Here is a 230,686-nt window from a genome sequence, read left to right as displayed (position 1 = left end):
TGCTCAAGAAAACCGTCCTCGTTCACGCACTTTCCCTGTCGTTCGGCGCCATGGCGCTGTCGGCCGTGGTGGTGGCGCCGGCGCTGGCGCAGTCGAACGCCACCGGCACCGTCACCGGCCGCGTGGAAGGCACGCCGGGCGCCGGCATCGTGCTGGTGAATACCGAAACCGGCTTGCGCCGTACCGGCAATGTCGATGGCGCCGGCCGCTTCCAGGTCACCTCGCTGCCGCCCGGCCACTACCGGGTCGAGCTGGTCCAGAACGGCAACGTGGTGCGCTCCAACGAAGTCGACGTGCTGCTGGGCCAGGGCGTCGATTCATCGTTTCTCAACGTGCAATCGGTCCAGGTGACCGGCCGCCGTACCCGCATCGATCTCACCACGGCCGCCAGCGGCGCGGTGTTCACCGCCAAGGAACTGGCCAAGCTGCCGGTCCAGCAGAACCTGACCTCGATCGTGCTGCTGGCGCCGAACACCACCAAGGGCGACCCGGCCTTCGGCAACACCGCCTCCTTCGGCGGCGGCGGCGTCTCGGAAAACTCGTTCTACCTGAACGGCTTCCCGATCACCAACCCGCTCAGCCAGCTCGGTTCGATGGAATTGCCGTTCGGCGCAATCCAGCAGGCCAACGTGCTGACCGGCGGCTTCGGCGCCGAGTTCGGCCGTTCGATCGGCGGCGTGCTGAACGTGACGTCCAAGAGCGGCACCAATACCTGGGAAGCCGGCGCCACCTATCTGCTGGAGCCGAACGCCTGGCGCGCCAAGCGCCGCGACATCCTGTATCCGAACACCGGCGACGCGAACAACGCCGGCAAGGAAGGGCAGGTCGACCTGCTGCGCAGCGACCGCTCGCTCACCCAGCACCAGTACGGCGGCTACGTCGGCGGTCCGATCATCAAGGACAAGCTGTTCATGTTCGTCGCCGCCGACCAGACCATCGGCAGCGAAAGCTACCTGGCGTCCGCCAGTTCGGCCAGCCCGGCCACGATCGCGGAGAGCGGCTGGAACGCCAACCGCACCTGGGAAAACCGCTGGCTCGGCAAGCTCGACTGGAATATCACCGACAACCACCGCCTCGAGTTCACCAGCGCGGGCGACGACTTCCGCGGCCGCTACCGCAAGTACGGCTACGTGCTGGACAACCCGGCCGTGGGCGCCAACAACCTGGTCAGCCTGAACGGCCACCCGAACGACACCCTGTATTCGTCGGCAGTGGCGCGCAACCTCGGACCGACCGATGCCTATTACCCGCAAACCCCCGGCTCCAAGCTGAACACGCTGCGCTACAACGGCCAGATCACGGACGACCTGGTGATCACGGCACTGTACGGCGTGCTCAAGACCGAGCGTGGCACCACCTACGAGGCCGCCGGCCAGAACACCGGCACATCGGTGCCGCCGACGGTCTCCGTGGTCGGCAACGGCCGCTGGCCGGCGTTCGACCCCAACCTGTTCCGCACCCATAACATTTTCCCGGGCAACCGCGCGACGGCGGGCGAGGACCGCACCAAGGCGGGCCGCTTCGACGTCGAATACAAGCTGGGCGACCATACCCTGCGCGCCGGTATCGACTCGGTCAAGATCGACGTCAGCGGCGCCGGCGTCGCCACCAGCGGCGGCATCGCCTGGAGCTATCGCACCGTGGGCGTGGGCAACGCCAACAAGGCGGTGCCGCTGTCGTTCAGCCGCCCCGGCATCGTCGCCAATTTCGGCGGCTCGGGCCTGGCCGGCTACTACGTCCGTTCCAACATCTTCAGTTCGATCACCGATGCCTCGGCTACCCAGAACGCCCAGTACCTCGAAGACCGCTGGCAAGCCACCAGGAACCTGCAGCTCAACATCGGCGTGCGCAACGATGCGTACAGCAACTCGAACGGCGATGGCGAGAAATTCGTCGACATGAAGCACCAGGTGGCGCCGCGCCTGTCGGCGATCTGGAATGCCAACGGCGACAACACCCTCAAGGTGTACGGCAGCCTGGGCCGCTATTACCTGCAGCTGCCGACCTCGGTGGCGGCACGCGCGGCTTCGCGTTCCACCTACCTGAACCAGGACTTCACCTATACCAGCGTCGATCCGGCCACCGGCGCGCCGCTCGGCCTGGTGCCGATCAACAGCCAGCAATCGCCGGACGGCGAATACAACCAGCGCAAGGATCCGCGCGCGGTGGTGGTGCAGGACCTGAAACCGAACTACCAGGACGAATTCACGGCCGGCTTCGACAAGGCCTGGAGCCCGGACCTGAACTTCGGCGCCAAGGTCACCTACCGCAAGCTGGGTGCCGGCATCGACGACAGCTGCGACACCCGCCCGATCCTCGACTTCGCCGAAAAGAACGGTATTCCGATCCTGGCGCCTGGCGCGGTCAACTGCTATATCTATAACCCGGGCCGCGACGTGACCCTGTGGGTGGACGGCAACGACGCCGCCGGCAATCCGGTCGTCACCGGCAAGGGACAATATGCGCACTTCACCGCCGCCCAGATCGGCGAGCCGAAGGCCAAGCGCACCTATGCGGCGCTGGACGTCTACCTCGAGCACCCGATGCGCAACGGCTGGTTCGGCCGCATCAACTACACGCTGTCGCGCTCGCGCGGCAACATGGAAGGCCAGACCCGTTCCGACACGGGCCAGACCGAGGTCGGCACCTCGGCGGCCTGGGACTTTCCGGAATTCGCGCCCGGTAGCGAGGGCTTGCTGCCGAACGATCGCAAGCACCAGTTCAAGGCCCTGGGCGTGTACCAGTTCACGGAAGAATGGTCGTTCGGCGGCTTCGCGACGATCCAGTCGGGCCGCCCGCGCCTGTGCCTGGGCACCAACAACGAAGTCGACGCCAACGGCGACCCGGGCAATCCGTATGCCGCGATCTACGGCGGTCCGGGCTACCAGTACGAGTATTACTTCTGCGGCGGCCAGCCGTCGCCGCGCGGGTCGCTCGGCCGCCTGCCATGGGAAAAGCGCCTGGACCTGAACCTGAGCTACACGCCGAACCTGCTCAAGGGACTGGCGGTGAAGCTGGACATGTTCAACGCGCTCAATTCACAGCGTCCGATCACCCAGGAATCGCAGTACGACGAGGGCGACCAGAACGTGATCTATGCCCAGTACGGCCAGTACACCAACTACCAGCAGCCGCGTTCGTTCAGGCTGACGGTGGAGTACAACAAGCGCTTCTGAACGCGCAGGCGGCGCCGTCGGGCGCCGCAGCGCTCCCGCACCGCAGCCCCGGCTGCGGTTTTTTTTGCGCGCCGCCGGGCGTCAGATCCCGCCCCAGGCCGCCGCCAGGACCGCCAGCGCCGCCAGGCCCGCGGTCTCGGTGCGCAGCACGCGCGTGCCCATCGACAAGGGCAGGGCGCCGGCGGCGATGGCGGCGTCTTCTTCCCCGGCGCTGAAACCGCCTTCCGGACCGACCAGCAGGCACACGGCGCGCGCCGGCGTGGCGCGTGCCCATTGCGCCAGCGAGGCATCGGCGCGCGGGCTGAGCAGGATGCGCGTGCCTTCGCCTTCCGCACCGCCATCGGCGCCCGCCGAGGCGATCCAGCGCTGGAACTCCTGCGGCGGCGCCACCGCGGCCAGGCGGTTGCGCCCGCACTGCTCGGAGGCCGCCACCACCACCGCCTGCCAGTGCGCCACGCGCTTGTCCGCGCGTTCCCCGGCCAGCTTGACCACCGAGCGGCGCGCCGCCAGCGGCTGGATGCCGGTTACGCCGAGTTCGACCGCCTTTTCCACGATCCAGTCCATCTTGCTCCCTTCCGGCAAGCCCTGGGCCAGCGTGACGGGGAAGGGCAGTTCGACCTCCAGCGCCTCGTGCGCCAGGACTTCGGCGCTGGCGCGGCGCTTGCCGCTTTCCAGCAGGCGTGCGCGCACTTGCCCGCCGTCGCCGTTGAACAGCACCAGTTCGTCGCCGGGTTGCTGGCGCACGACGTGCAGGTGGTGGGCGACGCTTTCCGGCAGATCGACGACGGTGCCGGTGGCGAGCGGCTGGGGACAATAAAAACGTGGCATGAACGGCAATCCGGTGGTGAGCGAAGCCGGCATTTTAAATCCGCTCCAACACGCTCTGGTAGAATATCCGGTTAACGCGAGCCCGAACGATGCCGTCCCGATCGATGCCGGCTGCCTGCAACAGCTTTCCCATCCTCAGACTTACACATCCATGAAATCTCTGCAAACCACCACCCTGATGGCCAACGCGATCCGCGCGCTGGCGATGGACGCCGTCCAGAAGGCGAATTCCGGCCACCCGGGCATGCCGATGGGCATGGCCGAGATCGCCGTCGCGCTGTGGGACGGCCACTATCGCCACAATCCGGCCAATCCGGGCTGGATGAACCGCGACCGCTTCCTGCTCTCGAACGGCCACGGCTCGATGCTGCACTACGCGCTGCTGCACCTGGCGGGCTACGACCTGTCGATGGACGACCTGCGCAACTTCCGCCAGATGCACAGCAAGACCCCGGGCCACCCGGAAGTGGGCATCACCCCGGGCGTGGAAACCACCACCGGCCCGCTCGGCCAGGGCATCGCCAATTCGGTCGGCATGGCGCTGGCCGAATGGCTGCTGGGCCAGGAATTCAACCGTCCCGGCTTCGACGTGGTCGACCACCACACCTACGCCTTCCTGGGCGACGGCTGCCTGATGGAAGGCATCTCGCATGAAGCCGCCGCGCTGGCCGGCACCCTGCGCCTGAATAAACTGATCTGGCTGTACGACGACAACGGCATCTCGATCGACGGCAAGGTCGAAGGCTGGTTCACCGACGACACCCCGAAGCGCTTCGCCGCCTACGGCTGGAACGTGATCCCGGACGTTGACGGCCACAGCGTCGAAGCGGTGGACGCCGCCATCGCCCGGGCGAAGAGCGCCGACCGCCCGACCCTGATCTGCTGCAAGACCATCATCGGCAAGGGTTCCCCGAACCTGCAGGGCGGCGACAAGGTGCACGGCGCCGCGCTGGGCGAGAAGGAAGTGGCGGCGGTGCGCGAGCACCTGATCTGGGATGCGATCCCGTTCGACATCCCGGCGCCGATCTACGAAGCCTGGGACCAGAAGGCCAGGGGCGCCGCGGCGCAGGCCGAGTGGGATGAACTGTTCGCAGGCTATCGCGCGCAATTCCCGGAACTGGCGGCCGAGTTCGAGCGCCGCATGCGCGGCGACTTGCCGGGCAAGTTCGACGAAGCGCTGGCCGCCGCCATCGCCGCCACCATCGACAAGAAAGAGAACATCGCCACCCGCAAGGCCAGCCAGAACGCGATCCAGGCGCTGGCGCCGACGCTGCCGGAATTCCTGGGCGGCTCGGCCGACCTGACCGGCTCGAACCTCACCAACTGGAAAGAGTCGGTGGCCGTGCGCTCGGGCGTGCCGGGCAACCACATCAACTACGGCGTGCGCGAATTCGGCATGGCCGCGATCATGAACGGCATCGCCCTGCACGGCGGCTACATCCCGTTCGGCGCCACCTTCCTGACCTTCTCGGACTATAGCCGCAACGCGCTGCGCATGGCCGCGCTGATGAAGATCCGCTCGCTGTCCGTGTTCACCCACGACTCGATCGGCCTGGGCGAAGACGGCCCGACCCACCAGTCGATCGAGCACGTCTCCTCGCTGCGCCTGATCCCGAACCTGGACAACTGGCGTCCGTGCGACACCACCGAGTCGACCGTGGCCTGGGGCGCGGCGGTCAAGCGCAAGGACGGCCCGTCGACCCTGATCTTCTCGCGCCAGAACCTGCCGTTCCAGGAACGCGACGCCGCCACCGTGGCCTGCATCGCCAAGGGCGGCTACGTGCTGCGCGACGTCAACGAGCCGCGCGCGGTGCTGATCGCCACCGGTTCCGAAGTCGAGCTGGCGATCAAGGCCGCCGACACGCTGGCCGGCCAGGGCGTCGCGGTGCGCGTGGTGTCGATGCCGTCGACCGACGTGTTCGACCGCCAGGACGCGGCCTACAAGGCGGACGTGCTGGGCCGCGGCATCCCGCGCGTGGCGATCGAGGCCGGCGTGACCGACTTCTGGTACAAGTACGTGGGCCTGGAAGGCGCCGTGGTCGGCATCGACAGCTTCGGCGAGTCGGCCCCGGCGGGCGTGCTGTTCAAGCATTTCGGCTTCACGGTCGAGAACGTGGTGTCGAAGGTCAAGTCGGTGTTGCAGGGTTGAGTCGGACGAAGGCTTGCCCGCCGCGCGCACCTGGCCGGTGCCGCCGCGGCGGGCTTCGCGCTATGCTGTGGTGTTGAACGATTTCTTTTTACTTCAGGAGTGACTACATGACGATCAAGGTAGCAATCAACGGTTATGGCCGCATCGGCCGCAATGTGCTGCGCGCTTTCTACGAAGGCGGCAAGAAGCAGGACATCCAGATCGTGGCGATCAACGACCTCGGCAACGTCGAGCACAACGCCCACCTGACCCGCTACGACACCACCCACGGCAAGTTCCCGGGCACCGTCGAAGTGGACGGCGAGCACATCGTCGTCAACGGCGACCGCATCCGCGTATTCGCCCAGCGCAACCCGGCCGAGCTGCCGTGGGGCGAGCTGGACGTCGACGTGGTGCTGGAGTGCACCGGCTTCTTCACCACCAAGGAAAAGGCGTCGGCCCACATCAAGGGCGGCGCCAAGAAGGTGATCATCTCGGCCCCGGGCGGCAAGGACGTCGACGCCACCATCGTCTACGGCGTCAACCAGGACGTGCTCAAGAGCACCGACACCGTGATCTCGAACGCTTCCTGCACCACCAACTGCCTGGCCCCGCTGGTCAAGCCGCTGAACGACGCCATCGGCCTGGAAAACGGCCTCATGACGACCGTGCACGCCTACACCAACGACCAGGTGCTGACCGACGTCATGCACGAAGACCTGCGCCGCGCGCGTTCGGCCACCCAGTCGATGATCCCGACCAAGACCGGCGCCGCCTCCGCGGTCGGCCTGGTGCTGCCGGAACTGAACGGCAAGCTGGACGGCTACGCGATCCGCGTGCCGACCATCAACGTGTCGATCGTCGACCTCTCCTTCATCGCCAAGCGCGACACCACCGTCGAGGAAGTCAACCAGCTGATGCAGGCCGCCGCGGCAGGCCCGCTGGCCGGCATCCTGACCTACAACACCGCGCCGCTGGTGTCGGTCGACTACAACCACAACCCGGCTTCGTCGAACTTCGATTCGACCCTGACCAAGGTGTCGGGCCGCCTGGTGAAGGTATCGTCGTGGTACGACAACGAGTGGGGCTTCAGCAACCGCATGCTGGACACCACCGTGGCGCTGATGAACGCCAAGTAATCCCGGCAGCACCAATGAAAAACGCTCCCTCGGGAGCGTTTTTTTGTTACCGCATACCGGGCGCGTTCATTTTTTAACGGGCCAGGGCGTCAGGATCTCGAAGCCGTCCCTGGTCACCGCGATCATGTGTTCCCATTGCGCCGACAGTTCGCCGTCGCTGGTGACCACGGTCCAGCCGTCGTCGAGCTGGTCGACGTCGGCGCCGCCGAGGTTGATCATCGGCTCGACCGTGAAGGTCATGCCTTCCTTGATCAGCATGCCGGTATTCGGGCGGCCGTAGTGCAGCACCTGCGGGTCTTCGTGGTAGATGCGGCCGATGCCGTGGCCGCAGTATTCGCGCACCACCGAGTAGCCGGCCTTTTCGGCCAGGGTCTGGATCGCGTGGCCGACGTCGCCCAGGCGCGCGCCCGGACGCACCGCGCGGATGCCGGCCATCATGGCGTCGTAGGTGGTGTCGACCAGGCGCCTGGCTTCGGGCGAGGGCGTGCCGGCGAAATACATGCGGCTGGTGTCGCCGTGCCAGCCGTCCTTGATCACGGTGACGTCGATGTTGACGATGTCGCCGTCCTTGAGCACGTCCTTTTCGCTCGGGATGCCGTGGCAGACCACGCCGTTGATCGAAGTGCACAGGGTCTTGGGAAAGCCGTGGTAGCCGACATTGGCCGGCGTTGCCTTCTGCACCTTGCGGATGTATTCGTTGCAGCGCCGGTCCAGCTCTTCGGTGGAAACGCCGGGCACGACGAATTCGCCGATCATTTCCAGCACCTCGGCGGCCAGGCGGCCCGAGGTGCGCATCTTGCCGATGTCCTTGTCGTTCTTGAGTTTGATAACCATGGTTCGTGTCTGAAAGAGGCCGGCAGAGCGTGCGCTGCCGGAAACCGCTCATGATACCTTGCCGTGGATGAATGCGCCGGCAAGGCCGTGTTTACAAATGAAAATGCCCACCGGGCAGGGCCGGCGGGCATCGGTCGAACGGACGGACAAGAAACGATCCCGCGTACGGCCGGGCCGGCCGCGGAATGCGTCTTGCTTAGAACGACTGGTTGTAGCGCACGTAGAAGAAGCGGTCCAGCGCCAGGTCCGGATCCACCGACGACGACGACGACGCGCCGCCGTTGACGGCGTAGGCGATGCGCGGCTTCTTGTCGAAGGCGTTGTTGATGCCGAACTGGATCTGACCCTTCCACGACGTCTTGTAGCCCACGTTCAGGTCGTGATACACCTGGGCGCCAAGCTTGTTGTAGCCGGTGCCGAAGCTTTCGGTGGTGCCGGTCGGGTTGCTGCACTCGACGTCGGTATCCCAGCACTCGTCGCGAACCGGGCTGTAGTAGCGCGCGGTCCAGGTGGCGCTCCAGTTGCCCATGCTCCAATCCAGCGAGTTGACCGACTTGAAGCGGTAGTAGGTGTAGTCGCCGTTGTATTCCTGCCAATCGCCATCGGCTGCGCTCTTGACCTTGTACGAGTGCGTGTACGCGGTGTCCGAACGCAGGCTGAAGCGGCCGTACGGGGTCATCGGGAAGCGGTATGCGAAGCCCAGGTCGGCGCCGTCGGTCGACAGCTGGCCCAGGTTGGCATTGCCGCGCGCCAGGCTGGTGATTTCGCCGGCGGCGTTACGCTGGATCGAGGTGCAGAACGACGGGATGTTCTCCACGTAGCACTGGTTGGCGATGTAGGTCGCCGAGACCGCGGTGATGCGATTGTCGATCTTGATGCGGTACAGGTCCAGCGTGGTCGAGAAGCCCGGCAGGAACGACGGGCTGTACACGAAGCCGACGGTGCGGGTGATCGCGGTTTCCGGCTGCAGGTAGGCGTTGCCGGCGCCGGCCTGGAACGGGTATGCGCCCTGCACGCCGCCGGCGCCGGTGATGGCCACGCCGTTCTGGTTCAGCTGGCGGAAGTTGGCCGGCACCCCCTTGGAGGCGCAGTTGGCGGCCACGGCCGGGTTGCGGGCCGCATCGCCGAAGCGGCTGTCGCACGGATCCAGGTAGGTGTCGTAGGTCTGCTGGCCGCCGCCGAAGGTGTCGCCCACGGTCGGCGCGCGGAAGCCCTGGCCCCAGGTGCCGCGCACCAGCAGGTCGTTGACCGGCTTCCACATGAAGCTGACCTTGCTGTTGTTGGTGGTGCCGAAGTTGCTGTAGTCCGAATGGCGGGTGGCCAGGTCGAGCGACAGCTGCTTGGCGAACGGCGCGTCCTTCAGCAGCGGCACGTTGAATTCGAGGTAGGCTTCCTTGACGGTATAGCGGCCGTCGGTGGTGTTGCCCGCCAGGTCGGTGGAGTAGCCCGACTGCTCGAACTGGCCCGGACGGTCGTAGCCGCGCACTTCGCGGTGCTCCAGGCCGGCGGCGAAGCCGATGGCGCCGGCCGGCAGCGTGTACACCTCGCCGCCGATGTTGGCAGTGGCGCTGTTGACGGTCGAGCCGTAGGTGGCCTGGCCGGTCGACATCACGTAGTCGAGGGCGGCGTCGTTGGACGCCGAGGGGCCGCCCAGGATGTTGAACGGCACGCAGTTTGCCAGCGCGATCGGCGCCGCGGCGGTGCCGCACTGGACCACGCCGGCCGAGTTCATGAACGACGGACCCAGCGCCTTTTTCAGGTTCAGCAGGTTCAGGTTGCCGGTCGAGAGCACCGTGCCGCTGACCTGGCTGTGGTTGTAGCCGACGTCCCAGTTGAAGCTGCGGCCGATGGCGTTGAATTCGCCCGCCAGGGTGGCGTCGATGTGCAGCGTGCGGCTTTCGTTGTCCGTGATGCGCGGACGTTCGATGGTGCGGCGGTAGAAGAACAGGTTCTGGCCCGGGTACGGGTTGTAGTAGCTGTTGGCGTCGACGTAGACCGGATACGACGCCTGGGTGTTCGAGTTCAGCGGATAGCCGGCCACCTGCTGGCTCGAGTTACGCTGCGCGAACATCGCGGTGGTGGTGAAATGCGTGTTGTACGGCAGTTCCAGCGAGCCCTTGGTGAAGATGGTGTCCAGTTTGGTCGGATCCTGGAACATCATCTGGCTGGTGGAATTGAACGTGTCGTCCGCCGCGCCGGTAAAGGTGTGGTAGTTGCCCGCCACGTTGGCTGCGCTGCCGGTACCGGCGCCGTCATAGGAGCCGGTATGGTTCAGGTACTGGTTGAAGCCGGTTGCGCCGCCGGTGCTGCTCACCTGGCGGATGCGGCCCCACGGGCCGGTACCCAGGCCGGCGGTGCTGTGGTTCGGGCCGTAGGTGAACGAGGTGATGTCGCGGTCCTTGGCGAACACCGCGCCTTGCTCGGTGTGGCTCAGGCTGAACAGGATCGAGGCCTTGTCGCTGCCGGCCCCGTAGGTGACCGAGAAGTCTTTCGATTTGCCGTCGCCGTGGCGCTGGTTGGCGCCTTCGTACAGGCTGATCTGGCCGCCTTCCATCGACTTCTTGAGGATGATGTTGACCACGCCGGAAATCGCATCCGAACCGTAGATCGCGGAAGCGCCGTCCTTCAGCACTTCGATGCGGTCGATCAGCGACGATGGAATGGTCGACATGTCGGTGTAGCCGTTGACCGAAGCGGTCCAGCGCTTGCCGTCGACCAGCACCAACAAGCGGTTCGCGCCCAGGTTGCGCAGGTTGGCGTACTGGCCGCCTTGTTCGCGGTTCGACACCAGCGAGCCGCCCTTGCTGAAGTCGGGCGAGCCGGCCGATGCCATGTTGTTGATGATGTCGCCGACGGTCACCAGGCCGGTCTTCTGGATCTGTTCCTGGGTCATCACCTGGATCGGCTGCGCGGTTTCCAGGTCGACCTGGCGGATACGCGAACCGGTCACTTCCACGCGCTGCAACGGTGCGGTCGGTGCGCTCTGCGTTTCCTGGGCATGCGCTGCGTGCATCCCGAATGCGACGCCGCTGACGCACAGCAGACGGATCGACCGGGACAAGACTTTTTCCATCATTTTACAAAACTCCTGGTGTGTAGGGCACGGCGGACTGGATGACAGGGCCGTGGAACGGCGTCGACGAGCGACCGTTATGAAAACCATGCGGTAAACATTTTTTTCAAGTTGGCAATGGAAGCATTCGCCGTGGCAGCCTGTCAACGGCTACACATGCATATTTTTGAGTGTTGCGATCCGGCGTACTTACGGTGAATTGAGGGTATTTACGCGGAGTTGAAAATTCAGAGTCATCTCTCGGTAATAAATTTTTCTTAAAATAAATTTATTTGTCAAAGAAATGGCTGTTTAAAGGTGTCTTAAAGACACCTTATGCCATGTGGGTATGCACTGATGTAGTGCGCATTGGTGAGATTTTGTGCAAAATTGGTGAACGTCTGCGCGAAGTTAGCGCAGGTTTGTGTCACGCAAGAAAAGCCGATTCGGTAAGCCTGGCAGGTATTGCCGAGGTCGTCCCAATGCCCTGCGAAGTAACAAAAATGCCCGCCGGGCAAAGCCGGGCGGGCATGGGCGGCGTGGGCCGGGTGAGGCTGCCACGCAACACTAGTGCGCGCGCCGGTATAACCGGCGCCGCGATACGGGTGCTTAGAAGGCCTGGTTGTAGCGCACGTACACGAAGCGGTCCAGTGGGCGTTCCGGGTCCACCGACGACGACGACGAGGTGCCGTTGCTGTAAGTGCTGTTGGCGTCGTAGACCACGATCGGCTTGCGGTCGAACACGTTGTTGGCGCCCACCAGGATCTTGCCTTTCCACGGCAGGGTGTAGCCGATCGACAGGTCGCTGTAGACCATCGCGCCCAGCTTGGTGTAGCCGGTGCCCCAGCTGACGGTGTCGTTCGGGTTGCTGCACTCCACGTTGGTGGTGGCGCTCCAGCAGTGCACCTTGGTGCCGCTGTAGTAGCGCGATGCCAGGGTGGCGTTCCAGTTGCCCATGCTCCAGTCGAAGGCCAGGTTCGACTTCACGCGGTTGTAGGCGAACTCGCCGGCGTAGTTGATCGGGTTGGCGGTCGCCGTGCTCTTGATGGTGAAGGAGTCGACATAGGTCGATTCCGAGCGGATGCCGAACTGGCCATAGGCGGTGCGCGGCAGGCGGTAGGCGAAGGTCAGGTCGACGCCCTTGGTGCTCAGCGAACCCAGGTTGGCATTGCCGCGCGACAGGCTGGCGATCTGGCCGGTGGCGTCGCGCTTGATCTTGTCGCAGAACGATTGCACCCCGTTCACGTAGCACTCGTTGATCTCGTAGGTGGCCGAGACCGCGGTGATGCGGTTCTTGACGCGGATGTCGAAGTAGTCCAGCGACATCGTCAGGCCGCTGACGAACGACGGGCTGTACACCAGGCCGAAGGTCTTGGTGGTGGCGGTTTCCGGCTGCAGCGAGTCGTTGCCGGCACCGGTGTTGAACGGATACGGGGTCTGGGCGCCGCTGGCGGCGACCGGGGTGCCGGCCTGGTTGACCTGGCGGAAGTTGGCCGGCACGCCGGCGGCGGTGCAGCGCGCCTTGACGGTGGCGTTCTTGGCCGCTTCGCCGTACAGGCTGTCGCAGGCGTCGATGTAGGAGTCATAGGACTGCGAGCCGCCGCCGAAGGTGTCGCCCACGGTCGGGGCGCGGAAGCCCTGGGCGTAGGTGGCGCGTGCCAGCAGGTCCTTGACCGGCTTCCACATCACGCTGGCCTTGCTGTTGGTGGTATTGCCGAAGTTGCTGTAGTCGGAATAGCGCGAAGCGATGTCGACGCTCAGCAGTTCCGCGAACGGCTTGCCTTTCAGCAGCGGCACGTTGAATTCCAGGTAGGCTTCGCGCACGGTGTACTTGCCGACGGTGGCGTTGCCGGCCAGGTCGGTGGAGTAGCCCGACTGCTCGAACTGGCCCGGACGGTCGTAGCCGCGCACTTGCCGGTGTTCCAGGCCGGCGGCCATGCCGACGTTGCCGGCCGGCAGGGTGAACAGGTCGCCGGTGATGTCGGCGGTAGCGCTGTTGACGGTGCTGCCGTAGGTCGCCTGGCCGGTCGACATCACGTATTTCAGCGCGGCGGCGTTGGAAGCCGATGGGCCGCCCAGGATATCGAAGGGTACGCAGTCGGCGGCCGCGATCGGGGCGGCGGCGGTACCGCACTGGACCACGCCGGACGCGTTCATGAACGACGGTCCCAGCGCCTTTTTCAGGTTCAGCAGGTTCAGGTTGCCGGTCGAAAGGACGCTGCCGCTGATGGCGCTGTGGTTGTAGCCCACGCTCCAGTTCCACGCCTTGTTCATGACGTTGAAGTTGCCGTCCAGGCTGGCGTCGATGTGGGTGGTGCGGTTTTCGTTGTCGGTCACGCGCGGCACTTCGATGGTGCGGCGGTAGAAGAACAGGTCCTGGCCGCGGCCCGCGGCGACGCCGGCGGCCTGGTTGCCGTACGGGTTGTAGTAGCTGTCCTTGTCGATATAGACCGGGTACTTGCTCTGGGTGAGCGAGTTGAGCGGATAGCCGGCCACCTGGCGCGAGGAATCGCGTTCCGAATACATCGCGGTGGTGGTGAAGCGCATGTCGTACGGCAGCGCCACGGTGCCCTTGGTGAACAGCGTCGTCAGCTTGTTGGGCGACGTGTACATCATCTGGCTGGTGGAGTTGAAGGTGTCGGCGTCGGCGCCGGCGTAGGTATGGTAGCTCGACTGCAGGCGCGAGCTGGAGCCGGTGCCGTCGCCGAGCGGGCCGCCGGTGTGGTTCAGGATCTGGTTGAAGCCGCTGGCGGCGCCGGTGCTGCTGACCGCGCGGATGCGGCCCCACGGGCTGGTGCCGTAGTTGGCGTTCATGTGGTTGGGGCCGAAGCTGTAGGCCGTGATCTCGCGGTCCTTGGCCCACACCACGCCTTCTTCGGTGTGGCTCACGCCGAACATGATGTTGGCCTTGTCGTCGCCGGCGCCGTAGCTCAGCGAGTAGTCGCGGTTCTTGCCGTCGCCTTTGTCGTTCTGGCCGGCGTACACGCTGGCCTGGCCGCCCTGCATTTCCTTCTTGAGGATGATGTTGACCACGCCAGCGATCGCGTCCGAGCCGTAGATCGAGGAGGCGCCGTCCTTGAGCACCTCGATGCGGTCGATGAAGGCTGCGGGAATTGTCGACAGGTCGGTGTAGCCGGCCACGGTCTGGGTCCAGCGCTTACCGTTGACCAGCACCAGCAGGCGCTGGGCGCCGAGGTTGCGCATGTTGATGTACTGGCCGCCCTGTTCGCGGTTCGAAGTCAGCGTCGAACCCTTGGAGAAGGCCGGGGTGCCGGCGGCGGACAGGTTGTTCAGGATGGCGCCCACCGTCACCAGGCCGGTCTTCTGGATCTGTTCCTGGGTCATCACCTGGACCGGTTGCGCGGTCTCCAGGTCCACCTGGCGGATGCGCGAGCCGGTCACTTCGACGCGCTGCATCGCTTCCGTGGTCTGTGCCTGGGCCAGGGTGGTCATCGCCTGCATGGCGAAGGCGACGGCCATCGCGATCTTGGTACGTTGTTGCATGGATTCTCCGTTCTTGGACATCGGTCCGGCGGTTCGTGGCCGCCTTCCCATTTTTATCGACTCACGACGCGACACTCGGCAGCAACGCTACCCGGCGCAACCCGCACGCAGGCTGCTTCGGCCGCGTGGTTTTGCGTGAATATCGTACATACGTGCGTTGTATAAGATCATTCCGTATTGACACCTGTCAATATGGAAAAAATGGATGTTTTTAAAGGTGGAGAAAAAACAACATGACGCGATGCAGCATGCACTACGCCGGCATGCGCCTTGCATGAAACCGGTGCGCGGATGCGCCCCGATGGGGCGCGCGACTCCCTGCGCCGCCCGCGCCGGCAGGTTCCGACAAGGCCGGCGCCGGGGTCAGGCGCTCAAGCGCCCAGGCAAGCCTGCCACAAGCGCATCACCACCGCGGCATGGTCGGCCACCAGTCCCGGATCGACGCGCGCGTTTTCCTGGCCCTGCAGCCGCACCTGGTGCTGCAGGCGGCGCATGGTCCGGTAGGCATCGGCAGCGCCTTCGGCCAGGTCCGCATCGACCAGGCCGAGCCCGGCGGACAGGCGCAGCAGGGCGATGTTGCCGGTGTTGGCCGTCAGTCGGGGATGCGCGGCGGCATGGCGCAACACCAGGTACTGGTTGATGAACTCGATGTCGATCATGCCGCCTTCGTCCTGCTTGAGGTCGAAGCGCCCGCCGTGGCTCGGGTGGGCGTCGCGCATGCGCCGGCGCATGGCCGTCACGTCGGCGCGCAGCTTGTCCGCGCCCGCCGCGTCGCTGCGGTCCCGGCGCAGCACCTGTTCGCGGATCGCCTCGAAGCGCGCGCCGATGGCGGCGTCGCCGGCGCAGAAGCGCGCCCGCGTCAGCGCCTGGTGCTCCCAGGTCCAGGCCGACGCCTGCTGGTAGCGCTCGAAGGCGCCGACCGAGGACACCAGCATGCCGCTGGCGCCGTCCGGCCGCAGCGCGGTGTCGATGTCGAACAGGATGCCGGCCGAGGTGTGCGTCGTCATCCAGGTGATGAAGCGCTGCGCCAGCTTGGCGTAGTTGGCGGGCGCGTCCTGGTCGTCGTCGTCGAACAGGAAGATCACGTCCAGGTCGGACACGTAGCCCAGCTCCTTGCCGCCCAGCTTGCCGTAGGCGATCACGGCGAAGCGCGGCACGTCGCGGTGGCGGCTGGCGATGGTGCGCCAGGCGCGCTTGACGACTTCCGCCACGATCAGGTCGGCCAGCGCCGACAGGTGGTCGGCCAGACGCTCGACCGACAGCTCGCCGGCCAGGTCCAGCGCCAGCAGGCGGAACTGCTGGGCGTGCAGCGCTTCGCGCAGGATGTCGAGCTGGCGCTCGGTGTCGCCCTCGGCTTCGTCCAGCTGGCCGGCCAGCTGCGCCGCCAGGGCCGGCAGGTCTTCGGCGGCGTTGCCGCGGTCGTCTAGCAATTCGTCCAGCAGGATCGGGTGGCGGGTGAGGAAGGTGGCGGCCCAGCCGCTGGCGTTGATCATGCGCAGCACCCGCTCCATGGTGTGCGGATATTCCGTCAGCAGCGACAGATAGGCCGAGCGGCGCGCGATGGCTTCGAAGAAATCGAGCAGGCGTCCCAGCGTGGCGGCATGGCTGCCGACGCCGGCCTCGCGCACCACGGCGGCGATCTGCGGCAGCGCCGCGTTGACCAGCGCCGCCAGGCGGCTGCGGCTGGCCTCGGGCAGGGTCTGCAGGCGCGGCGCCTGCCAGGTGGCGACCAGGCGCTCGGCCGCCGCCACCGGCTGGTCGAAGCCGAGGCCGGCCAGGCGCTCGGCGATGGCGTCGCGCTGGTCGGGGTCGGCGCCGGCGGTGCCGATGGTCTCCGGATCGACCGGCTCGGCCTGGTGATCGCCCGCTTTCGTGCTTTCCTTGCTGGCGAAGATGGCGTCGAACTGGGCCGCGACGAAGCCGCGCCATTCGTCCAGGCGCGCCAGCAGCGCTGCCTGGTCCGTACAACCCATCATGCGCGCCACCGTGTCGCGGTCGTCCGCCGACACCGGCAGGGTATGGGTCTGGGCGTCTTCCAGGTATTGCAGGCGGTGTTCCAGGTTGCGCAGGAAGGTGTAGGCTTCCTGCAATTGCTGCACCACCGCCGGGGTCAGGAGGTCGCGCTCGGCCAGCAGGTGCAGCGTGCGCCGCGTGGAACGGTCGCGCAGGGCCGGATCGCGCCCGCCGCGGATCAATTGGAACACCTGCGCCAGGAATTCGATCTCGCGGATGCCGCCGCGCCCCAATTTGACGTTGTGGCTGCGCTCGGGATGCAGGCGTTCCTGGCGGTTGACCTCGGCGCGGATCTGGGCGTGCATGGTGCGGATCGCGTCGATCACGCCGAAGTCGAGGTAGCGCCGGTACACGAACGGGCGCACGATCGCGTCCAGGGCGGCGATGTCCCGGGCGTCGCCGGTGACGGCGCGCGCTTTGACCCAGGCGTAGCGCTCCCATTCGCGCCCCTGCACGATCAGGTAATCCTCGACCATGCCGAGGCTGGCCACCAGCGGGCCGGACTTGCCGTTCGGGCGCAACGCCATGTCGACGCGGAACGTAAAACCGTCCTCGGTGACTTCGGACAGGGCGGCGATCAGCTTGCGCCCCAGGCGCACGAAGAATTCATGGTTCGACAGGCTGCGCTGGCCGGGCGCGTCGGCGCGGGTGTCGCCGTCTTCCGGATACACGAAGATCAGGTCGATGTCGGACGACACGTTCAGTTCGCAGCCGCCGTGCTTGCCCATGGCCAGCACCATCATCTGCTGGGGCCGGCCGGACTCGTCGCCGACCGGGGTGCCGTGCTGGGCGGTCATGTCGCGCATCAGCTCGGCCAGGTGGGTCTGCACCGCGAAGTCGGCGAAGCGGCTCATCGCCGTCACCACCTCGTCGAGGTCGGCACGCCCGTCCAGGTCGCGCGCGATGAGGGCGCACACCAGCAGGTTGCGCAGGCGGCGCATGGCGCGCACCAGCGGCAAACGGTTGCCGCCCGGGTTGCCGCCCGAGTTGCCCCCAGAACCTGTTGCGGCCTCGGCTTCCAGCGCTGCGCCGAGATCGAGCCGGGCCAGCGATAATTGGCTGACGGCGGCCAGGCGCGCCGCGCGCTGCGGATCGGCGCCGATCCAGCGCTGGAAGAAGCGCGAGGCGTCCGCGCCGGCAGCCCGGGGCACGGCGGATGGCGGCAGGAAATCCTGGGGCGGTGGCGCTTGGGGAATGGGAACTTGAGCCATGGGAGCGGTCCGGACGATTGGTGGCTTTTCGGGGCGTGCTATGCGGTAGAATTGCCCGCCTGCTGTCCTGGGCGGCGCGGTGAACGCGCTGTCACAGGAGCGATGCAGCGATTGTAGCAAGTGCGCGGTCCTCCACGACGATTCCGAACCAGTAGCGAACTTATATTGAACGGCAAGCTTTTTTGAGCACCCTGATGCACAACCCGGAACCGCAGGCGGAGCGCGCGCAGACCAAGGAAGGCGACGATGTGCGTGCCGGCGGCATGCATGGCGCGCCCGACGTGGCTGCACATGCGCCTGTGCACGAGCCCGGGGCGCTGGGCCAGGGCTGGCAGCGCCTGCGCGCGGGTTACCGCTACGCCAACCTGGCTTCGCACCACGTGCTCGGTTTCCTGGTCAAGGGCACGCTGCTGGTGTATTTCGCGCTGGCCGTGCTGTTCCTGGTGCTGCGCTACGCGATCTTGCCGAACATCGAGGTCCACAAGCCCGACATCGAGCGCGCCGCCAGCCGCGCGCTCGGCAACCGCGTCAGCATCGAGCGCATCGCCGCCTCCTGGAACGGCTTGCATCCCCGCCTCGCGCTGGGCGGCCTGCGCGTGCATGACCGGGCCGGCCGCCAGTTGCTGGCGCTGCCGCAGGTGGCGGCCACGCTGTCCTGGATGAGCCTGGCGGCGCTGGAGCCGCGCTTCGAGTCGCTCGTCATCGACGGCCCGCAACTGGACGTGCGGCGCGGCGCCGACGGCGTGCTGCAGGTGGCCGGCGTGCGCATCGATCCGGACAAGAAGGAAGAGGGCGGCGGCGCCGACTGGCTGCTGCGCCAGCGCGAGATCGTCGTGCGCGGCGGCCGCCTGACCTGGACCGACGCCCTGCGCGGCGCGCCGCCCTTGACCCTGTCGAACCTGACCCTGGCGCTGCAGAACCGCTGGGCCACGCACCACGTCGCGCTGCGCGCCACGCCGCCGGCCGACCTGGCCGCGCCGTTCGACCTGCGCGCCCGCTTCAACCATCCGGTGCTGGGCGCGCGCCCGGCCGATGCGCGCCGCTGGAAGGGCCAGGTGTACGCCGACCTGCGCGACGCCGACCTGGCCGCCTGGAAGCGCTACCTCGATTATCCGTTCAGCCTGGAGCGCGGCAGCGGCTCGGTGCGTGCCTGGGTCGACATCGACCGGGCGCGCGTGGCCGGCGTGACCGCCGACCTCGGCCTGGCCGGGGTCGAGGCGCGCCTGGCGCCGGACGCGCCGCCGCTGGCGCTGGCCAGGGCCGGCGGGCGGGTGACGCTGCGCGAGGATAGCGACGGGGCCGCGGCCGCCGTTGCCGGCGCCAGGGATGGCGCCAAAGCGCCATTCGGCGCGCGCGGCCACGCCGCCAGCCTGGAAAACTTCATCGTGGTGCTGGAAGACGGCACCGCCTTGCCGCCCCTGACGCTGTCCGAATCCTGGCATCCGGCGGCGCGCGGGCGTGCGGAGCGCTTTGCCGTGAACGCCGATCGCCTCGACCTGGGCGCGCTGGCGCTGCTGGCGGCGCGCATGCCGCTGCCGGCCGCGCAGCGCGAACTGCTGGCCGAGCTGGCGCCGCGCGGTCACGTGAGCGACCTGGACGCCCAATGGGAAGGGCGTCCGCCGGCATTGTCCGGCTACCGCGTGCGCGCCCGCGTCGAGGGCCTGGGCGTGAAAGCCCTGGCGGCGCGCGAGGCGGTGGCGGCGCTGGACGGGCAGCCGGCGCGCGCGGCGCGCAAGGCCACGCCGGGCGTGCGCAACCTGAGCGGCAGTGTCGACGCCGGCGACCGCGGCGGCAGCGTGACGCTGGAATCGAAGCAACTGGCGCTGCTGCTGCCGGCCTGGTTCGCGCAGCCGGACATGCCGTTCGACCGGCTCGGCCTGCAGGCGCGCTGGTCGTGGCCGCGTGACGATCAATTGCTGGTGGAAGTCGACGGCATGCAGTTCGCGCAGGGCGCCCTGACCGGCACGCTGTCCGGCCGCCACCTGCTGCCGCTGGCGCCGGGCCACGGCCCCGGCAGCGCCGACATCGAGGCCAGCATCGACGGTGTCGACATCGCCGGCGTCAAGCGCTTCCTGCCGCTGGCCACCCACGAACACCTGCGCGACTGGCTGACCGGGGCGCTGCAGGGCGGGCGCCTGCGCGACGCCCACCTGCGCCTGCGCGGCGACCTGTCCCACTTCCCGTTCAAGGCGGCCAACGCCCAGGAGCGCGCGCGCGGCGAATTCCGGGTCAGCGGACGCATCGAGAACGGCAAGCTGGAATACGCGCCGTCGCACCGCGCCGACGACGGCGTCACTCCCCTGTGGCCGCTGGCCGAGGCGATCGAGGGCAGCATCGTGTTCGACCGCGCGCGCATGGAAATCCACGCCGACAGCGCGCACACCCGCGGCATCGCCTTGACGGACGTGAGCGCGGTGATCCCGGAACTGGGCGCGCACGAATCGGTGCTGGACATCGACGGCAACGCCGCCGGCGCGCTGCAGGACCTGCTGGGCTACGTCGGCGCCAGCCCGGTGCTGGGCTGGATCGGCCATTTCACCGAAGACACCACGGCCACCGGGGCGGCCGGCCTGGCCCTGAAACTGCACCTGCCGCTGGCCGACCTGCACCAGGCCAGGGTGCAGGGCGCACTGCAGCTGCAGGGCAACGACGTCACCCTGTTCCCCGAACTGCCGCCGCTGCAGGGCGCCACCGGCAAGGTCGAGTTTTCCGAGCACGGCGTCAACCTGAACGGCGTCGGCGCCGGCTTCCTGGGCGGGCCGCTGACGCTGGCGGGCGGCACCCAGCCCGACGGCGCCATCGTGATCCAGCTGGCCGGCAGCGCCACCGCCGACGGCATGCGGGGCACGTCCTCGCTGCCGGCGCTGCAGCGCCTCGGCGCCAGGCTGTCCGGCGGCGCGCGCTTCGCCGGCAGCGTGACGGTCAAGGACCACCAGGCGCGCATCGTGGTCGATTCGACCCTGGCCGGCCTCGGCGTCGACCTGCCCGCGCCCCTGAACAAGGCGGCGGCCGATGCGCTGCCGCTGCACTTCGCGCTGACCGGCCAGCCGACCGGCGCGGACGGCGTCGGCCGCGACGAGATCCGCATCGCCCTCGGCAACACCGCGGCGGCGCACTACGTGCGCGAGCGCCAGCCGCATTCTCCCTGGATCGTCAAGCGCGGCGGCATCGGCGTCAACGTGGCGGCGCCGGAACCGGACAGCGGGATGATGATCAACGTGAACATGAAGGCGCTCAACGTCGACCGCTGGCTGGCCGTGGGTGCCGAGATCGCCGGGCAGGGCGCGCCTGCATCGGCCACGGCGCCGGCGCCTGCATCCGGCGGCAGCGGCGCCAACATGGGCCAGTACGTGATCCCGGACACCATCGGCGTGCGCGCCGGCGAACTGGTGATCGGCGAGCGCCCGCTGCGCGACGTGGTGCTGGGCGTGACCCACCTGCCGGGCGCCTGGCTGGCCAACATCGATTCGCGCCAGGTGGCCGGCCACGTGACCTGGAACGAGGCGCGCGGCGGCCAGGGCATGGGCAAGGTCACCGCGCGCCTGGCCTCGCTCGACATCCCGGAATCCTCGGCCAACGAAGTCAAGAACATGCTGGAATCGGACAAGGATGCCGGCGCCGGCATCCCCGCGCTGGACATCGTGGCCGAACGCTTCGAATTGTTCGACAAGCAGTTCGGCCGCCTGGAACTGGTGGCCAGCAACGCCCAGGCGCGCGCCGGGCGCGAATGGCGCATCGACCGCCTGGCGATCACCAATCCGGACGGCCAATTGAAGGCCAACGGGCGCTGGCTGGCGCGCGACGGTAAGAGCAACACCGCGCTCAATTTCAACCTCGACATCGGCGACGCCGGCCGCCTGCTGGACCGGCTCGGCTTCCCCGGTACCCTGCGCCACGGCAAGGGGCGGCTGGCGGGCGACGTGTCCTGGGCCGGCCTGCCGTACTCGCTCGACATCCCGAGCCTGTCCGGCCAGATCCAGATGAACGTCGAGGACGGCCAGTTCCTGAAAAAGGATCCGGGCGCGGCCAAGCTGCTGGGCGTGCTGAGCCTGCAGATGCTGCCGCGCATGTTGAAACTCGACTTCCACGACGTGTTCTCGGAGGGGCTGGCCTTCGACGGCATCACCGCCAACGCCATGATCGCGCGCGGCGTGCTGCGCACCGACAACCTCAAGATGCACGGCGTCGCCGCCACCGTGCTGATGGACGGCAGCGCCGACATCGCCAACGAATCGACCAACCTGCACGTGGTGGTGATCCCCGAATTCAACCTCGGCACCGGCCCGCTGGTGTACGGCCTGGCGGTCAATCCGGTGATCGGCCTGGGCAGCTACCTGGCGCAGCTGTTCCTGCGCGCGCCGGTGATGAAGGCATTGACGTACCGGATGCAGGTGACCGGGCCGTGGAAGTCGCCCAGCGTGGTCAAGCTGGACAGCCGGGGCGCGGCGACACCTGCGTCCAATCCCGTTACCCAACCGCGAAAGTGATCCCATGTCTACCGAACACCCGATCGTCGCCGCCGTCCAGATGGTTTCCTCGCCCAGCGTCGAGGACAACCTTGCCGGCGCGCGTCGCCTGCTGCGCGAGGCCGCCGCCACCGGCGCCACCCTGGTCACGCTGCCGGAGTACTGGCCGATCATGGGCATGGCGGACACCGACAAGGTGGCCCACGCCGAAGCGCCGGGCAGCGGCCCGATCCAGGATTTCCTGGCGGCCCAGGCGCGCGAGCTCGGCATCTGGCTGATCGGCGGCACGCTGCCGCTGACCTCGAACGATGCCGGCCGGGTGCTGAACACGACCCTGGTCTACGACCCGCAGGGCAACCATGTCGGCCGCTACGACAAGATCCACCTGTTCGGCTTCAACAAGGGCAGCGAATCCTACGACGAGGCGCGCACCATCGTGCCGGGCGCCACGGTGGGCAGCTTCGAGGCGCCGTTCGGCCGGGTCGGCCTGTCGATCTGCTACGACCTGCGCTTTCCGGAACTGTTCCGCGCCATGGGCGAGTGCGCGCTGATGGTGGTGCCGGCCGCCTTTACCCACACGACCGGCCTGGCGCACTGGGAAGTGCTGCTGCGCGCGCGCGCCATCGAGAACCAGTGCTACGTGCTGGCCGCGGCCCAGGGCGGGCTGCACCCGAACGGCCGCCGCACCTTCGGCCACAGCATGCTGATCGACCCGTGGGGCGAGGTGAAATCGGTGCTGGCCGAAGGAGAAGGCGTGGTCAGCGGCGCCATCGACGCCGCCTACCTGGCGCAGGTACGCGCGAACCTGCCGGCGCTGAAGCACCGCACGATGTGACGCGTTGTTGCGCCGCCGCCGCCAGCCGACGTGGCGCCGGTGAGAATGAAACGGATATGGCACAATGGCCTATCCTTACCAGAAAGACCTCCACGAACATGACGCCATTCGAACCGAACCTTACCTCTCTCGCTGTCGCGCGCGACGTGCTGTTGACGCCATTCGGCCTTGACGAAGGCAAGCTGATCACGACGCTGGGGACGATGTTCACGCACAAGGTCGACTACGCCGACTTGTACTTCCAGTTCACCAAGAGCGAAGGCTGGAGCCTGGAAGAGGGCATCGTCAAGAGCGGCAGCTTCTCGATCGACCAGGGCGTCGGCGTGCGCGCCGTGTCCGGCGACAAGACCGCGTTCGCCTATTCCGACGACATCTCGCAGGCGGCCCTGCTGGACGCCGCCGCCGCCACGCGCACCATCGCGCGCGCCGGCGCGGGGCGCGTGAAAGTGGCGCCCGGCGTGCGCGAGACCGGCGGCCGTTCGCTGTACCTGCCGCACGATCCGCTGAACTCGCTCGACGCCACGGCGAAGGTGAAACTGCTGGAGCGCGTGGAAAAGATCGCGCGCGCCAAGGACCCGCGCGTGGTGCAGGTGATGGCCGGCCTGGCCGGCGAATACGACGTGGTGCTGGTGGTGCGCAGCGACGGCGTGCTGGCGGCCGATATCCGCCCGCTGGTGCGCGTGTCCGTCACCGTGATCGCCGAGCAGGACGGGCGCCGCGAGATGGGCTCGTCCGGCGGCGGCGGCCGCTACGATTACTCGTACTTCAGCGACGAGCTGCTCGACCGCTACGCCGACGAGGCAGTGAAATCGGCGCTGGTCAACCTGGAAGCGCGGCCGGCCCCGGCCGGCCCGATGACGATCGTGCTCGGACCGGGCTGGCCCGGCGTGCTGCTGCACGAGGCGGTCGGCCACGGCCTGGAGGGCGACTTCAACCGCAAGGGCTCGTCCTCGTACGCCGGCATGATCGGCGAGCGCGTGGCCGCCAAGGGCGTCACCGTGGTCGACGACGGCACGCTGCAGGACCGCCGCGGCTCGCTCAACATGGACGACGAAGGCAACCCGACCCAGTGCACCACGCTGATCGAGGACGGCATCCTGAAGGGCTACATCCAGGACACCATGAACGCGCGCCTGATGAAGATGCCGGTGACCGGCAACGCGCGCCGCGAATCCTTCGCCCACCTGCCGATGCCGCGCATGACCAACACCTACATGCTGGCCGGTGACAAGGACCCGCAGGAGATCCTGGCGTCCGTGAAAAACGGCATCTACGCGGTGAACTTCGGGGGCGGCCAGGTCGACATCACCAATGGCAAGTTCGTGTTCTCGGCCAGCGAAGCCTACATGATCGAGGACGGCAAGGTGACCTATCCGGTAAAGGGCGCGACCCTGATCGGCAACGGCCCGGACGTGATGAACCGCATCTCGATGATCGGCAACGACATGCGCCTCGACCCGGGCGTGGGCGTGTGCGGCAAGGAAGGCCAGAGCGTGCCGGTCGGCGTGGGCCAGCCGACGCTGCGCATCGATGGGGTGACGGTGGGCGGTACCGCCTGAGTGTCAAGGTAATTAACCAACGCAGCTCTCATCGTTGGCTTCACCGTCGTCCCCGCGCAGGCGGGGACCCAAGCCGGGTATCCGAAGTCGATATTGTTGAAGCGTTCGAGTTGCTTCCCATGCCGTGCTCAGCGCCGCAGGGCGAGGTCGAGCAGCAGCATGAGCAGCAGCGCGAACGCGACGCTTTTCCAGAAGGTGACCGGGCTGCGCTCGATCAGCGGCGCGCGGGTGCGCTGCAAAAAGGCGCGGTTCGGGTGGTGCAGGTCGAAGACGAATTCGGCGGCATCCCGGTAGCGCGCGTGCGGGTCGATACGCACGGCCTTGCGCAGCGCTTCGTCGACCCAGGCGGGAATGCCGGCATCGTGGTCGCGCGCGGGCGTATAGGCCAGCTTGCGCTGCGCCGCCCGGCTCTTGGCTTGCGGGATGCGCACGTCGTAGGGCAGGTGCCCGGTCAAGAGCTGGTAGGTGAGTACGCCCAGCGAAAACACATCCGACTGCACCGTGCCCGGCTCGCCGAGGAAGTATTCGGGCGCCGCGTACAGCGCCGCGCCGGCCAGCGTGGCGGCGGGCGCGCCGGGCGCCATCTCGCGCACGCCGGCCACGCTGGCCGCGCCGAAGTCGATCAGCTTCACGGTGCCCGCCGCATCGATCATGATGTTCTCGGGGCGGATGTCCTGGTGCAGCATCTCCAGCCGGTGGAAGGCGCGCAGGCCTTTCGCCACCTGGTCGACGATGCGGCGCACCGCGTCCAGGCCGGGGCGGCCGCGGTCGCGCATCTTCTGCGCCAGCGTGGCGCCTTCGATGTATTCGGTGACCAGGTAGATGCTGCTGCGCGGGCGTCCCGCCGGCGCCGGCTTGACGACATGCGGGCTGTCGATGCGGCGCGCGATCCACTCTTCCATCAGGAAGCGCTCGACGTACACCGGATCGCCCTGCAGGTCGATCGACGGCGCCTTGATCGCCACGCTTTGCCCGCTGTCGAGATCGAGCGCCAGATACAGGTGGCTGCGGCTGCTGCCGTGCAGCGTGCGCAGGATGCGGTAGCCGTCGAACTCGGCCCGCGGCGCGAACTGCGGCGGGAAGGGCAGGGCCGCCATCTTCTGCACCAGCTCGTCGGCGGCGTGGTCCTGCAGGCTGTCGATGCGCACCAGTTGCACCGTCAGGTTGTCGAGACTGCCGTTCTCCAGGGCGCGCGCCACCAGCAGGCGCGCTGCCGCGTCCAGGTCGGCGCCGTCCGCCAGCGCGCGCTGCACGTCGGCCGCGCCGACGTGCTCGTAGACGCCGTCGCTGGCCAGCATGAACAGGTCGCCCGGCTCGACCGGCTCGCTGCGGTAGTCGATTTCCAGGTGGGCATCCACGCCGAGCGCGCGCGCCAGATAGCTCTGGCCCGGCGCGAGCGAGACGCGGTGGTCGGTGGTCAGCTGTTCCAGGACGTCGCGGTGCACACGGTAGATGCGGGTATCGCCCACGTGGAACAGGTGCGCCGTGTTGGACTTGACGACCAGCGCCGACAGCGTGCAGACGTAGCCGCGGTCCTTGTCGTAGCGGCCCTGGCTTTGCCGGGTCTGCGCGTACAGCCAGGCATTGGTGGCCGCCAGCACGCGTTCCACCGACGTCTTCACCGACCACGCATCCGAGGTGCAGTAGTAATCCTCGAGCAAGGAGGCGACCGCCGTTTCGCTGGCCACCTGGCTGACGTCGCTGCTGCTGATGCCGTCGGCCACGGCCAGCGCGACGCCCTTTACGGCCAGCTGGCGGTCGCGCGGCACGCAACTGCCGTGGAAGTCCTGGTTGACCGGCTTGCGGCCACGCTCGCCATGCTGGCCGATCGAGACCTGCAATCGGGAAGCCATCGTCATACGCCGCGCGACGAGTAGCGACGCACGCGTCAGTGTGCCTGGAACGAGCGCTTGGCCGCCGTCCTGACGTGCGTGGAATACAGCGTCAGGCCGGTGAAGGCGAGGCCGCCCACCAGGTTGCCCAGCACGGTCGGCAACTCGTTCCAGATCAGGTAGTCCATCAGCGTGAAGTGCCCGCCCATCATCAGGCCGAACGGGAACAGGAACATGTTCACCACCGAGTGCTCGAAGGCCATGAAGAAGAACAGCATGATCGGCATCCACATCGCCACGACCTTGCCGCCGACGGTGGTGGAAATCATCGCGCCGACCACGCCCATCGACACCATCCAGTTGCACAGCATGCCGCGGATGAACAGCGTCAGCATGCCGGCCGCGCCATAGGCCGCGTAGCCGATGGTGCGCTTTTCGCCGATCTGGGCGACGGTCTGGGCGATCTTGCCGCCATCCGTGTTGAAGCCGAACGTGAACATGTAGGCCATCAGGCAGGCCACCGTCAGCGCGCCGAGGAAGTTGCCCACGAAGACGACGCCCCAGTGCTTGAGGATGCGGCCGACGGTGACGCCGGGGCGCTTGTCGATCAATGCCAGCGGCGTCAGCACGAACACGCCGGTCAGCAGGTCGAAGCCCATCAGGTACAGCATGCAGAAGCCGACCGGGAACAGGATCGCGCCGATCAGCGGCACGCCCGTGGCCACCGAGACGCTCACCGCGAACACCGCGGCCAGGGCGAGGATGGCGCCCGCCATGTAGGCGCGGATCAGCGCATCGCGCGTCGCCATGTAGATTTTCGACTCGCCCGCGTCCACCATCTTGGTGACGAATTCCGAAGGAACCAGATATGCCATGCAGCTTCACCTTTCGCGGCCCGCAGGCCTGTTGATGTGTTGGTTATTCAAGAAGAGCAAAAAGAATGCCTGCCGCGGGGGGGCGCCCGCCGCGCGCGGCGTCGGTCCCTGCCACGGTGCGTCGCAGCGCAGTGGACGCCGCCGTGACGCGCCTGTAGGCGCGGACAATGAGCAGCGCCTGACAACCGGTGCCGGCTTAGAACGGCTTATAGGGAAGGAATTTGCCATCCAGCGTGATCACGGCGCGCTCGCCGCCGTCCGGATCGGCTTCCTTGCGGACGTCGAGGCGGAAGTTGATCGCACTGATGATGCCGTCGCCAAACTGCTCATGGACCAGCGCCTTCAGCGTCGTTCCATACACTTGCACCATCTCGTAAAATCGGTAGATGGTCGGGTCGGTGGGCACGCCGCCGGGGATGCTGCCGCGCAGCGGCACCGACTGCAGCTGCTTGGCGTCGGCCGCGCCGAGTTCCAGGCGCTCCGCAACCAGCGCTGCGGCAGCCGCAGGCAGGGCGTGCTGGCCGAGCAGTGCGGCCGTGACGTAGGCGACGTGCAGGCCGGTTCCCTCGGCGATGGCGGCCCAGGTCAGATCCTTCAGCGCCTTGCTGGTGATGACACGTGCGGTGAGTGCCGTGCGAGCGTCTTGCGTTACGTCCGAATGCAACATGATGGCTTCCTTTATGGGATGGAGGACTGGGGATTGAATGCGATAAATTCATCATCCCGGGTTTTCATAAAGGGGTCCAATACGCGGTTAGAATGGTAACGATAAGAAAAACTAATGGTCACTTATGGAGCTGCGCGCACTAAAATATCTCATCGCAGTCGCCGAGCACGGCAATTTCACGCGCGCCGCGGAGGCGCTGCATGTGTCGCAGCCGGCCCTTTCCCAGCAGATCCTGCAGATGGAAGACCGTCTGCGTACCGTCCTGCTCGACCGCAGCGGACGCACCATAAAGGTGACGGATGCCGGGCAAGCCTATATCGCCCATGCGCGGCGCGCGCTGTTCGAACTGGAATCGGGCAGGCGGGCGATACACGATGTGCGTGATTTGTCGCGCGGGGCGGTGCGGCTGGCCATGACGCCGACCTTCACCGCCTACCTGATCGGGCCGTTGGTGGCCGCCTTCCACGCCCGGTTTCCGGCCATTACAGTGAATGTCCTCGAAATGTCGATGGACACGATTGCCGCCGCCATCGAAGCGGATGAAGTCGACCTCGGCATCGCCTTCGAACTGGGGCGTTGCGCGGACATCGACAGCCTGCCCCTGTTCACGGAAAAATTGAGTGTGGTCGTCGCCGACAACCATCCCTGGGCCGGGCGGGCTGCGCTCGATGTCGGGTCACTCGCGGATGGGGAGCTGGCCTTGCTCACCAAGGATTTCGTGACGCGCACCCACGTCGACAACTATCTGCAGGCATTCGAGGTGGCGCCGAAGGTGGCAGTGGAAGTCAATACGATCAGCGCTCTGGTCGAGATCGTCCGGCACAGCAAGTTGTTGACGATCTTGCCGGAGGCGATCGCAGGACAAGCGGCGGGACTGTGCAACCTGCCGCTGGCGCCACCGCCGCCGCCGCGCACCGTCATGCTGCTGCGGCGCAAAGGTGCGTACCAGAGCGCGGCGACTCGCGCGCTCGCGGACGTCATCGAGCGTGAAGCCGTGCACTGGATTTTTTGAGGCTGGGTACGAACGGCTGGATGCGGACCAAGGCGACTTGTAGGCTCGTCAACCGCTACGTTCAGTGCTGAAACGTCGATGCGGCCGCTTCTGGTCGCTTGCTGCCGTTGCGTTTACGGCGGTATTCGACCCGAAGCGGACTTAGACAAAGTCAGTGAGGAGGATGCTTTAGAGCTACAAACTACGACGCGCACTCCCTTCGCATTTCATTCGAGAGTTAAGGTGTCTCGTTAGCTGATGCCGGTGTGGGATTGAATTCCTGCGACGACACCACTCCCGCGATTTTCCAGCCATCGGCTGTGTGGACCACCAGCCAGCTCTCCTTGCCCCACATTTTTTTGTAATTGCCATTAACGAAGGAATAGTCGAACCATACCTGCCCTACATCGCCGTCGCTTTCGATGCGTACGTTCGACACAATCTCGTCGACCTTCGTCTCGAGCTTCGCAATAGCACTGATAAATTTACGCGGGGTTGTTGAATAGAGCTTCGAAGGCCGCTTCATTTGCGGTTGGGGCCGGTTTGCGTAGAGACGTTCAATACTGGCGTCGGTTGTTACGCCGGTAAAGGTAACATCCTCTTTCATGAAAAGGTTTAGAAATGCTTCCTCGTCTTTGTTGACTATGGCAGAACGAAAGTTTTCAATCACATGTTCGATTTGCGCCTTGCTGTCTGCAGCCTGCGCCACCGCATGGCGCGGCGAGATTGCCAATCCTCCGAGTATCAAGGTTACAGCTAAAAAACGGTTCATTATTCCCCCAGAGTTATTAATATCCCCTGCTTAAGGACGGAGCTGGCGGATATATATAAATGCCGGCTTTTGGCTATTTCCGGTCGGTCGAACCAGCATAACAGGTTGCCAAGGCGAAAAACTCGCCAACTGTCACGACAGACAGCTCCGGACACAGTCAATCCGATCTCCGGCAACTGCCGAGTCAACGCGACATGACTAGGATATACCCATGTAGCCGACGCACGTCGGGCAGCCAATGCCGCTACACTGGTGATTGCCATTCACTGCAAGCCTGCCGGCACCATTGCAGGCAGCGACTTCTCACGGAAATCGATATGCACCGGACCCGCTCGCGCAGTTGCCGTGCCTCCCACACACACCGTACGCCACCCATCCTGCTGGCCTGCCCAGCCAGATGGCAAAGCGCGGCGTGTGCAACGTGGTCTCGGTGCTGGGCAGCGAAACCACCGTCAAATTGCCGCCGGCCAGCGTCGACTTGGCAATCATGGTCGATGTCTATCACGAGCTCGCCTATCCCTTGGAGGTCCTCGACAGCATCGTCGAGGCCCTGAAGCCGGGCGGGCGCGTCGCCTTCGTCGAATACCGGGCCGAGGATCCGGCAGTCGCGATCAAGCCGCTGCACAAGATGAGCGAGCCGCAGGTACGCCGTGAAGCCACGGCGCATGGCCTGAAGTGGGAACGCAGCATCGAATCGTTGCCGAGCCAGCACGCGATCGTGTTTCGGCAGCGTTGAGTGCTTTTACGACGAGAATGAATTTCTTGGTCGTTCTCAGTCAAGCGCTGTACCAGGTACAGTCAAAGTTGCCATGGACAGGTGGGACGCTTCCCGTTGACGGCGGCGTGCCTTGGACACGCTCGGCAGCATGCTCAGCGGTACGGCAACGTGGATGGCGATCAGCCACCACAGGCTGTGCGTGAACGCATACCCCAGCGTGAATGCGAAGGCCGACACGATCGATCCGACGAACTGTTTGGGATTCTGGTACCCGTGCCCGATGCCGTAGGCCAGCGCGGAAATGACGACGGCCAGCGCGAGGCCGGTGTGCGGCGTCAGTACCAGCAGCAGGAAGCCACGGTACAGGATTTCCCAGGCCGCCGTCATCAGGCTCATGCTGGCCGCGAAGGCCAGCGTTTCCAGCGTCGTGTTCGGCCAGGGGAAGGGTGCCTCCAGCAGCTTGCGTTCGCTTTCGGCGCGCGCCTGCGGGGTTTGCCTGGCTTCCATGACCAGAGCGGCGCCAACCAATCCCGCCATCAAGACCGCCGCGAACAGCAGGCCCCATGCGCCGGCCGGCGACAGCGGCAGGTCGAAGCCGAGGTCGTGCAGCCCGTGGCCGTTGTACGCCATGGCGATGGCCAATACCGCGAGCATCACCAGCACGCCGCGGCTCATCAGCCAGTAGCGGCGCATCGGCGTGCGCTCGGGTCGTTCGGCGCGTGGCCGCAGGCTGCGCCACAGGTTCAGGCCGGGGCCGATGAGGATCAGGTAAAAAGCCAGCAGAAAGGTAAGCAGCGGGGCGAGCAAAGTGGCGATCATCGTGGTGTCGGGCAGTGGCGCGCAAGGGATGGCGATAGGGTACCGGCTGCGTTCGACTATACATGGCGAGAGGCGGGCGAAATCTCACGCTTTGTCGCAAGCCGCGGAAAATCGCCTGGACCAGCGCCCGGCATGAAAAAGCAGCATGTAGGCTGCGCCGCATTGGAACGGACGACAACCGCCACTCGACGGCGCCAGGCTGGGCCGTCGAGTGGCGAGCGGGACTTGCTGCGCCTGCCAGGACTGCTTCTCAGTTAAATTTCAGAATCGCATTTCAAAATGTGTACCGCGCCCCCAGTGTGTAGTAGCGCCCGCGTGCGCCCTGGTAATCCAGCGGGTTGTACGACGTGGCGCCGTAGGTCAGCAGATCGAGCGGCGCGGTCTTGTCGAACAGGTTCTCGATCGAGCCGAACACTTCCCACTGCGGCAGCGGTTTCCAGCGCGCCACCAGGTCGACCGTGGTGAACGAGGCCAGCGCGCAGCCGGCCGGGGCGTCGGCGCCGTTGGCGTAGTGGCTGGCGCAGCCGTCGGGATCGTCCTTGAACAGGGTGTTGTCGATGCGGCCGCGGTAGTTGAGGTTAGCCGATACGCGCCAATCGTTGCGGTCCCAGCCGAAGCGCAGGTTGGCGCGGTGGTCCGGCGTGCCCGAGCAGTTGGAGATGTCGCAGTTGCCGTGGGTGCCGGCATAGTCGCGCGAGGTGCCATCCAGCTCGGTGCGCCGGAACTCGAACATGTGCGTGTACTTGAGGTCGACGCTCAGGTTGCCGTAGTTTTCCGGCAGGCGGTAATTGTAGCGGGCGTCGAGGTCGATACCGCGCACCTTGGTCTGGGCCGAGTTCACGTAGCGCGTCTGCACTGCGGTGATGGCGCCGGGGTCGCCGGGAATGTTGCTGATGCTGCCCGGATCGCGCGTGACGCTGCCGGCGGCGATGGCGCTGTCCACCTGCTCCTGGTTGATCTCGTTCTTGCGCTTGATCTGCCAGTAGTCGACCGAGATGCTGGCGCGCGGGATCGGGTCCCAGATGGCGCCGACGTTGAAGCTGCGCGAGCGTTCCGGCGACAGGTTCGGGTTGGGCGAGGTGATCAGCGCGATCGATGCCGGGTTGCAGGCGCTGGTCACGCCCAGCGCGCAGCGCAGCGGGTCGGACGCGGTGGAAAAAGCGGCCAGGCCGCCGACGCCGTTCTCGGCCGGGCTGGGCGCGCGGAAGCCGCGCGCGAAGGTGCCGCGCAGGGCGAATTCGCGTACCGGGGTCCATTTCAGGCCGGCTTTCGGCGTGTACGAATTGCCGACGTCGGTGAAGTGGTCCCAGCGGATCGCGGCCGAGGCTTCCAGGTTGTAGGGCAGCGGCGCCAGGCCCTCGCCGTACAGCGCGAACACGTTGCGTGCGCCGGAATAGGCCGAGTAGCCCAGGCCGATGATGTTGCCGCGCTCGGTGCCGGTGGTGGGCCGCAGTTCGGTCATTTCGTGGCGGAATTCGGCGCCGACTGCCAGGCCCAGCGGGCCGCTCAGGTAGGGCATGTTCTCGAACTCGCGCGTGGCCTTGACGTCCCACTGGCCGACCTTGCTGTTGGCGCTGTTGCCGATGCGCGGCGACAGCGCCGCGTACAGGGCCGGCGAATTCAGGCTGGCGTTCTCGCCGATGCGCCAGAAGGTACCCGGCGGCAGCGCCGCATACGCCGGGCTGCTCAGCGCCGCCGCCACGTTGGCCGGGCTCGGGTCGAGCAGGGCATAGGCGACGTCGCGCTGCAGGTAGCCGCTCTGGACGTTGTTGACGTGGTTGTGCGAGAACAGCAGCGCGCTGTCCCAGTCCCAGCCGTAGTTGGTGCCCTTGGCGCCGCCGATCCAGCGCACGAAGTTGGAGCCGATGTTGGACACGCGCGGGCCGACGTCGGCGGCCAGGTAGCGCAGCCGCGCCGCCCTGCCGAAGTACGGGTTGTCCGGATGCGTCGGCCCGAACTGGATGGTGGCGTTGTTGACCGGACCGCCGGGATAGCCGACCGAGCCGCTGATGCCGGACGGCGTGGTCTGGGAATCGGTCTGGCTGGTGTAGTAGTTGAATTCGCTGTACGCCTGGATGTCGGGCGTGGCCTGCCAGGTGCCCTTGAGGAAGAAGCTGATGTTTTCCTGCTTCGGCTCGACCTCGCTGTATTGCTGGCTGGCGTCGATCAGGCAGCCGCCGCCGGGGTCGCCCTGCGGGTGGTTGGTGAAGTTGCCGCAGGCGGCGCCGGGAAAGGTGCGGGTGAAGCCCGGCCCGGCCAGGTTGCCGCGGTTGTAGTAGTTGAAGATATCGGCCGGATTGCGCACGTTGCCGTTGATGGCGCTGCCGGCGGCGCCGGTGTTGGGGATGATGGCGCCGGTGCCGCCCAGGCCCTCGACCGCGGAATAGCCCCACGGACGTAGGTCGGCGCGGCCGATCCAGTCGCGGTCGCTACGGTCGCGGTAGCTGGTCTCGTCGAATTTCTTGTATTCGATGCTGAACAGGACGTTGTAGCGGTCGCTGTCCAGGCTGCCGACGCCCTTGGTGAAGGCCAGGTTGGTGCGCTTGCCGTCCCATTCCTCGGAGGTGCCGCGCGAAAAGCGGAAGGTGTTGCCCTGGTAGTCGCGCCGCAGGATGACGTTGACCACGCCGGCGATGGCGTCGGAACCGTAGATGGCCGAGGCGCCGTCCTTCAGCACCTCGATGCGGTCGACGGCGTCGCTGGGGATCACGTTCAGGTCGGAGAACTGCTTCTGGCCGTCGTCGGCCAGGCCGTAGGGCGCCATGCGGCGGCCGTTGAGCAGCACCAGGGTCGAGGCCGCGCCCAGGCCGCGTAGCGAGATGCCCGAGGCGCCGGCGGCGAAGCCGTTGCCGAAGGTGGTCGGCACCGAGCCCTGGTTGTCGACCGCCAGGGTCTGCAGCAGTTCGGCCACGGTGTTCTTGCCGGAACGCTCGATGTCGGCGCGGTTCACGGTGATCACCGAGGAGGCGGTCTCGGCTTCCGAGCGGCGGATGTTCGAGCCGGTGATCTCGACGCGCGCGATCGGTTTCGGCGCCGCGTCCTGGGCGACGGCCGGCGGCAGCGCCAGCAGCGTCAGGCCGATGGCGCCGCCGCCCGCGAACAGGCGCCGTATCGATCGGGATATCGGGGTTTCAGTCATGTCCAGACTCCAGTGACGTAGGGTTGCAAGGAAGGATGCAGCCCAACAGCGCGCCAGTCGGCCGGGGCTCGATGCCACTTTTGCATCGGACGCGATGCGCGGACTGACATCTCTCAAGCGTGTCCGGCACCGCGCGATTCGCTGTCGGCTTCACGCAACCGATCGTCCGGACCACGCGGGGGCAATCGACGGATAAAGAGCTTGCCAATCTTTACGGGTTGTTGTTATAGTCGTCCGACACTCTGGACACGCCATGCACCCGACCGCCTTCTTTACCTTTTATTTTTGGTTTAGCCATTCCGGCCCGACGGCGGTGGAGTAGCGGCAGGTTCACGCGACAGCAGAACAAAAGTCCGACACGAGATTCCAGAAAAACCGCCAGCGATGGCGGTTTTTTTTTATTCAAGCCCCCACACATTCGAGAAACGGAGAACCGCAATGCCTCGCACCGACGACCTACGCATCCGCGAAATGAAGGAACTGACGCCGCCCTCGCACCTGATCCGCGAATTCCCGGTGACCCCGGCGGCCGAGCAGACCGCGTCGCAGGCGCGCGTGGCGCTGCACCGCATCCTGCATGGCCAGGACGACCGCCTGATGGTGGTGGTCGGCCCGTGCTCGATCCACGATCCGCGCGCCGCGCTCGAGTACGCGCGCCGCCTGGCCGCGCAGCGCACCCGCTTCGCCGGCGAGCTCGAGATCGTGATGCGCGTGTATTTCGAGAAGCCGCGCACCACGGTCGGCTGGAAGGGCATGATCAACGACCCGTTCATGGACAACAGCTTCCGCATCAACGACGGCCTGCGCATGGCGCGCGAGCTGCTGCGCGACATCAACGAACTCGGCCTGCCGGCCGGCACCGAATTCCTCGACGTGATCAGCCCGCAGTACATCGCCGACCTGATCAGCTGGGGCGCGATCGGCGCCAGGACCACCGAATCGCAGGTGCACCGCGAGCTGGCGTCCGGCCTGTCGTGCCCGGTCGGGTTCAAGAACGGTACCGACGGCAACATCAAGATCGCCGCCGACGCCATCAAGGCAGCGTCGCAGCCGCACCACTTCCTGTCCGTGACCAAGGGTGGCCACTCGGCGATCGTGTCGACCGCCGGCAACGAGGATTGCCACATCATCCTGCGCGGCGGCAAGGCCCCGAACTACGACGCCGCCAGCGTTGAGGAAGCTTGCAAGCAACTGGCCGCCAACGGCCTGGCCGGGCGCCTGATGATCGACGCCTCGCACGCCAACAGCAGCAAGAATCCGCAGAACCAGGTGCCGGTGTGCGCCGACATCGCACGCCAGGTGGCCGGCGGCGAGGAGCGCATCGTCGGCGTGATGGTCGAATCGCACCTGGTGGGCGGAAGACAGGACCTGGAGCCGGGCAAGGAATTGACGTATGGCCAGTCGGTGACCGACGGCTGCATCGACTGGGAGACCAGCGTGAACGTGCTGGAGGGATTGGCGGCGGCGGTGCGCCAGCGGCGCTTGCGGGAGTATGCGTGACCGTGCGCGTGTTACCCAACCGTCGTCCCCGCGCATGCGGGGACCCATGCTGAGCTTCCAAAATCGATTCGACAAGGCACCTCGGTACTTTTTCTATACCGAATTCTGAAATTTCGTATGGGTCCCCGCCTGCGCGGGGACGACGGGGAGCGGGCGGCTGATTGAACGCAGCTCCCGACGATGCATAAGCAAAAACGCCGCCGGCAGTGCTGCCGGCGGCGTTTTTTTACGCTCGATCGATCAGAAGCGGTAGGTCAGGTTGGCATACACGAAACGCCCGTACGAGTCGTACACCTGCGGGAAGGTATTGCCGTTGCCGTAGCTGCCGGTCACCGAGCTCGACGAGGCCAGCGGCGGGTCCTTGTCGAACAGGTTGTTGATGCCCAGGCTCAGCGACAGCTTGCGGTTGAAGCGGTAGATGCCGCTCAGGTCGAGGTAGCTGCGCGAGGACAGGTGGTCGTCGCGCTGCGTGTCGAGCTCGCCGGCCAGCTGCGGATTGCTGTCGAGCATGTCGTTCTTCACGCGGTCGAAGTAGCGCCAGGTGACGGACATGTCGAAGTTGTACGGGCTGGACCAGGTCAGGCGCGCCTTGTGGCGCCATTTCGGGGCCGGGGTGCCGCAGGTGGCGCCGAACAGGCCGGCGCAATCGTAGCTGCCGGTGCCCGGCAGGTTCTCGACGGTATAGCTGCGCAGGTAGGTGCCGTTCAGCGTGAAGTCCAGGCCGCCGTAGCTGTGCGGCAGTTTCATGCGGTAGCTGGCGCCCAGGTCCAGGCCCGAGGTGCCTTGCGAGCCGATGTTGGTGGTGCCGGCTTCGACGTAGCCATTGGTGGTCAGCCACAGCGAGCCGAGCTGGTCGCGGTGGATCAGGCCGCAGTACAGCGGATTGCCGGTGGTGAGGCACTGGGTGAACACGCTCTGCGCGTTCACCGACTGGATCGCGTCCTCGATCTTCAGCTTGAACGCGTCCAGCGTGATGGTCAGGTTGCGGGTCGGCTCGATCACCAGGCCGACGGTGTAGGTGTCGGCGGTTTCCGGCTTGACGTTGGGGTTGCCGCCGGTGCGGCCGTTGTACTGGTTGGTCGAGTTCTCGGTCAGCTGGCCGTACAGCGCCGCCGGCAGGCCGGTGTTGGCGCACTGGGCCTGCGTGGCCTTGGGCGCGCTGCCTTCGCACGGGTCGTCGGTCGGGCCGGCCAGCACCACCGATTGGCCGGTGTACAGTTCGAAGATGTTGGGCGCGCGCACCGCGCGCTGGGCCGAGCCGCGCACGCGCAGCGCCTCCACCGGCTGCCAGTCGAGGCCCAGGCCCCAGGTGTTGGTCTTGGCGTCGGTGCTGTACTGCGAGCGGCGGTAGGAGCCGTTCAGTTCCAGGCGCTTGGCGAAGGCCATGTTGTCCAGCAGCGGAATGCGCACTTCGCCGAAGGCTTCCTTGACGTTGTACGAACCGGCCACCGCCGGCGAGGCGCCGCCGGCGCCGGACAGGTCGCCGGTCTGGTTTTCGTAGTCGGGCTCGTACGACAGCTTCTCGACGCGCTGCTCGTAGCCGAACGAGACGCCGACGCCGTTTTCCGCGGTCGGCAGCTTCAGGCCGTAGCGGCTCAGGTCGGAGCCGATGTTGATGCCGAACACGCTCTGCTGGGTGAAGCCGCCGGTGGAGCCGCTGGCGCTCAGGTAGTCGAGCGCGGCCTGGGTCACGCCGCCCTGCTTGAACAGGTTGTAGGGCACGCAGGCCGGATCGCTGCCGTTCAGGAACGAACGGCATACCGGGTTGCCGTTGGCGTCGGGCACCACGTCCAGCGCGCGGCCGATCAGGCGGGTGGAAAAGTAGCCGGTCGAGCGGTCGTTGTGGTTGACGCGCGCGAACTGGCCGAACACGTCGTAGCTCCAGTCGCCGACCGTGCCCTTCACGCCCAGCACTTCGCGGAACGACATGTCGCTGATGTTGTTGTTGCGCGGGCCGCCTTCGACGTTGCGCTTGCCGACCGAGACGGTGACCGTCTGGCCCGGCCGCGTCAGGCCGAGCGCGGTGCGCCAGGCGGCGTTGAGCAGCGGGTTCTCGTAGGCGATGGTGGCTTGCTGGCCGTAGAAGATGCCGCCCGGGGCGATCTGGGCGTCGGTGGTGTTGTTGTGGAAGTTGAACTCGCTGTACAGGCGCGCGTTCTCGCTGATGTCGTAGTGCAGCGTCGAGTTGATGTTGTATTCGTCCGACGGGCGCTGGAAGAAGTTCAGCGGGCCGAAGTTGTAGGCGTCGGTGGCCGAGACGTAGCGGCGCGGGTTGCCGCTGGCGTCCGGCGTGAAGGCGCCCACGCGCGGGATCGAGGTGCCCGAGCCGGAGCAGGCGAAGCCCGGGTCGGAGGCGCCCAGCGAGCAGCTGGAAAAGTCGCGCTGCGATTGCAGCAGGGCGTCGGTGTGGCGGTGCGACACGAAGAAGGTGGCGTTGCCCTTGTTGTCGGCGAAGTTGGCGCCGGCCAGCAGGCTGAAGTCGTAGCGCTTGCCGTCGAAGTTGCGGTTGCCCGGCAGCGGATAGCCCTTGGCGGCGACCACGGCCGCGGCTTCGTCGTTGTGCTGGCGGTGGTTGGCGCCGGAGGCGTTGGCTTCCAGTTCGACGCCGGTGAAGTCGTCCTTGAGGATGAAGTTGACCACGCCGGCCACCGCGCCCGAGCCGTACACGGCGCCGGCGCCGCCGGTGAGCACGTCGACGCGGCGGATCAGTTGCGACGGGATCTGGTTCAGGTCGGCCGCCGTGCTCAGCACGCTGCCGGCCGGCAGGCGCTTGCCGTTGACCAGCACCAGCGTGCGCTGGGCGCCCATGCCGCGCAGGTCGACCGTGGCGGTGCCGCTGGCGCCGTTGGAGATGGCGGCGCCCTGCGAGGCGAACACTTGCGGCAGGTTGTTCATCAGGTCTTCGGCGTTGCGCACGCCGTCGATCTTGATGTCCTTGGCGCTGAGCGTGGTGACCGGGCTGGAGCCTTCGGTGTTCAGCGAGGGAATGCGCGAGCCGGTGACTTCGATGCGCTGCATCGGCGCCGCCGGCGCGCCGTCCTGGGTGTCCTGCGCGGACGCGACCGTCGCGCCGAGCGCCATGCCGCCGGCAAACATCAAACGTACCGACCGAGATAAAACCTTTTCCGCCATCATTGTCTTGAGCCCCTTCTGAGTCCGGGCGGCGCCAGCGCGAGCGCCACCGCAGGAATCGTCGTGTTGGATTATCGCCTTCCTTTTTGGAAGGATTTTATTTGCTACACGACAATAAAAACATTGGCGAAAAGCAAAGTCAATGAAGCTTTATCACATATGTATAAATACAACGAAAATAGAACAATATATTTATATATGCGATAAAAATTAAACTAAATTTGGAAAATATAAAAATAATTGAAATTTAATTTGCTTTTGTTTGGTGCATTACAAATCGGCTTTTGTTCAATCGAGGTGCATACATGCACCAAATAAAACGGGGCGGTGATCGCTCACCGCCCCATGGTCATACCGCTGCCGGATCAGGCATCAGAACTGGAAGCGCGCACCCAGCTTGAAGTAGCGGCCGATGGCGCCGCTGGCATCCATCGGGTTGTAGCTCAGGCCTCCGTAGGTCAGCGGATCCAGCGGTGCGATCTTGTCGAACAGGTTCGAGATCGAGCCGTACAGTTGCAGGTTCTTCGACACGTTGTAGCGGGCCGACATGTCGATCGTGGTGAACGAGGCCAGGCGGCAATTGCCCGGCGCGCCGGAACCGTTGGCGAACAGCGAGGCGCACTTGTCGCCGGCAAAGTAGGTGTTCTCGATGTCGGCGCGGTAGTTGGCGGTCAGGGTCACGCCGAAGCCGTTGCGGTCCCACGAGGCGTTGGCGCTGATCTTGTCCTTCGGCGTGCCGGCGCAGTTCGAGGTGTCGCAATTGCCGTGGGTGCCGGCGTACTGGTAGCGGGTGCCGTTCTTCTCGGCGCGCACCCACGAGGCCACGTGGGTCCAGGTCAGGCCGGCGGTGGCGCGGCCCCAGTCGCCCAGCGGAATGCGCTGCTTGACGTCGAGGTCGATGCCCTTCACCTCGGTGAAGCTGGAGTTCTGGTACGGCGCATTCGACAGCAGCAGGGTGCCGGTGTTCGGCTGCACGACGCCGTTCACGACCAGGTTGTTGTCGTTGCGGATCGCGGTCGGCAGGGCGGCCGCCTCGACGTACGACAGCGGGTTGATCTCGTTGCTGCGCTTGATCTTCCAGCCGTCCAGCGAGAAGCTGGTGTTGGCCAGCGGATCCCAGACCACGCCCAGCGTCACGCCCTTCGAGGTTTCCGGCGACAGGTTCGGGTTGCCGACCTTGACCGCGCCGATGGTGATGGCGCAGTCGGCTTGCGTGGCGCCGCCGGCGGCCGGGACGCCGCCCGGGCAGCGGATCGGGTCGCGCACGGTGGAGTTGCCGGTGCTCTGGCTCTGGGCGCCGGATTCGGCCGGGCCCGGCGCGCGAAAGCCTTCCGAATAGGTGCCGCGCACGGCGAAGGTCTTCAGCGGAGTCCATTTGGCGCCGAACTTCGGCGTGGTCGACGAGAAGTTCTTGTACTTGTCGTAGCGGACAGCGGCGTTCAGCTCGACGCTCGGGAGCACCGGCGCCGCCACTTCCAGGAACACCGCCGAGACGTTGTCGTCGCCCTTGGCGGCCACGTACGAGGCGTTGATCGAACCGTCCAGCGTGCCCGACAGCGACGGGTTGTCCAGCTTCTGGCGGCGGTGTTCGGCGCCCACGGCCAGGCCGAGCGCGCCGCCCGGCAGCTGCATCAGCTCGCGCGACGCCTTGAAGTCGACGATGTCGAGCTGGGTGGTCGAGTGCGAGGTGGCGTTGGTGACCATGGCGGCGTACAGCGACGCCGGGTTGCGGCTGGCCTGGGTGCCGATGTAGTACGGGAAGTACTGGCTGGACGGGTTGCCCAGCGCCGCCTGCAGCACGCGCATGTTGATCATGTTGCTGTAGTTCAGGTCCAGCGCCGACTGCGAGTGCACCAGGGCGGTGTCGAAGTCCCAGCCGTAGCCTTGCCCCTTGAGGCCGACCACGAAGCGGCTGAATTCGTTGTCCGCCGAGCGCTTGCTGGCGCCGACGTCGAACATCGAGTAGCGCAGGCGCACGGCGGTGCCGTACGGATTCTGCGGGTGGCTGGCGGCCATCAGGATGGTGTTGCCGTAGTTGATCACGCCGGTCGGGTTGGCGGCGTTCGGCGGGAAGGCGACGGTCGAACTGGTCGACGGCGGCACCAGCGTGAATTCGGTGTCGCGCTTGGAATAGCCGGCCTCGGCGTAGAACTGCAGGCCGCCGTCCAGGTTCTTGGTGAAGCGGCTGTACAGGTTCAGGCCGCCGATCTGCGGCTGCATCGAGCGGAACTGGTCGGCGTACCACAGGCAGCCGCCGTTCGGGTCTTGCGCGGTGGTGACCGAGAATTGCGAGCAGCCCGGCAGCGAGACGTAGTTGCCGGTGGCCGGGTTGCGCAGGGCGCCGGCCGGGCTCGGGCTGGACGCGCCGGCGGTGATGTAGCCGGCCGCGAACTGGGTATTGGCGGCGTAGCCCCATGGGCGGATGTCGCCGTGGCCGATCCAGTCGCGCTCGGCGCGGTCCTTGTTCATCAGCTGGTGGTTGCCGTACACCTCGGCGTTGACCATGACGTTGTAGCCGTCTTCGTCCAGGCGGCCCTTGCCCCAGGTGAGGGCGGCCTTGCCCTGCTCGCCGTCGCGGTAGCGCGATTCGCCGGCCTCGGCCTTGAACACGGTGCCGGTGAAGTCCTTGCGCAGGATGATGTTGACCACGCCGGCGATGGCGTCGGCGCCGTAGGTCGAGGAAGCGCCGTCCTTCAGCACCTCGATGCGCTCGACCGCTTCCATCGGCACGGTGGACAGGTCGGTGAAGCTCTTCTGGCCGTCGTCGGCGCGCGCGAACGGCGCCATGCGGCGGCCGTTGAGCAGCACCAGGGTCGAGGTCGCGCCCAGGCCGCGCAGCGAGATCGCGGTCGAGCCCGCAGCAAAACCGTTGCCGAAGCCGGTCGGCAGCGAGCCGGCGCCGTCCGCGGTCAGTGTCTGCAGGTATTCCGAGACCGTGGCCTTGCCCGACTTCTGCAGGTCTTCGCGGCTGATCACCTGCACCGGAGAAGCGGTTTCGGCGGTGGCGCGCTTGATGCTCGAACCGGTGACTTCGACGCGCTGGATCGGTGCCTGCGAGGTCATGTCCTGCGCCATCGCCGGCAGGCCGAAGGCGGCATAGGCGAGGGCCAAGGAAACTGCTTGGGCGATTGCTTTCTTTTGGTGCATTCCTGTTCCAATCATGGGCTTTTTAAGTCTGGAAGCTGCTGGGATCGTTCCATTTTCGTCGCCGTTTCAAGCATGCATATGCCCGATAAGCCAATACGAAAACGCTGTCTCTCTCGATTTGCTGAGGGGCGCAAAATTTTCTCTCGGCGGGCTCATCAAACCATCTGTTCATGATTCATGTCAATACAATAGCCCTAGGTTATTGCGTGATTACAACAGATAGAAAACAGTCCCGGTCCAGGACCGCAAACGCATTTTTGCGATGCAGAAAGCCGAATCTGTTCTATAGTCCCGGATTCGACTCACCAGGAATCTCGATGCTCCCTTACCTCCTGCGGCGCCTGTGGCAGATGCTGCCGACCATGGCCGGCGTGGTCGTGCTGGTGTTCGTGCTGTTCAACTGGGTCGGCGGCGATCCTTCGTACCTGTTGGCCGGCAAGATGGCCGATGCGCGCGCCATCGCCAACATCCGCGCCCAGCTCGGCCTGGACCAGCCCTGGTTCGTGCAACTGGCGATCTTCGCGCGCCAGATCCTGACCTTCGACTTCGGCAATGCCTGGAGCACCGGCGAACCGGTGGCGCACATCATTGCCAGCCGCCTGGGACCGTCGCTGACGGTGCTGGTGCCGCTGACCGTGCTGGAGACGGTGCTCGGCATCGCACTGGCGCTGGCCATCGCCTTCGTGCGCGGCTCGCTCACCGACCGCCTGGTGATGGTGGCGTGCACGGCCGGCATGTCGGTCTCGATCCTGGTCTACATCATCGTGTTCCAGTACGGCCTGGCCTACAAGCTGGGCCTGTTCCCGGTGCAGGGCTGGGGCGAACGTTTCAGCGAGAACCTGCTGCGCTATGCCACGCTGCCGATCCTGATCGGCCTGGCGGTGTCGGTGGCGCCGACGCTGCGCCTGTTCCGCAGCTTCGTGCTGGACGAGGTCGCCCAGGACTACGTGCGCACCGCGCGCGCCAAGGGCTTGTCGGAACGGCGCATCGTCTGGGTGCACGTGCTGCGCAACGCCGCGATCCCGATCATCACCTACGTGATGGCCAACCTGCCGGCGCTGCTGATCGGCGCCTTTTTGCTGGAGCGCTTTTTCGGCATTCCCGGCATCGGACGCGAGGTGATCTTGGCGGTCGAGCGCAGCGATTTTCCGGTGATCAAGGCGGTGACGGTCTACGTCGCCATGGCCACCATGGTGTTCAACCTGCTGGCCGACCTGCTGTACCAGGCGGTCGATCCGCGCGTGCAGCTGAAATGAGGAGAGCGTCGTGTCGATGAATTATGCGGCGGCGTCCGGCCTGGCGCCGGCCACGTCGCCCGGCCTGTGGACGCTGGCCTGGCGCCGCCTGCGCGCCGACCGCGTCGCCATGGCGTCGCTGGCGGTGGTGGGGCTGTTCCTGCTGTCGGTGCTGCTGTCCGCCGCCGGCCTGGTCGCCGCCGACTGGGAGCGCGAGGTCGCCGTGAATTACGCGCCGCCGGGCTTCATCGGTCCCGATCCGGCGCTGGCGGCGCTGGCGCGGCCGCAGCCGCCGGCGCCGCCGAACGCCTTCGATCCTTTGCAACCGGACATCGAGGCGTTGCAGGCCGAGTTGCGCCGCGGCGCCGCCGCGCCCGTGGCCAGGGCCGCCACGCTGCCGTTCGGCGCCGACAAATGGGGGCACGACGTGCTGAAGAAGACCGTCAAGGGCGGCCAGACCTCGATCGTGGTGGGCCTGGTGGCGGCGCTGGTGGCGGTCGGCCTGGGCACGCTGTTCGGCGCGCTGTCCGGCTTCTACGGCGGCCTGGTGGACGACCTGTTCAACTGGTTCTACAACGTGTTCACCGCGATCCCGTCGATCCTGATGATCTTGACCGTGGCCGCGGTGCTGCAGACCAAGGGCGTGCTGAACATCGTGCTGATCCTGGGGCTGACCGGCTGGACCGGGCCCTACCGCCTGATCCGCGCCGAGTACATCAAGCACAAGGCGAGGGAATACGTGATGGCGGCCGACGCCATCGGCGCCTCGGACTGGCGCAAGATGTTCGTGCACATCTTCCCGAACGTGTCGCACGTGGCGCTGGTGCAGGTGTCGATCCTGGTGGTCGGCTTCATCAAGGCCGAGGTGATCCTGTCGTTCCTCGGCTTCGGCGTGCCGGTGGGGGTGGTCTCGTGGGGCAGCATGCTGAACGAGGCGCAGAACGAACTGATCCTGGGTAAGTGGTGGCAGCTGGCCGCCGCCGCCGGCGCCATGGCGCTGCTGGTGACGGCGTTTTCCCTGTTTGCCGATGCATTGCGCGATGCGCTCGATCCGAAACTGAAGTGATGCCATGAACGACCATACCGAACCGGGCGCACGCGGCGGCCAGCGCGACAGCCGGCATGCAGGCGCCATGCTGCTGGAAGTGCGCGGGCTGCGCGTGGCGTTTCGCACGGACAAGAAACACACGTTCGAAGCGCTCAAAGGCATCTCCTTCGGCGTGCCGGAAAACGCCACCGTGGCGCTGGTGGGCGAGTCCGGCAGCGGCAAGTCGGTCGGTTCGCTGGCCGTGATGGGCCTGTTGCCGCCGGAGACTGCGATCGTCGATCCCGCTTCCTCGATCCGTTTCGCCGGGCGCGAGCTGCTCGGCCTGCCGATGGCCGAACGGCGCGCGCTGTGCGGCAAGGACATCGCGATGATCTTCCAGGAGCCGATGTCCTCGCTGAACCCGGTGTTCACGGTCGGCTTCCAGATCGGCGAGGTGCTGGGCCGGCACATGGGCATGGACCGGCGCCGGGCGCGCGCGCGTACGCTGGCGCTGCTGGAGGAAGTCGGCATTCCGGACCCGGCCGTCAAGATCGACGCCTATCCGGGCCAGCTGTCCGGCGGCCAGCAGCAGCGCGTGATGATCGCGATGGCGATCGCCTGCGAGCCGAAGCTCCTGATCGCCGACGAGCCGACCACGGCGCTGGACGTGACCATCCAGAAGCAGATCATGGAGCTGATCGCGCGGCTGCAGAAGAAGCGCCGGATGGCGGTGCTGTTCATCACCCACGACCTCGGCCTGGTGGCGGAGATCGCCGACCGCGTGATCGTGATGCGCCACGGCGAGGTGCGCGAGGAGGGCGCCGCCGCGCGCGTGCTGGGCGACCCGCAGGACGCCTACACGCGCGCGCTGCTGGCTTGCCGTCCCCGGCTGGACAAGCGTCCGCTGCGCCTGCCGGTGATCGAGGACGTGCTGCAGGCGCGCGTGGTCGACGGCGCCGCCATGCCGCAGCGGGTGCGCGGCTATGCGCCGGGCGACGAGGAGGTGCTGGTGGTACGCAACCTGGCCAAGAGTTTTTATGTGCGCGAAGGGCTGTTCGGCAAGCGCGAGTTCCGGGCCGTCAAGGATGTCTCGTTCACGCTGGCGCGCGGCAAGACGCTGGGCGTGGTCGGCGAATCCGGGTCCGGCAAGACCACGGTCGGCCTGACCCTGCTGCGCCTGCACCGCGCCACCGGCGGCAGCGCGCTGTTCGACGGACGCGACCTGCTGGGCATGGACGAGCGCGCGTTCCGGGCCTATAAACGGCGCATCCAGATCGTCTTCCAGAACCCGTACGCGTCGCTGAACCCGCGCTTCACGGTCGGCCAGATCCTGCTGGAGCCGATGCGCATCCACCGCATCGGCAACAACGACGCCGGACGCATCGCCGAAGCGCGCCGGCTGCTGGACCGGGTCGGCCTGCCGCCGCAGGCCTTCGAGCGCTACCCGCACGAATTCTCCGGCGGCCAGCGCCAGCGCATCGCCATCGCGCGCTGCCTGACGATGCGCCCGGAAATCCTGGTGTGCGACGAATCGGTGTCGGCGCTGGACGTGTCGGTGCAGGCGCAGGTACTGAACCTGCTGCAGGACCTCCAGGACGAGTACAAGATGAGCTACATCTTCATCTCGCACGACCTGTCGGTCGTGAAATACATCTCCGACCGCGTGATGGTGATGCAGCACGGTAGCGTGGTCGAAATGGCCGACGCGGACGAGCTGTACCGCAACCCACAGCACCCGTACACCAAAACCCTCCTGGCCGCCATCCCGCGCGGAGTGCAAGCTTAGCCGGCATCAAACCGGGGTCAGAGCCCGAATCTGGGCAATTTCCCCAATTCGGGGTCAGAGCACAAGTGCGGCAAAATTCGGGGTCAGAGCACTTTGCCAACGCCGTCGAATAACCTGTTTCGTCGGCATACGACAGGGGAAATGCTGCCTTCAGCGGATGCGGTGGCTTTTGCTCTGACCCTGAATAGGCCCGCATTTGTGCTCTGACCCCGAATTGAAGAAATTGCTCGAAATCGGGCTCTGACCCCGGTTTGCTGTATGTCAAGCTGGCGCTGATGTTCAGGATCGCGTGCGATGATGGTTTTATTACATCGTCGAAGGATATTCCATGAACCAGAGCCAGCCGCAACGCCGCGATTTCCTGCGCTATGCCGCCAGTCTTGCCGCCTTGTCCGCGCCCGCCGTGCAGGCCGCGGCCAGCGAGAAGGATCGCATCACGTTCCCGCCGACCGAAGCCAAGTCCGAGAAGCCGGAAAAGACCGAGCCGCCGGGCGATCCGATGAGCGAGCGCGTCGGCGTGGCGATCGTGGGCGTGGGCCGGATCTCGGTCAACGAGATGCTGCCGGCGTTCGCGCAATCCAAGCATGCGAAGGTGGTGGCGCTGGTCAGCGGCGACCGCGCCAAGGCGCTCAAGGTGGCGCACCAGTACGATATCCCGGAAAGCGCGGTGCTCGACTACCGCGACTACGACAAGCTGGCGCAGATGCCGCAGGTGCAGGCGGTGTACATCGCGCTGCCCAACAGCATGCACGCCGAGTACACGGTGCGCGCGGCCCGCGCCGGCAAGCACGTGCTGTGCGAAAAGCCGATGGCCAACAGCGTGGCCGAATGCCAGCAGATGATCGAGGCCTGCCGCAAGGCCGGCCGCAAGCTGATGATCGCCTACCGCAGCCAGTACGAGCCGCTCGACCGCGAACTGGTCAAGATGATCCGCGACAAGAAGCTGGGCACGCTGAAGGAATTCATTTCGGTGAATTCGCAGAACATGGGCGACCCGCAGCACTGGCGGCTGAAGCGCGCGCTGGCCGGCGGCGGCCCGCTGCCGGACGTCGGCCTGTACTGCATCAATGCCGCGCGCTTCCTGAGCGGCGAGGAGCCGAACGAGGTGATGGGCAGCGTGGTGATGTCGCCCAACGATCCGCGCTTCCGCGAAGTCGAGGAATCCTGCCAGTTCGTGCTGCGCTTCCCGAGCGGCTTCGTGGCCACCTGCAGCACCAGCTACGCCTCGCACAAGTCGCAGATGCTGCGCCTGAACGGCTCGGACGCCTGGGCCGAGATGAATCCGGCCTACGCCTACAACGGCATCAAGCTGAAGGTGTCGCGCGTGGTCGACGGCAAGGAGCAGGGCAGCGAGATCCAGGCCGACGACAGGAACCAGTTCGCCGCCGAACTCGATCACTTCGCCCAATGCATCCAGCAGAACAAGGATGTGCACACCCCGGGCGAGGAGGGCTTGCAGGACCAGCGCATCATGGAAGCGATCTACGAATCGGCGCGCACGCGCAAGCCGGTCAAGCTGGCGGCGCCGGGACGTACGCGCGGGCCGGAGCCGCAGGACCAGGGCTGAGCGCATCCATCCCCATCGACGGCATCCGGTTCGCCGACGATCGCGCAAGCACAAAGTCCGCATGCCTGTTGTTGTGTTGTGGAAATACCGCGCTCGCCGCGGCATGCCCGGCCATAAGGCGGCCTCGGCCGTACGGGCGCGAAGCTTTTCCGCTACCATGACAGGATGGTCCAGCTCTCCCACCTCGTACACGTCCATGGCGCCTTGCTCGTGTTCGGCACCGTCCTGCTGGCGCAGGCCGGCCTGCCGATCCCGGCGTTTCCGGTGCTGGTGATCGCGGGCGCGCTGGCGGTGAAGGAGGGCGCCAACTGGCCCTTGTTCCTGGCGGCCAGCGTGCTGGCCTGCCTGATCAGCGATTATTGCTGGTTCCGTGCCGGAAGCTACTACGGCAAGCGCATCCTGCGCCTGCTGTGCAAGATCTCGCTGTCGCCGGACTCCTGCGTCAGCCAGACCGAAGACAATTTCAGCCGCTGGGGCGCCAAGTCGCTGGTGCTGGCCAAGTTCATCCCCGGCTTCAATACCGTGGCGCCGCCGCTGGCCGGCGCCCTGGGCGTCACGGCATCCCAGTTCTTGTGGCTGTCGACCGCCGGCGCGCTGCTGTGGAGCGGCGTCGGCATGGGATTGGGCGCCTGGTTCCACGACAGCGTCGACGAGGTGATCGCGCGCTTGCAGTCGCTGGGCGGCACCGCCCTGAGCATCGTCGGCGGCCTGCTGGCGCTGTTCGTGGTGCTCAAGTACGTGGAGCGCCGGCGCAACCTGGGCGCCGCCGAAGTGCTGCGCGTCACCATCGACGAGCTGAAGGCGATGCTGGAGGCCGGCCACGATCCGCTGATCGTCGATGCCCGCAGCGCCACCGGGCGCCAACTCGAGGGCGAGGGCATACCGGGCGCGCTGGCCTATGACGCCGCTACCCGGGCGTACCTGCTGGCCACGCTCGACCGCGAGCGCCACATCGTGGTGTATTGCGCTTGCCCGAGCGACATCACGGCAGCACGCGTGGCGCGCCAGTTCGTCAAGAACGGTTTTCATCGGGCGCGCGCGCTGCACGGCGGACTGGATGCCTGGCACGCCGCCTGCGGCGGCGTCGACGTGACGCTGGTCTCGAAGGCCGGCTGAACACGATCCTGCCGGCTGCGGCCCTGCTGTACAAGGCATGCCACTGCCTAGCCACGCTTTGCGCCAACGCAAATCCACGATGTACCATCCCCGTATCTTGGATGAGCGAGTTTGATATGTCACACAGGGTGGTAGTTCGACTACTCGATAACCAGCATACATATTCACGGATTCAGGTGAGGATTGTCGTTGGTTGTACCTAAACTACAATAAAAGCTTGCGCTAAAACCAATAAATCCTTAAGCTTGGGCCATTCGCTTCCTTGTTTCCGCCATGAACGCATTGCCCGCTTCCACCGCTTTCCAGCCATCCGCCGCCAGCTTGTACGACAGTCCGCGCTTGCTCGCCGACATCGGCGGCACCAATGCGCGTTTCGCGCTGGAACTGGGGCCGGGCCGGATCGAGCTGATCGACGTGCTGCCCTGCGCCGAACACGCCACCCTCGGCCACGCCGTGCGCGCCTACCTGGATGGCGATACCGTGCGCGCCGCCGCCTGCGGCACGGTGCGCCATGCCGCCGTCGCCATCGCCAATCCGGTGCTGGGCGACATGGTGCGCATGACCAATCACCACTGGGAATTCTCGATCGCGGCGCTGGGCGCCGAGCTCGGCTTCGAGTCCTTCATCGTGGTCAACGATTTTTCGGCGCTGGCGATGTCGCTGCCGCACCTGGCGGATGGCGACAAATGGCAGGTCGGCGGCGGCGCGCCGTGCCTGGGCGCGCCGATCGGCCTGGTCGGCGCCGGCACCGGCCTGGGCGTTTCCGGCCTGATCCCGGCGGAGCAGGGTGCGACCGGCGCGGGCCACTGGACCGCGTTGCGCAGCGAAGGGGGGCACGTGAGCTTTTCGCCGGCCGATGAAACCGAAGTCGCGATCCTGCAATATGCCTGGCGCGAATTCGAGCACGTGTCGGCCGAGCGCCTGCTGTCCGGCGCCGGCGTCGAACTCATCTACCGTGCGCTGGCCCATCACCTGGGACAGGACGCCGAGCCGCTGGGAGCGCCGGAGATTTCGCGCCAGGGCCTGAGCGGCGAATGCAAGCTGTGCGACCGCGTGATCGACGTCTTCTGCGGCATGCTGGGCACCGTGGCCGGCAACCTGGCGATCACCCTGGGCGCCCAGGGCGGCGTGTACATCGGCGGCGGCATCGTGCCGCGCCTGGGCGAGCGCTTCGCGCGTTCGCCGTTCCGCCAGCGTTTCGAGCGGAAGGGCCGTTTCGGCGCTTACCTGGCGCAGGTGCCGACCTATGTCATCACTGCCCGGTACCCGGCCTTCCTGGGCGTGTCGGCGATCCTGGCGGAGCGGCTGGCCAGGTAGCAGCGGCGGTTGCACGGCGATGTCGCATTGTCCGTTTCGCGGTTTTATCGGTTACAATGGCTTCCAGTTGGAAGAGACGATGTCGTTCGCTGTCGTTCACACGTTCCGCGCACACGCCCGAAGCCCTGTCTTCCGATCGTGCCGGCAGTGCCGTTTCTCTTGAAAATCAACAGATTGCAGTCCACCGAGGTGGGCTGCCACGTGGCAGGGCGACAGTCCGCCGCGGAAATTCCGCCCGTTGCAGTCACGCCTGCTGTCGTTGCGCCCGATGGTTTGCCGGGTCCGGCCCCGCCGTCCGGCGGCCGTACCGCAACTCGCGGGGCACTTTCGCCGCGGCATGGCCACGGAACCCTGCTTCGACGATGGTCTCCCGTTGGCTGTGCAGCACGGACCGCACCGGTCGCGTGGCGCTGCAATGGTCGCGGGCGGTGTCGCGGCAGTTTGTGTTGACATTTTTCTTTGCATTCCAGTTGCAACATCCGCTGACGACATCGTTATGAACACTGATGAGGCCAAGAAGGTGCTCGAGACTGCCTTGTTGTGCGCGCGCGAGCCGATGACGCTGCACGGCATGAAGAAGTTGTTCGCCGACGACGCCGGCGCCGGCCTGGGCAGCGACATCATCAAGCGCCTGCTGGAAGAATTGCGCCAGGACTGGCAGGGGCGCGGCATCGAGATCGTCAGCCTGGCGTCCGGCTGGCGCTTCCAGAGCCGTCCGGAAATGAAGCCCTACCTGGACCGCATCGCGCCGGAAAAGCCGCCGAAGTATTCGCGCGCCACGCTGGAAACGCTGGCGATCATCGCCTACCGCCAGCCGGTCACGCGCGGCGATATCGAGGAGATCCGCGGCGTGGCCGTGAATTCGCAGACGGTCAAGATGCTGGAAGACCGCGGCTGGATAGACGTGGTCGGCTACCGCGAAGTGCCGGGGCGCCCGGCCTTGCTGGGCACGACCAAGCAATTTCTCGACGACCTGGGACTGGCCGCGCTGTCGCAGCTGCCGCCCCTGCAGCAGGTGGCCGACATCGGCGCCGGACGCAGCCTGGCCGCGCTGGAAGCGGCCCTGCAGCAACAATTTGACGATACTTCACCCGTTGAAGTCCCGATTCACGACCCTGCGCCCGCATCCAACGGTTGATTGTCGCGCCAGGTCAGCAAAACCAAGAAACGAATGATGAATCCAACTGACACTCACGAGACGATCCCTGCCGACGCGGGGCTGGAGGCGGCCGCCAAGCCGAAGCGCCGCACCAAGGCGCAGATCGCGGCCGACGCCGCCAATGCCGGCGCTGCCGATACTACCCAGCCGAGTGCGGCCCAGCCGGAAACCTCGGCCAAGCCGAAGCGCACCCGCAAGCCGGCTGCCGCCAAGGATGCGGCCGCCGATGCAGCCACTGCCGTGCCGGCAGCCGCTGCGCCGGTGCAAGACGATGCCGCCCCGGCGCCGGCGCGCAAGCCGCGCGCCAAAAAGGTGGCCGCCGAGCAGGCCGCCGCCGAGCAGGCCGCGCCGGTTGCCGTGGCCCAGCCGGTGGCGCCGCTGTCCGACTTCCAGCCGGAGATCGCCGTGCAGGCTGCCGTCAAGCGCGAAGCGCCGGCCAAGGCTGCGGCCAGGTCCGAGCGCAAGCCGCTGTCCGGCAAGCAGGTCAAGGTGGATGTCGAGGTGAGCACCCAGGCCGGCGACGCTGCAGCGGCCGCCGCGCAGGAAGAGGCGCAAGCCGGCGCCGTGCGCCAGGAAGCGGGACAGCGCAAGCCGCGCGGCCCACGCCAGATGCGCCAGCAGCGTGAAGAACGCCAGCTGCGCCAGCGCGACGAGCGCGCCCAGCAGGAACAGGATGCGTCCGCTGTCGAAACGGTTGCCGCCCAGCCGGCCGACGCCGATGCCGCTCCTGTAGAAGCCGGCAGCGCCGCCGCGCCGCGCCGCGAAGCGCGTGCCGGCAAGCAACAGAGGGATCAGAAGGAGCAAAAAGGGCAGCGCGGCCAGCAGTCCCAGAAGGGGCAGCGCGGCCAGCAGGCGCAGGACGGCCAGCCGGTGCAGGGCGGCCAGCCGGGCCAGCAAGGCAAGCAGCAGGCCGGCAAGCAGGGCGCCAAGCCGAACCGTCAACAGGATGGCAAGCAGGCCGGCCAGGGCGCCAACGCCAAAGGTACCAAGGGCGCCAAGGGTGCCAAGGGCAGCGATGCCGACGCCGTGTTCTCGTTCGTCACCTCGGACGCGTTCGACGCCAACGAAGGCGGCCGCGGCCAGGCGCAAGCGTCCAAGGCGCGCCGCGACCTGACTGCCGACGACGACGCGCCGAAGCTGCACAAGGTGCTGGCGGAAGCCGGCCTGGGGTCGCGCCGCGACATGGAAGAACTCATCGTCGCCGGCCGCGTGTCGGTGAACGGCGAGCCGGCCCACATCGGCCAGCGCATCCTGCCGACCGACGCCGTGCGCATCAACGGCAAGCTGCTGCAACGCCGCGTCAACAACAACAAGCCGCCACGCGTGCTGGTGTACCACAAGCCGGCCGGCGAGATCGTCAGCGCGGACGATCCGGAAGGCCGTCCGTCGGTGTTCGACCGCCTGCCGACCATGAAGACCGGCAAGTGGCTGGCGGTGGGCCGCCTCGACTTCAATACCGAAGGCCTGCTGCTGTTCACCAACTCGGGTGACCTGGCCAACCGCCTGATGCACCCGCGCTACAACATCGACCGCGAATACGCGGTGCGCACCCTGGGCGAGCTGGAAGAAGGCATGCGCCAGAAGCTGCTGGCCGGCGTGGAGCTGGAAGACGGACTGGCGAACTTCACCAAGATCGCCGACGGCGGCGGCGAAGGCGTCAACCGCTGGTACCGCGTGGTGATCGGCGAGGGCCGCAACCGCGAGGTGCGCCGCATGTTCGAGGCGGTCGGCCTGACCGTGTCGCGCCTGATCCGCACCCGCTACGGCGCGATGACGCTGCCGTCCGGCCTGAAGCGCGGCCGCTGGGAAGAACTGGAAGAAAACGACGTGCGCAACTTCATGGGCGCCTTCGGCATCGAGAAGAAGGGCGGCGCCGCGTCCGGCGGCGGCAAGGCCCAGGGGCAGGGCCAGGGGAGCAGGGAGCGCGCGGCGGGCGACGCCAACCGCGCCAACGGCAACCGCATCGACCGCGCCGACGCCAACCGCAATGCCGATCCGTTCGGTCCGCCGGTGGCGCGCGCCGGCGCGGCGCCGCAGGGCGGCCGCGGCCAGGGCGGCAGCCACCAGGGCGGCGGCTTCGGCGGCGGCCAGGGGCGCAGCAGCCGGCCGGGTAACGGCGGCGGCTACGGCGGCCAGGGCCGCAGCGGCGGCGGCGGGGGCAATGGCGGCAGCAAGGGGCCACGCCAGCCGGATCCGCTGCAGACCACGTTCGGCTTTGCCGGCGCCGGCCAGAACCGCCGTCCGCAGGGGCCGCGCGTGAGCGACAGCGGCATGCCGCGCCGCGGCCGGCGCGGGTAACTCGCGCAGGCCGGCGCGGGCGCCGACAGCGCGGCTTGCGCAGTGCCGGCCGCGCCGCTCCGGCTCCCGCCCGTACGGGAGTCGCGCATCGATGCAGGTGCCGGAATGGCTTCATGCTTCATGGCTGAAGTGTTGCATGCAAGTCCATTTTTGTATTCCTGTCGATTGCGACGATTCCCGTATCGGGTTATAATTCATGTCCTAATCAAGGGCACTTCGAAAAACCTGCTGCGCGTTGCACTGACGCCTTGCGATGCTCGCTGTACTGCTCGTACAGCCGTGCTTCCCGGGCGAAATTGCTGCCGCTCGCTACGGTTTTTCGAAGTGCCCTTGCAAGCATTTCCCAGTCTTTTCGGTGAATTGCTTGTCTGTGATTGGGAATCGAAGATGGGCAGTTGCCCATTTTTTTTTTGTTGAATCGTTTTAAGGGTCCGGCATCGGACCGCTATTGGAGAAGCGTTGTGCAGCTGTTCGATTTGATTGCCAAGACGGTCGATGGACTGGGCTACGAACTCGTGGAGATCGAGCGTGGCGAGCGAGGCATCCTGCGCGTGTTCATCGACTTCCCGGCGGCGGTGGCGGACGAAAAGGGACCGATCTCGGTCGAGGATTGCGCCACGGTGAGCCACCAGTTGTCGCACGTGCTGATGGTCGAAAACGTCGACTACGAGCGCCTGGAAGTGTCGTCGCCCGGACTGGACCGTCCGGTGCGCACCCTGGCCGACTTCGAACGCTTCGCCGGCAGCGAGTGCACCGTCAAGCTGCGCGTGGCCATGCCCGGCAGCGCGAACCGCAAGACCTACACGGGCATCCTGCATGCGCCGGAAGGCGACAAGATCGGGTTGGAATTTGAAGGCAAGGATGGCGCGGCGTTGTTGGAATTTACGCTGGCCGAATTGGATAAGGCACGTCTGGTGCCGAAGGTGGATTTTAGGAGTCGCAAAGCATGAGTCGCGAGATTTTATTATTGGTTGATGCGCTGGCGCGCGAAAAAAACGTCGATAAGGAGGTCGTCTTCGGCGCCCTCGAGTTCGCGCTGGCCCAGGCCACGAAAAAACGCTACGAAGGCGACGTCGACATCCGCGTGAGCATCGACCGCGACAGCGGCGAATTCGAAACCTTCCGCCGCTGGCACGTGGTGCCGGACGAAGCCGGCCTGCAGCTGCCCGACCAGGAAATCCTGCATTTCGAAGCCAAGGAACAGATTCCGGACATCGAAGTCGACGAATACATCGAAGAACCGATCGAGTCGGTCGAGTTCGGCCGCCGTTTTGCCCAGGACACCAAGCAGGTCGTGCTGCAGCGCGTGCGCGACGCCGAGCGCGAGCAGATCCTGCAGGACTTCCTGGAGCGCGGCGACGCGCTGGTTACCGGCACCATCAAGCGCATGGAGCGCGGCGATGCGATCGTCGAATCGGGCAAGATCGAGGCGCGCCTGCCGCGCGACCAGATGATCCCGAAGGAAAACCTGCGCATCGGCGACCGCGTGCGCGCCTTCATCCTGCGCGTCGACCGCAACATGCGCGGCCCGCAGGTGATCCTGTCGCGCACCGCGCCGGAATTCATCATGAAGCTGTTCGAGCTGGAAGTCCCGGAGATCGAGCAGGGCCTGCTGCAAATCAAATCGGCTGCCCGCGATGCCGGCGTGCGCGCCAAGATCGCGGTGTTCACCGCCGACAAGCGCATCGACCCGATCGGCACCTGCGTCGGCATGCGCGGTTCGCGCGTGCAGGCCGTGACCGGCGAGCTGGGCGGCGAGCGCGTGGACATCGTGCTGTGGTCGGAAGATCCGGCCCAGTTCGTGATCGGCGCGCTGGCCCCGGCCAACGTGTCGTCGATCATGGTCGATGAAGAAAAGCATGCGATGGACGTGGTGGTGGACGAGGAAAACCTGGCGATCGCGATCGGCCGTTCGGGCCAGAACGTGCGCCTGGCGTCGGACCTGACCGGCTGGAAGATCAACATCATGACCGCCGAAGAGTCCGCCAACAAGGCCGAGCAGGAAACCGCCGCCGTGCGCACGCTGTTCATGCAAAAGCTGGACGTCGACCAGGAAGTGGCCGATATTCTGGTGGAAGAGGGCTTCTCGAGTCTTGAAGAAATCGCTTACGTGCCCATCTCGGAGATGCTGGAGATCGAATCGTTCGACGAAGACACCGTCAACGAACTGCGCACCCGTGCCCGTGACGCGCTGGTGACCGAGGCGATCGCTTCCGAGGAAGGCCTGGAAGGCATGGAAGAGGCGCTGGTCAACCTGGAAGGGATGGACCGCACCACCGCCGGCAAGCTGGGTCTGGCCGGCATCAAGACCCTGGAACAATTTGCGGGACTGGCCTACGACGAATTCAGCGCCATCCTGGCTCTGCCGACCGAGCGCGCCCGCGACCTGATCACCAACGAATTTAATGATGTGACCGACGATGAGATGAAACTGGTCGACGCCAAGTACGACGACCGGGCCAAGGCATTGCAGGCGAAAGCCTGGAGCCAGGCGGAAACTGCCAAGGCCTGAGAAGCACGGAGACCGGAGCGAACGCAACCGGTCTTTCGCGCTTTCTAAAGCAAGCAAAATTCTTTATCATCTCGCGACACATAGAAAAGAGGACTGAATGGCGAGTAACAACGTAGCCCAATTTGCCACCGAACTGAAGATGCCTGCAGATTTGCTGCTGACGCAGCTGCGTTCTGCCGGCGTCGACAAAAGTTCGGCGTCAGATCCCTTGTCCAAGGATGATAAGGATAAGCTGCTGAACCACCTGCGCCGCTCCCACGGCGCCGCCGACCAGGGCGAAAAGAAGAAGATCACGGTGACCCGCAAGGAAACCTCCGAGATCAAGCAGGCTGACGCGAGCGGCAAGTCGCGCACGATCCAGGTCGAGGTTCGCAAGAAGCGCACCTTCGTGCAGCGCGACGACCTGGTGACCGCGAAAGCATCGCAGGCGCCGGTGATCGACGCCGCCGAGCAATCGCGCCGCGACGAGGAAGCGCGCCGCCAGTCGGAACTGCTGGCGCGTCAGGAAGCGGAACTGCGCGAAAAGCAGGAACGCCTGGCCAAGCTGGAATCGGAAAAGGCGGCGCAAGCCAAGGCCGCCGAGGAACAGGCCAAGCGCGAAGCCGAGGAGCGCGCACGCCGCGATGCCGAAGCCGCCGCGCAGGAGCAGGCGCGTGCGTCCGCCCAGGCCGCGGCTGCCGGCGCCGATGCGGCCAGCGCCGCGGCCGATGCCGCCGCCAAGGCCAAGCAGGCCGCCGCCGACGAAGCCAAGCGTGTCGCCGCCGAGGAAGCCAAGCGCAAGGCCGACGACGCCGCCAAGGAAGCCGCCGAACGCGCTGCCGCCACCGAGCGCGCACGCAAGGCCGTGGCCGACGAAGTGGCGCAGATCAAGGCCATGATGGCGCAGCCGCGCCGCGTGATCAAGGCGCCGGAACCGGCGCCGGTGGCCAAGCCGAAGCCGGCCGAAGCGGCCACGCTGCACAAGCCGGCCGACAAGAAGGCGGCCGACGCCAAGCCGGCCGAGTCGACCGGCAACGGCGCGCGTCCGAAGCCGGGCGACAAGAAGTCGATCAAGTCGGCCAACGTGGCCTCGACCTGGTCGGACGACAAGAAGCGCGGCGCGCCGGGCGGCGGCATGAAGGGCCGCGGCAACGCGGCGCCGAGCGGCGGCCGCGACGGCTGGCGCGCGGGCGGCGGACGCGGCGGACGCCGTGGCGGCCACGACGAGCGCGAATCGAACTTCCAGGCGCCGACCGAGGCGATCGTCAAGGACGTCCACGTGCCGGAAACGATTACCGTGGCCGAACTGGCGCACAAGATGTCCGTCAAGGCGTCGGAAGTCATCAAGCAGCTGATGAAGCTGGGCCAGATGTGCACCATCAACCAGGTGCTGGACCAGGAAACCGCGATGATCGTGGTGGAAGAGATGGGCCACAAGGCCTTCGCCGCCGCCGAGGACGATCCGGAAGCGCTGCTGGCCGACCAGGGCGAGCACGCCGAGTTCGAGTCGACCTCGCGCGCCCCGGTGGTGACCGTGATGGGCCACGTCGACCATGGTAAAACCTCGCTGCTGGACTACATCCGCCGCGCCAAGGTCGCCGCGGGCGAAGCCGGCGGCATTACCCAGCACATCGGTGCCTACCACGTGGACACCCCGCGCGGCATGGTCACCTTCCTGGACACCCCGGGCCACGAGGCGTTCACCGCCATGCGTGCCCGCGGCGCCAAGGCGACCGACATCGTCATCCTGGTAGTGGCGGCCGACGACGGCGTGATGCCGCAGACGAAAGAGGCGATCGCCCACGCGAAAGCCGCTGGCGTGCCGCTGGTCGTGGCGATCAACAAGATCGACAAGCCGGGCGCGAATACCGACCGCGTGACGCAGGAACTGGTCGCCGAAGGCGTGGTGCCGGAAGAATACGGCGGCGAGTCGCCGTTCGTCCCGGTGTCGGCCAAGACCGGCCAGGGCATCGACGACCTGCTGGAAAACGTGCTGCTGCAAGCCGAAGTGCTGGAACTGAAGGCGCCGGTCGAAGCGCCGGCGCGCGGCCTGGTGGTCGAGGCACGCCTGGACAAGGGCCGCGGTCCGGTCGCCACCATCCTGGTGCAGTCGGGTACGCTGCGCCGCGGCGACGTGGTGCTGGCCGGTTCCTCGTTCGGCCGCGTCCGTGCGATGCTGGACGAGAACGGCAAGTCGGTGACCGAAGCCGGTCCGTCGATCCCGGTCGAGATCCAGGGCCTGACCGAAGTGCCGAGTGCCGGCGAAGAAGCGATGGTGATGGCGGACGAGCGCAAGGCGCGCGAGATCGCCCTGTTCCGTCAGGGTAAGTTCCGCGACGTGAAGCTGGCCAAGCAGCAGGCCGCCAAGCTGGAGAACATGTTCGACCAGATGGCCGAAGGCGAAGTCAAGAACCTGCCGCTGATCGTCAAGACCGACGTGCAGGGTTCGCAGGAAGCGCTGGTCGGCTCGCTGCAGAAACTGTCGACCTCGGAAGTGCGGGTGCAGATCGTGCACGCGGCGGTCGGCGGCATCACCGAGTCGGACGTCAACCTGGCGACCGCGTCGAAGGCAGTCATCATCGGCTTCAACGCCCGTGCCGACGCCCAGGCGCGCAAGGTGGCCGAGGCCAACGGTGTCGACATCCGTTACTACAGCATCATTTACGATGCGATCGACGAGATCAAGACGGCGCTGTCGGGCATGCTGGCGCCGGAGAAGCGCGAGACCGTCACCGGCCAGGTGGAAATCCGCCAGGTCATCCTGGTGTCGAAGGTCGGCGCGATCGCTGGCTGCCTGGTCACCGATGGCGTGGTCAAGCGTACCTCGTCGGTCCGCCTGCTGCGCAACAACATCGTGGTCTGGACCGGCGAGATCGATTCGCTCAAGCGTTTCAAGGACGATGCGAAGGAAGTGCGCGCCGGCCTGGAGTGCGGCCTGTCGCTGAAGGGCAACAACGAAATCGAGGTCGGGGACGTCCTCGAAGTGTTCGAAGTCCAGGAAGTGGCACGTTCGCTGTAAGTACGGCTTGCGTTACCATGTGGGGTCGGGAGGCTCGCGCCGTGCGGCGCGGGGCGCCTGACCCCATTTTTTTTGACAAGAATAAAAACACACGTAGTAGAACATCATGGCAAAACATAGCAAAAGCATCCCGTCGCGCGGCCTGCGCGTCGCCGACCAGATCCAGAAGGACCTGTCGGAACTGATCGCGTTCGAACTCAAGGACCCGCGCGTGGGCATGGTCACCATCGCCGAAGTGCAGCTGACCCCGGATTACGCGCACGCGAAGATCTATTTCACGCTGCTCAAGGACAGCCCGGACGAGGTCAAGCAGACCCTGGAAGGCTTGAACAAGGCGTCCGGCTACCTGCGCAACCAGCTCGGCAAGCGCCTGCACATCCACACACTGCCGTCGCTGCACTTCGTGCACGACACCTCGACCCGCCGCGGCCTGGAAATGTCGGCCCTGATCGACCAGGCCAACGCCACCCGCGCCGCCGACTTCGACGCCGGCGCCGATGAAGGGCGAGAAGCAGGCGCGGAAACGGGCGCCGACAAGGCCGCGGACAACGAGTGAACGCGCGTCCCCCGAAAAAGCCGCGCGACCTGGTCGACGGCGTGCTGCTGATCGACAAGCCGGTCGGCCTGTCCTCGAACGATGCGCTGATCAAGGCCAAGCGCGTGCTCAACGCCAAAAAGGCCGGCCACACCGGCACCCTGGATCCGTTCGCCACCGGCCTGCTGCCGTTGTGCTTCGGCGAGGCCACCAAGTTCTCGCAGGACCTGCTGGAAGCGGACAAGACCTACCTGGCCGAAGTGCGCCTGGGCGTGACCACCACCACCGGCGACACCGAGGGCGAAGCGGTCGAGACGCGTCCGGTCGACGGCGTCACGCTCGAGCGCATCGAGGCCGCGCTCGCCAGCCTGCGCGGCCCGATCCTGCAGGTGCCGCCGATGTACTCGGCCCTGAAGCGCGACGGCAAGGCGCTGTACGAATACGCGCGCGAAGGCATCGTGCTGGAGCGCGAGGCGCGCCCGGTGACCATCCACGCGCTCGAGATGCTGGGCTACGAAGCGCCGATGCTGACCATCCGCGTCACCTGCAGCAAGGGCACCTACGTGCGCGTGCTGGGCGAGGACATCGGCAAATTCCTGGGCTGCGGCGCGCACCTGAACGCGCTGCGCCGGGTGCAGGTCGGCGCCTTGACGGTGGCCGGCATGGTGACGCTGGAAGACTTGCAGGCGCACGCCGATCCGCTGGCGCTGCTGGCGCCGGTCGATGCGCTGCTGTCGAGCTTTCCGGCGGTCGAGCTGACGGCGGAACTCGCCAAGCGCTTCCTCAACGGCCAGCGCCTGGCCCTGAACCGCGAGCCGGTGACGCTGCCCGAGCAGCAGGGCAGGGTGCGCGTGTACTTCGGGGGCAAGCTCCTGGGCAGCGCGATCCTGCAGGAATACGGCGTGCTGGCGCCCGAGCGCCTGATCGCGCGGCCGCAGGATTGAGATGCGGCCCGGGCGTTGGCGCGGATGAGCCGCCAGCGCCCGCCATCGCCCTGTCACCTTGCGCGGCCATGCCGGCCGTGGCCTGCCGGGAAATCGTCGGATTCTCGGCAAACCGTTGAAATTCCAAGGTTTTTCCACTCCTCCGCATGCAGCGTCCAGGCGCAGACGTGCTATACTATTCGGTTTCCATCATCGGCTGTCCGAGCGGAAGACGCGGGTTCATCCGACCATCACGCCATATCCTGTCGAAATAACACACATGTCAAACACCAAACGCGCGATTCGTAATATCGCAATCATCGCCCACGTCGACCACGGCAAGACCACCCTGGTCGACCAGCTGCTGCGCCAGTCGGGCACCTTCCGTGAAAACCAGGCGGTCGACACCCGCGTGATGGACTCGAACGACCTGGAAAAGGAACGCGGCATTACCATCCTGTCGAAGAACTGCGCGGTCGAGTACGAAGGCACCCACATCAACATCGTCGACACCCCCGGCCACGCCGACTTCGGCGGCGAAGTCGAGCGCGTGCTGTCGATGGTCGACTCGGTACTGCTGCTGGTCGACGCCCAGGAAGGCCCGATGCCGCAGACCCGCTTCGTGACCCGCAAGGCGCTGGCCCTGGGCCTGAAGCCGATCGTCGTCGTCAACAAGATCGACCGTCCGGGCGCGCGCGCCGACTGGGCGATCAACCAGACCTTCGAACTGTTCGACAAGCTGGGCGCGACCGACGAACAGCTGGACTTCCCGATCGTCTACGCCTCGGGCCTGAACGGCTACGCCGGCATGGACGAGAGCGTGCGCGGCGGCGACATGAAGCCGCTGTTCGACGCCATCCTGAAATACGTGCCGGTGCGCGACGACAATCCGGACGGCCCGCTGCAGATGCAGATCACCTCGCTGGACTACTCGTCGTACGTCGGCAAGATCGGCATCGGCCGCGTCAACCGCGGCCGCGTCAAGACCGGCCAAGACGTGATCGTCATGAACGGCCCTGACAGTACCCCGATCAAGGGCCGCATCAACCAGGTGCTGAACTTCAAGGGCCTGGAGCGCGTGCTGGTCGACGAAGCCGTCGCCGGCGACATTTGCCTGATCAACGGTATCGAAGAAATCGGCATCGGCTCGACCGTGTGCGCGCCGGACACCCCGGAAGCGCTGCCGATGCTGACCGTCGACGAGCCGACCCTGACCATGAACTTCATGGTCAACAACTCGCCGCTGGCCGGCCGCGAAGGCAAGTTCGTCACCAGCCGCCAGCTGCGCGAGCGTCTCGAGCGTGAACTGAAGGCCAACGTGGCGCTGCGCGTGCTGCCGACCGACGACGACACCACGTTCGAAGTCTCGGGCCGCGGCGAACTGCACCTGACCATCCTGCTGGAAAACATGCGCCGCGAAGGCTTCGAGCTGGCCGTGTCGCGTCCGCGCGTGGTGTACAAGATGGTCGACGGCGTGCGCCAGGAACCGTTCGAGAACCTGACCGTCGACGTCGAGGAAGTCAACCAGGGCGGCGTGATGGAAGAGCTGGGCCGCCGCCGCGGCGACCTGCAGAACATGGAATCCGACGGCAAGGGCCGCGTGCGCCTCGAGTACCTGATCCCGGCACGCGGCCTGATCGGCTTCCAGGGCGAATTCATGACCCTGACCCGCGGCACCGGCCTGATGAGCCACGTGTTCCACGAATACGCAGCGGTAGACAACAGCAAGGGCGAACTGGCCGGCCGCCGCAACGGCGTGCTGATCTCGCAGGACGATGGCGCCGCCGTGGCCTACGCGATCTGGAAGCTGCAGGACCGCGGCCGCATGTTCGTCGAGCACAACACCCCGGTGTACGAAGGCATGATCATCGGCATCCACTCGCGCGATAACGACCTGGTCGTGAACCCGATCAAGGGCAAGCAGCTGACCAACGTGCGTTCGTCGGGTACCGACGAAGCGGTGCGCCTGGTGCCGCCGATCCAGATGTCGCTGGAATACGCCGTCGAGTTCATCGAAGACGACGAGCTGGTCGAGATCACCCCGAAGAGCATCCGCCTGCGCAAGCGCTTCCTGAAGGAGCACGAGCGCAAGAAGGCCAGCCGCGAAGGCGCGTAAGCGTTGTCGAGGTAATGGAAAACCCGCTGCTTGCAGCGGGTTTTTTTATGGGTGCCGGTTCGGGCGCCGTCGTCCCCGGCCTTGGCGGCCCCCTTGGCGGGGACCCATGCCACGTCACCAAAAACACGTGCTCGGACACACCCGCGCATTTCCGGCGTAACGACTCCTAATGCTCGGTATGGGTCCCCGCCTGCGCGCACTACTGTCCAAGATAGTATTGCTGGCCTAAAAAACCGTCGTCCCCGCGAAGGCGGGGACCCATACTGAGTGTCAAAAGTTGGTATTTTTGAAGCATTCTGATTGCTTCCGGCTACCAAATTTTCTTGCTCAGTATGGAGGGGATAATGCCAGTGGCATTATCCCCGCCTTCGCGGGGAGTCGTTCTCGGCAGTGCCGGGAACGACGAGTTATTGGCTATGAATGATTTTTACGTTACTGCTAGCAACAAAAACTGCTTAAGGCAGAGACAACGATCGTCTTGGACAGCAGTGCGCCTGCGCGGGGACGATGGTGGTGGGGCTGCGCAGGGTGGCGCCGCAAATGAAAAAGCCGCCCTTGGGCGGCCCGGTATGAAGCGATCACGCGGTCTCAGCGCAAGCCCAGTAGCGCAAGCACGCGTTCGCGGCTGACGCCGACCAGCGCCGAGGTCAGCGCCAGCAGCGAGTCGTAGTTGGTGTTGGCGGCCGCGCTGGCGAATTCGTCGGCGGCCAGGTCGACGTCGGGCGGCGGGGTAGCGGCCGCGGTGACCTGGTCGCTGGCGGTGGACAGCGCGGTGCTGGCGGCGTCCTGCGAGCGGCGCACGCGTTCCAGCGCCTGCACCACTTCGCGCAGGCTCTGGCGCAGCGCGTCGGCGTTGCCGGCCGTGGTGGTGGTGGCGCCGTTGCCGCTGCCGATTCCCCATTGCTGCGGCGCCAGCGCCGGCGCCACCTCCTCGGTGGCCACGCGGCCGCGGCCGCTGACCGCGATGCTGTCCTTGACCGCCGGCCAATTCGCTTCCGCCGTGGAGAACACCAGGCCCTGGCTGTCGACGCCGGCGCGTACGCCCAGCGGCGCCAGCGCACGGTCGATGGCGCGCGCGGCTTCTTCCGACGACTGGTCGGCCGTGACGGTGGCCGCCATCTGCGGGCCGCCGACGCCGCCGACCGAGAATGCCAGCGTCTGCGGTGCGTTCTGCTGCAGCGTGTCGAGATCCAGCACGCGGATGCGGAAGCGCTGGGTCGACGGCGCGCTGGTGAACTCCAGGTTGGCGTCGACGCTGCCGCCGGCGCTGCTCTTGCGCGCGGCCAGCACCGCGGTCAGCTGGCGCACCTGCGCATCGAGCTGCTGTGCGCTGCCGCTTTGGGACGTCGACGGCAAGGTGGCCTTGGCGCTGCGCTGGCCGCCGCGGCTGTTGGCCGACAGCTTGGCGCTGATCTCGCCCTTCAGGTTTTCGAGCTGGCCGGCGACGCGTTCGAGGTAGTCGAGCGCCTGCTGGGCGCGCGCCACGCCGTCCTGCAGGGCGCTGCCGATGGCGGCGGCGCCGGCGTTGCTGCGCAGCGGCGCCGGGGGCGACGCGGCGGCGGCATCGGTCTTGCCACTGTCGATGCGGTCGAGGGCGCGCGCCGGCACCAGTGCGCCGGCGCCGCCGGTACGGCTCGTCGCCGAGCCGAGCGCATTGCCTGCGCTAGAACGGAGTGCGGTATCGATCGCCATCAGAGCGCCGCGAACAGGGACAGGTTGCCGATCTTGCTGTAGGCTTTATAACTGGCCTGCAGCGCCGTCTGGTAGCCGTTCAATTCGATCGCCGCGGCGCCGACGTCGAGCTGGCCGATGTCGTTGATCGCGCTCTGGTTGGACAGGCTGACGTTGGCGTGGTTGGCGTCGATCGTCTTGAGGATGTTCTGCTGGCCGCCCAGCATGGCGACCTTGCCGGACAACAGGTCGATGGCCTTGTCGAAGCTGCCCAGGCCGTTGGCGACCACGCCGCGCACCGCCGGGTCGTTGGCGTTGGCGCCCGGCGCCGACAGGGTGGCGATGGTCTGGTCGAGCTGGTTGAGCAGGTCTTCCATGCCCTTGACGTTCTGGTTGGCGGCCTGGGTGACGCCGTTGCCCACCACGACGGTCTGGTCGTTGGTGTTGCCGGCGTAGCTGTAGCGCGAACCGAGGGCCTTGGTGGCGTCGTAGGCGATCGGCGCCTGGCCGGTCGCGGTGCCGGAAAAGATATACCGGCCTTCCTGGTCGATCGAATTGCCGGTGTAGACCAGGCTGTCGCGCAGCGCAGACAGCGAGGTCACCATCGAATTCAGGTCGCTCGGCGTATTCGAGCCGTCCGCCGCCCACACCAGCATGTCGCGGCCGGAGTTCAGGTCGCCCACCATGTTCTGCAGGTAGCCTTCGTTCTTGGTCATGCGCTGCTGCACGGCGGCGATGTTGGCGCGGTATTGCGCGATGCCGGCTTCCTCGCGCTTCAGGCGCGACAGGCGCACGCTGTCGACCGGATCGTCCGACGGCTTCTGGATACGGTTGCCGTCGGCCATCTGCTGGGTGACGGCGGTGATGCGCTCCTGGTTCTTCTGAAGCGACTGGTTCATCATCGCCTGGTACTGGCTGGTCGCGATTCGCATCCTCGTTCTCCCTCTTAACCCATCATCGCCAGGGTGGCGTCGAACAGCGCATTGGCGACCGACATCACCTTCATGTTGGCCTGGTACATGTTCTGGTATTCGACCAGGTTGACCGCTTCCTCGTCCTGGTTGACGCCGCTGGTCGATTGCCAGTCGTCGGTGGCGTGGTCGCGCGTGGATTGCGCGGTGGTCAGCGCGGCCTGGTTCTGCTGGCTGTCCACGGCCAGCTTGCCGACCAGCTGGGTGTCGGCATCGCTCACCAGCACGCTGCCCAGGCCGGTGACGGTGATCGACTGGTTCTTGATGTTCACCAGCTTTTGCAGGTTGCCGGTATCGCCTGCAGTGCCGTCGCCGGAAAAGGCCAGGTCCGCGGTCTGGAAGCCGTCGGCCACCTGCAGCATGTTCGAGGTGCTGCCGGCGTTGAACACGAACATCGGCTTGCCGGCGCTGCCGTCCATGGCGTAGCCGCCCTGCAGCTGGGTGTTGACCTTGTCGGCCACCTGCTTGGCGATGTCGGCCACGCCCTGCTGCAGCGGCTTCAGGGTGTCCTGCAGGTAGCTCGACAGGCCGCCCAGCTGGCCGCCGATCTTGCCGGTATCGAGGTCGAAGCCGGTGCCGGCGAACGACAGGCTGAAGCTCTGATTGTCGCCGCCGTTCACGGCCAGCTTGCCGGCCACGCCACCGAGCACCAGCGACTGGCCGGTCTTGAGGGAAACGTTGAGGGCGCCGTTCGGCTGCTCGGTGACTTCCAGCGCCATCTGGCCGGCCAGGCTGTCGACCGCCTGGTCGCGCGCATCGATCAGCGACGAAGCGTTGCTGCCGGCGGCGTTGGCGGCGGCGATCTGCGTGTTCAGCGAGGCGATCGAGGCGATCGAGGCATTGGCCGAGTCGACGATGGCGCTGCGTTGCTGGTTCACCGATTGCAGCTGGGCGCTGAACACGTTGTTCAGGCTGTTGACGCGCTGGGCCAGCAGGCTGCCGGCGGTGACGACCTGCTGGCGCAGCGGGGTCGAGGTCGGGTCGACGCCGGCGACCGCGTTCAGCGCGGCGAAGAACTTGTCGACGCCGCTCGACAGGTTGGTGTCGTCGTCGCCCATCACCTGTTCCAGCTGCGTCATGTAAGGCTGGGTCTGGGAACGCGCGCCGACGTCGGAGTTGGTGCGCCACAGCTGCTGGGTCTTGTAGCTGTCGGAAAAGCGCAGCAGCGAAGTCACGCGCACGCCGTTGCCGGCCCCGTTCGAGCCGGCCGAGGGCGCGGCCGCGGACAGCACCGCCGACTGGCGGGTGTAGCCCTTGGTCTGCAGGTTGGCGATGTTCTGGCTGCTTGCCGACAGGGCCAGTTGCGAAGCGAGCGCTCCGGACAGCGCGTTGTTCAGGATGCTCATGGTGCGGGTCGTTGGGGTTGCGGGATCGGCGGGACGTTTGCTGCGGCCCTGGTAATGACAGGCGACCGTTTATTCCGTTTTATTAAGCGGCGGCAATAATTGTTTCAGGATGGCGTCGGCGACACCGAAGGCGCGCTGGTTCGCCAAGTTCCCGGCCAGCATGTTGTCGACCATGTCGGTCATGTCCTGGTTGGTGCGGTCCTTGGACGGGCTGTCGTCGGGCGCGATGGTGCGCGTACTCTCGCGCATCTGGTGCAGCATGTGCGAGATGAAGAAGCTCTCGAACTCGACCGCGGCCTTGGTGGCTTTCGCCGCGTAGGCGGGATCGACGGAAGGAGCGGCGCCGGCGGCGCTGGCGGCGGCATCGGTGGCCGGCGCCACCGGGTCCTTGGCGTCCGCCCGCTCGGGATGCAGCGGCTTGAGGGCAGCGGCGTTCAGGTGCGTGAAATCGTTGGCCATCAGATCACCACCAGTTCGCCTTCGATCGCGCCGGCCTGGTCGAGCGCCTGCAGGATCGCCATGATGTCGTCGGGCGAGGCGCCCAGGCTGTTGACCACGTCGATGATGGTCTGCAGGCGCGCGCCCGGCGGCCAGTGGAACATCTGGCCCGAGCCCTGGTCCACCGACACCTTGGATTGCGGCGTGACCGCGGTCTGGCCCTTGGAGAACGGGCCCGGCTGGCTGACCGCGGCGCTTTCCGAGATCACCACCTTCAGGGCGCCGTGGGTGACGGCCGCCGATTTCACGCGCAAGCCGTCCGAGATCACCACGGTGCCGGTGCGCGAGTTGAACACCACGCGCGGCGTTTCGGCGCCGGCTTCCACCACCATGTTTTCCAGCTTGGCGACAAAGGCGACGCGCTCGGTCGGATTGGCCGGCGCCACCACTTCGACGCTGGTGCCGTCGGCGGTGGTGGCGACCTCGCCGAAGCGACGGTTGATCGCGTTGACCACGTTGGTGGCGGTGTCGAAGTTCGGATGGCGCAGGCGCAGCAGCACTTGCGGGCGGGTGGAGAAGTCGGTGGCGATCTCGCGCTCGATCATGGCGCCGTTGGGGATGCGGCCGCCGGTCGGGGTGTTCACCGTCACCGAGGAGCCGCTCTTGCCGGACGCGGTCAGGCCGCCGACCACCATGTTGCCCTGGGCCAGCGCATAGACTTCGTTGTCGGCCGCGCGCAGCTGGGTCAGCAGCAGGGTGCCGCCGCGCAGGCTCTTGGCGTCGCCCAGCGAGGACACGGTGACGTCGATGGCCTGGCCGCGCCGGTAGCCCGGCGGGAACACGGCCGAGACCATCACCGCGGCCACGTTCTTGTTCTTGGCTTCCTCGCCGTCCGGCAGGCGCACGCCGAACTGCTTGAGCATGTTGGTGACCGACTGGCTCGAATACTTGACCTGGGTCGAGTCGCCGCTGCCGTTCAGGCCGACCACCAGGCCGTAGCCGATCAGCGGATTCTCGCGCACGCCTTCGACGCTGACCAGGTTGCGCAGCGGCTGGGTGCGCGGCATGGCGGTGGCATTCGCCAGCGCGGAAGCTGCCGCCGACGTCGCCGGGACGGAGGGCGCGGCCAGGGCGCCGAACGACATGGCGGCCAGCACGGCCAGGGAAGCGATGCGCGCCGACAGGCCGGCGCCAGGGAATCGGATCATGGATATTCTCAGAACGGCATCAGGGGGCCGGTGAAGAAGCGGGTCAGCCAGCCGGGGGTATTGGCGTCGGCCAGGGTGCCCTGGCCGGAAAAGGCGATGCGGGCGTTGGCCACGCGCAGCGACGAGACCTGGTTGTCGGCGTCGATGTCGGCGGCGCGCAGGTAACCCTTCAGGCGCAGGAATTCCTCGCCCTGGTTCAGCTGCAGGCGCTTTTCGCCGGCCACGCGCAGCAGGCCGTTGGGCAGCACTTCCTGCACCAGCACGGTCACCGCGCCGGACAGCGCGTTCTGCTGGGTGCTGGTGGCGTCGCCCTGGAAGCTGCGGTCGGCGGCGATGTCGATGCCGGTACGGCCGAAGGTCTTGCCGAGCGCATTGAGCGGCGTGACCGAGGCCGAGGAACCCTTGCTGAAGCTGGTGCCGGCCTTCTTGCTGGCCTGCGTGGTTTCCTGCAGCAACACGGTGACCACGTCGCCGACGCGGAAGGCGCGCGCGTCCGAGGTCAGCGACACGGTGTCGGACGAGAACACGCCGCCCGACATGCCGGCGCGCGTCGGCTGGGTCTTGGGCAGGGCCAGCGCGTCGTCGACCGGCGCCGGCTTGGCCAGCGGCACGCGCGCGGCGCAGCCGCCCAGCAGCAGCGCCGCCGTCGCGCACAGGGTGAGGGCGAGGCCGCGCATGCTCAGCGCGCCGCCTGCGACAGGTACTGCAGCATGTTGTCGGCGGCCGACAGTACCTTGGTGTTCATCTCGTAGGTACGCTGGGCCGCGATCATGTCGACCATCTCCTCGACCACCTGCACGTTCGAGCCTTCCAGCGCGCCCTGTTTCAGTTTGCCGAAGGCGGAATCGCCCGGCTTGCCTTCGTTCGGGGTGCCGCTGGCGGCGGTTTCCTGGAACAGGTTTTCGCCCAGCGCCTGCAGGCCGGCCGGATTGACGAAGGTGGTCAGGGTCAGCTGGCCCAGTTCGGTCGGCGTGGCGTTGCCCGGGATGGTGGCGCTGACCATGCCGTTCTCGCCGATGGTGAGCGACAGCGCGTTATTCGGCACCGTGATCTGCGGCACCAGCGGCAAGCCCTGGGCGTTGACCAGCACGCCGTTGGCATCGACCTGCAGCTGGCCGGCACGGGTGAAGGCCGGCTGGCCGTCCGGACGGCGCACTTGCAGGAAGCCGTTGCCGGAGATGGCCACGTCGAGCGGCTGGCTGGTGGTCTGCAAGCTGCCGTTGGTGAACACCTTCTGGGTGCCGACGATGTGGGTGCCGTTGCCGAGCTGGACGCCGTTGGTGACGGTGTTGTCGGCGGTCTGCGCGCCCGGCTGCTTGTCGACCTGGTAGAACAGGTCTTCGAACACCACGCGGTCGCGCTTGAAGCCGACCGTGTTCACGTTGGCCAGGTTGTTGGCGATGGCCTGCAGCTTCGCATCCTGGGCCTGCACGCCGGTCTTGCTGATCCACATTGCTGGATTCATGGTCTCTTCTCTCTCGATTCGTTAAGGGCGATGTACGCGGCGTCAGGCGCCGAGCAGGCGGTTGCCCGATTCGTTCATGCTGTCGCTGGCCTTGAACAGGCGCATCTGCAGTTCGAAGCTGCGGTTCAGGCTCATGGTGGCGACCATTTCCTCGACCGCCGACACGTTGCTGCCTTCCAGCGCGCGCGGGCGCACCTTCACCGCCGGGTCGGCGGCCAGGTCGCCGCCGTTGCGCGGCACGATCAGGCCGGCCTCGTTCTTGGTCAGTTCGGCGCCTTCGGCGTTCACCAGTTTCAGCTTGTCGACCACCTGCATCTGGGTCGCGCCTTCGGTCAGCACCGAAACGGTGCCGTCGGTGCCGATCTCCACCGCGGTGTGCGGCGGCAGCGTGATCGGGCCGCCTTCGCCCAGCAGCGGGCGGCCGTGCACCGACAGTGCGCCGTCGGCGCCGATGTCGATCTCGCCCGAGCGCGTGTACGCTTCGCCGTCGCCGTACTGCACCGCCAGGTAGCCCTGGCCGCCGATCGCCACGTCGAGCGGGCGGCCGGTCTCGCGCACCGCGCCGGCGCGGCTCGAGACGGTGTCGGCCTGCATGGTCGACATGTGGCGGTCGTCGTAGCCGTAGGCGTTGACCTGCTGGCTGCTGCTCACTTCCATGCTGGCGCGGAAGCCCGCGGTGTCCAGGTTGGCCAGGTTGTTGGCGTGGACCTGCTGGGCGCGCATCAGGCGGTCGGCGCCGGAGACGGCGGTGAAGATCAGTTTATCCATGGCGGTGCGCTTCCTTTTACAGGGCCTGCATCAGGGCCTGCATCATCTGGCTTTCGGTGGTGAGCACCTTGGAGTTGGCCTGGTAGTTGCGCTGCGAGGTCATCAGGCCGACCAGCTCCGAGGTGATGTCGACGTTCGAGCCTTCCAGCGCGCCGGTGGACAGCTTGCCCGCCAGGCCGACGCCCGGGGTGTTGTATAGCGCCGCGCCGGAGGACGCATTGGCGCTCCAGCTGGTGTCGCTGATCGAGGTCAGGGCGCCTTCGTTGGCGAAGCTGGCGATGGCGATGGTGCCGACCACCTGCGACTGGTCGTTGCTGTACTTGGCCACCAGCGAGCCGTCGGCCGACATCGACACGCCGACGAAGGCGCCGGAGGCGTAGCCGTCGCTGCGGTTGGTGGTGGTGGTGGAATCGCCGGCGAACAGCGTGGTGCCGGTGTAGGTGAAGGCGACCGTGCCGGCCGCTGCGCCATTCGAGGCCGGGATGGCGACGCTGACGGCGGCCGGAGCGGTGCTCTTGAGCGAGCCGTCGGTGTTGAAGGTCAGGGTCGCGCCCTTGGCGGCGGCGGCGCTGTCGACGCCGTAGTAGACGTCGACGCTGTTGTCGCCGCTGCGCACGTAGTAGGCCGAGATGGTGTGCTGGTTGCCGAGCGAATCGTAGGCCACCGATTGCTTGACCGTGTCGTAGGTGCTGGAATCGCTGGCGCTGAAGGTGCCGGTGTGGACCTTGGCGTCGGCCGACAGGTTGCCGACATAGGCCACGCCGGTGGTGGCCACCGCCGGGATCTGGCCGGTCGGCACCTGGATGTCGCCCATGGCGCCGAGGGCGCCGCCGTTGGCCGGGCCGTAGCCCTGGATCTTCTTGCCGTTGCTGTCGATCAGGAAGCCCTTGGTGTCGGTCGAGAAGATGCCGACGCGCGAGTAGGTCAGGCCGCCTTGCGTGTCGCGGCTGACGAAGAAGCCGCGGCCGTCGATGGCGGCGTCGAGCGCGCGCCCGGTGGTGGTGGTGCTGCCGTTCTGGCTGATGTTCTGGGTGACCGAGCCGATTTCCACGCCGTTGGCCTTGGTGCCGGCATACACCGACGAGAAGTTGGCGCGGCCGGCCTTGAAGCCGTAGGTGGCGGCGTTGGCGATGTTGTTGGAGACGGTTTCCAGTTGCTCGTTGATGGCCTGGATGCCGGACAGTGCGATGTCGAAGCTCATGTCGATTCCTGATGAATGATGTGCGGAGGCGGATGCCGTGGCGCTCAGGCGCCGGTCTTGCCGTTGAATGCGGTGATGGACGAGGTGGCGACGTCGCCCACGTTGGCCACCTGCAGCACCACGCCGGCATTGGTCACGCGCACGCTGTTCAGGCGCGCCGAGACCTCGATCTGCGGCGCGCTGCCGTCGGCCGGCTTGGCCTGGATCGCATACGTGCCCGGCGCCAGTCCCAGCGCGCTCGGGTCGAGCGTGAACGGCAGCGAACCGGAGCCGTGCGCGCCCAGTGCCACCGTATGCTGGCGGCCGTCGCTGCCGGTCAGCACCAGGTCGGTGGCGCTGCTGGCGCCGAGCAGCTGGACGTTGCCGCTGACCTTTTCGTCGCCGAGCTGCAGCGTGCCGGTATTGACGGTGACGTCGGAGCCGACCTGGCCACCCATGGCCAGCGTCTGCAGGCTCTGCAGCACGCTGGCGTTGGCGGTGGTCATCTGCGACAGGTTCTGCAGCGCTTCGGTCTGGGACAGCTGCGACAGCTGGTTGACGTAGGTGGTCGGATCCTGCGGCTGCAGCGGATCCTGGTTCTGGATCTGCGCCACCAGCAGCTTGGTGAACATGTCGCGGTTTTCGCTGGTCGTGGCTTGCGCCGCCACGGCGTTGCCGCCGGTGGTCGTGGCATTGCCGGCGAGGCTGTTCGAGGTCGAGGTCGTGGTCACCATGTTCAAGATTCTCCGAGTTTCAGCAGCGACTGCTGCATCGATTTGATCCGGCCCAGCACCTCGACGTTGGTCTCGAAGGCGCGCGAGGCGGACATCATGTCGGCCATCTCGGCCACCTGGTTGACGTTGGTGTAGTACACCATGCCCTCGGCGTCGGCCTTGGGATTGTCCGGTTCGTGGGCGCGGCGCAGCGGCTCGCTGCTTTCGACCACGTCGAGCACCTGCACGCCGCCGCCGGCCGCGTTGCCCATCACCGAGGCGAACACGGGTTTGCGGGCGCGGTAGGCTTCGGCTTCCGAGCCGGACGCGGCGTCGGCGTTGGCCAGGTTGCTGGCGATCGTATTCAGGCGCACCGACTGCGCCGCCATCGCCGAACCGGCGATCTGAGAAATGTCCTTGAAACCCATGCTGATGATCCGGTAAGTGAGGCTTATTGGCCGTTGATGGCCTTGGCCAGGCCGCGCAACTGCATGTTGACGAAGGTCAGGCTGGTCTGGAAGTCGGATGCGTTCTGCGAAAACGCCGCTTGCTCCACGCCGATCTCGACGGTGTTGCCGTCGACGCTGGGGTGGTAGGGCACGCGGTACAGCGGATCGCCGTCGCCCAGGCTCAGCTCGGCCCCGCCGGCGCCCGACTCGCTGTCGACGTGCTGTTGCAGCGCGGCCGCGAAGTCGATGTCGCGTGCGGTGTAGCCGGGCGTGCTTTCGTTGGCAATGTTTGCCGCCAGCACCTTGGTGCGATCGGCGCGCACCTGCAGTGCGTCGGCGTGTACGCCGAGGGCATCCTTGAAATTAAACGTCATGGTGCGGAACCTCCATCGTTCGAAGCCAGTGTGATTGGTAGAATCGTTTTTTCTTTCGCTGACGCTATTCTAATGATTGCTTTCTGTAAGGCAACCCTTGTCGTTTCTACATTTGCGCTGTTTCCTGTCCTCGCGCAAGCGGCGGCAGCGCCGTTAACGGTGCAAATCGAACAAGCCGCACGTGTCGAATTGGAAAGGCAGATGGCGGCGTCCGGCTTGTCCGAGCCGCAGTTCGATCTCGCCGTGGTGAGCGCGCGCGCGGCGCCGCCGTGCGCCCAAAATATCGCCATCGAACCCCTCGATACCCGTTCTCCCCAGCGGATGCGCTTCCTGGCGCGTTGTCCGGACACGCCCGGATGGCGCTACGAGTACGTGGTGCGGGCGCGCGTGACGGCCATGGTGGCGGTCGCCGCAGCACCGGTGCTTGCCAATGAAGCATTGACGGACGCACAAGTGACGATCGAGCGCCGTGATATTTCCAACATTGCCGATCCGATCACAACGCCCGCAGATGCTGTCGGACAAATGTCACGCCGAATGTTGCGCCCAGGAGACATTTTGCGTGCCGGACAGCTCGCTTCCGCGATTTTGGTCAAACGCGGCGACGCGGTAGCGATGGTCGCACGCCGCGACGGCATCGAAGTCAGCACCGCCGGCGAGGCCCTGGATGCCGGCGCGCGCGGCGCTGTGGTGCGGGTGCGCAACGCCGGTAGCGGGCAGATCGTGCGCATGCGGGTGGCGGGACAGGGGACGGTGGAGCCGGTGGATAGTCCGGCAGGGCGGTGAGGAGCGCCATCCATTAGCGTCGTTCCCGGCATTGCCGGAAACGACTCCCCGCGAAGGCGCACTGCTGTCCAAGATGATCGTTGTCTCTGCCTTAAGCAGATTTTGTTGCTAGCAGTAACGTAAAAATCATTCCTAGCCAATAACTCGTCGTCCCCGCGAAGGCGGGGACAATGCCACTGGCATTATCCCCTCCATGCTGAGCAAGAGAATTTGGTACCTAGAAGCAACCAGGATGCTTCAAAAATACCAACTTTTGACACTCAGTATGGGTCCCCGCCTGCGCGGGGACGACGGGTTGCCGCTGCAGCGGGACGATGAATCAACTGCCGCCCTGCAGCTTGCTGGCCAGCCGCGCCAGCTTGGTCGCATACGCCGGGTCGGTCGCATACCCGCCCTTGGCCAGGCCGGCGGCGAACGCTTGCGCGTCGCTGCCGGTGCCGAGGGCGCCGCGGAAGCGCGGGTTATCGGTCAGCATCTGCGCATAGTCGCGGAAGGCGCTGGCCTGGTCGGGGTAGGAGCGGAAACGGGCGCTGGTCTTCAGGGCGGCGCCACCGACATATTCCGTGGTGGCCGATTCGGCCACGTCGCCGTGCCAGGCGCTGCCGGCCTTGATGCCGAACAGGTTGTTGGTCGAGCTGCCGTCGCTGTTCTTCAACGGGCGCTGGCCCCAGCCGGATTCCAGCGCGGCGTGCGCCGACACCAGTTCCGGCGCCACCCCCAGCTTATTCGCCGCTTCCCTGGCCCAGGGCGCGATGCTGTCCAAAAACGATTGCTGGTCGGGAGAAGCATCGGCATCGCCGACGATGCCGGCGGCGGAGGCCGCCTGCTGGCTGCGCGCGGCCCACATGCGGCCCTCGGCGCTCAATTGCGCGCTGCCGGACAGGCCGGCGTCGCCGTTCTGGATGAAGTCGGCGACTTCGTTCTGGACCTGGCCGAACGTTCCCCCGAAGCCGGTGGAACCGTCGACCGCCGCGGCAGGGCGGGTGGCGGCGGTCGGTGTGGCGGCCGCCAGCGCCGGGATCGAGGTCGTGAATTCAGCGTGGCGCATAGGTGTCGCTTTCGCCGTGCAGCAGGCGCTGCATGACCGAGAATTGTTCCGCCATCAGGTTGCCGTTGCGCGTGGTGGCTTCCTTGCATTCGCGCACCAGCTGCTCCAGGCGGCGCCAGGCGCCGTGCGCGCTGGCGCGGCGGGCGGCGTCCAGTTTGGCGAAGAAATCGTCCATCGTGGCGTCGGTGCCGAACAGGGCGCGGATCAGCTGCACGCGCTGGCGGCGGCGCTCTTCCATGGCGTCCAGTTGCGGCATCAATTGCTCGCCGAGCGAAGCCAGTTCGTCGCCGCGATGGCGCAGCGCGGCCTGGAACTGGTTTTCCAGGAGGTCGCGGATCGTGCCGCAGGCGCCGAGGTCGGCCTGGATGTCGTCTGCGAGGCGGTTCAAGGCCTGGTCGCGGGTCATGCGGCTCATCGGGTCACTCCGTGAAATTGCTGGATCAGGCCGGCCAGGCGCTTGGCGTCGAACGGCAATTCTCCCTTGGACAGCGCGTCGCGCAGCTCGGCCACGCGCGCGGCGTCGAAGTCGGGCAGGGCGCGCAGCGCACCCTGGGCCGGCTGCAGCATCGCCGACTCCAGCGGCATCGCCGCGGCGGCGGCGACCGTCGCCGGCGCCGGCGCGGCTGCGGCAGCGCCGCCGGCCACCGGGCTGGCTGTGACGGAAGAGGTGGAGACGCCGGAGATCTTCATGCGTGTTCCTCGGGATTTCGATTGGATCGTCATGGTTTTTTCGCCAATTGGCTGCGCAGTTCCTTGAGCGCTTCGTCGTTCGGCTTGCTGACCGACGCTTCCTTGCTCAATGATTCGGTCGGGCCGGGCGTGCCGAACATCGACACCACGCTGGCGGCCTGCGCGCTGGTCAGGATCAGTAACTCGATGCGGCGGTTGGCCGGCGCATCCGGCTTGCCGGTATCGAGCGGGGCGCGGTCGGCCATGCCGATCACCTGCAGCACGCTTTCCTTGCGCATGCCGCCGATCAAGAGCTCAGCGCGCGCGGACAGGGCGCGGTGGGTCGACAGGCTCCAGTTCGAGTACGCGTTCGGACCGTTGATAGTGTACTGCAAGGAATCAGTATGTCCTACAATCAACATCTGATTTTCCATTTTTTCGAACAAAGGACCCATCGCACGCAACAGTCGCTGGAAGCGGCCGGTCGGCGACGGGCTGCCGCGCACGAACATGCCTTGCCGGTCGGTGTCGTGCAACATCACGCGCAAGCCGTTCGGCGTGACCACGGTGGCCAGGTTGGACGACAGGCCGGCATCGGCGCTCATCTGCTCCAGCGCGTGCGCCAGGGCCGCCAGTTCCGAGGCCGACTCGTACTTGGTGCGCACGGTGGTCTTGCTGCCGGCATTCGGCCCTTCGGTACCGCCATTGTTCTTCGGCAGCTGGAAGCGTTCGATCAGGCTGCCGCTCTGGTTGCCGGCGATTTCCGGCTTGCCGCCGCTGCCTTCGATCAGGCCGCTGGCGGCATTGTCGCGCACGATGTTCTTGGCCGTCTGGGCGTCGCGCGCGGCGATCAGCCACAGCACCAGGAACAGCGCCATCAGCGCCATGCAGAAGTCGGCGAAGGCCACCTTCCAGGCGCCGCCGTGCTCGTCGTCGTGGTGCTTGCCGCCGCCGCGCTTGACGATGGTTTCTTCGTGGTGGTGCTTGTCGCCGCCTTTTTTGTTCGCTTGCACTGCTGGCTCCGGGTCGAAAGATTACGCCTTGCGCTTGGCGGCGCCGGCATCCTCGCCGTCGCCCATGGCGTTCAGCCAGGTTTCCAGCTGGGCGAAGCTGGGCTTGGTATTCAGCTGGATCAGGCGGCGGCCGGCGTCGATCGCCAGGAGCGGCGGCTTGCCGGCCACGTGGGTGCACAGCACCACCTTCACGGTTTCCATGGTCGAGGCTTCGGAATTGACGAGCTGCTTCATCATGCCCGAGATCGGGTCGAGCACGCCGTAGCACAGGAAGATGCCCACAAAAGTGCCGACCATGGCGGCGCCGATGTGTTCGGCGATCTCGGCGGTGTCGGCGCCTTCGCCGACCGAGTTCATGGTCAGCACGATGCCCAGCACCGCGGCCAGGATGCCGAAGCCGGGCATCGCCTCGGCCACCTTGTGCAGCGACTTCGACGGCTGGGTCAGCTCTTCGTGGATGGCGTCCAGTTCCTGCTCCAGCACGCCTTCCAGTTCGTGGGCGTTGATCTTGCCCATCGCCATCAAGCGGAAATTGTCGACGATGAACGCCAGCAGCTTCGGCTCCTGCAAAATCAGCGGGTAGCGCTGGAACATCGGGCTTTCCTTGGGCGCCTCGACGTGGGCGTCGAGCGCCTTCAGGCCGCCGGCGGCGGTCTGCAGCAGTTCGTACATCAGCAGCAGCAGCTGGCGCTGGAATTCGGAATCGTGCTTGTTCTTGCCGGCCACCTTCTTCAGCTGGCCGAGCAGCTCGACCAGCACGTGCTTCGGGTTGGCCAGCACCAGGGCGCCGACGGCGGAGCCGCCGATGATGAGCAGTTCGATCGGCTGCCAGATGGCGCCGAAGGTGCCGCCCATGAAGGCGAAGCCGCCGAACACGGCGCCGAGCACGATGAGGATGCCTATGATCTGCATGATTCTTTTACCTTTTCTCGTTCAGGCCTGTGCCAGCGCCGCTTTCATCTTGGCCAGCGCACTCTTGTTGAGCTGGCACACGCGCGCATCCGACAGGTCGAGCACGGCCGCGATTTCCTTGTAGCTGAGTTCGAACTCGTAGATCATCTGCACCACGCGCTGTTCGCGCTCGTTGAGGGCGGCCAGCGCTTGTTCCAGGCTGCGCCGCAGCGCGTACTGTTCTTCCGGGCCGGGACTGGTGGCGGCGCGCTCGGTCGATTCCTGCAGCATGTCGTCGAAGCTGAGCAGTTCCTCGGCGACGTCGTCCAGCAGGAACTGGCGCCACGCGTCCTGCGTGACGCCGAGCGCCTCGGCCGCTTCCTTGTCGTTCGGCTCGCGCCCCAGGCGCCGGGTCAGGGCGCGCACGGCGTCGCGCATCTTGTGGCTGTCCTGGCGCACCGCACGTGGCCGCCAGTCCTGGCGCCGCAGCTCGTCCAGGATGGCGCCGCGCACGCGCAGGCCGGCGTAGCTGGCGAAGCCGGCGTCCGGCTCGCCGTAGCGGCGCAGCGCTTCCAGCAGGCCCATCAGGCCAATCTGTTCCATGTCCTCGCGCCCGATGGCGCCGGTCACCTGCGAATTCAGCTGGCGCGCGATGCGCTTGACCAGCGGCGCATAGGCGACCAGGTGGCGCCCCTCGTCCTGCGCGCTCATCGCCGCGTGAACGGCGGCGTCGGCGTATTCGGCGCCGGCGTAACCGTCGGCATAGTCGGCTTGATAGGCCACGTCATCCCCGCTTGTCAAAGATCCGTCATTCGATGATCAGCTTGCCGATCATGACTTCGGTGAACGGTTTTTCCTGGTGCTCGTGCTCGTAGTTGGCATCGAAGGACTTGTTCAGCTCTTCGGCGAACTTCTCCACCGACATGGCGGACGCCTGGCTCATCGTGTAGCCGGAGAGGGTGCGCACCGCCAGGCTGCGCAGCAGCGGCAGGTTTTCCTTGGTTTCCTTTTCCGTCTTCGGGCTGGTGGCCAGCACCAGGTCGGTCGACAGGTAGTGGGTGTCGGCGGCGCCGGGGTCGCGCCGCAGCATCACGATCACCTTGTCCAGCGTGACGTATTTGGACGGCTTGCCTTCCTTGGGCTTGTCCGCTTCCTTCTTGGCGGTCTTGTCCTTGGCGTCGGCGCTGGCGGCCGGCTTGGGCATGAACCACCAGACCGCGCCGCCGGCCGCGCCCGCGCTGACCAGCACGGCGGCGGCGATGATAATGATCGTTTTCTTTTTGCTCATGGGTCTCACTCGCGTCCGGCAATCGAGAACACGGACGTGGAATTGTTGGCCTCGGCCAGTGCGCGGCCGGGTTCCTGGTCATCCTGGTCGCGGCCCGGCTGGCGGCCGCGGCCGCCCTGCTGCGGGTCGCCGAACGGCGCCGCACCATTGCCGCGCGGGGCCGGCGCCACCGTCACCGCGACTTCGCTGAACTGGCGCTGCGACAGATCGCTGCGCAGGTTGTCGCTGACGGTCTGCAGCTGGCGCAGCACCTCGCCATTGGTGGCCGAGATGTTCACTTCCAGCGTGCCGGCGCTGTGGCGGATGGCGATGTCGATGCGGCCCAGCTGCGGCGGCTCGAGGCGGATCACGGCCTGCTCGACGTTCTTCCCGACCTGCACGTTCAGGCGTTCGCCCAGCGCTTCCTGCAGGCTCTGGCGCCAGGCGGTGGGCGGGCCGGCCAGCTTGACGGTGTCCGCAGCCGGCTGGGATGAGGAGGGCGCCGCCGCCACGGCCGCCCCGGCCGCCAGCGCTGCCGCCGGCTGGCCGTTGCCGCGCTCGGCGCTGCCGTCCTGGGCGCTGCCGTCGGCCGCGCCGTTGCCGGCGGCGCCCTGGGCGCCATCCTGCAGCGCCATGCGGACCGCCGCGCCGTCCTGGCGGGCGGCCTGGGCGCTCGCCTGCGGCGCCTGGTCGGCTTGCGCCGCGGCCCGCACCGGCGCCGGCGTGGCCTGCGCGCCGGCCTGCACCGCCAGTTGCACGGCGGCTTGCACCGGCTGCAGCGTGACGGCGTCGGCGCGGCGGGCGCCATCCTGGGCGGCGCCGCCGACCGGCTGCGCCTGGGTTTGCGACCCTGCAACGGCGGCATTGCCGCTGGCCGCAGTGGCGCCATCCGCGCCGCGCGGCGCACCGCCCTGGGCTGCTTGCACCGCCTGCGCAATCTGCATCGGCGTGAGCGGCATCAGCGGCATGGCCATGGCGGCCAGCAGCGCGCCGTCCTGGGGAGCGGCGGCGCTGGCGGCGGCATCCTTGTCGGTGTCGCCAGCCGCGGGCTGGGCCGTGCCGGAGCCGACCGGCGCGGCCGGCACGGCGGCCTGCGCGGTGGCCTGCGCCGACGGCATGCCGATGAACTGTTGCAGGCTGTTCAATTGCTGCAAGTCGCTCGACAGCTGGTCGCCATCGAGCTGCTGCACCAGCAGTTGCGCGAACGGCTGGGGGCTGCCGGCCTGCTGGCCGACGGCGGGCGCGGCTTGCGCCGCCTGCACCGGGGCGGCGGCATCGACCGGCTGGGCCGGCGTCGATTGCGCCGGCAGGGTGACTGGGGTGGACATCGTGGTCATTCGCTTGCTGCCTTGATCGTTAAACGTGGGTCATGCCGGCGCCGGCATCGGAAGGCGCGTCGCCGTGCAGCGCATAGGCGAACCAGCCGTCGCGGTTGGCGCGCAGTTCGTCGAGGCGCACGGCCAGCGCGTTCGCCGCCGCCGCGGCGGCCGCCTGGGCGCCGTCGTGGGCCGCGCGCAGGCGGCGCAGGGCGCTTTGCTCGGCCGCGCTCCATGGGCCGCGTGCGGCCAGCGCGCGCAATTGCGGCGCCAGCGTGCTTACCTGTTCGCCCAGCTGCGCCCAGTCGGCCGCCGCGGTGGCGGCCTGCAGGGTCTCTGCCATGCGCACCAGCTGCGCCTGGCGGTCGAGGCGGGCGTCCTGGCGCGGCGCCTGCGGCCTGGCGGCGAGCTTATCCATTGCGCGCCTGCACGCCGGCCCAGCCCTGGCGGATGGTGGTCATGATCTTGATGACTTCGTCGACCATGGCCGGGTCTTGCTTGACGCCGGCGCCGTGCAGGTGGGTGGCGCAGAACTCGTACAGGTTGGCCAGGTTGCCGACCACTTGGCCGCCGCTGTCGAAGTCGAGCGAGCTCGACAGGCCGTTGATGATGTCGACGCATTTGTTGATGCTGGCGGCGCGCTGCTCGTAGCGCTTGCCGACGATGTGGGCGCGCGCGCGCGCCAGTTCGTCGAGCAGGCCGTCGGTGAGCAGCAGCACCAGTTCGATGGGCGATGCGCGCGAGGTCTGCGCATCCAGGCTGGTCGCGTGATAGCTGGCGTAGGCTTCTTGGTAGGACATCGTGTTCTCTCTGGTGTGCTCAGGACTTGTCGCTGCCGAACAGCGCGTCGAACATGGTGACATTGCTGTTCATGGTCGATTGCAGCGTCTGCAGGTCGGTAAATTGTTTCAGGTAGCGCGCATAGGCCGAGTTGTACTGGGTGTCCAGGTCGCTCTGGCGCTTGGTCAGGTCGGTCTGCGCCTTGGTGTTGGCGTCGGTGCGCTGCTTGATCTGGCCGCTGGTGCTGTTGCTCCACAGGTTCAGGTACGTATTCATCGAGCCGGCCAGGCCCGACGGCGCGCTGGTGCTGGCGGAGCCGATCAGGCCCGACAGGCCGGTGGGCGAGGCCGCCAGCTGCTTGGTCAGGCGGGTCGAGTCCAGGGCCAGCGTGCCGTCGCGGTTGGCGGTGATGCCGTAGCTGGCCAGCGACAGGCCGCTGGACGGGCGCAGCATCGACACCAGGCGGCTTTGCAGCGCCTTGACGCCGGAATCGTTGGCGAAGGCGCCGGCCGCCTTGCTGGCGGTGGTGTCGCCCGGATCGACCAGCGTGTCGATCGCGCTTTTCAGCTTGTTGTAGGCATCGACGAAGGACTGCATGTTCGACACCGTGCCGCTGCTGTTGCTCGCCACCGTCAGCGTGAACGGGTTTTCGCTGGCCGCCTGGGCGCGGGTGAACGTCATGCTCACGCCGTCGATGTTGGTGAAGGTGTTCGAGGATTGCTGGATCGGCGTGCCGCTCTTCCCGCCCAGCAGGACCACCGCGTCCTGCGCCGCGGTCACCATGGTGCGGTTGCCCAGGCCGGACTGCAGCGTGGCGTCGCCCACGCCGGACGGATCCAGCGAGATGGTATTGGCCACGCCGGTGTTCTGCGAGGTCAGCACCAGCCGGGTCTCGCTGCCGATCGTCACCACGCCGGCCGACACCAGGCCGGTGTTGCCGCTGGAGCGGTTGATCGCGGACGCCAGTTCGCGGATGCTCAGCTTGCCGTCGCCATCGGTGTCGGCGCTGGCGGCCGACAGGTCGACGTCGAAGCTGACCGGGGTGGCAGAGGCATTGCTCTCGTCCGACAATTTGACCTTCAGCGTGCCGCCGGTCGCGGCGCCGTCCGACAAACCGTTGTACGAGACCTGGCCGGCGGTGGCGATCTGCTGCACGAACAGGCTGTAGGTGCCGGCGCTGGCGCTCGCCTTGGCGCTGGCGCTGCCGACCGTGGTGTCGGACAGGGTCGCGCTCTGCGACAGCACCGACTTGCCCAGGCCGGCCAGGCTGGCCAGGCTGCTCTGGAAGGCCGAGATCGCCGAGCTCAGCGTGCTCAGCGCCTTGGTGGTGGCGGTGGCCTGCGTGGTGCCGTTGGTGATGCGTTCCTGCGCGCTGGCCGTGTACTTCTGCGCCAGCGCGGTGGCGGTGGTGGTCGGGTCGTAGGTGGGGGCGGTGATCGCGCTCGTCATGCTGGGCTCCTGTTGTTCGATGTGTTCGCTGCGGTGCTGTTGCGCGATCAGGTGTCGCGGCCGGCCAGCCACGACTGGGTGGAAATCTCGTCCTCGCGCTTGCGCTGGACGCGTTCCTGGTCCTGCGCCAGCGCGGCTTCGTGGCGCGCCAGCACCTTGTCCAGCAGTTCGCGCTTGGTCCAGGCCTGCGCCAGGTTGCGCTGCGAGACCGCCATGTTGGCTTCGTGAAGGTGCAGGTCGGTGCGGTGGTTGTCGGCCAGCGCGAACACGGCCTGCTTGTAGTTGCCGCAGTTGACCGCCAGCGCCGGCGACAGCGCGCGTGCATCGGCCGGTTTGCCGGAGGCGCCGCTGCCTTCGGCCAGCGCCACCAGGCGGTTGACGCTGGCCTGGTAGCGCGCGCGCGTGGCTTCCTGTTTCGCCAGTTCGGTTTCCAGGCGCTCCACTTCGGTGCCGCGCAGGCGCACCAGCGCGCCCAGGCTGTCGATCGTCGTCTTCTTGCTCATGCCATCATCGCTTTCAACTGCTCCACGCCAGGGGTGAACGGCGCGTCTTCGCGCGTGCCCTGGCACAGGAATGCTTCGATATGCGGGTGCAGCTTCACCGCGCGGTCGGTCTCGGGGTCGGCGCCGGGCTGGTAGGCGCCGAGCGGGATCAGGTCGCGCACGCGCGCGTGCTTGGCCATCGACGCCTTGAGCTTGCGCGCCGCCAGCGTGTGCTCGGGCGAGACCACCTGCGCCATGCAGCGGCTGATCGACTGGGCCACGTCGATCGCCGGATAGTGGCCGCGCTCGGCCAGTTCGCGCGTCAGCACGATGTGGCCGTCGAGGATCGCGCGCGCGCTGTCGACCACCGGGTCCTGCTGGTCGTCGCCCTCGGCCAGCACGGTGTAGATCGCGCTCATGCTGCCTTCGGGATGTTCGCCGTTGCCGGCCGATTCCACCAGCTGCGGCAGGTTCGAGAACACCGACGGCGGATAGCCGCGCGTGGCCGGCGGCTCGCCCAGCGACAGCGCCACCTCGCGCAGCGCCATCGCGTAGCGGGTCAGCGAATCGCACAGCAGCAGCACGTTCTGGCCGCGGTCGCGGAAGTGCGCCGCCACCGAGTGGCACAGCTCGGTCGCCATCACCCGCATCATCGGCGACTCGTCGGCCGGCGCCACCACCAGCACCGCGCGTTTAAGGCCTTCCGGGCCGAGCGACTTCTCGACGAATTCGCGCACCTCGCGGTTACGCTCGCCGATCAGGCCGACCACGATCACGTCGGCCACGGTCTGGCGCGTGATCAAGCCGAGCAGCACCGACTTGCCGACGCCGGAACCGGCCATCAGGCCGACGCGCTGGCCCTTGCCGATGGTGAGCATGGCGTTGATGGCGCGCACGCCGACGTCGAGCGGCTCTTCCACCGGCGTCTTGCGCAGCGGGTTGACCTTGGGCGGCGTGGTCGACAGCACCTGGTCGCCGCCCAGGCGGCCGAGGCCGTCGATCGGCTCGCCCAGGCCGTTCACCATGCGTCCCATCCACGACGGGCCGATGTGGATGCTGGACGGGCCGGTGGCGGGCAGCACGCGCGCGCCGGTGGCCAGGCCGTCGGCCTGCTTGAACGGCATCAGGTACGTCACCTTGTCGCGAAAGCCGACCACCTGCGCATCCAGCCAGGCGCCGTCGACGGTCTCGACGCGGCAGCGCTGGCCGGTGTGCAGGCGGCAGCCGACGCTTTCCAGCAGCAGGCCCTGCACCGCGACCAGGCGCCCGGTCGGCGTGGCCACCGGCACCGCGCCGATGTCGAGCGAACGCAGGGTGTCGGCCAGTCCGCTCATGCATCCTCCTTCTCGGCCGTGGCGGTCAATGCTTCGCGCACCTGCTCGACGCAGGCTGCCAGGCGGCCCTGGCAGCCGGCGTCGACTTCGTGGTCGCCGGCCTTGACGCGGCATTCGCCCGGCTCCAGGCTCGGATCCGGCAGCAGGTTCCACTTCTTGGCGCGCTTCGGATCGAGTTCCTGGATGCGCTTGAGTTCTTCCGGATTGAGCAGCACCTCGACCTCGTCGCGCGTCGGCGGCATGGCCGCCAGCGCCTCGTCGACCAGGGCCAGCATCTGCACCGGCTGCAGCGCCAGCTCGGCGCGGATCACCTGGCGCGCGATCTTGCCGACCAGGTCGACCACTTCCTTGCGCTGGGCGTTGCGGAATTCGGTCTTCAGCTTTTTCAGCGCGCGCAGCATGGCGTCGACCGGCTTGACCGCCGCTTCCAGCTCGGCCTGGGCCTGTTGCCGGCCTTGTTCCAGGCCGCGCGTCAAGCCTTCGGCATGGCCGGCCTCGGCGGCCTCGCTGCGGCCCTGTTCCAGGCCGACTTCATAGCCGTCGCGCTCGCCCTGGCGGAAGCCCTCGGCCATCGCACCCTGCCAGTCTTCGGCGGCGGTGGCGGATGGCGCAGCGGCGCCGCCGCTGGCCAGGAACTGCGACAGCGGAGGAAAGTGATAGGGCCGGAATTGCTTCATTCGGCGGTCGCCTCGGCGAACAACTGGACTTCGATCTCGCCGTTGTCGACCAGCTCCTTGACCGAGGCCATGATGTCGCGCCGGGTCTGCTCGATGCGCGACATCGGCACCGGGCCGGAGCGGCGCATCAGGTCTTCGAAGCTTTGCGCCTGGCGCTTCGGCATGGCGCCCAGCAGGGCGTCGCGCAGGGCCGGCTCGGCGCCTTTCAGCGCCACCGCCCACTGCTCCAGCGGGATCTCGTCGAGCAGGCGCGAGATGGTCTGCTCGGTCTGTTTCGACAGGATGAAGAAGTCGTACATCGACATCTCGATCTGCGACACCACTTCCGGATCGTGCGCGCGCAGCAGTTCGACCATGGTGGCGCGGTTGTTCGGCAGGCGATTCAGGATCTCGGCGGCCTGGCGCACGCCTTCGACGGTGGCGCTCTGGGTGTCGAGCGCCGACAGGCAGCGGCCGACCAGCTCTTCCAGCTCGCGCAGCAGGTCGCGGTCGATCTCGTCCAGGCGCGCCAGGTTCAGCAGCACCAGTTCGCGGCCTTCTTCCGGCAGCGCGTCGATGATCTGGCCGGCCAGCGCCGGCGGCAGGAACGCCAGGAATACTGCCTGCATCTGCACGTGCTCGCTGGCGATGTATTCGGCCAGCCATTTCGGCGAAGCGTACTGCAGGCGCGCCATCATCGGACGGATGGCGTCGCCGTAGATCGTGTTCAGCACGCTGTTGGCGATTTCCTTGCCCAGCGCCAGGTCGAGCGAGCGCTTCAGGTAGCTGCGCGAGGCGCCGTGCAGGCCGCTCTGCTGGCGGTAGTCGTCGAAGAACTTTTGCGCGGCGTTCTTGACCGCGTCGACCTTGATGCCGCTCATCCGGCTCATCACCTGGGTCAGCTCGATCAATTCCTCGCGCTCGAGGCAGCGCAGCACCGCCGCCGCCGGTTCCTCGCCGATCGAGAGCAGCACGATCGCCGCCTGTTCGACCGGGCTCAGGGCCACTTCCTGCATGTCGTTACTGTTCAGATCCGGCATTTTTCTTTTGCACCCATTGTTTGACCACTTCCGCCACCCGCTCCGGCTCCTTGCCCGCCAGGACCTTCAGGTGCTCGACCATCACATCCACGGCCGAACCGGCCGGGGGCAAATCGTAGTTTTCCAGCAGCGGCTGGACCGGCATCGCGCCCGGCGCGTCAGCCGTGCCGGCCTGGCCCGGCGCCGCCAGGGCCGCCGCGCCGTTTCCCGCGCCACCCGCGCCACCCGCCGGTGCGGCCAGTTGTCCGGCCGTGCCGCCGGCCAGGGCCGGGTTGGCGCCGGCGCCCGCCAGCTGCGCCTTGCCGGCCGGCTGCGGTGCCATGCGCTGGGTCAGCAGGCGCATCAGCGGACGCACGATCAGGAACCAGCCCAGCAGCGCGCCGATCGCGTACACCGCCCAGCCGGTCATGTCGACCACGTTGTCGCGCTCCTGCCACCACGGCTCGACCGGCGCCGGCGCCGGGAAGGTGAGCGCGGACACCGCCAGCACGTCGCCGCGGGTCTTGTCGATGCCCAGGCCGCCGCCCAGGATCTTTTCGATGTTGGCGATCTCGGCCGGGGTCCAGCCGGTCTTCGGCGAGGCCGCCTTGGCGTTGTTCAGCACCACCGCCACCGACAGCTTTTTCAAACGGCCGCGGGCGCGCTTGATCTGGGTGATGGCGCGGTCGTAGGCGTACTGGCGGCTGGTGGCGTTCTTGCGCGCGCTGCCGTCGTCCGGCTTGGCCGCGTCGCCGGTCGCGCCGGCGGCGGTCTCGGTCGGATTGGCCTGCGCCGGCGGACGGTTCGACAGGGTGCCCGGCACGCCCATCGCCATGCGGTTCTTTTCCATCTCCTCGCGCGAGGCTTCGCTCGTGACCTTCGGCGCTTCGCCGTACTTTTCCTGGGTTTCCTCGATGCGGTCGTTGTCGATGTCGGCGGTGACGCTGACCTTGAAGTTGTCGGCGCCGAGCACCGGGCCGAGCAGGCCGGCGACGTTGGCGCGCACCTCGTCCTGGTAATGCTTGGCGGCGGTGTCGCCCTGCGATGCGCCGTCGAAGCCGTCCGACAGGTCGACGCGCGCCGACAGGTAGTTGCCGTTCTGGTCGACCAGCGACACGCGGTTCGGCGCCAGGCTGGCCACGCTGCCCGAGACCAGGTTGACGATGGCGGCGATCTGCTCGTTGGACAGGGTGCGGCCCGGCTTGACCGCGACCACCACCGAGGCCGACGACTTGTCGCCGTCGCTGGCCACGAACGAGGACGACTTGGCGATCGCCAGGTGCACACGTGCCGAGGCGATCGCGTCCATCGTCAGGATCGACTGCGCCAGCTCGCCTTCCAGGCCGCGGCGGAAGCGCACGTCCTGCACGAACTGCGACACGCCGAGCGGGTCGTTCTTGTCCATCAGTTCCAGGCCGGCCGGCAGCTGCGCGGTCACGCCCTTGGCGGCCAGCAGCATGCGCACCTTGCCGAGCTGCGAGGACGGCACCAGCACCTGGCCCGATTCCGGGTGCACGCGGTAAGGCACGTGCTCGGCTTCGAGCACGCTCATCATGTCGCTGGCGGCGACCTTTTCGCGCGCGCCGAACACCGGCTTGTAGCCCGACTGGTCGTTCCACATGTACAGCATCAGCGCGGCGGTAATGCCGATGGCCAGCACCAGCATCGGCGCCAGGTTCTTGGACAGCGCCGGCGGCAGGGCCAGGCGCTTGGCGGAGAGGGAGGACTTGAGGGCGGCAATCACGTTGTGGTTTTTCCTGATCAGACGGGAAGCTTGAGCAGCTCGTCGACGGCGCCCATGACCTTGTTACGGACCTGCATCAGCATCGAGAACGACAGGCTGGCCTGCTGCGACGACAGCATGGCGCCGACCAGGTCGTCGCTCTTGCCGCTGTCGACGGCCGCCATCTTGTCGCTGGCGCTGCGCTGGTCCTGGTCGACGCTGGCCAGCGCATCCTTCATGCTCTGGGTGAACGAGGAGCTGCCGCTCGAGGTCGCCTGGCCCGGCTGGGCGGCGTCCAGCGCCGGCGCCACGGAAAGGCGGCTGGCGTCGTTGTTCAAGGCGGCCAGGTCGGCCCGAATCAGACCGGCAAGTTCAGTTCCCATCGTTGGTCCACTCCATGAATAAGTTGGTGCGTCGACAATCCCGGCAGCGCTTTACAGTGTTTCTGTGTGTCACTGGTAAAATGACGAGATTGCTTTGCGGTAATTGTTAAATCTGCAGGATCTTGGCAGTACTTGGTTTCCCGCAGAGAAGCGGCGAGAATATGTGTTGGCTTTTTTGATACCCAGAGCAGATTTCCGCAATTCGACGCTGGATGCATGCATCTTACCGTACGGCAATGGCGAATTCAAAGCGGAATCTCAAATGTCGTGACACAATTTAGCAGGTATAATTGTTTCCCACGGGAATGAAAAGAAAGCATCCTCGATTAGTAAATTGTTAATTTCAACATGCCGATTCCGACCAACGACAACGCCGCGCAACATCAAGTACTGGACCCTCGTCTACTGGGGCGGCCAGTCCATCTGTTGCCCCAGTTCGCCGTGCGTCTGCAGGACGATCTCGAGAGCGTCATGCAGGGCAGCGCACGCCGTTACTGGGCCGGCTGGCGCCTGGAAATCGTCGAATTCGGGCGTTCCCCGCAACAAAATGCGCTGCGTTGGATGGCAGCGAGCAATGCCATGGGTACCGTCGCGGTGGCGTTCGAGCGTGGTTTATTACTGACACTGTTGGAAAGGCGCTACGGTGGACGTGGCGCCGGCGCAACTCAGCGGGACCCGCAAAGCGAGCGCGTGACCGCCACCGAAGACCGTTTGGCCGTCGTGTTGACGCAACAAATGGTCGATGTGTTGTATGGCCGCGTCGCTGTCAGCATGGCAATGGAGGTGGCGCCGCGCCCGGTCGCCGCCAACGCCATCCTGGCCGCCAGCATGCCGGGCGCCAGCAGCTGGGCGGTGCGGGTGCTGGTGCGCGACGCCGCCGGCCAGGAAGGCAGCTTCTGGATCGCCCCCGACCAGAACCTGATGGCCGCCATCCTGGGCAGCCTGCGCGCGGACCAGCCGCGCCAGCGCACGGCGCGCGGCCCCAGCGAACCGCTGGGCAGCGCATTGCAGGTCAAGCTCGACGGCCGCCTGGTCAGCAAGGAAATGACTTTGGGGGCATTGTTCGATATCAAAGTGGGCGATGTGATTCCGGTCAATGTAGGCCGGGCCGACGTCCTGCTCGACGAGGCGCGCCTGTTTACGGCCGCGGTCGCCGAGCACAAGGGATCGCTGTGTTTAACCTCTTTTGAAGATGCCGAGTAAAAGACAATGAATGTGAACGATCAATTCACCGGTGGCGACATCATCATCGACGACCTGGCCGGCGACGATGCGGCCGCCACGCCGGCGCCGCAGGTCGCACGCGCCGCGCGCCTGCCGCAGATGATGCGCCGCATCCCGGTGACGCTGACGCTGGAAGTGGGCTCGGCCCGCATCTCGCTGCAGGAACTGATGGACATCGGCCCGTCCAGCGTGGTGCCGCTCGACGTGCTGGCCGGCGAACCGCTGGTCATCAAGGTCAACGGCACCGCGATCGGCCGCGCCGAAGTGGTGGTAGCGGGCGAGCAGTACGGTCTCAAGGTGATCGACCTGGAAGGCCTGAACCTGGACCTGATCGCGCCATGATGCGGCGGCGGGGCGGCGCAGTGCGCCGCTATGCGCCGGCGCTCGCCGGCGCCGGCCTGCTGCTGCTGGCCGCAAGCGCAGTTGCGGCGCCGGCCGGGCAGGACGTGCTGCCGGGGGTGATCCCCGGCTCCAGCAGCGGCCTCACCGTGAAGTCGCAGATCCTGGTGCTGATGACCATCCTCGGCCTGCTGCCGGTGATGGTCATGATGATGACCAGCTTTACCCGCTTTGTGATCGTGCTGTCGCTGCTGCGCCAGGCGCTCGGCCTGCAGCAGGGCCTGCCGAACCGGATCGTCACCGGCGTGGCGCTGATCCTGACGCTCCTGGTGATGCGCCCGGTCGGCATGCAGGTCTGGAACGAGGCCTTCGTCCCCTACGACAAGGACAGGATATCTCTGGAGCAGGCGCTCAAGGTGGCCGAGGTGCCGCTGTCGCGCTTCATGCTGGCCCAGACCAGCAAGACCGCGCTGGCCCAGATCGCGCACCTGTCGGGCGAACCGGCCGAGATGGCGCCGATGCAGCGCGCCTTTACCGTCAAGCTGGCCGCCTTCGTGCTGTCCGAACTGAAAAGCGCGTTCCAGATCGGCTGCATGCTGTTCATCCCGTTCCTGATCATCGACCTGGTGGTGTCGTCGGTGCTGATGGCGATGGGCATGATGATGCTGTCGCCGCTGGTGATTTCGCTGCCCTTCAAACTGCTGCTGTTCGTGCTGGTGGATGGCTGGACCCTGACCGTGAACACGCTGGTCGGCAGCATCCACACATGGTAACGCCGGCCCGGCACATCGAAAAAGACAACGCATGACCCCTGATATCGCCGTCGACGTGGTGGTCGAAGCCCTGCAGCTGGTAATGCTGCTGGTGATGGTGCTGGTGCTGCCGGGCCTGCTGGCAGGCGTCATCGTGGCCCTGGTGCAGGCCGCCACCCAGATCAACGAACAGACCCTGAGCTTCCTGCCGCGCCTGCTGGTGACGCTGGTGGCCGTGATCCTTGCCGGCCACTGGATGACCGGCAAGCTGATGGATTATTGCGTGGCCGTGTTCCAGCGCGCCGCCACGCTGGTGGGCTGATGCTGGAGGCCAGCAACCTGCTGCTGCCGCTGATCGGCGCGCTGTGGTGGCCGTTCTGCCGCATCATGGCGATGCTGACCACGGCGCCGGTGATCGGCGACGGCGTAGTGCCGCTCACGGTGCGCGCGCTGCTGTCGGTGGTGCTGGCGTTCCTGATGCTGCCGCTGACGAAGGGCGGCGCCATGCCGGATCCGTTCTCGCTGGCCGGCGTGGTGGCGATGATCGAGCAGGCCGTGATCGGCGCCGCCATCGGCCTGGCCATGCAGCTGACGATGGCGGTGATCGGCATGCTCGGTTTCCTGGTGTCGAGCCAGGTCGGTTTTTCGATGGCGCAGATGAACGACCCGGTCAACGGCCAGCAATCGGATGTGATTTCCGGCCTGCTCGGCCTGGTGGCGATGCTGGTGTTCTTCGCCATCGACGGCCACCTGGTGCTGGCCGGCGTGATGGGCCAGAGTTTCCGGGCCTGGCCGGTCGGCGGCGGCTACAGTGCACTGCTGCTGCAGACGATCGCCTTGAATGTCGGCTGGGTGTTCTCGGCCGCGATCCTGCTGGCGCTGCCGATCGTGTTTTCGACACTGGTGGTGCAGATCGGCTTCGGCTTCCTGAACCGCGTGGCGCCCTCGCTGAACCTGTTCTCGCTCGGCTTTTCGCTGGTGACGCTGTTCGGCCTGATGATGCTGGTGCAGGTGGTGCGCTTCGTTCCCGAGCACTACGTGCAGATGACCAACCAGGTGCTGGAGATGCTCCAGCAGCAGATGAGGCTAGCCCATGGCTGACAACGACAGCGGCGGCGACAAGACAGAAAAGGCCTCGGCCCAGAAACTGAAAAAGGCGCGCGAGCAGGGCCAGGTGGTGCGCTCGAAGGACCTGGCCACCGCGGTCGGTATCCTGGTCAGCCTGAAGCTGTTCGTGTTCCTGCTGCCGGACTACCTGGAATCGTTCCGCGCGCTGTTCCGGCTGGTGTACGCGCCGCTGGGCGCGGCCGGCTCCACCGAAAATGCGCTGTCCGTGGTGTGGGGCGGCGCCGCCGCGCTGCTGGTGAAGATGGTGCTGCCGCTGCTGGGCGTGCCGCTGGCGATCGTCGTGGCCAGCCTGGTGCCGGGCGGCGTGGCTTTTTCCGCCAACAACCTGATGCCGCGCTTCGACCGCTTCAGCCCGATCCGCAACCTCGGGCAACTGGGATCGGCCAAGCACTGGAGCACCTTCGCCATCTCGGTCGGCAAGGCGGCGCTGCTGGGCGTGGTGCTGGTACACGTGGTACGTTCCGGCGTGGGCGCCTGGGTCGACCTGCAGCGCATGCCGCTGAACGACGCGCTGCTGCACGGCGCCGGGCTGATGTTCGACGGCCTGATGTCGCTGGTGACGGTGTTCCTGCTGTTCGCGCTGATCGACGTGCCGCTGCAATCGTTTTTGTTCGCGCGCGGCCAGCGCATGAGCAAGCAGGAAGTGAAGGAAGAATACAAGAGCAACGAGGGCAAGCCCGAAGTGAAGTCGCGCATCCGCCAGCTGCAGCAACAGCTGGCGCGCCGCAACGTCAACAAGACCGTGCCCGGCGCCGACGTGGTGATCGTCAATCCCGAGCACTACGCGGTGGCCCTGAAATACGATCTAGAGCGCGCCGAGGCCCCGTTCGTGGTGGCCAAGGGCGTGGACGAGATGGCGCTGTACATCCGCGCGATCGCCGCCAAGCACAAGATCGAGACGATCGCGCTGCCGCCGCTGGCACGCGCCATCTACAACACCAGCCAGGTGCAGCAGCAGATCCCGGCCCAGCTGTACCAGGCGGTATCGCAGGTGCTGAACTACGTGCTGCAATTGAACGCTTTCCGCGCGGGCCGGCGCCAGGCCGCGCCGCGGTTCCCCAACGAGGTCGTCGTGCCGGCCCATTTGAGTGAGGTATCCCCGACATGAACACGTTTAATAGCCTGATGCAGGAACTGCGTCGACAAAAGATCGCCACGCCGGTATTCCTGCTGACGCTGCTGGCGATGATCATGCTGCCGCTGCCGCCGGTGCTGCTGGACGTGCTGTTCACGTTCAACATCGTGCTGGCGCTGATCGTCATCCTGGTGTCGGTGTCGGCCAAGCGCCCGCTGGACTTCTCGGTATTCCCGACCGTGATCCTGGGTACCACGCTGATGCGCCTGGCGCTGAACGTCGCTTCCACGCGCGTGGTGCTGCTGCGCGGCCACGAGGGCACGGCCGCGGCCGGCCACGTGATCGAAGCCTTCGGCAACGTGGTCATCGGCGGCAATTACGTGGTCGGCATCGTGGTGTTCGTGATCCTCATGATCATCAACTTCGTGGTGGTGACCAAGGGCGCCGAGCGCATCTCGGAAGTCTCGGCGCGCTTTACCCTGGACGCGCTGCCCGGCAAGCAGATGGCGATCGACGCCGACCTGAACGCCGGCCTGATCAACCAGGAAAAGGCGACCCAGCGCCGCAAGGACGTGGCCAACGAAGCCGACTTCTACGGCGCCATGGACGGCGCTTCGAAATTCGTGCGCGGCGACGCCATCGCCTCGATCCTGATCCTGATCATCAACATCGTCGGCGGCGTGGCGATCGGCGCGCTGATGCACGGCCTGTCGTTCGGCGAAGCCTTCCGCACCTATGCGCTGCTGACCATCGGCGACGGCCTGGTGGCGCAGATCCCGGCGCTGCTGCTGTCGGCGGCGGCGGCGATCCTGGTCACCCGCATCAGCGATTCCGGCGACTTCGAGCAGCAGGTCAGCGGCCAGCTGCTGGCCCAGCCGGCCGTGCTGTTCTCGGCATCCGGCGTGCTGATCATCCTCGGCCTGGTGCCGGGCATGCCGTGGTTTTACTTCATGGTGTTCGCCGCCGCGCTGGGCTACGTCGGCTGGCGCCTGTCGCGCGAGGTCAAGGCGCCGGACGACGCCGGCGTGGCCGCCATCGAGGCTGCACTGCGCGACGAGCGCGCGCCGGAGCTCGACTGGCAGCAGCTGCCGGTGGTGCAGCCGATCTCGGTGGCGGTCGGCTACAAGCTGGTGCACCTGGTCGACAAGGGCCAGGGCGAAGTGCTCACCAAGCGCATCAAGGGCGTGCGCCAGAGCCTGTCCGAGCAGATGGGCCTGCTGCTGCCGGCGATCGGCGTGCGCGACGACCTGACCCTGCGCCCGAACCAGTATGCCATCTCGGTGAACGGCAGCGTGGTGGCCGAGGGCGAGGTGGTGCCGGAATGCCTGATGGCGATCCCGTCGCCCAACGTATACGGCGAGCTGGACGGCATCCCCGGCCTCGAGCCGGCCTTCGGCATGGCGGTCACCTGGATCGAGCCGGACCAGAAGGCGCACGCGCTGGGGCAGGGCTACCAGGTGGTCGAGGTGGCCAGCGCCATCGCTACCCACAGCTCGAAGATCGCGCGCGACTACATGGCCGAACTGTTCCGCCACGAAGACGTGCCGGCCATGATGGAACGCTTGAGCGCGCTCTCGCCCAAGCTGTCCGGCGCGCTCGACAAGGCGCTCACCCACACCCAGCTGCTGCGCGTGTTCCGGGTACTCCTCGCCGAGAACGTGTCGCTGAAGGACATCGTGGTCATCGCCACCACGCTGCTGGACAGTTCGGAGACCACCAAGGACCCGATCCTGCTGGCGGCCGAGGTGCGCTGCGCGCTGCGCCGCCAGATCGTCTCCGGCCTGTACGGCAAGAAGAAGGACATGCCCGCCTTTAATTTGTCCGGCGAGCTGGAAAACATGCTGCTCGGTTCCCTCAACCAGGCACGCCAGAGCAACGGCGGCAAGGTCGCGCTGGACAACTACCCGATCGACCCGCAACTGCTGTCGCAGCTGCAGCTGAACATGCCGGTGGCGCGCGAGCAGATGAAGCAGCAGCACGCGCCGCCGCTGCTGCTGGTGCTGCCGCAGATCCGTCCGCTGCTGGCGCGTTACGCGCGCCTGTTCGCGCCGGGCCTGCACGTGCTGTCGTATAACGAGATTCCGGAAAACCGCGAAGTCTCGATCATCGGCACGGTGGGCTGATCGCCATGCACGCCCGTATTCTCGACCTGGCCGAATGGCTGCCGGCGCAGGTGCTGGCCAACGACGAACTGGCCGCGCTGTATCCCGAGTGGAGCGCGGACAAGATCCTGGCCAAGACCGGCATCCGTGCGCGCCGCCTCGCCGCGCCCGGCGAGACCGCGGCCGACCTGGCAGCTGCCGCCGCCGAGCGCCTGTTCGCGCAGGGCGTGGTGGCGCGCGCCGAGATCGATTTCATTTTGCTGTGCACCCAGGCGCCCGACTACCTGCTGCCGACCACCGCCTGCGTGCTGCAGGAACGCCTCGGCATCGCGCGCAGCGCCGGCGCGCTCGACTTCAACCTCGGCTGCTCCGGCTTCGTGGTCGGCCTGTCGCTGGCCAAGGGCCTGGTCGAGAGCGGGGCGGCGCGGCGGGTGCTGCTGCTGACGGCGGACACCTATTCGAAATACATCCACGCCCAGGACCGCAGCGTGCGCACCCTGTTCGGCGACGGCGCCGCCGCCACCGTGGTCGGCGCGGCGGACGCTGCGGCGCCGGACGGGCAAGCGATCGGTCCCTTCGTGTTCGGCACCGACGGCCGCGGCGCGCACGACCTGATCGTCGCGACCGGCGGCGCCCGCCATGCGCGCGACGCCGCGTCCGGCGTGGCGCAGCTCGACGCCAACGGCAACCTGCGCAGCCGCGACGACCTGTACATGAACGGCGCCGAGGTATTCGCCTTTTCGCTGCGCGAAGTGCCGAAGGCGATCGACGCGCTGCTGGACAAGGCCGGCCTGGCGAAGGACGACATCGATTATTTCGTGCTGCACCAGGCCAACCGCTTCATGCTCGACGCGCTGCGCAAGAAGATCGGCGTCGCGCCCGAAAAACTGCCGATCCACATGGAAGACGTCGGCAACACCGTTTCCTCGACGATTCCCCTGACCCTGATCCGCATGCGCGCGGCCGGCCAACTGCGTCCCGGCGCGCGCCTCATGCTGGTCGGCTTCGGTGTCGGCTACTCGTGGGCCGCCACCATCCTCCAACTCTGATACAGGACACACAGAATGAGCATCGACACCTTCATCGGCCACTTCGCCGAAGCCCTGGAAACCGGCGCCGGCGCGCTGACGCCGCAGACCGTGTTCAAGGACCTGGACAACTGGGATTCGCTGGCGGCACTGTCGGTCATCGCCATGATCGACGAGCACTACGGCGCCTCGATCGGCGGCGCCGACCTGGAAAAAGCGCGCAGCCTGCAGGACCTGCACGAGCTCGTGGCGCAACGGCGGGCATGATGGCGCCGCTGACCGGGGTCGCCATCCGCGGCGTGTCGACGGCGGTGCCGGGCACCGTGGCGCGTACCGCCGACTACACGCCGCTTACCGAGGCCGAGCGCGTAAAATTCGCGGCCGGCACCGGCATCGAACAGCGGCGCGTGGCGGCGCCCGGCCAGTGCGCCTCCGACCTGTGCATCGCCGCCGCCGCCGACCTGCTGGCGCGCCTGGACTGGGACAAGTCCGGCATCGGCGCGCTGGTGATGATCACGCAAACGGGCGACCACCCGGTGCCGGCCACCGCCATCATCGTCCAGCACAAGCTCGGCCTGCCGACTTCGTGCGCCGCCTTCGACATCAACCTCGGCTGCTCCAGCTATCCGTACGGGCTGGCGGTGCTGGGCTCGACCATGCGCACGCTCGGCATCCGGCGCGCGCTGCTGCTGGTGGGCGACGTCTCCACGCGCCTGTGCTCGTACAACGACAAGTCGAGCTGGCCGCTGTTCGGCGATGCCGGCTCGGCCACCGCGCTGGAACTGGACGACGGCGCCTCGCCGATCCACTTCGACCTGAACTCGGACGGCGCCGGCAAGGACGCGATCATCGTCGAGGCCGGCGGCCTGGCCTCGAAGCGGCCGGCGGCGGACGCCGGTTTCGACGAGGTCGCGCTGGCGCCCGGCATGGCGCGCCATCCGTCGCACCTGCGCCTGCAGGGCGCCGACATCTTCAGCTTCGCCATCGGCGCGGTGCCGCCCAGCATCCGCCGGGTACTGGCCGCGGCCGGCTGGGAGCTGGACCGGGTCGAGCACGTGGTGCTGCACCAGGCCAACAAGATGATCAACGATTTCATCCGCAAGAAGGTCGGCTACCCGCAGGACAGGGAGATCGGCACGCTGCGCGACTACGGCAACACCAGTTCGGTGTCGATCCCGCTGACCCTGTGCGCGGGCAGCACGCGCCTGGCGCAGGGCGGGCGCGTGCTGCTGTCCGGCTTCGGGGTCGGCCTGTCCTGGGCCAGCGCCACGCTCGTGCTGGACCCCGGCATTGTGCTGCGCCTGTTCGACAGCGACCATGTCTACTGACGCGCGCACGATGGACGCGCGCACGATCATGCCCGACGCCTACTGGCGCGACGTGGTGCTGGAACGGGAATACGAGCGCATCTTCGCGCACGGCCTGTACGTCGGCCCGGCGCAGTTGCTGGCGCAGGACGGCGACTACCACAGCTACCAGGTCTGCGGCCGGCCCTTCGTCACGCGCCGCGCCGAAGGCGAATTGCGCAGCTTCGAGAACGTCTGCCTGCACCGCGCCAAGCTGATCGACCCGCCGGGACGGGGCAACCGGCCGTTCCGCTGCGGCTACCACGCCTGGCAGTACGATGCCGCCGGCGCGCTGGAGCGGGCGCCGCTGGCGCAGGACGCCTGCATCGGACGGCGCCGGTTGCAGCGCTGCGCCACCGTCGAGCGGCACGGCCTGGCCTTCATGGCGACGCAGGGCACGCTCGATGCCGACACCGGTGCGCAGGCGCTGGACGCGGCCGGCTTCGAACTCGGTGAATTCTTCCACGAAGAGACGCTGGAACACGCCGCCAACTGGAAGCTGGTGGTCGAGAACGTGCTGGAATCCTATCACCTGTCGTTCGTGCACCAGGACAGCTTCGTGCCGACCGGGATCAGCTCGGCCTCCGACACCCGCGAAAGCCGGTTCGGGCGCGACTCCTGCCTGCACATCGCCAACAAGAAGGACGGCGGCGCCGCCAAGGGCCGCCTGATCCCGGGTTCCAACTCGGACTACGTGCATGCCTACGTGTTCCCGAACCTGTTCGTCTCCATCACCGGCGGCCTGGTCGGGTTCGTCTCGCATTTCATGCCGCAGGAAGCCGGACGCACGCTGCTCGAATGGCGCTTGTTCGAGACGCCGCTGCTGCTGGCGCAGAAGAACGCGGTGCGCAGCTACATCCGCCAGAACGCCATCGATTTCACGCGCAAGGTGCTGGGCGAAGACCTGGTCGTGCTGAACCAGTCGCAGATCGGCATCCGCCACGCGCGCGGTCCGCACCAGCTGCAGCCGGTCGAGGGGCGCCTGGCGCATTTCCACGAAACCTACATGCGCATGATGGAGGACGGCGAATGAACTTGAACGGCAAACGGGTGCTGGTGACCGGCGCCACCTCCGGCATCGGCCTGGCCACGGCGCGCGCACTGGCGGCGATGGGCGCCGAAGTGTGGGGATTGGGGCGCGACGAAGGAAGACTGCAGGCGCTGCGCGACGGCGGCTTGAACGGCGGCCAGGCGCTCGCCTTCGACCTGCTCGACTTCAGCGCCTACCGCGCCTTCGCCGCCGGCCTGCCGGTGTTCGACGCGGTGGTGCATTCGGCCGGCGTGGTCGAGAACAGCCCGCTGCGCTACTTCTCCCTCGAGAAATACCAGCGCACCGTGGACACCAACCAGTCGGCGCCGCTGTTGCTGAGCGCCGAGCTGGCGCGCGCGGCGAAACTCGGCGCCGGCGGCTCGCTGGTGTTCCTGGCCTCGATCAGCGGCACCAGCATCGGCATGAAGGGCATCGCCGCGTACGCCGCCAGCAAGGCCGCGCTGGTCGGCATGGCCAAGGTGCTGGCGCTGGAACTGGCGCCGAAAGGCATCCGCGTGAATTGCGTCTCGCCCGGCATGGTGAACACCGAACTGGTGGCCGGCGCGACTTACCTGTCGGACGAGGCCAAGCGCGCCGACATGCAGAAGTATCCGCTGGGCGGACGCTATGCCGAGCCGCGCGAAGTGGCCGGCGTGATCGCCTTCCTGGTGTCCGACCATTCGTCGTTCATGACCGGGCAGAACCTGACGGTCGACGGCGGCTACAGCATCCAATAGGAGAGCACATGCAACATGATGCGGATGGCGCGGGATTCGTGCTGGCCGGCGCCGGCGGCTTCGGCCGCGAGGTGCGCGCCTGGCTGGGCGTGTATGCCGGCGCCGCGCCGGTGCACGGCTTCGTTGACGACGTCACGCTCGGTGCGCACGTGCTGGGCACCATCGACGGCCATGCCGTGCTGGAGGCGGCGCGTTACCTGGTCTGCCTGGGCGACGGTGCCGACCGCCTCGCCGTGGGGGAACGCCTGGCGGCGCGCGGCGCGCAACTGGGCACGCTGGTGGCGCCGATGGGTAACTACGCCACCGACGTGACGCGGGTACCGGGCGCCATCTTCCTCGGCATGTGCAGCGTGTCGTCGACGGTATCGGTGGGACGCTGCGTGCTGGTGCAGGGTTTCGCCTGCGTCGGCCACGACGTGGTGCTGGAAGACGGCGTGACGGTGAGTTCGCACGCCTTTATCGGCGGCGGCGCCCATATCGGCCGCAATGCGACCATCCACCCGCACGCCACCGTCCTGCCTCGCATCCGCGTGGGACAAGGCGCCATCGTCGGCGCCGGGGCGGTGGTGGTGAAGGACGTGCCGGACCATGTGACCGTGTTCGGCAATCCGGCCAAGGTGATCGCGATCCGCGGCAAGGATTGATTGCCCCTCCGGCGTGGCCCGCTTACGCCCGCGGGGCGCCGGTCGGCAACAGCAGCGCCAGCTCGGCCATCGCCCGGAACACTGGCAGGCTGAGCGCGGTCGCCGCCTCGGTCGAGGGCAGGCGCGCGTGGATGCGGCCCTCGGGCAGGGAATCGCGGTAGGTCCAGCGCAGCACGCGCAGGCCGGCGCGGCCGATCGCCGCCGCCAGTTCCGGCTGCAGCGCATGCAGGCGCAGCATGGCGGCGCGGCCGGGCGCACACAGTTCCAGCAGCAGGCCGTCGGTGACCGGCTGCGCTTGTACCGTGACGACGGTGCCGTCGGCCAGCACCAGTTCCAGGCGCAGTGCGGCGCGTCCGCGGCGCCGTCCGTGGCGGCCCTGTTCCGGCTCGTCTTCCACCACGCGCAGGTGCTGGTCCTGCGCGCTGCCGGCGTGGACGGTGAAGCGCCAGGCATCCATCGGCGGGTTCAGCAGGTCGCTCTGGCGCAGCATCCGCATGGCTTGCGCATCGGGCGGGAATCCGCCCTGGCTGCCCAGCAGCAGCGTGGCCGGCAACTGGCCGTCGCGCGCGCGCAGTTCGCGGGTGGTGAGCTGGGTGCCGTAGTTGCGCACCATGCCGCGCCAGGAACTGGCGAGCGCGCCGCCGTCCGGCGTGGGCCAGGTCAGCTGGCGCGCCATGATCGCCTGGTCCGGGCGCATGGCGGCGTTGTCCGGCGTATCGCCTGCCGCCGCCGGCAGCGGCGCCGGCTGCGCGCCGCCCATGGGCAGCGGCAAGGCATCCAGTTCGGCCTGCAGCAGCGCCAGCGGCGCCAGCGGCGCGACCGGCGCCACCGCGCCCACGGGCACGCCCGCCGCCGGCAGGACCGCGGGCACGAGCGAAGGCAGCGAAGGCGGGGGAAGCGCAGGAAAGGAAATGCCGGCCATGATGAGCACAGTCTAAAATAAAAAGGCCAACCTGGTGGCTGGCCTTCGGGAGAGGGCCCGCGCCGATCGGCGCGGGCGTGCGGCCATTACTGCAGCAGCGACATGACCATCGAGGACATGCTGTTGGTCTGCTTCAGCATCGCCGTGCCGGCCTGCATCAGCATCTGGCTGGAGGTCATGTTCGACGATTCGGTCGCGAAATCGACGTCCATGATCAGGCCGGTGGCGGCCTTGGTGTTGGTGCTGATGTTCGACAGGTTGTTGTACACATGGTCCAGGCGGTTGGCCGCGGCGCCCAGGCCCGAGCGCACCTTGTTGACCGATGCCAGCGCGGTGTCCAGCGAGCCGATGGTGGCGTTGGCCGACGAGGTCAGTTCGGTGCCGGTGGTGGCGGCCGAGTAGTTGGCGGCGGCGCTCGACACGTTGGTGACGACCGAGCTCATGTCGGTGGACAGGTCGACCGACATGGTCTCGCTCGACGAGGCGCCGATCTGGAAGGTCATCGCCGAAGCGATGGTGCCGCCGACCATCAGGGTCTTGCCGCCGAAGCTGGTGTTCTTCAGGACGTTGCCCAGTTCCTTGCCCAGTGCATCGTATTCCGACTGCATCGCGGTCTTGTCGTCGGCGGTCGAGGACGAGTCGGCGGCCTGGGTTGCCAGGTCCTTCATGCGGATCAGCATGTTGCTGACTTCGTCCAGCGCGCCGTCGGCGGTCTGCAGCATCGAGGTGGCGTTCTGGGTGTTGCGCATGGCGACGGCCATGCCCGACGATTGCGCTTTCAGGCGCGAGGCGATCTGCAGGCCGGCGGCGTCGTCCTGCGCCGAGTTGATGCGGTAGCCGGTCGACAGGCGGGTCATCGAGGTCGACAGCGACGCTTGGGTCTTGGTCAGCGAACTTTGGGCCGACAGTGCGGCGTTGTTGGTGTGAAGGCTCAGCATGGTTGGCTCCTGGTATTCGGTAAAAGATTCGGTGTTTCGGTCAGTGTTCTGTGAGATTCGTCGAGTTTGTCTCGCTCTCACAAGTACAAGACGACCAATTGCCGTACGGCATTAAGTGACTTAAGGAAATTTTTTAAAAATTTTCGAAAATAGTTTCGCGGTCCCTTTCGACTGGTCGTTCCGGCAACAGGGCAGGCGAAAAAAAAGCCGGCATCGGCCGGCTCGAGGCGGAGATCTGTCTGCTTCAATCCGCCTGCAGCGCGGTGCGCATCACCTGGCCGACCACGGCGATCTTGTCCGCGTCCATGGTCTGCCCGGTCGGCAGCACGATCACGCTGGCGGCCACGGCCTCGGTCGCCGGCAGCAGCAGGCCGGCGTGCGGGAACAGCGAGCGGTACGGCTCCATGCGGTGGCAGCCCGGCCAGAAGTAGCGGCGCGCCAGGATGTTTTCAGCACGCAGGGTGTCGACCAGCGCATCGCGCGACAGCGCGCACTCCGGCGTGGTCTCGATGATCACGTATTGGTAGTTGTTGCGCTCGGCCTCGTCGAACGCCAGCAGGCGCACGCCCGGGATGCCGGCCAGCGCGGCGCGGTAGGCGTGGTAGTTGGCGCGGTTGGCGGCGACCACGTCGTCCACCGATGCCAGGTTGACCAGGCCCATGGCGGCGGCGATCTCGATCATCTTGCCGTTGGTGCCCGGATAGCTGACCTGGTCCAGGCCGGAAAAGCCGAAGTTGCGCATCAGGCGCGCGGTGTTGGCCAATTCGTCGTCGTCGGTGACGACCGCGCCGCCCTCGAAGGAATTGAAGAATTTCGTCGCATGGAAGCTCAGAACCTCGCAGGCGCCGAAGCTGCCGATGCGGCGGCCGCCATGGGTGCAGGTGAAGGCGTGGGCGGCGTCGAACATCAGCTTCAGGCCGTGCTCGTCGGCGATCGCCTGCAGGCCCTCGACCGGCGCGGCGCGGCCCCACAGGTGCACGCCGATGATGCCGCTGGTGCGCGGCGTGATCATCTTGCGCACCGCGGCCGGATCGAGCGTGTGCGTGGCCGGATCGATGTCGGCGAACACCGGGGTGATGCCCTGCCACTGCAGCGCGTGGGCGGTGGCGACGAAGGTGTAGGCCGGGACGATCACTTCGCCCTCCAGGCCGAGCGCGCGGATCGCGATCTCGAGCGCGATGGTGCCGTTGCACATGGCGACGCAATGCTTGACGCCCAGGTGCGCGGCCACCTTGCCTTCGAATTCCTTGACCAGCGGGCCGTCGTTGCTGAGCCAGCGGCGCTCGAAGATGTCTTCCACGTGGCGCATGAAGGCGTCGCGGTCGCCCATGTTGGGGCGGCCCACGTGCAGCATCTCGTCGAAAGCGGGCGCGGCGCCGTTGATGGCGAGGTCGGTGCGGCTGCGGATGGTTTTCATGGACGTTCCTCGATCAGGCGGGTTCGGCGGCGGTGTCGGCGTCGGCCGGCACCAGGTCGGACAGCGTCACGCGCAGCGGCACGGGCAGCTCGCCCGCGCACCAGCGCTGCCACATGCGCACCAGCGCCAGTTCCAGGCCGGCCGCCGCCACGCCCGGATAGCCGAGCACCGACTTCAGGAAGCGCTCGCGCATCCCCGCGCGCATCGCCGCCAGGGCGCTCGTGTTCTGCGCCAGGAACACGCCCAGCTTGACGTAGGTGTCCTCGTCCTCGGTGATGAAGGTGTCCAGCCCCAGGTGCGCCATGAAGGTGGTGGCGGCCTGGCTCGGGTTGGTGGCGCCGACCGTGGCCAGCGTCGGCACGCCCATCCACAGCGCGTGGCCGATGGTGGTGGCGCCGGTGTAGGGGAAGGGGCTCAGGCACACGTCCACTTCGTAATGCTGCAGCATGTACTGGTGCATGGGCACGCGCTCGCGCAGCAGCAGGCGTTCGCGCCCGACGCCTTCCAGTTCGAACCAGTCGACCAGCACGTCGTCGACGCCGGCCTGCAGGCCGCCCAGCAGCATCTTGGCGTCCGGCAGCGCGTGCAGCAGGCGCGCCCATTGGGCGACCACGTCGCGCGACAGCTTGCTGGCACGGTGGAAGCTGCCGAAGGTCAGGTAGCCGTTGGCCAGCGCCGGCAAGGGATTGACCGGCGGCGCGTTCTGCTCGGGCAGGAAGGGCGCGCCCAGCGGCAGGCGCACGATGCGCTCGCTGAACTGGTCGTCGTAGCGATCGTCCGGCACCAGGTAGCGGTCGCACAGGATGTAGTCCATGCCCTGCAGGCCGGTGGTGCCGGCATAGCCGATCCAGGTGGCCTGCACCGGCGCCGGCCGGCGCGCGAACAGCGGCAGGCGGTTCAGCGCCGAGTGGCCCGACAAATCGATCAGGATGTCGATGCCGTCCGCACGGATCAGCGCCTCGGCGGCATCGTCGTCGAGGTGCACGATCGAACGCCAGCCGCTGACGTTGGCGCGGTGCTGCTGCGTCATCGCGTCCTCGACCTTGTTGTTGTAGTAGATATGGACGTCGATTTGCGTGCTGTCCTTGAAGGCGTCGAACACCGGCGCCACGAAGCGCGACACGGCGTGGTTGTAGAGGTCGCCCGACACGAAGCCGACGCGGATGCGGCGCTGCGGATCGCGCTCGTTCGCATGCGGCTTGCGCGCCTCGATCAGCGGCGTTTCCCAGCGCTCGCCGTAGGCGAAGTGCTCGCGCGTCAGTTCGGCGCCGTCCAGGCAGCAGTGGCTGAGCATGAACAGCAGCATGCTGTGCGCGTACGGGGTCGGCGCGATTTCCAGCGCATGCCGCGCCAGGCGCACGGCTTCCTGCCATTCGCCCAGCGCGAAGCGGACGCTGGACAGGCCGGCCAGCGCATGCCGGTTGTCGGGCTCGCGTTCCAGCACACGCTCGAACACCGCCAGCGCGCGCGGCAGCCTGCCGTCCGACTGCAGGGTGGCGCCCAGGTCGCACAGCGTGTCGACGTGGTCCGGCACGATCTCCAGCGCGCGCTCCAGCGCCGCCGCCGCGGCCTCGAATTGCTTCAGCGCCTGCAGGCTCAAGCCGGTGTGGCGGTGCGCATTGAAGTGGTCCGGCTGCAGCGCGAGCACGGCGGCGTAGCACTCCAGCGCCTCGCCATGGCGGCGCAGGTCGTGCAGGGTGGCGCCGAGGTCGTAGCGCACGTCGACGTGGTCCGGCGCCAGTTCCAGCGCGCGCCGGAACACCGGCAGCAGCTCCTCGCGGCGGCGCTGCGCGTGCAGGGCCGAAGCGAGGCTGATCAGGCAATTCACGTTGGCCGGCGCCAGTTCGGCCGCGTGCCGCGCGCTGGCCTCAGCCTCGACCGGGCGGCCCAGGCGCAGCAGCGTGTCGGCCAGGCCCTGGTGCAGGTCGGCCGCGTCCTGGAAGCGCAGCGCCTGGCGGTACGCGCTTTCCGCTTCCGCGTGGCGCCCGGATTCGAACAGCGCTGCCGCCAGCACCGCATGCAGGCCCTTCACCTTCGGGTTCAGTTCGAGCGCGCGGCGCAACCCGGCGATGCCTTCCTCGAGTTCGCGCTTGCGCAGCAGCGCCAGGCCGAGCAGGGCGTGGGCGTTGGCGTCGCGCGGGTTCAGGCGCACCGCACGGCGGTGCTGTTCGATATCATCGCTTGCGCGCGGGACGTTAATCGCAGTCTGCATTCCTTAATTTCTCTATGGAAACGATATGGTTCGTGATTGTAAATCTCTGGCGCAAGGCTGTGACATGGTTTGTTGCAGTGACGGTGAGAAAATTTTCTTGCGTTAGTAAAAGTTAATCTTGTTGAACAAGGGCGGCCCGGTGCGGCCGCCGTGGCCGCCGCACCGGAGCGTGAGAAGCGCCGCGACTCAGACCAGGAAGTCCCAGCCGGTCGCCTCGATCCCATGCCCGACGATTTCCGCCGAATGCATGAACTGGTCCGCAACCTGTTCCAGCGTGGCGCCATGCCGCACTGCTTCGGTCCAGAACGCCAGGCCGCCGGCATCCGCGGTGCGGTTGAAGATGGCCTGGTACAGGATGCCGACGTCGTGCGCGGCGTGGCCGTCGAAGGCTTGCAGGCGCGCCTGGCCCTCGCTCGAGCCGATCAGCGACAGCGCGATGGCGCCGAGGGAGGCGCCGTTCTTCTGCACCGTGCCCCAGTAGTCGAAACCGCCCACGTCCGCCTGGCGCCCCAGCACGTCGGCGTACAGCCCGGCGATCGCCGCCAGCGGGGCGCGGTCCTGCACGGCCACGCTGCCGTCCTGGAACTGCAGCGTCTCCACGTTGACGACCCTGGCCTGGTCGTGCGCGCCGGTATTCGCCGTCACCAGCACGTGGCCCTCGTGGTAGTCGATGGTGTACGCCGAGCGCGCGCCCGCGAACACCGCGGTGTCCGCGCCCGCGCCGCCATGCAGCAGCGTCGGCGCGGCGGCGGCCATGGCGGCGTGCGCCTGGGCGGAGGGGCTGGGCGCGCTCGTGCCCAGGCGCAGCGTGTCGTCACCGCCGCCGGCGAACAGCAGGCTGGCCAGGCCGCTGTCCGCGACGAAGGTCTGGCTGGCGGCGTCGCCGGTCAGGATCTGGCCGGCCGTTTCGCCGACCACGGTCGCCGCGCCGATCACGGCGGCGAAGTCCACCGCCTTCAGGACCAGCGTATTGCCGGCGCCGACGCCGCCGGCATCGATCACCAGCGCCGTATGCTGGGTCGCGTCGCTGGTGCCGGTCAGCGTCAGCGTCGCGTTCGCGGCGTCCTTGGCGGTGACCGGCGTCACCGTCTGCACCAGCAGCGCCGCCTGTTTCGCCAGGGTGTTCAGGAAGCCTTGGGCGTTGCCGGTCAGGTGTCCCTGGTCGGCGGCCGGGTGGTCCGGCGTGGACGCCTTGATCGACTGGATCAGCTGCTCGACCGCGTTGCCGGCCAGCCGGCTGGCGCCGCCGCTGACGCTCAAACCGAAGCCGACCCCGGCCTGCGCCAGCAGCAGCGTGTTGCCGCCGGCGCTCACCAGCGGAATGTCGGCGGTGGCCGCGCCGCCGGCGCTCTCGCTGCGGTCGGCGCCGACGATCGGGACGATCGTGCGGATGCCGTCGCCACCGCCGGGCAGGACCACCGGCTGCTGCGTGACCTGCACGCCGTCGATGGTGGTCGTGGCCGGCGCCGGCGCGGCCGGCGCGGCCACCGCCAGCGCCAGCGCCGTGCTCGCGTCCGAGACGTTGCCGGTCGCGTCGCTCTGCCTGGCGGTCAGCAGGTGCTTGCCGACCGCCAGGACCGGGCTGGTGATCTGCCAATGGCCGCCGGCGTCGGCGGTCGCCGTGCCCAGCACGCTGCTGCCGTCGCTGTCGTACAGCGTGACGCGGGCGTCCGGCAGGGCGCTGCCGGTGATCAGCGGACGCTCGCCGGCAGTGACGCCGGCGCCGCTGCCGGCCGCCAGCGCCGGCATGGACGGGGCGGCCGGCGCGACGGTGTCGATGGTCAGGCTGAGCGCCGCGCCGGCGGGCGAGACGTTGCCGGCCACGTCGGTCTGGCGTGCGCTCAGGGTATGCACGCCATCCGCCAGCGCGCTTGAGACGATGCGCCACACGCCGTTCGGATTGGCGCTGGCGCTGCCCAGCACGGTGACGCCGTCGCTGTCGTACAGGGTCACGACGGCGCCCGGCGCGGCCATGCCGCTCACGGCCGGCGTGGCGATGCGGGTCAGGCCGTCGCCCTGGATGCCGCTGTCGCTGGCGGCGTCCAGCAGCGGCGCGCCGAGCGTGGCGGCGGCCGTGCGGATCTCGACCTGCAGGGCAGCGCTGGCGCCCGAGGCATTGCCGGCGGCGTCGAACTGGCGCACGGTGAGGCTGTGGCTGCCCGCGGCCAGCACGTCGCTGGCGATGGTCCAGTGGCCGTCCTTGCCGGCGATCGCCTTGCCCAACCGGGTGACGCCGTTGCTGTCGTACAGGCGCACGAGCGCATCCGGCTCGGCGATGCCGGAGATGCGCGGCGTGGCGACGCTGGTGATGCCGTCGCCGGACGACACGCCGCTGTCGTCGCGCGCGTCGAGCGCGACGGCGGACGGCGCCGCCGGGGCGGTGTGGTCGAGCACGTAGCCGGCGCCGAGCGCGTAGCCGCCGGCGATGGCGATGCCGTGCGTGTTGACGATGCCGGTGCCGTCGGCCTTCAGGTCCAGGCGCAGGCTGCCGTCGCCGGCCAGGCCGTCGACGGTGACGGTATAGACCTTGCCGCTGCCCGTCACCGCCGCGACGGCGCCGCCGGCGCTGCCGCTGCCGTTCAGCGTGAAGTCGCCGGCATCGACGCCGCTGACGGCCTCGCTGAAGTGGACGGTGTACTCGACCGAACCGGCGGCGGCCGCCACGGCGGCGCCGGCGCCGCCGCTGCGCACGATCGCGCTGGCGACGGGCGCATCGACCACCGTGAACGCCTGCGCCAGGTAGCTGACGTTGCCGGCAGCGTCGGTCGCGGACAGGTAGATGTGATAGGTGCCGGCCGACAGGGCCAGGCTGCCCACGCTGAGCGTGTCGCCGGCGACGCTGAAGGTGGCGTTGTCGGCATCGTTGCTGCCGTTGCCGATGGCCAGCGCGTAGGTCACGGCCGTGCTGTCGCCGGCGGAGAGGGTGGCGAGGGCGGCGCCGCCGAAGCAGGCGAGCGAGGCGGCGCTGGCGGCGCTGAGCGCGAGGCCGGCCGGCGCCGCGGTGTCGATCGTCAACGCCAGCGCGCTCGATGCGGCCGAGAGGTTGCCGGCCGCATCGAGCGCCTTGACGGTGAGATGGTGGCTGCCCTGCGCCAGCGCCGACGCGACGATCGACCAGGCGCCACCGCTGGCGGTGGTGGTGCCGAGCACGGTAGTACCGTCGCTGTCGTACAGCGTGACCGTGCTGCCGTCCTCGGCGCTGCCGCTGATCTGCGGCGTGGTGTGATTGGTGATGCCGTCGCTGCCGGAAGCGCCGCTGTCGGAGCCGCTGTCCAGGCTGGGCGCGGCCGGCGCCGCGGGCGCCGTGTGGTCGAGCGTGTAGGTGGCGCCGGCCGTGTAGCCGCCGCTGCCGAGCGCGGTGCCGCCGGCGTTCTGGATGCCGGTGGCCCCCGCCTTCAGGTCCAGGCGCAGGGTGCCGTCGCCCGCCAGGCCGTCGACGGTGACGACATAGGTGTCGCCGCTGCCGCTCACCGAGGCGATGGCGCCGGCGGCGCTGCCGGTGCCGGTCAGCGTGAAGTCGCCGATGTCGACGCCGCTGACGCTCTCGCTGAAGGTCACGGTGTACTCGGCCGAGGCGGCGCTGGCGGCCACGGCGGCGCCGGCGCCGCCGGCGCGCACGATCGAACCGACCGTGGGCGACGCGCTGACCGTGATGTCCTGCGCCAGGTAGCCGACGTTGCCGGCCGCGTCGACCGCCGCCAGGTGGATGTGGTAGGTGCCGGCGGCCAGCGCGGCGCCGCCCACCTTCAGGGTATTGCCGGCGATGGCGAAGCTGGCGTTGTCGGCGTCGTTGCTGCCGTCGCCGGCCGCCAGCAGGTATTTCAGCGCCGTGCTGTCGCTGGCGGACAGGGTGGCGATGGCGGCGCCGCTGCCGGCGTCGCCGGTGCCGACGGCGGCGGTGCTGACCGCAAGTCCGACCGGCGCGGCGGTGTCGACGGTCAGCGCCAGCGCTGCCGAGGCCACGGACACGTTGCCGGCCAGGTCGACCGCCTTGGCGTTCAGGTGGTGGACGCCGTCCGCCAGGCTCGAGGCGGTGATCGACCAGGCGCCGCCGCTGGCGGTGGCGGTGCCGAGCACGGTGCTGCCGTCGCTGTCGACCAGCGTGACGGTGCTGCCGTCTTCGGCGCTGCCGGAAACGACCGGCGTGGTGTTGGCGGTGATGTCGTCGCTGCCGGAAAAGCCGGTATCCGAGCTGCTGTTCAGGTTGGGCGTGGACGGCGCCGCCGGCGCATCCGTATCCAGCACGTAGGCCTGGCTGAAGGCAGGGCCGGCGCCGTCGCCGTTGGCCACGCGCGCCATGAAGGTGCCGCTGCCGGCCAGCGTGGTGCCGGTCGACCAGGCGCTGGAGCCGGCCGTGAAACCGGTGGCGTCGTTCCAGGTGGCGCCGCCGTCGTACGACACCTGCACCGATTCGCCCGCCAGCAGCGCGGCGCTGAGGGTGCCGCCGATGGTCTGCGCGGCGATGTTGGTGACGAAGTCGCCGGCACTGGCGCCGCTGTCCGCGGATAGGGCGGCATCCAGGATAGTGGTGGTGGGTACGGCGGGAAATCCTATGTTGTCGATAACGAGGTTGTCGAAGAAGGGCGCGTCGGAGGCCGAGTCGAAGGTGACCTTGAAGCCGTAGATGCCCACGAAGTCGGGATTGCCAGCCAGGGAGACGTGGGTATAGGCCTTGGGAGCGGGTTCCGATCCGGCGACCGTGAACGCCACCGCGGCGCCGACCGGGTTGCCGGCGCGATCGATCGCCTGCACCGTGATCGGGGTCGTGGTGTTGTTGACGACGGCAAAATTGTTCAGGTCGAAATAGAACCCGTTGGCATTCGACTTGAAGATCACGTAGTCGATGTCGGCGGCCTGCACGCGCAGCGAATTGCCGTCGCCGTCGCCGGTGTTGTCGTTGAAGCCGACGCCGCGGATGAGGAAGGTGCCGGTGTTGACGCTGGACTGGGCGGTGACGTCCCAGCCGCTCCTCGCGACGTTCGCCGCGCTCAGGATGGTCGGGGTCGGGTAGCCGCTCGCGGCCTGCGCATAATTTTCGTTGGCTTCGAACGGCACGTTGGCAAAGGTCGTGGTGTTCAGGGCGACCGTCAGCGTGTGCGCATAGTCCGGCCAGGCCAGCGCCGTGGCCGACAGCGCGTGCGCGGCGCCGATGCCCGCCACGGGATCGCCCGCCGCCGGAATGCCGGCCGCCGGGATGCCGGCCACCGGGATGCCGGCCACCGGGATGCCGGCCACATGATCCAGCGCCCAGCTGCCGCCTTGGGCGACGGCGCCCACCAGCGTGCTGGACGCCGCCACGGGCACGCCGAGCGCCTGCGCCAGCGCGGCGACGAAAGCCGCGCCTTCTTCCCCTTGCGCCGCGCGGCAGGCGTACAGCAGCACCGCGCCGCCGGGGCGTACGGCCTGGCCGATCGCCGCCAGCGCATCCGCCACGTGCGGATCGTCCAGCGCGGCGCGGTCGACCGTGCGTGCGCCCAGCATCAGGCGTCCGGCAGCGCCGTGGCACAGCAAGTGCAGCGCATCGTAGCCGTCGCCCAGGGCGGCCCAGCGTGCCAGCTGGGCCAGGCCGTCGTGGCGTCCGCCGAATCCGGTCACTTCCATGCCGAAGGGCGCGCCGCCGGCCAGCACGTGGCGGTCGGCCAGCGCCAGGTCGATCAGCAACGCTTCCTTGCCGCCGTGGCGGACGGGGACGGGCAGGCGCAGGCGAATGGCGTGTTCGCCATCGTCGGCGCAGGGGAAGGGAAAACGCGGGGCGGCTGGGTGAAAGTCAGGGTCGCGGTTGTTCATCGTCGGGCTCTCGATAGGCTCTGTGCGGATTGATCGGGCTGTTCGCGGCGCGCTTCAGGGACGGTTCGGATACAGGCCGGTGGCGGCGATGCATACGCTCATGCCGATGCCGGGGGACTGGGTCGACACCGCCTGGGTCGGCGCCGGCGTGGGCGAGATGGCGACCACGCCGCCGGTGAGCGTCTGCACGCTGACGGTGGCGGCGGCGGTGGGCGCGCTGCCGGTCACGGTGACCTTGGCCGGCAGCTGGGCGGCGTTCGCGCCGGGCACGGCGCCGGTGTACGGGCCGGTGAAATTGACGGCGTCGGAAGTGGTCACACCCTTCAGGCCGGCCAGGTAGCCGGTCTGGCCGGCGCCCAGCGCCGCGGTGGTGCCGGTCACCGTGCCGAGCGCGGGACTGACCTGCAGCGCCGCCGCCACCGCCAGGTTGCCGGCGCTGGCCGGAATCGAGACGGAAGCGCTGCCGTGGTCGGCGTGAAGGCGGCGGTATGGGTGTGCGCAGGCAGCTGCGCCGGCGCCAGGGTGAGTTCCTGCTGCCCGATGACCTGTCCCATCGCGATGCTTTGCGTCAGTCCGGTCCCGAGGCCCTTGCCGACCGGCGTGCGGCCGCGCAGGTCGGGAATGCCGAAGGTGTTCTGCTGGTCGCCGCCGTAGCGGAAACCGACCAGGCCGAACAAGGCGGTGTATTCGCGGATCTGCAGCAGGCGCCCGTCGGCGGGCAGGTAGCCTTGCGGGCACCAGTCGAAGGCGAAGGTGCAGACGGTGCCGATGTAGGGTTCGGTGTTGCAGGCTTGTGCCGACAGCGGCAGCGCGCCCAGCATGACGGCGGCAGTGGCGGCGAGACGGAGCGAACGTTTCAGGGACATGTGGGCTCTTTCAGGATGGTGAGTGGATGCCGGACGGGCAAGGCGTCGTGCCTTGCACCAGATCATTTCCTTTTGGCATCTGTTACTTTCCGGGCAGGCCAGGCCGGCAGAAAGACGAGGGATCAAAGGCCGTGCGCAAAGCGGCCGCGGCAGGGGTTGTATGTTGTGTCGATCCAACAAAATCGGCTTGGCAGCGGCGCAGGCCCGGGCCGGGCAACCGGATGGCATGCGGGTGCGAAGGGTGCGATGCGGCGCGCCGGATGTAATAGAATGCAGGGTTCGACTGTCACGACGACAGCAGGGCGACAGCCCTCAACATTGATCCGAAACGTATGACATCAGCGCCCTGCAAGCCGCGCCGCCTGAGCGTGGCACCCATGATGGACTGGACTGAATGAAACGAGGCTAGCCCCGAAAGTCGCCCTAAAACAGTAGTTTGTGGCACTGATTCGTGGCAGCGGTTCTCTTGGCTTGCGGGCAGCCGACTCACGATGACTTGCGGCGAGCGCTTGCACCGCGCATGTTGGGCTCGAGTTTCCCTTGCCGGCAGAGGCGTTTGGCCAGTCAGGCCACTGACCCTGCCGGCCTCGGTCCGGCGTGGATGCCGTCGAGGATCGCCTCCAGCGTCGCATAATCGAGCGGCTTGACGAGATGGTGGTCGAATCCGGACGCATGTGAACGTTGCCGGTTTTCGGCCTGCCCGTAGCCGGTCACCGCGACGAGCAACGCGCTGGCGGTCGCGGGGTCGGTCCGCAGGCGCCGGGCCAGCTCGTTGCCGTCCATCCGGGGCAGGCCGATGTCGAGCAGGCACACGTCAGGACGTTCGGCACGGGCCAATTCCAGCGCGTGCAGCGGGTCGTGCGCCACCGTCACCGCGTGTCCGGCGGCCTCGAGCAACATTCCCAGGACATCGGCCGCGTCCACGTTGTCGTCCACCACCAGCACGCGCAGCGGCCCCGCGATGTCCACGGAGGGCCGCGGGGCGAGGTCCGGCATGGCCGCGGACTGACGCTCCAGACAGGGCAGGCAGACCGTGAATGTGCTCCCCAGGCCCGGCCCTGGGCTCTCGCAGTGCACGCGGCCGCCGTGCAGCTCCACGATGTTCTTAACCAGGGAGAGGCCCAGGCCCAGGCCCCCGGACGAGCGGTCCGACGTGACGCTCGCCTGGGCGAACAGATCGAAGACGCGGTCGACCAGCTGGGCATCCATCCCGACCCCGTCGTCGGCGACCTCGACCAGGATGTCGCTATCGCGCATCGCGGCCCGGATGCGTATGCTGCCGTGTTCCGGCGTGTATTTCGCGGCATTGTGGACGAGGTTGGCAAATACCTGCACCAGCCGCTTCTTGTCGCCCGACAGCGCTAAGGCGCCGGGAACGAGATCGATGGACAAATGCTGGCGCCGTGCCGCGATCAGCGGCCCCGCCTGCTCAACCGCGTCCGCGACGACCTGCGCGAGATCGAGTGCCGTGTTGTCGAGCTCCACCAGTCCCCGGGTGACGCGCGAGACCTCGAGCAGGTCGTCGACGAGGCTCGTCATGTGCCTCACCTGGCGAACAATGATCTCGCTGGTGCGCCGCACGCGCTCCTGGTCGAAGTCGGCCAGCAGCAGCAGTTCCGCAGCCGCGCTGATCGGTGCCAGCGGATTGCGCAGCTCGTGCGCGAGCATCGCCAGGAACTCATCCTTGCGCTGGTCGATGTCGCGCAGTTTCAGTTCGGCCAGCTTACGTTCGGTGATGTCGCTGGCGGACCCGATCCATTCGCGGATGTCGCCTTGTGCGTCCAGCAGCGGCACGGCCCGCGAATACGTCCAGCCTGGCGACCCGTCGGCCCGCAGCACGCGATGCTCGAGCTCGAACTGGCGCTTGCCGTCGATGGCGTCGCGGATGTGCCTGCGTGCGAGTTCGAGGTCGTCGGGATGCACATACTGCTCGATGCGGTACTCGGCCCAGCCCCGTGTGGTCTTCAGGAAGCCGCGGCCATCGAGTTCGTGCATATGGGTCCAGTTGGGACTCATCCGGTACAGTACGTCCGACGTCGCCGATACGTAGGCGCTGAGCCGGCTTTCGCTTTCTCGCAGCAAGACTTCCGAACGCACGCGCGCGGTAATGTCGATGGTCGTGTGTGAAATACAAAGCAAGGCGCCGTCGTCATCGTAGATCGGCGTATTGGTCGCGCTCCAGTAGCGGTCCTCGAACCAGCTGCGTCCATCCGCTTGCATCCGGATCGGATAGCGCTGCGCTTCCATGCTCTGGCTGTGGCCCGTGGCGATGGCGGCAGCGATGGAACGGCGCAGGTTTTGTATGCCCGTGCCCGTCGCATCGTCCGGATCGTTCGGAAAGGCCTCGAACAGCCGATGTCCCTGCAGCTCGGCCCGGGTCCGCGATACCGAAGTGAGGAAGGCCTGGTTCACGGCAAGGATCTCGAGGCCTTCGGTCGGCGCCAGCAAGTATTGTCCGATGGGCGAGGAATCGAAGGCAGAATGAAATATTTTATCTAGCAACATGATCTGTCGGTGGCGCGGGGCGGTGGAGCAGGCATGCCGGATAGTGCGCATGTTACCTGTGCTTGAGCAGCATGCCACAATTGGCCTGGCCGGGCCAGTCTCGGACGCTCGCCTCGCCGTCCGAGGGCTTCGTTGCACGGCTCGCGTGGTGCTATAGTCAGTAAAGCGAGCGGTTTGCAACCGATGCCTCCAAGGTCGGCGGATCACTTCCGTAGTTGAATCAACCAGGATGACCGGCAATGACCCAGATCGACGATCGCAAGCATGCGTCAGGCGCGCAGCCGATGCGCGTAATGTTTGTGGAAAACAATGAACTCATCCTTGAAGTTTTCCTCGAGCTAGCGCGTCTCGCTTGTCCCCGCTGGGAAGTATGCGCTGTACGCGGCCACGAAGCCGGGCTGGCGCTGGCCCGGCAATTCATCCCGCATGTGATTTGTTCGAGTATCGGCCAAGCCCCGAAGCCTGGCTTGTCCTTCGCACGCGCCATTCGACGGGACGAGCGGCTCAAGCATGCCTTCCTGATCGCGATCACCGGCTGGCAGGACGCCGGCACGGCCATTGAGGTCGACGCTGCCGGCTTCGACGTATGCCTGACCAAGCCGGTCGGATACCAGCTGTATATCTGCCACATCAACGCATTCGCCCTTGCGCGGGCGCTATCGTCATGGTGTTGATGGCGCTGTCTTCGCTCCAGGCACGCGAGTAGTGCTAACATGGTTGAATCGTCGTCAACAAAAAACGTGCAGCCATGAACACTAAGGTGATGACCTACGTGCGCGAAATCGAGGCGATCGGCGCGGTGCCGAAAATCCTCGAAACGGTCGCGTCGCTGACCGGCGTCGGTTTCGTCGCCATCGCCCACGTCGCGGAAACGTCGTGGACCGCCTGCGCCGTCTGGGACAAGCTCGATTTCGGCCTGAAGGCCGGTGACGGTCTGGATGTGACCACGACGCTGTGCGAGGAGGTGCGTAGCACGCGGGACAGCATCGTCATCGACCACGTCGAGCTCAGCGAACAGTATCGCGAGCACCGCACGCCGCGCATCTATGGGTTCCAAAGCTATTTTTCGATTCCGATCCTGCGTCGCGACGGCAGCTACTTCGGCACCCTGTGCGGACTGGATCCCAAACCGATGACGCTGTCGGCGGCGACGACGGTGTCGACGCTCGAGCTGTTCGCCCAGCTGGTCTCGGGCCAGCTCGAGACCGAGCGCCTGCATGCGGCAGCCCAGACCGACCTGTCCGACGAGCGCGAAACGGCGGAATTGCGCGAGCAATTCATCGCCGTACTGGGCCACGACCTGCGTACCCCGCTCAACGCCTTCCAGAACGGCGTGGACCTGCTCGGTATGAAGACCAGGGACGACGCCATGCTGCAGATCCTGCAGCGCATGGGGCGCAGCGTCGACCGCATGTCCGCGCTGGTCGACGATCTCGTCGATTTCACGCGTGGGCGCATGGGCGGCGGCATCGCCGTGAGCCTGCGCGAAGAACGCGGGCTCGAGCTGCAGTTCGGCCAGGTGATCGCCGAGTTGCGCGCGATCCATTCCGAGGCCGAGATCGTCGACATCATCCAGTCCGGCATCTCGTTGTGCTGCGATGCGGGCCGGCTCTGCCAGTTGTTGTCGAACCTGATCAAGAATGCCATCGTGCATGGCGCGCAGGCGCCTGTGCAGGTGCTGGTCACCTGTACGGACAGGCGGTTCTTCATGTCCGTGACCAACGAAGGCGATGCCTTGCCGCCGCATGTCGTCCAGCAGCTGTTCAAGCCCTACTGGCGTTCGCCGTCCAGCACGCACCACGAGGGATTGGGCCTGGGCCTGTACATCGTCGCGGAGATCGCCCGTGCACACCAAGGCGCGATCGACGTGGCATCGCTGGACGGCAGGGTCTGTTTCACGTTCTCGATGCTGAATCTGGAGCGCGGGCACCTCGGCGCCCCATGACCCGCGTGTCGCCTGCGCCGCGCGCAGGTCGCTTGCAGCGGGCGCCGGACTGCAAGGGGAACCCTGGCCGACGCTAAGCCATTGCCGGATCAACAGATTGCCGCTTTCCATCACACGAAAATAGATGTGCGCACCGTCCGCGCAAGGGCGAAAAAGGGCGCATAGTATGAAAGTCATGCACGGTCTTCGATGATCGTGGTCCTCCAGCCAGCATTTGCTGCGCTGCCATTTCTGCTAGACATGTCGACGCATCGCGTTCGGCACGCCCCGCATTCGATTTATCCCGTTTTCGTCAAAGGTACACCATGTATCCATACCCGCAATCCGTCAATCCTGCCGTGCGTTCCCACCTGGATGCCCAGATCGCATTCTTGAACGAACTGTCGCAAACCATGTCACGGTCCCTTCAGCAAGTTTTTCAGCTGAATATGCAGATCGGCCAGACTTTGATCGAGGAAGCGTCCGGCACGGCCCAGCGCATGCTGACCACCGAACGCCCCGACGACGCCTTGGCCGCGGCGTCGTCGGGCGCCCAGCCTGCCACCGACAAATTGCGCGCTTACAAACAGCAGCTGGCCCAGCTCGCCGCGACGACCCAGGTCGACCTGGCGCGCGTGACCGAGCAGCATGCACAGCAAGCGTCTCGTACCGCGCGCGCGCTGGCCGACGAGGTGGCGCGCACCACGGCCGAGGATACGGAAAAGAACTTGCGACAGCCAGAGGAACCCCGGCAGGATGCGCGCGCCGCTTTCAAGCAGGACGCGCAACGCGGCGCCGAAGCCGCAGCCGGCAAACCCGGTGACCCGTCCGTACCGGCTGGCGGACCCGGCAACATGAAAGGGCCCAACGCGCAGGACAGCAAGAACGTGCAGGCCCCGGGGCGCTGAATATCGCTACTTGCCCGGTCTGATGTACGCTGGCGAACGTTTCAACAGCATCACCCACATTGCCGGCGCGGCGCTGGCCGCGGTGGGCGGCTTGTTCCTGCTCGCCGCGGCCCGGTCCAGCGGCGACGGCTGGAGAATCGCCGCCAGCAGCGTGTATGCCGCCACGCTGCTGCAACTGTACATGGCATCGAGCCTGTACCACGGCGCACGCGGCGCCGCCAAGGTGGTACTGCGCAAGCTGGACCATTGCGCCATCTATCTCCTCATTGCTGGCACCTACACACCTTTTACGCTGGTAACGCTGCGCGGAGCCTGGGGCTGGTCGATGTTCGGCGCCGTGTGGGCTCTTGCACTATTCGGAATTGTCCAGGAAATCTGGTATGCCAAGGGCACGCGCATCCTGTCGCTCATCATTTACGTCTTGATGGGCTGGCTTGCCGTGATTGGCGCAAAACCACTCGTCGCCGCGCTTGGTTGGCCGGGCTTCGCCTGGCTCGCTTCAGGCGGCCTATGCTACACACTGGGCATCGCGTTCTACGCCACCGACCACAAGGTACGCCACGGTCACGGCATATGGCACCTGTTCGTCCTTGCCGGCAGTGCCTGCCATTACGTCGCGATTCTGCGCTACGTCGCCTGACCGGCAAGCCTCTCGCTCATGGCCACCTCGAATAACCCAGTTTTGAACGCCAGCAGGCAATCTGAAGCACGATTCAGCGTACCGCGACGCTCCGACAACGCGATTTTTGATCGCGACACGTATATGAACAGGCTGGTTTGGCAGCCGCAGGCTGCCAAACCGTGGGTTTAGAACGGTGCCAGACCGCGTTCTTTCAAGAATACGAGACGCTTGAGGTTGTAGCTGGCAGCCTTCAACTGCAGGACGAAGGTCGTGCGCACGATGCCAAGGCAGCGCACCAGTTTTCCACCCATTTGAGCCAGGGCGCCGAATACATGCTCAACACGGGCTCGCGGGATAGCGATCGCGCGGTTGCGCCGTTTCTGCGTCTCGGAAATGCCTTTGGTCGCATGGCCGCGTCGCTGAATATGCACGCGCCATCCGGCTTGTTTCAATCTGGCTTCGCGTTCGATGCTGGGATAGCCACGGTCGGCATAGACATCCCGGCTCGTGTTGCTCAGGTCGAGCAACTCCTCGAAGACCGTGGTATCGGCCACAGCGGCATGGGTGATGGCGATCTTGCGGATCAGCTTGCAACGCTTGTCGACGCTGGCGTGCAGCTTGTACCCAAAATGATTCTTGCCGTGCTTTTTGGTCCATTTGGCATCGACGTCCTTTTGCGCGCGCTTGTGCGGTTTCCAGCCCAACGGCATCGTGCCTTCCTTGACCGTCTCGGCCTCCTCGCGCTTGTTGCGCTGGATCGGGGCTTGTACCAGCGATGCGTCGACGATCTGGCCGCAGCGCGCAAGATAGCCCTGCGACAGTAACTGCTGCTGGACTTGCTCGAATACCTGATTGCCTACGCCAGCCTGCGCGAGGCGGTCACGGAACAGCCAGATCGTCTTGGCGTCCGGGATGCTGCTGCTTTCCGTCAGGTCCAGGAAACGCAGGAAGCTGCGCCGGTCCAGCAACTGATATTCCAGCGCGTCGTCGGCCAGGTTGTAGAGCTGTTGCAGCACCAAGATCTTGATCATCAATACTGTCGGGTATGGCGGACGGCCGCCCTTGGCACGCGACGGACGCGGCGCGGCGGCATCGATGCTCCCCGCCAGCGCCTCGAAATCCACATGCTCGGCCAGGCCCACCAGCGGATCGCCCAGCTTCGCGCGCCGGTCCTCGCGCTCCTGCTCGGCAAATAGACTGATCCTGGGCTTCATCACGGCGACACTCGCTGGCTTGGTTCGATCTCAAGATTTTACCCAGCCAGGGCCAGGTCAGCCGAGGTTTTTCGAGGTTCCCTCATCCTGTGCCGCCATGCAATGTCCTAGGCGTACATCATGGAAACCGTACGTCGGCAACCCTCGGATGTCATTATGGAGCATACACATGCAACCCGACTTCGCGGCGCTGTTCGCCGCCTCGCCCTATCCCTACCTGCTGGTCGACACCAGCTGCGTCATCATCGGCGCGAACGCGGCCTACCTGCGGGCCACCGGCCGGGTTGCGGCGGCGCTGATGGGCAAGCACATCTTCGACGCGTTCCCGTCGAACCCCGCCGACCCAGAGTCGACCAATCTCGAGGAGGTGCGCGCCGCGATCGCGCGCGCGATCGCGACCGGTGAGCCACAGACCAGCGCGCTGCTGCGCTACGCGGTCCCGCGCGAGACGCCGGCCGGCGTCGTGTTCGACCTGCGCTACTGGAGCACCGTGCACACGCCGGTGCGCGATGCCGGCGGCGCGGTGGGCTTCGTGGCGCAGAACGCGATCGACGTCACCGACCTGTACCAGTTCGACGGCGCGGCCAGGCACTATTACCTGCGCCAGGGTGCGGACGCCGTGCCGGACGTGACGCCGATCGAGCGCCCCTTGCTGCACGAGGCCCTGACGCGCATCCTGAGTTCGGAGCGCCATAAACTGCAGGCGATGTTCGACCAGGCCCCCGGTTCGATGGCGATCATGAGTGGCCCCGACCATGTGTTCGACATGGTCAACGAAGCTTATTATGCGCTGGTGGGCCGCCGCGACCTGATCGGCAAGCCGGCCCTGGCGGCATTGCCTGAACTGGCAGGGCAGGGCTTGCACGAGCTGCTCGACAGCGCGTTCGCAACCGGCGAGCGCATCGTGCTGCACGAGCGCCGGCTCACGCTCCAGCGCGTGGCCGGGGGGGCGCCGGAAGAGCGCTACGTGGATTTGCTGTACCAGCCGCTCGTCGGCCGCGACGGACACGTAACCGGCATCTTCGCGCAGGCGAACGACGTGACGGCCGCCTGCCTGGCGAAGAGCGAGCTGCGCGGCAAGGTCTGGCAACTTGAGACCGCGAAATCGAACCAGGCGTTCCAGCTGCGCTTCGCCGACCGGATCCGGGAACTGGACGACGCCGGTCGCATCGGCGAAGCCGTCTGCGAGATGCTGGGCACCCGGCTGGGCGCGGCGCGTGTCTGGTATGCTGACATCGACGGCGCATCGGGCATGGCCGCCTGTCGGTGCGACTGGACTCCGGCGGGGTTCCCCGGCCAGGCGGGCCGCGGCATCGCGCTCGAGGCGTTCGACCCGGCGGCGCTCATGGTGCTGCGCAATGGGGGGCAGGTCGCCGACCAGCCGGTATGGCGCAAGCACGATGGCGCCGGCGCCGCGTTGCTGGTGCCGTACGTGAAGGCCGGCGATCTCAAGGCGGTACTGGCGATCGAGGGCGTTGCGCCGCGCACCTGGCAGGATGAGGCGCTCGCCCTCGTCGCCGAAGCGGCCGGCCGGACCTGGCCGGCGCTCGAAGCCGCCCGGACGCGCAACGAGCTGCAGACCGAGCGCGACCAGAGCCAGTACATCTTCGACGCCATGGTCGAAGGGTTCGCCGTGCTCGATCGCGATTGGATCATCCTGCGCATGAACGCCGAGGGACTGCGGCTCGCCCAGCGCAGCGCCGGTGAAGTCATCGGACGCAGCCATTGGGACGTTTGGCCGGAGCTCAGGCATACCGATGCCGAACGGGCTTACCGGCGCGTCATGGACACCGGCAAGACGGAAAGCGTCGAGTTGTTCCACCGGCTGCCGGACGGGCGCCATGTATGGATGGAAATCCGCACCCATCGCTCCCTGGAGGGCGGCATCGCCTTCTTCTTCCACGACATCACGCAGCGCAAGGCGGCCCAGGAACAGCTGGCCGTCGCCGACCGCCGCAAGGACGAGTTCCTGGCCATGCTCGCCCACGAGCTGCGCAATCCGCTCGCGCCGATCGGCGCCGCGGCCGACCTGCTGCAGATGGGCCAGGTGGACCCGGCGCGGGTACGCCGCACCAGCGAAATCATCGCGCGCCAGGTCCGGCATCTGAGCAGCCTGGTGGACGACCTGCTCGACGTCTCGCGCGTGACGCGCGGGCAGGTGGAGCTGGTCATGGAACCGGTCGACATGCGCCAGGTCGCCGACGACGCGATCGAACAGGCCATGCCGCTATTGCACGCACGGCGTCATCGACTGGCCCTGGCGCTGCCGCCGCTTGCTCCATTCGTCACGGGGGACCGCAAGCGTCTGGTGCAGGTGCTGGCCAACCTGTTGAACAATGCCGCCAAGTACACGCCCGAGGACGGCCGCATCACGCTGGCGATCGCCGTCGAACTGGGGCAGGTCATCTTGCGCGTCGAGGACGACGGCATCGGCATGGCGCCGGAGCTGGTCGAGCACGCCTTCGAGCTGTTCACCCAGGCCGAGCGCCCGTCGGACCGTTCGCTCGGCGGGCTCGGGCTCGGCCTGGCGCTGGTGAGGAGCCTGGTGAACCTGCACGGCGGGACGGTGGCCTGCGCCAGCCGCGGCCTCGGAACTGGCAGCGTGTTTTCCGTCACGCTGCCGCGCCGCCCGCCGGAAAGGGACGCCGCCGGCGATTCCGGGCCTGCGCGCGAGGCGCAAGTCGCATCGGAGCAGCCGTTGCGGATCATGATCGTCGACGACAACGTCGATGCGGCCGCGATGCTCGCCATGCTGCTGGAGTCGCATGGACACGCAGTGACGGTCGAACACGATGCGCGCAGCGCGCTCGAGCGCAGCGACATGGCCGCTCCCGACGTTTTCCTGCTCGATATCGGCCTGCCCGACATCAGCGGCAACGAGCTGGCCCGGCGCCTGCGTGCCGGTGCGCGCACCGGCGGCGCCATGCTGGTGGCCATCACCGGCTACGGCCGGGACCGGGACCGCATCGAAACCCAGGCGGCCGGCTTCGACCATCACCTGGTCAAGCCGGTCGATACGCGCCAGTTGTCCGCGCTCCTGGCCGGCATGCGGCAGTCCGGTAAGAGCCCGACGCGGGCTGCCGGATGACGTCCACGCACTGGATCCTGTTCGGCGGCGCTACCCTCATCGCGATGATGCTGGGCGGTACGCTGGTGACGCGCCTGCCCCTCAGCGGGGCGATGATCTACCTGGGCGTGGGCGTCCTGCTTGGTCCGGCCGTGGCCGACGTCTTCGCGCCGGATCCCTTGCGTTTCGCGCCCGCGCTGGAACTGGTCGCCGAGGCGGCCTTGCTGATCTCCCTGTTCTCCGTCGGACTCAAGCTCGAGATTCCCTTGCGCGACCGGCGCTGGCTGGCGCCCTTGCGTCTCGCGTTCGTGTCGATGGCGATCACGGTGGTGCTGATCGCCGCCATCGGCGTGCTGCTGCTGGACTTGCCGCTGGGCGCGGCGATCCTGCTCGGCGGCATCCTGGCGCCGACGGACCCCGTGCTGGCCTCGGGCATCCAGCCGGAAGCGGGCGATACGCCCGACCTGGTCCGTTTCAACCTGGCCGGCGAGGGCGGACTGAACGATGGCTCTGCCTTTCCGGTGGTCGTGCTGGGGCTGGGCCTGATGGGCAGCCACGACGATGGAACCGGCGTCGCGCATTGGTTGTCACTGGATCTGGCCTGGTCGCTGGTCGGCGGTATCCTGATCGGCGCCGCTACCAGCTTTCTCATCGGCACGGCGGTCGTCTTCCTCAGGAACCGGCACGACGAGGCGCTCGGCATGAACGAATTTCTCTCGCTCGGCATCGTCGCCGTCTGCTTCGGACTTGCCGAGCTGTGCCATGCATCCGGCTTCCTGGCGGTGTTCGCGGCCGGCATCGCCCTGCAGCGCGTGTACCGCCGCCGCGACATCTCCTACCTGTGGATGTGGAAGCGCGGGAGCACGCGTCCCGAGCGCGAAACGAGCGCGGCGATGAAGGAAGACGTCCAGGGATTCAACGAGCAGATCGAGAAACTGGCCGAGCCCGTGCTCGTCATCCTGACCGGCGCCATGCTGGCCTACGTCACGACGTTTCCCTCCCTGTGGTGGTTCACTGCCTTGTCGCTGTTCGTGGTACGGCCGCTGGCGGTATTTCTCGGCATGGCTGGCAGTGCGATGCCTGCGCGGCACCACGCGATGGTCGGCTGGTTCGGCATTCGCGGCATCGGCTCGGTGTATTACCTGATGTATGCGCTCGACCATGGATTGTCCGGCGACCTGGCGCAGCGCTTCGTCGCATTCACGCTGGTCGCCGTGACAGCGTCGATCCTGCTGCACGGCGTGACGGCCGGGCCGTTGATGGCATGGTATGCGAAGGGCGAAACCGGCCAGGGTGAACCGCGCAAGGGCGCCTGAGGAGGCAGTCGTATAGTCGCTGCGCGTCTTGCCTCGCACCAAGCCAGGAAAATAGACTTGCCCCGGTCCGGCGTGACGCCGCAAAAGGGCGCATAGTGCATTACATCGGGCAGTGCGCAGGCCGTGCCGTCGACAATAATAAAGGAGACTTTTTCTACAACGAAGGAGTCGAGTAATGTACAGTAAAGTCATGGTGGACTGGTTCTCCTGGACCAGCGAGGCGGCGCGCTCCGCCAGCGTCCCGTTCCATGTCCTGCCCGCCGTCCGGCAGCCGCATGGATTCCTGGCAGGCAGCTTGCAAGCGAACGGAAAGGTCATTAGGTATCGCCTGTACGTTCCCGCGACGCGCGGGAGCGAACCACCCGCGCTGGTCGTCATGCTGCACGGTTGCGGCCAGGACGCCGCGGATTTCGCGCTGGCCACCGGGATGAACGAGCTGGCCGAGCAGGCCGGCTTCCTGGTGCTGTATCCCGAACAGTCGCCTTACGCGAACTGGAACAGCTGCTGGAACTGGTTCGAGGCGGCCAACCAGGCGCGTGACCAGGGCGAGCCGGCGCTGGTCGCGGCCCTGACCCTGAAAATCATCGGCGACCATGGGGTCGACCAGCGCCGCGTCTCGATCGCGGGCCTGTCGGCGGGCGCCGCGATGGCGCTGATCGTCGGACGCAATTATCCGGACATCTTCAGCGCAATCGGCTGCCATTCCGGTATGCCGCACGGCAGCGCGACGAGCGGCATCGGCGCGATGACGACCATGCGCTTCGGCGGCGCCGTCCCAGCCTGCGCCGGCGGGCCCTGCCTGACCAGCGTCCCGGTCATCGTATTCCACGGAGGCGACGATGCCATCGTCCACCAGAGTAACGGCGACGGTGTCGTGCGCCAGTCGATCCAGAGCTATCTGTCGGCCAGGCCGGCCGGTTGCCGGAGCGTCATGAATGTCCAGGTAACGGGACAGGAAGGCGGGCGCGACTTCACGCGCTCGGTCCACACCGGCAAGTCCGGCACCGTCGTGGCCGAGCATTGGCTCGTGCACGGCACGGGACACGCCTGGTCCGGCGGCGATCTGCGTGCCGCCAACACCGATGCGAACGGTCCTGACGCCAGCCGCGAAATGCTACGGTTTTTCGGCGAGCGGCATGCACGGTGAGCTCGCCCTGCCTGTAAGCCCTCTGCCCTTCATTTGATAGGAGCGAATCATGAGTAAGAACCAGGACGCAAAAAAATCCACGAAAAAAGAGCCGGCGAAAACGGCGAAAGAGAAAAAGGCGGACAAGCGGGTCAAAAAGGCGGAGAAAGGGCGGTAGCAGTAAACCCGGTTTCTCACGGCGAAACGATCGCTTCGTAACGTGCTTGCAGTCGCCCGGCGCGGATACGGTCTGCGGGGCAAATCACGGGTTTTCGCGGTGCGATAGCAGGCGTTCGAAGGCAGCCGCGCTGACGGCGGGACTGTAGAGGAAGCCTTGGCCCATCTGGCAGCCCGCGTTCATCAGGTAAAGCGCTTCGGCAGGGGTTTCGATGCCTTCGGCGACGGTTGGCAGGCCGAGGTGCGCGGCGACCGACAGGACCGCGCCCAACAGCGCCTGGCGGCGCGGCGAGGCCGCGGCGATACCGTGCACGAAACTGCGGTCCACTTTCAGCAGGTCGATCGGGATATCGGCGAGATAGCTCAGGTTCGAGTAACCGGTGCCGAAATCGTCGAGCGCGATCGACATGCCCAGGCCCTTCAGGCGATGCAGGACGTCGACCGCGCTGGCGACGTCGCGCATCAGGGCCGACTCGGTCAGTTCGATTTGCACGTCCGGCGGCAGGACGCCGAATCGCGCCATGCAGCCCTCGAGGTGGGCGATGAAGTCGGCTTGGCGTAGTTCCAGCGCCGAAACATTGATGGCGATCGGACCGGGGTCGATGCCGCTGTCGCGCCAGGCGCGCGCCTGGCGCATGGCTTCGTGCATCACCCAGCGGCCCAGGTTGACGATCAGGCCGGACTGTTCGGCGCACCGGATTACCTCGGCGATCGCGAAGCGCGTCCAGTCCGGATGGCGCCAGCGCAGCAGGGATTCGCAACCGTGGATCGCGCCGTCGGCCAGGCACACCTTGGGCTGGTAGAACAGTTCCAGGCCGCCGGTGTCGAGCGCCAGCCTGAGTGCATCCTCCAGCGCGCGCCGCTCGGCCACGCTGTCGAGCATGCGCGGCTGGAACACATTGAACGTGTTGCGTCCCGCCGCCTTGGCGGCGTGCAGCGCCGTGTCGGCGTGCTGCAGCAGCGTGTCCGCGGCCAAGCCGTGCTGCGGATGCAGCGCGATGCCGATGCTGCAGCCGACGCGCATGGTCGCGCCGTCGATCAGGTGCGGCGCCGCCACGGCCTCCAGCATGCGCTGCGCGGCGCCCCGGGATTCGTCCGGCTGGGTGCCGGGCGCCAACAGGATCAGGAATTCGTCGCCGCCCTGGCGGCTGACCATGTCGATCGAGCGGCAGCAAGCGCGCAGGCGCGTCGCGACCGACGCCAGCAAACGGTCTCCGGCCGCATGGCCGAGGGTGTCGTTGATGGATTTGAAGTTGTCGAGATCCAGGTACATCACCGCCAGGCCCTGGCCGTTCGCGCCGGCCTGGCGCAGGATCTCGGCCAGATGCAGTTGCGCGGCGTAGCGGTTGGGCAAGCCGGTGAGGAAATCGTGCCTGGCCAGGTAATCGACCTGGGACTGGAGCTGGTGTGTGGCGGTGACGTCGTGGAACACCATGACGGCGCCGTCCAGCTTGCCGTCCGGGGCGACGATCGGCGAGGTCGAATCGGCGATCATGATCTCGCTGCCGTCCACGCGCACCATCACGGTGCCCGGCGGTAGCCGGATGGCTTGCTTGTCGTTCATCGCGCGCGTGATCGGATGCTCGACGGCGGCGAGCGTTCCGGCGGCGTGCAGCGCCATCACGGCGTCGATAGGCAGCCCAAGCATTTCCTTGCGCGCACGGACGGTCAGGCTGCAGGCCGCATCGTTGCAGTAGGCGATCGTACCCGCCTCATCGGTGGCGATGACGGCGTCGGCCATCGCCGCCAGCACGATGGCGGCGCCGTTGCGTTCACGTTCGCGCGCACGGACGCGCTCGATGACGGCGACGAAGCGCGCGAACGTGTCGGATCGCGAATCACTGGACAGCATCACGTCGTCCGCCAGGCCGCTGGTGAGCAGCCGGCGCGTCCCGGCAATGTCGATGGCGTCGCCGACGATCACGACCGCCGCGTTGCCGAACACCGCGGGGCTCACGGGCAGCGCCATGCCGGCGCCGTCGTCGTCCGTCGGCGCCAGCAAGAGCAGGTCCGGAAAGGGTGGCGGGACGCATGCGGCTTCCTCCAGCGTCGCCGCGAAACGCAGCACGATGGCGCTCAGGTCGCCCGCGGCCGGCTGGAACAGCAGTGACAGGCGTGCGCGCTCGCCTTCGTCGGTTGTCACGACCTGCGTCACGATATGCATGGCGATTCCTCCCGCGGCGGGGTTCCGTCGCCGCTACACGGTATCACGTTGTCGGCGTGCGCAGCGGTGCGGACGACAGGCGCGCCGGACTGAGTCCTACGTCGGATCCGGACCATTGCATCGATAATGAACCGATGTCATCGGTTATGGAGTGAACAACGTGAGATGGATACCTGAACAACGGCGCGCCATCGAGCAGGGCGGCGGCGACTCGCTGGAAACGTCCTGTCGGGTGATCGACCAGATCGCTTGCCCGGCCTACTGCTGCACGCCTGCCGGCGCCGTTCTGCATTGCAATCGCGCGGCGAGGCGCCTGTGGGGCGCCGCGCCATCGCCGGCCGAGGACGGCCGCTGGGACGGCTTCGCCTCCTTGTGTCGACCGGACGGCAGTCCGGTCGAGAAGGCATCGTCGCCGGCCGCGCTGGCGGCGCGCACCGGCGTCGCACCGCCGCCGACCGAGCTGGTGGCGCAGTCCAACGACGGACAGACGCGCTGCGTGGTGGTCCATGCGCAGCCGGTGCGCGGCGCCGATGGCGTCACCGCAGGCGTGCTATGCTCCTTGACCGACATCAGCGAGCGGCGCCGGCTTCGCCGTGAAATCGAGTCCGTGCGCGGCGACCGGGAAGACTTCCTGCGCGTGCTGGCCCACGAGCTGCGCAATCCACTGGCGTCGGTGATGACGGTCGCCACGATCCTGCGCCGCCGGCCGGGCGAACCGGGCATCGTGTCGATGGCGCGCGTGATCGAACGTCAGACCCGCCAGCTCGCTCGCTTCATCGACGACCTGCTCGACGCCGCGCGTATCGAGCACGCAAGCGATGTGCCGGTGACCAAGCGCGCAGCCAGCCTGGACGAGGTGCTGGCGCCGGCGCGCGACGTCGTCGCCGGCGTGTTGGGCAGGCGCTCGCAGACCTTGCGCGTACACCTCGATGCCGGCGCTGAAGCGCCCGAAACGATGCTCTGGTGCGATCCCGGGCGGCTGGCGCAGGCGCTCGGGAACGTGCTGCTCAATGCCAGTGAATTTTCCGACGACGGCGCCGAGATTGCGCTGGCGGTCTCGGTCGATGGCGAGGTTCTCGACATGTCGGTGAGCGACCATGGCATCGGCGTCGAGGCGAGCGAATTGCCCGCCATGTTCGAGCCGTTCCGCAAGCTTGCCGCGCACCCCCGGCGGGCGCCGTCCGGGGCAGGCGTTGGCCTGGCGATCGCACGCAGCATTTGCGTGTCGCATGGCGGCACGGTTTTTGCCCACAGCGCCGGACCCGGACAGGGGACGCGACTGGAATTCATCCTGCCGGTGGTGCAGGACACGATGTCCGCTTGAGCCGGATCGCTACCTCAATCGGGGACGCGTTCGACGTCGTGCCCGGCTGGCAGAGGCAGGCGCACGTCGAACCGGCTGCCGAGCCCCGTGCCGGGGCTGCTCGCGGCGACACTGCCGCCATGCGCCTCGACCAGGCTCTTGACCAGGGCCAGCCCGAGTCCCAGGCCGCTGTCGCGCCCATCGGGAGAACGCGTCGCCTGGGTGTACAGGTCGAACAGGTGCGGCATCAATGTATCGGGAATGCCGATGCCGTTGTCCGTGACGCGCACCATCAGGTCGGCTCCGTGCCATTCGGCGCGCACTTCGATCCTTCCCCCTTCCGGCGTGTAGCGGATCGCATTGCCGAGCAGGTTGGCGGCGACCTGGATCAATCGCGTGCGGTCACCCTCGATCATGCAAGGCCGGGACGGCAGCACGGTGTCGACGCGGTGCCTCTTGGCTTGTGCGGCCGCGTTCAACTGTTCGACGGCGGCCTCGATCACGTCGCGCATGTCGACGGGCTGGCGACGGATCGATACCAAGCCGCGGCTGACGCGCGATACGTCCAGCAGGTCTTCGACCAGGCGGCTCATGTGCCGCACCTGGCGCCCGACCAGTTGGCCGAGCTTGATGCTCCGGTCGGGATCGCCGCCGGTCTCGAGCAAGGTGGCGGCCATGGCGGTCGCCGACAGCGGACCGCGCAATTCATGGCTCAGGATCGACAGGAATTCATCCTTGCGGTGATCGGCCGATACCAGCGAATCGGCTTTTTCCTTGAGCAACAGGTTCAAGGCCTCGACTTGCCGGTTGGTGCGTTCGAGATGCGCGCTGACGTCGAGCAGCTCGTTCTGCTTGGCCTGCAATGCCGCCAGGGCATGGGTCAGCTCGCGGTTTTGCTGGTTCGCTTCGGACAGCGCGATGTTGCCGGGCAGTTCCGCCAGATTGCCTACGGCGCAGGTGAGGTCGTGGGCGGTCAAGGCGGGCGCCTGGGCTGGAAGCAGCTTGGCGCACACGATGCGCGTTCCGTCCGCATTCGCGTGAATATCGAACTCGTCCATGAACCTGCGCGCCACCGACAGTCCGCCCAGCATGGTGCCGGCGTCGCCTACGAGCGCCGCGCGAACGTGCGCGGCCGGTATGCCCGCACCGTCGTCATCGACCACGATCGTCAGCGCCTGATTCCTGCCGGCCGTACCGAGAAAAAAGCGCACCTTGCCGACGCCCGCATGGGACACGGCATTGCGCGCCAGCTCCGACACGGCGGTTGCGATACGGGTCTGCCCGTTGCCGCGGAATCCGCACAGCGCAGCGATCTGGCGCGCGCGCAGGCGCGAGGCGATGACCTCGAGCTCGCTGTGCACCGTGACCGTCAACAGGTGATGAAGCGGCGCTTGCCGTTGCAGCATCGGATCGTCGGATATGCTTTCGTTGGTACGCATGCAAGGTACGTATGCCTGTATTATGGTGGGCTCGGCGTCATGCCCGGCGAGTAGCTGCAAGCGTGGGAAGAGGTGTAAGCATTATCCTACAAATGCCTAAAGAATAGTGAGTCTCACCCAATTAAACGACAAGCGCGCCGCACATGCTGCTCGGGTTGGAAGAGTGTTATAGTCGGACCCTTGAGCGGTTAAGATCCGATGTCTCCAGGTCGGCGAATGACTTTCGTAGCCTGACCAATGATGGGGAACCGGTAATGACCAATGACGGCGTTTTGCTTGCAGGTGTGGTGAGGGACCATGCGGTCATGCTCGGTGGCGAGTGGCAGGAACACTATGCCGCCGCAACGATGCGTGTCGGACCCGGCGAAGCCGAACGGTCGCGAGATCAATGCCTCCGATTTGTTCACGCCTTGGCCGAAGCGCTGCAGTTTGCTGAACTCGACAATGTCGACGGCCGTGCATGGGACGATGTCAAGCGCGAACTCGACGCGATCTGCAGCTTCCGGGCCAGCGACGGGTCCACCTCGGTCGCGACCGCCACCTTCATTTTCTCTCTCAAGCAGCCGCTGTTCGCGCTCTTGCGTCGATATTGTGCCGGGGACGCCCTGGCTCTCGCGCGTGTTTCCTGGACGGTCAGCATGCTTGTCGACCAGCTCGGCCTGTACACGCTCGACGTATTCCAGAAAAGCCGCGACCAGATCGTCGTTCGGCAACATCGGGAGCTGCTCGAATTATCGACGCCGGTCATCGATTTGTGGGACGGTATCATTGCACTGCCCCTGATCGGTACGCTCGACAGCATGCGCGCCCAAGTCGTGATGGAAAGCCTGCTCGACAAGATCGTCTCCAGAGGCGCGCACACGGCGATCATCGACATCACCGGTGTGCCGACCGTGGATACGCTGGTGGCGCAGCATTTGTTGAAGACCATTGCGGCGGCGCGCCTGATGGGCAGCGATTGCATCGTGAGCGGTATTCGTCCGCAAATCGCCCAGACTATCGTGCATCTCGGCATCGAACTCGATACGGTTCTGACAAAAGCCACGTTGGCCGACGCCCTCGCACTGGCGATCGGGCGGGGCCACCCGCGGTCGGCATGATCGAGCGGATAAAGCTCGAGCAAGGCTCGTACGGAATGCGGGCCCGGGCTGGAATCAAACGTACGCGGTTTGTCCAGGCAGGCTGATAGGGCGCGAATGCCAGTGCGCGGCGGGTGTTCTTGATGCGAGCGACGCGAACTGCGGCCTGCAAGCAAGAAAACAGGGAGATCGAAGAAAACGTTGCCTCTACCATGCCAAGGGAAACAAGACTAAAAAGCTTGTTGAAGCAATATCTGCAAAGTCATTTGCTTCGCAAAATCTCGGTGAGCCAAGTCGCGCGTCTTTCACCAGTTGGGAACATGAAGCGGCGACGGTCAATCCGATTCAAGTCTGGTCGCAACCCTGGACACCCGGTTTCCGACGAACGCGAACGTACGTTGGCAAATAGCCAGCAGTGACCATGTTCATGCTGGGATTGCTTGTTTTCTCCGAAAGAATGCCCACCTCCGATCTCTTCGGAGTAGCAATCAATGCGCTCTTTTAGGGTAATATTCGCCAGCCCGCGCGCTTCCATGACGCCTCGGGCATCCATCTCAGCCTCGATCTTCCGCGCCCAAGCCTGGGCCTGTGCCTTCGTTGGAAATGTTGCCGTCACGGCCTTGTGACCCTCGCGGCGAATCTGTGCCCGCCAGGTCTGGCCTCGCTGAGCGATCGTCGTCATTTGGTGCATATTTGGAGTAACGGGTGAGGGAAAGTGGGACAGTTCGCGGGAGCTTGAGGGAAGCCGCGTTGCGCCCTCTCATAGGGAAAAGTAGGGATTTGATGAAGCACAGCAAGCGAAAATTATCTGTAGCACCCATGATGGACTGGACCGACCGCCACTGCCGCGTGTTCCACCGCCACATCACCCGCCATACCTGGCTGTACACCGAAATGGTCACCACCGGCGCCCTGATCCACGGCGACGTCGAGCGCCACCTGCGCTACGACGACATCGAGCACCCGGTCGCCCTGCAGCTGGGCGGCAGCGACCCGGCCGACCTGGCGAAAAGCGCCAGGCTGGGCGAGCAGTGGGGCTACCAGGAAATCAACCTGAACTGCGGCTGCCCGTCCGAGCGCGTGCAGCGGGGCGCGTTCGGCGCCTGCCTGATGGGGGAGCCGCAGCTGGTGGCCGATTGCGTCAAGGCGATGCGCGACGCGGTCTCGGTCGACGTCACCGTCAAGCACCGCATCGGCATCGACTACAACGAAGAGTACGGTTTCGTGCGCGACTTCATCGGCACCATCGCCGATGCCGGCTGCAATACCTTCATCGTGCACGCGCGCAACGCCGTGCTGAAGGGCCTGTCACCCAAGGAAAACCGCGAGATCCCGCCGCTGCGCTACGAAGTCGCCTACGCGCTCAAGCGCGAGTTTCCGGACCTGGAAATCATCATCAACGGCGGCGTCAAGACCGACGACGAGATCGCCCGCCACCTGGAACACGTCGACGGCGTCATGATCGGGCGCGAGGCCTACCACAATCCCTACCTGATGGCAGGGTGGGATGCGCGCTTCTACGGCGACGACGCGCCGGCCAAGACGCGCGAGCAGGTGCTGGAGGCGATGATCCCGTACATTGCCGACCAGTTGCGGCGCTACGGGCCGCTCGGCTTGCGCCTGAACGGCATCACCCGCCACATGCTGGGCCTGATGGCCGGCCTGCCGGGCGCGCGCGCCTACCGCCAGTGCCTGTCCGATTCGCGCAAGCTGGCCGAAGGCAAGCCCGAATTGCTGCTGGAAGCGGCCGGCCGCCTGCGCCAGGCTGCCTGACTTTCCCTCTCTTTCCTTCTTTTCTTCAGCGCCATCGTCAAGTCATGCCGGCTTGACGATGCCGCTGCATGTCCCGTGTCAATCCGGTTGTTCCAGATACGCCACAAAACGTGGTGAAAAAAGCAATCCCACCATTTCATTTTACTTGCCATGTGGAAATGGCGCATCCATAATCGTTTCTGCATTTGCTTGCCAGACGACCATTTTTGTTCTGTGGTAGAAATAATTTGCGTGCTCGATTCGTTCGTGCGCAAGGAACGCCACATAGTCGGTTTGCTGAAGCAAAGAACTATAAAGAAACGTGGATGCGGCCCAGGCAACCGCCCGTCCCGGAACGACTGGAACCAGGGAAAAAGAATGAATCTAGCAAACATGAAAGTTGGCGTACGGCTCGGACTGGGCTTTGCCCTGGTGCTGGTGCTGCTGGTGGCGGTGACCGTGGTCGGCATCCTGCGCATGGCGCAGATCCAGAACCGGCTCGACCATGTGGTCGGCACCAGCAATGTCGTGACCCGCCTGGTGGTCGACATGCGTAACAACGTCAGCGAACGCCTGACCTCGCTGCGTACGCTGACCCTGATGACCGACGCCACCGAAATGGAACCGGAACTGGAGCGCTTCAAGGCCCAGACCGCCAAGTACGAGGCGCTCCAGCAAAAGCTGGCCAGCAAGTTCTCGATCGAGGCTTCCGGCGACGAAAAGGGCTTGCTGGCCCAGATCAAGGAAGCCGAAGCCGTCGCCATGCCGGCCATTGCCAAGGCGTCGCAACTGTACCTGGCCAACAACGCGATGGAAGCGACCCGCGTGATGGTCAAGGAAGTCCGTCCGGCGCAAAAGAAATGGCTGGATGCGCTGGACAAGCTGGGCGCGATGGAAGACAAGCAGAATGCCCAGAGCCAGGTGGAGGCCGAGGCCGCCTTCGCCGGCGCCCGCAATTTCATGCTGATGCTGCTGGCGCTGGCCGTGGCAATGGGCGTGGCGGCGGCCACCGTCATCACCCGCGGCCTGCTCAGGCAACTGGGCGGCGAGCCGGGCTACACCGCCAGCATCGCCGGCAGCATCTCGCACGGCGACCTGTCGATCGCGATCGACACCAAGGCGTCGGACAAGGGCAGCCTGCTGGTCGAAATGAAGCAGATGCGCAACAGCCTGGTCGACATCGTCAGCCAGGTGCGCCGCGGCACCCAGACCATCACCCTGGCATCGAAGGAAATCGCGGTCGGCAACGTGGACCTGTCGTCGCGTACCGAACAGCAGGCGAGTTCCCTGGAAAAGACGGCCTCGGCAATGGAAGAACTGACTTCGACCGTCAAGCAGAACGCCGACAATGCCCGTGAAGCGAACCAGCTGGCCGCCACCGCTTCCGACGTGGCCCGCAAGGGCGGCGAAGTGGTGTCGCAGGTGGTCGGCACCATGGGCGAGATCAACAGCTCGGCCAGCAAGATCGCCGACATCATCGGCGTCATCGACGGCATCGCCTTCCAGACCAATATCCTGGCGCTGAACGCGGCGGTGGAAGCGGCGCGTGCCGGCGAGCAGGGCCGCGGCTTCGCGGTGGTGGCGTCCGAGGTGCGCAACCTGGCGCAGCGTTCGGCCGGCGCGGCAAAAGAGATCAAGACGCTGATCGGCGATTCGGTCGAGAAGATCGGCCGCGGCAGCAAGCTGGTCGGCGAAGCCGGCGTGACGATGGAAGAGGTGGTCGACAGCGTCAAGCGCGTGACCGACATCATGAGCGACATCGCCAACGCCAGCGCCGAGCAGAGCGCTGGCATCGAGCAGGTGAACCTGTCGATCATCGAGATGGACGGCATGACCCAGCAGAACGCGGCGCTGGTGGAGCAGGCCGCCGCCGCTTTCCAGAGCCTGCAGGACCAGGCGTCCGAACTGCAGCGCGTGGTCAGCATCTTCAAGCTGTCCGAGGGCGAGGTGGCGCAGGCGGCCCAGGCGGCGCCGGCGCCCTCGGCCAAGCCGGCCGCGACCGCCGTGGCGGCGCGTGCGGTCACGGTTGCCGGCGCGGCTGCCGCTGCCCGTCCGCAATTGAAGAAGCCGGCGCCGGCCAGGACCGCGCCCAAGGCGGACAAGATTGCCGCCGCAACGGATGGCGCCGCCGCATCGAACAACAGCACCTCACGCAAGGTGGCCGCAGTGGCCGCCAGCGACGACTGGGAAGAATTCTGAGCCGGGACGGCTCGCCAAACTGGCCGGCGCCCGGGCGCCGGCATATCGAAAACTTGTTTTAAGGGGAATAATAAAATGCTGAACAAAAAATTTGCTGCCGGCCTGTTTGCCTTGGTTTCCGTGTCCGCCTTTGCCGCCGAAGTGCCGGCCAGCTTCGAACCGTCGAAGTGCAAGGTCGAATACCCGAAAGCGTCGCTGATGAACGAAGAGCAGGGCGTGACCTCGATGTCGTTCCAGGTGAATGCCGACGGCAGCGTATCCGATTCCAAGCTGGAAAAGTCGAGCGGTTTCAAGGGCCTGGACAAGGCGGCCCTGAAAGGCCTGGCAGCCTGCAAGTTCAAGCCGGGCACCAAGGACGGCGCACCGGCCCAGACCTGGACCAAGGTCGACTACGCCTGGAAGCTGGACTGATACCGTCCTCGTTCCTTTCCAAGACCGGCCCGCGTGGCCGGTTTTTCGTTTGGATGAACCGCCTTCCGCACAGGTTCCGTTCCGGCCAGGCTGGCTTTCAAGCCGCTGTTACATTTCTTTGGCTCTGTGTTTCGATTGTAAGAACTTGCATCTTTTCTCCTGTGCGCGCTTTTCGCTGGCTATAGTGGAATCATCAAAAACGAACAGGAGAAGCACCATGAAACGCATCCTCTTTGCTGCTGCAGCCGCCGTGATCAGTTCCGCCGCCTTCGTGCCGGTCCAGTCGTTTGCCGCTGACCGCGTCGTGGTGATCCGCGAAGCGCCGCCGGCGCCGCGCCATGAAACGATTCCTGCCGCACGCCGTGGCTACGAGTGGGCGCCGGGCTACTGGAACTATGTCGGCCACCGCTACGTGTGGGTCAAGGGCCATTGGGAGCGTTCGCGCGCCGGTTACGCCTATCGCCGCCCGGAATGGCGCCAGGGACCGAGCGGCTGGGAAATGGACCGCGGCGGCTGGCGTCGTGGCGACCGTGACGGCGACGGCGTCCCGAACCGCGTCGACAGCCGCCCGAACAATCCGAACCGTTCCTGATCGGGAGCGGTGATGAACAAAGCCCAGTCTCACGACTGGGCTTTGTTGTTTTCGCTACAACAGGCTGGTTGTTGGGTTGGCGCATGCTAGCAGTACTGGTACTGCGTCGCACTTCGCCCATTGCTCCATATTTGGTTCTGTTTGCCAAAAATCACATTTATTTTGTTCGCTTACTCAGCCATGGCAGACGCTATCGGAGCCCAGCGGATTCGTGCTACCGGGCCAGAAATCGGGAAATGCGTCACCACATCCGGATGTGTCATCGGCATTGGTACTGATCCATGTTCTGGCTTTTGCCACGCGTTCGGATTGTTCGAAGCAATACACTAGGTCACAGAGTACGATTTCATTCACGCACTCCGTCCCCGTTTCTCCAATTTTCGATGGCGGCACTTTATACGAATCTCGCGTGTTACTTGCAGGATGCCAAATGGTATCGGGGCTGGAAAATCCAGCGGCAGCACGTCCTCAAGCAGCTTTGGGGGGAGCGTTGTACATGATCAGGTAGCGCTTTCGTTTCACGTCGAGATCACTTCGCAGGCGCTCGAATTCTTCACCAGGGAAGAGATGTCCTTGCTCGATCTCACGCAGATGCTTGTAAAAGGTTTTAGCGGCAAAATGCCATTCTCTGCAGGCTGCCTCGATCGCTTTGACGTCATCGATCGGCCTCATGGTGTAGTTGCTCATCGATCGATTCCGGACATCTGGTTGAGGGCAGTGAAGCATACGCCGATTACCGATTCGCCCCTGTTCGTTACAATATGACTGGTATTGGACGATGGATCGCCTTGTATCTATTCCAAACCGATTTCGCAAAAACAAAAAACGGGTTACAGCGAAATCGCTTGTAACCCGTTACTCTGCTAATAAATTCTTGGGGTGGCTGATGGGACTCGAACCCACGACAACAGGAATCACAATCCTGGACTCTACCAACTGAGCTACAGCCACCACTGTCTTGCTTTTCTATCTCGTTGTTGCCGAGACAGAACAAGATTATAGAGGCTACTTCGGCATCTGGCAAATTTAAATTCAACCAACGGTGCGGCAGGGCTCGGGCGCCGCGAACGTCGTCTCGCGCACCGGCGAGTCGATGCCGATCAGGGTAGTGAAGGCGGCCGACAGCGCGGTGGCGCTGGCGCTGGTCCAGCCTTCCAGGCGCGCCGGCGCCGCACCGGCAGGGCGCAGCAGGCCGCCCGCTTCCAGCAGGCGCACCAGCTGGCGCGCCACGGCGTCGCCGGTGTCGACCAGGGCGACGTCGCCGGCGCCGGCCCGGACGATCACGGCTTCGATCGACGCCCGCACCAGCGGGTAGTGGGTGCAGCCCAGCACCAATGTGTCCGCGCCTTGCTCCAGCAACGGCAGGATAAAACCGCGCAGCATGGCGTGGGTGGCGTCGGATTCCAGGGTGCCCAGTTCGATCTGGTCGACCAGGCCGCGGCACGGCTGCAGCAGGAAGCGCACGCCGGTCGCCTGCGCCACCTGGTCGCGCAGCTGCAGGAACTTGGCGCCGGCCAGCGTGCGCTCGGTGGCCAGCACGCCCACGGTGCCGCTGCGCGTGGCCTGCGCCGCCGGTTTCAGGCCGGGTTCGACGCCGACGATCGGCAGGTCGGGCAAGCGTTCGCGCAGCAGGCGCACGGCGGCGATGGTGGCGGTGTTGCAGGCGACGACCAGCGCCTTGGCGCCCCGTTCGACCAGGAAGCGCGCCACGGCCAGCGAACGCTCGGCGACCACCGGTTCGGACTTGTCACCGTAGGGGGCGAAGCCGGAATCGGCGACATAGACCAGGTGTTCGTGCGGCAGCTGCGCGCGGATGTGGCGCAGGACCGAGAGACCGCCGACGCCGGAATCGAAGATGCCGATAGGGGCGTCGAAGAGGGAGGGGGAGGTGGTCATGGGAGCATACTAACGCGGCGAGGAAGGTTGGTGTGGCTGATAAAGCGCCGGCGGCTTATCCGGATAGGTACCTGCCTGATACTACGTGCTTGGTCGTTTGACCCAGCAAAAAAACGTCGTCCCCGCGAAGGCGGGGACCCATACCGAGCATCAGAATTCGTCATTTCGAAAGTGCGGCGGCACCGTTGGGTACATGACTTTGGATACGCAGCATGGTTCCCCGCCTGCGCGGGGACGACGGAGCGGCGGCTCGCGGGCAATACAACGGCATCATTCATTCACGCCCTGCAAACCGGCCACCCATCAAACGATTTACACCACCGCGACCGGAATCCCCTTCAGCGATTCGATCTTGGCCGACCATTCCTTCGGCCCGGTCTGGTGCACCGAGGTGCCGGTCGAGTCCACCGCCACGGTCACCGGCATGTCCTGCACCTCGAACTCGTAGATCGCTTCCATGCCCAGGTCTTCGAAGCCGAGCACCTTGGCCGACTTGATCGCCTTGGAGACGAGATAGGCCGAGCCGCCCACCGCCATCAGGTAGGCCGACTTGTGGTGTTTGATCGACTCGATCGCCGCCGGGCCGCGTTCGGCTTTGCCGATCATGGCGATCAGGCCGGTCTGCTCCAGCATCATGTCGGTGAACTTGTCCATGCGCGTGGCGGTCGTCGGGCCGGCCGGGCCGACCACTTCGTCGCCGACCGGATCGACCGGGCCGACGTAGTAGATCACGCGGTTGGTGAAGTCCACCGGCAGCGGCTCGCCCTTGGCCAGCATGTCCTGGATGCGCTTGTGGGCGGCGTCGCGGCCGGTCAGCATCTTGCCGTTCAGGAGCAGGGTCTGGCCCGGCTGCCAGGACGCGACTTCTTCGCGGGTCAGTGTATTCAGGTCGACGCGCTTGGACTTCTGCGTGTCCGGCATCCACTGCACGTCCGGCCAGGTGGAGAGCGCCGGCGGTTCGATGTACGACGGACCGGAGCCGTCCAGCACGAAGTGGGCGTGGCGGGTGGCGGCGCAGTTCGGGATCATCGCCACCGGCTTCGACGCCGCATGGGTCGGGTACATGTTGATCTTCACGTCGAGCACGGTGGTCAGGCCGCCCAGGCCCTGGGCGCCGATGCCGAGTGCGTTGATCTTGTCGCACAGCTCGATGCGCAGCTCTTCCAGCTTGTTTTGCGGGCCGCGCTGCTTGAGTTCGTACATGTCGATGTCTTCCATCAGCGATTCCTTCGCCATCAGCATCGCCTTTTCGGCCGAGCCGCCGATGCCGATGCCGAGCATGCCCGGCGGGCACCAGCCGGCGCCCATCAGCGGCACGGTCTTGAGCACCCAGTCGACCAGCGAGTCGGACGGATTGAGCATCACGAACTTGGTCTTGTTCTCCGAGCCGCCGCCCTTGGCCGCAACCTTCACGTCGACGGTGTCGCCCTCGACCAGCTCCATGTGCACCACGGCCGGGGTGTTGTCCTTGGTGTTCTTGCGCTCGAAGTGCGGATCGGCCACGATCGAGGCGCGCAGCTTGTTGTCCGGGAAGTTGTAGGCGCGGCGCACGCCTTCGTTGACGGCGTCGGTGACCGAACCCGTAAAGCCTTCGAAGCGCACGCCCATGCCGATCTTGAGGAACACGTTGACGATGCCGGTGTCCTGGCAGATCGGCCGCTTGCCCTCGGCGCACATGCGCGAGTTGGTCAGGATCTGGGCGATCGCATCCTTGGCCGCCGGGCTCTGCTCGGCCTCGTAGGCGCGCGCCAGGTGCTGGATGTAGTCGGCGGGGTGGTAGTAGCTGATGTACTGGAGGGCGGCGGCGACCGATTCGATCAGGTCGTCCTGTTTGATGACAGTCATGGGTGTCTCGCTATGGGGGCGTGGAACGATGAGGGCTTGTTGGTAGGTGCTGCTCGTTAGTGCTTCGAAACGTTCTGGGTATCGGTCATGATGCGGTCGGTGTACGCGATCGCCATCGCCGACACCAGGAACGCGACGTGGATCACGGTCTGCGAAATCAGCACCTTCGGCTCGTAGGCCTGGGCGTTGATGAAGGTCTTCAGCAGGTGGATCGAGGAGATGCCGATGATCGCCATCGCCAGCTTGGTCTTCAATACCGAGGCGTTCACGTGCGACAGCCATTCCGGCTGGTCCGGATGGTCTTCCAGGTACATGCGCGAGACGAAGGTTTCGTAGCCGCCGACGATCACCATGATCAGCAGGTTCGAGATCATCACCACGTCGATCAGGCCGAGCACGACCAGCATGATGGTGGTTTCGTTCAGCTTGCTGGGCGCCTCGGCGCCGGGCACGGCCACGGCCGCGAAGATATGCTCCAGGGCGGCTTCGTTGCCCATCGCGGCCAGCACCAGGTCCTTCAATTCGACCCAGAAGTGGAACACGTAGACGCATTGCGCCAGGATCAGGCCGAGATACAGCGGGAGCTGCAGCCAGCGGCTGGCGAACATGAAGCTGGCGAGGGGGCTGCGCTTGCGGGGCTTGGATGGGGATTGCTGTTCAAACATCGAGAAGGAAACTCCGTACACGTGCGCCGGCGGCGCTCGAAACAGCTGAGCATTTTACACCCGCGGCACACGTCTGGCTTCCCCTGCGTTGCCGTCGCGGGGCGACGAGTTGGTAGAATCGCACAGGGATGCCACGGGCTGCCGCACGGGCTTGCTGCAAACGCTGGCTGTAAGCGTTCAGTAAGCGAGGTCGCCTAAGGTATTGTGCAAAACTACTACGAAGGAGACCAGTATGGCCGAGAACGAAACCACCCAGGGCTTGCACGAAAACCGCGTGTTCGCCCCGCCCGCCGGCTTCGCCGCCGGTGCCGCCATCTCCGGCATGGACGCCTACCAACAACTGTGCGACGAAGCCGCCGCCGACTACGAAGGCTTCTGGGGCCGCCTGGCGCGCGAAAACCTGGCCTGGCACAAGCCGTTCACCCAGGTGCTGGACGAATCCGACGCGCCGTTCTACAAATGGTTCGCAGACGGCCAGTTGAACGCGTCGTACAACTGCCTCGACCGCAACATCGAGAACGGCAACGGCGACAAGACCGCCATCATCTTCGAGGCCGACGACGGCCAGGTCACGCGCGCCAGCTACCGCGACCTGCATGCACGCGTCTGCAAGTTCGCCAACGGCCTGAAATCGCGCGGCATCAAGAAGGGCGACCGCGTCATCATCTACATGTCGATGTCGATCGAAGGCGTGGCCGCGATGCAGGCCTGCGCCCGCATCGGTGCCACCCACTCGGTGGTGTTCGGCGGCTTCTCGGCCAAATCGCTGCAGGAGCGCGTGATCGACGCCGGCGCCGTCGCCATCATCACCGCCGACGAGCAGCTGCGCGGCGGCAAGCCGCTGCCGCTGAAATCGATCGTCGACGAAGCGCTGGCGATGGGCGGCTGCGAATCGATCCGCGACGTGATCGTCTACAAGCGCACCGGCGGCAACATCGCCTTCCAGGAAGGGCGCGACCTCTGGCTGAACGAACTGGTCGACAGCCAGCCGGCCGAGTGCGAGCCGGAATGGGTCGACGCCGAGCACCCGCTGTTCATCCTCTATACCTCGGGCTCGACCGGCACGCCGAAGGGTGTCCAGCACGCGACCGGCGGCTACCTGCTGTGGGCCGCGCTGACGATGAAGTGGACCTTCGACATCAAGCCGGACGACGTCTACTGGTGCACCGCCGACATCGGCTGGGTGACCGGCCACAGCTACATCGCCTACGGCCCGCTGGCGGTGGGCGCGACCGAGGTCGTGTTCGAGGGCGTGCCGACCTTCCCGCACGCTGGCCGCTTCTGGGAAACCGTGGCCAAGCACCGTGTTTCAATCTTCTACACCGCGCCGACCGCGATCCGCTCGCTGATCAAGGCATCCAACTCGGACGAGAAGGTGCACCCGCAATCGTTCGACCTGTCCAGCCTGCGCCTGCTGGGCACGGTGGGCGAGCCGATCAATCCGGAAGCCTGGATGTGGTACTACAAGAACGTCGGCAACGAGCGCTGCCCGATCGTCGACACCTTCTGGCAGACCGAGACCGGCGGCCACATGATCACGCCGCTGCCGGGCGCCACGCCGATGGTGCCGGGCTCGTGCACGCTGCCGCTGCCGGGCATCATGGCGGCGATCGTCGACGAGTCCGGCCAGGACGTGCCGAACGGGCAGGGCGGCATCCTGGTGGTCAAGCGCCCGTGGCCGTCGATGATCCGCACCATCTGGAACAACCCGGACCGCTTCCGCACCGCCTACTACCCGGACGAGCTGGGCGGCAAGTACTACCTGGCCGGCGACGGCGCCATCCGCAACAAGGACACCGGCTACTTCACCATCACCGGCCGCATCGACGACGTGCTGAACGTCTCGGGCCACCGCATGGGCACGATGGAAATCGAATCGGCGCTGGTGGCGCACCCGCTGGTGGCGGAAGCCGCCGTGGTCGGCAAGCCGGACGACACCACCGGCGAAGCGATCTGCGCCTTCGTCGTGCTGAAGCAGGCGCGCCCGCACGGCGACGATGCCAAGAAGCTGGCGCAGGAACTGCGCAACTGGGTCGGCAAGGAAATCGGCCCGATCGCCAAGCCGAAGGAAATCCGCTTCGGCGACAACTTGCCGAAGACGCGCTCGGGCAAGATCATGCGCCGCCTGCTGCGCGTGCTGGCCAAGGGGGAGAGCATCACGCAGGACGTGTCGACGCTGGAAAACCCGGCGATCCTGGAGCAGCTGAAGGAATCCGCCTGATGTGAAACGGCCCGCGGCGCCTGCGCCGCGGGTGGGTGTGGACGCCGGGTGGACGGCTCGTTCGTCGGCCATCTGCCCGACTCACGCCACGCGTCCAACCCGCTTCAACGCTTGTCTGCATCCTGCCCGGGGCCGCCAAACAGCGCATCCAACCCCGCCGGCCGCTTCCCGGGACTGACCCCGGCCCGCCCGCGCTTGCCCGCGAACTCTTCCTCGATATTGTCCCGGTAAAAACTCCACGCCGCCCCCGACGTCGAAAACCGCCGCCATACCTCGCTGCCGACCCCGGCGTGATCGATCGCGCTGCCATCGTCGAACTCGACCCGCAGCACGCGCTCGCGCGCGTCATACCCGATGGCCCGCAGCTTGCCGGCGTTGATTCGTTTCATTTCCATGGTGGTGTCTCCGTTGGTTCATCTCACGGCGTGAATGCTACCGCCAACCCCGCCGTCGTTCCCGCGCAGGCGGGAACCCATGCTGAGCCAACCAGGGAGGATCAGGCAGTGCTCACGCTGCAGGTATACCAACAGCGCGTGCATCACGAAACACCCGCCCTCCATGTCACCCTTGTACAGCCGAGAATCCTTGTTATAATAGGCGGCTTCGCAACCATGCGAACACCCATCAGGAGAGATGGATGAGTGGTTTAAGTCGCACGCCTGGAAAGCGTGTATAGGTTCATAGCCTATCGGGGGTTCGAATCCCCCTCTCTCCGCCAAGAATACGAGCCCCTGATTTCAGGGGCTTTTTCTTTTCCGGCACAAGCGAAGCCGATGCGCATACAGCCCCTGGGAATTTCCAGGGAAATCTGCGGTCTACTTTGCTCAACAGCGTTTTCGGCATCACTGGAGAGCGCATGCAAATCATGTTCGTCACATCGATTCCGCCGCTCGTCGGCCCGCAAACCTCGTTCATCCAATTTCACCAGCAACCACATCCTGTTTTTTTCTATATTGACATCGAAACAACGCATCAATCCGAATGCGTTGATGACGTTACAGGAGAAAAAAATGACACGATGGATGGCTGCACTCCTCTTCGCCGCCTGCCTTCCCGCTGCCGCAGCAAGCATGAGCAGCAACCAGTTCGACGACTTCCGCGGCCAATACCAATTGAAGGACGGCAGGACGCTGACGATGGTGGCCGTCGGGCGGCGGTTCATGGCGGAAGTCGACGGCATCGGACGCATCGAAGTGATCCCGGCCGGCGACGCCGTGTTCAAGGCGAGGGATGGTAGCCTGGTGCTGACATTCGAGCGCTGGCCGAACGGCAATGTGACTGAGGTTGCCCTGGTGGAGTACGAGCGGCAGGGCGCCGTCGCAGAGCGCGCGGCCCTCAGGTAATCGTCAGCGACATGGGCGTGCGCCGCGCAATCTGCTGGTAGCGCAGGCGATTGGCAAAATTCAGCATGGTGCTCGCCAATTCGCTTGCGCACGCGCCATAGCGCAGGAAGTTGCAGCGCCCGTCGCGCAGCGTCAGCTCGAAGTTGAGCCTGGATGGCTCGTCGAATTCCGCGAACCTGATGGTGCTCTGCGTCCAGAAGCAGACGGAGCAGAGTTCGTTGTCGTGCCCTTCAAGCGTGAAGTAGTCGCAACATTCGCATTGCCGGAGTTTGGTGTGCATGATCGTTTTCCTATCGCGAGCCATTCTAGCCATCGCGCGGGCGGCGCTACCCGAAGTTTGCAGCGCTTTACAACCGTTTGCAGTGTTTTACAAAGCGGGTGGCATGTTGCCGACAAAGGAGGACTGGGCGGGAACGCTGGGGCCTGCATACCCACATCGAGGAAGGTGAACCGGAAAATCTCGCTATGGCAACCGCTGGCTTTTTCGATATATAGGCTAGTATACAGCGCTCTTTCTTACGCCCTGAAAGGATGTCCATGCGCCGCCGTCTTTGCCTCGTCCTGATCACCATGCTCCTGACCATCCAGTCGCCGGCTTTCGCCGATGCCGGCAAACCGCCCATTTCGATCAGCCGCAGTGTCTCCATCACGGGCGGCGTCGAACATCCGGCCACGTTCAGTGTCGATCAACTGCGTCAACGTCCAATGGGGCAGATCGTTTCCTTGCAACTAACCGACAAGAATGCTGGCACAACAAGCACGGTGCGCGGCATCCGCCTGCGCGACCTGCTCGACGAAGCCAGGATCGTCACGCGCGACCACAACATGGTCAAGAAACTCGCCATCATCGCCGGCGCCGCCGATGGCTACAAGGTCGTTTTTTCCTGGAGCGAGTTGTTCAATTCGCCACTCGGCGACAGCGTGCTGGTATTGTTCGAGCGCGACGGCAAACCTTTACCGGAAAACGAAGGTCCCATGGCACTCGTCTCCGGCAAGGACATCAAGACCGGCCCGCGCCACGTGAAGTGGCTGCAGGCCATCGAGGTGCGCCAGATCGCCGACTAATCCACTCAACCGAAAGAAAACCAATGAAAAGCAGTGCACGCAACCAATTCAAGGGCACCGTCAGCGCCATCCACAGCGGCGCGGTGAACGACCAGATCGAACTGGACGTCGATGGCCTGAAGCTGGTGGCCATCATCACCCAGGGCAGCACCCAGGAACTGGGCCTGCAGGTCGGCGCCCCGGCCATTGCCCTGATCAAGTCGTCGTCGATCATCCTCGTCACGGAAGAGGGCGACGTGCGCTTCTCGGCGCGCAACCGCGTCAAGGGCACCGTCGATGCGATCCATACCGGCGCGGTGAATACCGAAGTCGCGATTGCCCTGCCGGGTGGCGGCGCGCTGACCGCGATCGTCACCAACCAGAGCTGCGATTCGCTCGGCCTGGCGGTCGGCGTGCCGGTCACCGGCCTGTTCAAGGCGTCCAGCGTCATCATCGGCGTGCCGGCCTGATCGGGTACTAGCCGTGGCCAGCCGCTTCGGCGGCTGATCCGTGACACGTGCATCCGCGTGTCGGATGCGCTATATTCACCGCTATATACTTCTATATATAGCGCTTTGGAGTCCACATGCCTACCTCGTCGCCAGTTTTCTTTCCGATGGCCCAACCCGTCCGCCACAACGTCCATCCTCTGGGCGCCACACTGGCCCGGTACCAGATAGCGGACGCGTGCTGCACGCCCGAGCGCGAGCAGGCCGTCCCGAAGCCGGCGCCGCGGCCGCAGCGCGGCACGCTCGCCGACCTCGACCTGAACCTGCACTGCTCGATCATCGGTACCTGCCTCACGACCACCGAGCTGCGCAGGCTGGTCCCGCGCTTTGCGCCGCACATCGACCGCAAGCGGGCGAGCGACCTGGACATCCACCACGCCGCGGTCGAGCTGACCTGCGAGGGCGGGCCGGCGCGCAAGGAAATCAACAAGGCGCTCGACACTCGCCACGCGCTGGTGATCCGCAAGTTCAAGGCGGCCGTCGACGAGGCGGCATTGCGTGCCCTGTGGCAGGACGCCATGGCCAGCGGCGAAATTCCCGGCGCCTACTGGGCGCTGATGACGCATCCGTGCCTGACGCCGGAAGTGCGGGCGCTGGCGTTCGGCGACGTGCACATGCTGTCGCATCTGGTCGGCGCCTCCAACCGGGCCGATATCCGGCGCCTGGTGGCGCTGGAAGGCGAGTGCGCAGCGCTGCGCGAACGCGACGAACGCCAGCAGGCGCGCCTGCGCGATCTCAGTGTCGGCCACGCGCAGGCGCTGCGCGCCATGGAGGCGCAGGTGCAGGCCCTGAGCGCGCAATGCCGGCGCCCGCAGGCGCACGAACTGGAAGACGAGGTGGTGCGCCTGCGCGCGGCGCTGGCCGAGCGCGATGCGGCCCTGGCCTTGCATGCGGAGCGCCACGCCGCTGCCGAGCACAAGCTGGCGGCCAGCGAATCGGCCGCCGGCGCGCTGCGCGACAGCCTGGAGCGCCTGCAGCAGGACCTGAGCGCGGCGCGCGCAGAGGCCGGCGCCGCCGAATACGCGTTGAGCCGCCTGTTGGAAGTCGACGGCGGCGACGGCAGCCAGGCCGCGCTGCCGCGCCTGGATGGCGCTTGCATCGCCTACGTCGGCGGACGGCCCGGCGCCACCGCCACGCTGGACCGGCTGGTCGGCGCGGCCGGCGGCGAACTGTTGCTGCACGACGGCGGCATCGAGGAGCGCACGGGCACGCTGGCGGCGTTGCTGTCGCGCGCGGACATGGTCGTGTTCCCGGTCGATTACATCAGCCACAATGCGATGCACGCGATCAAGCGGCTGTGCGAGCAAACCGGGGTGACCTACTATCCGCTGCGCTCGGCGGGCGTGGCCAGTTTCGTGCTGCTGATGCAGCGCGTGTTCGGGGCAAGGCAGGTTGGTGCGGCGGTTGCTTCGGCAGGCACCGCGCGTTTTTGCCTGCATCACGGCTGACTGCTCGTCGTCCCCGCGCAGGCGGGGACCCATACTGAGCAACAGAATTCACTACCATTGAAGCAACTGGAATATTTCAGAAATACCAACTGTGGATGCTCAGCATTGGTCCCCGCCTTCGCGGGGACGACGATCTTAAGGCCAGCAATACTATCTTGGACAGCAGTGCGCCTGCGCTGGGAGTCGTTTTAGGCAATGCCTGGAACGACGGCTTTTCGCAACTTTTATATTAGCCGCCGAAACCGCCGCCACCGCCGCTGTTGCCCCCACCACTGCCATTGCCAAACCCGCCGCCGCCGCCATTGCGTCCCCCCGGCCCGCCGCGGAACATGCCGCGTCCGCCATTGCGGATGCGCTCGTCCCCGGTCACGCCGCCCCACTGGTAGCGCAGGCCCAGCGTGAAGATGCGCGCCTGGGTGGTCGACAGCGAATGCAGGCGCAGCACTTCGTTCTCGACATAACTGTCGGTATTGCCCGCCCCGAACACGTTGTTCACGTTCAGGTTCAGCGACAGGCGCGGCGAAAAGCGGTGCTGCCAGGTGAAGTTGGTCATGGTGGTGGCGCCGTTGACGCCCTGGCCGTTCAAGCTCTGGCCGTTGCGGTTGACGCTCAGCTGCAGCGATTCGGCGTCGAACTGGTAGGCAAGGCGCAGCCGCACGTTCTCGCGGTGGTTCTTCTGCTCCACCGATACGTTGTCGCTGAAATTGAAGAGGCGCATGCGCGTCTCGTTGCCGATCGTCGTGCCCAGGTTGGCGGACAGGCCCTGGACGAACAGCCGGCGCGCGTTGACATTCAGTTCGATACCGGTCGAATCGTTGGCGCCGAAGTTGATCGGCGTGGTGACGATCACATTCGGGTCGCTCGCCAGCAGGGTGCTGCGGTTGCCGATCACCGGCGATTCGCGCCGTTTATACAGCGTGACGCTGGTGTCGACGCTGAAGAAGTTGTCGCGGTAGGCCAGCTCGTACGAATCGTTGTCGACCGGCTCCAGGTTCGGATTGCCCTGGCGCGCATAGAAGTCGCTCAGATAGACCAGGTTCGGATTCAGGTCGCGCTCGTTGGGGCGCGCGATGCGCCGGCTCGCGCGCAGTTGCAGCTCGCCGCCGTGTTCTCCCAGGCCCTGGGTGGCGTAGAAGCTCGGCAGCCAGTTCAGATAGGTGTAATGGTCTTCCTCGGCCAGCAGCGGCTGGCGTATCTTCAATTCCGTGTATTCGCCGCGAATGCCGGCCTGGACCTGCAGGTCCTTGAAGAACCTGGTGCTGAGGATGCCGTACACGGCGGCGTTGCGGTCGTCCGAGCGGAAGTCGCTGATGCGGCTCGCTACCGGCTCGTAGTTGCCGCTGGCCGGGTTGACGGCCAGGTAGTCGGTGCCGTTGGCGTTGCGGCTGTCCGCCACCTTGGCGCCGGCTTTCAGCAGCCAGGTCGACCACACGGTGCGCTGGTAATCCAGCGACAGGTCGACGATGCGGTTGCGGCGGTCGGTCGTGCGGCGGTTGTCGGTGGCGTAGCGCAGCGGCGCCAGGCGGTAGTCGTAGAACACGTCGGCATCGGCGTCGTTGGTCTGGCCGGTGTAGCGCAGGTCGAACTTCAGCTCCTCGCCCGGTTCGCCGCTCTTGTGGACGTAGGACGCGCCCAGGCCGAAGTTCTGCGCCGGCGAACTGCTGGTCGAGCGCGTGGAATAATCGGCGGCCGGCAGCATGCCGGGCCCGAAGCGCCGGGTGCTGCCCGTGCTTTCGCTGTCGTTCTGCGTCTTCGAAAAGCTCAGCGTGGCCCCGGCCTGGTCGCGCTCGCCGACGTTGTAGGTGAGGGTGGAAGCGAAGTTGACCGAGGTCGAGGGCGAGCGCCGCTCGCTGGCCGAGTTGGTGGCGCCGATGGCGCTGCCGGTCTGCGGATCGAGGTCTTCGCGCTGCGATTCGCTATGGCCGCTGCGCAGCGCCTTGCGCACGCCGAGGTTGCCGCTGATCGAATACGGGCCGGCCGCATATTCTCCGTTCAGGAAGCCGTTGTAGCGGTCCTCGGTGCCCTTGTTGGCGCTGAGCGAGGCGCGCGAACCGGGCTTGCGGTTGCGTTTCAGGACCAGGTTGATGATCGGGCCGCTGCCGCCCTCGTTGCCGAATTCCGCGCCCGGCACGTTGATCACCTCGATCGATTCGATGTTCTCGGCCGGGAAGGCGTTCAATGCGTCGCCGCGGTTCTGGCCCTGGAACTGGGCGTCGCGCTTGCCGTTGACCATGATCTGCACGTTCTGGTTGCCGCGCAGCGCCACCGTGCCGTCCTGGTCGACCGAGACCGAGGGCACGTTGTTGAGGATGTCGGCCGCCGAGGCGTTGCTGACGCTGATGTCGTTCTTGAGGTCGTACACGTCGCGGTCGACCTTGTTGGTCGGGCGAGAGGCGACCACTTCGACGGTCGCCATGTCGTCGGCGGCGCCGGCCTGCGGCTCGGGATCGGCCGTGCCGGAGCGCGTGCCCGCGGCCGTGGCGTCGGCGGTCGTCTGGGCCGGAGCGGCGGTGGGCAGCGTGCCCGGCGCGGGCGCCCCCGAGCCGCTTGCCGGCGACGGCGCCCGGTTGCGCGGGCGCTCGGGTGGCGCTGCCGGTGCGGCCGTCTGCGCGAACAGCGGCTGCGCGACGCAGCAGCCCAGCAGCAGCGCGGGCAGCGCCTTGCGCTTCAGGGACGGAGGAAGGGAGGCGGAAAGAAGGCAGGGCATGGTGACGGCGATGGTTGTTCTGTTGTCGGCGCTGGCGGCCAGGATGCGAACTTAACGCGGCCGAACGCGTCGCGCCGACCGCAGCGCCAAACAATCACGCGTCTGATCGCTTGTCAATACGGCCATGAAACGAAGTGCGCCGCGGCGACACCGGGCGCCATGGCCGCTCGCTGCCGCCGATGCCGGGCCACAGTATAATGCCCCGATCCGCGCCACTCCAGGCGCCGACGCCGCCTACACACCATGACCGCCACTCCCACCCTGGAATCGAAAGCCGAATCGCTGATCCGCGCGACCGGCGCGCGCCTGACCAGGCCGCGCATGCGCGTGCTGAGCTTCCTGCTGGAGCAGGGCCGGCCGCTGACCCACAACGAGGTGCTGGAAGCGCTGCCGGGCGAGAAGCTGGACGCGGTGACCCTGTACCGCGTGCTGGAATGGCTGACCGGGCACCGCATCGTGCACCGCATCGAAGGGGCCGACCATGTGTGGCGCTTCAGCGCCGATCCCGACCGCCACGGCCACGAGCACGCGCATTTCCAGTGCACCCGCTGCGAGACCGTCACCTGCGTGAACGACATGCCGCTGCCGCCCAAGGTCACCCTGCCGGCCGGCTTCACCAGCGAGGAAGTCAACTTGCTCATCAAGGGCACCTGCGCGCGCTGCAAAGGCTGAGCTGCACGTCAAGCGTGCAGTGCCCGCGGCATACGCGTAAACTGATCGGTAACGGAGATGCCGCGGCGACGCGGCATCTCCGGCATTTCCTACCGCCGACACGTCCGCTCACGCCATGACCCCGACACCCGCCATCCGCTCCGCCTTCACCCCTGCCGGCACCCTGCGTGCCGCCATCAATCTCGGCAACCCGATCCTGGCCAGCGCCGACGCGCAGGACGGCGCGCGCGGGGTCTCCGTCGACCTGGCGCGCGAATTCGCCCGCCTGCTCGGCGTGGAACTGGAACTGGTGGTGGTGGACGCGGCCGGCAAGTCGGTCGACGTGGTGGTTGCCGAAGGCGCCGACATCGGTTTCTTCGCCATCGACCCGGTACGCGGCGCCGCCATCGCCTTTACCGACGCCTACGTGCTGATCGAAGGTTTTTATCTGGTGCGCGACGGCTCGCCGATCCGCGCCAACACGCAGGTCGACGACGCCGCGCACCGCGTGGTGGTGGGCAAGGGCAGTGCATACGATCTGCACCTGACGCGCTCCCTGCAGAAAGCGCGCATCGAGCGCGCGCCGACTTCGCCGGCGGTGGTCGATACCTTCCTCGCCAGCGGTGCCGACGTGGCGGCCGGCGTCAAACAGCAACTGCAGGCGGATGCGCGCCGCCTGGGTGGCCTGCGCCTGCTGGACGAACGCTTCATGGTGATCCGCCAGGCGATGGGCACGCCCAAATCGCGCGGCGCGGAAGCGGCGGCCTTCCTGGCCGCGTTCGTCGAGGCGCGCAAGGCGGACGGCTTCGTCGGCGCGGCCCTGGCGCGCCACGGCATCGAAGGCGCCTCGGTCGCACCGCTGGGCGAAAGCGCTGCAAAATAAGTGACGCTCGGCTAATATTGAATGTTTCGACAGATCCAGGGCGTGTGTCTTGCCGCCCGCAGCAGCTCGACAATTAGCCGGACACCGGCACAGGAGAAAAGATGAGTACCGAAAGCAGCCTGAACGAGGCCAAAGACACCCAGTTGCGCGCGGACGCGCTGGAATACCACCGCAGCCCGGTGCGCGGCAAGATCGAGGTGGTGGCAACGAAGCCGCTGTCGAACCAGCGCGACCTGTCGCTGGCCTATTCGCCGGGCGTGGCCTACGCCTGCGAAGAGATCGCCGCCGACCCGGCCACCGCCGCCGACTACACCTCGCGCGGCAACCTGGTGGCCGTGATCTCGAACGGCACCGCGGTGCTCGGCCTGGGCAACATCGGTCCGCTGGCATCGAAGCCGGTGATGGAAGGGAAGGGCTGCCTGTTCAAGAAATTCGCCGGCGTCGACGTGTTCGACCTGGAACTGGCCGAGAACGATCCCGACAAGCTGATCGAAGCCATCGCCATGCTGGAGCCGACCGTGGGCGGCATCAACCTGGAAGACATCAAGGCGCCGGAATGCTTCTACATCGAGAAGAAGCTGAGCGAGCGCATGAAGATTCCGGTCTTCCACGACGACCAGCACGGCACCGCGATCATCTCTAGCGCGGCGCTGCTGAACGCATTGAAAGTGGTCGGCAAGGACATCGCCGACGTGAAACTGGTGGCTTCCGGCGCCGGCGCCGCGGCCATCGCCTGCCTGGACATGATGGTCAGCCTGGGCGTACAGCAAAAGAACATCTACGTCACCGATTCCAAGGGCGTGATCTGGCAGGGCCGCGAAGCCAACATGGAAGCCAACAAGGCGCGCTACGCGCAAGCGACCGATGCGCGCACGCTGGCCGACATCGTGAACGGCGCCGACGTGTTCCTGGGCTGCTCGACCGCCGGCGTGCTCACCGGCGAAATGGTCAAGACCATGGCGGACCAGCCGGTGATCCTGGCGCTGGCCAACCCGGAACCGGAAATCCGTCCGGAAGTGGCCAAGGCCGCGCGCCCGGACGTCATCATCGCCACCGGCCGTTCGGACTACCCGAACCAGGTCAACAACGTGCTGTGCTTCCCGTACATCTTCCGCGGCGCGCTCGATTGCGGCGCCACCCGCATCACCACGGAGATGAAGCTGGCGTGCGTGACCGCGATCGCCGAGCTGGCCGAGGCCGAGCCGAACGACGCCGTGGCCGCTGCCTACGCCGGCGAGGAACTGTCGTTCGGTCCGGAGTACATCATCCCGAAGCCGTTCGATCCGCGCCTGATCGCGGCGATCGCCCCGGCCGTGGCCGCCGCCGCCGCCGCTTCCGGCGTGGCCGCGCGCCCGATCGAGGACATGGACGCCTACCGCGAAAAGCTGGGCCAGATGATCTACCACACCGGGTTCTTCATGAAGCCGGTGTTCGCCAAGGCCAAGGCCAATCCGCGCAAGGTCGCCTACGCCGAAGCCGCCGACCAGCGCGTGCTGCGCGCGGTGCAGACCGTGGTCGACGGCGGCATGGCCAGGCCGGTGCTGATCGGCCAGGCCGGCGAGATCGAGCAGGCCATCAGGCAGTCGGGCCTGCGCCTGCGCCGCGACGTCGACTACACGCTGGTCGAAGCCGAGGGCGACACCACGTTGCAGGGCGCGCGTCTGCTGAAGAACGGCGACGTCGACGCCCTGATCTGCGGCATGAAGGGCAGCTACGACAGCCACCTGGCGCATGTGAAGAACGAGATCGGCACGGCGCCCGGCGCCGAGGTGCTGGCCGCGATGAACGCGCTGGTGCTCGACAAGATGACCCTGTTCATCACCGACACCTACGTCAACGACGCGCCCTCGGCGCAGGAACTGGCGGCGATCACGCGCCTGGCCGCGGAAGAGCTGCGCCATTTCGGCCTGGAGCCGAAGGCAGCGCTGCTGTCGCACTCGATCTTCGGTTCCTCGAACCGGCCGTCGGCGCAGCGCATGCGCGAGGCGCGCCGGATCCTGGCGGACACGGCGCCGGAACTGGCGGTGATCGGCGAGGTGCACGGCGACGCCGCGCTGTCGGAAGACATCCGCCGCCTGTACCAGCCGGATGCATCGGCCGATGGCGCGGCGCAGGGCTTCGGCGGCAGCGCCAACCTGCTGGTAATGCCGTCGCTGGACGCCGCCAACATCCTGTTCAACGTGCTGAAGGTCGCCGCCGGCAAGGGCGTGACCGTCGGCCCGATCCTGCTGGGCGCGGCCAAGCCGGTGCACATCCTGAGCCCGAGCGCGACGGTGCGCCGCATCGTCAACATGACGGCGCTGGCGGTGGCGGGCGTGCGCCAGGGGTAAGCCGGCATCCGGCGCCGGTGCCCAACGTCATCGCCAACCTACGTCGTCCCCGCGCAGGCGGGGACCCATGCTGACGATAATGAAGCCGAGACGCTGGCATCTCGACTTCGGTTACTCAGTATGGGGTAAAGAATGCCAGTGGCATTCTTTACCCTGCGCGGGGACGACGTTTACGCGTACGTGTCCTATAATGCCCGCATGGTCAGGACGACAAAACACTGGGTCGCGTACGTCTGGATCGCCATCCTGGCGATCCTGTTCAATGCGCTCGTCCCGGTGGCTTCCCACGCCGTGAATGCCTGGCTTCCCATCGCCGCGGACCCGTCCGCCGGCCTGGAAGTCTGTACCGCCATGGGCATGGAAACGATGGCCATGCCCGCCGCGCCGGACCCGTCCGGCGAATCGGCCTCCGACAAGCTGATCAAGGGGATGACGCACTGCGGCTATTGCGTCACCCACGCCGGCAGCTTCGGCTTGCCGCCGCAGGTGCCGGCGCCGTTCGCCGTGCTGGGCGGGCACGACCTGTTCCCCACGCTGTTCTTCCAGGCGCCGCGCCCGCTGTTCTCGTGGTCGCCGGCGCAGGCGCGCGCACCGCCTTTCCTGGCTTGACCCTTCGCGGCCCCGCGCCGCCTCCGTGATCGACCGGATTGCCGGCGTGCCTGCGCGCCCGGCTGCGTCCGCGCGCCGCTGCCTGTGCGCCGCTGCCTGCGCGCCGCTATATCCATCGATCGCATCACAGCCCAGGAACAGTACAGGAACCAGCATGAACCCCATCCGCATCCCGGCGGCGCTGAGCGCGCTCGCCGCCGCCATCCCGCTTGCCCACGCCCAGCAGGCGTCCGCACAAGAGAGCGCCGCCACGCAGCCGATCCCGCAAGTCGTCGTCAGCGCCACTGCGGACAACGCCCGCCTGGACGAGCGCGCCGCCACCGGCTCGCATCTCGATATCACGCGCATGCAGACGCCGGCCAGCGTCGACGTCATCACGCGCGCCCAGCTGGAGCAGCGCGGCGACACCATTCTCACCCGCGCCATCACGCGTGCGCCCGGCCTGAGCGGCCTGCCGCATCCCGGCAACGGCGGCTCCTCGCTGGCCGCGCGCGGCTTCACCGACACCGTGTCCGTGATGCGCCTGGTCGACGGCATGCGCCAGTACGGCGGCGTGGGCGTCACCTATCCGTTCGACACCTGGTCGGTCGAGCGCATCGAGGTGCTGCGCGGGCCGGCTTCGGTGATCTATGGCGAGGGCGCGATCGGCGGCGTCGTCAACGTGATCCCGAAGCAGCCGTCGCGCAGGGCGCCGGAAAGCGAGCTGCAGGCCGCCGTCGGCAGCCAGGGCACGCGCCGCCTGGCCGCGGGCAGCGGCGGCGCCATCGACGAGCGCTGGTCGTACCGCGTCGACGCGAGCGGCGAGCGCTCCGGCGGCTGGGTCGACATGGGCGAGTCCAGCAGCCATGCGCTGTCCGGCGCGCTGCGCTTCGACGTCTCGCCCGAACTGAACCTGAAACTCAGCCTGGCGCAGGGGCGCCAGAAACCGATGCGCTACTTCGGCACGCCGCTGGTCGACGGCCGCCAGCTGGAGGCGCTGCGCGAGAAGAACTACAACGTCGCCGACAGCACGATTGCGTACGAGGACACCTGGGCCGACCTGGCGCTGGAGTGGCGCCCGAACGCGGCCGTGCGCGTGCGCAGCCGCCTGTACCACGTCGCCAGCCGGCGCCATTGGCGCAACGCCGAAAGCTACGTCTGGAATCCGGCCACGCGCCTGGTCGACCGTGCCGACGACACCGAAATCCTGCACGACCAGGCGCAGACCGGCAACACCACCGATGCCAGCGTCAAGGGCCGCCTGTTCGGGCTGGAGAACCAGGTCTCGGGCGGGTTCGATCTCAGCCGCAGCCGCTTCACCCACGCCAACAACACCTACGTCGGCTCGCCGCCGGCGGTCGATGCCTTTAATCCGATCGCCGGCCTGTTCACCAGTCCCGAGCCGACGATTCCGCGCTACCGTATCGCGGCGCGCCAGTACGCCTTGTTCCTGGAAGACCGGCTGCAGCTGGACGAACGCTGGTCGGTGCTGGGCGGCGTGCGCTACGACCATGCCGGCCTGGTGCGCACCAACCTGGTGGCGGGTGTGCCGGTCTACGACAAGACCTTCGCCGACACCGGCTGGCGCCTGGGCACGGTCTACCAGGCCGATCCGGCGCTGGCGCTGTATGCCCAGGTTGCGCGCGCGGCCGATCCGGTCGGCGCGCTGTTCTTCCTGTCGCCGGCCAGCAGCGCTTTCGAAAACGCCAGCGGGCGCCAGTTCGAGGTGGGCGCCAAGCGGTCGTTCTGGGACAGGCATGGCGAATGGACGCTGGCCGCCTACGACATCCGGAAGAACAACCTGCTCACGCGCGATCCGCAGGATCCGGCGCGCAGCATCCAGGTCGGACGCCGTTCCTCGCGCGGCATCGAAGGCAGCCTGACGCTGGCGCTGGCCGCGGGCTGGACGCTGGACGCCAACGCGTCCCTGCTGCGCGCCCGCTTCGACGACTTCACCGAGCAGGACAACGGCGTGCCGGTGTCGCGCGCCGGCAAGCTGCCGCCCGACGTGCCGCGCCGCCTGGCCAACCTGTGGCTCGGCCGGGATGTCGCGCCCGGCTGGAACGCCGGCGCCGGGCTGCGCCACGTGGGCGCGCGCTTCGCCGACAATGGCGACACCCTGCGCATGCCGTCGTACACCGTCACCGACCTGCTGCTGCGCTGGCAGGCGGCGGCGCGCACCAGCCTCGCGCTGCGCGCTTTCAACGTGTTCGACAAGCGCTACTACGACACTGCCTACTACACGCCGACCCAGTGGCTGGCGGGGCCGAGCCGGCGCGTCGAGCTGGTGCTCGACCAGCGCTTTTGAGCGGGGCCGGCATGGCACTCGCTGGCCGTATGAAACGCAGCGTCTTCCTGGTGCATCGCTGGACCGGCGTGCTGATGTGCGCGTTGATGGCGCTCTGGTTCGCCAGCGGCATGGTCATGCTGTTCGCCGGCTATCCGAAGCTGACGCCGGCCGAACGCCTGGCCAATCTGCCGGCGCTGCGCCGGGATGGCTGCTGTATCGGGCCGGCGGCGGCGCTGGCGCATGCGCGCGCCCCCGGCGCGGTGCAGTCGCTGGTGCTGACCTCGATCCGCGGCCGTCCGTTCTACGTACTGGTCGACGGCGACGGCGCGGTGCGGGCGGTCGATGCGCTCGACGGCGCGGCGGCCGGGCCGGTCGGCGCTGTCGAGGCGCTGGCCGGCGCGCGCGTCTTCGTGCCGGGCGCCGCCGCGCATTACGCCGGCACGGTGATGGAAGACCGCTGGACCCATGCGCGCGCCTTCGACGCCCACCGGCCGCTGCACGTGGTCGACATGGACGATGCGGCGGCGACCCGGCTGTACCTGTCGTCGGCCACCGGCCAGGTGCTGCTGGACGCGCCGCGCGCGCAGCGGCTGTGGAACTTCGCCGGCGCCTGGCTGCACTGGCTGTACATGCTGCGCAACCAGCCTTCCGATCCGGCCTGGACCTGGACCGTCATCGTCCTGTCCGCGCTGGGCGTGGTGGCGGCATTCACCGGTATCCTGAACGGCATCTGGCGCTGGCGTTTCAAGGGACGCTACAAGAACGGCCGCAAATCGCCGTTCCGCGAAGCGGTGCTGCACTGGCACCACGTGCTGGGGCTGGCGTTCGGACTGCTGCTGTTCGGCTGGATCCTGAGCGGGCTGATGTCGATGAACCCGCTCGGCATCTTCGATGCGCGCGGGCGCGCGCCGGACGCCGCCGCCTTCGCGGGCGGGCGCCCGGGGCAGCTGCGGCCGGACATCGGCGTGGCGGCCGCGCTGGCGCTGCTGGATGCGGACGGCTTCGGTGCCGTCGAACTCGAATGGCGCGTGCTGGGCGGCCAGCCCTACCTGCTGGCGCGCGACGGCGGCAACGGCACGCGCCTGGTGGCGCCAAACGCCGCGTCGACGCAGGCGGGGCAGGGAACGGCATTCCGGGTGCTGCGGCGCTGGCCCGATGCAACGCTGCTGCAGGCCGCGCGGCGCCTGCTGCCGGCCGCCGTCGAGGGACACGACGTACTGCACGCCTACGACGCCTATTACTACAAGCGCCAGGTGCAGTCGATGTACGGCGCCGACGACAAGCGCCTGCCGGTGCTGCGCGTGACCTATGCCGATGAAGGACGGACCTGGGTGCACCTGGACCCGTTCACCGGCAGCGTGGAATCGGGCATGGACCGCTCGCAGCGGCTGGGGCGCTGGCTGTTCAACTTCCTGCACAGCTGGGACTTGCCGGCCATGCTGGATGCCGGCTGGCTGCGCGAGGCGGTGCTGGTCCTGCTCGCCTGTGGCGGGCTGGCGCTGAGCGCGACCGCGACCGTGCTGGGCGCGCGCCGGCTGCGCATGGCGTCGAAAAAGGCGGGATGAATCAGGCGCAGCGCGGCTGCTGGCGGCGTTCGTGGTGACGCGTCGCCAGCGGGTCGCGCACCGTACGCATCAATATGTCGGACGGCACGCCGCAGCTGTCGAGGTAAGCCAGGGCGAAGCCGAGGCCGCGCGTCTGTTTCAGGAAGAGCGCGTATTCGACCGTCATTCCGGTTTCTTCGTCGATTCGTCGTTGGGTCATGATGTCGGTCCGCATGGAATTTCCGCAGACAGCATTGTTTGTTATCAATGATATATCACGACCGCGTCATTACGCCAACATTGTGTTAATAATTGTTACGAAATCATGACAATGGCATGACGCCGGCTTCAACCGGCCGTCGCACAGTGGTGCTTGGAAGTTTCGAGGACGGCGCAGGTGGCGCCGGTCACCTTGCCGGTTTCGTCGCGTAGCGGGGTGGCGTTGACGACGATGTGCAGCAGGTCGTCGGGGGCGAAACGGATCGCCATGTGCCGGCCCCAGACTTCCTCGCCGCTGGCGGCGGCGCGCTGCAGCGGCAGGTCGTCCACGGCCACCGGGCGGCCGTCGATCACCACGTCGAACGCGCGCATGCCCGGTCCGCTCAGCGACGGACTTTCCGCCGGCTGCAGGCGCAGCATGCGCCGGCCCATGCCGTTGGCGCGCACGTGGCGGCAGGCGCGGTCGGTGGCGATGAAGATCGAGGCAGGCGTGGTTTCCAGCACGCTTTCCAGTTCGGCGGCGCGGCGCCGCTCGCGCGCTTCGCTGTCGCGCAGCGCGTTCGCCAGGCGCGTCTGCTCGGTGATGTCCTCGGTGGTCACCGACACGCCCAGCAGGCCGCCGTCCGGTCCGACCAGCGGATGCATGCTTTCGCGGAAAGTGCGGCGCGTGCCCGGCTGGGCGGCGGTGCTGCCCTCGAACACCAGGCCGACCATCGGCCGGCCGGTGCGCAGCACTTGCTGCAGGCTGATCTCGGTGGCCGCCGCGATCTCGGGCACCACGTCGCGCAGCTGCTTGCCGAAATGCTCTTCCGCGCTCAAGCCGTTGATGTCGGCGAGCATGCGGTTGATGCGCACGTAGCACAGCTGGCAATCGAAGACGGCGAAACCGAGCGGCGCATGGTCGAGCAGGGCTTCCATGTCGCGCGCCGCGCGCTGCAGGATGTCCATGTCGCGGCCCTGGCGTGCAATGCGCTGTTGCTGGCGCGCCAGCAAAAAGGCGGTGACGCCGGCCAGGGGCATCAATACCAGCATGATTTCTGCGCTTGGAACCAGCACGGTATTCTCCGCTTGGTAACCGATGGTTATCGTTCAACCATAAATATAGCTCATCTAAACAGAAAATTTGATACTAATCAAAGTGATTTTTGGTGACATCGGTTACTTCATGCATGCCGATTGCCGGATTGGGAAAAAGAAACGGAACGGTTGCACTGCCTACCCGATCCGGGTGGCGCAGCGCACGGCGCGGCCGGGCCGGGCGGCCCGCATACGTCACGGGGAAGGGGCGATTCAGGGATGGGAGGACAGCCGTTCCAGCCAGTCGCGCAGCGGGCGCGCCGCCGCTTCCCAGCGCGGCTCCAGCATCAGCGCGTGCGCCATGCGCGGCACCAGCAGCGAGGGCACGCCATAGTAGGCGGCGCTGCCGCGCACCGCGTCGGCGCCGATGAAGCGGTCGGCCGCGCCGCCCAGCACAAACATCGGCGGCGCGCGCCAGGGCGCCGGCGCGAACGGGCGCCAGCCCTGCAGTTCCATGCCGACCCGGCGCGATTCGCCGCCGGTGCGGGCGATGAAGCGCGCATAGTCGGCATCCGGCAGGTCGTCGGAAAACAGGTTGCGCCGCATGACGGCCGGGTCGAGCGCCGCAGCGTCGCCGCCCAGGCGCAGCATCTGCTGGAACAGGTCGGGCGCGCTCCACAGCATCTGCCAGGCGGACCAGGCCAGGCCCCACGGCGGCACCGAGGCCAGCAGGGCGGCGCCGAGCGCCTTGCCGCCGCCGCGCAGCCAGTCCTGCACCACGGCGCCGCCCAGCGAGTGGCCGATCACCACCAGCGGCGCGTCATCCAGCGCCGCCGCGGTGCGCCGCAGGTCTTCGGTGTAGTCGGCCAGGCGCCAGTCGTCGAGGCGGTCGCGTCCCGCGCTGGCGCCGTGGCCGCGCAGGCTGAGCGCGTGGACTTCGAAGCCGGCGTCGGCCAGGTAGGGCATGAAGTGTTCTTCCCAGACCCAGGCGCCGACGCAGATGCCGTGTACCAGCAGCAGGCGCGGCGCGCCCGCACGCGGCCGCGCCGGACGGCGCACGATGGTTTCCAGCGTCAGCATGAGGGCGGGGAGGGCGGCGCGTCCGCCCGGACCGGCGCGGACGGCGCCAGGCACGGCGCCGCCTGCGCGGCCGCCAGTGCGGGCGCCGGTGCGCTGGTCAGCCAGGCCTGCAGCGCCGGGAAGTCCACCGGCTTGGTCAGGTGATGATCGAAACCGGCGGCGCGGGTGCGCTGGCGGTCGGCTTCCTGGCCCCAGCCGCTCAGGGCCAGCAGGCGCGTGCCGGCGAAGCGGGCTTCGGCACGGATGTAGCGCGCCACCGTCAGGCCGTCCATCTCGGGCATGCCGAGGTCGAGCAGCACGGCGCCGGGTGCGAATCCATCCAGCGCGGCCAGGGCACTGCGGCCGTCGTAGAAGGTGCGCACCACGGCGCCGTGCGATTCCAGCAGCAGCGACAGCGTATCGGCGGCGTCGCGGTTGTCGTCCACCACCATGATGCGCTGGTCCTCGAGCTCGCCGCGTTCCGGCAACGGCGTGTCGTCGCCTTCGGCTTCGGCATCGTGCAGCAGCGGCAGGCGCACCACGAATTCGCTGCCCTGGTGCACGCCGGCGCTGTGCGCCTCGACGGTCCCGCCGTGCATCTCGACCAGCTTGCGCACGATCGCCAGGCCGATGCCGAGGCCGTCGGCGCCGCTCACCGCGGCATGCTGGTGCGCCTGGGCGAACATCTCGAACACGCGCGGCAGTTCGCTATCGGGAATGCCGAGGCCGTTGTCGCGCACCCGGATCGCCACGTCGTCGCCCTCGTGCATGGCGCTCAGCCAGATGTGGCCGCCGGCCTCGGTGTACTTGGCGGCGTTGTTGACCAGGTTGGTCACGATCTGGGTCAGGCGCATGCTGTCGGCCAGCACGGTGAGCGGCTGTTCCGGCAGCGATACCGTCAACTGGTGATGGGCGCGCTCGACCAGCGGGCGGCTGGTCTCGACCGCGTCGCGCACGGCGTCGGCCAGTTCCACCACTTGCCGGTCGAGCTCGATCTTGCCGCGCGTGATGCGCGAGATTTCCAGCAGGTCGTCGACCAGCTTGACGATCTGCTTGACCTGGCGCTCGACGATGCCCATCAGGCGGTCGGTCACGCGCCGCCCGTCCGGGCGCCGCATCAGGTGCACGGCGTTGCTGATCGGCGCCAGCGGGTTGCGCAGCTCGTGCGCCAGCGTGGCCAGGAATTCGTCCTTGCGGCGGTCGGCTTCCTGCAGCGCCTGTTCGGCGCGGGCGCGTTCGATCGCCGCCCAGGTGCGCTCGGCGGTTTCCTGCATCAGCCCGATCTCGGCCTTGCTCCAGCGGCGCGGCCGGTCCTGGTGCACGAACAGGATCGCCACCAGCGCGCCGTCCTTGACCAGCGGCGCGTTGACCGAGGCGGCGATCTGCAGCGCGGCGTGGGCGCGCTGCGCTTCCTCGCCCAGCGGTTCGCTTGCGATATCCGCATGCACCACCAGGTGCCCCGAGCGGAACGCCGGCAGCAGGTGGGCGCCGAAATCGTCGTAGCGGTACAGGCCGTCCAGCTGGGCCACGCCGTTGGCATAGGCGCGGCTGATGGCGAGGTGGCCGCTGCCTTCGTCGATGCCGTAGCCGACGCGGCTGGCATGCAGGTGCTGGCCGAGTACGCGCGCGGCCTCGGCCTGGACCTGGGCCGGGTCGCTCAGCGGACGCAGCACGTCGTTCAATTCGAGCAAGAAGGCCTGGCGCTGCTCGTTGCGGCGCAGTTGTTCCAGCGCGCGCTGGCGTTCGACGAAATCGGCCGCGGTCCAGGCCAGCATGTCGACCAGGCGCACCGCTTCGTCACCCGGCGGCTGCCTGGACGGATGGCCGGTGCGCAGCATGCCGACCGTTTCGCCGTTGCGGTTGACCATCGGCGTCGAGCGGTACGGCACGCCGTCGCCGTCGCCGTCGCCGTCGCCGCCGCTGCCGCGCCGCGCCACGGTCTCGAACGAACCGTCGGCCGCGGTCAGCTGCACGCAGCCGTGTTCGGCATGGGCGAAGGCGCAGGCGCTGCGCAGGATCAGGTCGAGCGCCGGCTGCAGTTCGGTTTCGGTGGCCAGGCGGGCGTGCAGGCCGTACAGGCGGCGCATGGCGTCCAGGTCGCTCGATTGGTCTCCCAGGCGCCAGGCCGCCGCGGCGAAGCCGCCAAGGGCATCGAGCAGGCGCGCATCGCCGCCGTCGAAACGGCGCTGCGCATGCCGCGTGGCGATCCACACGGCGCCGCGCACCGTGCCGTCCAGGCGCCACGGCACCGCCAGCACCTCGGCGGCTTGGGCGATGGCGCCGGCGGCCCCGGCCGACGCGGCGGCGCGCTCGGCCAGGGCATGACGGCGCAGCGTACCTGCAAGCATACCGGGATATTTGGCCTGGCCCTCGATGGCTGGCCCGTCGAGGATGCTGACGCCAGCCGCGTCGGCGCCGCACAGCGCCAGCGCCTGCTCGGCGATCTGCTGCAGCACGGTGCGCGGACTGGCCGCGAGGCAGTGCGCGAGCGCGGACAAGGCCGCGTTCTCGGCGCGCTCGTCGCGCGGGCGGGGTGGACGGTGCGCGAGTTCCTCTACGGTGAGGACGTCATCGGCGCTTCCCTTGTTGTCGGAAGAAAGGTCTTGAGGCATGTTGCTGAGTGGCTTCCATGGCGTGGCGCGCCGGAAGCGGCACCTGTGAATGAGGTTTCATCGTAGGCCAGGGCGGCAGCACCGGACAAGGGCGGCATTCGCGTGTCCGCGTAGGCGCAGGCGTACAGACGAGCCTATGGCTGTGCCGGAGCGCGCCCCGGAATGCAAGCGGGCGCCGCAGGGGCGCCCGGTGCATGTTCACGCGCCAGCGCGTGCGCGGAACGGGTCCGCGCACGCGCTGGCGCGGCGGTCAGCCGCGCTGCTGCAGCGGCACTTCCTGGTCGCCCAGCAGGATCTTGTCCGGCGTGATCGGCGTGCTGCGCAGGCGCTTGCCGGTGGCGTGGAAGATGGCGTTGGAAATCGCGGCGGCGACGCCGACGATGCCGATCTCGCCCACGCCCTTGACGCCCAGCTGCTTGCTGACGATGCGGTCGTCCTCTTCCACGAAGATGACGTCGATATCGTGGATGTCGGCGTTGGCCGCGATGTGGTACTCGGCGTAGTTGTGGTTCATGAAGCGGCCCAGGCGGTGGTCCGTATGGGTTTCTTCATGCAGCGCCTGGCTGATGCCCCAGACCACGCCGCCGACGATCTGGCTGGCTGCGGTCTTGCCGCTGATGATGCGCCCGGCGGCCACCGCGTCGACCACGCGCGTCACCCGCACCATGCCCAGCTTCTCGTTGACGCGCACCTCGCAGAACACGGCCGAGTGCACCGCGCGCACGTACTTGCGCTGCTTGAGCATCTGCGGGGTCATCAGGAATTTTTCCTCGACCCGCTCCTTGCCGGCCTGGGCCAGCAGGGCGCTCAGCTGCACCGCCTGCTCCGGCTTGCCGTGCGGCTGGATGGCGCCGTCCTCGAAATCGACTTCCTTCGGCTTCAAACCTTTGAACGCCGAATCCGGCAGTTGCTGGGCCAGCTTGAGCAGGGTCGCCTTGAGCTTGTCGCAGGCGCCGGCCACGCCGGAACCGACGGTGGCCACGTGCGACGAGCCGCCCTCGATCGGCGCCATCGGCAGCGTCGAGTCGCCCAGCTGGAAGGTCACCCGCTCCATCGGCAGCCCCATCGCTTCCGCCGCGATGATCGACATCGCGGTGTAGGTGCCGGTGCCGATGTCGGTGGCCGCGCTGGACACCACCAGCCGGCCGTCGGCGTGCAATACCGCCGACACGCGCGCCACCATCACCAGCGAATCCCAGATGCCGGTGGCCATGCCCCAGCCGACCAGCTCGTCGCCGTCGCGCATCGAGCGCGGCGCCAGCGGACGGTCCTTCCAGCCGAAGCGCTCGGCGCCCTGCAGGTAGCACTGGCGCAGTTCCTTGGTGGAGTAGGGCTTGCCGTCGAGCGGGTTGGTCTCGGCGTAGTTCAGCAGGCGCAGTTCGAGCGGGTCCATCTCCAGTTTATACGCCAGCTCGTCCATCGCGATTTCCAGCGCCTGCACGCCGTGGGCGGCGCCGGGCGCGCGCATGTCGATCGGGCTGTAGCGGTCCTGTGCCACCAGCTTGTAGCCGAGCTCGATATTCTCGCAGGCGTACAGCTGGCCGGACCAGTTGACCACCACCTCGACGTAGTCTTCCAGGCGCGAGGTCTCGTGCACCGCCTCGTGGTAGATGCCCTGCAGCTTGCCGTCCTGGCCGGCGGCCAGCTTGAGCTTCTGCCAGGTTTCCGGGCGGTGGCCGAAGCTGAACATCTGCTGGCGCGTCAGCACCACGCGCACCGAGCGCTTGAGCTTCTGCGCCGCCATCACCGCCAGCGGCAGCTGGTATTGCGGACGCAGGCCGGAACCGAAGGCGCCGCCCACGTACGGGTTGCGCACCGTGACCTTGTCCTTGGACAGGCCGAAGCCGTGCGACACGAACCAGCGGCTGTTCTGCGAGCTCTGCGTCTTGTCGTAGATGGTCAGGTGGCCATCCTCGCCGTAGATGACGGTGGAGGCGAACATCTCCATCGGATTGTGGTGCTCGACGCCGTTGTAGAACTCGGACTCGACCTTGACCGGCGCCGCCTGCCACGCCTTGTCGAAATCCCCCTTGGACGAGGGCGGCGTGAAGCCGGCCTTCATCGGCCGCGGTTTATACGCCATGTGCAGGTTGTCGAGCATGTTGGTCTCGTGCTGCTCGACGTCGTAGGTGACGCGCACCAGCGCGGCGGCGTGGCGCGCTTCCTCGAAGGTCTCGGCCACTACCAGCGCGATCGGCTGGCCGCTGTAGAACACCCGGTCGCTGTACAAAGGACGGAAGGGCGAGCCGCCGGGGGCGGTCATGTCCTTCCAGGCGATGTCGAGCGAGCGCATCTTGGGGCGGTTCTCGTGGGTCAGCACCTCGATCACGCCGGGCGCGGCCAGCGCCGCCGACACGTCGAGCTGCTTGATGCGGCCCTTGGCCACGGTGCCGCTGACGACCACGCCGTAGCTCAGGTCGTCGGCCTCGTGCTCGGCGGCGTACTTGGCGGCGCCGGTGACCTTGTCGCGGCCATCCACGCGCGAAACCGGCATGCCGGCGCGCACGCGGCCGGTGCCCTCGGGCGCGGACGGGGCGCGCAGTTCGGGGATCAGGTCGGTCATGGTCGTTCTCCGTTCGGTTGCTGGTTGCCCTTGCCCTGGGCGTGTTCGGTGCCGCGGGTGGCGGTGGTCAAGGCCTGGACGATGGCGTTGCGGGCCAGGACCAGCTTGAAGTCGTTTTGGCCGTAGCCGCGCGCGCCCTGCAGGATGCGTTCGGCGGCGGCCTCGAAGGCGGCCTCGCCGGTGGCCTTGCCCACCAGCGCCGCTTCCGCTTCCTCGACGCGCCACGGCTTGTGGGCGACGCCGCCCAGCGCGATGCGCGCGGCGCGGATGGTGCCGCCGGCATCGATGTCGAGCGCGGCCGCTACCGACACCAGCGCGAACGCGTACGACAGGCGGTCGCGCACCTTGATGTAGGCGGAGTGTGCGCGGAAGCGGTCGGCGTCCGGCACCGTGATGTGGGTGATCAGTTCGCCCGGCTGCAGGGTGCTGTCCAGGTCCGGACGGTCGCCCGGCAGGCGGTGGAAGTCGGCGAACGGGATCGCGCGCTCGCCGCCCTTGCCGCGCACGTGCACGGTGGCGTCCAGCGCGCGCAGCGCCACGCACATGTCGGATGGGTGGGTGGCGATGCATTGCTCGCTGGTGCCCAGGATCGCCAGCTGGCGGTTGACGCCGTGCTTGGCCGGGCAGCCGGTGCCGGGTTCGCGCTTGTTGCAGGGCGTGCCGACGTCGTAGAAATACACGCAGCGGGTGCGCTGCAGCAGGTTGCCGCCGTTGGTCGCCATGTTGCGCAGCTGCGGCGAGGCGCCGGCCAGGATCGCCGACGACAGCAGCGGATAGCGTTCCTTGACCAGCGCGTGGTAGGCGGTGTCGGCGTTGCGCGCCAGCGCGCCCAGGCGCAGGCCGCCGTCGGCTTCCTCGACCTTGTCCAGGCCGGCCTTGCCGAGCAGGTTGATGTCGACCAATTGCGTGGGCGACATCACGTTTTCCTTCATCAGGTCGAGCAGGTTGGTGCCGCCGGCGACCGGGCGGGCGCCCTCGCTCGCCAGCAGGGCCAGGACGCCGTCGACGTCCTGCGGTTGGGAGAAGGCGAATGGTTTCATGTCAGCACCGCTCCCGTGGTGAAGCCTTCTTTCTTGGTGTCGGGCTCTTCGATGCCCATCACCTGGATCACCGCGCGCGCGATCTGCGGGTAGGCGCCGCAGCGGCACAGGTTGCCGCTCATCAGTTCGCGCACGTCGTCGCGACATCGGGCTTGCCCCTCGGCGATCAGGCCGGCGGCCGAACAGATCTGGCCGGGCGTGCAGTAGCCGCACTGGAAGGCGTCCTGCTCGATGAAGGCTTGCTGCAGCGGATGCAGTTCATTGCCCTTGGCCATGCCTTCGATGGTGGTCACCTCGTGGCCGTTCTGCATGACGGCCAGGGTGAGGCAGGAATTCACGCGCTTGCCGTCGACGAGCACGGTGCAGGCGCCGCATTGGCCGTGGTCGCAGCCTTTCTTGGTGCCGGTCAATCCGGCCCGTTCGCGCAGCAGGTCGAGCAGGGTGACCCAGGATTCGACGTCGAATTCCCGGTCCTGTTCGTTGATGCGCAGCCGGATGGGGTACTTCTGGTAGAGGTCCATGACCGTCCTTTCATGAGCGAAGCTCCCACCATACGCAGAGCCGTGCGGCGGTTCGGTTAAGTGCCACACATAATGTCAATTCGCTATCTTATTGCGGGAAATGCGTAGACGATCCAATGCATTGAGGCTAACGCGCAACATGCCGGCAGCGTCATTCATTTGTGCGCAACAACTCTACGTTACGATATCGGCATGTCGATGATTTTACAGTTGTGTTATAGGAAACCGATGCCGCGTGCACGGTGCCCGGTATTTCTTGGGCATTCGAGAAAATGAGTTCATGCCATGTTTTGATAGATTGAATCGCAATCTTTGCACAAAAACTTTAGTTTCTATATGGAAACTATCGTGGTAAGAACGGACAGCTTTGGGGAAATCGAATAAAATTGCTTCCCGGAAGCGCTTACTGCCCAGCCATTGTCCGATCCCCCGGCCCCGACTCTGCCGGTTCTCTTCTTCGCCCCTGCGGCCAGGATATTCATGCTCAGTCAACAAGAACTCGCGGACGAGGAACGCGTCAAGGCCCTGCACGCCCTCGGCATTCTCGACACCCCCAGGAAGAGCGCTTCGACCGCTTCACGCGCATCGCCAGCGCCGTCTTCGATGCGCCGATCGCCCTGATCTCGCTGGTCGACACCGACCGCCAGTGGTTCAAGTCGTGCCTCGGCGTCGAGATGAGCGAGACGCCGCGCTCGCTCGCCTTTTGCAGCCATGCGGTGGCGCTGGACGACGTGCTGGTGGTGCCCGACACCCACCTGGACGAACGCTTCGCCACGAATGCCCTCGTCACCGGTGCGCCGCACATCCGCTTCTATGCCGGCCAGCCGGTGCGCAGCCTGGAAGGCCAGCCGCTCGGCACCCTGTGCGTGATGGACACGCGCCCGCGCGAATTCGACCAGGCCGCCCGCCTGCTGCTGAAGGACCTGGCGCGCCTGGTGCAGGACGAGCTGAACCGCCTGGTGGTGGTGGCCGCGCGCGACAGCGCCCAGCAGGCGCTGTGCGAACTCAACGCGCAGCTGGAACAGCGCGTCGAGGAGCGCACGCGCGCGCTGCACGCCCAGAACCGCGCCCTGGAACAGGAAGCCGCGCACCGCATGGCGGTCGAGGATGCGCTGCGCCAGAAGCAGGAATTACTGGACGCGGTGCTGGAGACGGTCGATGTCGCCGTGGTCGCCTGCGACGGCGACGGCGCGCTGACCCTGTTCAACCGCGAGGCCCGCAAATTCCACGGCCTGGATGCCGAGCAGGTGGCGATGGCCGACTGGTCCACGCGCTACGACCTGTTCAAGTCCGATGGGCTGACGCCGCTGCCCCAGGACCAGGTTCCGCTGGGCCGGGCGCTGCGCGGCGAGCGCGTCAAGGATGCTGGCATGGTGATCGCGCCGGAAGGCCTGAAGGCGCGCCAGATCCTGGCCAGCGGCCGCGCGCTCAAGGGCGCCGGCGGCGAAAAGCTGGGCGCCGTGGTGATCATGAAGGACGTGACCGAACTGTTCGATTCGCGCGCGCAGGTGCTGGAAAGCGAAGAGCGCCTGCGCACCATCGCCGACAACGTGCCGGCGCTGATCTCGTACATCGACATCGAGCTGCGCTACCGCTTCGCCAACCAGCGCTACCGCGAATGGTTCGGCGTGCGCTGCGAGGACATGCTCGGCAAGACCGTGCCGGAAGCGATGGGCGAGACCTTCTACGCGCCGCGCAAGGCGGCGCTGGAACGCTGCCTGTCCGGGCACGGTTCGCACCTGGAGATCGAGGAAGAACGGCGCGGGCGCAAGCGCGTGATCAGCACCACCTACCTGCCGCACATGCGCGACGGCATGGTGCACGGCATCTACGTGCTGTCCACCGACGCCACCTCGGCGCGCCAGTACGAGCGCCAGCTGCATGCGCTGGCCCATTCGGACCACCTGACCGGCCTGCCGAACCGGCGCAGCTACGAGGAGCGCCTGGTGCAGGCGATCGCGCGCTCGCGCCGCAGCGCGATGCCGCTGGCGCTGGCCTATCTCGACGTCGACCACTTCAAGCAGATCAACGACAGCCACGGCCACGCCGGCGGCGACGCCGTGCTGCGCGAATTCGGCCAGCGCCTGTCGGCCACCGTGCGCAGCACCGACACCGTGGCGCGCCTGGCCGGCGACGAGTTCGTGATCGTGCTGGAGCAGGTCGGCTCGCCGCTGGAATGCCAGCGCATCGCCGACAAGCTGCTGGAGGCCATGCGCGCGCCCTTCGACTGCGACGGCCGCAAGCTGGCGGTGTCGGCCAGCATCGGCTTCGCCTGGTCGCCGCGGCCGGAGCAGGCGGCCCTGGCCCATGCGGCCGACGAGGCCTTGTACCAGTCCAAGCGCGGCGGCCGCGATACCGCCTCGGTGCTGGTGGTCGACAACGTCTGAGGACGCCGGGCGGGCCGGACGGCATGGAACGGCCATCCGGCGCAGGATTCGAGACATGGTCGAGTTGTCACCATTGATCGGATTTCAATTATTTACCAAAAGAACTCCATGTTGTTTTACGGCAACCAAAAAGCATCCAGATGCCGTGATCTTGACCGGAGTTAAGTCCGATAGTTATTGCCCGTTGGACTTATTTGTCGGTGGCGTCTATGCTGGCTTCGACAGTCAGCCATTCCCCCACCGATACCGATGACCCCCAGTTCCGCTCCCCGCCTGAACCACCTGAACAAGATTCGGCGCCCCGTCATCGGGCGTTCGATCGCCTTGCTCGTGGGTTTTTGCGCACTGCTGATCGGCATCCATGGCTGGAGCCTGTGGACGGCACGCCAGGGCCAGCTGGAGCAATCCGCGGCCAGTACCTCCAACATGGCGCGCGCGCTGGCGGCCCAGGCCGAGACCTCCCTCAAGATCGCCGACGCCATCCTGGGCGAAACCGTGGAGCGCATCGAAAGCGACGAGCGCGACGGCCTGGACGGCGCGGAAAAGCAGCGCCTGCACCGCCGCTTCATGAACATCGAGGCCAGCACGGCGGAGATCCACGGCGTGTTCTTCTTCGGCCCGGACGGCAGGTGGGACGTCACCTCGCTGAAACAGGTGCAATCGGGCAACAACGCCGACCGCGAATACTTCCGCTATCACCAGTCCCACACGGACCGCAAGACCCACGTCGGCCAGCCGGTGCGCAGCCGCGCCACCGGGGTGATGGTGCTGCCGGTGTCGCGCCGCATCGACAACCCGGACGGCAGCTTCGGCGGGGTGGCGCTGGTGACGCTCGACCTGCGCTTCTTCGGCGCCTTCTACGACCGCTTCGACGTCGGCCGCTCCGGCACCATCCTGCTGTCCACCGATGAGGGCCGGCTGGTGTACCGCCGCCCGTTCAAGGAAGTCCAGGTCGGCAACGACATCCGCTCCGGCCCGATCTACCAGATGTACAAGAGCAGCGGTCCGGTCGGCACCGCCATGCTGCGCTCGAAGATCGACGGCATCGAACGCCTGTACAGCTACCGCCACCTCGACAATTACCCGCTGATCGTGGCCAGCGCCCAGTCCAAGGACGAGATCCTGGCGGGCTGGTGGATCGCGGTGGTCAAGATGAGCTGCGTGGTGGCGTTCGCGGTCGCCATGCTGGCCTGGGGCGGGGCGCGCATGATCCGCCAGATCCGCATCCGCGAACGGCTCGAGGACGAATTGCTGCTGGCCGGGACCACGCTGCAGCAGCATAACGTGTCGCTCAAGGCGCTGGCCGAGAGCGATGGCCTGACCGGCCTGGGCAACCGGCGCCTGTTCGAGGCCACCCTCGAGCGCGAGGTCGGCCGCGCGCGCCGCACCAGCACGCCGTTCGCCCTGGTCCTGACCGACGTCGACTTCTTCAAGAAATACAACGATCGCTACGGCCACGTGGCCGGCGACGAATGCCTGCGCCAGGTCGGCGCCGCCATCGGCGCCGGCGCGCGCCGGCCGGCCGACCTGGCGGCGCGCTACGGCGGCGAAGAGTTCGCCGTGATCCTGCCGGACACCGACCTGGAAGGCGCGCTGGCGGTGGCCGAATCGATCCGCGCCGCGGTCGCCGCCATGCAGATCGCGCATGCCGACAGCCCGACCGGCCACGTCACGCTCAGCCTGGGCGTGATTGCCGGCCATCCGGCCGCCGATGGGCAGGGTGCCGCGCACGGCTGGGTGAGCGCCGCCGACCAGCTGTTGTACGGCGCCAAGTCGGGCGGTCGCAACCGCACCAGCGGCGCATGGCGCGACGACGGCGTGCCGGCGCCGGCCGAGTGCGCCACCGACGAGCAGAGCTTCACCGCATAGCGCGTCGCGCCGCATTGCCAAAACCGATCGCGCCGATAGAAAACATTTGGACCCGCTTGCTTGCAATTGAATAGCACGCGATCTAACATGGTTTCATGGAAGCCGACCACCCCCCAACCAGCGCGCCGCAGGACATGCCCGAGAATGCGCGGCCGAATGCGCCGCTGCTCGACGAGCAGCTGTGCTTCGCGCTGTATTCGACCGGCCTGGCAATGAACAAGGTCTACCGCAAGCTGCTGCGCAAGCTCGACCTGACGTATCCGCAATACCTGGTCATGCTGGTGCTGTGGGAGCGCGACGGGCTCACGGTATCCGACATCGGCGCGCGCCTGTTCCTCGATTCGGCCACGCTGACGCCGCTGCTGAAACGCCTGGAAACGGCCGGCCTGCTGCGGCGCAGCCGTTCCAGCGCCGACGAGCGCCAGGTACTGGTGGCGCTCACCGATGCCGGCCGCGCCATGGCCGCGCAGGCGCGCGCGATCCAGGAGCAGGTGTTCTGCGCCACCGCCTGCGCGCCGCACGAACTCGGCGCCATCAAGCAGCAGCTCGACCTGCTGCGCGCGCGCCTCGCGGCCAGCGCCTGACGGCAAGCCGATGCATATCGCATAAGCTTGTTCGGAATGCTTCGTTCTGCAGTGTCGCCCGGCTTGGTATAGTCCGCCTCCCTTAGAAAAACCAAGCCTCTCGATGAATCACAAGCATTTCCTGGCCGCCTACGCCGTCCTGGCCGGCGCGCCGCTGCTGGCCCAGGCGCAAGCCGTGCCGGCCGCCGCCGACGCATCCGCCGCCGGCGCCGTACCCGGCGAATCCGCCGCGGTCCCGGCCTCGGTCGTCGTCACCGGATCGCGCATCCCGCGCGCCGGCCTCGAAGGCCCGTCGGCCGTCACCGTCATCAAGGGCGAGGACATCACCCGCCAGGGCTACAAGAACGTGTTCGACGCCCTCAACAACCAGGTGCAGAACAGCGGCTTCACCCAGGGCGCCGACTACGGCAACACCTTCACGCCCTCGGCCAACACCATCAGCCTGCGCGGCCTCGGCCCCAACCACACGCTGGTGCTGCTGAACGGCCGGCGCCTGGCCGACTTCCCGATCGCCTACGACGGCACCGTCAACTTCACCAACCTGGCCAACATCCCGTCCTCGATCGTCGAGCGCATCGAGATCCTGTCCGGCGGCGCCTCGGCCATCTACGGTTCCGACGCGGTGGCCGGCGTGGTCAACATCATCCTCAAGAAGCGGTTCGACGGCGTCGACGTCAACCTCAAGGCCGGCGGCACCAGCCGCGGCGGCGGCGCCGAACGCCGCCTGCAGGTCACCGGCGGCCGCCAGTTCGACCGCCTCAGCACCGTGTTCTCGCTCGAGATCGACGACCGCAACCCGATCGCCGCCACCCAGCGCGACTTCATGGCAGTGCGCCAGGGCACGCCGACCAACGTGCTGTCGCGCCGCGACGCCAGCGCCGGGCGCTACGTCGATCCGGGCGCCACCTGCGCGGCGCTGGGCAACTTGTTCGGCGCCAGCGTCGGCAGCTACGCTTCGCGCACCGGCAGCTACTGCGCCAGCAACAAGGTCAGCCCGACCTACTGGTCGGTGCAGACGCAAAACCTGAGCAAGAACGCCTTCGCCAGCGCCACCTACGAGCTGGACCAGGACACTACGCTGTCGGCCGACGTCCTGCTGGGTCGCAACGATACCCGCAACAACACGCGCGGCCCGTCGTGGACGTCGTCGTCGCTGAACGGCAGTTACTTCCTGAACCGCAATACCGGCCGCTACGAAGCCTGGACCCGTTACATCTCGCCGGAAGAGATGGGCGGCGTGGCGCGCTACGACCGCCTCTGGCAGGACGACACCGCCGCCATCGCGCTGGGCGCGCACGGCATCTTCCGCGGCACCGGCTGGAAGTGGGAAACCGGCTACAGCGCTTCCTGGTACGGCAGCCGCAACACGGCGCCGCGCGCCCTGGCCAATATCGACAGCTTCTTCCTGGGACCGAAGCTCGGCCTGGACGCCAACGGCATCGCCATCTATGCACCCGACCCGGCGCGCCTGGCCACGCGCCTGACGGCGGCGGAGTTCGACGGCATCACCGGCGCCACGAAAAGCGACGACGAATCCTGGACCCACACGCTGTCGGCCAGCGCCAACGGCGAACTGCTGCGCCTGCCGGCCGGCCCGCTGCAGCTGGCGGTGGTCGCCGAAGCCGGCCGCCAGGGTTTCGCCAACCGTCCCGACGCGCGCATCGGCGAGGGCGTGTTCAACCTCGCCACCAGCGGCAGCGTGGTCACCGCCGGCACCCGCAACCGCTACGCCGCCGGTACGGAAGCCAGCATCCCGCTACACGAGATCTTGAGCGCCACCCTGGCCGGCCGCTACGACCGCTACGAGTTCGCCGGGCGCAGCAACGGCAAGTTCACCTACAACGGCGGCCTGGAACTGCGCCCGGCGCGCGAACTGCTGGTGCGCGCCAACTACGCTACCAGCTTCCGCGCCCCGGACATGAACTACATCTACAAGGCGCGCGGCACCGGCTACTACGCGTCCACCACGGATTACTACCGCTGCGGCCTGGCCGGCCAGCCGCTGGCCGGCTGCGAATTCGCCAAGGTGTCGCCGGGCGCGGACTACGTCCAGTACGGCAGCGCCGACCTCAAGCCGGAACAGGGCAAGTCCTACGGCACCGGCATCGTCTGGTCGCCCAGCAGCAGCTTCGACGCCTCGGTCGACTACTGGAACATCCGTATCGACGACCTGGTGACGAACCTGTCGGACGACCAGCTGCTGCGCGACGAAGCCGCCTGCCGCCTGGGCGCGCAGGACATCGCCTCGCCGACCTGCGTGGATGCGCTGGCGCGCGTGACCCGCTTCGCGGCCAACTCGCCGGTGCGGCCGGGCGAGATCAAGGAAATCCGCGTCAACCCGATCAATGCGGCCCAGCAGCAAAGCAGCGGCATCGACGTCAGCGCAAGATACGCGCTGCGCACGGCCGGCTACGGCATCTTCACGCTGCGCGGCAACTATTCGAAGACGCTGACGCGCCGTTCGCGCCAGTTCGCCGGCGATGCGGTCAAGGACGACCTGCATTCGCTCGACAGCGTCGATTGGCCGGACAAGCTGGCCGCCAGCCTGGCGTGGGAACGCGGCGCCCTGGGCGCCACCCTGTTCGCGACACGCTACGGCAAGATCCCGAATTCGGCCCAGGACGGCTACCTGAGCCCGACCACGCTCGTCAACGCCAGCGTCGTGTATCGGGTCAGCGACCGCCTGACGCTGTCGGCGATCGTCAACAACCTGTTCAATCACATCAAGTATGACAGCACCGGCGGCTGGCCGAACTATGCGGTCGGCAACTACAGCCCGGCAGGGCGCACGGGGTGGGTGGAGTTGAATTACCACTTCGGGATTTGAAGGAGCAGGCGCTTGCGGGAAGAGGTGTAATGCTGTCGAAAATGGTATCGCCAGCTTGAAAACCGTCGTTCCAGGCATTGCCTGAAACGACTCCCCGCGCATGCGGGGACCCAAGCTGACGGCAATTGCATTGAAATGCTTACCCGGCGACTCCGGTTACTCGGTATGGGTCCCCGCCAAGGGGGCCGCCAAGGCCGGGAACGACGTGGTGGCCGGTAATGCGCTGACGCCTCAACTCCTCGTCTGCTCCGGCTCCCAGCAATCCTCTTCGGAGCGTTTCGGCTTCGGGCTTTGCGCCAGCAGCCGGCGGAACTCCACGTCCGCCATCGGCTTGCCCATCAAATAGCCCTGCAGCACGTCGCAGCCGGTCGAGCGCAGGGCGCTGCGCTGGCCCTCGGTCTCGATGCCTTCGCAGATCACCGACAGCTTGAGCGACTTGGCAAAGGCGACCACGCCGTTGACGATGTCCAGGCAACGGCGGTCCTGCTCGATTTCCTGCACGAAGGAGCGGTCGATCTTGATCGTGTTGATCGGGAAGCGGCGCAGGTAGGACAGGTTCGAGTAGCCGGTGCCGAAATCGTCGAGGGCGATATGGAAGCCGTCGTGCATCAGCTGGCGCAGCACCTGCGCGGCCTTGTCGATGTCCTGCATCAGCATGCTCTCGGTGACTTCCAGCTTGATCGATTCCGGATCGAGCCCATGGCGTTCCACCAGCGCCTTCAGCAGCGCCGGCAGGTTCTCGTCGGTGAGCTGGCGCGGCGACACGTTCACCGCCATCTGCAGCCGGTAGCCCATGCCCTCCCATTCGCGCGCCTGGCGGCAGGCTTCCTCGCACACCCAGGCGCCCACCGCCGCCATGGCCGGCGAATCCTCGAGGATCGGCAGGAACGTGCCGGGCGCGAGGATGCCCAGGCGCGGGTGGTTCCAGCGCAGCAGGGCTTCGGCGCCGACCACGACGCCGTCGCCGGCGCAGATCTGCGGCTGGTAGTACAGCACGAACTGGCGCTGTTCCAGCGCGTTGAACAATTCCTGGCGCAGCTGCATGCGCTGCTTGAGCAGGTGCGTTTCCGCCGCCGAGAACACGCTGAAGGTATGGCGGCCGTTGGCCTTGGCTTCGTACATCGCCGCGTCGGCATTGTTGAGCAGCTCGTCCGGCGTGCGGATGTCGCCATCGCCGATGGCGATGCCGATGCTGGCGCCGACCGTCACGTGGTGGCCGTCGACCGCGACCGGCGCCGCCAGGCGCTGCAGCACGGCCTGCGCCAGTTTCCGCGCCGCCGCGGCCTCGGTCCTGGTCAGCACGAACACGAACTCGTCGCCGCTGATGCGCGCCACCGTGGTGCCTTCCGCGGAAAAGGCCGACAGGCGCCGTCCCAGTTCCTGCAGCACCTGGTTGCCGATCTGGTGGCCATAGGCGTCGTTGACTTCCTTGAAGCGGTCGAGATCGACGAACAGCACGCCGACCGGGTGGTGGCCTTGTTCGGCGTCGGCCAGTGCGGCTTCCAGCACGCGCATGCAGCTGAAGCGGTTGTGCAGGCCGGTCAGGCTGTCGTGCGTGGCCAGGTGCAGCAGGCGCGCTTCCGCTTCCTTGCGCGCGCTGATGTCGGCGAAGAACACGCTGATGCCTTCCGGCGTCGGGTACACGCGCGCCTCCATCCAGATGCCCAGGGACGAATAATAGCCTTCGCAGCGCGCCATCCGGCGGGTGCTGGCGGCCTGCTGGTAGGTTTCCAGGAAAGGGCTGGCGGCGGTGTCCGGGAACTCGGTCCAGATCGACTTGCCGATCAGGTCGGCCGGATCGTGTCCCAGCCAGGCGGCGCCGCGTTCGTTGATGTAGGTGATGCGCCAGGCGCGGTCGAGCGACAGGCAGCCGTCGGTAATGCTCTCGAGGACGGCGCTCAGGTGTTCGCGCGCGTTCTCGGCCGCCTCGCGCGCCTCGATCGAACTGGTGACGTCCTGCAGGAAGCCGGCATAGTTCATCAGGCGGCCGCCCTGGTCGTGCATCGGAAAGATGTGCATGCGCACCCACAGCATGCTGCCGTCCTTGCGGTAGTTGCGCAGCGTGGTGGTGCAGGGGCGCTCCTCGGCGATGCTGTCGCGCAGTTCGGTCAGCGGCGGCTGATGGCGGTCGCCGTTCTGCAGCAGGCGGCAATTCTGTCCGGCGATATCGTCCAGGCGGTAGCCGGTCAGGACTTCGAAGGCCGGGTTGACGTAGACGATCGGGTTGTCAGGCTGGCGCGGATCGGTGATGACGATACCGTTGGTGCTCGCCGTGAGCATGCGCTGGAAGAACCAGGGAGGCTGCGCTTCGATGGATGCAGGAATGGACATGGTCGGCCTGGTCGGTACGAGACGCTTCTAGTCTAATGCCGTGAACGCTTGGATGTAGCACGGATGACAACTTCGGGCATTATCCCGTAGACGGCCCGGTTGTTCAATATCCATGCATCAAGGGTAGGCGACCGCTTCAGGGCATGCCCAGCGCCGCCAGCCGGGCCGCCAGCGCCAGGCGGTCGGCATCGATGCGCGCTCCGTTGGTGCGGTTCGACAGCGTCGTCTTGTCCTTGCGGCCGAGGAAGTAGGCGATGCGCTCGGCATTCGCGCCGGACGGATGCGGAATGCCGTGCAGGATGCGTTCCTCGCGCAGCACGCCCCGGCGCGCCAGCCACGACAGCGCCAGGCCGACCTTGGGACCCATCGGCACGTACACCGCATCCGGCAACAGCGCCGCCTCGGGCGCGAAATGGTCGAGCATCTGGTCCAGCAGCAGCGGCGTGGTCAGCATGTTGGGGCTGGCGCCGCTGTAGTTCTTGCCGTCGACAAAGATCGCGTGGCGCAGCACCGCCGTCACGTGCAGCAGGTGCGCGTGCGTGCCGAACAAATCGGCGCAACTGGCGATGCCGAGCCAGCGCTGCAGGCCGGCGCGATCGAGCACGGCGACCAGGTTGGGGCGGATCGCGCCGCTGAAGGCGCCTGCCGTCTTGGCCGCATGCAGCACCTCCGCATGCGGCACGCCGGCGAGCAGGGCCTGGCGCGCCGCGCGCACCGCGTTTTTCCAGTGTACGAAGCCGGGCGTGATGCCGACCAGGACCACGCGCGCAGCCGTGTTCACGTGATCGAAGGGTGTGTAGCAGGCCTGGATGCCGTTTTCCTGCGCCACGACGAACGATGCGGGAATGGCGGCGGGCGTGGCGACGGTATCCGGATCGGTAGCGAGGATGACGTCGATGAAATCGGCAAAACGGGCTGCTGGCATGAGTGAAAGGGTAAAAGGAATACGAAAAACGATATCGAAGTCGCGGAAAAATTGATTGGATCGATCTCGGACTTGCCGCCTAAGATACCGAACGGCATGTCCATACGACATGCTCGACAAAAAAATCATAACAAGATATCAGGAGACATATGGAACGCACCGCATCGGGCCAGGTTCCGGCCAGCCAACGTCGCGCCTTCGCGCTGCGCGCCCTCGTGGCCGCACTGGCCGGCGCCGGACTGGCAGGCAGCCTGCCGGCCCTGGCGCAATCGACCGACACCGCTTCGGCCGCCGCCGTCACCAATGCCAACACGGCGGCCAATAACAGCAACGATCCCGCCGACGGCGCCGCCGCCGGCACTGCCGGCGACCGCGCCCCGGCGCGCGATGCCGGCGCCAACGTCATCGTGGTCAACGGCCAGCGCCAGGCGGCGCAGAGCGCCCAGACCATCAAGAAGAACGCCGAGCAGGTGGTCGATTCGATCGTCGCCGAGGATATCGGCAAGTTCCCGGACAAGAACGTGGCCGAGCTGCTCGGCCGCATCACCGGCGTGCAGACCGTGCGCGAGAACGGCGAGGCCGGGCGCATCGTGATCCGCGGCCTGGGCGGCATCAGGACGCTGCTCAACGGCCGCGAGATGTTCACCGCCGCCGACCGCAGCCTGAACCTGACCGACGTGCCGGTGTCGATGCTGCAGCGCGTGGACGTGTACAAGTCGCAGGGCGCCGACATGGTCGAAGGCGGCACCTCGGGCGTGATCGACGTGCGCACCTTCCGTCCGTTCGACTTCAAGGGTTCGCAGACCGCGGTCAACGTGCGCGCCGAACACCGCGACAAGACCGGCAAGACCGACCCGCAGGTGGGCGGCCTGCTGTCCAACCGCTGGAAGACTGACCTCGGCGAATTCGGCCTGCTGGGCGGCCTCTCGTACCAGCGCGGCCGCTACCACGACGAGACCGCGTGGGCCGGCCAGCCGACCACCTACACCAACCCGGCCGGGGTGCAGGGCGCCGACGGCAACGGCCGCGTGATGGTCACCGGCGACCGCAAGCGCCTGGCCGCCAACCTGGCCGCGCAATGGCGCCCGAACCGCGACATGCAGTTCTATGCCGAAGGCTTCTCGACCAAGATCGACGTCGACTCGCAGAGCGTGTTCTTCGTCGGCGGCTTCCCGATCAACAACGCCGCCTCGACCGTCACCACGGTCGGCGCCGACGGCAAGCGCTACCTGGACACCATCAGCAACCCGAGCGATACCTCGCTGGTGCTGAGCTCGACCCAGGCGCGGCGCGACTGGTCGCGCGGCACCCAGGGCGCCATCGGCGGCACCTGGGACGTCTCGCCGACGGTGCGCCTGTCGTCGGAACTGGTGCGCACGGTCTCGACCTACCGCCAGGAAAACCCGATCCTCGATTCGATCTATACCGCGCCGCACCCGGTGACCGGCGGCGTGCGCGACGGCGGCGGCTTCGTCGACTACCCGGGCGTGAACCTGGTCGATCCGTCCAAATGGACCATGATCGCGCTGTACGACAACCACAACCATGCGAACGGCAGCGCCAACGACTGGCGCGGCGACGTCAACTGGACCCCGGACGACGCCGGCATCCTGAAGGAACTGTCGGGCGGGGTGCGCGTGGCCAAGCGCGAGGCTTCCCATGCGAACGAACTGGGCAACTACCGCCCGGCCACCATCACCGGACGCGCGCCGTCGAGCGTGCCGGGCCTGTCCTGCGTCAGCCCGCAAACCCATGGCAACTACGGCGTCAACCAGTACTACGCCGCCTGCATGAACTTCCTGCTGGATAACACCGGGGCCGTGCGCCAGGCCATCCTGGGCACCAGCGCCGGCCTGCCGGACGATCCGCTGTCCTTGTACACCGACGAGGAAACCACCAGCGCGCTGTACGGCAAGGCCAAGGTCGGCTTCGACGCCTTCGGCATCCCGGTCGACGGCACCGCCGGCGTGCGCCTGGTGCGCACCAGGCAGAGCATCGACGGCAACTCGCGCGCCGGCACGGGGCCGGTGACGCCGGTCTCGGTGTCCGGCACCACCACCAACGTGCTGCCCAGCCTGAACCTGCGCGCCAGCTTCCGTCCCGACCTGATCGGCCGCCTGGTGGCCGGCAAGGCGATCGAGCGCGCGGCCTTCGGCGACTACAATCCGGGCCTGACGCTGGGTTCGGTCACCACCACCAATGCCAACCTGCCGACCGGCACCTCGGGCAACCCCAACCTGAAGCCGCAGGAAGCGCGCAACCTCGACCTGGCGCTGGAATGGTATTTCGCCAAGGACGGTTCGCTCACCGGCACCGTGTTCCAGCACGACTTCAAGAATTACCTGCGCCGCCGCGACGCGGTCGAGACCATCAACGGCCAGCAGTACCTGGTCAGCCGTCCGTACAACCTCGACACCGCCAAGCTGTACGGCTTCGAGGGCGCCTACCAGCAGTTCTTCTCCAGCCTGCCGGGCTGGATGAGCGGGCTGGGCATGCAGGCCAACTTCACCTACATGGACGGCGGCATGAACGAAGCCGACGGCAGCCGCAACACCTTCGCCGGCATGTCGAAGCGCGCCTATAACCTGGTCGGCCTGTACGAGCGCGGCCCGTGGTCGGCGCGCCTGGCCTACAGCTGGCGCGACAAGTTCGTCGACACCTACAACTACCGCGGCCTGGGCGTGGATCTGATCGTCGACCCGATCAAGACCCTGGATGCCTCGCTGTCGTACAAGATCGACGAGCGCATGACCGTGACGCTGGACGGCAGCAACCTGCTGAACCAGGCCTACCACGACTACCACGGCACGCCGCTGTTGCCGCGCGACGTGCGCCGCTACGACCGCGTGGTGGGCCTGGCGCTGCGCTGGAAGATGTGAGCGCGGCTGCCTGAACAGTCGAAATAATCAGGGTGCCGCTGCGATGGAAATCGGGTGGCGCCCTCGTCGTTTGGAAGGAAGCCGCATGCAAACCCCGCACACACAGCAACTCTCGACCCTGGAAAAAGTGGGTTTCGGCGCCGGCGACATGGCGCTCAACGTGGTGATCTCGTCGATGATGCTGATCATCACCTTCTTCTACACCGACATCTACGGCCTCAAGACCGGCGACCTGGCCCTGCTGTTCATGCTGGTCAAGATCGTCGGCGCGCTGTCCGACCTGGCGGTGGGCCAGATGACCGACAGCTTCCTCACGCGCTGGGGGCGCTACCGCCCGTACCTGCTGCTGCTGGCAGTGCCCTACGGCGTCTCGGTATCCATGGTGTTTTCCACGCCGGACTGGGGCTACGACGCCAAGCTGGTGTGGGCCTATTCGACCTACATCCTGATGACGCTGATGACCTCGGGCGTGGGCGTGCCCTACATCTCGCTGATCAGCGGCCTGACCGCCGACCCGCAGGAGCGCCTGTCGGCCAACGGCTACCGCCTGTTCCTGGCCAAGGTCGGCGCCTTCATGGTCACCATCGTGGTGCCGATCCTGGCCGACCGCTGGGGCAACGGCAGCAAGGCCGCCGGCTACCAGGCGGCGATGGCGCTGATGGCGGTGCTGGGCGTGGCGCTGTTCCTGTTCTGCTTCTTCACCACCACCGAGCGTGTGGTGCACCGCGTACAACGCCAGCCGATCCTGGAGCAGGTGAAGGTGCTGGCCCGGAACGACCAGTGGCTGATCCTGTGCGCGGTGTGCGTGACCGGCACCATCGGCTACGTGATCCGCGGCTCGGTGGCGATCTACTATGCCAAGTACTACCTGCACGGCGACACCGGCACCGTCTCAGCGTTCCTGTCCACCGGGGTGGCCGCCGCCATCATCGCCATGGTGATCTCGACCTGGGTGACCAAGTTCTACTGCAAAGTGAAACTGTTCCGCTACACGCAGCTGATGGTGGCGCTGCTGTCGGTGCTGATCTACGCGCTGGTCAAGCCGGGCGACGTCGCGCTGGCCTTTGTCCTGTACTTCGCGCTGTCGCTGGTGGTGGACCTGCATGCGCCGGTGTTCTGGTCGGCCATCGCCGAGACCATCGACTACGGCCAGCTCAAGACGGGCAAGCGCGTGTCCGGCTTCGCCTTCGGCGGCATCTCGGTGGCGCAGAAGATCGGCATGGGCATCGCCGGCAGCCTGGTCGGCGTGCTGCTCGGCACCTTCCAGTATCAGCCCAACCAGGAACAATCGGCGCTGGCGCTGCAGGGCATCGCGCTGATGTTGTCGGTGATCCCCGGCTTCTTCCACTTCCTGATGGGCGCGCTGATGTTCAAGTACCGCATCAGCGACGACTATTACGCGGCCGTGAAGGCGGATCTGCGGGCGGGGGAGACGGTGGCAGGGTGATTGTTTGCCTGAATACCGTTACCGCCCGATTCCAACCGCGACCCTACGCACGTCGTCCCCGCGCAGGCGGGGACCCATAGTGAGCATGCAGCTTAGCGACCGCTAGCAACTCCGGAAGCTCGGCATGGGGTAAAGAATGCCAGTGGCATTCTTTACCCTCCGCGGGGACGACGGTTTTAGAGCCAACTCATCGAAATAACACACCATGCAAGAAACCCTCATCCACCCCCTGATCGAACAACGCGCCGACCCCTACATCTACAAGCACACGGACGGCTTTTATTATTTCACCGCCTCGGTCCCGCAATACGACCGCATCGAACTGCGCCGCGCCGCCACCATCGAAGGCCTGGCCACCGCGCCCACCGTGGACGCCTGGATAAAACCCGACAGCGGCCCGTACAGCGAACTGATCTGGGCGCCCGAGCTGCACTTCAACATGGGTGCCTGGTACGTGTACTTCGCCGCCGCCCCCAGCCGCGCGATCAAGGACAAGCTGTTCCAGCACCGCATGTACGCGATCCGCAATCCCAACCCCAATCCGCTCGAAGGCGCCTGGGAATTCATGGGCCAGGTCGACACCGGCATCGACACCTTCTGCCTGGACGCCACCACCTTCAACCACCAGGGCACGCTGTACTACCTGTGGGCGCAGAAGGACGTCGCCATCGAGGGCAACTCGAACCTGTACCTGGCGAAGATGAAGACGCCGTGGCAGATCGAGGGGACGCCGGTGCTGCTGTCGAAGCCGGAATACGATTGGGAGACGCGCGGCTTCTGGGTCAACGAGGGGCCGTCGGTGGTGCACCGCAACGGCAAGATCTTCATCTCGTATTCGGCCAGCGCCACCGACGAGAACTATGCCATGGGCCTGCTGCACGCCGACGAGGATGCCGACCTGCTCGACCCGGCCTCGTGGACAAAGTCGCGCGAGCCGGTGCTGCGCACATGCTACGATCACGGCATCTACGGGCCCGGCCACAACAGCTTCACCTATGCTGAAGATGGCGAGACCGTCATGCTCGTGTACCACGCGCGCACCTACACCGAGATCGTCGGCGATCCGCTCTGGAACCCGGACCGCCACACCTTCGTGAAGCCGCTGCGCTGGGGCGAGGACGGCATGCCCCTGTTCGGGCGGCCCTCCACCTATTGAGGAAGACATAACGTGCACGCTCAGACCGCTTCACACACCGCCGCTTCGCAAACCGACCCGGTCCAGGACGACGGCCAGCACAACGACCGTCGCCAGGGCGAACGCCGCCAGTCCGACGCGCCGGCCGTCCAGCCGGGCATCACCCAGGCGCCGTTCGGCACGCTGCCCGACGGCCGCCCGGTCACGCAATACACGCTGGCCAACGGCCGCGGCATGGTGGTCAAGGTCATCGACTTCGGCGGCATCATCACCGAGATCCACGTCCCCGACCGCCACGGCGTCGGCGGCGACGTGGCGCTCGGTTTCGACACCCTCGAACCCTACCTGAAGGAGAGCCCGTACCTGGGAGCGCTGATCGGCCGCTACGGCAACCGCATCGCCAAGGGCCGCTTCACACTCGACGGCAAGGACTACCAGCTGCCCGTCAACAACGGCGAAAACCACCTGCACGGCGGCGACCCCGGCTTCGACAAGGTGCTGTGGACGGCCGCCGTGGAAGGAGAGGGCCTGGCGCTGCGCTACCGCAGCGTCGACGGCGAGCAGGGCTACCCGGGCAACCTGGATGCCACCGTCGTCTACAGCCTCACCGACGACAACGAAATCGTGGTGCGCTTCCATGCCGTGACCGACCAGCCGACCCCGGTCAACCTGACCCAGCACAGCTATTTCAACTTGCGCGGCGCGCCGGCCGGCGAATCCGGCGGCGACATCCTGCAGCACGTGATCAGCATCGACGCCGACCGCTTCGTGCCGATCGACGCCGGCTCGATCCCACTGGGCGACCTGGCGCCGGTGACCGGCACCCCGTTCGACTTCCGCCGTCCGCGTCCGATCGGCGAGCGCATCGAACAGCCGGACAAGCAGCTGCGCCACGGCACCGGCTACGACCACAACTGGGTGCTGAACCGCCCCGAGGGCAGCCGCGACCTGCGCCGCGCGGTGCACGTGTGCGAGCCCGAGAGCGGGCGCGTGCTGGAACTGTTCACGCAAGAACCGGGCGTGCAGTTCTACAGCGGAAATTTCCTCGACGGTTCGCTGACCGGCAAGGGCGGGCGCGCCTATGCCTTCCGCAGCGGCTTCTGCATCGAGCCGCAGCATTTCCCGGATTCGCCGAACCAGCCGGCCTACCCGGACACGATCCTGCGGCCGGGCGAGGTCTACGAGACCGAATCGCGTTTCCGCTTTTCGGTCATGGACTGATCGGTCCAGGGGGCGGGGCCCGGTTCTAGGGGTCAGAGCCCGGTTCATCCGGGTGGGCTCTGACCCCGGTGTTCAGACGCGCTGCCTATTAGCACCGGTTTTATCAGGGTGCTAAAACCGCCTCGAATGCAAACCGGGCTCTGACCCCTGGCCGGCTCTGATCCCTCGATATCCAAACCGATATCGATATTCTCAAAAAATTGATTGGAAAGTTATCTAGTGACATTTTAGACTCCCTCCATCGCTGAGCCGGACCCGACATGAGCCGCTCGGCCCCAGAAGGGCATCCCGCGCCGCCGCGCCGTGCGCGCACCGGGCCCCATATAACGACGGAGGAGATCACATGTCCGAGACAAAAAAGAAGTCCGCTCTGCGTTCCGCCGAGTGGTTCGGTACCCAGGACAAGAACGGCTTCATGTACCGGAGCTGGATGAAGAACCAGGGTATCCCCGATCACGAATTCCAGGGCAAGCCGATCATCGGCATCTGCAACACCTGGTCCGAACTCACCCCCTGCAACGCCCATTTCCGCAAGCTGGCCGAGCACGTCAAGCGCGGCATCCTGGAGGCGGGCGGCTTCCCGGTCGAGTTTCCGGTGTTTTCCAACGGCGAATCGAACCTGCGCCCGACCGCCATGCTGACCCGCAACCTGGCCAGCATGGACGTCGAGGAATCCATCCGCGGCAATCCGATGGACGGCGTGGTGCTGCTGGTCGGCTGCGACAAGACCACCCCGGCGCTGCTGATGGGCGCGGCCAGCGTCGACGTCCCGGCGATCGTCGTCACCGGCGGCCCGATGCTCAACGGTAAACTGAACGGCAAGGACATCGGCTCCGGCACCGCCGTGTGGCAGTTGCACGAGCAGGCCAAGGGCGGCCAGATCTCGATGCACGACTTCCTCGCCGCCGAAGCCGGCCACTCGCGCTCGGCCGGCACCTGCAACACCATGGGCACCGCCTCGACCATGGCCTGCATGGCGGAAGCGCTGGGCACCTCGCTGCCGCACAACGCCGCCATTCCCGCGGTGGATGCGCGCCGCTACGTGCTGGCGCACATGTCGGGCATCCGCATCGTCGAGATGGTCAATGAGGGCCTGACGCTGTCGAAGATCCTGAAGCGCGAGAACTTCGAGAACGCCATCCGCGTGAATGCCGCCATCGGCGGTTCGACCAACGCCGTGATCCATTTGAAAGCGATCGCCGGGCGCATGGGTGTGCCGCTGGAACTGGAAGACTGGACCGCGATCGGCAAGGGTACGCCGACCATCGTCGACCTACTGCCCTCGGGGCGCTTCCTGATGGAAGAGTTCTATTACGCCGGCGGCCTGCCGGGCGTGATCCGCCGCCTGGGCGAAGGCGACCTGCTGCCGCACCCGGACGCGCTCACCGTCAACGGCAAGTCGCTGTGGGACAACACGCGCGAGGCGCCGATCTACAACGACGAGGTGATCCGCAAGCTGGACACGCCGCTCATCGCCGACGGCGGCATCTGCATCTTGCGCGGCAATTTGTCGCCGCGCGGCGCCGTGCTGAAACCCTCGGCGGCGTCGCCGCACCTGATGGCGCACCGCGGCAAGGCGGTGGTGTTCGAGGACTTCGACCACTATAAAAAGCGCATCGTCGATCCGGACCTGGACGTCGACGAAAACTCGGTATTGGTGATGAAGAACTGCGGCCCGAAGGGTTATCCGGGCATGGCCGAAGTCGGCAACATGGGCTTGCCGCCCAAGCTGCTGGCGCGCGGCATCACCGACATGGTGCGCATCTCGGACGCGCGCATGAGCGGCACCGCCTACGGCACCGTGGTGCTGCACGTGGCGCCGGAAGCGATGGACGGCGGACCGCTGGGCATCGTGCGCGACGGCGACACCATCGAGCTCGATTGCGCCAACGGCCGCCTGCACCTGGACGTGGCGGACGCCGAGATCCAGGCGCGCCTGGCCGAGCGTGCCGAGACGGTCAAGGCGCCGCCAAGGAGTGGCTACCAAGGCCTGTACATCGACCACGTGATGCAGGCCGACGAGGGCTGCGATTTCGATTTCCTGGTCGGGTGCCGCGGTTCCGCCGTGCCCAAGCATTCGCATTGAACGGACGTGCGTTGGACGCGTGGACGGCAGAGCCGCCTCGCCGGCCACGTCCACCCTACGTGTCCACGCGCCGCATGCACCATCGAACATCCGCGATACCCATCACCACCATCTGACCATACGCACGTGCGCAACGCGCCACGGAGACACCTGACCATGCTGCTCATCCAATACACCACCGCTGCCGGCCAACGCTGCGTCGGTATCCTCGACGGCGACGCCGTCACCCCCGTCGCCGGCTACGCCACGACGCTGGAACTGGCCCAGGCCGCCATCGCCCAGGGCGTGGGCCTGGCCGCGCTGGCCGACGCCGCGTCCGACGCCTCCGACGACGGCGCCGAATCGTACGAGGCGATCGCCCAGGCCGGCCGCCTGCTGGCCCCGATCGACCATCCGGATGCGGCCCATTGCTACGTCACCGGTACCGGCCTGACCCACCTGGGTAGCGCCGACACCCGCGACGCCATGCACAAGAAGATCGGCGGCGACGTCGAGACCCTGTCGGACAGCATGAAGATGTTCCGCATGGGCGTGGAAGGCGGCAAGCCCGCGGCCGGCAGCGCCGGTGTGCAGCCGGAATGGTTCTACAAAGGCGACGGCTCGATCGTGCGCGCGTCCGGCCAGGCCATGGACATGCCCGATTTTTCGCTGGACGGCGGCGAGGAACCGGAGATCGCCGGCCTGTACGTGATCGGCGCCGACGGCCAGCCATGCCGCGTCGGCTTCGCGCTCGGCAACGAGTTTTCCGACCACGTCACCGAGCGCCAGAACTACCTGTACCTGGCCCACTCCAAATTGCGCAACTGCGGCGTCGGCCCGGCGCTGCTGGTGGGCGAACTGCCGGCCCACGTCGAGGGCGTGTCGCGCATCCGCGGCCGCGACGGCGCCGTGCGCTGGGAAAAGGCCTTCGTGTCCGGCGAGCAGAACATGTCGCACACCATCGGCAACCTCGAATACCACCATTTCAAGTACGGCCTGTTCAACCGTCCGGGCGACGTGCACATCCACTTCTTCGGCACCGCCACGCTCAGCTTCGCCGACAACGTGCGCGTGGAAGCCGGCGAGACCTTCGAGATCGAGTCGCCGCAGTTCGGCCCCGCGCTGCGCAATCCGCTGGCGCTGGCGCCGACCCGTTTCGCCCGGGTGAAGACCCTGTAAGCGCCGCGGCGCACACAAAAAATAAAACGATGGAGACGAACGGTATGAACGATTTGGCCAGGTATCCCAGCCTGCGCGGCAGGCGGGTATTCGTGACGGGCGGCGGCAGCGGGATCGGCGAGGCGATCGTCGCCGCCTTCGTGGCGCAGGGCGCGCTGGTCGCCTTTGTCGACATCATGGTCGAGGCCAGCGAAGCGCTGGTGGCGCGCCTGGCACAGGCGCTGCCGCAGGGCGCCACGGCGCCGTTGTTCCGCCATTGCGACATCACCGACATCGCGGCGCTGGAGCGCACCATGGCGGAACTGGCGGCGCAGATCGGCGACTTCGACGTCGTCGTCAACAACGCCGCCAACGACCAGCGCCACCGCATCGGCGAGGTCAGCGTCGACTACTTCGACGAGCGCATCGCCATCAACCAGCGTCCGATGTTCTTCACCGTGCAGGCGGCGCTCGAAGGCATGAAGCGGCGCGGCGGCGGCTCGGTGATCAACTTCAGCTCGATGTCCTTCCACGCCAAGAACCCGGACTACCCGATCTACGCCGCCACCAAGGCCGCGGTGACCGGCCTGACGCGTTGCCTGGCGCGCGACCTGGGTAAATTCAACATCCGCGTCAACACCGTCACGCCGGGCTGGGTAATGACCCAGCGCCAGATCGATTTGTGGCTGGACGAGGCGGGCGAGGCCGAGATCAAGCGCGCCCAATGCCTGCCGGGCAAGCTGATGTCGGAAGACGTGGCCTCGATGGTGCTGTTCCTGGCGGCGGACGACAGCAAGATGTGCACGGCGCAGGATTTCGTGGTGGATGCGGGGTGGACGTGAAAGAGCGATGAGGCGGATCTGGCGCAACATGCATGCGCCGTGCCGCCAGCTTTCTTTCGTCACCCTCAAAACCGTCGTTCCCGCGCAGGCGGGGACCCATACATTGCATCCATGGTGGCTCGGTATGGGTTCCCGCCTGCGCGGGAACGACGGGGTAAAGCTTCGCTAACCTTCACTAGGCCGCTGCCCATGAACAAACCGAACCTGGCCCTGATCCCCGCCGCGCTCGCCCTGGTCGCGCCGCTTGCCGCCGCCACCTCGCCCGCCGGTATGGGCTGGGCGCCCCTGCTCAGCCCCGACCGCCACATCAGCGTCGCCGTCCGCATCGCGCTCGATAAAACGCTGGAATACACGGTCGCGCGCGACGGCAAGCCGGTGATCCTGCCGTCCCGCCTCGGCCTGCGCCTCGAAGGCGCCGACCTCGAACACGGCCTGGCGCTGGCCGGCGTCTCCAGCGTGCAGCCGATCGCCGAAGACTACGAACTGGCCACCGCCAAGAAACGGCATATCAGCTACCGCGCCAACCAGCAGGTCGTCACGGTACGCAACGCCAGGGGCCAGTCGATGGACGTGGCATTCCGCGTTTCCAACGACGGCGTCGCGCTGCGCTACCTGGTGCGCGAACCGGACATGGCCACCAAGCGCTTCGTGGCCGAAGCCACCAGCTTCCGCTTCGACACGGCGGCCAAAGCCTGGCTGCAGCCGATGTCGGTCGCCCAGACCGGCTGGAGCAACACCAATCCCTCGTACGAGGAGCACTACCGCTACGAGATTCCGGTCGGCACGCCGTCGCCGCTGCCGTCGGGCTGGGTGTTCCCGGCGCTGTTCAAGAGCGGCGACACCTGGGTGGCGCTGACCGAAGCCGGCATGGACGGCAGCTGGCACGCCGCGTGCCTGCAGGCCGATGCCAAAGGCGGCATCTATCGAATCGGCACGCCGATGGCGGCCGAGGTGGTGCCCGGCGGCGCGCTGCTGGCCGAGAGCCGCGGCACCTTGACCTCGCCGTGGCGCGTGATCGCGCTGGGCAGCCTGGCGACGCTGGTGGAGTCCACGCTCGGCACCGACCTGGCGCTGCCGGCGATCGCCTTCGACAAGAACAAGGTCGCACCCGGCCACGCGTCCTGGAGCTGGGCGCTGCTGAAGGACGACGGCACCGTGTTCGACGTGCAGAAGAAGTTCATCGACTACGCCGCCGACATGCGCTGGGACTACACGCTGGTCGACGCCGACTGGGACCGCAAGATCGGCTACGACAAGCTGGGCGAACTGGCGCGCTACGCGGCGTCGAAGAACGTCGGCCTGCTGGCCTGGTACAACTCGTCGGGCGACTGGAACAAGACCGAATATTCGCCCAAGTCGAAGCTGCTGACGCACGAGCAGCGCGTGGCCGAGTTCGCGCGCCTGGCCGGGATGGGCGTCAAGGGCGTCAAGATCGATTTCTTCGGCGGCGACGGCCAGTCGATGATCCGCTACTACGTCGACATTCTGAACGACGCCGCCGCGGCCGGCCTGCTGGTGAACTTCCACGGCGCCACGCTGCCGCGCGGCTGGAGCCGCACCTATCCGAACCTGATGACGATGGAAGCGGTGCGCGGCCTGGAATTCACCACCTTCGAGCAGCAGGACCAGGACGCGGTGGCGCGCCACGCTAGCGTGCTGCCGTTTGCGCGCAACCTGTTCGATCCGATGGATTTCACGCCGATGGTGTTCGGCGACATCCCGAAGATCCGGCGCGCCACCCGCAACGGCTTCGAACTGGCGGAGTCGGTGCTGTTCTTGTCCGGCATCCAGCATTTCGCCGAGACGCCGGAAGGCATGGCGACGGCGCCCGGCTACGTCAAGGAGTTCCTGCGCACCTTGCCGCGCAGCTGGGACGACGTGAAATTCGTGGCCGGCTATCCGGGCCGCCACGCCGTGATCGCGCGCCGCGCCGGCGACGCCTGGTACGTGGCCGGCATCAACGGCGACGACAAGGATGCCACGCTGGATCTCGATCTCGCCTTCCTGGCCGGCAGGGAAGGGCAGCTGATCGGGGATGGCGCCGGCGAGCGCGAGTTCCGCAATGCCACGATCCGCGGCGGCGCCCAACGGATGACGATCAAGGCGCACGGCGGCTTCGTCGCTGTATTCAAATAAATCATTTATAACATTCAATAACGGAGACCGCATGAACGTATTCAAACCCACCGCCCTCGCATTCGGCATCCTGGCGATGCTGTCGGCGTCCGCCTTCGCCCAGGTCAGCATATCCATCGATACGGCCAAGCCCGGCGCCGTGATCAACAAGAACGTCTACGGCCAGTTCGCCGAGCACCTCGGCACCGGCATCTACGAAGGGCTGTGGGTCGGTCCGGAATCGAAGATCCCGAACACCAAGGGCTGGCGCAACGACGTGGTCGGCGCATTGAAGGAACTGCACGTGCCGCTGGTGCGCTGGCCGGGCGGCTGCTTCGCCGACGAATACCACTGGCGCGACGGCATCGGCGCGCGCAAGAACCGGCCGGTGAAGGTCAACACCAACTGGGGCGGCGTCCCGGAAAGCAATGCGGTCGGCACCCACGAATTCTTCGACCTGGTCGAGATGCTGGGCGCGGACGCCTACGTCAACGGCAACCTCGGCACCGGCACCCCGCAGGAATCGGCCGAGTGGGTCGAGTACATGACCTCCACCGGCAAGTCGACCCTGGCCGAGCTGCGCGCCAAGAACGGCCACCCGCAGCCGTTCAAGGTCGCCTATTTCGCCATCGGCAACGAAGCCTGGGGTTGCGGCGGCAACATGAAGCCGGCCTACTACGCCAACCTGTACAACCACTATGCCACCTTCATCAAGGCGCCCAAGGACGTGCGGCCGAAGCTGATCGCCAGCGGCGGCAACGACTACGACACCACCTGGACCGATACCCTCAGCAAGGAAACGCGCGACACCGACGGCATCAGCTTCCACTACTACACGCTGCCGACCGACAAATGGGACAAGAAGGGCGCCGCGGTCGGCTTCCCGGAAAGCGAGTGGTACTCGACCGTGTCGAACACGCTGCGCATGGAAGAACACATCAAGCGCAACGTCGCGGTCCTCGACAAGAACGACCCGCAGAAGAAGATCGGCTTCTACGTCGACGAATGGGGCACCTGGTACGACGTCGAGGCGGGCACCAACCCGGGTTTCCTGTTCCAGCGGAACACCCTGCGCGACGCCGTCGTGGCCGCGCTCAACTTCAACATCTTCCATGCCCACGCCGACCGCGTGCGCATGACCAACATCGCGCAGATGGTCAACGTGCTGCAGGCCATGATCATCACCGACAAGGACAAGATGCTGCTGACGCCGACCTACCACGCCTACAAGATGTACGTGCCGTTCCAGGACGCCACCTCGCTGCCGGTGACCCTGTCCAACAACACCACCTACGGCGTGAATGGCCGCGGCGTGCCGGGCATCAGCGCCTCGGCCGCGCGCGCCAGGGATGGCAAGGTGTATGTCGCCCTGGTGAATACCAATCCGCATGACGCCACCGACGTGACCCTCGACCTGCCGGGCCGGGGCGTCTCCTCGGTGCGCGGCCAGGTGCTCACCGCCGACGCCATGGACGCCCACAACACCTTCGACAAGCCGCAGGCGATCAAGCCGGCGCCGTTCAGCGCCAGCGCCGCCGGCGGCAAGATGACGATCAAGGTGCCGGCCAAGGCGGTGATGGTCGTGTCGGTGGAAGGCTGACCGGTGCACGCCGCCCGTCGTTCAAGGGGTGGGTGGACACAGCGTGTCCACGCGGCGATCGGCGCCGTCCGCACCGCCGCACTCGCGTTCCCTGCCGCGCTCGTGCTTGGACATGCGCCGTGTGTATCCGCCCACGCCGCCCAGGTCGGCGTGCACGACCCGGTAATGGCCAAGCAGGGCAACAAGTACTACCTGTTCAGCACCGGCCCCGGCATCACCTTCTACAGCTCGTCCGACATGCTGCACTGGAAGCCGGAAGGGCGCGTCTTCCCCGGTCAGCCGGCCTGGGCCAAAGGGGCGGCGCCCACCTTCGACGATCACATCTGGGCGCCGGACATCCAGTACCACGATGGCCGCTACCTGCTGTACTACTCGGTGTCCGGCTTCGGCAAGAACACCTCCGGCATCGGCGTGACCAGCAACGCCACGCTGGATCCGCGCTCGCCCGACTACCGCTGGCAAGACCAGGGCATGGTGCTGCAATCGGTCCCGGGACGCGACCTGTGGAACGCCATCGATGCCAACGTGGTCGAGGACGAGCGGGGCACCGGCTGGATGAGCTTCGGCTCGTTCTGGAGCGGCATCAAGCTGGTCAAGCTCGACCCGACCTGGACGAAGCTGGCAGAACCGCAGGAATGGCACACCGTCGCGCGCCGCGAGCGCCCCGCCTTCACCCCGGACGAGCAGGCCGGCCCGGCCGAGATCGAGGGGCCGTTCATCTTCAAGAAGAACGGCTGGTACTACCTGTTCGTCTCCTGGGGCAAATGCTGCCAGGGGCCGAACAGCACCTACCACGTGGTGGTCGGCCGTTCCCGCGCCGCCACCGGCCCCTATCTCGACCGCCTGGGCAAGGATATGGCCCAGGGCGGCGGCTCGCTCGTCATCCAGGGCGACCGCGACTGGAAAGCGCTCGGCCACAACAGCGCCTACACCTTCGATGGCAAGGACTGGCTGGTGCTGCATGCGTACGAGACGGCCGACAAGTACAAGCAAAAGCTGAAGGTGCTGGAGATGAAATGGGATGCGCAGGGGTGGCCGACGGTAGAGCAGAAGGATTTGAGCCGGTACCAGAGCGTGCAGTTGCCTTAATGGCGTGATGATGTAATGGTTATCAAATCAGCTGCTCGTAGCGTCGGCCCATCCCCGTCGTCCCCGCGAAGGCGGGGACCCATGCAGAGTTTCAAAAAACGACTGCCGAACATTGCTGCGGTATTTCCATGGTTCGAATTCTGATGCTCGGTATGGGTCCCCGCCTGCGCGGGGACGACGCGGTGGGGTTTGTACTAGTCACTCGTATGAGGTTGCGATGACATTGAAACGGATGGCAGCCCTGCTGCTGCTGCAAGCCACGACCCTGCTCGGCGCCGCCCACGCCGCCGAGCTGTTTCCCCTGCGCGACGTGCGTTTGGGCCCGAGTCCCTTCCTGGACGCCCAGGCCACCGACCTGAACTACCTGATGTCGATGGACCCGGACCGCCTGCTGGCGCCGTTCCTGCGCGAAGCCGGCCTGCAGCCCAGGCAGCCCAGCTACGGCAACTGGGAATCGTCCGGCCTGGACGGCCACATGGGTGGCCACTACCTGTCGGCGCTGGCGCTGATGACGGCATCCACCGGCGACCCCGAGGTAAAAAAACGCCTGGATTATTTCGTGGCCGAGCTGAAACGCGCCCAGCAAGCCAACGGCGACGGCTACCTGGGCGGCATCCCCGGCGGTCGCGCGGCCTGGCGCGACGTCGCCGCCGGCAAGCTCCACGCCGACAATTTCTCCGTCAACGGCAAGTGGGTGCCCTGGTATAACCTGCACAAGATCTACGCCGGCTTGCGCGATGCCTGGCGCTACGCCGGCAACGGGGATGCCAAGATCATGCTGATCGCCTTGTCCGACTGGGCGCTGCGCCTGACCGGCCACCTGAGCGACGAGCAGATGCAGCAGATGCTGAAAAGCGAGCATGGCGGCATGAACGAGGTGCTGGCCGACGTCTACGAGATGACCGGGCAGCAGAAGTACCTGGACCTGGCGCTGAAATTCTCGCACCGGGCCATCCTGCAGCCGCTGGAAAAAGGCGAGGACAAGCTGACCGGGCTGCACGCCAACACCCAGATCCCGAAGGTGATCGGCTTCCAGCGCATCGGCGAACTGTCCAAGGATCCGGCGCAGGGCAGGGACATGCGCCAGGCCGCCGCCTTTTTCTGGCAGACCGTGGTCGAGCACCGCACGGTCGCCATCGGCGGCAACAGCGTCAAGGAGCATTTTCATGATGTGAAGGACTTCGGGCCGATGGTGGACGAGGTCGAGGGGCCGGAGACCTGCAACACCTACAACATGCTCAAGCTGACCGAACTGCTGTTCGCCGCCAGCGACAAGGCCGCTTATGCCGACTACTACGAGCGCGCGCTGTACAACCATATCCTGGCGTCGCAGCATCCGGGCAGCGGCGGCTTCGTCTACTTCACCCCGATGCGTCCGAACCACTATCGCGTGTATTCGCAGCCGGACCAGGGCATGTGGTGCTGCGTCGGCTCCGGCATCGAGAGCCACGCCAAGTACGGCGAATTCATCTACGCGCACGAGCGCGATGCGCTGTTCGTCAACCTGTTCATTCCCTCGACGCTGGACTGGCGCGCGCGCGGCGTCAAGTTGACCCAGTCGAACAATTTTCCCGACCAGGCCGGCACGCGCATCGTGCTGGACGCCGTGGGGCAGGACGGCCGCTTCGCCCTCAGGATTCGTTATCCGGCCTGGGTGGCGCCGGGCAAGCTGAGCGTGCGCGTCAACGGCAAGCCGGTGAAGGTGGACGCCGCGCCGGGGAGTTACGCCAGCATCGAGCGCACCTGGAAAAAGGGCGACCGCATCGACCTCGAGCTGCCGATGACCACGCGCCTGGAGCGCATGCCGGACCGGTCGAATTACTATGCGGTGCTGCACGGCCCGGTGGTGCTGGCGGCCAAGACCAACCCGTTTCCCAGCGAGCACCTGAACTTCCTTGCCGACGATTCGCGCATGGGGCACATCGCTTCCGGCCAGGTGTGCCCGCTGGAGGCGGCGCCGACCTTCGTTGCCGACAGCACGGATTTCGTCAGGCGCTTCAAGCCGGTCAAGGGCAAGCCGCTGACCTTCACCGCGCCGCCGGGGCTGGTGCAGGGCGGGAGCGGCGCGTCCACCGAATTCATTCCCTTCTTCCGCCTGCACGATGCGCGCTACATGGTCTACTGGCAGCAGTCGACGCCGGGCGACTATGCGCGCATGAAGCTGGACAACGCGGCGCGCGAACAGGAACGCCTGGCGCTGGACGCGCTCACCATCGACCAGGTCGGGCCGGGCGAACAGCAGCCGGAATCCGACCACGGCTTCAAGGGAGAAGGGGCGGACGCCGGCCTGAACGGCAAGCGCCACTGGCGCCACGCGACCGCCTGGTTCAGCTACGAGCTGAAGGACCCGCAGGCCGAAGCCAGGGCGCTGCGCCTGACCTTCGCGCGCGCGGATGGCGGCCGCCGCTTCGACGTAGTGGTGAACGGCCAGCGCGTTGCCGAACTCGTGCTGCCGACCGACGCGGCGCAGGAATTCTATACGCGCGACATCGCCTTGCCGGCGGATCTGGTGCGGGCGGCGCGCGGCAAGCTGGAAGTGAAATTTGTGGCCAGGGAAGGGTCGATCGCGGGCGGCTTGTACGGCTTGCGGCTGTTGCGTGGCGAAGGGCAGGGCGTCTAGCGAATATGCTCTAGAGAAAGTCTTGGTGTAGACTGCGGGAAAACGCGGACCCTTCTCCCAAATGATGTGTTGGCTTGAAAGCGTCGTCCCCGCGAAGGCGGGGACCCATACCGAGTGTCCGAAGTTGGTATCTTTGAAGCGCCCTGCTTGCTTTTGATATATCGGATTTTAGTGCTCGGCATGGGTCCCCGCCTACGCGGGGACGACGCTTGCGGCAGCCTCGCACCATCGTGCGACATCGCAGACACCATGAAAAATACGCTCTCCCTCGCGCTGTTGCCGGCGCTGTTTTCCGTCGTTACCTTGTCCGCCTGCGACAAGGTCAAGGCGGCCGTCAACCTGCTGCCCAAGGAACAGGCCTGCGTCGACAGCGAACGCTGGAAGACCAGCGACGCCAAGATCCAGGTCGTCGCCAACCTGGGCGACCGCGGCTTGCCGCTCAAGAGGGATGCGTTCTGGGTGCGCTTCCAGGTGAAAAGCGAATCCGGCCCTTCGCCGAAGCGCAACATGTTGTGCGAAAAGATCAACGGCAAGTGGGTACGCGCCGAGAACGATGAATTCATCATCCGCATGCGCCTTGCCAACACCCTGCTGCAGCAAAAGGGCGCTGCTCTGCGTGCTCGCGAGCCGCGCGACGGCTTCCTGCGCCGCTTGCCCAACCCGCGCGGCGACAGCGGCGCCGACGTCGCCTTCGAACTGGCCGGCGACATGATGTTCAAGGAAGACGGCCGCTTGGCGAAGTAGCCCATGTTCACAGAGTTGCCGACACACGCAAATGATGTCATTTCGAGTATCGAGACGGTCAAAAAAATGATTGGATGAATATGTCACTTGCCGCTAGTATTGAGCAATAAAACAATACCGGAGACAGTGATGACGTTCACCCGCAGGAATTTCCTGGGCGCAGCCATGCTCGCCTGCGTTGCAAGTCAGGCATTCACCGCCAGCACGGCATTCGCGGCCAAGCCGCTCACCATCGGTTTTTCCCAGGTCGGCGCCGAAAGCGAATGGCGCAGCGCGAATACGGCGTCCATCAAGGACGCCGCCAAAAAGGCCAACGTCAACCTCAAGTTCGCCGACGCCCAGCAGCAGCAATCGAACCAGGTCAAGGCGATCCGCTCCTTCATCGCCCAGCGCGTCGACGTGATCGCCTTTTCGCCGGTGGTCGAAACCGGCTGGGAAACCGTGCTGCGTGAAGCCAAGAATGCAAAAATCCCCGTGATCCTGACCGACCGCGCGGTCAAGGTCAGCGATCCGTCGCTGTACGTCAGCTTCATCGGTTCCGATTTCGTGGAAGAGGGCCGCCGCGCCGGGCGCTGGCTGGTCGATTACGCCAAGAAAAATCCGGGGAAGCAGCTGAACATCGTCGAACTGCAGGGCACCACCGGCGCCGCCCCGGCCAATGACCGCAAGAAGGGGTTCGCGGAAGTCATCGCCGCCGATCCGAAGTTGAAGATCGTCCGCTCGCAGACCGGCGATTTTACGCGCGCCAAGGGCAAGGAAGTGATGGAAGCCTTCCTGAAATCCGAGGGCAAGAACATCAACGTGCTGTACGCGCACAACGACGACATGGCGATCGGCGCCATCCAGGCGATCGAGGAAGCCGGCTTGAAGCCGGGCAAGGACATCGTCATCGTCTCGATCGACGGCGTGCGCGGCGCCTTCGAGGCCATGATGCAGGGCAAGCTGAACGTGACGATCGAGTGCAATCCGCTGCTCGGCCCGACGCTGATGCAGACCGCGCAGGCAGTCGTCGCCGGCAAGCCGGTGGCGCAGCGCATCACGGTCAACGAAGGCGTGTTCCCGGCCGAAGTCGCGGCCAAGGAATTCCCGAACCGCAAGTACTGAGTCGGCCATGGTCGACGTCCGCAATGCACCGGCGCCGGTACTCGACGTCGCCGGCATCCACATGGGCTTCCCCGGCGTCAAGGCGCTGTCGGACGCCGGCCTGCGCCTGTACCCGGGCGAAGTGCACACGCTGATGGGCCAGAACGGCGCCGGCAAATCCACGCTGATCAAGGTGCTCACCGGCGTCTACCAGCCGGACGCCGGCAGCATCCGCCTGAACGGCGCCGCGATCCAGCCGCGCTCGACCCAGCATGCGCAGGAACTCGGCATCAGCACCGTGTATCAGGAAGTGAACCTGTGCCCGAATTTGTCGGTCGCGGAAAACATCTTCATCGGCCGCTATCCGCGCCGTTGGGGCATGGTCGACTGGAAGGCCATGCGCCGCCAGGCCGGTGAATTATTAAGACGCCTGCAGATCGATGTCGACGTGAGCCGGCCGCTGGCGGATTATCCGCTGGCGATCCAGCAGATGGTCGCCATCGCGCGCGCCCTGAATACTGAGGCGCGCGTGCTGATCCTCGACGAACCGACGTCCAGCCTGGACGAGGCCGAGGTGCAGACCCTGTTCGGCGTGCTGCGCCGCCTGCGCGACGAGGGCATGGCGATCCTGTTCGTGACCCATTTCCTGGACCAGACCTACGCCATCTCGGACCGCATCTCGGTGATGCGCAACGGCGAGCGCGAGGGAGAGTATGCCTGCGCCGAACTGTCGCGCCTGGCGCTGGTGAACAAGATGATCGGCGCGCCGGCGGATGCGGCCTTCGAAGCGCAGGCGCAGACCACGGCCGCGGACGAGGGCGCGCAGGGCGAGGTGTTCCTGGCCGCGCGCGGCATCGCGCGCAAGGGCGTCTTGTCGCCGGTCGACCTGCAACTGCACCGCGGCGAGCTGCTCGGCCTGGCCGGCCTGCTCGGTTCCGGCCGCACCGAGACTGCGCGCCTGCTGTTCGGCGCCGACAAGGCCGACGCCGGCAGCATCGAGGTCGGCGGCCGGCAAGTCGCCTTCGCCAATCCGCGCGATGCCATCGCCCAGGGCGTCGGCTTCTGCTCGGAAGACCGCAAGCACGAAGGCGCGATCCTGCCGCTGTCGGTGCGCGAGAACCTGATCCTGGCGCTGCAGGCGCGCCAGGGCATCTGGCGCGCGATTCCGCTGAAGCGCCAGCAGCAGCTGGCCGGCGATTACGTGCAGTGGCTGGGCATCAAGACCGCCGGCATCGAGACGCCGATCGGTTCGCTCTCCGGCGGCAACCAGCAAAAGGTGCTGCTGGCGCGCTGGCTGGCCACCGAGCCGAACCTGATGATCCTCGACGAACCCACGCGCGGCATCGACGTGCGCGCCAAGCAGGAAATCATGGATTACGTCGGCAAGCTGTGCCGCAAGGGCATGGCGATCCTGTTCATTTCGTCCGAGCTGCCGGAAGTGCTGCGCGTGGCCGACCGCATGGTCGTCATGCGCGACCGCAAGGCTTGCGGCGAGTACCGGCGCGGCGAACTCGACGAAAGCTCGGTGCTGCGCGCGATCGCCGGCGAAGGTGCCGGCGACAGCGCGCAAGACACCATGAGGGAGGGCGCATGAACGCACCCGTGAAAACGCCGGCGTCCGTGGCGGCATCGGAACCGGCGCGCACGCCGCTCGGCGCGCTGCTGCTGCAGCATCCGCTGCTGCGCCCGGCCGCGGCATTGATCGTGCTGCTGGTGCTGGACGCGCTGCTGGTGCCCGGGTTCTTGCGCCTCGACGTCAAGGACGGCCACCTGTACGGCGCGCTGGTCGACATCCTCAACCGCGCGGCGCCGCTGATGCTCGCCGCGCTCGGCATGACGCTGGTGATCGCCACGCGCGGCATCGACATCTCGGTCGGCGCCGTGGTCGCGCTGTCCGGCACCGTCGCGGCGATGCTGGTCGGCGGCGCCACCCCGATGCTCCCGATGCCATTGGCCCTGGGCGCCGCGCTCGGCGTGGCGCTGCTGTGCGGGCTGTGGAACGGCGTGCTGGTGGCCGGCATCAAGCTGCAGCCGATCGTCGCCACCCTGATCCTGATGGTGGCCGGGCGCGGCCTGGCGCAGCTGCTGACCGACGGCCAGATCGTCACCGTCTACTACCAGCCGTTCTTCTTCATGGGCAGCGGCTACCTGTTCGGATTGCCGTTCGCGGTGTACCTGGTGGCGGCGGTGTTCGCCGTGACCATGCTGCTGATGAAGAAGACCGCGCTCGGCCTGTTCATCCAGTCGGTCGGCATCAACCCGGTGGCGGCGCGCCTGGCCGGCCTGCGCACGGCCACGCTGCTGGTGTTCGCGTATGTGTTCTGCAGCTTCTGCGCCGGCCTGGCGGGCCTGCTCGTCACCTCGAACATCAAGAGCGCGGATGCCAACAATGCCGGCCTGCTGCTGGAGCTGGATGCGATCCTGGCGGTCACGCTGGGCGGCACCTCGCTCGCCGGGGGCAGGTTCAGCCTGGTGGGCAGCATGATCGGCGCGCTGATCATCCAGACGCTCACGTACACCATCTATTCGCTGGGCGTGCCGCCCGAGGTCAACATGGTCGTCAAATCCATCGTGGTGTTCGTGGTCTGCATTTCGCAGTCGAGCGAATTCAAGCAACTCATCGCGCGTGCCAAGCGGAGGCCGGCATGAGCGGCGGTATCTCCGCCGGCCTGGCTGCGGGCGCCAAGCGCGACGGCGGCTTCAGGAAGATCTCCGGCGCGCCCTGGTTCACGTCGATGGTGACCGTGGCGCTGCTGCTGGCCATGCTCGGCATCGGCGGCGCCGTGTATCCCGGCTTCCTGTCCGAACAGGTGGCGTTCAACCTGCTGATCGACAACGCCTTCTTGCTGGTGGTGGCGATCGGCATGGGTTTCGTCATCCTGTCCGGCGGCATCGACCTGTCGGTCGGCTCGATGCTGGCGCTGTCCACCATGGTCACGGCCTGGCTGCTGCAGACGGCGCACTGGCCGCCGGCGGCGGCGATCGCCTGCGTGCTGCTGATGGGCGCCTGCTTCGGCGCCTTCCAGGGTGCGATCATCCACCTGTTCAAGCTGCAGCCCTTCATCGTCACGCTGGCCGGCATGTTCCTGGCGCGCGGACTCTGTTACCTCATCAGCATCGAGTCGATCAGCATCGACCAGCCGTTCTTCGTCGCCGTGTCGCAGACCCAGGTGCCGTTCCTGGGCGGTTTCCTGTCGCCGGGCGCGTTGATCGCCCTGGCCGTGCTGCTGCTGGCGGTGTGGCTGGCCCACTACACCGCCTTCGGCCGCGCCGTGTACGCGGTCGGCGGCAACGAGCAATCGGCCGCGATGATGGGCCTGGACGTCGGCCGCACCAAGGTGCTGGTGTATGCGCTGAGCGGCCTGTGCGCGGCGCTGGGCGGCGTGCTGTTTGCGTTCTACATGCTGTCCGGCTACGGCCAGCACGGCCAGGGCACCGAACTGGATGCGATCGCCGCGGTGGTCATCGGCGGCACCCTGCTGACCGGCGGCTACGGCTACATCGCCGGGGCGCTGTCGGGCGTGCTGGTGCTGGGCGCGATCCAGACGCTGATCGCGTTCGACGGGACGCTCAGCTCGTGGTGGACCAGGATCGTGATCGGGGCGCTGCTGTTCGTGTTTTGCGTGGTGCAGCGGGTGATGGGTGGTAAGAGCAGGTAGCGTCGCACGGCAATGCTTCGGTCCACGCTAGCATATCGCGCTTCCTCCATTCGCAGTGCCGTCAGCTTGGGTTCCCGCCTGCGCGGGAACGACGGTGTTTTTGCGTCTGCGCTAGAACGTCGTCCCCGCGCAGGCGGGGACCCAAGCTCACGTCGCGACACCCGATAACGCCCGCATCAATCATCCACAAATAAAAACCGGAGATCCTCCATGCTCAAACAAAGCCTCGCCGCCATCCTGCTCGCCGCCACCGCCGTGGCCCAGGCCGCCAACCCGATCACCAATAAAATCTTCACCGCCGACCCGGCCGCCCTGGTCGACAACGGCCGCGTCTACCTCTACGTCGGCCACGACGAAGGCAAGGAAGGCGGCAAAGACTACGTGATGAACGAGTGGCGCGTGTTCTCCAGCTGCGACATGCAGAACTGGACCGCCCATCCGGATCCGGTGCCGTACAGCGTGTTCAAGTGGGCTGGCCGCGACGCCTGGGCCAGCGACATCGCCAAGCGTAACGGCAAATACTATTTATACGGTACCGTCGACCACAAGACCATCCCTGGCAAGGCGATCGGCGTGGCCGTGTCGAACAGCCCGACCGGTCCTTTCGTCGACGCGCGCGGCACGGCGCTGGTCACCAACGACATGACCCACGAGACCCCGATCGCCTGGGACGACATCGACCCGGCGGTGTTCGTCGACGACGATGGCCAGGCCTATCTGTACTGGGGCAACACGGTCATGAAATACGCCAGGCTGAAGCCGAACATGATCGAGCTGGACGGCCCGATCCACACGGTCGGCCTGGAAGCCTTCACCGAGGCCTCCTACCTGCACAAGCACAAGGGCACCTATTACCTGTCGTACTCGCGCAAGTTCCCGGAAGAGACCGTGTACATGAGCGGGCCGAGCGCCACCGGGCCGTGGTCGTTCGGCGGCGTGATCATGGAACAGAACAGCAACGTCAAGACCATCCACCAGGCCATCGTCGACTTCAACGGCAAGTCCTACATCTTCTACCACAACGGCAAACTGCCCACCGGCGGCGAATACCGCCGTTCGGTGGCGGTCGAGGAATTGCATTACGGTCCGGACGGCAAGATCTTGCCGGTGGCGCAGACCGGGCAGGGCCCGGCCGCCAATCCGTCGCCGGGATGCAAGGGATAAGCCGATAAGCGATCTAAACTTCGGTAAAGCATCCATGGAAGCGATATCGATACTGATATGATTTAATCATGGACACGACCAACCCGAACTGGTTTCTCAAGGCGCGCCTCAAGACGCGCCAGCTGCTGCTGCTGATCGCCCTCGACGACTACCGCAACATCCACCGCGCCGCGGACGAACTGCACATGACGCAGCCGGCCGCCTCCAAGCAGATCAAGGACTTGGAGGAGATGCTCGACGTCAAACTGTTCGAGCGCTTGCCGCGCGGCATGGAACCGACCATCTACGGCGAGACCATGATCCGCCACGCGCGCATGGCCCTGACGAGCCTGGCGCTGGCGCACGACGACATCGTGACCCTGAAGGCCGGCCTGACCGGGCAGGTCGAGGTCGGCGTCATCATGACGCCGGCGATGACCCTGCTGCCGCGCGCGGTGGCGCGGGTGAAGGAAGAGGCGCCGCTGCTGCGCATCGGCATCCAGCTGGAAACCAGCAACGTCCTGCTCGACAAGCTGCAGCACGGCACGCTCGACTTCATGATCGGGCGCATCTTCGACACCATCGACACCACCGGCCTGATCTACGAGGAATTGACCGAGGAGCCGGCCTGCGCGGTGGTGCGCCCCGGCCATCCGCTGCTGGACAACAAGGGCCTGGAACTCAAGGACATCGTGCCCTTGCCCTGGATCGTGCCGCCGCACGGCAGCATCCTGCGCTACCGCTTCGACATGATGTTCCGCCGTTCCGGGCTGGAACCGCCGGCCAACGTGGTCGATACCACGGCCATGCTGGTGATCACGGCCCTGTTGCAGCAGACCGATTCGCTGCACGTGATGCCGCTCGAGGTGGCGCAGTACTACGCGTCGCTGAACGTGATGCGCATCCTGCCGATCGAGCTGCCGTGCAAGATGGATGCGTTCGGCATCATCCGCCAGCGCGACCACTTGCTGTCGCCTGGCGCCGACCTGCTGCTGCGGGCGGTGCGCGCCGCTGCCAAGGAAATGTATTGATCGGTGCTTGCGAAAAAAATACCGAATTTAAGTCGGTATAGCTTTTTTTTGCCTAATACGTATTCCGAATTTACCGAATTTGTTCGGTTGCCTTGATTGCACGCGGTGAAGCCCCTAGGCAGATGGCTTTTCCTATGGAAGTTCAGAAAAAAAGCAGAGTATTTCAGCGCAAGTATGTTGCTTGGATCACTCGCAATGAATAAATTTCGCTGCTGATTCTTTCGTTTCTATCGACTTTTACTCATGTTTGGCGGTAATCTTTCCTTATGGAAAAATATCGAACAGTCGCTGTGGTTCGATACGGGAATGACGTACGGAGAAGAACATGGCAATGAAGGATTTCAAGATCGGCACGCGCTTGGGCGTCGGCTTCGGGGCGCTGTGCGTGGCGCTGGTATTCATGGTCGGGCAGGGCACGGCGATGCTCGGCCGCATCAACGCAGGCACCGACGAGATCGTGCACAAGCGCCTGCCGCGTATCGAGATGGCGAGCCGCACCCTGAACGAGGTGAACGACATTTCCCTGGCGATGCGCAACCTGATGCTGGCCGACGACGATGCCGACCGCGGCAGGCAGATGGATAAAATCATGTCGTCGCGCAAGGAGATCGAGGGCTTGTTGGCGGGCATGGACAAGGAACTGGAAAGCCAGCGCGGGCGCGACCTGCTGCACCGGCAGCAGGAATTGAACACCCGTTTCGTCCAGGCGCAGGATCGATTGATCGCGCTGGTCAAGGCCGGCGACGAAGCCGGCGCCAAGCAATTCATCATCACCGTGCTGCGCCCGATCATGCAGCCGTACCGCGACGCGATCACCCAGCAGATCGAGATGCAGAAGGAGCTCAGCAGCGAAACGGCGGCGGCGGCGGAACGCATCTTCAGCGAAACGTGCACGCTGACCGTCGGCCTGGGCCTGGCAATCGTGGCCGCGGCCTGTGCGCTGGCCTGGTGGATCTCGCGCTCGATCACCCGGCCGGTGCGCCTGGCGCTCGACGTCGCCAACGCGGTGGCCGCGGGCGACCTGAGCGAAAAAATCGACGTGCAGGGCTGCTGCGAGGTCGCGCAACTGCTGCACGCCTTGAAAGTCATGAACGACAACCTGGCCGCCACCGTGACCACCGTGCGCAGCGGCACCGACGCCATCGCGCTGGCTTCCAGGGAAGTCGCGGCCGGCAACCAGGACCTGTCGACACGCACCGAACAGCAGGCCGGTTCGCTCGAAGAGACCGCGTCGTCGATGGAAGAACTGACCTCGACCGTGCGCCAGAATGCCGACAATGCCCGTCAGGCCAACGTGCTGGCCGACACCGCCAGCGGCGTCGCCACCCGCGGCGGCCAGGTGATCCACGAAGTGGTCGACACCATGCAGCAGATCCACGCCGCGTCCGGCAAGATCGTCGACATCATCGGCGTCATCGACGGCATCGCCTTCCAGACCAACATCCTGGCCCTGAACGCGGCGGTGGAAGCGGCGCGCGCCGGCGAGCAGGGCCGCGGCTTCGCGGTGGTGGCCGGCGAGGTGCGCAACCTGGCGCAGCGCTCGGCCACGGCGGCCAGGGAAATCAAGGCGCTGATCGGCGACTCCAGCGCCAAGGTGGAAGCGGGCAGCCGCTTGGTGCAGGATGCCGGCAACACGATGCAGGAAATCGTCGACAGCGTACGCCGCGTGACCGACATCCTGGGCGAGATCACCTCGGCCAGCCAGGAGCAGACCGCCGGCATCGAACAGATCAACGAATCCGTGACCCAGATGGACACGGTGACCCAGCAGAACGCGGCGCTGGTCGAAGAGGCCGCGGCGGCGGCGGATGCGATGCAGGCGCAGGCGGTGCGCCTGGCGCAGGCGGTGGCGGTATTCAAGCTGGATGGAGCGCCGTCGAGCGCTGCCGCGCTGCCGGCGCCGGCCGTGGTCCTAGTGCCGGCCACATCGGCGGCGCCGCTGAAGCGCCCCCCGGTCACCGCGTCTGCCGTGAAACCGGCGCTCGGCAAGCCGGCTGCGTTCAAACCTGCCGCAGTCAAACCCGCTGCAGCGCGCGTACCGGAAACCGTGGGCGGCGACTGGGAAGAATTCTGATACCCGGCGACGTCACCCTATACTGAATGTCTCCTCCTTGCCCGGCAGTGCGCTTGCGCCGCCGGGTTTTTTTGCATTGCTAAATGGCAACTAGAAAATTCCTGAGAAAGTTTTGTTCTTCCTCAGCAGATAAATAATAATTTAACTAGATTTTTCTTGGGCGCTTTGCTTCATTTTTAACAGGGATAGAGGAAGAAAGTTTCCAATAACTAAGCCAAGTCGAAAAGTACTCTTGTAGATCTTTTTCTGGAATTTTTATGCTATCAAGCAATATTTGCTCCAGCCCATTTGCTAGCTCAAATTTATTAAAGGTATTTTTCATTGGGGGTAACAAGTCTTGCCTTAGCCACTTACCGATTTCTCTTTGTGCGCCTATTAATTTTCCTACTTGAACAATTTGTTCGTCATTCGACAGAGTCCTGAGATTAGTCACAAAGCCCAAAGAACCATTGGTGAGAACAGTCTTTATCAAGGTTTTCGTGCTTTCATCGAATGCTTGGTAAATAGAAATTCCCGTTGCTATCACCTGTGCCGATGTCCATACTGCTTTTGTAAGTACTGCTATAACTGGCTGACTGTGTGATTTCTTAATGGAATTATTATGAGCTCTACGTTTCTTTCTAGAAGATTTCCCCATTATTTTCTCCTTTGTTATAAAGATGTATATTTTAATTCCAATTAAAATTTACCATAAATATTAGAAATTTAATATAGAAATTTATTGGCAGAATTTTTATAAATTAAGTTGCTCTGCTACATCCGAAGCTAAAAAATAAATAGAGATTTGGATTGAGAAATATTGATCGCATAACGTTTATGTTACGCTATTCAATGCGCCAGTGTCCGCACCACGCTGGCCACTTCCGTAAACCGTCTTTACAAGGATTAGCATGACCGGCTTTGTCATTCCACCATCCACTACCCCGTCGCTCGCCGTGGCCGATGCCGACCAGGCCTTCCCGCTGCGCCGCGTGTTCTGCGTCGGCCGCAACTATGCCGCGCACGCGCGCGAGATGGGGAGCGACCCGAACCGCGAACCGCCGTTCTTCTTCACCAAGCCGGCCGACGCCGTGGTACCGGCCGCCGGCACCGTGCCGTACCCACCGTCGACGCAAGACCTGCACCACGAGATCGAACTGGTGGTGGCCCTGAAGGGCGGCGGCGCGAATATTGCGCCGGAAGCGGCGCTCGACCTGGTGTGGGGCTACGGCGTCGGCCTCGACCTGACCCGGCGCGACCTGCAGGCCGCCGCCAAGAAGGATGGCCGCCCGTGGGACATGGCCAAGGGCTTCGATGCCTCGGCGCCGTGCAGCCCGCTGCTGCCGGCGAGCGCGGTCGGCCATCCGCAACAGGCGCGCATCTGGCTCGAAGTCAACGGCCAGTTGAAGCAGGAAGGCAACCTGGACGAGATGATCTGGCCGGTGGCCGACGTGATCGCCTACCTGTCGCGCTTCGTGACGCTGGCGCCGGGCGACCTGATCTATACCGGCACGCCGGCCGGCGTCGATGCGCTGCAGCCGGGCGACCGCGTGCGCGGCGGCGTCGACGGCGTCGCCACCTTCGAGCTGGCCATCGGCGCGGCCGCCGCATGAGCGCGCAGGCGTCGGGCCAGGGCGGTGAAGACGTCGTCCTGCTGCAGCTGGGCGAGTACACGCCGGACGTGCAGGCCCGGCTGGAGGCGGCTTTTCGCTGCGTCAAGCCGGCCGACCTGGAACGCGATCCGGCGCTGGCCGGGCGGGTGCGCGCCATCGCCACGCGCAGCAACCTGGCGCTGCCGGCGGAATTGGTCGAGCGCCTGCCGGCGCTGGAGATCGTCGCCACCAACGGCGTCGGCTACGACCTGATTCCGCTAGACCTGATGGCGCGGCGCGGCATCGTGGTGACCAACACGCCGGACGTGCTGAACGCCGCCGTCGCCGAGCTGTGCGTCGGTGCGCTGCTGGCGCTGCTTCGCCGGCTGCCGCAGGCCGACCGCCACGTGCGCAGCGGCGCCTGGGCCAAGGGCGCCTTTCCGCTCGCCACCGGCCTGGCCGGCAAGCGCCTCGGCATCGTCGGCCTGGGCCGCATCGGCAAGGAGATCGCGCGCCGCCTGGAACCGTTCGGCGTGGCGCTGTCGTACTACGGCCGCAGCGACCAGCGCCTGGACTGGCATTACGAGCCGGACCTGGAGGCGCTGGCCCGCGCGGCAGACATCCTGGTGGTGGCGGCGCCGGGCGGGCGCGAGACCGCCGGCCTGATCGACGCGCGCGTGCTGGCGGCGCTCGGGCCGCGGGGCTACCTGGTAAACGTGGCGCGCGGTTCGCTGGTCGACGAGGCGGCGCTGATCGCGGCGCTGGAGCAGGGCGCCATCGGCGGCGCCGCGCTCGACGTGTTCCACAACGAGCCGGACATCGATGCGCGCCTGTCCGGGTTCGACAACGTGCTGCTGCTGCCGCACATCGGCAGCGCCACGCACGAGACGCGCGCGGCGATGGCGGCGCTGATGCTGGAGAACCTGGAGGGGTGGTTCAGGGAGAGAAAGGCGGTAACGCCGGTAACCGCCTGAATCGGCGCGGCATGAACGTCGTTCCCGGCATTGCCGGAAACGACTTCCCGCGCAGGCGCACTACTGTCCAAGATAGTATTGCTGGCCTAAAAACCGTCGTCCCCGCGAAGGCGGGGACCCATGCTGAGTGTCAAAAGTCGGCATTTTCGAAATGTTCTGGTTGCTTCTGGGTACCAAATTCTCTTGCTCAGTATGGATCCCCGCCTTGAACTGCCCTAAGGAAGTTGGACAGGAAAACCGTTCAACTTTCGAAGGATCAGATGTTCAAGTATCTAGACGAATTCAAGCACAAGGTAGTGCTGGAGTACTTCAGCGGTACCATGGGTTTCCGCCGTTTGTCGGCGCATCACGAGGTAAATATTGGATCGGTCAAACGATGGGTAGCGGCTTATCGTTTGCATGGGATGGAAGGAATCAGCCGCAAGGTAACGCGCTATGATGCCCAGTTTAAGCTGTCGGCACTACAGTACATGTGGGACAATGGATTGTCGATGAAACAGACGGCAGCCATCTTCAATGTTCGCAACCCGACCAGTATTGGGATATGGGAGAGCCGCTATAGCAGCGGTGGCTTGGAGGCATTGGCCAAGCCGCACAATCACGCTCGCCAAATGAAAGCACCTACGAAAAAACCTGCCGCCAAACCTGATGCCGAACGTACGCTTGATGAGGTGCTCAAGGAAAACGAGTACTTGCGTATGGAGGTAGAGGTTCTAAAAAAGCTGCAAGCCTTAGCTCAAGCACAAAAGCAGCCCGCGCCCAAAAAGCGCAGGTAGTGCATGAATTAAGGCAAAAATACCCAATTGTTACCCTGCTCAAGATCGTCAATCTTCCCAAGAGCAATTTTTACTATTGGGACAAGGCCAGGCAAAGGCCAGATAGACACGAAGGCATCAAACAGCTTATCAAGATGACGTTTGATGCGCACAAAGGGCGTTACGGCTACCGCCGCGTAGCAAGCGCCTTGGTACAGGCAGGTAAAAAAATTCATGCCAATACCGTCCAACGGCTGATGCAGGCAGAAGGATTGAAGTCGTCACAACGAGTTAAACGATATAAATCGTATAAAGTTCAAGTAGGCATAGTCGCGCCAAATGTGCTCAAGCGGGAGTTTACTGCAGGCGAACCTAACCAGAAATGGGTCACTGACGTCACCGAGTTCAAAGTAGGGCAAGACAAGCTGTACTTCTCACCAATCAAGGATTTGTTTAACGGGGAAATCGTTGCGTATTCATTCGATACACGGCCAGTGTTCACCCTGGTAACTTCAATGCTCACGAAGGCACAGCAAAAGCTGGGCATCAATGAAAAACCAATGCTTCATTCGGACCAGGGCTGGCATTACCAGATGACTCAATACCGCAAGATGCTGAGCGACGCCGGCATGGAGCAAAGCATGTCCAACAAAGGTAACTGCTACGACAACGCGTCCATGGAAAGCTTCTTCGGCATCTTGAAGTCAGAGTGTTTCCACAATCACAAATTTGCCAGCATCGATGACCTAAAGAAGACCATCGTGGATTACGTGCAGTATTACAATCAAGACCGGATCAGGATCGGCCTTGGCGGCATGAGTCCTGTTCAATATAGACTAGCACACGCCAAGACCGCATAATCCCCCTGTCCAACTTTCTTAGGTCACTTCACCTTCGCGGGGACGACGAGTTGTTGGCTAGGAATGATTTTTACGTTACTGCTAGCAACAAAACCCGCTTAAGGCAGAGATAACGATTATCTTGGACAGCAGTGCGCGCAGGCGGGAACCCATGCTGAGCTATAGAAACCTGCAGCTTTGAAAAATGCCGCGGTATATTCGGATATCTTGCGTTCGCAAACGATGTATGGGTCCCCGCCTTCGCGGGGACGACGGCATATCGGCTGGCGGCACTCACTTGCAGCGCTGCCGCCCACCCGCCCGGCACATCCTTCAATTCGCCATGTTCCGCGCCACGATCGCATCCGTGGCCGCCTGCGCCTGCTGCAGCGGCTGCGCCAGCACTGTAGTCGCATAGGTTGGCGCTGGCATAGCGGCGGTGCCGAGGGCGCCGCCCTTGTCGTTGCTGATGTCGACGTCGACGGTGGCGGACAGGCCCACGCGCAGCGGGTGCGCGGCCAGCTCGCGCGGGTCCAGCGAGATGCGCACCGGCACCCGCTGCACCACCTTGATCCAGTTGCCGCTGGCGTTCTGCGCCGGCAGCAGCGAAAAGGCGCTGCCGGTGCCGGCGCCCAGGCCGACCACCTTGCCGTGGTAGGTCACCTTGCCGCCGTAGATGTCGGCCTCGATGGTGGCCGGCTGGCCGACGCGGATGTCGCGCAGTTCCGACTCCTTGAAGTTGGCGTCCACCCACAGCTGGTCCAGCGGTACGATGGAGAGCAGCGGCGCGCCCGGCGCGATGCGGCTGCCGACCTGCACGCTGCGCTTGGCGACGTAGCCGCCCACCGGCGCCACGATGGCGTTGCGGCGCGCCGCCAGCCAGGCCGACAGGTAATCGGCCCTGGCCGCCAGCACGGCCGGGTGCTGGGCCGGCGCCACGCCGGCCACCGCCACGCGGGTGCCGGCCAGCTGCCGTTGCGCCACCGCCAGCGCGGCTTTCGCATCGTCGACGGCGCGGCGCGCGTGCGCCACGTCTTCGCCCGAAACCACGTTGTCGGCCGCCAGCGGCGCGCGCCGCGCCAGGTCTTCCTGCGCGGTCTTCAAGGCCACGCGGCGCTGCTCGACCACGGCCTGCTGCTGGTCGACGCCGGCATAGCGCTCGCGCTCCTGGCGCACCACGCTGCCCAGGCGCGCCTCGGCCTGGGCCAGCGCGACCTCGGCGTCGGACGGGTCCAGGCGTACGATCTCGGCGCCGGCTTTCACCAGTTGCGTTTCGTCGGCGCGGATGGCGATCACGCTGCCGCTGACCTGCGACGAGACGTTGACCAGGTTGCCGCCTACGTAGGCGTTGTCGGTCTCGACGCGCCTGGAGGCGACCAGGGTGTAGTAGGCGCCGTAGGCCAGGCCGGCGGCGACGAAGGCGGCGGTGATGCCCAGCAGGACGAAGCGGCGCTTGTTCGGGTTCGGCGCGGGCGTGCTCGTGCTCGTAGTGGCGTTGGTAGTGGTAGCGGTGCTCATGGCGTGGCCTTATCGGGTGCTGGACGGGATGGCGGCGAGGCGCGCCGCTGCCTGGTTGGGGTAGGTGGCGGCCTGGGCGGCGCCTGCCTTCGATGACGCGCGTGCGGTGCCGGCGCCGGCGTGTGCAGGCGCGGCGCCGGCTGGCGCCCCGGCGCGGTAGCCGCCGCCGAGCGCCTTCACCAGCGCCACCTGCGTCTGCAGGCGCGCGTCCAGCAATTGCAGGTCGGTGTCGCGCTGGCGCAGCATTTCCTGGCGCGCCTGCAGCACGGCGGCGCGGTCGGCCAGGCCGCGCGCCTGGCGCGCTTCGGCGTTGGCCGCCAGTTGCGCGGCGCTGCGCGCGGCGGCCTCGTGCACCTGCGTCTCGCGTGCGATCGCCTGCAGGGTGGCGCCTTCCATGGCGACGTCGCGCAGCGCGTTGACCACCGCTTCGTTGTATTCGGCGACCAGGGTCTCGCGTTCGGCGCGTTCGATGCCCAGTTGCGCTTGCAAGCGGCCGCTGTCGAACAGCGGCAGGTCGAGCAGGGCGCCGCCCAGCAGCGTGCGGCTGGGATAGCGCAGCAGGGTGCCGAGCGTGATCGAATCGAGGCCGATCGCGGCCGACAGGTTGAGGTCGGGGCGGAACGCGGCCTGCGCAGCCGTCACGCGCCCGAGCTGCGATTCGACGCGCCAGCGCGCGGCCTGCAGGTCCGGGCGGCGCGCCAGCAGTTCCAATCCGGGTTCGCGCGGCAGCGTGTCGTCCTGCGGCGCCGGTTGTGCGTGCGCCAGGCGTTCGACGATGGGCGCACCGGCCGCCAGCGCGCGCAGCGCCTCGCGTTCGCGCGCGGCGTCGCGCTCCCAGCGCGCCGCCTGCTGCGCCAGTTCGGCCAGGGCGAGTTCGGCGCTTTGCAGGGCGTCCTGGCCCACCAGGCCGTGCGCCATGCGCGCCTGGCGATCCGCCACCAGCGCGCGCTGCACGGCGGCTTGCGCGGCCAGGTTGTCCTGGCGCGCCCACAGCATCTGCAAGCGGAAGTAGCTTTGCGCCACCGTCGCCGCCAGCGCCTGGGCCGCCTGCGCGCCCTCGGCCTGGCGCGCGTTGGCTTCGCCCAGCGCCGCCGCGACCAGCGCGCGGTGCTTGCCCCACCAGTCGAAGTCGTAGGACGCGCGCAGCTGCACCGAGGCGTCGTTGTACCAGGCGCCACCGAGCGGCGGGGGGAAGAAGCCGTTGGCGGAATAGCGCTGGCGGTTCAGGCCGGCGACGGCGTCGACGCTGCCGCCGGCCGCGGCGCGCTGGGCGCCGGCCAGGGCGCGCGCGCTTTCCACGCGGGCGCGCGCCGTGGCCAGGCTCGGGTTGCCGTCCAGTGCACGCGCGATCAGTTCATCGAGCTGTGGGTCGCCATAGGCGCGCCACCATTGTTCGGTCGGCCAGGCGCCGTCCGGCAGGGCGATCGATGGGGCCAGATGCAGCTGGGTGGCGTCCGGGCCAGCAGCACGCCTGGCGTCGGGCGGGACGCTCAGGCAGCCCGACACCAGCGCCAGCGCGCTGGCGGCCAGCGCCGCTGCGCTGGCACGACGGACGCTGCGCCGCGCCTTGCGCGTCGCGGCAACCGGCACCGCGGGTACTCCCGCGGCGCGAGAGAGGTGGAGAGGATCAGGCACGTGATTCGCTTTCTTGCGGGTCTCGGGATGGGTACGGAGGATTGGCGATGGCATGTATCACTCCATCGCGGCGTGGTCGATCGGCGCCGGCGCGGCGGACGCCCTGGGCGGGCGGATCAGCAGCAGCAGCGGGATCACGGCCGCGGTCAGCAGCATCATCAGCCAGTAGTCGTCGACGTAGGCGATCATCGAGGCCTGGCGCGTGACTTCGCTGTCGATCAGCGCGGCGCCGGCCTGGGTCGCCATGCTGTAGATGCCGGCCGGGTCCATCAGCGCCGGGTTGGCGGCGTCGACGTGGGTGGCCAGCGCGGCGTGGGCGATCTGCGTGTTGCGCACCAAAAGCGCCTGCACCAGCGCGATGCCGATGCTGGAGCCGATGTTGCGCACCAGGCTGTACAGCGCGGTGCCTTCGGCGCGCATCTGCGGCGACAGCGTGGCGAATGTGGCGGCCGACAGCGGCACGAACACCAGGCCCAGGCCGATGCCCTGGATCACGCCCGGCCACACGATGTCGCCCTGCGACAGCACCAGCGTATAGCCGGTCATCTGCCACAGCGAGAACGCGGTGATAGCGAAGCCGCTGCCCAGCAGCAGGCGGAAGTCGACCTTGCCGGTCAGGCGCCCGACCACCAGCATGGCCGCCATGGTGCCCAGGCCCGACGGCGCCGTCACCAGGCCGGCCAGCTTGGCGGGGTAGCCCATCAGGCCCTGCAGCATGGTCGGCATCAGCGCGCGCGTGGCGAACAGCACCATGCCGACGATGAAGATCAGCAGCAGGCCGGTGACGTAGTTGGCGTTCTTCAGCAGGCGGAAGTCGACGAAGGTCTGGCCGGCCGGGCTGGTGAGCGTGTGGCCGATGAAGTAGGCCGCCGCCAGCAGCAGCAATACCAGTTCGACCCAGGTTTCCGGGGAGGCGAACCAGTCGTTCTGTTCGCCGCGGTCGAGCAGCATCTGCAGCGCGCCGATGGCGACCGACAGCGTGACGAAGCCGAACATGTCGAAGCGGATGCGGCGCGCGCCGGCCTCGCCGTGGATGTAGCGCCAGATGCCCCAGAAGGCCAGCGCCCCGATCGGCACGTTGATGAAGAACACCCAGCGCCAGCTGTAGCTGTCGGTCAGCCAGCCGCCCAGCGTGGGACCGAGGATCGGGCCGATCATGACGCCCATGCCCCACACCGCCATCGCCGAGCCGTGCTTCTCTCTCGGGTTGATGTCGAGCAGGACCGATTGCGACAGCGGCACCAGCGCCGCGCCGAACACGCCCTGCAGCATGCGCGCCGCCACGATCTCGGTGAGCGTGGCCGACAAGCCGCACAGCACCGAGGCGACGGTGAAGCCGGCCACCGACACCAGGAACACCTTTTTCAGGCCGAAGCGGTCCACCAGCCAGCCGTTGAGCGGGGTGGCGATGGCCGCGGCCACGATGAACGAGGTCAGCACCCAGGTGATCTGGTCCTGCGACGCCGACAGCGAACCCTGCATGTGCGGCAGGGCGACGTTGGCGATGGTGCCGTCCAGCGCCTGGATGATGGTCGCCAGCATGATCGACACCGTGATCATGGTGCGGTTCAGCGGCGCCCGTTCCGATGCCGCGCTCGGATTGTGGGTCACAGGCCGTCCTCGATGCGCGCGCGCAGGGTTTCCAGCAACCTGGTGGCGGCGGCCAGCGCCTGCGGGTCGATGCCTTCCAGTAGCGCGCCACGCACGCTGCCGCTTTCCTTGCGCACTTCGTCGAACACGGTGCGGCCGGTTCCGGTCAGGTGCACCAGTTTCACCCGGCGGTCGGTGGGCGAAGCGGCGCGCGTGACGAAGCCGTCGCGTTCGAGCCGGTCCAGCATCGACACCATCGACGGTCCTTCCACGCCGACCAGGTCGGCCAGCGCGCGCTGCGACATCGGCGCGTCGGCCTTGGCGACCATGGCGATCGTCATCCAGCCGGCCTGGCCGATGCCCAGGTGCTTCAGGCGCTTGTCCAGCGCCAGGCGCCAGATGCGCGCGCTGCCGTGCAGGGCGGCCGAGAAGCGTTCTTCGATCGATGCATCCGGTAGAGCACTCATGATTAGCCGTAAAATAGATAGGAATCTATCGATTTTATTGCAAGCAACCGCTTGTGTAAAGTAGGGTGACGGGTTCCCCGTCCACCCTACGCCGCAATCAGGCGGGCTGCAGGGTAAAGATGGGGTGGATGTCGCCCGCCACCGCCCCGCGCGCGTTCTTGATGAGCGGGGCGCGATACGGTTCGAGCAGCCCGCGCCGGCGCGCGTCGAGCAGGCCTAGCTGGTCGAGCACGCTGTACACGGCCGGATGCAGGGCGCGCACGTTGCCGTCGGCGATCTTGACGGCGATGCCGATGCCGGCCGAGCGGATGCCGATCGCCTGCACCGCGTCGGCGCCGATCTTGGCGACCCAGTCGCCGTCGCCGGCGCCCATCCAGGCCAGGTCGGTGCGCGCTTCGCCGGAGACCATGTCCGGGCGCCCGGTCATGGCGTCGAACAGGTCGCCCAGCGCGCTGCCCAGGCGCGCATCGTGGCTGCCCTGCGCCAGGCGCGCGTACAGGTGGGCCAGGCGCGCCAGCGGCATGGCGTAGTTCGGCGCCGAGCAGCCGTCGATCCCGGTTGGCATGGCGTCGGCGGGCATGCCGATGGCGTCGGCCAGCGCCGCGCGCACCGCCTGCTGCAGCGGGTGTCCGGGCGCGACGTAGCCGGCGTGCGCCGCGCCGTGCAGGCGGCACCAGGCCAGAAAGCCGCTGTGCTTGCCCGAGCAGTTGTGGTGCAACGGCGTCCACCGGCGACCGGCCGGCGGCGGCAGGCCGGTGGTGTCGTAGTACAGCGGCGTGGCGCAGCCGCATTCCAGCTGCGCGTCGTCCAGGCCGATCTTGGCGAGGATCGAGCGCACCCCGGCCAGGTGCTTTTCCTCGCCCGAATGGCTGGCGCACAGCAGCGCCAGTTCGTCGCGCGTGAGGCCGAAGCGCGCCGGGCCGTCGTCCAGCACGAAGGGCAGGGCCTGGAACGGCTTCAGCGCCGAGCGCGTGAAGGTCATGACTTGCGCATTGCCGGCCGACCACAGCAGGCGGCCGGCGGCGTCCACGACGGCGACCGAGCCGTAGTGGACGTTCTCGATGGCATGGGCCTGGCCTGCCGGATAGCCGCGGGTGGTGGCGACGAGGGGGATCGGATGCATCGGGTCTGGGCCTCTCAAAAGTGTATGTATCGGCAACCTTCCGGTGCGCGTTTTTCGCAGTTCATCCCGCGTTTTCGACGCTTCGGCGGTTCCTGGATGACGCCTTTTGCGCGTCTGCCTAGACTGTCTTCACTCGCCGCCAAGTCACTACGCGGCGAAATGAAAATCGGCAGGTCTAGTGAGCGGAAAGAAATTATTTCGTCAAGGCGCTCACAGTCCATCATTCATATCGTTTAATGAACTGGAGCAATCATGCGTATCAAAAACATCCTGGCTTTCACCGGCGCCGCCGTCCTGTCCGCATGCGCCTTTGCCGAGCCGTCCATCGCCCCGGCGGCCAACCCTGCCACCGGTTCGGTGCTGGTGCAGGCCAAGGCCGGCGCGGGCCACCGCCTGACGGCCCAGGAAGCGCAAGGCATGCGCGGCGCCTTCCGCCTTGCCGACGGCCGCACGCTGACGCTCTCCAGCCAGCGCAACAAGCTGTTCGTCGACCTGGACGGCAAGCACGAGGAACTGGTGCCGGTCGGCGACAAGCGCTTCGTCGCCCGCGACAGCGGCACCCTCGTCGCCTTCAACCAGGTGCCGTACGCCGACGAAGTCACGGTGTCGCCGGCCGACTGATGCGGCAGGTTTTCTCCTTCATCGCCGGCCTGGCCGCTGGGTCCGGGCCGCCAATTGGTTCACCGGCGCCGCGTCAGATCGGGGCGCCGAAGCGGCCTGCCTGGTAATCGCGGATCGCCTCGTTGATTTCCTCGCGCGTGTTCATCACGAACGGACCGTGCGCCACCACCGGCGCGCCGATCGGTTCGGCGTGGCCCAGCAGGATCAGGCTGTCGCGCTCGGCGATGATCTCGATCTCGTCGCCGTCCGGCTCGAATTCGCACAGGTGGAAGGCGGTCACGCTGTCCGGCTCGACCCGCACGATGCCGCGCACCACGTACAGGAACACGTTGCGCTGCAGCAGGTTGCCGAGATGCAGGCGCGCGCCGGCCTGCATTTCCACCGTGCTCATGAACACGCCGGTGAGCGACACGAACGGGCCGGTCGCGCCGCCGTATTCGCCCGCCACCAGGTGCAGCCGGGCCTTGCCGTCAGGGGTTTCCACCACCGGGATCTGGTCGCTTTGCAGTCCGGTGTAGCGCGGCGCCGTCATCTTGAGGGCCGGGGGCAGGTTGACCCACAGCTGCAGGATTTCCAGCGGGCCGCCGCGCTGCATGAATTCCTGCGGCGAGACTTCTGCATGCACCAGGCCGCTCCCGGCCGTCATCCATTGCACGCCGCCCGGGCCGATGATGCTTTCGTGGCCGGCGCTGTCGCGGTGCGCCAGCAGGCCGTCCAGGATGAAGGTCACGGTCTCGAAGCCGCGGTGCGGGTGCGGCCCGAAGGGCAGGCCGCGGTTGCCGGCCGGGTAGACCTGCGGACCGTGGTGGTTGAGGAACAGGAAAGGGTCGATCTGGTCGAGTTGCGGTCCCGGTACCGGACGCTGGGTGATCAAATCGCCGATGTCGTCGCGCATCGCCGCGTGCACGCGGCGGATGGTCTTGTAGGTCATGTTGCCGTTCTCCATGGTCGTCGTCGACCCATACGATACCCGATTGCGCTGGCTCCCGCCGCGGCCGCGCACGGCGCCGTGCAGAAGCGGACCCGGCCGGCCGAAGGACATCGTCCACGATCTCGGCCAGGGTCTTTGGTGTAGGTAAAGTCCCCGCCAAGCTCAGTAAAACTTTCTATTCATACCGTAGGTCTATGCCTACAAAATACAATGCCTCATAGGAGGGATCCTGCTGCGCATGATGCTCTCCCTAGGAGAGACGGCGGGCGGCAATGTTGCTCATCATTGACAAAGGTTTTGATCTCTTGATTGCTGGAAAAACAAGCGATTACCACGAGAAAGTGTGGCGAAAACGCCATGATAGGATCGTCCCATGATCGCGATCGTGATGCAGCAGCCAGTCTCATGCCATGCATAGCCAAGAACTCTTGAAACCTGACCGACTACGACGAACCCAGCACAGTTGCCAGCCGATTCCGGACGGTGCCGACGCGTCCGGCCTGGTTCGCGCTTTCTTCGCGCCACGGCAATCCCATCCGCGCGCCGGCCTGGTCGCGATGAGGGTGCTGCCCGCATCCACCGTCCATGAACGGCAGCAGGTCCAAGTCAACCTGGAGGAGAGCGCATGAGCGATATCCCTGACATGGCCAGCGGCGTGGCAGACCCCGCGCGCGCGCTCGACGCCGCCGGCAAGCTGGCCCTGCTGCGCGAAGCGCTCGGTCGCGAAGGCGCCGGCGCGATCCGCCTGCGCGGCCCCGACTGGTTCGCCTGGGTCACCGGCGGCGGCGATGCCGGGCCCGGCGCGTCGTTCGACGCCGGCGCTGCCGAGGTGCTGGTCACGCACGACGAAGCCTGCATCCTCACCGACGAGACCGAGGGCGAACGCCTGCGGCGCGAACAGGTGCCGTCCGGCTTCGGCTTCCACAGTGCGCCCTGGACCGAATCCGACCTGGGCGAGACCTACGTCCTGGGCGCGGCCGCCGGCAAGGCGGTGCTGGCCGACCGTCCCGGCCCGCTCGAGCGTCCGCTGCCGGCCGCGCTGCGCCAGCAGCGCATGGTGCTGGACGAGCGCGCCCGGCAGGACTACCGCGAGTTGGGACGCGATGCGGCCGCCGCGGTGGGCGAGGTGCTGCGCGCCGCCCGTCCCGCATGGAGCGAACGCCAGCTGGCCGGCGCCGCGGCGCGCGCGCTGTGGTCGCGCGGCATCCAGCCGGTGATGCTGCTGGCCACCGGCGAACGGCGCGTGCCGCCGTTCTGCCAGGCGCCGCCGTCCGGCGATGCGATCGGCAAGCGCGCCGGCCTGAGCGTGTGCGCGCGCCGCCGCGGCCTGTATGCGAGCCTGACGCGCTCGGTGGCCTTCGGCGCGCTGGACGACCGCGAGCGCATCGCCCAGGAAGCGTTGCTGCGGGTCGAGGCCACCGCGCTGGACGCGGTGCGCGCAGGCGTGTCGCTGTCGGCGGTGTATCACGCGCTGGACGCCGCCTACCGCCACGCCGACCGCCTTGACGCGATCCGCCGGCACCGCCAGGGCGGCGTCACCGGCTACGCGGCGTGCGAACTGGCGGCCGGCCCCAGCACCGCCACCGGGCTGGAACAGGGCATGGCGATCGCATTGCGCCCCGGTTTCGACTGCTTCAAGATCGAGGACACCTTCCTGCTCGGCGCGGACGGGCTGGAACTCCTCACGCCGGACCCCCGATGGCCGGCAACCGACGTACGAGGCCGCGCACGGCCGCTCTGGCTGGAGACCACATGACATGAACGATCCCGAGACCTTTTTCGGCGGCGCTCCCGAGGCGTTCGCTTCCGCCCCCGGCCGCGTCAACCTGCTGGGCGAACACACCGACTACAACGACGGCTTCATGCTGCCGGTGGCCACGCCGCAGCGCACCGAGGTGGCGCTGGCGCGCAGCCACGACGACCGCCACCACCTGTATTCCGGCACGCTGGACGGCAATGTCAGCTTCGCGGCACAAGGCGGCAGCGCGCCGCAGGGCTTCGGCAGCTACGTCGAAGGCTGCATCCGCCTGCTCGAAGCCGAGGGCATCGCGGTGCCGCCGCTGCGCATGTTCGTGACGACTGCCCTGCCGGTCGGTTCCGGCCTGTCGTCCTCGGCCGCGCTGGAAGTGGCCGTGCTGCGCGCGCTGCGCGACTGGCTCGGCGTCGACCTCGACGACGTGCGCCTGGCGCAGATCGCCCAGCGCGCCGAGATCGAGTACGCGCGCGTGAATTGCGGGATCATGGACCAGATGGCGTCCAGCCTGTGCGACGAACGCAATATGCTGTTCATCGACGCGCGCACGCTCGAGCACAGGCTGGTAGCCCTGCCCGCTGACACCGAGCTGATCGTGATCGACTCCGGCGTGCCGCGCACGCTGGCGGCCAGCAAGTACAACGAGCGCCGTGCCGAGTGCGAGGAAGCCGCGCGCAAGCTGGGCGTGAAGGCGTTGCGCGACGTCGCCGATGCGGCTGCGCTGGAAGCACTGCCGGACACCCTGCGGCGCCGCGCGCGCCACGTGGTGCTGGAAGACCTGCGCGTGCTGGAGGCGGCGCGCGGGGTGTCCGCCGAGCGTTTCGGCGAACTGATGGACGCGTCGCACGACAGCCTGCGCGACGACTATGAAGTATCGATTCCCGAGCTCGACCTGCTGGTGGCCGCCTTGCGCGCCGCCCCGGGCGTGCTCGGCGCGCGCCTTACCGGCGCAGGATTCGGCGGGGCTTGCGTGGCGTTGTGCCGCGCCGGCCAGGCCGAGCAGGCGGCCCATGCCGCACTCTCCAACTACAACAAAGGAGGACGTCAGGGAAGCATGCTGATCCCGGTCCCAACCCAAGGAAAGGAACACAATGAACCAGTTTGAGTATCCCCGCCCCCAACTGGTCCGCGACAATTGGATCAACCTGAACGGCAAGTGGCGCTTCCGCTTCGCCGACGAACCGGCCGACCGCGTGCCCGACAGCGTCGCCTGGACCCACGAGATCAATGTGCCGTATGCCCCCGAAACCGAGATGAGCGGCATCCAGGACACCGGATTCCACCGTTTCTGCTGGTACGAGCGCGACTTCGAGCTGGCGCCGTCCGACCAGCGCACCATCCTGCACTTCGGCGCGGTCGACTACTGCGCCAAGGTGTGGGTCAACGGCCAGCTGGTGGCCGAGCACGAGGGCGGCCACACGCCGTTCGCGGCCGATATCAGCAGCGCCCTGAAGGACGACGGCAAGCAGGTCGTGACCGTGTTCGTCGAGGACGATCCGGCCGACCTGGCCAAGCCGCGCGGCAAGCAGGACTGGCTGCTGGAGCCGCACTCGATCTGGTACCCGCGCACCACCGGCATCTGGCAGACCGTGTGGATCGAGCAGGTATCGCGCACCTTCATCCGCTCGCTGCGCTGGACCCCGATCTTCGAGACCTTCGAGATCGGCTGCGAAGTGTTCGCCGGCGGCGACATCCAGGAAGACATGGTGGTCGAGGTCAAGATCTGGCACGGCGACACCCTGCTGGCCGACGACCTGTACAAGCTGCTGGCGGGCGAGGCCAACCGCAAGATCGCGCTGTCCGACCCCGGCATCGACGATTCCCGCAATGCGCTGCTGTGGAGCCCGGAGCGGCCGACCCTGCTCGACGCCGAGGTGATCCTGCGCTGCGGCGACAAGGTGGTCGACCACATCAAGTCGTACACCGCGCTGCGCGCCTTCCACATCAACCGCGACCGCCTGCTGCTGAACGGCCGTCCGTACCCGCTGCGCCTGGTGCTGGACCAGGGCTACTGGCCCGAATCCTTCCTCACCGCGCCATCCGACGAACACCTCAAGCGCGACGTCGAACTGGCCAAGCTGATGGGCTTCAACGGCGTGCGCAAGCACCAGAAGATCGAGGACCCGCGCTACCTCTACTGGGCCGACAAGCTGGGCCTGCTGGTGTGGGAAGAGATGCCGTCCGCCTACCGCTTCTCGCCGCATGCGATCACCCGCATCGTCAAGGAATGGACCGAGGCGATCGAGCGCGACTACAGCCACCCGTGCATCATCGTGTGGGTGCCGTTCAACGAATCGTGGGGCGTGCCGAACCTGACCCTGACCCAGGCGCACCGCAACGCGGTGGAGGCGCTGTACCACCTGACGCGCACGCTGGACTCGACCCGTCCGGTGATCGGCAACGACGGCTGGGAAGCCTCGGCCACCGACATCCTCGGCATCCACGACTACGACAGCGATCCGGAAAAGATCAAGGCGCGCTACGAGGTCACCGACCCGGTGCGCACCCTGTTCGACCAGCGTCGTCCGGGCGGCCGCATCCTGACGCTGGACGGCTTCCCGCACCGCGGCCAGCCGATCGTGCTGACCGAATTCGGCGGCATCGCCTACGACCCGAACGCGACCCCGGAAGACGGCACCTGGGGCTATACCCGTTCCCAGACGGCGGAGAGTTACCACGCGCTGTACCAGAGCCTGCTGAAGGTGGTCAACGAGACCTTCATGTTCAGCGGCTTTTGCTATACCCAGTTCGCCGACACCTTCCAGGAAGCGAACGGCCTGCTGAACGCCGACCGCACGCCGAAACTGCCGTTCGAGGTGATCAGCGCCGCAACCCGCAATGTACCGCTGCCACCGCGAGACCCGAAGGAGGGGGAAGGCCCAGAGGCGGCATGAAGTTTCATTCGCTGACGTAACAGGGGCCGCGCCAACCGTCGCGAGCGGCCGCAGGGGCGATCGAGAAGCGCAGCCGTACTTCGGTACGGCCGGTCCGCCGGTGCGGAGCATCGCAGATCGCCCCTGCAACGCGCAGCAGGTTTGCGCCGCCCCCACCACAAGGAGTTGGTGATGACTACGATCGTCGTTTTCAGTCACTTGCGCTGGGATTTCGTGTTCCAGCGGCCGCAGCACCTGCTGTCGCGCCTGGCGCAGCACTACCCGGTCCTGTTCGTCGAGGAGCCGGAATACGATGACGGCGCCGCGTTCATGCAACGATCCAGTCCGGCCCCGAACGTGACCGTGTGCCGCGCGCACACCCCGATCCACGCCGCCGGCTTCCACGACGAGCAGCTGCGCCTGCTGCAGCCGATGGTCGCGCAGCTGGCCCCGCCGGGCGAGGACGTCATCGCGTGGTTCTACACCCCGATGGCGCTGCCGCTGCTGCAAGCGCTGCAGCCGGCGCTGGTGGTCTACGATTGCATGGACGAGCTGGCATCGTTCAAGAATCCGCCCAAGCAGCTGCTGCAGCGCGAGAGCGCGCTGCTGAACCGGGCCGACCTGGTGTTCGCCGGCGGTCCCAGCCTGTACGAGGCGAAACGCCACCGGCACGCCAGCGTCCACTGTTTTCCGAGCAGCGTCGACGTGGTCCACTTCCAGCAGGCGCTCGACCGCGCGCGCGTCCATCCGCAGCAGGCGGCGATCCCGCATCCGCGCCTGGGATTCTACGGCGTGCTGGACGAGCGCTTCGACCCGGAACTGGTGGGCGAACTGGCCGATTCCCACCCGGAGTGGCAGATCGTGCTGGCCGGCCCGGTGGTCAAGATCGACCCGGCGCGCCTGCCGCGCCGGCCCAATATCCACTACCTGGGCCAGCAGCCGTATGCGGCGCTGCCCGAATTGCTGGCCGGCTGGGATGTGTGCCTGATGCCGTTCGCCATCAACGAGGCGACCCGCTTCATCAGCCCGACCAAGGTGCTCGAATACATGGCGGCCCGGTTGCCGATCGTCAGCACCCCGATCGCCGACGTCGCCAACCCGTACGGACACGTGGTGGCGATCGCCGGCAGCGCACGCGAATTCATCGCCGCCTGCGAGGCGGCCCTGGCGCAGACGCCGCAGCAGCGCCGCCACATGGTCGAGGCGATGGGCGCGATCGTCGCCGCTACGTCGTGGGACAACACGGCGCGGCAGATGGCCGAGCTGCTGGAATCGGCGCCGGCCCACGCGGACGCCGCGGCGGCCGGTACCGCGGCGGCCAGCGCTGCCGCATCCGCACAAGCGCTTCCGGGTGCCACGGGCGTATTCCATGCGGCCGGCACCGCAAACGCCGCCCATGCGGCCACATCCGCCGGTGCCGCCGCCGGCGCAACCGGGACGGCTGCGGAGGCTGCCCGCGCCAAGACCGCCGCCAAGTCCGCGTGATACGGCAACTGCCGTACCGCCTTGATCCCGCAGCATGACGCAGCACGATGTCGCAAGCGCAGCGTTAGGGCAGGCAGCGCATTTGTCGCGCATGGCCTGGCCAGCCGTGATGGTTCGGCGTCGTATCGACTGTAGGTGGCTCCTGGAAGTCGTAACGCAAAGCGATGGCGGGGGCGTGCGCTGTCCGGTATCCGTCGGCGCCGCCGGGCGATGCCGGACAGGATGCCATCCAGCGTCGCTCGCGCTCCTGCGGCGCTGCTCGAGCCTGTCAATGCTGGATCGTGCCGCCCACCAGTGCGACCCGGTCGCCGCTGCGGAAATCCGGCGTGCTGGCCACGGTGACGACCTGGGTGCTGCCGTCGTCCATGCGCAGCGTGACGCGGTAGCTGCGGTCGGCGCCGGACGAGCTGCCGGTGGCGCCGCCCGAACTGCTGCCCACGGACGTCGAGCCGCCTTCGGTGGCGCCGGCGCTGCCCTGGGTCGGCAGGACCTCGATGGCGGCCACGGTGGCGTTCGGGCTGGCGCTGGGCGTCATGGAGGCGCTGCCGCCCTGGTCCATGCTGCCGGAACTACTCGAGCTGCCGGAACTGCCCGAGCTGCCGGAACTACCTGCGCCCGCGCCACCCGAAGCAGACTGGTCATACCCTGACGTGCCGGAGGCGCCGGCGCTGCCCGACGATCCCGAGCCGGACTGGTCGTAGCCGGAGCTGCCCGAGCTTCCCGAACTTCCTGAACTTCCCGAACTCCCCGAGCTGCCGGAACTGCCCGAGCCGGCCCCGCCCGACGCGCCGGCCCCCGTACTCCCCGAGCCGGCGCTGCCGGTGCTGCCGGTGCCGCCGCCCCAGGCGGCCGAGCCGCTGGTGCCGGTGCCGGCGCCGGTGCCGGACATGCCACCGCTGGTGCCGCCGCTGCCGGTGCTGCCCGCGCTGCTGCTGCTACCGGCGGCGCTGCTGTCTTCCAGGCCGGTGGTGCCGCCGCCGCGCAGCGAATTGCACCCGGATAATCCAACCACCAGTGTCAGCAAGCCCGTCAACAGCACACTCTGGTGTTTTCGCTTCATGTTCGACTCCTTGTAATGGAAACGGTGTCAGGGTAGGTGCGCAGCGATTCCGCATGCCACTTTGGTAAGAGGCGTGTTTGGAATCGGCGTTCCAGCTGACTCGGGTTGAGCATGAGCCACATCAACAGGGAGATCGCGCCGGGGATTTTTGTCTATACTCCTCAATGCTCCTGTATCACGAACATCTTCGGCAGGGCCAGGCACAACAGCAATGCGGTCACCACCGCCGAGGCGCAGTCCACCGCCCAGTCGCGCACGTCGGCACCGCGGTAGGGGAAAAAGCTCTGCACGAATTCGTCGCCCGCGCCCATCGCGGCGATCACCAGCACGGCCTTGCATGCGCGTGCCGCCGGCGTGCCGCGCGACCCGAAGAACCACAACGCAGTCAGGATGGCGTATGCGGTCGAGTGCAGCACCGGGCCGGATGCATAGTGGCCGATGTCCGCCCGCGCGCCCGGGATCGAGCCGGCAACCAGGATGGCCAGGTACATCGTCACGGCACAACCGAGGATTGCCAGGCGCGCGCGCGGGTTCGAGAGAAGTGGAGATAGATGGGTATTCATGGCAGACCGGCAAGTGAAAACGGCCACCTTACCATGTGGAATGTATCGACGCATGCAGCGCGCTCATGGCGTCCGCCGGCGTGTTGCGATGACAGATGAGGACAGGGCCGCCCCGCACAACCAACGCACCCATCGTGTGGGCCGCCGGCCGGGGCGCAGCTTCCGGCGTCAGAGCGTGAGCGCGGGCGTGCCGTTCGAGTAATGGGCGTCGTAGCAGGTGGCGCAATCGGCGCAGAACAGATGGGCCATGCGCACCGACGATTGGCGCAACACCAGCTTCAGGTGGCTGGTCTGGCATTTGGGGCAGATCTCCCGGAGCGTGCCGAAAGATAGTACGTGAAGGGGCTGGCCTTCATCGTCAAGGTGGTCGACGACCATCCGCGGATTGAGTTCGCTGAGGACCAGGCAGCCCTCGGCGTCGTTGCGGCGGCGCGAGTTGTTTGGGTTGGGAGGCGGGGGTGGCGACATCGTCTCACGTAAAGTCATTGGACTGGCTCCATGGTTGATTGTCACTTTCCGCGCAGCAGTTTTCGAGATGCCCGAAACGCGAGGCGCGAAATTCATCATAGCGGAAACATGGGATCGTTCAAGCCCGAGTAGGCGGGTTTCGAGGCAGGCTGGAACGAATACTGCGGCAAGGATACGGAACAAAAAAATGCCCGCCTGACGCAGGACGGGCACAACCCAAGATCGGGCCAAGAGACACGGAATCCGGTGCGGTGTATCGCATTTTCATGCGGTACACCTTTCTGCGATCACGCATATCGGTTGCGTGTATGCAGATGAACTTAGTATAGGATCGGATTATGACTTCGGAATGACCTACCTCAAGAGAGTGCCAAATCGTTTGAGAACATCAACTGCCGGGTTCGATCCAAGGCGTTTTTGATACGTGAAACGAATCACAGTACCTCAAATCATCTATTGGACAAATCACGGTCTGTAGGGCACCCTGATGCTCCCATTATTTTGCCGTCCACGCCGTTCGAGGAGATTTTCATGCCGACTTACCGTTCCCGTACCACCACCCAGGGCCGCAACATGGCGGGCGCGCGCGCGCTGTGGCGCGCCACCGGCATGAAGGATGGCGATTTCGACAAGCCGATCGTCGCCGTGGTGAATTCGTTCACCCAGTTCGTGCCGGGCCACGTGCACCTGAAGGACCTGGGCCAGCTGGTGGCGCGCGAGATCGAGGCGGCCGGCGGCGTGGCCAAGGAATTCAATACCATCGCCGTCGACGACGGTATCGCCATGGGCCACGGCGGCATGCTGTACTCGCTGCCGTCGCGCGACCTGATCGCCGACTCGGTCGAGTACATGGTCAATGCCCACTGCGCCGATGCGATGGTGTGCATCTCCAACTGCGACAAGATCACGCCCGGCATGCTGATGGCGGCGATGCGCCTGAACATTCCGGTGGTGTTCGTCTCCGGCGGCCCGATGGAAGCCGGCAAGGTGGTCAAGGTCGTCAACAACGACCGCAAGGTCATCAAGCTCGACCTGATCGACGCCATGATCAAGGCCGGCGACGCCAGCGTGTCCGACGCCGACGTGGCCGAGGTCGAGCGCTCCGCCTGTCCCACCTGCGGTTCCTGTTCCGGCATGTTCACCGCCAACTCGATGAATTGCCTGACCGAGGCGCTCGGCCTGTCGCTGCCCGGCAACGGCACCATCGTCGCCACCCACGCCGACCGCAAGGAACTGTTCCTGCGCGCCGGCCGCCTGATCGTCGACCTGGCCAAGCGCCACTACGAGCAGGACGATTACTCGGTACTGCCGCGCTCGATCGCCACCAAGGCCGCGTTCGAGAACGCGATGGCGCTGGATGTGTCGATGGGCGGCTCCACCAACACCGTGCTGCACCTGCTGGCCGCGGCGCACGAGGCGCAGGTGGCGTTCACGATGGCCGACATCGACCGCATCTCGCGCCAGGTGCCGTGCCTGTGCAAGGTGGCGCCGATGACCGATAAATTCCACATCGAGGACGTGCACCGCGCCGGCGGCATCGTCGCGATCCTGGGCGAGCTGGCGCGCGCCGGCCTGCTGGACACCTCGCTGCCCAACGTGCACAGTCCGAGCCTGGCGGCGGCGATCGAGAAGTATGACATCCGCAAGAGCGACGATCCTGCCGTGCACCAGTTGTTCCGCGCCGCGCCGGGCGGCGTGCCGACGCAGGTGGCGTTCTCGCAATCCGAGCGCTACGAGCAGAACGACCTGGACCGCGCCGCCGGCTGTATCCGCGACCGCGAACACGCGTACTCGCAGGATGGTGGCCTGGCTGTCTTGTACGGCAACATCGCGGAAAAGGGCTGCATCGTCAAGACTGCCGGCGTCGACGAGAGCATCCTGAAATTCTCCGGCAAGGCGCGCGTGTTCGAGAGCCAGGATGCGGCGGTGGAAGCGATCCTGGGCGACACGGTGCACGCCGGCGACGTCGTCATCATCCGCTACGAAGGACCGAAGGGCGGCCCCGGCATGCAGGAAATGCTGTACCCGACCTCGTACATCAAGTCGAAGGGCCTGGGCAAGGCCTGCGCGCTGTTCACCGACGGCCGCTTTTCCGGCGGCTCCTCGGGCCTGGTGATCGGCCATGCCTCGCCGGAAGCGGCCGAAGGCGGCGCCATCGGGCTGGTGGAAGAGGGCGACGTCATCGACATCGACATCCCGGCGCGCACCATCGACCTGCGCGTGGATGCCGCCGAACTGGCGCAGCGGCGCGCGGCGATGGAGGACCGCGGCGTGCATGCCTGGCAGCCGGTTAACCGGGAACGGGTGGTGTCGCAGGCGTTGCAGGCGTATGCGGCGCTGACCACGTCGGCGGACCGGGGGGCGGTGCGGGATCTGTCGCAGTTGAAGCGCTGATACCATTCCATCAGCGTAACACCAGCGTCGTCCCCGCGCAGGCGGGGACCCATACTGCGCATCGGAATTCGATCTTTCAGAAAGCTCGCGGCTTGTCGAGGATTCGATGCTGGAGACGATGCATGGGTCTCCGCCTGCGCGGGGACGACGGCTATTCTGCTCGCGACACGAATTTTGTACCGATGCTGTTTAGCCCTGCAGACCAAGCAAAGACCAAAAAAAAGCCCGCTGTGAGCGGGCTTCAAACTATTTTCTTGGAGGAGAATAGTGGAGACGGATTCATTATGTTGCAGCGCAAGGTAAGCGTCCAATTTCGTTTTCAGATACCAGACATTCGCTCGCATGATAATGAACTCGACACTGCCTCCAATCAGTCCCTGACCGGCACCGTGTAATTGAGTGCCATCCGTCCGCCATCGGCGTACAGGGTCTGTCCCGTCATGTAGGCGGCGTCATCGCTGGCCAGGAAGGCGGCGATGGAGGCGATTTCTTCCGGTTCGCCGCAGCGGCCCAGCGGGGTGCGCGACAGGATCGTGTGGCGCGCCTCCGGGCTGCCCAGCACGGCCTTTTTCGCCAGCTCGGTGAGGATGGTGCCGGGGCCGATCGCATTCACGCGGATACCGTGCTGCGCCAGGCTGATCGCCGCCACCCGCGTCAGCTGGTTGACGCCGCCTTTCGAGATCACGTACGGCACCTGGTTCGGGATCGTCAGCTCGGCGTTCACGCTGGACATGTTGATGATGCACCCGCTGCTGCGCTTGACCATCTCGCGCGCCACTGCCTGGCTGCACAGGAACATCGATTTCAGGTTGATGCGCAGCACGCGGTCGAAGTCTTCCTCGGCCAGGTCGAGGAACTCGGCGGCGTGGGTCACGCCGGCATTGTTGACCAGGATGTCGACGTGGCCGAAGGCGGCCATGGTGGCGGCCAGCATGGCGTCGACGTCGGCCTTCTGGCTGACGTCGGCGCAGAAGAAGCGGGCATTGTCGCCCAGCGCCGCGGCGGCGTCCGCGCCCTCGGGACGGACGTCGACCAGCATCACGCGCGCGCCGTCGCGCACCAGGCGTGCGGCGCAGGCATGGCCGATGCCCTGGCTGGCGCCGGTGACGATGGCGACTTGGTTGGCGAGTTTCATGGCGGGATCCTGGTAGCGGTGGTTATCGAAGCCGCCATTCTACCGGGACGCCGTCCCGCAGTATGCGCCTACAGCATCAGCGGACCGTCGGGCAGTTCGTTGGCGCGCCTGCCGTCGGCCGGGAAATGCGCGCGCAGCAGCGCGTTGACCTGTTCCAGTGCCGCCAGCGTGGCGCCTTCGAAGTCGCCGCGCGCGAACCCGGCGGTCATGGTGGCGCAGATCGCCTGCCAGGTGGCGCCGTCGATGCGGCGGTCGATGCCGCGGTCGGCCACGATGTCGACCTTGCGGTCGGCCAGGTTGACGTAGATGAGGACGCCGCAATTGTCTTCGGTATCCCAGATGCCGTAGTCGGCGAACAGGGCCAGCGCGCGCTGGCGGTTGCTGACGCCGGCCCAGGCCAGCGCCACCGGCAGCGCCTTTTCCACCACCAGCCGGACTTCGCCGCGGTGAGTCAGTTCGCCGGCGCCGATGGCCTGGGCCAGGGCGGCCTGGGCCGCGGCCGGAAATGCGCGTTCGGCATCGGCGCGCGTGCTGAACCAGTGGCGCAGGGTGCGCCGCAGGCGATGAGGATGTTGATCGGACTGCCGCATCACCAGTCTCCCGAGGCGCCGCCGCCGTCGAAGCTGCCGCCGCCGCCGGAAAAGCCGCCCCCGTCGGAGAAGCCGCCGCTGGAAAAGCCGCCGGAAAAACCGCCGTCGCGTTGCCGCTCGTTTTCCAGGTTGCTCAGCACGTTGCCCAGCACGAAACCGGTGGTGGCGCTGTTCCAGCCGCTCCCCGGGTTGCCGCCGATGGCGCCGCCCATGCCGGGCCGCGCCAGGCGGCTGCCGCCGCGGCGCAGCAACGAGCGTACGAACACCACGCCGATCAGCAGGAAGAACACGATCCCGAGGATGCCGGGACCGCCGTCGTCTGCGCGCGCCGGCTGGCGCTGCGCTTGCTGCTGCGGCGCCGGGAATTTTTCCTGGTTCAGCAGCGTCGAGATGGCGCCCACGCCCGCCACCAGGCCGCCGTACCAATCCTGCTGGCGGAAGTGCGGGGCGATGGTGTCCTGCAGGATGCGCTTCGACTGGGCATCGGTGAGCACCCCTTGCACGCCGCGTCCGGCCTCGATGCGCAGGCGCCGCAGCGAGGAGGGATTGTCGCGCGCCACCAGCAGCAGCACGCCGTCGTCGATGCCCTTGCGTCCGAGCTTCCAGGCATCGGTCACGCGGATGCCGTACTGCTCGATGGCTTCCGGTTCGGTGGACGCCACCAGCAGCACCGCGATCTGGCTGCCGGTCTGGCGTTCGTAGTCGGCCAGCACGCCTTCCAGGCTCTGGCGCTGCTGCACGGTCAGCATGCCGATCTCGTCGGTGACGCGCGCCTGCAGGGCCGGCACCGGACGCAGCCCCTGCGCCTGGACGCGGCCCGCCGGCAGCAGCGACACCAGCAGGCAAAG

The 230,686-nt window shown here is 66.7% G+C and carries 177 protein-coding genes and 2 tRNA genes (2 of these 179 running past the window's edge); 95 read left to right on the top strand and 84 right to left on the bottom strand.

Going from position 1 to position 230,686, the window contains the following annotated elements:
* A protein-coding gene (locus HH212_RS02705) for a TonB-dependent receptor (RefSeq protein ID WP_169433975.1) crosses the window boundary here: on the top strand, positions 1 to 3,176 show its 3' portion. Its footprint begins 1 nt before the window's first position; the window shows 3,176 of its 3,177 coding nt (coding positions 2-3,177); only part of the start codon is in view: it crosses the left edge, with 2 bases visible at positions 1 to 2; the stop codon is at positions 3,174 to 3,176.
* Positions 3,177 to 3,257: 81 nt separating this feature from the next.
* Here the strand turns inward: HH212_RS02705 and HH212_RS02700 are convergent, their stop codons facing one another.
* Complete coding sequence (locus tag HH212_RS02700) at positions 3,258 to 4,004, bottom strand: 16S rRNA (uracil(1498)-N(3))-methyltransferase (protein ID WP_169433974.1); 747 nt, start codon at positions 4,002 to 4,004, stop codon at positions 3,258 to 3,260.
* A 115-nt stretch (positions 4,005 to 4,119) separates the two neighbouring features.
* On the opposite strand from HH212_RS02700, the gene tkt reads away from it, so the two are divergent.
* Positions 4,120 to 6,153, top strand: a complete 2,034-nt coding sequence (gene tkt, locus HH212_RS02695; protein ID WP_370663927.1) for a transketolase — start codon at positions 4,120 to 4,122, stop codon at positions 6,151 to 6,153.
* A gap of 107 nt (positions 6,154 to 6,260) precedes the next feature.
* Entirely contained in the window at positions 6,261 to 7,271 is a 1,011-nt protein-coding gene (gap, locus tag HH212_RS02690; protein WP_169433972.1) for a type I glyceraldehyde-3-phosphate dehydrogenase, read from the top strand.
* A gap of 66 nt (positions 7,272 to 7,337) precedes the next feature.
* Here the strand turns inward: gap and map are convergent, their stop codons facing one another.
* From map to glnE, 4 genes are all read right to left on the bottom strand, one after another.
* The gene (gene map, locus HH212_RS02685; protein ID WP_169433971.1) at positions 7,338 to 8,105 is read right to left on the bottom strand and encodes a type I methionyl aminopeptidase; all 768 of its coding nucleotides are present in this window, start codon (positions 8,103 to 8,105) and stop codon (positions 7,338 to 7,340) included.
* 196 nt (positions 8,106 to 8,301) lie between these two features.
* Positions 8,302 to 11,166: a TonB-dependent receptor plug domain-containing protein gene (locus HH212_RS02680; RefSeq protein WP_229217535.1), complete on the bottom strand. Its 2,865-nt coding sequence runs from the start codon at positions 11,164 to 11,166 to the stop codon at positions 8,302 to 8,304.
* A 600-nt stretch (positions 11,167 to 11,766) separates the two neighbouring features.
* Complete coding sequence (locus HH212_RS02675) at positions 11,767 to 14,661, bottom strand: TonB-dependent receptor plug domain-containing protein (RefSeq protein WP_169433970.1); 2,895 nt, start codon at positions 14,659 to 14,661, stop codon at positions 11,767 to 11,769.
* Between the two features lie 371 nt (positions 14,662 to 15,032).
* Positions 15,033 to 17,885 (bottom strand): bifunctional [glutamate--ammonia ligase]-adenylyl-L-tyrosine phosphorylase/[glutamate--ammonia-ligase] adenylyltransferase, encoded by a 2,853-nt coding sequence (glnE, locus tag HH212_RS02670; protein WP_169433969.1) that lies wholly within the window; start codon positions 17,883 to 17,885, stop codon positions 15,033 to 15,035.
* A 182-nt stretch (positions 17,886 to 18,067) separates the two neighbouring features.
* Here glnE and HH212_RS02665 point away from each other — a divergent pair, with 182 nt between their 5' ends.
* The 3 genes from HH212_RS02665 (at position 18,068) to tldD (ending at position 24,745) form a co-directional block, all read left to right on the top strand.
* Positions 18,068 to 22,372 carry a YhdP family protein gene (locus HH212_RS02665; RefSeq protein WP_308633238.1) on the top strand — a complete coding sequence of 1,435 codons (4,305 nt, stop codon included), beginning with the start codon at positions 18,068 to 18,070 and terminating at the stop codon, positions 22,370 to 22,372.
* Positions 22,373 to 22,376: 4 nt separating this feature from the next.
* Positions 22,377 to 23,186, top strand: coding sequence for a carbon-nitrogen hydrolase family protein (locus tag HH212_RS02660; RefSeq protein ID WP_169433968.1), 810 nt, complete (start codon positions 22,377 to 22,379; stop codon positions 23,184 to 23,186).
* Positions 23,187 to 23,284: 98 nt separating this feature from the next.
* Positions 23,285 to 24,745, top strand: coding sequence for a metalloprotease TldD (gene tldD / locus HH212_RS02655; protein WP_169433967.1), 1,461 nt, complete (start codon positions 23,285 to 23,287; stop codon positions 24,743 to 24,745).
* A gap of 128 nt (positions 24,746 to 24,873) precedes the next feature.
* Here the strand turns inward: tldD and HH212_RS02650 are convergent, their stop codons facing one another.
* The 3 genes from HH212_RS02650 to cynS all read right to left on the bottom strand — a co-directional run bounded on the left by HH212_RS02650 (position 24,874) and on the right by cynS (position 28,119).
* On the bottom strand, positions 24,874 to 26,598 hold the full coding sequence (locus HH212_RS02650) for a bifunctional protein-serine/threonine kinase/phosphatase (protein ID WP_169433966.1): 1,725 nt from the start codon (positions 26,596 to 26,598) through the stop codon (positions 24,874 to 24,876).
* A gap of 35 nt (positions 26,599 to 26,633) precedes the next feature.
* The gene (locus HH212_RS02645) at positions 26,634 to 27,452 is read right to left on the bottom strand and encodes a formate/nitrite transporter family protein (RefSeq protein ID WP_169433965.1); all 819 of its coding nucleotides are present in this window, start codon (positions 27,450 to 27,452) and stop codon (positions 26,634 to 26,636) included.
* A 196-nt stretch (positions 27,453 to 27,648) separates the two neighbouring features.
* The gene (cynS, locus tag HH212_RS02640; protein ID WP_169433964.1) at positions 27,649 to 28,119 is read right to left on the bottom strand and encodes a cyanase; all 471 of its coding nucleotides are present in this window, start codon (positions 28,117 to 28,119) and stop codon (positions 27,649 to 27,651) included.
* Positions 28,120 to 28,243: 124 nt separating this feature from the next.
* Between cynS and cynR the strand changes: the two genes are divergently transcribed.
* The gene (gene cynR, locus HH212_RS02635) at positions 28,244 to 29,131 is read left to right on the top strand and encodes a transcriptional regulator CynR (protein WP_169433963.1); all 888 of its coding nucleotides are present in this window, start codon (positions 28,244 to 28,246) and stop codon (positions 29,129 to 29,131) included.
* Positions 29,132 to 29,348: 217 nt separating this feature from the next.
* Here the strand turns inward: cynR and HH212_RS02630 are convergent, their stop codons facing one another.
* The gene (locus HH212_RS02630) at positions 29,349 to 29,882 is read right to left on the bottom strand and encodes a Cif family virulence factor (RefSeq protein WP_169433962.1); all 534 of its coding nucleotides are present in this window, start codon (positions 29,880 to 29,882) and stop codon (positions 29,349 to 29,351) included.
* A 397-nt stretch (positions 29,883 to 30,279) separates the two neighbouring features.
* Here HH212_RS02630 and HH212_RS02625 point away from each other — a divergent pair, with 397 nt between their 5' ends.
* A complete protein-coding gene (locus tag HH212_RS02625; protein ID WP_169433961.1) occupies positions 30,280 to 30,618 on the top strand; it encodes a methyltransferase domain-containing protein in 339 nt (112 codons plus the stop codon).
* Between the two features lie 36 nt (positions 30,619 to 30,654).
* On the opposite strand, the gene HH212_RS02620 is transcribed toward HH212_RS02625, so the two are convergent.
* Together HH212_RS02620 and HH212_RS02615 are read right to left on the bottom strand one after the other, a co-directional pair.
* Complete coding sequence (locus HH212_RS02620; RefSeq protein WP_169433960.1) at positions 30,655 to 31,419, bottom strand: CPBP family intramembrane glutamic endopeptidase; 765 nt, start codon at positions 31,417 to 31,419, stop codon at positions 30,655 to 30,657.
* A gap of 274 nt (positions 31,420 to 31,693) precedes the next feature.
* The gene (locus HH212_RS02615) at positions 31,694 to 34,558 is read right to left on the bottom strand and encodes a TonB-dependent receptor (RefSeq protein ID WP_169433959.1); all 2,865 of its coding nucleotides are present in this window, start codon (positions 34,556 to 34,558) and stop codon (positions 31,694 to 31,696) included.
* Positions 34,559 to 34,996: 438 nt separating this feature from the next.
* On the opposite strand from HH212_RS02615, the gene aroG reads away from it, so the two are divergent.
* Positions 34,997 to 36,058, top strand: coding sequence for a 3-deoxy-7-phosphoheptulonate synthase AroG (gene aroG / locus HH212_RS02610; protein WP_169433958.1), 1,062 nt, complete (start codon positions 34,997 to 34,999; stop codon positions 36,056 to 36,058).
* Between the two features lie 240 nt (positions 36,059 to 36,298).
* Here the strand turns inward: aroG and HH212_RS02605 are convergent, their stop codons facing one another.
* The gene (locus HH212_RS02605) at positions 36,299 to 39,154 is read right to left on the bottom strand and encodes a TonB-dependent receptor (RefSeq protein WP_169433957.1); all 2,856 of its coding nucleotides are present in this window, start codon (positions 39,152 to 39,154) and stop codon (positions 36,299 to 36,301) included.
* A 408-nt stretch (positions 39,155 to 39,562) separates the two neighbouring features.
* Positions 39,563 to 42,301, bottom strand: a complete 2,739-nt coding sequence (locus HH212_RS02600; protein WP_229217534.1) for a TonB-dependent receptor — start codon at positions 42,299 to 42,301, stop codon at positions 39,563 to 39,565.
* Positions 42,302 to 42,654: 353 nt separating this feature from the next.
* On the opposite strand from HH212_RS02600, the gene HH212_RS02595 reads away from it, so the two are divergent.
* From HH212_RS02595 to typA, 14 genes are all read left to right on the top strand, one after another.
* Positions 42,655 to 43,593: an ABC transporter permease gene (locus HH212_RS02595; RefSeq protein WP_169433956.1), complete on the top strand. Its 939-nt coding sequence runs from the start codon at positions 42,655 to 42,657 to the stop codon at positions 43,591 to 43,593.
* Between the two features lie 16 nt (positions 43,594 to 43,609).
* Positions 43,610 to 44,638, top strand: a complete 1,029-nt coding sequence (locus tag HH212_RS02590; protein WP_170205223.1) for an ABC transporter permease — start codon at positions 43,610 to 43,612, stop codon at positions 44,636 to 44,638.
* 67 nt (positions 44,639 to 44,705) lie between these two features.
* Complete coding sequence (locus HH212_RS02585) at positions 44,706 to 46,385, top strand: ABC transporter ATP-binding protein (RefSeq protein ID WP_170205222.1); 1,680 nt, start codon at positions 44,706 to 44,708, stop codon at positions 46,383 to 46,385.
* 328 nt (positions 46,386 to 46,713) lie between these two features.
* Positions 46,714 to 47,952: a Gfo/Idh/MocA family protein gene (locus HH212_RS02580; protein WP_169433955.1), complete on the top strand. Its 1,239-nt coding sequence runs from the start codon at positions 46,714 to 46,716 to the stop codon at positions 47,950 to 47,952.
* Between the two features lie 165 nt (positions 47,953 to 48,117).
* Entirely contained in the window at positions 48,118 to 49,068 is a 951-nt protein-coding gene (locus HH212_RS02575) for a DedA family protein/thiosulfate sulfurtransferase GlpE (RefSeq protein ID WP_169433954.1), read from the top strand.
* 273 nt (positions 49,069 to 49,341) lie between these two features.
* Positions 49,342 to 50,385, top strand: a complete 1,044-nt coding sequence (locus HH212_RS02570) for a glucokinase (protein ID WP_169433953.1) — start codon at positions 49,342 to 49,344, stop codon at positions 50,383 to 50,385.
* Positions 50,386 to 50,653: 268 nt separating this feature from the next.
* Positions 50,654 to 51,523 carry an SMC-Scp complex subunit ScpB gene (gene scpB / locus HH212_RS02565; RefSeq protein WP_370663926.1) on the top strand — a complete coding sequence of 290 codons (870 nt, stop codon included), beginning with the start codon at positions 50,654 to 50,656 and terminating at the stop codon, positions 51,521 to 51,523.
* Positions 51,524 to 51,559: 36 nt separating this feature from the next.
* A complete protein-coding gene (rluB, locus tag HH212_RS02560; RefSeq protein WP_170205221.1) occupies positions 51,560 to 53,842 on the top strand; it encodes a 23S rRNA pseudouridine(2605) synthase RluB in 2,283 nt (760 codons plus the stop codon).
* A 461-nt stretch (positions 53,843 to 54,303) separates the two neighbouring features.
* On the top strand, positions 54,304 to 54,792 hold the full coding sequence (rimP, locus tag HH212_RS02555; RefSeq protein WP_169433951.1) for a ribosome maturation factor RimP: 489 nt from the start codon (positions 54,304 to 54,306) through the stop codon (positions 54,790 to 54,792).
* Positions 54,789 to 56,354, top strand: coding sequence for a transcription termination factor NusA (nusA, locus tag HH212_RS02550; RefSeq protein WP_169433950.1), 1,566 nt, complete (start codon positions 54,789 to 54,791; stop codon positions 56,352 to 56,354). Before rimP ends, nusA begins: the two co-directional genes overlap by 4 nt.
* A gap of 97 nt (positions 56,355 to 56,451) precedes the next feature.
* Positions 56,452 to 59,352: a translation initiation factor IF-2 gene (infB, locus tag HH212_RS02545; RefSeq protein ID WP_169433949.1), complete on the top strand. Its 2,901-nt coding sequence runs from the start codon at positions 56,452 to 56,454 to the stop codon at positions 59,350 to 59,352.
* A gap of 106 nt (positions 59,353 to 59,458) precedes the next feature.
* Complete coding sequence (gene rbfA, locus HH212_RS02540; RefSeq protein ID WP_169433948.1) at positions 59,459 to 59,908, top strand: 30S ribosome-binding factor RbfA; 450 nt, start codon at positions 59,459 to 59,461, stop codon at positions 59,906 to 59,908.
* Complete coding sequence (gene truB, locus HH212_RS02535; RefSeq protein ID WP_169433947.1) at positions 59,905 to 60,831, top strand: tRNA pseudouridine(55) synthase TruB; 927 nt, start codon at positions 59,905 to 59,907, stop codon at positions 60,829 to 60,831. Before rbfA ends, truB begins: the two co-directional genes overlap by 4 nt.
* A gap of 259 nt (positions 60,832 to 61,090) precedes the next feature.
* On the top strand, positions 61,091 to 62,926 hold the full coding sequence (gene typA, locus HH212_RS02530) for a translational GTPase TypA (RefSeq protein ID WP_169433946.1): 1,836 nt from the start codon (positions 61,091 to 61,093) through the stop codon (positions 62,924 to 62,926).
* Between the two features lie 588 nt (positions 62,927 to 63,514).
* Here the strand turns inward: typA and HH212_RS02525 are convergent.
* The 12 genes from HH212_RS02525 to flgB all read right to left on the bottom strand — a co-directional run bounded on the left by HH212_RS02525 (position 63,515) and on the right by flgB (position 73,509).
* The gene (locus HH212_RS02525; protein WP_169433945.1) at positions 63,515 to 64,618 is read right to left on the bottom strand and encodes a hypothetical protein; all 1,104 of its coding nucleotides are present in this window, start codon (positions 64,616 to 64,618) and stop codon (positions 63,515 to 63,517) included.
* Positions 64,618 to 65,529, bottom strand: coding sequence for a flagellar hook-associated protein FlgL (gene flgL, locus HH212_RS02520; protein ID WP_169433944.1), 912 nt, complete (start codon positions 65,527 to 65,529; stop codon positions 64,618 to 64,620). The genes HH212_RS02525 and flgL overlap by 1 nt, the downstream gene beginning before the upstream one ends.
* Positions 65,530 to 65,543: 14 nt before the next feature.
* Complete coding sequence (gene flgK / locus HH212_RS02515; protein WP_169433943.1) at positions 65,544 to 66,914, bottom strand: flagellar hook-associated protein FlgK; 1,371 nt, start codon at positions 66,912 to 66,914, stop codon at positions 65,544 to 65,546.
* A gap of 69 nt (positions 66,915 to 66,983) precedes the next feature.
* Entirely contained in the window at positions 66,984 to 67,373 is a 390-nt protein-coding gene (locus tag HH212_RS02510) for a rod-binding protein (protein ID WP_169433942.1), read from the bottom strand.
* Positions 67,373 to 68,419: a flagellar basal body P-ring protein FlgI gene (locus HH212_RS02505; protein WP_229217709.1), complete on the bottom strand. Its 1,047-nt coding sequence runs from the start codon at positions 68,417 to 68,419 to the stop codon at positions 67,373 to 67,375. Before HH212_RS02505 ends, HH212_RS02510 begins: the two co-directional genes overlap by 1 nt.
* A 149-nt stretch (positions 68,420 to 68,568) precedes the next feature.
* Positions 68,569 to 69,237: a flagellar basal body L-ring protein FlgH gene (gene flgH / locus HH212_RS02500; protein WP_169433941.1), complete on the bottom strand. Its 669-nt coding sequence runs from the start codon at positions 69,235 to 69,237 to the stop codon at positions 68,569 to 68,571.
* Between the two features lie 2 nt (positions 69,238 to 69,239).
* The gene (gene flgG, locus HH212_RS02495; protein WP_211172443.1) at positions 69,240 to 70,025 is read right to left on the bottom strand and encodes a flagellar basal-body rod protein FlgG; all 786 of its coding nucleotides are present in this window, start codon (positions 70,023 to 70,025) and stop codon (positions 69,240 to 69,242) included.
* Positions 70,026 to 70,067: 42 nt separating this feature from the next.
* Positions 70,068 to 70,793, bottom strand: coding sequence for a flagellar basal body rod protein FlgF (locus HH212_RS02490; protein WP_169433940.1), 726 nt, complete (start codon positions 70,791 to 70,793; stop codon positions 70,068 to 70,070).
* A gap of 16 nt (positions 70,794 to 70,809) precedes the next feature.
* Positions 70,810 to 71,994, bottom strand: a complete 1,185-nt coding sequence (locus HH212_RS02485; RefSeq protein ID WP_169433939.1) for a flagellar hook protein FlgE — start codon at positions 71,992 to 71,994, stop codon at positions 70,810 to 70,812.
* Between the two features lie 44 nt (positions 71,995 to 72,038).
* The gene (locus HH212_RS02480; protein WP_169433938.1) at positions 72,039 to 72,707 is read right to left on the bottom strand and encodes a flagellar hook capping FlgD N-terminal domain-containing protein; all 669 of its coding nucleotides are present in this window, start codon (positions 72,705 to 72,707) and stop codon (positions 72,039 to 72,041) included.
* A 2-nt stretch (positions 72,708 to 72,709) separates the two neighbouring features.
* Positions 72,710 to 73,114 carry a flagellar basal body rod protein FlgC gene (gene flgC / locus HH212_RS02475; protein WP_169433937.1) on the bottom strand — a complete coding sequence of 135 codons (405 nt, stop codon included), beginning with the start codon at positions 73,112 to 73,114 and terminating at the stop codon, positions 72,710 to 72,712.
* Between the two features lie 23 nt (positions 73,115 to 73,137).
* Complete coding sequence (flgB, locus tag HH212_RS02470; RefSeq protein ID WP_169433936.1) at positions 73,138 to 73,509, bottom strand: flagellar basal body rod protein FlgB; 372 nt, start codon at positions 73,507 to 73,509, stop codon at positions 73,138 to 73,140.
* Between flgB and flgA the strand changes: the two genes are divergently transcribed.
* Positions 73,474 to 74,295, top strand: a complete 822-nt coding sequence (gene flgA, locus HH212_RS02465; RefSeq protein ID WP_229217533.1) for a flagellar basal body P-ring formation chaperone FlgA — start codon at positions 73,474 to 73,476, stop codon at positions 74,293 to 74,295. The two genes, flgB and flgA, sit on opposite strands and share 36 nt — an antisense overlap.
* A 319-nt stretch (positions 74,296 to 74,614) precedes the next feature.
* Here flgA and HH212_RS02460 read toward each other — a convergent pair whose 3' ends face one another.
* Genes HH212_RS02460 through fliE form a run of 17 tightly spaced genes read right to left on the bottom strand, consistent with a single transcriptional unit; the run spans position 74,615 to position 88,325 of the window.
* Positions 74,615 to 75,343 (bottom strand): glycoside hydrolase family 73 protein, encoded by a 729-nt coding sequence (locus tag HH212_RS02460; protein WP_169433935.1) that lies wholly within the window; start codon positions 75,341 to 75,343, stop codon positions 74,615 to 74,617.
* Complete coding sequence (flgN, locus tag HH212_RS02455) at positions 75,330 to 75,758, bottom strand: flagellar export chaperone FlgN (protein ID WP_169433934.1); 429 nt, start codon at positions 75,756 to 75,758, stop codon at positions 75,330 to 75,332. The genes HH212_RS02460 and flgN overlap by 14 nt, the downstream gene beginning before the upstream one ends.
* Positions 75,755 to 76,033, bottom strand: a complete 279-nt coding sequence (gene flgM, locus HH212_RS02450; protein WP_169433933.1) for a flagellar biosynthesis anti-sigma factor FlgM — start codon at positions 76,031 to 76,033, stop codon at positions 75,755 to 75,757. Before flgM ends, flgN begins: the two co-directional genes overlap by 4 nt.
* Before the next feature lie 29 nt (positions 76,034 to 76,062).
* The gene (locus tag HH212_RS02445) at positions 76,063 to 77,025 is read right to left on the bottom strand and encodes a flagellar motor protein MotB (protein WP_169433932.1); all 963 of its coding nucleotides are present in this window, start codon (positions 77,023 to 77,025) and stop codon (positions 76,063 to 76,065) included.
* Between the two features lie 21 nt (positions 77,026 to 77,046).
* Positions 77,047 to 77,940, bottom strand: coding sequence for a flagellar motor stator protein MotA (motA, locus tag HH212_RS02440; protein WP_170205217.1), 894 nt, complete (start codon positions 77,938 to 77,940; stop codon positions 77,047 to 77,049).
* 18 nt (positions 77,941 to 77,958) lie between these two features.
* Positions 77,959 to 78,699 carry a FliA/WhiG family RNA polymerase sigma factor gene (locus HH212_RS02435; RefSeq protein ID WP_229217532.1) on the bottom strand — a complete coding sequence of 247 codons (741 nt, stop codon included), beginning with the start codon at positions 78,697 to 78,699 and terminating at the stop codon, positions 77,959 to 77,961.
* Positions 78,700 to 78,724: 25 nt separating this feature from the next.
* On the bottom strand, positions 78,725 to 79,204 hold the full coding sequence (locus tag HH212_RS02430) for a flagellar basal body-associated FliL family protein (protein WP_169433931.1): 480 nt from the start codon (positions 79,202 to 79,204) through the stop codon (positions 78,725 to 78,727).
* Between the two features lie 5 nt (positions 79,205 to 79,209).
* The gene (locus tag HH212_RS02425; RefSeq protein WP_169433930.1) at positions 79,210 to 80,511 is read right to left on the bottom strand and encodes a flagellar hook-length control protein FliK; all 1,302 of its coding nucleotides are present in this window, start codon (positions 80,509 to 80,511) and stop codon (positions 79,210 to 79,212) included.
* Positions 80,512 to 80,539: 28 nt separating this feature from the next.
* Positions 80,540 to 80,917 (bottom strand): hypothetical protein, encoded by a 378-nt coding sequence (locus HH212_RS02420; RefSeq protein ID WP_229217531.1) that lies wholly within the window; start codon positions 80,915 to 80,917, stop codon positions 80,540 to 80,542.
* The gene (gene fliS, locus HH212_RS02415) at positions 80,910 to 81,299 is read right to left on the bottom strand and encodes a flagellar export chaperone FliS (protein WP_169433929.1); all 390 of its coding nucleotides are present in this window, start codon (positions 81,297 to 81,299) and stop codon (positions 80,910 to 80,912) included. The genes HH212_RS02420 and fliS overlap by 8 nt, the downstream gene beginning before the upstream one ends.
* 19 nt (positions 81,300 to 81,318) lie before the next feature.
* On the bottom strand, positions 81,319 to 82,728 hold the full coding sequence (fliD, locus tag HH212_RS02410; RefSeq protein WP_169433928.1) for a flagellar filament capping protein FliD: 1,410 nt from the start codon (positions 82,726 to 82,728) through the stop codon (positions 81,319 to 81,321).
* A gap of 47 nt (positions 82,729 to 82,775) precedes the next feature.
* Positions 82,776 to 83,231, bottom strand: a complete 456-nt coding sequence (locus tag HH212_RS02405; protein ID WP_169433927.1) for a flagellar FliJ family protein — start codon at positions 83,229 to 83,231, stop codon at positions 82,776 to 82,778.
* Positions 83,228 to 84,544, bottom strand: a complete 1,317-nt coding sequence (gene fliI / locus HH212_RS02400; protein ID WP_169433926.1) for a flagellar protein export ATPase FliI — start codon at positions 84,542 to 84,544, stop codon at positions 83,228 to 83,230. The genes HH212_RS02405 and fliI overlap by 4 nt, the downstream gene beginning before the upstream one ends.
* Entirely contained in the window at positions 84,541 to 85,221 is a 681-nt protein-coding gene (gene fliH, locus HH212_RS02395) for a flagellar assembly protein FliH (protein ID WP_169433925.1), read from the bottom strand. The genes fliI and fliH overlap by 4 nt, the downstream gene beginning before the upstream one ends.
* Positions 85,218 to 86,240, bottom strand: a complete 1,023-nt coding sequence (locus tag HH212_RS02390; protein WP_169433924.1) for a flagellar motor switch protein FliG — start codon at positions 86,238 to 86,240, stop codon at positions 85,218 to 85,220. Before HH212_RS02390 ends, fliH begins: the two co-directional genes overlap by 4 nt.
* Positions 86,221 to 87,963, bottom strand: coding sequence for a flagellar basal-body MS-ring/collar protein FliF (fliF, locus tag HH212_RS02385; protein WP_169433923.1), 1,743 nt, complete (start codon positions 87,961 to 87,963; stop codon positions 86,221 to 86,223). The genes HH212_RS02390 and fliF overlap by 20 nt, the downstream gene beginning before the upstream one ends.
* 17 nt (positions 87,964 to 87,980) lie before the next feature.
* Positions 87,981 to 88,325, bottom strand: a complete 345-nt coding sequence (fliE, locus tag HH212_RS02380; RefSeq protein WP_169433922.1) for a flagellar hook-basal body complex protein FliE — start codon at positions 88,323 to 88,325, stop codon at positions 87,981 to 87,983.
* Between the two features lie 348 nt (positions 88,326 to 88,673).
* Here fliE and HH212_RS02375 point away from each other — a divergent pair, with 348 nt between their 5' ends.
* From HH212_RS02375 to HH212_RS02315, 13 genes are read left to right on the top strand one after another with little or no spacing between them, the layout of a single operon-like run.
* Entirely contained in the window at positions 88,674 to 89,528 is an 855-nt protein-coding gene (locus HH212_RS02375) for a FliM/FliN family flagellar motor switch protein (protein ID WP_169433921.1), read from the top strand.
* A 6-nt stretch (positions 89,529 to 89,534) separates the two neighbouring features.
* Positions 89,535 to 89,891, top strand: coding sequence for a FliM/FliN family flagellar motor switch protein (locus HH212_RS02370; RefSeq protein WP_169433920.1), 357 nt, complete (start codon positions 89,535 to 89,537; stop codon positions 89,889 to 89,891).
* Complete coding sequence (gene fliP, locus HH212_RS02365; protein ID WP_229217530.1) at positions 89,888 to 90,661, top strand: flagellar type III secretion system pore protein FliP; 774 nt, start codon at positions 89,888 to 89,890, stop codon at positions 90,659 to 90,661. The genes HH212_RS02370 and fliP overlap by 4 nt, the downstream gene beginning before the upstream one ends.
* 31 nt (positions 90,662 to 90,692) lie before the next feature.
* Positions 90,693 to 90,962 carry a flagellar biosynthesis protein FliQ gene (gene fliQ, locus HH212_RS02360; RefSeq protein WP_169433919.1) on the top strand — a complete coding sequence of 90 codons (270 nt, stop codon included), beginning with the start codon at positions 90,693 to 90,695 and terminating at the stop codon, positions 90,960 to 90,962.
* A complete protein-coding gene (gene fliR / locus HH212_RS02355) occupies positions 90,962 to 91,741 on the top strand; it encodes a flagellar biosynthetic protein FliR (protein ID WP_169433918.1) in 780 nt (259 codons plus the stop codon). Before fliQ ends, fliR begins: the two co-directional genes overlap by 1 nt.
* Positions 91,734 to 92,876 (top strand): flagellar type III secretion system protein FlhB, encoded by a 1,143-nt coding sequence (flhB, locus tag HH212_RS02350; protein ID WP_169433917.1) that lies wholly within the window; start codon positions 91,734 to 91,736, stop codon positions 92,874 to 92,876. The genes fliR and flhB overlap by 8 nt, the downstream gene beginning before the upstream one ends.
* Positions 92,873 to 94,966: a flagellar biosynthesis protein FlhA gene (locus HH212_RS02345; protein WP_169433916.1), complete on the top strand. Its 2,094-nt coding sequence runs from the start codon at positions 92,873 to 92,875 to the stop codon at positions 94,964 to 94,966. Before flhB ends, HH212_RS02345 begins: the two co-directional genes overlap by 4 nt.
* Before the next feature lie 5 nt (positions 94,967 to 94,971).
* Positions 94,972 to 95,994: a ketoacyl-ACP synthase III gene (locus tag HH212_RS02340; RefSeq protein ID WP_169433915.1), complete on the top strand. Its 1,023-nt coding sequence runs from the start codon at positions 94,972 to 94,974 to the stop codon at positions 95,992 to 95,994.
* Between the two features lie 15 nt (positions 95,995 to 96,009).
* Positions 96,010 to 96,240 carry an acyl carrier protein gene (locus HH212_RS02335; RefSeq protein WP_169433914.1) on the top strand — a complete coding sequence of 77 codons (231 nt, stop codon included), beginning with the start codon at positions 96,010 to 96,012 and terminating at the stop codon, positions 96,238 to 96,240.
* A complete protein-coding gene (locus tag HH212_RS02330) occupies positions 96,237 to 97,301 on the top strand; it encodes a 3-oxoacyl-ACP synthase III family protein (RefSeq protein ID WP_169433913.1) in 1,065 nt (354 codons plus the stop codon). Before HH212_RS02335 ends, HH212_RS02330 begins: the two co-directional genes overlap by 4 nt.
* The gene (locus HH212_RS02325; RefSeq protein ID WP_169433912.1) at positions 97,291 to 98,352 is read left to right on the top strand and encodes an aromatic ring-hydroxylating oxygenase subunit alpha; all 1,062 of its coding nucleotides are present in this window, start codon (positions 97,291 to 97,293) and stop codon (positions 98,350 to 98,352) included. Before HH212_RS02330 ends, HH212_RS02325 begins: the two co-directional genes overlap by 11 nt.
* Positions 98,349 to 99,086, top strand: coding sequence for an SDR family NAD(P)-dependent oxidoreductase (locus tag HH212_RS02320; protein ID WP_169433911.1), 738 nt, complete (start codon positions 98,349 to 98,351; stop codon positions 99,084 to 99,086). The genes HH212_RS02325 and HH212_RS02320 overlap by 4 nt, the downstream gene beginning before the upstream one ends.
* Before the next feature lie 8 nt (positions 99,087 to 99,094).
* Entirely contained in the window at positions 99,095 to 99,730 is a 636-nt protein-coding gene (locus HH212_RS02315) for an LbetaH domain-containing protein (protein WP_169433910.1), read from the top strand.
* A gap of 22 nt (positions 99,731 to 99,752) precedes the next feature.
* Here the strand turns inward: HH212_RS02315 and HH212_RS02310 are convergent, their stop codons facing one another.
* From HH212_RS02310 to HH212_RS02275, 8 genes are all read right to left on the bottom strand, one after another.
* A complete protein-coding gene (locus HH212_RS02310; protein ID WP_229217529.1) occupies positions 99,753 to 100,601 on the bottom strand; it encodes a hypothetical protein in 849 nt (282 codons plus the stop codon).
* Positions 100,602 to 100,738: 137 nt separating this feature from the next.
* On the bottom strand, positions 100,739 to 101,590 hold the full coding sequence (locus HH212_RS02305; protein WP_169433908.1) for a flagellin N-terminal helical domain-containing protein: 852 nt from the start codon (positions 101,588 to 101,590) through the stop codon (positions 100,739 to 100,741).
* A 244-nt stretch (positions 101,591 to 101,834) separates the two neighbouring features.
* Entirely contained in the window at positions 101,835 to 103,007 is a 1,173-nt protein-coding gene (locus HH212_RS02300; RefSeq protein ID WP_169433907.1) for a DegT/DnrJ/EryC1/StrS family aminotransferase, read from the bottom strand.
* A gap of 13 nt (positions 103,008 to 103,020) precedes the next feature.
* Positions 103,021 to 105,219, bottom strand: coding sequence for an O-linked N-acetylglucosamine transferase, SPINDLY family protein (locus HH212_RS02295; protein WP_169433906.1), 2,199 nt, complete (start codon positions 105,217 to 105,219; stop codon positions 103,021 to 103,023).
* Between the two features lie 186 nt (positions 105,220 to 105,405).
* The gene (locus HH212_RS02290) at positions 105,406 to 111,006 is read right to left on the bottom strand and encodes an Ig-like domain-containing protein (RefSeq protein WP_169433905.1); all 5,601 of its coding nucleotides are present in this window, start codon (positions 111,004 to 111,006) and stop codon (positions 105,406 to 105,408) included.
* Positions 111,007 to 111,060: 54 nt separating this feature from the next.
* Entirely contained in the window at positions 111,061 to 111,426 is a 366-nt protein-coding gene (locus HH212_RS02285; protein WP_169433904.1) for a hypothetical protein, read from the bottom strand.
* Entirely contained in the window at positions 111,384 to 111,872 is a 489-nt protein-coding gene (locus tag HH212_RS02280) for a phage tail protein (RefSeq protein WP_169433903.1), read from the bottom strand. Before HH212_RS02280 ends, HH212_RS02285 begins: the two co-directional genes overlap by 43 nt.
* A 564-nt stretch (positions 111,873 to 112,436) precedes the next feature.
* Positions 112,437 to 114,377, bottom strand: coding sequence for a PAS domain-containing hybrid sensor histidine kinase/response regulator (locus HH212_RS02275; RefSeq protein ID WP_255487007.1), 1,941 nt, complete (start codon positions 114,375 to 114,377; stop codon positions 112,437 to 112,439).
* Between the two features lie 239 nt (positions 114,378 to 114,616).
* Here HH212_RS02275 and HH212_RS02270 point away from each other — a divergent pair, with 239 nt between their 5' ends.
* From HH212_RS02270 to trhA, 4 genes are all read left to right on the top strand, one after another.
* Positions 114,617 to 115,051, top strand: coding sequence for a response regulator (locus tag HH212_RS02270; RefSeq protein ID WP_169433901.1), 435 nt, complete (start codon positions 114,617 to 114,619; stop codon positions 115,049 to 115,051).
* Between the two features lie 89 nt (positions 115,052 to 115,140).
* The gene (locus HH212_RS02265) at positions 115,141 to 116,322 is read left to right on the top strand and encodes a GAF domain-containing sensor histidine kinase (protein ID WP_229217528.1); all 1,182 of its coding nucleotides are present in this window, start codon (positions 115,141 to 115,143) and stop codon (positions 116,320 to 116,322) included.
* A gap of 305 nt (positions 116,323 to 116,627) precedes the next feature.
* Entirely contained in the window at positions 116,628 to 117,209 is a 582-nt protein-coding gene (locus tag HH212_RS02260) for a phasin family protein (protein ID WP_169433899.1), read from the top strand.
* Positions 117,210 to 117,231: 22 nt separating this feature from the next.
* Complete coding sequence (gene trhA / locus HH212_RS02255) at positions 117,232 to 117,849, top strand: PAQR family membrane homeostasis protein TrhA (RefSeq protein WP_170205213.1); 618 nt, start codon at positions 117,232 to 117,234, stop codon at positions 117,847 to 117,849.
* A 167-nt stretch (positions 117,850 to 118,016) separates the two neighbouring features.
* Here trhA and HH212_RS02250 read toward each other — a convergent pair whose 3' ends face one another.
* Positions 118,017 to 119,045 (bottom strand): IS5 family transposase, encoded by a 1,029-nt coding sequence (locus HH212_RS02250; protein WP_169433898.1) that lies wholly within the window; start codon positions 119,043 to 119,045, stop codon positions 118,017 to 118,019.
* Positions 119,046 to 119,214: 169 nt separating this feature from the next.
* On the opposite strand from HH212_RS02250, the gene HH212_RS02245 reads away from it, so the two are divergent.
* The 3 genes from HH212_RS02245 to HH212_RS02235 all read left to right on the top strand — a co-directional run bounded on the left by HH212_RS02245 (position 119,215) and on the right by HH212_RS02235 (position 124,575).
* The gene (locus HH212_RS02245) at positions 119,215 to 122,133 is read left to right on the top strand and encodes a hybrid sensor histidine kinase/response regulator (RefSeq protein WP_169433897.1); all 2,919 of its coding nucleotides are present in this window, start codon (positions 119,215 to 119,217) and stop codon (positions 122,131 to 122,133) included.
* Complete coding sequence (locus HH212_RS02240; RefSeq protein ID WP_169433896.1) at positions 122,130 to 123,428, top strand: cation:proton antiporter; 1,299 nt, start codon at positions 122,130 to 122,132, stop codon at positions 123,426 to 123,428. The genes HH212_RS02245 and HH212_RS02240 overlap by 4 nt, the downstream gene beginning before the upstream one ends.
* A gap of 175 nt (positions 123,429 to 123,603) precedes the next feature.
* Positions 123,604 to 124,575: an extracellular catalytic domain type 1 short-chain-length polyhydroxyalkanoate depolymerase gene (locus HH212_RS02235; protein WP_229217526.1), complete on the top strand. Its 972-nt coding sequence runs from the start codon at positions 123,604 to 123,606 to the stop codon at positions 124,573 to 124,575.
* Between the two features lie 241 nt (positions 124,576 to 124,816).
* On the opposite strand, the gene HH212_RS02230 is transcribed toward HH212_RS02235, so the two are convergent.
* The gene (locus HH212_RS02230) at positions 124,817 to 126,895 is read right to left on the bottom strand and encodes a putative bifunctional diguanylate cyclase/phosphodiesterase (protein ID WP_169433895.1); all 2,079 of its coding nucleotides are present in this window, start codon (positions 126,893 to 126,895) and stop codon (positions 124,817 to 124,819) included.
* A gap of 151 nt (positions 126,896 to 127,046) precedes the next feature.
* Between HH212_RS02230 and HH212_RS02225 the strand changes: the two genes are divergently transcribed.
* The gene (locus HH212_RS02225; protein ID WP_169433894.1) at positions 127,047 to 128,219 is read left to right on the top strand and encodes a PAS domain-containing sensor histidine kinase; all 1,173 of its coding nucleotides are present in this window, start codon (positions 127,047 to 127,049) and stop codon (positions 128,217 to 128,219) included.
* Positions 128,220 to 128,233: 14 nt separating this feature from the next.
* Here the strand turns inward: HH212_RS02225 and HH212_RS02220 are convergent, their stop codons facing one another.
* Positions 128,234 to 129,697 (bottom strand): sensor histidine kinase, encoded by a 1,464-nt coding sequence (locus HH212_RS02220; RefSeq protein ID WP_169433893.1) that lies wholly within the window; start codon positions 129,695 to 129,697, stop codon positions 128,234 to 128,236.
* Between the two features lie 194 nt (positions 129,698 to 129,891).
* Between HH212_RS02220 and HH212_RS02215 the strand changes: the two genes are divergently transcribed.
* Positions 129,892 to 130,737 carry an STAS domain-containing protein gene (locus HH212_RS02215; RefSeq protein WP_169433892.1) on the top strand — a complete coding sequence of 282 codons (846 nt, stop codon included), beginning with the start codon at positions 129,892 to 129,894 and terminating at the stop codon, positions 130,735 to 130,737.
* A gap of 241 nt (positions 130,738 to 130,978) precedes the next feature.
* Here the strand turns inward: HH212_RS02215 and HH212_RS02210 are convergent, their stop codons facing one another.
* On the bottom strand, positions 130,979 to 131,398 hold the full coding sequence (locus HH212_RS02210; protein WP_169433891.1) for a hypothetical protein: 420 nt from the start codon (positions 131,396 to 131,398) through the stop codon (positions 130,979 to 130,981).
* 101 nt (positions 131,399 to 131,499) lie between these two features.
* Between HH212_RS02210 and dusA the strand changes: the two genes are divergently transcribed.
* The 4 genes from dusA (at position 131,500) to HH212_RS02190 (ending at position 135,670) form a co-directional block, all read left to right on the top strand.
* Positions 131,500 to 132,489: a tRNA dihydrouridine(20/20a) synthase DusA gene (gene dusA, locus HH212_RS02205; protein ID WP_169433890.1), complete on the top strand. Its 990-nt coding sequence runs from the start codon at positions 131,500 to 131,502 to the stop codon at positions 132,487 to 132,489.
* A gap of 372 nt (positions 132,490 to 132,861) precedes the next feature.
* Positions 132,862 to 134,667, top strand: a complete 1,806-nt coding sequence (locus HH212_RS02200) for a methyl-accepting chemotaxis protein (protein WP_169433889.1) — start codon at positions 132,862 to 132,864, stop codon at positions 134,665 to 134,667.
* Positions 134,668 to 134,742: 75 nt separating this feature from the next.
* Entirely contained in the window at positions 134,743 to 135,078 is a 336-nt protein-coding gene (locus tag HH212_RS02195) for an energy transducer TonB (protein ID WP_169433888.1), read from the top strand.
* Between the two features lie 217 nt (positions 135,079 to 135,295).
* On the top strand, positions 135,296 to 135,670 hold the full coding sequence (locus HH212_RS02190) for a YXWGXW repeat-containing protein (RefSeq protein WP_169433887.1): 375 nt from the start codon (positions 135,296 to 135,298) through the stop codon (positions 135,668 to 135,670).
* 468 nt (positions 135,671 to 136,138) lie between these two features.
* Here HH212_RS02190 and HH212_RS02185 read toward each other — a convergent pair whose 3' ends face one another.
* The 5 genes from HH212_RS02185 to HH212_RS02165 form a co-directional block, all read right to left on the bottom strand.
* A complete protein-coding gene (locus tag HH212_RS02185) occupies positions 136,139 to 136,357 on the bottom strand; it encodes a hypothetical protein (protein ID WP_169433886.1) in 219 nt (72 codons plus the stop codon).
* A 188-nt stretch (positions 136,358 to 136,545) separates the two neighbouring features.
* A tRNA-His gene (locus HH212_RS02180) sits at positions 136,546 to 136,621 on the bottom strand.
* A gap of 81 nt (positions 136,622 to 136,702) precedes the next feature.
* Positions 136,703 to 137,566 carry a glutamate racemase gene (murI, locus tag HH212_RS02175; RefSeq protein ID WP_169433885.1) on the bottom strand — a complete coding sequence of 288 codons (864 nt, stop codon included), beginning with the start codon at positions 137,564 to 137,566 and terminating at the stop codon, positions 136,703 to 136,705.
* A 312-nt stretch (positions 137,567 to 137,878) separates the two neighbouring features.
* A complete protein-coding gene (locus HH212_RS02170; RefSeq protein WP_169433884.1) occupies positions 137,879 to 139,411 on the bottom strand; it encodes a fumarate hydratase in 1,533 nt (510 codons plus the stop codon).
* Positions 139,412 to 139,467: 56 nt separating this feature from the next.
* The gene (locus HH212_RS02165) at positions 139,468 to 140,076 is read right to left on the bottom strand and encodes a TIGR00645 family protein (protein WP_169433883.1); all 609 of its coding nucleotides are present in this window, start codon (positions 140,074 to 140,076) and stop codon (positions 139,468 to 139,470) included.
* A 232-nt stretch (positions 140,077 to 140,308) separates the two neighbouring features.
* Here HH212_RS02165 and acs point away from each other — a divergent pair, with 232 nt between their 5' ends.
* Positions 140,309 to 142,297 (top strand): acetate--CoA ligase, encoded by a 1,989-nt coding sequence (gene acs / locus HH212_RS02160; protein WP_169433882.1) that lies wholly within the window; start codon positions 140,309 to 140,311, stop codon positions 142,295 to 142,297.
* Positions 142,298 to 142,401: 104 nt separating this feature from the next.
* Here the strand turns inward: acs and HH212_RS02155 are convergent, their stop codons facing one another.
* Entirely contained in the window at positions 142,402 to 142,692 is a 291-nt protein-coding gene (locus HH212_RS02155; protein WP_169433881.1) for a KTSC domain-containing protein, read from the bottom strand.
* 232 nt (positions 142,693 to 142,924) lie between these two features.
* On the opposite strand from HH212_RS02155, the gene HH212_RS02150 reads away from it, so the two are divergent.
* Positions 142,925 to 143,015 (top strand) — tRNA-Ser (locus HH212_RS02150).
* A 292-nt stretch (positions 143,016 to 143,307) separates the two neighbouring features.
* Positions 143,308 to 143,640 (top strand): hypothetical protein, encoded by a 333-nt coding sequence (locus tag HH212_RS27025; RefSeq protein WP_211172442.1) that lies wholly within the window; start codon positions 143,308 to 143,310, stop codon positions 143,638 to 143,640.
* Here HH212_RS27025 and HH212_RS02140 read toward each other — a convergent pair.
* Positions 143,633 to 143,920 (bottom strand): CPCC family cysteine-rich protein, encoded by a 288-nt coding sequence (locus HH212_RS02140; RefSeq protein ID WP_169433879.1) that lies wholly within the window; start codon positions 143,918 to 143,920, stop codon positions 143,633 to 143,635. The two genes, HH212_RS27025 and HH212_RS02140, sit on opposite strands and share 8 nt — an antisense overlap.
* A gap of 257 nt (positions 143,921 to 144,177) precedes the next feature.
* On the opposite strand from HH212_RS02140, the gene HH212_RS02135 reads away from it, so the two are divergent.
* The 3 genes from HH212_RS02135 to HH212_RS02125 all read left to right on the top strand — a co-directional run bounded on the left by HH212_RS02135 (position 144,178) and on the right by HH212_RS02125 (position 146,641).
* Complete coding sequence (locus HH212_RS02135; protein WP_229217524.1) at positions 144,178 to 144,705, top strand: molybdopterin-dependent oxidoreductase; 528 nt, start codon at positions 144,178 to 144,180, stop codon at positions 144,703 to 144,705.
* Positions 144,706 to 144,728: 23 nt separating this feature from the next.
* Entirely contained in the window at positions 144,729 to 145,154 is a 426-nt protein-coding gene (locus HH212_RS02130) for a TOBE domain-containing protein (protein WP_169433878.1), read from the top strand.
* Between the two features lie 146 nt (positions 145,155 to 145,300).
* Positions 145,301 to 146,641, top strand: a complete 1,341-nt coding sequence (locus tag HH212_RS02125; protein ID WP_169433877.1) for a DUF2325 domain-containing protein — start codon at positions 145,301 to 145,303, stop codon at positions 146,639 to 146,641.
* Positions 146,642 to 146,870: 229 nt separating this feature from the next.
* On the opposite strand, the gene HH212_RS02120 is transcribed toward HH212_RS02125, so the two are convergent.
* On the bottom strand, positions 146,871 to 149,348 hold the full coding sequence (locus HH212_RS02120; RefSeq protein WP_169433876.1) for a TonB-dependent receptor domain-containing protein: 2,478 nt from the start codon (positions 149,346 to 149,348) through the stop codon (positions 146,871 to 146,873).
* A 243-nt stretch (positions 149,349 to 149,591) separates the two neighbouring features.
* Between HH212_RS02120 and HH212_RS02115 the strand changes: the two genes are divergently transcribed.
* The 6 genes from HH212_RS02115 (at position 149,592) to HH212_RS02090 (ending at position 157,655) form a co-directional block, all read left to right on the top strand.
* Positions 149,592 to 150,020, top strand: a complete 429-nt coding sequence (locus tag HH212_RS02115; RefSeq protein ID WP_169433875.1) for a Fur family transcriptional regulator — start codon at positions 149,592 to 149,594, stop codon at positions 150,018 to 150,020.
* Between the two features lie 115 nt (positions 150,021 to 150,135).
* Positions 150,136 to 150,882, top strand: a complete 747-nt coding sequence (locus tag HH212_RS02110) for a transporter substrate-binding domain-containing protein (RefSeq protein WP_169433874.1) — start codon at positions 150,136 to 150,138, stop codon at positions 150,880 to 150,882.
* A gap of 101 nt (positions 150,883 to 150,983) precedes the next feature.
* The gene (locus tag HH212_RS02105) at positions 150,984 to 153,212 is read left to right on the top strand and encodes an NADP-dependent malic enzyme (protein WP_169433873.1); all 2,229 of its coding nucleotides are present in this window, start codon (positions 150,984 to 150,986) and stop codon (positions 153,210 to 153,212) included.
* Positions 153,213 to 153,410: 198 nt separating this feature from the next.
* Complete coding sequence (locus HH212_RS02100; protein WP_169433872.1) at positions 153,411 to 153,821, top strand: DUF2946 domain-containing protein; 411 nt, start codon at positions 153,411 to 153,413, stop codon at positions 153,819 to 153,821.
* A gap of 154 nt (positions 153,822 to 153,975) precedes the next feature.
* The gene (locus tag HH212_RS02095; protein WP_169433871.1) at positions 153,976 to 156,108 is read left to right on the top strand and encodes a TonB-dependent receptor; all 2,133 of its coding nucleotides are present in this window, start codon (positions 153,976 to 153,978) and stop codon (positions 156,106 to 156,108) included.
* A 29-nt stretch (positions 156,109 to 156,137) separates the two neighbouring features.
* Positions 156,138 to 157,655, top strand: coding sequence for a PepSY domain-containing protein (locus tag HH212_RS02090; protein WP_229217523.1), 1,518 nt, complete (start codon positions 156,138 to 156,140; stop codon positions 157,653 to 157,655).
* A gap of 1 nt (position 157,656) precedes the next feature.
* Here the strand turns inward: HH212_RS02090 and HH212_RS02085 are convergent, their stop codons facing one another.
* The 7 genes from HH212_RS02085 to HH212_RS02055 all read right to left on the bottom strand — a co-directional run bounded on the left by HH212_RS02085 (position 157,657) and on the right by HH212_RS02055 (position 166,665).
* Positions 157,657 to 157,854, bottom strand: coding sequence for a hypothetical protein (locus HH212_RS02085; protein ID WP_169433869.1), 198 nt, complete (start codon positions 157,852 to 157,854; stop codon positions 157,657 to 157,659).
* Between the two features lie 128 nt (positions 157,855 to 157,982).
* Entirely contained in the window at positions 157,983 to 158,909 is a 927-nt protein-coding gene (locus HH212_RS02080; RefSeq protein ID WP_169433868.1) for a PAS domain-containing protein, read from the bottom strand.
* 234 nt (positions 158,910 to 159,143) lie between these two features.
* A complete protein-coding gene (locus HH212_RS02075) occupies positions 159,144 to 160,004 on the bottom strand; it encodes an alpha/beta hydrolase (protein WP_169433867.1) in 861 nt (286 codons plus the stop codon).
* Positions 159,944 to 162,541: a hybrid sensor histidine kinase/response regulator gene (locus HH212_RS02070; RefSeq protein WP_169433866.1), complete on the bottom strand. Its 2,598-nt coding sequence runs from the start codon at positions 162,539 to 162,541 to the stop codon at positions 159,944 to 159,946. The genes HH212_RS02075 and HH212_RS02070 overlap by 61 nt, the downstream gene beginning before the upstream one ends.
* 250 nt (positions 162,542 to 162,791) lie before the next feature.
* On the bottom strand, positions 162,792 to 165,104 hold the full coding sequence (locus HH212_RS02065) for a xanthine dehydrogenase family protein molybdopterin-binding subunit (RefSeq protein WP_169433865.1): 2,313 nt from the start codon (positions 165,102 to 165,104) through the stop codon (positions 162,792 to 162,794).
* Positions 165,101 to 166,144 (bottom strand): FAD binding domain-containing protein, encoded by a 1,044-nt coding sequence (locus tag HH212_RS02060; RefSeq protein ID WP_169433864.1) that lies wholly within the window; start codon positions 166,142 to 166,144, stop codon positions 165,101 to 165,103. Before HH212_RS02060 ends, HH212_RS02065 begins: the two co-directional genes overlap by 4 nt.
* On the bottom strand, positions 166,141 to 166,665 hold the full coding sequence (locus tag HH212_RS02055; protein WP_169433863.1) for a (2Fe-2S)-binding protein: 525 nt from the start codon (positions 166,663 to 166,665) through the stop codon (positions 166,141 to 166,143). The genes HH212_RS02060 and HH212_RS02055 overlap by 4 nt, the downstream gene beginning before the upstream one ends.
* A gap of 386 nt (positions 166,666 to 167,051) precedes the next feature.
* Between HH212_RS02055 and HH212_RS27160 the strand changes: the two genes are divergently transcribed.
* From HH212_RS27160 to HH212_RS02035, 4 genes are all read left to right on the top strand, one after another.
* Positions 167,052 to 169,052, top strand: a complete 2,001-nt coding sequence (locus HH212_RS27160; RefSeq protein ID WP_169433862.1) for a sensor domain-containing diguanylate cyclase — start codon at positions 167,052 to 167,054, stop codon at positions 169,050 to 169,052.
* Positions 169,053 to 169,301: 249 nt separating this feature from the next.
* Positions 169,302 to 170,921 carry a sensor domain-containing diguanylate cyclase gene (locus HH212_RS02045; protein WP_169433861.1) on the top strand — a complete coding sequence of 540 codons (1,620 nt, stop codon included), beginning with the start codon at positions 169,302 to 169,304 and terminating at the stop codon, positions 170,919 to 170,921.
* A gap of 134 nt (positions 170,922 to 171,055) precedes the next feature.
* Positions 171,056 to 171,505: a MarR family winged helix-turn-helix transcriptional regulator gene (locus HH212_RS02040; RefSeq protein ID WP_170205210.1), complete on the top strand. Its 450-nt coding sequence runs from the start codon at positions 171,056 to 171,058 to the stop codon at positions 171,503 to 171,505.
* Between the two features lie 103 nt (positions 171,506 to 171,608).
* On the top strand, positions 171,609 to 174,332 hold the full coding sequence (locus HH212_RS02035; protein ID WP_169433860.1) for a TonB-dependent receptor domain-containing protein: 2,724 nt from the start codon (positions 171,609 to 171,611) through the stop codon (positions 174,330 to 174,332).
* A gap of 231 nt (positions 174,333 to 174,563) precedes the next feature.
* Here HH212_RS02035 and HH212_RS02030 read toward each other — a convergent pair whose 3' ends face one another.
* Together HH212_RS02030 and HH212_RS02025 are read right to left on the bottom strand one after the other, a co-directional pair.
* Complete coding sequence (locus HH212_RS02030; protein WP_169433859.1) at positions 174,564 to 176,663, bottom strand: EAL domain-containing protein; 2,100 nt, start codon at positions 176,661 to 176,663, stop codon at positions 174,564 to 174,566.
* A gap of 136 nt (positions 176,664 to 176,799) precedes the next feature.
* On the bottom strand, positions 176,800 to 177,588 hold the full coding sequence (locus HH212_RS02025; RefSeq protein WP_169433858.1) for a hypothetical protein: 789 nt from the start codon (positions 177,586 to 177,588) through the stop codon (positions 176,800 to 176,802).
* Between the two features lie 149 nt (positions 177,589 to 177,737).
* On the opposite strand from HH212_RS02025, the gene HH212_RS02020 reads away from it, so the two are divergent.
* The 19 genes from HH212_RS02020 to HH212_RS27645 all read left to right on the top strand — a co-directional run bounded on the left by HH212_RS02020 (position 177,738) and on the right by HH212_RS27645 (position 205,493).
* Positions 177,738 to 180,467 carry a TonB-dependent receptor gene (locus HH212_RS02020; RefSeq protein ID WP_169433857.1) on the top strand — a complete coding sequence of 910 codons (2,730 nt, stop codon included), beginning with the start codon at positions 177,738 to 177,740 and terminating at the stop codon, positions 180,465 to 180,467.
* Between the two features lie 85 nt (positions 180,468 to 180,552).
* On the top strand, positions 180,553 to 181,914 hold the full coding sequence (locus HH212_RS02015) for an MFS transporter (RefSeq protein WP_169433856.1): 1,362 nt from the start codon (positions 180,553 to 180,555) through the stop codon (positions 181,912 to 181,914).
* A 205-nt stretch (positions 181,915 to 182,119) separates the two neighbouring features.
* On the top strand, positions 182,120 to 183,070 hold the full coding sequence (locus HH212_RS02010; RefSeq protein WP_169433855.1) for a glycoside hydrolase family 43 protein: 951 nt from the start codon (positions 182,120 to 182,122) through the stop codon (positions 183,068 to 183,070).
* 12 nt (positions 183,071 to 183,082) lie between these two features.
* A complete protein-coding gene (locus tag HH212_RS02005; protein WP_441295192.1) occupies positions 183,083 to 184,270 on the top strand; it encodes an aldose epimerase family protein in 1,188 nt (395 codons plus the stop codon).
* A gap of 343 nt (positions 184,271 to 184,613) precedes the next feature.
* The gene (locus HH212_RS02000; protein ID WP_169433854.1) at positions 184,614 to 186,356 is read left to right on the top strand and encodes an IlvD/Edd family dehydratase; all 1,743 of its coding nucleotides are present in this window, start codon (positions 184,614 to 184,616) and stop codon (positions 186,354 to 186,356) included.
* A gap of 156 nt (positions 186,357 to 186,512) precedes the next feature.
* Complete coding sequence (gene araD1, locus HH212_RS01995; protein ID WP_169433853.1) at positions 186,513 to 187,514, top strand: AraD1 family protein; 1,002 nt, start codon at positions 186,513 to 186,515, stop codon at positions 187,512 to 187,514.
* Between the two features lie 44 nt (positions 187,515 to 187,558).
* Entirely contained in the window at positions 187,559 to 188,335 is a 777-nt protein-coding gene (locus HH212_RS01990) for an SDR family NAD(P)-dependent oxidoreductase (RefSeq protein WP_169433852.1), read from the top strand.
* A 189-nt stretch (positions 188,336 to 188,524) separates the two neighbouring features.
* Positions 188,525 to 190,471: a glycoside hydrolase family 97 protein gene (locus tag HH212_RS01985; protein ID WP_169433851.1), complete on the top strand. Its 1,947-nt coding sequence runs from the start codon at positions 188,525 to 188,527 to the stop codon at positions 190,469 to 190,471.
* Positions 190,472 to 190,502: 31 nt separating this feature from the next.
* Positions 190,503 to 192,050: an alpha-N-arabinofuranosidase gene (locus HH212_RS01980; RefSeq protein WP_169433850.1), complete on the top strand. Its 1,548-nt coding sequence runs from the start codon at positions 190,503 to 190,505 to the stop codon at positions 192,048 to 192,050.
* A 150-nt stretch (positions 192,051 to 192,200) separates the two neighbouring features.
* Positions 192,201 to 193,139, top strand: coding sequence for an arabinan endo-1,5-alpha-L-arabinosidase (locus tag HH212_RS01975; RefSeq protein WP_229217522.1), 939 nt, complete (start codon positions 192,201 to 192,203; stop codon positions 193,137 to 193,139).
* A 217-nt stretch (positions 193,140 to 193,356) separates the two neighbouring features.
* Positions 193,357 to 195,759, top strand: coding sequence for a glycoside hydrolase family 127 protein (locus tag HH212_RS01970; protein WP_169433849.1), 2,403 nt, complete (start codon positions 193,357 to 193,359; stop codon positions 195,757 to 195,759).
* Positions 195,760 to 196,008: 249 nt separating this feature from the next.
* On the top strand, positions 196,009 to 196,503 hold the full coding sequence (locus tag HH212_RS01965; RefSeq protein ID WP_169433848.1) for a hypothetical protein: 495 nt from the start codon (positions 196,009 to 196,011) through the stop codon (positions 196,501 to 196,503).
* 129 nt (positions 196,504 to 196,632) lie between these two features.
* Positions 196,633 to 197,607, top strand: a complete 975-nt coding sequence (locus HH212_RS01960) for an ABC transporter substrate-binding protein (RefSeq protein WP_169433847.1) — start codon at positions 196,633 to 196,635, stop codon at positions 197,605 to 197,607.
* A 7-nt stretch (positions 197,608 to 197,614) separates the two neighbouring features.
* A complete protein-coding gene (locus tag HH212_RS01955) occupies positions 197,615 to 199,180 on the top strand; it encodes a sugar ABC transporter ATP-binding protein (RefSeq protein WP_169433846.1) in 1,566 nt (521 codons plus the stop codon).
* The gene (locus HH212_RS01950; protein ID WP_169433845.1) at positions 199,177 to 200,235 is read left to right on the top strand and encodes an ABC transporter permease; all 1,059 of its coding nucleotides are present in this window, start codon (positions 199,177 to 199,179) and stop codon (positions 200,233 to 200,235) included. Before HH212_RS01955 ends, HH212_RS01950 begins: the two co-directional genes overlap by 4 nt.
* Entirely contained in the window at positions 200,232 to 201,245 is a 1,014-nt protein-coding gene (yjfF, locus tag HH212_RS01945) for a galactofuranose ABC transporter, permease protein YjfF (protein WP_169433844.1), read from the top strand. Before HH212_RS01950 ends, yjfF begins: the two co-directional genes overlap by 4 nt.
* A 210-nt stretch (positions 201,246 to 201,455) precedes the next feature.
* Complete coding sequence (locus HH212_RS01940; protein WP_169433843.1) at positions 201,456 to 202,409, top strand: glycoside hydrolase family 43 protein; 954 nt, start codon at positions 201,456 to 201,458, stop codon at positions 202,407 to 202,409.
* 68 nt (positions 202,410 to 202,477) lie between these two features.
* Complete coding sequence (locus HH212_RS01935) at positions 202,478 to 203,419, top strand: LysR family transcriptional regulator (RefSeq protein WP_169433842.1); 942 nt, start codon at positions 202,478 to 202,480, stop codon at positions 203,417 to 203,419.
* A gap of 325 nt (positions 203,420 to 203,744) precedes the next feature.
* Positions 203,745 to 205,493, top strand: coding sequence for a methyl-accepting chemotaxis protein (locus tag HH212_RS27645; RefSeq protein ID WP_169433841.1), 1,749 nt, complete (start codon positions 203,745 to 203,747; stop codon positions 205,491 to 205,493).
* A 145-nt stretch (positions 205,494 to 205,638) separates the two neighbouring features.
* Here HH212_RS27645 and HH212_RS01925 read toward each other — a convergent pair whose 3' ends face one another.
* Positions 205,639 to 206,130, bottom strand: coding sequence for a hypothetical protein (locus HH212_RS01925; protein WP_169433840.1), 492 nt, complete (start codon positions 206,128 to 206,130; stop codon positions 205,639 to 205,641).
* Between the two features lie 253 nt (positions 206,131 to 206,383).
* On the opposite strand from HH212_RS01925, the gene HH212_RS01920 reads away from it, so the two are divergent.
* The 3 genes from HH212_RS01920 to HH212_RS01910 all read left to right on the top strand — a co-directional run bounded on the left by HH212_RS01920 (position 206,384) and on the right by HH212_RS01910 (position 209,653).
* Positions 206,384 to 207,085, top strand: coding sequence for a fumarylacetoacetate hydrolase family protein (locus tag HH212_RS01920; RefSeq protein ID WP_169433839.1), 702 nt, complete (start codon positions 206,384 to 206,386; stop codon positions 207,083 to 207,085).
* Complete coding sequence (locus HH212_RS01915; protein ID WP_169433838.1) at positions 207,082 to 208,038, top strand: 2-hydroxyacid dehydrogenase; 957 nt, start codon at positions 207,082 to 207,084, stop codon at positions 208,036 to 208,038. Before HH212_RS01920 ends, HH212_RS01915 begins: the two co-directional genes overlap by 4 nt.
* 260 nt (positions 208,039 to 208,298) lie before the next feature.
* Positions 208,299 to 209,653, top strand: a protein-coding gene (locus HH212_RS01910; RefSeq protein WP_370663905.1) for an IS3 family transposase whose coding sequence is annotated in 2 segments (ribosomal slippage) — positions 208,299 to 208,785 and positions 208,785 to 209,653 — 1,356 coding nt in all. Because the reading frame shifts where the segments join, the coding sequence is not laid out codon by codon here.
* A 312-nt stretch (positions 209,654 to 209,965) separates the two neighbouring features.
* On the opposite strand, the gene HH212_RS01905 is transcribed toward HH212_RS01910, so the two are convergent.
* The 5 genes from HH212_RS01905 to HH212_RS01885 form a co-directional block, all read right to left on the bottom strand.
* Complete coding sequence (locus HH212_RS01905) at positions 209,966 to 211,150, bottom strand: HlyD family secretion protein (protein WP_169433837.1); 1,185 nt, start codon at positions 211,148 to 211,150, stop codon at positions 209,966 to 209,968.
* 9 nt (positions 211,151 to 211,159) lie between these two features.
* Complete coding sequence (locus tag HH212_RS01900) at positions 211,160 to 212,785, bottom strand: efflux transporter outer membrane subunit (protein ID WP_229217520.1); 1,626 nt, start codon at positions 212,783 to 212,785, stop codon at positions 211,160 to 211,162.
* A gap of 57 nt (positions 212,786 to 212,842) precedes the next feature.
* Positions 212,843 to 214,345, bottom strand: coding sequence for an MDR family MFS transporter (locus HH212_RS01895; protein WP_170205207.1), 1,503 nt, complete (start codon positions 214,343 to 214,345; stop codon positions 212,843 to 212,845).
* Between the two features lie 47 nt (positions 214,346 to 214,392).
* Positions 214,393 to 214,842: a MarR family winged helix-turn-helix transcriptional regulator gene (locus tag HH212_RS01890; RefSeq protein ID WP_169433835.1), complete on the bottom strand. Its 450-nt coding sequence runs from the start codon at positions 214,840 to 214,842 to the stop codon at positions 214,393 to 214,395.
* A gap of 97 nt (positions 214,843 to 214,939) precedes the next feature.
* Positions 214,940 to 215,965 carry an asparaginase gene (locus HH212_RS01885; RefSeq protein WP_169433834.1) on the bottom strand — a complete coding sequence of 342 codons (1,026 nt, stop codon included), beginning with the start codon at positions 215,963 to 215,965 and terminating at the stop codon, positions 214,940 to 214,942.
* A 252-nt stretch (positions 215,966 to 216,217) separates the two neighbouring features.
* Here HH212_RS01885 and HH212_RS01880 point away from each other — a divergent pair, with 252 nt between their 5' ends.
* Complete coding sequence (locus HH212_RS01880) at positions 216,218 to 216,586, top strand: hypothetical protein (RefSeq protein ID WP_169433833.1); 369 nt, start codon at positions 216,218 to 216,220, stop codon at positions 216,584 to 216,586.
* A gap of 73 nt (positions 216,587 to 216,659) precedes the next feature.
* On the opposite strand, the gene HH212_RS01875 is transcribed toward HH212_RS01880, so the two are convergent.
* A complete protein-coding gene (locus tag HH212_RS01875; protein ID WP_169433832.1) occupies positions 216,660 to 217,517 on the bottom strand; it encodes a pirin family protein in 858 nt (285 codons plus the stop codon).
* 625 nt (positions 217,518 to 218,142) lie between these two features.
* Between HH212_RS01875 and HH212_RS01870 the strand changes: the two genes are divergently transcribed.
* From HH212_RS01870 to HH212_RS01855, 4 genes are all read left to right on the top strand, one after another.
* Positions 218,143 to 219,273, top strand: a complete 1,131-nt coding sequence (locus HH212_RS01870; RefSeq protein ID WP_229217519.1) for a M24 family metallopeptidase — start codon at positions 218,143 to 218,145, stop codon at positions 219,271 to 219,273.
* Between the two features lies 1 nt (position 219,274).
* A complete protein-coding gene (galK, locus tag HH212_RS01865) occupies positions 219,275 to 220,375 on the top strand; it encodes a galactokinase (RefSeq protein ID WP_169433831.1) in 1,101 nt (366 codons plus the stop codon).
* Positions 220,362 to 222,164 (top strand): glycoside hydrolase family 2 protein, encoded by a 1,803-nt coding sequence (locus HH212_RS01860; RefSeq protein WP_169433830.1) that lies wholly within the window; start codon positions 220,362 to 220,364, stop codon positions 222,162 to 222,164. The genes galK and HH212_RS01860 overlap by 14 nt, the downstream gene beginning before the upstream one ends.
* A 171-nt stretch (positions 222,165 to 222,335) precedes the next feature.
* Entirely contained in the window at positions 222,336 to 223,628 is a 1,293-nt protein-coding gene (locus tag HH212_RS01855; RefSeq protein WP_169433829.1) for a glycosyltransferase, read from the top strand.
* Positions 223,629 to 223,896: 268 nt separating this feature from the next.
* Here the strand turns inward: HH212_RS01855 and HH212_RS01850 are convergent, their stop codons facing one another.
* The 3 genes from HH212_RS01850 to HH212_RS01840 all read right to left on the bottom strand — a co-directional run bounded on the left by HH212_RS01850 (position 223,897) and on the right by HH212_RS01840 (position 225,737).
* Positions 223,897 to 224,688, bottom strand: a complete 792-nt coding sequence (locus tag HH212_RS01850) for a hypothetical protein (RefSeq protein ID WP_169433828.1) — start codon at positions 224,686 to 224,688, stop codon at positions 223,897 to 223,899.
* 161 nt (positions 224,689 to 224,849) lie between these two features.
* Entirely contained in the window at positions 224,850 to 225,251 is a 402-nt protein-coding gene (locus HH212_RS01845; protein WP_229217518.1) for a VanZ family protein, read from the bottom strand.
* 168 nt (positions 225,252 to 225,419) lie between these two features.
* On the bottom strand, positions 225,420 to 225,737 hold the full coding sequence (locus HH212_RS01840) for a hypothetical protein (protein ID WP_229217517.1): 318 nt from the start codon (positions 225,735 to 225,737) through the stop codon (positions 225,420 to 225,422).
* A 513-nt stretch (positions 225,738 to 226,250) separates the two neighbouring features.
* Here HH212_RS01840 and ilvD point away from each other — a divergent pair.
* Entirely contained in the window at positions 226,251 to 228,113 is a 1,863-nt protein-coding gene (gene ilvD, locus HH212_RS01835) for a dihydroxy-acid dehydratase (protein WP_169433827.1), read from the top strand.
* Positions 228,114 to 228,235: 122 nt separating this feature from the next.
* A complete protein-coding gene (locus HH212_RS01830; RefSeq protein WP_169433826.1) occupies positions 228,236 to 228,508 on the top strand; it encodes a hypothetical protein in 273 nt (90 codons plus the stop codon).
* On the opposite strand, the gene HH212_RS01825 is transcribed toward HH212_RS01830, so the two are convergent.
* The 3 genes from HH212_RS01825 to HH212_RS01815 all read right to left on the bottom strand — a co-directional run.
* Positions 228,484 to 229,248: an SDR family NAD(P)-dependent oxidoreductase gene (locus HH212_RS01825; protein ID WP_169433825.1), complete on the bottom strand. Its 765-nt coding sequence runs from the start codon at positions 229,246 to 229,248 to the stop codon at positions 228,484 to 228,486. The genes HH212_RS01830 and HH212_RS01825 overlap by 25 nt on opposite strands.
* Positions 229,249 to 229,316: 68 nt before the next feature.
* Entirely contained in the window at positions 229,317 to 229,838 is a 522-nt protein-coding gene (locus tag HH212_RS01820) for a TPM domain-containing protein (RefSeq protein WP_169433824.1), read from the bottom strand.
* On the bottom strand, positions 229,838 to 230,686 hold the 3' portion of the coding sequence (locus tag HH212_RS01815) for a TPM domain-containing protein (RefSeq protein WP_170205203.1). Its footprint extends 69 nt past the window's final position; only the last 849 of its 918 coding nucleotides appear in the window; its start codon lies beyond the right edge, outside the window; it ends in the stop codon at positions 229,838 to 229,840. The genes HH212_RS01820 and HH212_RS01815 overlap by 1 nt, the downstream gene beginning before the upstream one ends.

Source organism: Massilia forsythiae (genome assembly GCF_012849555.1).
GTDB classification, from domain to species: domain Bacteria; phylum Pseudomonadota; class Gammaproteobacteria; order Burkholderiales; family Burkholderiaceae_D; genus Telluria; species Telluria forsythiae.
The sequence above is the reverse complement of the archived record's forward strand: the minus strand, read 5'-3'. Positions and strand labels throughout refer to the sequence as shown.

Excerpts from the sequence above, each read along its gene's own strand:
- HH212_RS02245 (WP_169433897.1), top strand. The coding sequence starts at position 119,215 with ATGCAACCCGACTTCGCGGCGCTGTTCGCCGCCTCGCCCTATCCCTAC.
- HH212_RS01970 (WP_169433849.1), top strand. The coding sequence starts at position 193,357 with ATGACATTGAAACGGATGGCAGCCCTGCTGCTGCTGCAAGCCACGACC.
- HH212_RS02620 (WP_169433960.1), bottom strand. The coding sequence starts at position 31,419 with ATGATCGCCACTTTGCTCGCCCCGCTGCTTACCTTTCTGCTGGCTTTT.
- flgN (WP_169433934.1), bottom strand. The coding sequence starts at position 75,758 with ATGAGCCGCATGACCCGCGACCAGGCCTTGAACCGCCTCGCAGACGAC.
- HH212_RS02645 (WP_169433965.1), bottom strand. The coding sequence starts at position 27,452 with ATGGCATATCTGGTTCCTTCGGAATTCGTCACCAAGATGGTGGACGCG.
- infB (WP_169433949.1), top strand. The coding sequence starts at position 56,452 with ATGGCGAGTAACAACGTAGCCCAATTTGCCACCGAACTGAAGATGCCT.
- HH212_RS02575 (WP_169433954.1), top strand. The coding sequence starts at position 48,118 with ATGGTCCAGCTCTCCCACCTCGTACACGTCCATGGCGCCTTGCTCGTG.
- HH212_RS02155 (WP_169433881.1), bottom strand. The coding sequence starts at position 142,692 with ATGGAAATGAAACGAATCAACGCCGGCAAGCTGCGGGCCATCGGGTAT.
- glnE (WP_169433969.1), bottom strand. The coding sequence starts at position 17,885 with ATGGCTCAAGTTCCCATTCCCCAAGCGCCACCGCCCCAGGATTTCCTG.
- HH212_RS02675 (WP_169433970.1), bottom strand. The coding sequence starts at position 14,661 with ATGCAACAACGTACCAAGATCGCGATGGCCGTCGCCTTCGCCATGCAG.
- HH212_RS01980 (WP_169433850.1), top strand. The coding sequence starts at position 190,503 with ATGAACGTATTCAAACCCACCGCCCTCGCATTCGGCATCCTGGCGATG.
- HH212_RS02405 (WP_169433927.1), bottom strand. The coding sequence starts at position 83,231 with ATGAGCAAGAAGACGACGATCGACAGCCTGGGCGCGCTGGTGCGCCTG.
- HH212_RS02700 (WP_169433974.1), bottom strand. The coding sequence starts at position 4,004 with ATGCCACGTTTTTATTGTCCCCAGCCGCTCGCCACCGGCACCGTCGTC.
- HH212_RS02270 (WP_169433901.1), top strand. The coding sequence starts at position 114,617 with ATGACCCAGATCGACGATCGCAAGCATGCGTCAGGCGCGCAGCCGATG.
- HH212_RS27645 (WP_169433841.1), top strand. The coding sequence starts at position 203,745 with ATGGCAATGAAGGATTTCAAGATCGGCACGCGCTTGGGCGTCGGCTTC.
- HH212_RS02650 (WP_169433966.1), bottom strand. The coding sequence starts at position 26,598 with ATGGCTTCCCGATTGCAGGTCTCGATCGGCCAGCATGGCGAGCGTGGC.
- HH212_RS02585 (WP_170205222.1), top strand. The coding sequence starts at position 44,706 with ATGCTGCTGGAAGTGCGCGGGCTGCGCGTGGCGTTTCGCACGGACAAG.
- flgB (WP_169433936.1), bottom strand. The coding sequence starts at position 73,509 with ATGACGTTTAATTTCAAGGATGCCCTCGGCGTACACGCCGACGCACTG.
- flgG (WP_211172443.1), bottom strand. The coding sequence starts at position 70,025 with ATGAATCCAGCAATGTGGATCAGCAAGACCGGCGTGCAGGCCCAGGAT.
- HH212_RS01990 (WP_169433852.1), top strand. The coding sequence starts at position 187,559 with ATGAACGATTTGGCCAGGTATCCCAGCCTGCGCGGCAGGCGGGTATTC.
- HH212_RS01950 (WP_169433845.1), top strand. The coding sequence starts at position 199,177 with ATGAACGCACCCGTGAAAACGCCGGCGTCCGTGGCGGCATCGGAACCG.
- HH212_RS02290 (WP_169433905.1), bottom strand. The coding sequence starts at position 111,006 with ATGAACAACCGCGACCCTGACTTTCACCCAGCCGCCCCGCGTTTTCCC.
- HH212_RS01875 (WP_169433832.1), bottom strand. The coding sequence starts at position 217,517 with ATGACCTACAAGACCATCCGCCGCGTGCACGCGGCGATGCGCGACGAC.
- HH212_RS01885 (WP_169433834.1), bottom strand. The coding sequence starts at position 215,965 with ATGCATCCGATCCCCCTCGTCGCCACCACCCGCGGCTATCCGGCAGGC.
- HH212_RS02110 (WP_169433874.1), top strand. The coding sequence starts at position 150,136 with ATGACCCCGACACCCGCCATCCGCTCCGCCTTCACCCCTGCCGGCACC.
- HH212_RS02305 (WP_169433908.1), bottom strand. The coding sequence starts at position 101,590 with ATGCTGAGCCTTCACACCAACAACGCCGCACTGTCGGCCCAAAGTTCG.
- flgC (WP_169433937.1), bottom strand. The coding sequence starts at position 73,114 with ATGGGTTTCAAGGACATTTCTCAGATCGCCGGTTCGGCGATGGCGGCG.
- gap (WP_169433972.1), top strand. The coding sequence starts at position 6,261 with ATGACGATCAAGGTAGCAATCAACGGTTATGGCCGCATCGGCCGCAAT.
- HH212_RS02275 (WP_255487007.1), bottom strand. The coding sequence starts at position 114,377 with ATGTTGCTAGATAAAATATTTCATTCTGCCTTCGATTCCTCGCCCATC.
- HH212_RS01825 (WP_169433825.1), bottom strand. The coding sequence starts at position 229,248 with ATGAAACTCGCCAACCAAGTCGCCATCGTCACCGGCGCCAGCCAGGGC.
- HH212_RS02425 (WP_169433930.1), bottom strand. The coding sequence starts at position 80,511 with ATGTCCACCCCAGTCACCCTGCCGGCGCAATCGACGCCGGCCCAGCCG.
- HH212_RS27025 (WP_211172442.1), top strand. The coding sequence starts at position 143,308 with ATGACACGATGGATGGCTGCACTCCTCTTCGCCGCCTGCCTTCCCGCT.
- fliI (WP_169433926.1), bottom strand. The coding sequence starts at position 84,544 with ATGAGCGGACTGGCCGACACCCTGCGTTCGCTCGACATCGGCGCGGTG.
- HH212_RS02265 (WP_229217528.1), top strand. The coding sequence starts at position 115,141 with ATGACCTACGTGCGCGAAATCGAGGCGATCGGCGCGGTGCCGAAAATC.
- HH212_RS01880 (WP_169433833.1), top strand. The coding sequence starts at position 216,218 with ATGCGTATCAAAAACATCCTGGCTTTCACCGGCGCCGCCGTCCTGTCC.
- tldD (WP_169433967.1), top strand. The coding sequence starts at position 23,285 with ATGACGCCATTCGAACCGAACCTTACCTCTCTCGCTGTCGCGCGCGAC.
- HH212_RS02060 (WP_169433864.1), bottom strand. The coding sequence starts at position 166,144 with ATGAAACCATTCGCCTTCTCCCAACCGCAGGACGTCGACGGCGTCCTG.
- HH212_RS02200 (WP_169433889.1), top strand. The coding sequence starts at position 132,862 with ATGAAAGTTGGCGTACGGCTCGGACTGGGCTTTGCCCTGGTGCTGGTG.
- HH212_RS02340 (WP_169433915.1), top strand. The coding sequence starts at position 94,972 with ATGCACGCCCGTATTCTCGACCTGGCCGAATGGCTGCCGGCGCAGGTG.
- HH212_RS02375 (WP_169433921.1), top strand. The coding sequence starts at position 88,674 with ATGCCGATTCCGACCAACGACAACGCCGCGCAACATCAAGTACTGGAC.
- HH212_RS01820 (WP_169433824.1), bottom strand. The coding sequence starts at position 229,838 with ATGCGGCAGTCCGATCAACATCCTCATCGCCTGCGGCGCACCCTGCGC.
- rluB (WP_170205221.1), top strand. The coding sequence starts at position 51,560 with ATGAATCCAACTGACACTCACGAGACGATCCCTGCCGACGCGGGGCTG.
- HH212_RS02035 (WP_169433860.1), top strand. The coding sequence starts at position 171,609 with ATGAATCACAAGCATTTCCTGGCCGCCTACGCCGTCCTGGCCGGCGCG.
- HH212_RS02250 (WP_169433898.1), bottom strand. The coding sequence starts at position 119,045 with ATGAAGCCCAGGATCAGTCTATTTGCCGAGCAGGAGCGCGAGGACCGG.
- flgK (WP_169433943.1), bottom strand. The coding sequence starts at position 66,914 with ATGAGCATCCTGAACAACGCGCTGTCCGGAGCGCTCGCTTCGCAACTG.
- HH212_RS01905 (WP_169433837.1), bottom strand. The coding sequence starts at position 211,150 with ATGAGCACCGCTACCACTACCAACGCCACTACGAGCACGAGCACGCCC.
- HH212_RS02370 (WP_169433920.1), top strand. The coding sequence starts at position 89,535 with ATGAATGTGAACGATCAATTCACCGGTGGCGACATCATCATCGACGAC.
- HH212_RS02505 (WP_229217709.1), bottom strand. The coding sequence starts at position 68,419 with ATGCCGCGCACCCAGCCGCTGCGCAACCTGGTCAGCGTCGAAGGCGTG.
- cynR (WP_169433963.1), top strand. The coding sequence starts at position 28,244 with ATGGAGCTGCGCGCACTAAAATATCTCATCGCAGTCGCCGAGCACGGC.
- cynS (WP_169433964.1), bottom strand. The coding sequence starts at position 28,119 with ATGTTGCATTCGGACGTAACGCAAGACGCTCGCACGGCACTCACCGCA.
- HH212_RS01830 (WP_169433826.1), top strand. The coding sequence starts at position 228,236 with ATGGGTCTCCGCCTGCGCGGGGACGACGGCTATTCTGCTCGCGACACG.
- HH212_RS01860 (WP_169433830.1), top strand. The coding sequence starts at position 220,362 with ATGAACCAGTTTGAGTATCCCCGCCCCCAACTGGTCCGCGACAATTGG.
- HH212_RS01960 (WP_169433847.1), top strand. The coding sequence starts at position 196,633 with ATGACGTTCACCCGCAGGAATTTCCTGGGCGCAGCCATGCTCGCCTGC.
- HH212_RS01920 (WP_169433839.1), top strand. The coding sequence starts at position 206,384 with ATGACCGGCTTTGTCATTCCACCATCCACTACCCCGTCGCTCGCCGTG.
- HH212_RS02580 (WP_169433955.1), top strand. The coding sequence starts at position 46,714 with ATGAACCAGAGCCAGCCGCAACGCCGCGATTTCCTGCGCTATGCCGCC.
- HH212_RS02165 (WP_169433883.1), bottom strand. The coding sequence starts at position 140,076 with ATGTTTGAACAGCAATCCCCATCCAAGCCCCGCAAGCGCAGCCCCCTC.
- fliE (WP_169433922.1), bottom strand. The coding sequence starts at position 88,325 with ATGGGAACTGAACTTGCCGGTCTGATTCGGGCCGACCTGGCCGCCTTG.
- galK (WP_169433831.1), top strand. The coding sequence starts at position 219,275 with ATGAACGATCCCGAGACCTTTTTCGGCGGCGCTCCCGAGGCGTTCGCT.
- HH212_RS02280 (WP_169433903.1), bottom strand. The coding sequence starts at position 111,872 with ATGTCCCTGAAACGTTCGCTCCGTCTCGCCGCCACTGCCGCCGTCATG.
- map (WP_169433971.1), bottom strand. The coding sequence starts at position 8,105 with ATGGTTATCAAACTCAAGAACGACAAGGACATCGGCAAGATGCGCACC.
- HH212_RS02330 (WP_169433913.1), top strand. The coding sequence starts at position 96,237 with ATGATGGCGCCGCTGACCGGGGTCGCCATCCGCGGCGTGTCGACGGCG.
- HH212_RS02335 (WP_169433914.1), top strand. The coding sequence starts at position 96,010 with ATGAGCATCGACACCTTCATCGGCCACTTCGCCGAAGCCCTGGAAACC.
- fliQ (WP_169433919.1), top strand. The coding sequence starts at position 90,693 with ATGACCCCTGATATCGCCGTCGACGTGGTGGTCGAAGCCCTGCAGCTG.
- HH212_RS02090 (WP_229217523.1), top strand. The coding sequence starts at position 156,138 with ATGAAACGCAGCGTCTTCCTGGTGCATCGCTGGACCGGCGTGCTGATG.
- flhB (WP_169433917.1), top strand. The coding sequence starts at position 91,734 with ATGGCTGACAACGACAGCGGCGGCGACAAGACAGAAAAGGCCTCGGCC.
- HH212_RS01845 (WP_229217518.1), bottom strand. The coding sequence starts at position 225,251 with ATGAATACCCATCTATCTCCACTTCTCTCGAACCCGCGCGCGCGCCTG.
- HH212_RS02040 (WP_170205210.1), top strand. The coding sequence starts at position 171,056 with ATGCCCGAGAATGCGCGGCCGAATGCGCCGCTGCTCGACGAGCAGCTG.
- HH212_RS02300 (WP_169433907.1), bottom strand. The coding sequence starts at position 103,007 with ATGAAAACCATCCGCAGCCGCACCGACCTCGCCATCAACGGCGCCGCG.
- HH212_RS01855 (WP_169433829.1), top strand. The coding sequence starts at position 222,336 with ATGACTACGATCGTCGTTTTCAGTCACTTGCGCTGGGATTTCGTGTTC.
- HH212_RS01940 (WP_169433843.1), top strand. The coding sequence starts at position 201,456 with ATGCTCAAACAAAGCCTCGCCGCCATCCTGCTCGCCGCCACCGCCGTG.
- HH212_RS01895 (WP_170205207.1), bottom strand. The coding sequence starts at position 214,345 with ATGATCACGGTGTCGATCATGCTGGCGACCATCATCCAGGCGCTGGAC.
- HH212_RS02390 (WP_169433924.1), bottom strand. The coding sequence starts at position 86,240 with ATGCCGGATCTGAACAGTAACGACATGCAGGAAGTGGCCCTGAGCCCG.
- dusA (WP_169433890.1), top strand. The coding sequence starts at position 131,500 with ATGAAGCACAGCAAGCGAAAATTATCTGTAGCACCCATGATGGACTGG.
- HH212_RS01915 (WP_169433838.1), top strand. The coding sequence starts at position 207,082 with ATGAGCGCGCAGGCGTCGGGCCAGGGCGGTGAAGACGTCGTCCTGCTG.
- HH212_RS02095 (WP_169433871.1), top strand. The coding sequence starts at position 153,976 with ATGAACCCCATCCGCATCCCGGCGGCGCTGAGCGCGCTCGCCGCCGCC.
- trhA (WP_170205213.1), top strand. The coding sequence starts at position 117,232 with ATGTACGCTGGCGAACGTTTCAACAGCATCACCCACATTGCCGGCGCG.
- HH212_RS02460 (WP_169433935.1), bottom strand. The coding sequence starts at position 75,343 with ATGCGCCACGCTGAATTCACGACCTCGATCCCGGCGCTGGCGGCCGCC.
- HH212_RS02170 (WP_169433884.1), bottom strand. The coding sequence starts at position 139,411 with ATGACTGTCATCAAACAGGACGACCTGATCGAATCGGTCGCCGCCGCC.
- yjfF (WP_169433844.1), top strand. The coding sequence starts at position 200,232 with ATGAGCGGCGGTATCTCCGCCGGCCTGGCTGCGGGCGCCAAGCGCGAC.
- HH212_RS02120 (WP_169433876.1), bottom strand. The coding sequence starts at position 149,348 with ATGCCCTGCCTTCTTTCCGCCTCCCTTCCTCCGTCCCTGAAGCGCAAG.
- HH212_RS02190 (WP_169433887.1), top strand. The coding sequence starts at position 135,296 with ATGAAACGCATCCTCTTTGCTGCTGCAGCCGCCGTGATCAGTTCCGCC.
- HH212_RS02625 (WP_169433961.1), top strand. The coding sequence starts at position 30,280 with ATGGCAAAGCGCGGCGTGTGCAACGTGGTCTCGGTGCTGGGCAGCGAA.
- HH212_RS02085 (WP_169433869.1), bottom strand. The coding sequence starts at position 157,854 with ATGACCCAACGACGAATCGACGAAGAAACCGGAATGACGGTCGAATAC.
- HH212_RS02215 (WP_169433892.1), top strand. The coding sequence starts at position 129,892 with ATGACCAATGACGGCGTTTTGCTTGCAGGTGTGGTGAGGGACCATGCG.
- HH212_RS02195 (WP_169433888.1), top strand. The coding sequence starts at position 134,743 with ATGCTGAACAAAAAATTTGCTGCCGGCCTGTTTGCCTTGGTTTCCGTG.
- HH212_RS02130 (WP_169433878.1), top strand. The coding sequence starts at position 144,729 with ATGAAAAGCAGTGCACGCAACCAATTCAAGGGCACCGTCAGCGCCATC.
- fliR (WP_169433918.1), top strand. The coding sequence starts at position 90,962 with ATGCTGGAGGCCAGCAACCTGCTGCTGCCGCTGATCGGCGCGCTGTGG.
- HH212_RS02525 (WP_169433945.1), bottom strand. The coding sequence starts at position 64,618 with ATGGCGATCGATACCGCACTCCGTTCTAGCGCAGGCAATGCGCTCGGC.
- nusA (WP_169433950.1), top strand. The coding sequence starts at position 54,789 with ATGAGTCGCGAGATTTTATTATTGGTTGATGCGCTGGCGCGCGAAAAA.
- HH212_RS02605 (WP_169433957.1), bottom strand. The coding sequence starts at position 39,154 with ATGTTTGCCGGCGGCATGGCGCTCGGCGCGACGGTCGCGTCCGCGCAG.
- flgH (WP_169433941.1), bottom strand. The coding sequence starts at position 69,237 with ATGCGCGGCCTCGCCCTCACCCTGTGCGCGACGGCGGCGCTGCTGCTG.
- HH212_RS02000 (WP_169433854.1), top strand. The coding sequence starts at position 184,614 with ATGTCCGAGACAAAAAAGAAGTCCGCTCTGCGTTCCGCCGAGTGGTTC.
- HH212_RS02070 (WP_169433866.1), bottom strand. The coding sequence starts at position 162,541 with ATGCCTCAAGACCTTTCTTCCGACAACAAGGGAAGCGCCGATGACGTC.
- HH212_RS02315 (WP_169433910.1), top strand. The coding sequence starts at position 99,095 with ATGCAACATGATGCGGATGGCGCGGGATTCGTGCTGGCCGGCGCCGGC.
- HH212_RS02065 (WP_169433865.1), bottom strand. The coding sequence starts at position 165,104 with ATGACCGACCTGATCCCCGAACTGCGCGCCCCGTCCGCGCCCGAGGGC.
- HH212_RS02015 (WP_169433856.1), top strand. The coding sequence starts at position 180,553 with ATGCAAACCCCGCACACACAGCAACTCTCGACCCTGGAAAAAGTGGGT.
- HH212_RS02010 (WP_169433855.1), top strand. The coding sequence starts at position 182,120 with ATGCAAGAAACCCTCATCCACCCCCTGATCGAACAACGCGCCGACCCC.
- HH212_RS02140 (WP_169433879.1), bottom strand. The coding sequence starts at position 143,920 with ATGCACACCAAACTCCGGCAATGCGAATGTTGCGACTACTTCACGCTT.
- HH212_RS02135 (WP_229217524.1), top strand. The coding sequence starts at position 144,178 with ATGCGCCGCCGTCTTTGCCTCGTCCTGATCACCATGCTCCTGACCATC.
- aroG (WP_169433958.1), top strand. The coding sequence starts at position 34,997 with ATGCCTCGCACCGACGACCTACGCATCCGCGAAATGAAGGAACTGACG.
- scpB (WP_370663926.1), top strand. The coding sequence starts at position 50,654 with ATGGTTTGCCGGGTCCGGCCCCGCCGTCCGGCGGCCGTACCGCAACTC.
- fliH (WP_169433925.1), bottom strand. The coding sequence starts at position 85,221 with ATGAAGCAATTCCGGCCCTATCACTTTCCTCCGCTGTCGCAGTTCCTG.
- HH212_RS01985 (WP_169433851.1), top strand. The coding sequence starts at position 188,525 with ATGAACAAACCGAACCTGGCCCTGATCCCCGCCGCGCTCGCCCTGGTC.
- HH212_RS02595 (WP_169433956.1), top strand. The coding sequence starts at position 42,655 with ATGCTCCCTTACCTCCTGCGGCGCCTGTGGCAGATGCTGCCGACCATG.
- HH212_RS01965 (WP_169433848.1), top strand. The coding sequence starts at position 196,009 with ATGAAAAATACGCTCTCCCTCGCGCTGTTGCCGGCGCTGTTTTCCGTC.
- HH212_RS02125 (WP_169433877.1), top strand. The coding sequence starts at position 145,301 with ATGGCCCAACCCGTCCGCCACAACGTCCATCCTCTGGGCGCCACACTG.
- flgM (WP_169433933.1), bottom strand. The coding sequence starts at position 76,033 with ATGAAGATCTCCGGCGTCTCCACCTCTTCCGTCACAGCCAGCCCGGTG.
- araD1 (WP_169433853.1), top strand. The coding sequence starts at position 186,513 with ATGCTGCTCATCCAATACACCACCGCTGCCGGCCAACGCTGCGTCGGT.
- HH212_RS02210 (WP_169433891.1), bottom strand. The coding sequence starts at position 131,398 with ATGACGACGATCGCTCAGCGAGGCCAGACCTGGCGGGCACAGATTCGC.
- HH212_RS02510 (WP_169433942.1), bottom strand. The coding sequence starts at position 67,373 with ATGGCCAACGATTTCACGCACCTGAACGCCGCTGCCCTCAAGCCGCTG.
- HH212_RS02345 (WP_169433916.1), top strand. The coding sequence starts at position 92,873 with ATGAACACGTTTAATAGCCTGATGCAGGAACTGCGTCGACAAAAGATC.
- HH212_RS02590 (WP_170205223.1), top strand. The coding sequence starts at position 43,610 with ATGAATTATGCGGCGGCGTCCGGCCTGGCGCCGGCCACGTCGCCCGGC.
- HH212_RS02100 (WP_169433872.1), top strand. The coding sequence starts at position 153,411 with ATGGTCAGGACGACAAAACACTGGGTCGCGTACGTCTGGATCGCCATC.
- HH212_RS02485 (WP_169433939.1), bottom strand. The coding sequence starts at position 71,994 with ATGAGCTTCGACATCGCACTGTCCGGCATCCAGGCCATCAACGAGCAA.
- HH212_RS01935 (WP_169433842.1), top strand. The coding sequence starts at position 202,478 with ATGGACACGACCAACCCGAACTGGTTTCTCAAGGCGCGCCTCAAGACG.
- HH212_RS02660 (WP_169433968.1), top strand. The coding sequence starts at position 22,377 with ATGTCTACCGAACACCCGATCGTCGCCGCCGTCCAGATGGTTTCCTCG.
- fliS (WP_169433929.1), bottom strand. The coding sequence starts at position 81,299 with ATGTCCTACCAAGAAGCCTACGCCAGCTATCACGCGACCAGCCTGGAT.
- HH212_RS02325 (WP_169433912.1), top strand. The coding sequence starts at position 97,291 with ATGTCTACTGACGCGCGCACGATGGACGCGCGCACGATCATGCCCGAC.
- HH212_RS02420 (WP_229217531.1), bottom strand. The coding sequence starts at position 80,917 with ATGGATAAGCTCGCCGCCAGGCCGCAGGCGCCGCGCCAGGACGCCCGC.
- typA (WP_169433946.1), top strand. The coding sequence starts at position 61,091 with ATGTCAAACACCAAACGCGCGATTCGTAATATCGCAATCATCGCCCAC.
- acs (WP_169433882.1), top strand. The coding sequence starts at position 140,309 with ATGGCCGAGAACGAAACCACCCAGGGCTTGCACGAAAACCGCGTGTTC.
- rbfA (WP_169433948.1), top strand. The coding sequence starts at position 59,459 with ATGGCAAAACATAGCAAAAGCATCCCGTCGCGCGGCCTGCGCGTCGCC.
- HH212_RS02030 (WP_169433859.1), bottom strand. The coding sequence starts at position 176,663 with ATGTCCATTCCTGCATCCATCGAAGCGCAGCCTCCCTGGTTCTTCCAG.
- HH212_RS01840 (WP_229217517.1), bottom strand. The coding sequence starts at position 225,737 with ATGACTTTACGTGAGACGATGTCGCCACCCCCGCCTCCCAACCCAAAC.
- HH212_RS02020 (WP_169433857.1), top strand. The coding sequence starts at position 177,738 with ATGGAACGCACCGCATCGGGCCAGGTTCCGGCCAGCCAACGTCGCGCC.
- ilvD (WP_169433827.1), top strand. The coding sequence starts at position 226,251 with ATGCCGACTTACCGTTCCCGTACCACCACCCAGGGCCGCAACATGGCG.
- HH212_RS02615 (WP_169433959.1), bottom strand. The coding sequence starts at position 34,558 with ATGACTGAAACCCCGATATCCCGATCGATACGGCGCCTGTTCGCGGGC.
- HH212_RS02630 (WP_169433962.1), bottom strand. The coding sequence starts at position 29,882 with ATGAACCGTTTTTTAGCTGTAACCTTGATACTCGGAGGATTGGCAATC.
- HH212_RS02105 (WP_169433873.1), top strand. The coding sequence starts at position 150,984 with ATGAGTACCGAAAGCAGCCTGAACGAGGCCAAAGACACCCAGTTGCGC.
- HH212_RS01925 (WP_169433840.1), bottom strand. The coding sequence starts at position 206,130 with ATGGGGAAATCTTCTAGAAAGAAACGTAGAGCTCATAATAATTCCATT.
- HH212_RS02570 (WP_169433953.1), top strand. The coding sequence starts at position 49,342 with ATGAACGCATTGCCCGCTTCCACCGCTTTCCAGCCATCCGCCGCCAGC.
- fliP (WP_229217530.1), top strand. The coding sequence starts at position 89,888 with ATGATGCGGCGGCGGGGCGGCGCAGTGCGCCGCTATGCGCCGGCGCTC.
- HH212_RS01955 (WP_169433846.1), top strand. The coding sequence starts at position 197,615 with ATGGTCGACGTCCGCAATGCACCGGCGCCGGTACTCGACGTCGCCGGC.
- HH212_RS02490 (WP_169433940.1), bottom strand. The coding sequence starts at position 70,793 with ATGGATAAACTGATCTTCACCGCCGTCTCCGGCGCCGACCGCCTGATG.
- HH212_RS02430 (WP_169433931.1), bottom strand. The coding sequence starts at position 79,204 with ATGAGCAAAAAGAAAACGATCATTATCATCGCCGCCGCCGTGCTGGTC.
- HH212_RS02235 (WP_229217526.1), top strand. The coding sequence starts at position 123,604 with ATGTACAGTAAAGTCATGGTGGACTGGTTCTCCTGGACCAGCGAGGCG.
- HH212_RS02025 (WP_169433858.1), bottom strand. The coding sequence starts at position 177,588 with ATGCCAGCAGCCCGTTTTGCCGATTTCATCGACGTCATCCTCGCTACC.
- fliD (WP_169433928.1), bottom strand. The coding sequence starts at position 82,728 with ATGACGAGCGCGATCACCGCCCCCACCTACGACCCGACCACCACCGCC.
- HH212_RS02230 (WP_169433895.1), bottom strand. The coding sequence starts at position 126,895 with ATGCATATCGTGACGCAGGTCGTGACAACCGACGAAGGCGAGCGCGCA.
- HH212_RS02480 (WP_169433938.1), bottom strand. The coding sequence starts at position 72,707 with ATGGTGACCACGACCTCGACCTCGAACAGCCTCGCCGGCAATGCCACG.
- HH212_RS02115 (WP_169433875.1), top strand. The coding sequence starts at position 149,592 with ATGACCGCCACTCCCACCCTGGAATCGAAAGCCGAATCGCTGATCCGC.
- murI (WP_169433885.1), bottom strand. The coding sequence starts at position 137,566 with ATGACCACCTCCCCCTCCCTCTTCGACGCCCCTATCGGCATCTTCGAT.
- HH212_RS02055 (WP_169433863.1), bottom strand. The coding sequence starts at position 166,665 with ATGGACCTCTACCAGAAGTACCCCATCCGGCTGCGCATCAACGAACAG.
- HH212_RS02320 (WP_169433911.1), top strand. The coding sequence starts at position 98,349 with ATGAACTTGAACGGCAAACGGGTGCTGGTGACCGGCGCCACCTCCGGC.
- HH212_RS02185 (WP_169433886.1), bottom strand. The coding sequence starts at position 136,357 with ATGAGCAACTACACCATGAGGCCGATCGATGACGTCAAAGCGATCGAG.
- HH212_RS01890 (WP_169433835.1), bottom strand. The coding sequence starts at position 214,842 with ATGAGTGCTCTACCGGATGCATCGATCGAAGAACGCTTCTCGGCCGCC.
- flgL (WP_169433944.1), bottom strand. The coding sequence starts at position 65,529 with ATGCGAATCGCGACCAGCCAGTACCAGGCGATGATGAACCAGTCGCTT.
- HH212_RS02260 (WP_169433899.1), top strand. The coding sequence starts at position 116,628 with ATGTATCCATACCCGCAATCCGTCAATCCTGCCGTGCGTTCCCACCTG.
- HH212_RS02240 (WP_169433896.1), top strand. The coding sequence starts at position 122,130 with ATGACGTCCACGCACTGGATCCTGTTCGGCGGCGCTACCCTCATCGCG.
- HH212_RS02045 (WP_169433861.1), top strand. The coding sequence starts at position 169,302 with ATGACCCCCAGTTCCGCTCCCCGCCTGAACCACCTGAACAAGATTCGG.
- HH212_RS01870 (WP_229217519.1), top strand. The coding sequence starts at position 218,143 with ATGAGCGATATCCCTGACATGGCCAGCGGCGTGGCAGACCCCGCGCGC.
- HH212_RS02295 (WP_169433906.1), bottom strand. The coding sequence starts at position 105,219 with ATGCAGACTGCGATTAACGTCCCGCGCGCAAGCGATGATATCGAACAG.
- HH212_RS01850 (WP_169433828.1), bottom strand. The coding sequence starts at position 224,688 with ATGAAGCGAAAACACCAGAGTGTGCTGTTGACGGGCTTGCTGACACTG.